The organism is Flavobacterium sp. 1355 (assembly GCF_017833415.1).
Lineage (GTDB): Bacteria > Bacteroidota > Bacteroidia > Flavobacteriales > Flavobacteriaceae > Flavobacterium.
The window spans coordinates 115344-346029 of the sequence record NZ_JAFICC010000001.1; the positions used below are offsets into that span (position 1 = coordinate 115344).

The 230686-nt window shown below is 33.9% G+C and carries 214 protein-coding genes and 1 pseudogene (2 of these 215 only partly in view); 106 read left to right on the forward strand and 109 right to left on the reverse strand.

From position 1 onward, the window contains the following. The 7 genes from JOD96_RS00505 to JOD96_RS00535 form a co-directional block, all read right to left on the reverse strand. Positions 1–342: the start of an acyl-[acyl-carrier-protein] thioesterase gene (locus JOD96_RS00505; RefSeq protein WP_209562306.1), read on the reverse strand. 399 nt of this gene lie to the left of the window's left edge; the window shows 342 of its 741 coding nt (coding positions 1–342); the start codon lies at positions 340–342; its stop codon lies beyond the left edge, outside the window. Between the two features lie 59 nt (positions 343–401). Next, positions 402–1322, reverse strand: a complete 921-nt coding sequence (miaA, locus tag JOD96_RS00510) for a tRNA (adenosine(37)-N6)-dimethylallyltransferase MiaA (RefSeq protein WP_209562307.1) — start codon at positions 1320–1322, stop codon at positions 402–404. Positions 1323–1475: 153 nt separating this feature from the next. Beyond that, a complete protein-coding gene (locus JOD96_RS00515; RefSeq protein WP_209562308.1) occupies positions 1476–2315 on the reverse strand; it encodes an ion transporter in 840 nt (279 codons plus the stop codon). 30 nt (positions 2316–2345) lie between these two features. Then, on the reverse strand, positions 2346–3707 hold the full coding sequence (locus JOD96_RS00520) for an exonuclease domain-containing protein (protein WP_209562309.1): 1362 nt from the start codon (positions 3705–3707) through the stop codon (positions 2346–2348). Between the two features lie 59 nt (positions 3708–3766). Continuing rightward, positions 3767–4426 (reverse strand): YggS family pyridoxal phosphate-dependent enzyme, encoded by a 660-nt coding sequence (locus tag JOD96_RS00525; RefSeq protein ID WP_209562310.1) that lies wholly within the window; start codon positions 4424–4426, stop codon positions 3767–3769. An 11-nt stretch (positions 4427–4437) separates the two neighbouring features. Next, positions 4438–5331 carry a 3-hydroxyacyl-CoA dehydrogenase family protein gene (locus JOD96_RS00530; protein WP_209562311.1) on the reverse strand — a complete coding sequence of 298 codons (894 nt, stop codon included), beginning with the start codon at positions 5329–5331 and terminating at the stop codon, positions 4438–4440. 92 nt (positions 5332–5423) lie between these two features. Beyond that, positions 5424–6389 carry a Gfo/Idh/MocA family protein gene (locus JOD96_RS00535; RefSeq protein ID WP_209562312.1) on the reverse strand — a complete coding sequence of 322 codons (966 nt, stop codon included), beginning with the start codon at positions 6387–6389 and terminating at the stop codon, positions 5424–5426. Positions 6390–6532: 143 nt separating this feature from the next. On the opposite strand from JOD96_RS00535, the gene JOD96_RS00540 reads away from it, so the two are divergent. Beyond that, positions 6533–7174, forward strand: coding sequence for a protein-L-isoaspartate(D-aspartate) O-methyltransferase (locus JOD96_RS00540; protein WP_209562313.1), 642 nt, complete (start codon positions 6533–6535; stop codon positions 7172–7174). A gap of 399 nt (positions 7175–7573) precedes the next feature. Continuing rightward, positions 7574–8761 (forward strand): M57 family metalloprotease, encoded by a 1188-nt coding sequence (locus JOD96_RS00545; protein ID WP_209562314.1) that lies wholly within the window; start codon positions 7574–7576, stop codon positions 8759–8761. A gap of 108 nt (positions 8762–8869) precedes the next feature. On the opposite strand, the gene JOD96_RS00550 is transcribed toward JOD96_RS00545, so the two are convergent. From JOD96_RS00550 to smpB, 3 genes are all read right to left on the reverse strand, one after another. Further along, positions 8870–9919 (reverse strand): Fic family protein, encoded by a 1050-nt coding sequence (locus tag JOD96_RS00550; protein ID WP_209562315.1) that lies wholly within the window; start codon positions 9917–9919, stop codon positions 8870–8872. Positions 9920–10004: 85 nt separating this feature from the next. Then, the gene (locus JOD96_RS00555; RefSeq protein ID WP_209562316.1) at positions 10005–10643 is read right to left on the reverse strand and encodes a hypothetical protein; all 639 of its coding nucleotides are present in this window, start codon (positions 10641–10643) and stop codon (positions 10005–10007) included. Positions 10644–10722: 79 nt separating this feature from the next. Continuing rightward, positions 10723–11178 carry an SsrA-binding protein SmpB gene (gene smpB, locus JOD96_RS00560; RefSeq protein ID WP_116754153.1) on the reverse strand — a complete coding sequence of 152 codons (456 nt, stop codon included), beginning with the start codon at positions 11176–11178 and terminating at the stop codon, positions 10723–10725. 138 nt (positions 11179–11316) lie between these two features. Between smpB and JOD96_RS00565 the strand changes: the two genes are divergently transcribed. Continuing rightward, the gene (locus tag JOD96_RS00565) at positions 11317–11943 is read left to right on the forward strand and encodes an outer membrane beta-barrel protein (protein ID WP_209562317.1); all 627 of its coding nucleotides are present in this window, start codon (positions 11317–11319) and stop codon (positions 11941–11943) included. Positions 11944–12044: 101 nt separating this feature from the next. Continuing rightward, positions 12045–12269 carry a VF530 family DNA-binding protein gene (locus JOD96_RS00570; protein WP_209562318.1) on the forward strand — a complete coding sequence of 75 codons (225 nt, stop codon included), beginning with the start codon at positions 12045–12047 and terminating at the stop codon, positions 12267–12269. Here the strand turns inward: JOD96_RS00570 and JOD96_RS00575 are convergent. From JOD96_RS00575 to JOD96_RS00585, 3 genes are all read right to left on the reverse strand, one after another. After that, positions 12266–12823 carry a DUF3575 domain-containing protein gene (locus JOD96_RS00575; RefSeq protein ID WP_209562319.1) on the reverse strand — a complete coding sequence of 186 codons (558 nt, stop codon included), beginning with the start codon at positions 12821–12823 and terminating at the stop codon, positions 12266–12268. The genes JOD96_RS00570 and JOD96_RS00575 overlap by 4 nt on opposite strands. Positions 12824–12957: 134 nt before the next feature. Continuing rightward, positions 12958–13506 carry a GNAT family N-acetyltransferase gene (locus tag JOD96_RS00580; protein ID WP_209562320.1) on the reverse strand — a complete coding sequence of 183 codons (549 nt, stop codon included), beginning with the start codon at positions 13504–13506 and terminating at the stop codon, positions 12958–12960. 9 nt (positions 13507–13515) lie between these two features. After that, on the reverse strand, positions 13516–14367 hold the full coding sequence (locus JOD96_RS00585) for an aldose 1-epimerase family protein (protein ID WP_209562321.1): 852 nt from the start codon (positions 14365–14367) through the stop codon (positions 13516–13518). A 187-nt stretch (positions 14368–14554) separates the two neighbouring features. Between JOD96_RS00585 and JOD96_RS00590 the strand changes: the two genes are divergently transcribed. The 15 genes from JOD96_RS00590 (at position 14555) to JOD96_RS00660 (ending at position 31639) form a co-directional block, all read left to right on the forward strand. Further along, complete coding sequence (locus JOD96_RS00590; protein WP_209562322.1) at positions 14555–16825, forward strand: M1 family metallopeptidase; 2271 nt, start codon at positions 14555–14557, stop codon at positions 16823–16825. A gap of 562 nt (positions 16826–17387) precedes the next feature. Beyond that, positions 17388–18035, forward strand: coding sequence for a GNAT family N-acetyltransferase (locus JOD96_RS00595; protein WP_209562323.1), 648 nt, complete (start codon positions 17388–17390; stop codon positions 18033–18035). Between the two features lie 55 nt (positions 18036–18090). After that, positions 18091–19284 carry an argininosuccinate synthase gene (locus JOD96_RS00600; protein WP_209562324.1) on the forward strand — a complete coding sequence of 398 codons (1194 nt, stop codon included), beginning with the start codon at positions 18091–18093 and terminating at the stop codon, positions 19282–19284. Positions 19285–19321: 37 nt separating this feature from the next. Next, a complete protein-coding gene (locus tag JOD96_RS00605; protein WP_209562325.1) occupies positions 19322–19732 on the forward strand; it encodes a hypothetical protein in 411 nt (136 codons plus the stop codon). Positions 19733–19839: 107 nt separating this feature from the next. After that, positions 19840–20817, forward strand: coding sequence for an N-acetyl-gamma-glutamyl-phosphate reductase (gene argC, locus JOD96_RS00610; protein ID WP_209562326.1), 978 nt, complete (start codon positions 19840–19842; stop codon positions 20815–20817). A 90-nt stretch (positions 20818–20907) separates the two neighbouring features. After that, positions 20908–22047 (forward strand): aspartate aminotransferase family protein, encoded by a 1140-nt coding sequence (locus JOD96_RS00615; protein WP_209562327.1) that lies wholly within the window; start codon positions 20908–20910, stop codon positions 22045–22047. Between the two features lie 98 nt (positions 22048–22145). Beyond that, positions 22146–23339 (forward strand): glutamate-5-semialdehyde dehydrogenase, encoded by a 1194-nt coding sequence (locus JOD96_RS00620; RefSeq protein WP_209562328.1) that lies wholly within the window; start codon positions 22146–22148, stop codon positions 23337–23339. A gap of 224 nt (positions 23340–23563) precedes the next feature. Continuing rightward, complete coding sequence (proB, locus tag JOD96_RS00625) at positions 23564–24325, forward strand: glutamate 5-kinase (protein ID WP_209562329.1); 762 nt, start codon at positions 23564–23566, stop codon at positions 24323–24325. A gap of 99 nt (positions 24326–24424) precedes the next feature. After that, positions 24425–24826 (forward strand): GxxExxY protein, encoded by a 402-nt coding sequence (locus JOD96_RS00630; protein ID WP_209562330.1) that lies wholly within the window; start codon positions 24425–24427, stop codon positions 24824–24826. A gap of 73 nt (positions 24827–24899) precedes the next feature. Next, positions 24900–25847 carry an N-acetylornithine carbamoyltransferase gene (locus JOD96_RS00635; RefSeq protein WP_209562331.1) on the forward strand — a complete coding sequence of 316 codons (948 nt, stop codon included), beginning with the start codon at positions 24900–24902 and terminating at the stop codon, positions 25845–25847. 94 nt (positions 25848–25941) lie between these two features. Then, positions 25942–26718 carry an acetylglutamate kinase gene (gene argB, locus JOD96_RS00640; RefSeq protein WP_209562332.1) on the forward strand — a complete coding sequence of 259 codons (777 nt, stop codon included), beginning with the start codon at positions 25942–25944 and terminating at the stop codon, positions 26716–26718. A gap of 205 nt (positions 26719–26923) precedes the next feature. Continuing rightward, complete coding sequence (locus JOD96_RS00645) at positions 26924–27994, forward strand: M20 family metallo-hydrolase (RefSeq protein WP_209562333.1); 1071 nt, start codon at positions 26924–26926, stop codon at positions 27992–27994. A 68-nt stretch (positions 27995–28062) separates the two neighbouring features. Beyond that, positions 28063–29343: an argininosuccinate lyase gene (gene argH, locus JOD96_RS00650; protein WP_209562334.1), complete on the forward strand. Its 1281-nt coding sequence runs from the start codon at positions 28063–28065 to the stop codon at positions 29341–29343. A 134-nt stretch (positions 29344–29477) separates the two neighbouring features. Then, positions 29478–30473 carry a DUF2157 domain-containing protein gene (locus JOD96_RS00655; protein ID WP_209562335.1) on the forward strand — a complete coding sequence of 332 codons (996 nt, stop codon included), beginning with the start codon at positions 29478–29480 and terminating at the stop codon, positions 30471–30473. Next, positions 30470–31639, forward strand: coding sequence for a hypothetical protein (locus JOD96_RS00660; RefSeq protein WP_209562336.1), 1170 nt, complete (start codon positions 30470–30472; stop codon positions 31637–31639). Before JOD96_RS00655 ends, JOD96_RS00660 begins: the two co-directional genes overlap by 4 nt. 85 nt (positions 31640–31724) lie before the next feature. On the opposite strand, the gene ytxJ is transcribed toward JOD96_RS00660, so the two are convergent. Beyond that, on the reverse strand, positions 31725–32114 hold the full coding sequence (gene ytxJ, locus JOD96_RS00665) for a bacillithiol system redox-active protein YtxJ (protein WP_209562664.1): 390 nt from the start codon (positions 32112–32114) through the stop codon (positions 31725–31727). Positions 32115–32318: 204 nt separating this feature from the next. Here ytxJ and clpB point away from each other — a divergent pair, with 204 nt between their 5' ends. The 5 genes from clpB (at position 32319) to JOD96_RS00685 (ending at position 38156) form a co-directional block, all read left to right on the forward strand. Further along, entirely contained in the window at positions 32319–34919 is a 2601-nt protein-coding gene (gene clpB, locus JOD96_RS00670; protein ID WP_209562337.1) for an ATP-dependent chaperone ClpB, read from the forward strand. 174 nt (positions 34920–35093) lie between these two features. Continuing rightward, on the forward strand, positions 35094–35216 hold the full coding sequence (locus tag JOD96_RS22515; protein ID WP_262509799.1) for a hypothetical protein: 123 nt from the start codon (positions 35094–35096) through the stop codon (positions 35214–35216). 159 nt (positions 35217–35375) lie between these two features. After that, positions 35376–36248 (forward strand): DUF808 domain-containing protein, encoded by an 873-nt coding sequence (locus JOD96_RS00675; protein WP_209562338.1) that lies wholly within the window; start codon positions 35376–35378, stop codon positions 36246–36248. Positions 36249–36405: 157 nt separating this feature from the next. Further along, complete coding sequence (locus JOD96_RS00680; protein ID WP_209562339.1) at positions 36406–36825, forward strand: hypothetical protein; 420 nt, start codon at positions 36406–36408, stop codon at positions 36823–36825. Positions 36826–37265: 440 nt separating this feature from the next. After that, on the forward strand, positions 37266–38156 hold the full coding sequence (locus tag JOD96_RS00685) for a carbon-nitrogen hydrolase (protein ID WP_209562340.1): 891 nt from the start codon (positions 37266–37268) through the stop codon (positions 38154–38156). Between the two features lie 74 nt (positions 38157–38230). Here the strand turns inward: JOD96_RS00685 and JOD96_RS00690 are convergent, their stop codons facing one another. Further along, positions 38231–39490 carry an OmpA family protein gene (locus JOD96_RS00690; protein WP_209562341.1) on the reverse strand — a complete coding sequence of 420 codons (1260 nt, stop codon included), beginning with the start codon at positions 39488–39490 and terminating at the stop codon, positions 38231–38233. A 225-nt stretch (positions 39491–39715) separates the two neighbouring features. Continuing rightward, on the reverse strand, positions 39716–41236 hold the full coding sequence (locus JOD96_RS00695; RefSeq protein WP_209562342.1) for a choice-of-anchor I family protein: 1521 nt from the start codon (positions 41234–41236) through the stop codon (positions 39716–39718). 181 nt (positions 41237–41417) lie between these two features. On the opposite strand from JOD96_RS00695, the gene JOD96_RS00700 reads away from it, so the two are divergent. After that, complete coding sequence (locus JOD96_RS00700; protein ID WP_209562343.1) at positions 41418–42458, forward strand: agmatine/peptidylarginine deiminase; 1041 nt, start codon at positions 41418–41420, stop codon at positions 42456–42458. Between the two features lie 186 nt (positions 42459–42644). Here the strand turns inward: JOD96_RS00700 and fahA are convergent, their stop codons facing one another. Further along, complete coding sequence (gene fahA / locus JOD96_RS00705) at positions 42645–43928, reverse strand: fumarylacetoacetase (RefSeq protein ID WP_209562344.1); 1284 nt, start codon at positions 43926–43928, stop codon at positions 42645–42647. Between the two features lie 109 nt (positions 43929–44037). On the opposite strand from fahA, the gene glyA reads away from it, so the two are divergent. The 4 genes from glyA to JOD96_RS00725 all read left to right on the forward strand — a co-directional run bounded on the left by glyA (position 44038) and on the right by JOD96_RS00725 (position 47849). Next, on the forward strand, positions 44038–45312 hold the full coding sequence (glyA, locus tag JOD96_RS00710) for a serine hydroxymethyltransferase (RefSeq protein ID WP_209562345.1): 1275 nt from the start codon (positions 44038–44040) through the stop codon (positions 45310–45312). Between the two features lie 147 nt (positions 45313–45459). Further along, on the forward strand, positions 45460–46053 hold the full coding sequence (locus tag JOD96_RS00715; protein WP_209562346.1) for a tRNA-(ms[2]io[6]A)-hydroxylase: 594 nt from the start codon (positions 45460–45462) through the stop codon (positions 46051–46053). A gap of 231 nt (positions 46054–46284) precedes the next feature. Continuing rightward, a complete protein-coding gene (locus tag JOD96_RS00720) occupies positions 46285–47325 on the forward strand; it encodes a GMP reductase (protein WP_209562347.1) in 1041 nt (346 codons plus the stop codon). A 26-nt stretch (positions 47326–47351) separates the two neighbouring features. After that, the gene (locus tag JOD96_RS00725; RefSeq protein ID WP_209562348.1) at positions 47352–47849 is read left to right on the forward strand and encodes a GNAT family N-acetyltransferase; all 498 of its coding nucleotides are present in this window, start codon (positions 47352–47354) and stop codon (positions 47847–47849) included. 112 nt (positions 47850–47961) lie between these two features. Here the strand turns inward: JOD96_RS00725 and JOD96_RS00730 are convergent, their stop codons facing one another. Both JOD96_RS00730 and JOD96_RS00735 read right to left on the reverse strand, forming a co-directional pair. Further along, entirely contained in the window at positions 47962–48444 is a 483-nt protein-coding gene (locus JOD96_RS00730; RefSeq protein ID WP_209562349.1) for a hypothetical protein, read from the reverse strand. Between the two features lie 111 nt (positions 48445–48555). Then, positions 48556–49134 (reverse strand): pentapeptide repeat-containing protein, encoded by a 579-nt coding sequence (locus JOD96_RS00735; RefSeq protein ID WP_209562350.1) that lies wholly within the window; start codon positions 49132–49134, stop codon positions 48556–48558. Between the two features lie 179 nt (positions 49135–49313). Between JOD96_RS00735 and JOD96_RS00740 the strand changes: the two genes are divergently transcribed. From JOD96_RS00740 to JOD96_RS00760, 5 genes are all read left to right on the forward strand, one after another. Continuing rightward, positions 49314–50591 carry a BamA/TamA family outer membrane protein gene (locus tag JOD96_RS00740; RefSeq protein WP_209562351.1) on the forward strand — a complete coding sequence of 426 codons (1278 nt, stop codon included), beginning with the start codon at positions 49314–49316 and terminating at the stop codon, positions 50589–50591. A 153-nt stretch (positions 50592–50744) separates the two neighbouring features. Beyond that, positions 50745–51419: a response regulator transcription factor gene (locus JOD96_RS00745; RefSeq protein WP_209562352.1), complete on the forward strand. Its 675-nt coding sequence runs from the start codon at positions 50745–50747 to the stop codon at positions 51417–51419. A gap of 1 nt (position 51420) precedes the next feature. Beyond that, complete coding sequence (locus JOD96_RS00750; protein WP_209562353.1) at positions 51421–52821, forward strand: sensor histidine kinase; 1401 nt, start codon at positions 51421–51423, stop codon at positions 52819–52821. A 77-nt stretch (positions 52822–52898) separates the two neighbouring features. Then, positions 52899–53621, forward strand: a complete 723-nt coding sequence (locus JOD96_RS00755; RefSeq protein ID WP_209562354.1) for a hypothetical protein — start codon at positions 52899–52901, stop codon at positions 53619–53621. Between the two features lie 45 nt (positions 53622–53666). Continuing rightward, a complete protein-coding gene (locus JOD96_RS00760; RefSeq protein ID WP_209562355.1) occupies positions 53667–54614 on the forward strand; it encodes a bestrophin family protein in 948 nt (315 codons plus the stop codon). Between the two features lie 80 nt (positions 54615–54694). Here the strand turns inward: JOD96_RS00760 and JOD96_RS00765 are convergent, their stop codons facing one another. Continuing rightward, positions 54695–56113 (reverse strand): PLP-dependent aminotransferase family protein, encoded by a 1419-nt coding sequence (locus JOD96_RS00765; protein ID WP_209562356.1) that lies wholly within the window; start codon positions 56111–56113, stop codon positions 54695–54697. Between the two features lie 102 nt (positions 56114–56215). Between JOD96_RS00765 and JOD96_RS00770 the strand changes: the two genes are divergently transcribed. Together JOD96_RS00770 and JOD96_RS00775 are read left to right on the forward strand one after the other, a co-directional pair. Next, complete coding sequence (locus JOD96_RS00770; protein ID WP_209562357.1) at positions 56216–57142, forward strand: EamA family transporter; 927 nt, start codon at positions 56216–56218, stop codon at positions 57140–57142. Between the two features lie 184 nt (positions 57143–57326). Next, on the forward strand, positions 57327–59585 hold the full coding sequence (locus JOD96_RS00775) for an acyl-CoA dehydrogenase (RefSeq protein ID WP_209562358.1): 2259 nt from the start codon (positions 57327–57329) through the stop codon (positions 59583–59585). 65 nt (positions 59586–59650) lie between these two features. Here JOD96_RS00775 and JOD96_RS00780 read toward each other — a convergent pair whose 3' ends face one another. Together JOD96_RS00780 and JOD96_RS00785 are read right to left on the reverse strand one after the other, a co-directional pair. Beyond that, positions 59651–59995 (reverse strand): 5-carboxymethyl-2-hydroxymuconate Delta-isomerase, encoded by a 345-nt coding sequence (locus JOD96_RS00780; protein ID WP_209562359.1) that lies wholly within the window; start codon positions 59993–59995, stop codon positions 59651–59653. A 108-nt stretch (positions 59996–60103) separates the two neighbouring features. After that, on the reverse strand, positions 60104–60580 hold the full coding sequence (locus JOD96_RS00785; RefSeq protein ID WP_209562360.1) for a hypothetical protein: 477 nt from the start codon (positions 60578–60580) through the stop codon (positions 60104–60106). A 285-nt stretch (positions 60581–60865) separates the two neighbouring features. Between JOD96_RS00785 and JOD96_RS00790 the strand changes: the two genes are divergently transcribed. The 5 genes from JOD96_RS00790 (at position 60866) to JOD96_RS00810 (ending at position 67690) form a co-directional block, all read left to right on the forward strand. Beyond that, on the forward strand, positions 60866–62509 hold the full coding sequence (locus tag JOD96_RS00790; RefSeq protein WP_209562361.1) for a DUF6377 domain-containing protein: 1644 nt from the start codon (positions 60866–60868) through the stop codon (positions 62507–62509). A 210-nt stretch (positions 62510–62719) separates the two neighbouring features. Then, a complete protein-coding gene (locus tag JOD96_RS00795; protein ID WP_209562362.1) occupies positions 62720–64936 on the forward strand; it encodes a glycoside hydrolase family 3 C-terminal domain-containing protein in 2217 nt (738 codons plus the stop codon). A gap of 166 nt (positions 64937–65102) precedes the next feature. Next, the gene (locus JOD96_RS00800) at positions 65103–65750 is read left to right on the forward strand and encodes a DUF1349 domain-containing protein (protein WP_209562363.1); all 648 of its coding nucleotides are present in this window, start codon (positions 65103–65105) and stop codon (positions 65748–65750) included. A gap of 224 nt (positions 65751–65974) precedes the next feature. Next, positions 65975–67093 carry an acyltransferase family protein gene (locus tag JOD96_RS00805; RefSeq protein WP_209562364.1) on the forward strand — a complete coding sequence of 373 codons (1119 nt, stop codon included), beginning with the start codon at positions 65975–65977 and terminating at the stop codon, positions 67091–67093. Between the two features lie 102 nt (positions 67094–67195). Further along, on the forward strand, positions 67196–67690 hold the full coding sequence (locus tag JOD96_RS00810; RefSeq protein ID WP_209562365.1) for a hypothetical protein: 495 nt from the start codon (positions 67196–67198) through the stop codon (positions 67688–67690). Between the two features lie 109 nt (positions 67691–67799). Here the strand turns inward: JOD96_RS00810 and JOD96_RS00815 are convergent, their stop codons facing one another. Both JOD96_RS00815 and JOD96_RS00820 read right to left on the reverse strand, forming a co-directional pair. Further along, positions 67800–68906, reverse strand: a complete 1107-nt coding sequence (locus JOD96_RS00815; RefSeq protein ID WP_209562366.1) for an NADH:flavin oxidoreductase — start codon at positions 68904–68906, stop codon at positions 67800–67802. Positions 68907–68912: 6 nt separating this feature from the next. Then, positions 68913–69212 carry an ArsR/SmtB family transcription factor gene (locus JOD96_RS00820; protein WP_209562367.1) on the reverse strand — a complete coding sequence of 100 codons (300 nt, stop codon included), beginning with the start codon at positions 69210–69212 and terminating at the stop codon, positions 68913–68915. A 285-nt stretch (positions 69213–69497) separates the two neighbouring features. Between JOD96_RS00820 and JOD96_RS00825 the strand changes: the two genes are divergently transcribed. After that, entirely contained in the window at positions 69498–69986 is a 489-nt protein-coding gene (locus JOD96_RS00825) for a TlpA family protein disulfide reductase (protein ID WP_209562368.1), read from the forward strand. A 119-nt stretch (positions 69987–70105) separates the two neighbouring features. On the opposite strand, the gene JOD96_RS00830 is transcribed toward JOD96_RS00825, so the two are convergent. Further along, a complete protein-coding gene (locus JOD96_RS00830) occupies positions 70106–70492 on the reverse strand; it encodes a hypothetical protein (protein ID WP_209562369.1) in 387 nt (128 codons plus the stop codon). A 210-nt stretch (positions 70493–70702) separates the two neighbouring features. Between JOD96_RS00830 and galA the strand changes: the two genes are divergently transcribed. The 3 genes from galA (at position 70703) to JOD96_RS00845 (ending at position 75193) form a co-directional block, all read left to right on the forward strand. Beyond that, entirely contained in the window at positions 70703–73534 is a 2832-nt protein-coding gene (gene galA, locus JOD96_RS00835) for a beta-galactosidase GalA (RefSeq protein WP_209562370.1), read from the forward strand. 137 nt (positions 73535–73671) lie between these two features. After that, positions 73672–74544 (forward strand): helix-turn-helix domain-containing protein, encoded by an 873-nt coding sequence (locus tag JOD96_RS00840; RefSeq protein ID WP_209562371.1) that lies wholly within the window; start codon positions 73672–73674, stop codon positions 74542–74544. A 247-nt stretch (positions 74545–74791) separates the two neighbouring features. Then, complete coding sequence (locus JOD96_RS00845; protein ID WP_209562372.1) at positions 74792–75193, forward strand: cupin domain-containing protein; 402 nt, start codon at positions 74792–74794, stop codon at positions 75191–75193. A 163-nt stretch (positions 75194–75356) separates the two neighbouring features. Here JOD96_RS00845 and JOD96_RS00850 read toward each other — a convergent pair whose 3' ends face one another. After that, positions 75357–75944, reverse strand: coding sequence for a DUF4142 domain-containing protein (locus JOD96_RS00850; protein ID WP_209562373.1), 588 nt, complete (start codon positions 75942–75944; stop codon positions 75357–75359). A 259-nt stretch (positions 75945–76203) separates the two neighbouring features. On the opposite strand from JOD96_RS00850, the gene JOD96_RS00855 reads away from it, so the two are divergent. The 3 genes from JOD96_RS00855 to JOD96_RS00865 all read left to right on the forward strand — a co-directional run bounded on the left by JOD96_RS00855 (position 76204) and on the right by JOD96_RS00865 (position 78348). After that, entirely contained in the window at positions 76204–76443 is a 240-nt protein-coding gene (locus tag JOD96_RS00855) for a Rho termination factor (protein WP_209562374.1), read from the forward strand. Between the two features lie 16 nt (positions 76444–76459). Next, complete coding sequence (locus JOD96_RS00860) at positions 76460–77551, forward strand: DNA topoisomerase IB (RefSeq protein WP_209562375.1); 1092 nt, start codon at positions 76460–76462, stop codon at positions 77549–77551. Between the two features lie 149 nt (positions 77552–77700). Continuing rightward, positions 77701–78348 carry a DUF5661 family protein gene (locus tag JOD96_RS00865; protein ID WP_209562376.1) on the forward strand — a complete coding sequence of 216 codons (648 nt, stop codon included), beginning with the start codon at positions 77701–77703 and terminating at the stop codon, positions 78346–78348. A gap of 49 nt (positions 78349–78397) precedes the next feature. On the opposite strand, the gene JOD96_RS00870 is transcribed toward JOD96_RS00865, so the two are convergent. After that, entirely contained in the window at positions 78398–78877 is a 480-nt protein-coding gene (locus JOD96_RS00870) for a hypothetical protein (protein ID WP_209562377.1), read from the reverse strand. A 186-nt stretch (positions 78878–79063) separates the two neighbouring features. On the opposite strand from JOD96_RS00870, the gene JOD96_RS00875 reads away from it, so the two are divergent. The 3 genes from JOD96_RS00875 (at position 79064) to JOD96_RS00885 (ending at position 81173) form a co-directional block, all read left to right on the forward strand. Continuing rightward, on the forward strand, positions 79064–79636 hold the full coding sequence (locus tag JOD96_RS00875; RefSeq protein ID WP_209562378.1) for a ferritin-like domain-containing protein: 573 nt from the start codon (positions 79064–79066) through the stop codon (positions 79634–79636). Between the two features lie 92 nt (positions 79637–79728). After that, positions 79729–80460 (forward strand): DNA-formamidopyrimidine glycosylase family protein, encoded by a 732-nt coding sequence (locus JOD96_RS00880; RefSeq protein WP_209562379.1) that lies wholly within the window; start codon positions 79729–79731, stop codon positions 80458–80460. Beyond that, a complete protein-coding gene (locus JOD96_RS00885) occupies positions 80457–81173 on the forward strand; it encodes a DUF72 domain-containing protein (protein WP_209562380.1) in 717 nt (238 codons plus the stop codon). The genes JOD96_RS00880 and JOD96_RS00885 overlap by 4 nt, the downstream gene beginning before the upstream one ends. Before the next feature lie 117 nt (positions 81174–81290). Here JOD96_RS00885 and JOD96_RS00890 read toward each other — a convergent pair whose 3' ends face one another. Then, positions 81291–81791 carry a pyridoxamine 5'-phosphate oxidase family protein gene (locus JOD96_RS00890; protein WP_209562381.1) on the reverse strand — a complete coding sequence of 167 codons (501 nt, stop codon included), beginning with the start codon at positions 81789–81791 and terminating at the stop codon, positions 81291–81293. 243 nt (positions 81792–82034) lie between these two features. Between JOD96_RS00890 and JOD96_RS00895 the strand changes: the two genes are divergently transcribed. Further along, positions 82035–82466 (forward strand): response regulator, encoded by a 432-nt coding sequence (locus JOD96_RS00895; protein ID WP_209562382.1) that lies wholly within the window; start codon positions 82035–82037, stop codon positions 82464–82466. A gap of 39 nt (positions 82467–82505) precedes the next feature. Here the strand turns inward: JOD96_RS00895 and JOD96_RS00900 are convergent, their stop codons facing one another. Then, a complete protein-coding gene (locus JOD96_RS00900; RefSeq protein WP_209562383.1) occupies positions 82506–84926 on the reverse strand; it encodes a PAS domain-containing protein in 2421 nt (806 codons plus the stop codon). Positions 84927–85268: 342 nt separating this feature from the next. Here JOD96_RS00900 and JOD96_RS00905 point away from each other — a divergent pair, with 342 nt between their 5' ends. Continuing rightward, a complete protein-coding gene (locus JOD96_RS00905) occupies positions 85269–85616 on the forward strand; it encodes a hypothetical protein (protein ID WP_209562384.1) in 348 nt (115 codons plus the stop codon). Between the two features lie 268 nt (positions 85617–85884). Further along, positions 85885–86724 (forward strand): hypothetical protein, encoded by an 840-nt coding sequence (locus JOD96_RS00910; RefSeq protein ID WP_209562385.1) that lies wholly within the window; start codon positions 85885–85887, stop codon positions 86722–86724. 62 nt (positions 86725–86786) lie between these two features. Here the strand turns inward: JOD96_RS00910 and JOD96_RS00915 are convergent, their stop codons facing one another. Beyond that, complete coding sequence (locus tag JOD96_RS00915; RefSeq protein WP_209562386.1) at positions 86787–87050, reverse strand: SemiSWEET family sugar transporter; 264 nt, start codon at positions 87048–87050, stop codon at positions 86787–86789. Between the two features lie 399 nt (positions 87051–87449). Between JOD96_RS00915 and JOD96_RS00920 the strand changes: the two genes are divergently transcribed. The 6 genes from JOD96_RS00920 (at position 87450) to JOD96_RS00945 (ending at position 96081) form a co-directional block, all read left to right on the forward strand. Continuing rightward, positions 87450–88673 (forward strand): response regulator, encoded by a 1224-nt coding sequence (locus JOD96_RS00920; RefSeq protein WP_209562387.1) that lies wholly within the window; start codon positions 87450–87452, stop codon positions 88671–88673. 18 nt (positions 88674–88691) lie between these two features. Continuing rightward, positions 88692–92267 (forward strand): response regulator, encoded by a 3576-nt coding sequence (locus JOD96_RS00925; protein ID WP_209562388.1) that lies wholly within the window; start codon positions 88692–88694, stop codon positions 92265–92267. 3 nt (positions 92268–92270) lie between these two features. Further along, positions 92271–92636 carry a response regulator gene (locus JOD96_RS00930; protein WP_209562389.1) on the forward strand — a complete coding sequence of 122 codons (366 nt, stop codon included), beginning with the start codon at positions 92271–92273 and terminating at the stop codon, positions 92634–92636. Between the two features lie 7 nt (positions 92637–92643). Then, the gene (locus JOD96_RS00935) at positions 92644–93453 is read left to right on the forward strand and encodes a CheR family methyltransferase (protein WP_209562390.1); all 810 of its coding nucleotides are present in this window, start codon (positions 92644–92646) and stop codon (positions 93451–93453) included. After that, complete coding sequence (locus tag JOD96_RS00940) at positions 93435–94019, forward strand: chemotaxis protein CheB (RefSeq protein ID WP_209562391.1); 585 nt, start codon at positions 93435–93437, stop codon at positions 94017–94019. The genes JOD96_RS00935 and JOD96_RS00940 overlap by 19 nt, the downstream gene beginning before the upstream one ends. A gap of 127 nt (positions 94020–94146) precedes the next feature. After that, positions 94147–96081, forward strand: a complete 1935-nt coding sequence (locus JOD96_RS00945; RefSeq protein ID WP_209562392.1) for a metallophosphoesterase family protein — start codon at positions 94147–94149, stop codon at positions 96079–96081. A 183-nt stretch (positions 96082–96264) separates the two neighbouring features. Here JOD96_RS00945 and JOD96_RS00950 read toward each other — a convergent pair whose 3' ends face one another. Next, positions 96265–97317, reverse strand: coding sequence for a phosphatidylinositol-specific phospholipase C1-like protein (locus JOD96_RS00950; RefSeq protein ID WP_209562393.1), 1053 nt, complete (start codon positions 97315–97317; stop codon positions 96265–96267). A 267-nt stretch (positions 97318–97584) separates the two neighbouring features. Between JOD96_RS00950 and JOD96_RS00955 the strand changes: the two genes are divergently transcribed. The 4 genes from JOD96_RS00955 to JOD96_RS00970 all read left to right on the forward strand — a co-directional run bounded on the left by JOD96_RS00955 (position 97585) and on the right by JOD96_RS00970 (position 104249). Continuing rightward, on the forward strand, positions 97585–98115 hold the full coding sequence (locus JOD96_RS00955) for an RNA polymerase sigma-70 factor (RefSeq protein ID WP_209562394.1): 531 nt from the start codon (positions 97585–97587) through the stop codon (positions 98113–98115). Between the two features lie 78 nt (positions 98116–98193). Then, on the forward strand, positions 98194–99117 hold the full coding sequence (locus tag JOD96_RS00960) for a FecR family protein (protein ID WP_209562395.1): 924 nt from the start codon (positions 98194–98196) through the stop codon (positions 99115–99117). Between the two features lie 74 nt (positions 99118–99191). Then, on the forward strand, positions 99192–102476 hold the full coding sequence (locus JOD96_RS00965; RefSeq protein ID WP_209562396.1) for a SusC/RagA family TonB-linked outer membrane protein: 3285 nt from the start codon (positions 99192–99194) through the stop codon (positions 102474–102476). Between the two features lie 6 nt (positions 102477–102482). Beyond that, positions 102483–104249 (forward strand): RagB/SusD family nutrient uptake outer membrane protein, encoded by a 1767-nt coding sequence (locus JOD96_RS00970; protein ID WP_209562397.1) that lies wholly within the window; start codon positions 102483–102485, stop codon positions 104247–104249. A gap of 64 nt (positions 104250–104313) precedes the next feature. On the opposite strand, the gene JOD96_RS00975 is transcribed toward JOD96_RS00970, so the two are convergent. From JOD96_RS00975 to JOD96_RS01025, 11 genes are all read right to left on the reverse strand, one after another. Further along, the gene (locus JOD96_RS00975; RefSeq protein WP_209562398.1) at positions 104314–105075 is read right to left on the reverse strand and encodes a porin family protein; all 762 of its coding nucleotides are present in this window, start codon (positions 105073–105075) and stop codon (positions 104314–104316) included. 10 nt (positions 105076–105085) lie between these two features. Next, a complete protein-coding gene (locus JOD96_RS00980) occupies positions 105086–106207 on the reverse strand; it encodes a hypothetical protein (protein ID WP_209562399.1) in 1122 nt (373 codons plus the stop codon). Between the two features lie 307 nt (positions 106208–106514). Continuing rightward, entirely contained in the window at positions 106515–106724 is a 210-nt protein-coding gene (locus tag JOD96_RS00985) for a hypothetical protein (RefSeq protein ID WP_209562400.1), read from the reverse strand. 21 nt (positions 106725–106745) lie between these two features. Beyond that, entirely contained in the window at positions 106746–107159 is a 414-nt protein-coding gene (locus tag JOD96_RS00990; protein WP_209562401.1) for a hypothetical protein, read from the reverse strand. A gap of 57 nt (positions 107160–107216) precedes the next feature. Then, entirely contained in the window at positions 107217–108116 is a 900-nt protein-coding gene (locus tag JOD96_RS00995; RefSeq protein ID WP_209562402.1) for a hypothetical protein, read from the reverse strand. A 5-nt stretch (positions 108117–108121) separates the two neighbouring features. Then, complete coding sequence (locus tag JOD96_RS01000; protein ID WP_209562403.1) at positions 108122–109390, reverse strand: ABC transporter permease; 1269 nt, start codon at positions 109388–109390, stop codon at positions 108122–108124. Positions 109391–109393: 3 nt separating this feature from the next. Further along, the gene (locus JOD96_RS01005) at positions 109394–109789 is read right to left on the reverse strand and encodes a hypothetical protein (RefSeq protein ID WP_209562404.1); all 396 of its coding nucleotides are present in this window, start codon (positions 109787–109789) and stop codon (positions 109394–109396) included. Positions 109790–109801: 12 nt separating this feature from the next. Then, a complete protein-coding gene (locus JOD96_RS01010) occupies positions 109802–110047 on the reverse strand; it encodes an excalibur calcium-binding domain-containing protein (protein WP_209562405.1) in 246 nt (81 codons plus the stop codon). 2 nt (positions 110048–110049) lie between these two features. Beyond that, positions 110050–110280 (reverse strand): DUF4236 domain-containing protein, encoded by a 231-nt coding sequence (locus JOD96_RS01015; protein WP_209562406.1) that lies wholly within the window; start codon positions 110278–110280, stop codon positions 110050–110052. 225 nt (positions 110281–110505) lie between these two features. Continuing rightward, positions 110506–110787: a membrane protein insertion efficiency factor YidD gene (gene yidD, locus JOD96_RS01020; RefSeq protein WP_209562407.1), complete on the reverse strand. Its 282-nt coding sequence runs from the start codon at positions 110785–110787 to the stop codon at positions 110506–110508. A gap of 379 nt (positions 110788–111166) precedes the next feature. Then, the gene (locus JOD96_RS01025) at positions 111167–111508 is read right to left on the reverse strand and encodes a hypothetical protein (protein WP_209562408.1); all 342 of its coding nucleotides are present in this window, start codon (positions 111506–111508) and stop codon (positions 111167–111169) included. A 198-nt stretch (positions 111509–111706) separates the two neighbouring features. Here JOD96_RS01025 and JOD96_RS01030 point away from each other — a divergent pair, with 198 nt between their 5' ends. Beyond that, positions 111707–112114 carry a helix-turn-helix domain-containing protein gene (locus tag JOD96_RS01030; RefSeq protein WP_209562409.1) on the forward strand — a complete coding sequence of 136 codons (408 nt, stop codon included), beginning with the start codon at positions 111707–111709 and terminating at the stop codon, positions 112112–112114. 44 nt (positions 112115–112158) lie between these two features. Here JOD96_RS01030 and JOD96_RS01035 read toward each other — a convergent pair whose 3' ends face one another. The 4 genes from JOD96_RS01035 to JOD96_RS01050 all read right to left on the reverse strand — a co-directional run bounded on the left by JOD96_RS01035 (position 112159) and on the right by JOD96_RS01050 (position 115111). Continuing rightward, positions 112159–112827, reverse strand: coding sequence for a response regulator (locus JOD96_RS01035; RefSeq protein ID WP_209562410.1), 669 nt, complete (start codon positions 112825–112827; stop codon positions 112159–112161). A gap of 5 nt (positions 112828–112832) precedes the next feature. Continuing rightward, positions 112833–114293, reverse strand: a complete 1461-nt coding sequence (locus JOD96_RS01040) for a tetratricopeptide repeat protein (RefSeq protein WP_317195265.1) — start codon at positions 114291–114293, stop codon at positions 112833–112835. Between the two features lie 295 nt (positions 114294–114588). Next, on the reverse strand, positions 114589–114783 hold the full coding sequence (locus tag JOD96_RS01045) for a hypothetical protein (RefSeq protein WP_209562412.1): 195 nt from the start codon (positions 114781–114783) through the stop codon (positions 114589–114591). A 142-nt stretch (positions 114784–114925) separates the two neighbouring features. Then, positions 114926–115111, reverse strand: a complete 186-nt coding sequence (locus tag JOD96_RS01050; RefSeq protein WP_209562413.1) for a hypothetical protein — start codon at positions 115109–115111, stop codon at positions 114926–114928. 351 nt (positions 115112–115462) lie between these two features. Here JOD96_RS01050 and JOD96_RS01055 point away from each other — a divergent pair, with 351 nt between their 5' ends. After that, entirely contained in the window at positions 115463–116374 is a 912-nt protein-coding gene (locus JOD96_RS01055) for a hypothetical protein (protein WP_209562414.1), read from the forward strand. Positions 116375–116458: 84 nt separating this feature from the next. Here the strand turns inward: JOD96_RS01055 and JOD96_RS01060 are convergent, their stop codons facing one another. Further along, the gene (locus tag JOD96_RS01060) at positions 116459–117304 is read right to left on the reverse strand and encodes an SDR family oxidoreductase (RefSeq protein WP_209562415.1); all 846 of its coding nucleotides are present in this window, start codon (positions 117302–117304) and stop codon (positions 116459–116461) included. Positions 117305–117539: 235 nt separating this feature from the next. Between JOD96_RS01060 and JOD96_RS01065 the strand changes: the two genes are divergently transcribed. Further along, on the forward strand, positions 117540–117908 hold the full coding sequence (locus JOD96_RS01065) for an STAS/SEC14 domain-containing protein (protein WP_209562416.1): 369 nt from the start codon (positions 117540–117542) through the stop codon (positions 117906–117908). 85 nt (positions 117909–117993) lie between these two features. Here JOD96_RS01065 and JOD96_RS01070 read toward each other — a convergent pair whose 3' ends face one another. From JOD96_RS01070 to JOD96_RS01080, 3 genes are all read right to left on the reverse strand, one after another. Then, positions 117994–118275, reverse strand: a complete 282-nt coding sequence (locus JOD96_RS01070; RefSeq protein ID WP_209562417.1) for a PrgI family protein — start codon at positions 118273–118275, stop codon at positions 117994–117996. A gap of 95 nt (positions 118276–118370) precedes the next feature. Then, complete coding sequence (locus JOD96_RS01075) at positions 118371–118565, reverse strand: hypothetical protein (protein ID WP_209562418.1); 195 nt, start codon at positions 118563–118565, stop codon at positions 118371–118373. A 17-nt stretch (positions 118566–118582) separates the two neighbouring features. Beyond that, a complete protein-coding gene (locus JOD96_RS01080) occupies positions 118583–118720 on the reverse strand; it encodes a hypothetical protein (RefSeq protein ID WP_209562419.1) in 138 nt (45 codons plus the stop codon). A gap of 244 nt (positions 118721–118964) precedes the next feature. Here JOD96_RS01080 and JOD96_RS01085 point away from each other — a divergent pair, with 244 nt between their 5' ends. Next, positions 118965–119429, forward strand: coding sequence for a response regulator (locus JOD96_RS01085; protein WP_209562420.1), 465 nt, complete (start codon positions 118965–118967; stop codon positions 119427–119429). A gap of 27 nt (positions 119430–119456) precedes the next feature. Here the strand turns inward: JOD96_RS01085 and JOD96_RS01090 are convergent, their stop codons facing one another. The 3 genes from JOD96_RS01090 to JOD96_RS01100 are packed head-to-tail and all read right to left on the reverse strand — an operon-like array spanning position 119457 to position 120789. Then, positions 119457–119864, reverse strand: coding sequence for a hypothetical protein (locus JOD96_RS01090; RefSeq protein WP_209562421.1), 408 nt, complete (start codon positions 119862–119864; stop codon positions 119457–119459). A gap of 37 nt (positions 119865–119901) precedes the next feature. Further along, complete coding sequence (locus JOD96_RS01095) at positions 119902–120387, reverse strand: hypothetical protein (RefSeq protein ID WP_209562422.1); 486 nt, start codon at positions 120385–120387, stop codon at positions 119902–119904. 51 nt (positions 120388–120438) lie between these two features. Then, positions 120439–120789, reverse strand: a complete 351-nt coding sequence (locus tag JOD96_RS01100) for a hypothetical protein (protein WP_209562423.1) — start codon at positions 120787–120789, stop codon at positions 120439–120441. Between the two features lie 359 nt (positions 120790–121148). Between JOD96_RS01100 and JOD96_RS01105 the strand changes: the two genes are divergently transcribed. The 4 genes from JOD96_RS01105 to JOD96_RS01120 all read left to right on the forward strand — a co-directional run bounded on the left by JOD96_RS01105 (position 121149) and on the right by JOD96_RS01120 (position 125315). Further along, positions 121149–123299, forward strand: a complete 2151-nt coding sequence (locus JOD96_RS01105; RefSeq protein ID WP_209562424.1) for a catalase — start codon at positions 121149–121151, stop codon at positions 123297–123299. Between the two features lie 93 nt (positions 123300–123392). Next, positions 123393–123875, forward strand: coding sequence for a CinA family protein (locus JOD96_RS01110; RefSeq protein WP_209562425.1), 483 nt, complete (start codon positions 123393–123395; stop codon positions 123873–123875). A gap of 209 nt (positions 123876–124084) precedes the next feature. Further along, complete coding sequence (locus JOD96_RS01115) at positions 124085–124921, forward strand: sulfite exporter TauE/SafE family protein (protein ID WP_209562426.1); 837 nt, start codon at positions 124085–124087, stop codon at positions 124919–124921. Further along, complete coding sequence (locus JOD96_RS01120; protein ID WP_209562427.1) at positions 124908–125315, forward strand: DUF1634 domain-containing protein; 408 nt, start codon at positions 124908–124910, stop codon at positions 125313–125315. Before JOD96_RS01115 ends, JOD96_RS01120 begins: the two co-directional genes overlap by 14 nt. A gap of 137 nt (positions 125316–125452) precedes the next feature. On the opposite strand, the gene JOD96_RS01125 is transcribed toward JOD96_RS01120, so the two are convergent. From JOD96_RS01125 to JOD96_RS01160, 8 genes are all read right to left on the reverse strand, one after another. Further along, on the reverse strand, positions 125453–126733 hold the full coding sequence (locus JOD96_RS01125) for an acetyl-CoA C-acetyltransferase (protein WP_209562428.1): 1281 nt from the start codon (positions 126731–126733) through the stop codon (positions 125453–125455). Positions 126734–127338: 605 nt separating this feature from the next. Next, positions 127339–127617, reverse strand: a complete 279-nt coding sequence (locus tag JOD96_RS01130; RefSeq protein ID WP_209562429.1) for a hypothetical protein — start codon at positions 127615–127617, stop codon at positions 127339–127341. A gap of 10 nt (positions 127618–127627) precedes the next feature. Continuing rightward, complete coding sequence (locus JOD96_RS01135; RefSeq protein WP_209562430.1) at positions 127628–128791, reverse strand: RHS repeat-associated core domain-containing protein; 1164 nt, start codon at positions 128789–128791, stop codon at positions 127628–127630. 189 nt (positions 128792–128980) lie between these two features. Beyond that, positions 128981–129730 (reverse strand): hypothetical protein, encoded by a 750-nt coding sequence (locus JOD96_RS01140; protein ID WP_209562431.1) that lies wholly within the window; start codon positions 129728–129730, stop codon positions 128981–128983. Positions 129731–129865: 135 nt separating this feature from the next. Then, positions 129866–130123 (reverse strand): hypothetical protein, encoded by a 258-nt coding sequence (locus tag JOD96_RS01145; RefSeq protein WP_209562432.1) that lies wholly within the window; start codon positions 130121–130123, stop codon positions 129866–129868. A 125-nt stretch (positions 130124–130248) separates the two neighbouring features. Continuing rightward, the gene (locus JOD96_RS01150) at positions 130249–130740 is read right to left on the reverse strand and encodes a hypothetical protein (RefSeq protein WP_209562433.1); all 492 of its coding nucleotides are present in this window, start codon (positions 130738–130740) and stop codon (positions 130249–130251) included. A gap of 143 nt (positions 130741–130883) precedes the next feature. After that, positions 130884–131210: a hypothetical protein gene (locus JOD96_RS01155; protein WP_209562434.1), complete on the reverse strand. Its 327-nt coding sequence runs from the start codon at positions 131208–131210 to the stop codon at positions 130884–130886. Position 131211: 1 nt separating this feature from the next. Then, entirely contained in the window at positions 131212–131577 is a 366-nt protein-coding gene (locus JOD96_RS01160; protein ID WP_209562435.1) for a winged helix-turn-helix transcriptional regulator, read from the reverse strand. Positions 131578–131657: 80 nt separating this feature from the next. Here JOD96_RS01160 and JOD96_RS01165 point away from each other — a divergent pair, with 80 nt between their 5' ends. Next, positions 131658–132533 carry an SDR family oxidoreductase gene (locus tag JOD96_RS01165; protein ID WP_209562436.1) on the forward strand — a complete coding sequence of 292 codons (876 nt, stop codon included), beginning with the start codon at positions 131658–131660 and terminating at the stop codon, positions 132531–132533. Between the two features lie 70 nt (positions 132534–132603). Here JOD96_RS01165 and JOD96_RS01170 read toward each other — a convergent pair whose 3' ends face one another. The 4 genes from JOD96_RS01170 to JOD96_RS01185 form a co-directional block, all read right to left on the reverse strand. Next, positions 132604–134952, reverse strand: a complete 2349-nt coding sequence (locus JOD96_RS01170; RefSeq protein WP_209562437.1) for a mechanosensitive ion channel family protein — start codon at positions 134950–134952, stop codon at positions 132604–132606. Between the two features lie 325 nt (positions 134953–135277). Beyond that, a complete protein-coding gene (locus JOD96_RS01175; protein ID WP_209562438.1) occupies positions 135278–135664 on the reverse strand; it encodes a DUF5367 family protein in 387 nt (128 codons plus the stop codon). A gap of 2 nt (positions 135665–135666) precedes the next feature. After that, the gene (locus JOD96_RS01180; protein WP_209562439.1) at positions 135667–136512 is read right to left on the reverse strand and encodes an NmrA family NAD(P)-binding protein; all 846 of its coding nucleotides are present in this window, start codon (positions 136510–136512) and stop codon (positions 135667–135669) included. 38 nt (positions 136513–136550) lie between these two features. Continuing rightward, entirely contained in the window at positions 136551–137462 is a 912-nt protein-coding gene (locus JOD96_RS01185) for a helix-turn-helix domain-containing protein (protein WP_209562440.1), read from the reverse strand. A 393-nt stretch (positions 137463–137855) separates the two neighbouring features. On the opposite strand from JOD96_RS01185, the gene JOD96_RS01190 reads away from it, so the two are divergent. Then, positions 137856–138104, forward strand: a complete 249-nt coding sequence (locus JOD96_RS01190) for a hypothetical protein (RefSeq protein ID WP_209562441.1) — start codon at positions 137856–137858, stop codon at positions 138102–138104. Between the two features lie 42 nt (positions 138105–138146). Then, entirely contained in the window at positions 138147–140519 is a 2373-nt protein-coding gene (locus JOD96_RS01195) for a hypothetical protein (protein WP_209562442.1), read from the forward strand. A gap of 23 nt (positions 140520–140542) precedes the next feature. Here JOD96_RS01195 and JOD96_RS01200 read toward each other — a convergent pair whose 3' ends face one another. Further along, the gene (locus JOD96_RS01200) at positions 140543–141271 is read right to left on the reverse strand and encodes an AAA family ATPase (RefSeq protein ID WP_209562443.1); all 729 of its coding nucleotides are present in this window, start codon (positions 141269–141271) and stop codon (positions 140543–140545) included. 175 nt (positions 141272–141446) lie between these two features. Between JOD96_RS01200 and JOD96_RS01205 the strand changes: the two genes are divergently transcribed. The 9 genes from JOD96_RS01205 to JOD96_RS01245 all read left to right on the forward strand — a co-directional run bounded on the left by JOD96_RS01205 (position 141447) and on the right by JOD96_RS01245 (position 152390). Next, complete coding sequence (locus JOD96_RS01205; RefSeq protein ID WP_209562444.1) at positions 141447–141923, forward strand: TlpA family protein disulfide reductase; 477 nt, start codon at positions 141447–141449, stop codon at positions 141921–141923. A 3-nt stretch (positions 141924–141926) separates the two neighbouring features. Further along, positions 141927–142535 (forward strand): thioredoxin family protein, encoded by a 609-nt coding sequence (locus tag JOD96_RS01210; protein WP_209562445.1) that lies wholly within the window; start codon positions 141927–141929, stop codon positions 142533–142535. A gap of 205 nt (positions 142536–142740) precedes the next feature. After that, entirely contained in the window at positions 142741–143367 is a 627-nt protein-coding gene (locus JOD96_RS01215) for a response regulator transcription factor (protein WP_209562446.1), read from the forward strand. A gap of 174 nt (positions 143368–143541) precedes the next feature. Next, a complete protein-coding gene (locus tag JOD96_RS01220; RefSeq protein WP_209562447.1) occupies positions 143542–145074 on the forward strand; it encodes a pyridoxal phosphate-dependent decarboxylase family protein in 1533 nt (510 codons plus the stop codon). 10 nt (positions 145075–145084) lie between these two features. Further along, positions 145085–146416 (forward strand): lysine N(6)-hydroxylase/L-ornithine N(5)-oxygenase family protein, encoded by a 1332-nt coding sequence (locus JOD96_RS01225; protein ID WP_209562448.1) that lies wholly within the window; start codon positions 145085–145087, stop codon positions 146414–146416. Between the two features lie 2 nt (positions 146417–146418). Further along, complete coding sequence (locus tag JOD96_RS01230) at positions 146419–147555, forward strand: heparan-alpha-glucosaminide N-acetyltransferase domain-containing protein (RefSeq protein ID WP_209562449.1); 1137 nt, start codon at positions 146419–146421, stop codon at positions 147553–147555. A gap of 41 nt (positions 147556–147596) precedes the next feature. Continuing rightward, positions 147597–149993, forward strand: coding sequence for a GNAT family N-acetyltransferase (locus JOD96_RS01235; RefSeq protein ID WP_209562450.1), 2397 nt, complete (start codon positions 147597–147599; stop codon positions 149991–149993). Positions 149994–149996: 3 nt separating this feature from the next. Beyond that, positions 149997–150593, forward strand: coding sequence for a GNAT family N-acetyltransferase (locus JOD96_RS01240; RefSeq protein WP_209562451.1), 597 nt, complete (start codon positions 149997–149999; stop codon positions 150591–150593). A 9-nt stretch (positions 150594–150602) separates the two neighbouring features. Then, on the forward strand, positions 150603–152390 hold the full coding sequence (locus tag JOD96_RS01245; protein WP_209562452.1) for an IucA/IucC family protein: 1788 nt from the start codon (positions 150603–150605) through the stop codon (positions 152388–152390). A 101-nt stretch (positions 152391–152491) separates the two neighbouring features. Here the strand turns inward: JOD96_RS01245 and JOD96_RS01250 are convergent, their stop codons facing one another. The 16 genes from JOD96_RS01250 to hmpA all read right to left on the reverse strand — a co-directional run bounded on the left by JOD96_RS01250 (position 152492) and on the right by hmpA (position 175512). After that, positions 152492–152737, reverse strand: a complete 246-nt coding sequence (locus JOD96_RS01250; protein ID WP_209562453.1) for a hypothetical protein — start codon at positions 152735–152737, stop codon at positions 152492–152494. Positions 152738–152962: 225 nt separating this feature from the next. After that, positions 152963–156937 carry a hybrid sensor histidine kinase/response regulator transcription factor gene (locus JOD96_RS01255; protein WP_209562454.1) on the reverse strand — a complete coding sequence of 1325 codons (3975 nt, stop codon included), beginning with the start codon at positions 156935–156937 and terminating at the stop codon, positions 152963–152965. A gap of 232 nt (positions 156938–157169) precedes the next feature. Then, entirely contained in the window at positions 157170–160034 is a 2865-nt protein-coding gene (locus JOD96_RS01260) for a TIM-barrel domain-containing protein (RefSeq protein WP_209562455.1), read from the reverse strand. A gap of 239 nt (positions 160035–160273) precedes the next feature. Further along, on the reverse strand, positions 160274–163411 hold the full coding sequence (locus JOD96_RS01265) for a T9SS type A sorting domain-containing protein (RefSeq protein WP_209562456.1): 3138 nt from the start codon (positions 163409–163411) through the stop codon (positions 160274–160276). Positions 163412–163455: 44 nt separating this feature from the next. Next, the gene (locus tag JOD96_RS01270; protein WP_209562457.1) at positions 163456–164217 is read right to left on the reverse strand and encodes a LytR/AlgR family response regulator transcription factor; all 762 of its coding nucleotides are present in this window, start codon (positions 164215–164217) and stop codon (positions 163456–163458) included. An 11-nt stretch (positions 164218–164228) separates the two neighbouring features. After that, complete coding sequence (locus tag JOD96_RS01275; protein ID WP_209562458.1) at positions 164229–166163, reverse strand: tetratricopeptide repeat protein; 1935 nt, start codon at positions 166161–166163, stop codon at positions 164229–164231. 509 nt (positions 166164–166672) lie between these two features. Continuing rightward, positions 166673–167089 carry a response regulator gene (locus JOD96_RS01280; RefSeq protein WP_245188314.1) on the reverse strand — a complete coding sequence of 139 codons (417 nt, stop codon included), beginning with the start codon at positions 167087–167089 and terminating at the stop codon, positions 166673–166675. 14 nt (positions 167090–167103) lie between these two features. Further along, on the reverse strand, positions 167104–168357 hold the full coding sequence (locus tag JOD96_RS01285; protein ID WP_209562460.1) for a sensor histidine kinase: 1254 nt from the start codon (positions 168355–168357) through the stop codon (positions 167104–167106). Positions 168358–168359: 2 nt separating this feature from the next. Further along, positions 168360–168659, reverse strand: a complete 300-nt coding sequence (locus JOD96_RS01290) for a circadian clock KaiB family protein (RefSeq protein WP_209562461.1) — start codon at positions 168657–168659, stop codon at positions 168360–168362. 3 nt (positions 168660–168662) lie between these two features. After that, positions 168663–168959 (reverse strand): circadian clock KaiB family protein, encoded by a 297-nt coding sequence (locus tag JOD96_RS01295; protein WP_209562462.1) that lies wholly within the window; start codon positions 168957–168959, stop codon positions 168663–168665. A 1-nt stretch (position 168960) separates the two neighbouring features. Beyond that, the gene (gene kaiC, locus JOD96_RS01300; RefSeq protein ID WP_209562463.1) at positions 168961–170640 is read right to left on the reverse strand and encodes a circadian clock protein KaiC; all 1680 of its coding nucleotides are present in this window, start codon (positions 170638–170640) and stop codon (positions 168961–168963) included. A gap of 186 nt (positions 170641–170826) precedes the next feature. Next, a complete protein-coding gene (locus JOD96_RS01305; protein WP_209562464.1) occupies positions 170827–172065 on the reverse strand; it encodes an RNA polymerase sigma factor in 1239 nt (412 codons plus the stop codon). A gap of 178 nt (positions 172066–172243) precedes the next feature. After that, on the reverse strand, positions 172244–172579 hold the full coding sequence (locus JOD96_RS01310) for a YciI family protein (RefSeq protein ID WP_209562465.1): 336 nt from the start codon (positions 172577–172579) through the stop codon (positions 172244–172246). A gap of 105 nt (positions 172580–172684) precedes the next feature. After that, a complete protein-coding gene (locus JOD96_RS01315; RefSeq protein WP_209562466.1) occupies positions 172685–173137 on the reverse strand; it encodes a carboxymuconolactone decarboxylase family protein in 453 nt (150 codons plus the stop codon). A gap of 137 nt (positions 173138–173274) precedes the next feature. Then, entirely contained in the window at positions 173275–173922 is a 648-nt protein-coding gene (locus tag JOD96_RS01320; protein WP_209562467.1) for a hypothetical protein, read from the reverse strand. A 378-nt stretch (positions 173923–174300) separates the two neighbouring features. Further along, complete coding sequence (hmpA, locus tag JOD96_RS01325; RefSeq protein ID WP_209562468.1) at positions 174301–175512, reverse strand: NO-inducible flavohemoprotein; 1212 nt, start codon at positions 175510–175512, stop codon at positions 174301–174303. 294 nt (positions 175513–175806) lie between these two features. On the opposite strand from hmpA, the gene JOD96_RS01330 reads away from it, so the two are divergent. From JOD96_RS01330 to JOD96_RS01355, 6 genes are all read left to right on the forward strand, one after another. Next, positions 175807–176241 (forward strand): PepSY-like domain-containing protein, encoded by a 435-nt coding sequence (locus JOD96_RS01330; RefSeq protein WP_209562469.1) that lies wholly within the window; start codon positions 175807–175809, stop codon positions 176239–176241. A 382-nt stretch (positions 176242–176623) separates the two neighbouring features. Beyond that, on the forward strand, positions 176624–178075 hold the full coding sequence (locus JOD96_RS01335; protein ID WP_209562470.1) for a glycosyltransferase family 2 protein: 1452 nt from the start codon (positions 176624–176626) through the stop codon (positions 178073–178075). A 99-nt stretch (positions 178076–178174) separates the two neighbouring features. Further along, a complete protein-coding gene (locus JOD96_RS01340) occupies positions 178175–178501 on the forward strand; it encodes a hypothetical protein (protein ID WP_209562471.1) in 327 nt (108 codons plus the stop codon). 203 nt (positions 178502–178704) lie between these two features. Further along, positions 178705–179283: a TetR/AcrR family transcriptional regulator gene (locus tag JOD96_RS01345; protein ID WP_209562472.1), complete on the forward strand. Its 579-nt coding sequence runs from the start codon at positions 178705–178707 to the stop codon at positions 179281–179283. A gap of 72 nt (positions 179284–179355) precedes the next feature. Then, positions 179356–180177, forward strand: a complete 822-nt coding sequence (locus tag JOD96_RS01350) for an SDR family NAD(P)-dependent oxidoreductase (RefSeq protein WP_209562473.1) — start codon at positions 179356–179358, stop codon at positions 180175–180177. Positions 180178–180192: 15 nt separating this feature from the next. Beyond that, positions 180193–181407 carry an MFS transporter gene (locus JOD96_RS01355; protein ID WP_209562474.1) on the forward strand — a complete coding sequence of 405 codons (1215 nt, stop codon included), beginning with the start codon at positions 180193–180195 and terminating at the stop codon, positions 181405–181407. Between the two features lie 69 nt (positions 181408–181476). Here JOD96_RS01355 and JOD96_RS01360 read toward each other — a convergent pair whose 3' ends face one another. After that, positions 181477–182511, reverse strand: a complete 1035-nt coding sequence (locus tag JOD96_RS01360; protein ID WP_209562475.1) for a LacI family DNA-binding transcriptional regulator — start codon at positions 182509–182511, stop codon at positions 181477–181479. A 162-nt stretch (positions 182512–182673) separates the two neighbouring features. Between JOD96_RS01360 and JOD96_RS01365 the strand changes: the two genes are divergently transcribed. From JOD96_RS01365 to JOD96_RS01375, 3 genes are all read left to right on the forward strand, one after another. Then, positions 182674–185313, forward strand: a complete 2640-nt coding sequence (locus JOD96_RS01365) for a TonB-dependent receptor (RefSeq protein ID WP_209562476.1) — start codon at positions 182674–182676, stop codon at positions 185311–185313. A gap of 116 nt (positions 185314–185429) precedes the next feature. After that, the gene (locus tag JOD96_RS01370; protein WP_209562477.1) at positions 185430–186650 is read left to right on the forward strand and encodes an MFS transporter; all 1221 of its coding nucleotides are present in this window, start codon (positions 185430–185432) and stop codon (positions 186648–186650) included. Beyond that, positions 186640–188505: an alpha,alpha-trehalase gene (locus JOD96_RS01375; protein WP_209562478.1), complete on the forward strand. Its 1866-nt coding sequence runs from the start codon at positions 186640–186642 to the stop codon at positions 188503–188505. Before JOD96_RS01370 ends, JOD96_RS01375 begins: the two co-directional genes overlap by 11 nt. A gap of 58 nt (positions 188506–188563) precedes the next feature. Here JOD96_RS01375 and JOD96_RS01380 read toward each other — a convergent pair whose 3' ends face one another. After that, positions 188564–189463, reverse strand: a complete 900-nt coding sequence (locus JOD96_RS01380) for a DUF6268 family outer membrane beta-barrel protein (RefSeq protein WP_209562479.1) — start codon at positions 189461–189463, stop codon at positions 188564–188566. 146 nt (positions 189464–189609) lie between these two features. Here JOD96_RS01380 and JOD96_RS01385 point away from each other — a divergent pair, with 146 nt between their 5' ends. The 5 genes from JOD96_RS01385 (at position 189610) to JOD96_RS01405 (ending at position 193500) form a co-directional block, all read left to right on the forward strand. Continuing rightward, positions 189610–190638 (forward strand): sensor histidine kinase, encoded by a 1029-nt coding sequence (locus JOD96_RS01385; protein ID WP_209562480.1) that lies wholly within the window; start codon positions 189610–189612, stop codon positions 190636–190638. Beyond that, on the forward strand, positions 190635–191327 hold the full coding sequence (locus tag JOD96_RS01390; protein WP_209562481.1) for a LytR/AlgR family response regulator transcription factor: 693 nt from the start codon (positions 190635–190637) through the stop codon (positions 191325–191327). The genes JOD96_RS01385 and JOD96_RS01390 overlap by 4 nt, the downstream gene beginning before the upstream one ends. Before the next feature lie 76 nt (positions 191328–191403). Further along, entirely contained in the window at positions 191404–192000 is a 597-nt protein-coding gene (locus JOD96_RS01395) for a TetR/AcrR family transcriptional regulator (protein WP_209562482.1), read from the forward strand. 6 nt (positions 192001–192006) lie between these two features. Further along, on the forward strand, positions 192007–192234 hold the full coding sequence (locus tag JOD96_RS01400; RefSeq protein WP_209562483.1) for a hypothetical protein: 228 nt from the start codon (positions 192007–192009) through the stop codon (positions 192232–192234). An 18-nt stretch (positions 192235–192252) separates the two neighbouring features. Further along, positions 192253–193500, forward strand: coding sequence for an MFS transporter (locus tag JOD96_RS01405; protein WP_209562484.1), 1248 nt, complete (start codon positions 192253–192255; stop codon positions 193498–193500). Between the two features lie 590 nt (positions 193501–194090). On the opposite strand, the gene JOD96_RS01410 is transcribed toward JOD96_RS01405, so the two are convergent. Together JOD96_RS01410 and JOD96_RS01415 are read right to left on the reverse strand one after the other, a co-directional pair. Continuing rightward, on the reverse strand, positions 194091–194273 hold the full coding sequence (locus JOD96_RS01410; RefSeq protein ID WP_209562485.1) for a hypothetical protein: 183 nt from the start codon (positions 194271–194273) through the stop codon (positions 194091–194093). Further along, positions 194224–194658 (reverse strand): hypothetical protein, encoded by a 435-nt coding sequence (locus JOD96_RS01415; protein WP_209562486.1) that lies wholly within the window; start codon positions 194656–194658, stop codon positions 194224–194226. The genes JOD96_RS01410 and JOD96_RS01415 overlap by 50 nt, the downstream gene beginning before the upstream one ends. A 336-nt stretch (positions 194659–194994) precedes the next feature. Here JOD96_RS01415 and JOD96_RS01420 point away from each other — a divergent pair, with 336 nt between their 5' ends. Genes JOD96_RS01420 through JOD96_RS01430 form a run of 3 tightly spaced genes read left to right on the forward strand, consistent with a single transcriptional unit; the run spans position 194995 to position 196346 of the window. Further along, positions 194995–195513, forward strand: a complete 519-nt coding sequence (locus tag JOD96_RS01420) for a transposase (protein WP_209562487.1) — start codon at positions 194995–194997, stop codon at positions 195511–195513. Then, positions 195510–196067, forward strand: a complete 558-nt coding sequence (locus JOD96_RS01425; protein WP_317195266.1) for an IS3 family transposase — start codon at positions 195510–195512, stop codon at positions 196065–196067. Before JOD96_RS01420 ends, JOD96_RS01425 begins: the two co-directional genes overlap by 4 nt. A gap of 15 nt (positions 196068–196082) precedes the next feature. After that, a complete protein-coding gene (locus JOD96_RS01430; RefSeq protein ID WP_209562488.1) occupies positions 196083–196346 on the forward strand; it encodes an IS3 family transposase in 264 nt (87 codons plus the stop codon). Between the two features lie 140 nt (positions 196347–196486). Here the strand turns inward: JOD96_RS01430 and JOD96_RS01435 are convergent, their stop codons facing one another. The 18 genes from JOD96_RS01435 to JOD96_RS01520 form a co-directional block, all read right to left on the reverse strand. Next, on the reverse strand, positions 196487–196942 hold the full coding sequence (locus tag JOD96_RS01435) for a hypothetical protein (RefSeq protein ID WP_209562489.1): 456 nt from the start codon (positions 196940–196942) through the stop codon (positions 196487–196489). 429 nt (positions 196943–197371) lie between these two features. Further along, positions 197372–197773, reverse strand: coding sequence for a hypothetical protein (locus JOD96_RS01440; protein ID WP_209562490.1), 402 nt, complete (start codon positions 197771–197773; stop codon positions 197372–197374). Between the two features lie 4 nt (positions 197774–197777). Next, a complete protein-coding gene (locus JOD96_RS01445) occupies positions 197778–198482 on the reverse strand; it encodes a hypothetical protein (protein ID WP_209562491.1) in 705 nt (234 codons plus the stop codon). 135 nt (positions 198483–198617) lie between these two features. After that, positions 198618–198935 carry a DUF6572 domain-containing protein gene (locus JOD96_RS01450; RefSeq protein ID WP_209562492.1) on the reverse strand — a complete coding sequence of 106 codons (318 nt, stop codon included), beginning with the start codon at positions 198933–198935 and terminating at the stop codon, positions 198618–198620. Positions 198936–199022: 87 nt separating this feature from the next. Continuing rightward, positions 199023–199745, reverse strand: coding sequence for a hypothetical protein (locus JOD96_RS01455; RefSeq protein WP_209562493.1), 723 nt, complete (start codon positions 199743–199745; stop codon positions 199023–199025). Positions 199746–199747: 2 nt separating this feature from the next. Beyond that, positions 199748–203440 carry a DUF6443 domain-containing protein gene (locus JOD96_RS01460; protein ID WP_209562494.1) on the reverse strand — a complete coding sequence of 1231 codons (3693 nt, stop codon included), beginning with the start codon at positions 203438–203440 and terminating at the stop codon, positions 199748–199750. A 30-nt stretch (positions 203441–203470) separates the two neighbouring features. Further along, positions 203471–208078 carry a hypothetical protein gene (locus JOD96_RS01465; RefSeq protein ID WP_209562495.1) on the reverse strand — a complete coding sequence of 1536 codons (4608 nt, stop codon included), beginning with the start codon at positions 208076–208078 and terminating at the stop codon, positions 203471–203473. A 116-nt stretch (positions 208079–208194) separates the two neighbouring features. Beyond that, on the reverse strand, positions 208195–209331 hold the full coding sequence (locus tag JOD96_RS01470) for a type II secretion system F family protein (RefSeq protein WP_209562496.1): 1137 nt from the start codon (positions 209329–209331) through the stop codon (positions 208195–208197). Continuing rightward, on the reverse strand, positions 209321–209797 hold the full coding sequence (locus JOD96_RS01475; protein ID WP_209562497.1) for a type II secretion system protein J: 477 nt from the start codon (positions 209795–209797) through the stop codon (positions 209321–209323). The genes JOD96_RS01470 and JOD96_RS01475 overlap by 11 nt, the downstream gene beginning before the upstream one ends. Next, positions 209779–210123: a hypothetical protein gene (locus JOD96_RS01480; protein WP_209562498.1), complete on the reverse strand. Its 345-nt coding sequence runs from the start codon at positions 210121–210123 to the stop codon at positions 209779–209781. Before JOD96_RS01480 ends, JOD96_RS01475 begins: the two co-directional genes overlap by 19 nt. After that, complete coding sequence (locus tag JOD96_RS01485; RefSeq protein ID WP_245188315.1) at positions 210111–211283, reverse strand: hypothetical protein; 1173 nt, start codon at positions 211281–211283, stop codon at positions 210111–210113. The genes JOD96_RS01480 and JOD96_RS01485 overlap by 13 nt, the downstream gene beginning before the upstream one ends. Positions 211284–211393: 110 nt before the next feature. Next, positions 211394–211879: a hypothetical protein gene (locus JOD96_RS01490; protein ID WP_209562500.1), complete on the reverse strand. Its 486-nt coding sequence runs from the start codon at positions 211877–211879 to the stop codon at positions 211394–211396. Next, entirely contained in the window at positions 211880–212908 is a 1029-nt protein-coding gene (locus tag JOD96_RS01495; protein WP_209562501.1) for a hypothetical protein, read from the reverse strand. A gap of 2 nt (positions 212909–212910) precedes the next feature. Continuing rightward, positions 212911–214173 (reverse strand): hypothetical protein, encoded by a 1263-nt coding sequence (locus JOD96_RS01500; RefSeq protein WP_209562502.1) that lies wholly within the window; start codon positions 214171–214173, stop codon positions 212911–212913. Positions 214174–214220: 47 nt separating this feature from the next. After that, positions 214221–215150 (reverse strand): tail fiber protein, encoded by a 930-nt coding sequence (locus tag JOD96_RS01505; RefSeq protein WP_245188316.1) that lies wholly within the window; start codon positions 215148–215150, stop codon positions 214221–214223. 288 nt (positions 215151–215438) lie between these two features. After that, entirely contained in the window at positions 215439–216185 is a 747-nt protein-coding gene (locus JOD96_RS01510) for a hypothetical protein (RefSeq protein WP_209562503.1), read from the reverse strand. Between the two features lie 158 nt (positions 216186–216343). Next, positions 216344–217279, reverse strand: coding sequence for a hypothetical protein (locus tag JOD96_RS01515; protein ID WP_209562504.1), 936 nt, complete (start codon positions 217277–217279; stop codon positions 216344–216346). A gap of 28 nt (positions 217280–217307) precedes the next feature. Further along, positions 217308–218036 (reverse strand): hypothetical protein, encoded by a 729-nt coding sequence (locus JOD96_RS01520; RefSeq protein WP_209562505.1) that lies wholly within the window; start codon positions 218034–218036, stop codon positions 217308–217310. A gap of 194 nt (positions 218037–218230) precedes the next feature. On the opposite strand from JOD96_RS01520, the gene JOD96_RS01525 reads away from it, so the two are divergent. After that, positions 218231–219232, forward strand: a complete 1002-nt coding sequence (locus tag JOD96_RS01525) for a hypothetical protein (protein WP_209562506.1) — start codon at positions 218231–218233, stop codon at positions 219230–219232. Further along, the gene (locus tag JOD96_RS01530) at positions 219233–220141 is read left to right on the forward strand and encodes a hypothetical protein (protein ID WP_209562507.1); all 909 of its coding nucleotides are present in this window, start codon (positions 219233–219235) and stop codon (positions 220139–220141) included. Positions 220142–220583: 442 nt separating this feature from the next. Here the strand turns inward: JOD96_RS01530 and JOD96_RS01535 are convergent, their stop codons facing one another. The 5 genes and pseudogenes from JOD96_RS01535 to JOD96_RS01550 all read right to left on the reverse strand — a co-directional run bounded on the left by JOD96_RS01535 (position 220584) and on the right by JOD96_RS01550 (position 228802). Continuing rightward, positions 220584–221060 carry a hypothetical protein gene (locus JOD96_RS01535; protein ID WP_209562508.1) on the reverse strand — a complete coding sequence of 159 codons (477 nt, stop codon included), beginning with the start codon at positions 221058–221060 and terminating at the stop codon, positions 220584–220586. 113 nt (positions 221061–221173) lie between these two features. Next, positions 221174–221629: a hypothetical protein gene (locus tag JOD96_RS01540; RefSeq protein WP_209562509.1), complete on the reverse strand. Its 456-nt coding sequence runs from the start codon at positions 221627–221629 to the stop codon at positions 221174–221176. Positions 221630–221651: 22 nt separating this feature from the next. After that, positions 221652–224414 carry a 3-coathanger stack domain-containing protein gene (locus tag JOD96_RS22385; protein ID WP_317195267.1) on the reverse strand — a complete coding sequence of 921 codons (2763 nt, stop codon included), beginning with the start codon at positions 224412–224414 and terminating at the stop codon, positions 221652–221654. Positions 224415–224768: 354 nt separating this feature from the next. Then, a pseudogene (locus JOD96_RS22390) lies at positions 224769–225230 on the reverse strand (DUF6443 domain-containing protein); the annotation flags it as partial. An 11-nt stretch (positions 225231–225241) separates the two neighbouring features. After that, a complete protein-coding gene (locus JOD96_RS01550; protein ID WP_209562510.1) occupies positions 225242–228802 on the reverse strand; it encodes an RHS repeat domain-containing protein in 3561 nt (1186 codons plus the stop codon). 219 nt (positions 228803–229021) lie between these two features. On the opposite strand from JOD96_RS01550, the gene JOD96_RS01555 reads away from it, so the two are divergent. The 3 genes in view from JOD96_RS01555 to JOD96_RS01565 are tightly spaced (at most 2 nt apart) and all read left to right on the forward strand, a layout consistent with a single transcriptional unit that may run on beyond the window. Next, positions 229022–229432 carry a type IV pilin protein gene (locus JOD96_RS01555; protein ID WP_262898512.1) on the forward strand — a complete coding sequence of 137 codons (411 nt, stop codon included), beginning with the start codon at positions 229022–229024 and terminating at the stop codon, positions 229430–229432. Further along, the gene (locus JOD96_RS01560; RefSeq protein WP_209562511.1) at positions 229432–229908 is read left to right on the forward strand and encodes a general secretion pathway protein; all 477 of its coding nucleotides are present in this window, start codon (positions 229432–229434) and stop codon (positions 229906–229908) included. Before JOD96_RS01555 ends, JOD96_RS01560 begins: the two co-directional genes overlap by 1 nt. Positions 229909–229910: 2 nt before the next feature. After that, positions 229911–230686 carry the 5' portion of a GspE/PulE family protein gene (locus tag JOD96_RS01565; protein WP_209562512.1) on the forward strand. Its footprint extends 628 nt past the window's final position, so only the first 776 of its 1404 coding nucleotides appear in the window; the start codon lies at positions 229911–229913; its stop codon lies off the right edge, out of view.

Sequence of the window (230686 nt, forward strand, 5' to 3'; positions counted from 1 at the left end):
AAATGTTTCGCTTCCCACTATTTTTTCTCCATTTACATACATTTCGAGTGCGCGGACAGAACGGGAATTTTCCAGACTGTTAATCCACGTCTTCACAGTTACAACATCCTGCCATTTTGGTAAGGCTGTAATTTCTACGCGCATCCTGCTTAAAACCCATGCCTGATCAAATTTCTGCATGTCTGTAAAGCTGATTCCTCCAACTTCTGAATGTGCAGCAGCAGTTAATTGAAGCAAATTGCATAAATCTGTATATTTTAAATATCCATTTGGGGTACATTGTGTGAAATTTATTTCCCAGTCTTTGCTTAATACTGAAGTGAAATTTGGAGATATTGGCATTTTGAATTTTAGATTTATTTTTAGAGAATAGAGTGAAGAGTATAGAAAAAGTTTTGTTTTTACTTTAGATTTTCTTCGATGTATTTTATTATTTCTTTTCTATCTGTTGCATAATCAAACCATCTTGTGTTTTCGTTTCTTTTGAACCAGGTTAATTGTCTTTTAGAGAATCTTCTTGTATTTTTTTTGATTTCTTCGATTGCGAACGGCAATGAGAATTCTCCATCAAAATAACTAAATAATTCTCTATAACCGACCGTTTGAAGTGCATTTAACGCTTTATTAGGATACAACTCTTTTACTTCTTCCAGTAATCCCTGATTCATCATAATATCTACCCGCTGGTTGATTCTGTTGTAAATAACTTCTCTGTCAGCATCTAATCCAATAAGGATAGGGGTAAAGGTCCTGTTGTTCTTTTTTTGGTTTAAAAATGAGGAATAAGGCTTTCCTGATCCAATACAGACTTCTACAAAGCGCATCATTCGTTGTGGATTTTGTAATGTTTGCGGATTTTCGAGAGTTATTTTTTGATAATAATCAGGATCCAGTTTCTTTAATTGCTGTTGAAGGTATTCAATTCCTAGTTTTTCATAGTTGGAATTTACTTCAGATCGTATTGCAGGATCAATTTCGGGAAATTCGTCAAAGCCCTTTAAAATGGCGTCTACATATAAACCAGACCCACCAATTAAGATGGCAAAATCGTTGGTTTTATATAATTCGTCGAGTTTTTGTAATGCTTCTTTTTCGTAATCTCCAACTGTGTAATTTTCGAATATTGATTTGTTTTGTATAAAATGATGTTTCGCAGCTGCCAGTTCTTCCTGACTGGGAACGGCCGTGCCAATTGTCATTTCTTTGAAAAACTGACGGCTGTCGCAGGATATAATTTCGCAATTAAAGTGTTGCGCCAAAGTAATGCTTAAGGCTGTTTTTCCTATAGCTGTTGGTCCGACAATGGTTATTAGATATTTCATATTTTTTAGCCCGGATGGAAATGGAAACCCCGGAATTATAGTTGTTAGTTTTTTCTGGTATAAAAGAGCGACCAGCGGAAGCTCCTTTTATGCCTTGAAAAAATAACAATTATAATGAGGAGTTGTAATGTACAGCTGGATTGGCTTCATAAATTAATTATTGGGTAATTCTGTACCACATTCGTAGCAATATTTTGCACTGTCAAAGTGGACTTGAGAGTTGCATTTTTTGCATGTTTTTTTTGTACTGACGGAGTTGTTCCTTAAACTGCTTTTGGCAAATTCTGCAGTAACAATACCGGTTGGTACAGCTATTATTCCGTAACCCATTATCATTACTAAAGAGGCCAAAAATTGTCCTAACGGAGTTGCAGGAGATATATCGCCGTAACCTACTGTTGTTAAGGTTACTATTGCCCAATAGATGCCTACTGGAATGCTTGTAAAACCGCTTTCTTTGCCTTCTACCACATACATCATGGCGCCAATGATTACGGCACTTATACTAACAAAATAGATAAAAACAAGGATTTTTTCTTTACTGGCTTCAAGTGCTTCTTTTAATTGAAATGATTGATGTGAAATCTGAGGAATATGCAGAATTTTGAACAATCTGAGAAAACGAAGTACACGTATCATTGTGAGCACACTTGTTGCTGGGAAGAATATGGAAAGATACATAGGCAATATTGCCAAAAGGTCTATAATGCCATAGAAACTAAAGATATATTTGATGGGTTTTTGAATGGAAATTACACGCAAAAGATATTCGATTGTAAAGAAAATAGTGATAATCCATTCACAAATAAGTAGATATGAATGATATTTATAACTGATACTTTCGACTGTATCGAGCATGACCAAAAGAACACTTAATAAAATTAATCCAAGAAGAACCAAATCGAACATACGTCCTAAAACTGTATTGGTTCCGTAAAGAATTATTTTAACTCTTTCTCTAAAAATCTCGTATTTTGATTTGTTTTTTGTCATTCCTACGAAGATACGTAATGTTTGTAAGTATTAAAAGTGAAGAATTTTAAGGTTTTTGCTTTTTCGGATGTAATTGTGAATTATGTTTTTGACATCCCGGTTATTTTGCATCGGAATGAGGATATTTTTGAGGATGTCAATATTTGTAATTTGATAATTCAAATCATAATAGGCATATCCTTTATATATACCATTTTCTATTAAAACAGCACTTCTTTCATTTACATTTCTTCCTCTGTCTATCAGAATCATGCTTTTGTTTTCGAAACTATTTTCAGCCAGCAATTCTTTAACTCTTGCGTTGTATATTTCTGGAGTAATTTCTCCTATACAAGCACCATCACATTCTTTGATTTTGTATTGAAAACATTCTTTATTGGTTTGATATAATCCGGTTAATTTTTGACAGAGTGTATATTTTGCTGTTAACCTGAAAAGGGCGTTTTTGCCTTCCTGGATATTGGCGTAAGATGTGATTTCTTTTTTTCTGCCATCTGCTTTTTCAAGCTTTAAATTAAGATATCCGTTGCTGTCTTTTTCGGCGTATAAGGCGTATGGAAAAAATGTTTTTCGTTGTGAACGGTTGTATCTGGGACGATTTATTTTTACTTCTTCACTTTCTTTTAAAAGTGCGATCAGCTCACTGCCGGTTTCATCATAGGTAATGGTAAAAACTTCTGCCTGAATTCTTTTGCTTTTGGTTGTGATTCCTGTAAAATGCTGGTTGATCCGCTTTTTTATATTTTGGCTTTTGCCGATATAAATAAGTGTACCTGCTTCATTATAAATATAATAAATACCGGTTTTGGCTGGCATTTGATTTACCAGATCCAATAGTTTTGGAGCGATACCTTTTTCTACTTCGAGTTTTATAAAATCTTTTACGATTGTTTTTTCCAGGTCTTTTTCCAAAAGCATTTTAAACAGCTTTACAGTTGCCATTGCGTCTCCGCTGGCACGGTGCCTGTCTGCCATCGGGATGCCGAGTGCGCGGACCAATTTTCCTAAACTATATGATGTTTGCTCAGGAATAAGCTTTTTGGCAAGTTCTACTGTGCAAAGTGTTTTGGCTTCAAAATCGTAGCCCAGACGGCGAAACTCTGTGCGAAGGATACGGTAATCAAAAGAAGCATTGTGTGCTACTATAATACAATCGGAAGTAATTTCGATTATTCTTTTTGCTACTTCAAAAAATTTGGGAGCAGAACGCAACATAGCGTTATTAATTCCGGTTAATTTAACCACAAAGGGCTGAATCGGAATTTCGGGATTGACAAGGCTAATAAATTGGTCAACTACTTCATGTCCATCAAATTTATAGATGGCGATTTCGGTAATTCCTTCTTCATTAAACTGGCCTCCGGTTGTTTCTATGTCTAGTATTGCGTACAAATTCTGTATTCTGTCAGGGTTCTTAGTAATTGGTTAAAATCTATAATTTGTAATTGGCGTTATCGGCCTCCAAAAATGCTGCTTCCGATACGAACCATTGTGCTGCCGCACTCAATTGCTAATTGATAATCGCCGGACATCCCCATTGAAATTGTACTTAATTGACAATTTGAAGTTTTATTTGTTTTAATGGAGTCAAAAATAGATTTTAAATGTGTAAATTCTTTTTTTATTTGGTTTTGGTCTTCTGTGAAAGTTGCCATTCCCATTAAACCTAAGATACGAATATTTTTTAACTCTTTGAACGCTACATCAGTTAAAAGTTCTTTTAATTCGCTTTCGTCTAAACCAAATTTTGATTCTTCTTCGGCAATGTAAACCTGAAGAAGACAATCTATAATGCGGTTATTTTTTAAAGCTTGTTTGTTAATTTCCTGTAATAATTTCAGACTGTCAACACCATGGATCAAACTCACAAATGGTGCCATAAATTTGACTTTATTCGACTGAACGTGACCAATCATATGCCATTGAATGTCTTTTGGCATTTGTTCCCATTTATCGGTCATTTCCTGGATTTTATTTTCTCCGAAAATGCGTTGACCGGCTTCATAGGCCTGCATTAAGTCTGAAACAGGTTTTGTTTTAGAAACAGCAACTAAAGTTACGTGTTCAGGCAAACTTTCCCTGATTGTATTTAAATTCGATTGAATCGACATGATATTTCTTTTTATGAAAGAATAAATTGCTTAGAGATTTTCTCTGCTTTTTTGCTTTCGCTGTAATCATAAAAACCTTCACCGGATTTTACACCCAATTTTCCTGCACGAACCATATTTACCAATAATGGGCAAGGAGCATATTTTGGATTTTTAAATCCGTCGTACATTACATTTAGAATGGCGAGACAAACATCCAGACCAATAAAATCAGCTAGTTGAAGCGGTCCCATTGGGTGTCCCATTCCTAATTTCATTACGGTATCAATTTCATAAACTCCGGCAACTTTATTATATAACGTTTCAATTGCCTCGTTTAGCATAGGCATTAAAATTCTGTTTGCCACAAAACCGGGATAATCGTTTACTTCAACCGGAACTTTACCTAACTTTTCAGATAAATCCATGACGATTTTAGTTATTTCATCGCTGGTATTATATCCGCGGATGATTTCAACTAATTTCATAATAGGCACGGGATTCATAAAGTGCATTCCAATAACACGTTCAGGATGTGAAACAACGGCTCCAATTTGTGTTATAGAAATAGATGAAGTATTTGTTGCCAGAATAGTATTATGAGAACAGGCTTCGTTTAATTGTTTGAAAATATTCAATTTTAACTCTACATTTTCTGTAGCCGCCTCAACTACTAAATCAACACCAACAACGCCGTCTTTAATATCTGTATAAGTAATAATATTGGTTATTGTTTTGGCGACTTCTTCCTGAGTAATCGTTCCTTTAGATAACATTCTGTCCAGGTTTGCAGCAATAGTTGCCATTCCTTTGTCTAATGATTTCTCTGAAACGTCAATTAGTTTTACGGTAAAACCACTTTGTGCAAAAGTGTGTGCAATTCCGTTACCCATTGTTCCTGCTCCAATTACAGCGATAGTTTTCATTTAATTTTAGGTATTTTGTTTTTAAAAGTTAAGGTCTAAAGAGGCTTTTTTGCCAGCTTTAAACCTTAAAAAAATATAAGTTATGTTTGATTTTACTTTTTGAAACAATCAATGATTTGATAAGCCACACGTAATGCATCTGTAGCTTGTTCCAATGTAACGACCGGAGTTGTATCTGTTTTGATTGCATTTGCAAACGATTCCAATTCATCAAGAATTGCATTGTTTTGCTCTACATCCGGATTTGTAAAGTAGATTTGTTTTTTGACACCTTCGGCATTTTGAAGAATCATATCAAAATCTCCCGGTACTTCCGGTGCATCTTTCATACGCACTACTTCGCATTTTTTCTCCAGAAAGTCAACAGAAATATATGCATCTTTCTGAAAGAAACGAGTTTTACGCATGTTTTTCATCGAAATTCTGCTGGCCGTTAAATTCGCAACACATCCATTTTCGAATTCAATTCTCGCATTTGCAATGTCTGGAGTATCACTAATTACAGAAACTCCGCTTGCGTTAATCTTTTTTACCTCTGAATTTACAACACTCAAAATAGCATCAATGTCATGGATCATTAAATCTAACACTACAGGAACGTCTGTTCCGCGCGGATTAAATTCGGCCAAGCGATGTGTTTCTATAAACATCGGATTTTCGATCATGTTTTTTGTAGCGATAAAGGCAGGGTTAAAACGCTCAACGTGACCAACCTGGCCTTTTACATTGTATTCTTTTGCCAAAGCAATAATTTCTTCAGCTTCTTCAACCGTGTTAGAGATCGGCTTTTCTATAAAGATATGTTTTCCTGATTTTATGGCTACTTTAGCACATTTATAATGCGAAAGTGTGGGTGTGACAATGTCAATAACATCGACAGCGTGAATTAATTTTGCAATGGTGCTGAAGTTTTTATAGCCAAACTCTTTTGAAATTCTTTCGGCATTTTCCTGATTTTCGTCGTAAAATCCAACTAATTCGTATTTGTCAGATTGTTGTAATAAACGTAAATGTATTTTACCAAGATGACCAGCACCTAAAACTCCTACTTTTAACATGAGAATGTATTTTAAACAAAAATATAATTTATTTGTCGAAAGTGAAAATGAATGGAACAAAGATTTAGCGATTTAATAATTAAAAATCAATATTTGATTTACTTTTTAGTTTCTTATTTTTGCAACAATAAAACCTACCCATTTTGAAAGATACTGCAAAACATCAAGGACTTCGTAATCAATTAGTAAGCACTTTAGAACAAAAAGGGATTACCGATAGAGCTGTTTTGGAGGCAATAAAAAAAATACCGAGACATCTTTTTCTGAATTCGAGTTTTGAAGACTATGCTTATCAGGACAAAGCATTTCCGATAGGAGCAGGGCAGACAATTTCGCAACCTTACACTGTTGCATTTCAATCACAATTATTAGAAGTTAAGAAAGACCATAAAGTATTGGAAATTGGTACAGGCTCCGGTTACCAGACAGCCGTTTTGTTTATGCTTGGCGCTAAAGTATATAGCGTAGAGCGTCAAAATGAATTGTTTAAGGCAACTTCCAATTTATTTCCAAAACTAAATATTCGTCCCAAGCACCTTTCTTTTGGAGATGGTTATAAAGGATTACCCAATCACGCACCGTTTGACAGTATTATAGTTACGGCAGGTGCACCTTTTATTCCGAAGCCATTAATGGCGCAGTTAAAAATAGGAGGAAGACTTGTTATCCCGCTTGGTGAAGATGTACAGATAATGACACTGTTAATTCGTAAAAACGAAACGCAATTTGAGAAACATGAGTTTGGAGAATTTAGATTCGTTCCTTTATTAGAAGATAAAAATTAGAATGAAGAGAAGATTCTTAAATACTATGAGATTACCTCTTGCTCTTTATCTTTAAACAGAAAATCATTATAAATTATACTTTTTTAGACTCTAAAATTGCTTTTAAAGCCAATTTGTTTGAAGAGTAATTAGTTGAATTTCCTTTTTAGTTCTGAGACAGCCTCTTTTTATTTTTGTTACTTATGAAATTTAGCCACTTTGGCTAAAATTCATATTACCTTGTGTGTTTTTTCGGACTGAAATCGCGACAAATAATTATAGAGATAAAGTAATTAAAAATGATTTGTGGTGATGTTGTTTTTATTTTTAAATATATAAGAAAATACACTGTAAAATTATTAATAAAAATATTTAATGTAGTTTTTTTACTATATTTGATTGATAACTAATTAGTATAATATGAAAAAAACAAAAAAAATGAGAAAAATTTGGGGAATAATTACTCTATGCTTTTCGCCTATATTTATTCAATGTTCCAACGATGACAATAAAGTTGTAGAGCAAAAAGTGATGACAGAACAAGAAATAAATGAAATTATTCATTTAAGAAATTTTCTTTCAAAATCTTTAGAAATGGATTTCAAAAAAATTATTTGCGATTCAAACAAAAATGCTTTTATAATTGATGGAGACATAAAAATGTCTTTTGAAGATGCTAGGGATCATTTTAACTATTCTAAGTCAAAAATGACAAGTAAAATTAATCAAAGGGCTGATCTGTTTCAAATGACTACAGAAATAGCAGGGAATGTAAAAATTTATATAGCTCCAGAAGTTACGGCAGAATGGCGAACCGCAATAAATCAGGCAATTATTCATTGGAATAACATAAATTCAAGTATACATGTATCTATTATAGATTCTCCAACTTCTTCAAGTATTAATATTACTGTTATTAAAGAAGGAGCAGGTAATCTGGCTTATGCTACTTTACCACAATATAATCGTTTGCCAGGAAGAAGTATACAAATAAATTCTTACTACAATAATTCAGAGGCATATAAAAAACTTTGTACAATGACCCATGAATTGGGACATACTTTTGGTTTCAGACATACAAATGAAAATATTGGTCCTCAAATTCCATGTACTCCTCTTTATGATGAGGGTTCTGTAATGCAAATTCCAGTACATGAATGGAATAAGTTTAATTATTATGATAATATTGCAATTAGTTCATTATATCCAGTTGCTGCAGGGACAAAAAAGCTATATAGATTTAGACAATATCATAATGGACTATATTTTTATTCAACGGATGCTTGTGAGATCACTCCTGACAAAGGGGGGTATGTTTTTGATGGTGAAGCGGGATATTTATTTTCGACGCAGGTTCCCGGAACGGTGCCTCTATATAGATCAAATCTCGGAATCGGAGTTGCTACTCTGGGACATAAATTAAGTACATCTCGGATATCATCAAAAGATATTCTTTTAGGGTATTTGTATTCTGCTAAACAATCAGGAACAACTGCTTTATATTGCATTAAAAATTTTGGAAAACAAGATATGTATTCAACTCAAAAAGAAGGTTCAAATCCATTAATTTATGGATATGTTTTACATAATTTATTGAGCAATGAATAAGATGATATTATTTTAGATTACTATCAAGGTATTATGAATGATAATTTCAGATTTTAAGAAAATCATATGGTTATATAATTTAGTAAAGCCCAATTTAGTTGGGCTTTTTTATTCGGTGAGTATTTTAATATATCTTTCGAGACTTTCTTTTTGGATTTGAGCAATAAAAAGGAAAAAATCCTCTTTGTCATTTTTGATATGTGCTGTTTCTAAAGATTTATAATACTGAATTCGGTTTTCGTAATCTCCTTTTATATTTGCAATCGGATACCCTTTTTGCATTAGAATTAAATTCATAATTAATCGGGATGTTCTGCCGTTTCCATCAATAAAAGGATGTATTGCGATCAGTCTTTCGTGCATTTCTGCGGCTAAAATGACAGGATGTAATTTGTTTTTGTTGATTTCATACCAAATAAAATATTTTTCCATCTCTTGTTGAACCATCAAAGGCTGAGGAGGGGTACGAGCACTTTCCTGAATCATAACGGGAACTTTTCTGTAACGACCCGCATCTTCAGGAATTATTCCCCGAAGAATTAAGTTATGAATAGATAAGAGATCACGTTCATTTAACGAAGTGCTTTTACTGATTAAGTCTTTTATGAAACCAATAGCTTCCTGATGATTAATGGTTTCCAGATGTTCCCGCATGCTTTTTCCTGAAATCGTTAATCCTTCATTGATGACCATGTCAGTTTCGCGAAGGGTCATTGTATTTCCTTCAATTCTATTACTCTCAAATGTGTATTCTAATTCAAGTGCCTGTTTAATTTTATAACTGTCATATTTGCGATAAGAATCTAATTTTTCCTTTAGTGAATCTATCTCTTTTAGAATTTTTTCTAATGAAGTTGATAACTTAAAATTTGTAACAGTTTTATTGTAAATAATTTCGTGTTCTGCAAGTTTTAAAGCTTTCAATGCAAATTCGTCGTTGCCAATTTCATAAAGAATCTTCTCTTTGAGCCATGCAATCATAAGTGTTTCATAATCAATTTCTAAAAGCTGTGCGAGTTTAGAAATTTGCTCTTTGGTTGGCTTCCTTGTTCCGGATTCAAATTTGCTTATTAAAGCTTGGTCAATATCAGCGAGCTGCGCCAATTCTCTTGTTTTAAATCCTTTTGCTTCCCTGGCATTTTTTAAAAGAGATTTCATTTGATGAAAATTTTAGTCTTGACAAATTTAGTCATTACCTTATAAATAAAAAAAGCAATAATTGAATTACTGCTTTTAGAAATTATTATTTTGGAGGAAGTGAGCCATCTTTTCTCATTTCTTTTACCACAGCCTGCATAATAGCATCAACAGTTTGTCCGACATCAGTCACATACTCAGATTTGGTGGTTCCTGTCCAGATTAATTTATTTTGTTTTAATGAAAAAATATTCGTTTCTACCATGTATGAAGTAGTTTCCTGATAATAACCCGGATCATAAAAATTTGGAGAATACATTCCATACCAATTTCCAAAACCATATCCATACATTCCCGTATACATTCCATCAAAACCTCCATAGTACATTCCCGTATAAGTTCCCGGGACATAAGTAGTTTCCTTTTCTTTACTAACGAGACGCATAGTAACCACGCCGTCAAAATTTTCGTCCTGTAGAATTTTTAGCTGTTGTTCTTTAGTTAAATGCAAAGTAGTTCCATTCATATACTGATAGGAAGTTTTGAAGATGGGATTGCTGGCCGCTATGCGGTTCTCTGCAGTTCTTCTGGTAGCTTCATCTTTGACTAATGCAACAACCAAAACCTTTTTGAATTGTTCCTGTGCTACAGTGATATCAGGATCTCGCCAACTACTTACAATTGAGGTATTGCTGCTGCAGCTTATAAGAAAAAGAGTGATTAACAAAATGGTATATTTCTTCATGGTTTTATACTTTAAAATTAATACTATAGTAAATTTAAGTATAAAATACTAGAAAACAATTATTTAGGTAATGTGCTTTTTAGTTATAAGCTTTTTTGATTCTGTCCAGATCACGTTTTGTATCCTGTTCTTTTAAGGATTCGCGTTTGTCGTAATTTTTCTTTCCTTTACAAAGGCCAATCTGAAGTTTTGCCAGTCCCTTTTCGTTTGTAAATAATTTTAAAGGAACAATTGTCAAACCTTTTGCCTGAACATTTTTATGAAGTGTTTTTAATTCTTTTTTATTTAAGAGCAGCTTTCTCTCACTTCTTGATTTATGGTTGAACTGATTTCCAAAAGAATATTCTTCAATATAAGTATTGATTGCAAAAAGTTCTAAGTTGCTAAATTCACAAAAGCTTTCTGTAATATTTGCTTTTCCTAATCGTATGGATTTTATTTCGGTTCCGGATAAAACGATACCTGCAGTATAAGTGTCTATTATTTCGTAATCGAAACGCGCTCTTTTATTAAGTATATTGACTGATTTTAACATAATGCAAATGTAAGATAAAAATGAAAAACTTTAATACTGCTAAAGATAATTAAAGATTTTTTTTAATCTATGATTTTCATCATCATTGATAGAAAAGCTTACTCATAAGTTTGTTGAATAATTTAAAACAAACTAAAGATGAAAAAAATTGTAACATTCGTAAGTTTAGTATTAATCGGTTTAACAGCAAAAGCTCAGGAATCTGGTCAGGGGCTGAAAGGTGCCTGGTTCGCTACGTCACAATTTGGTTATCAACAAACCAAAACAGCAGACGTTAAAAATACAAATATGTCGGTAATTCCTATTGTAGGGACATTCGTAACGCAGTCTGTAGCAATTGGAGCAGGTTTGGGGTATATTAATATGAAATCTGCTTCTGATCAAGGAACATCTGCAAAAACAGATTTAATTGTAATTCAGCCATTAGCAAGAAAATATTGGAATATTGCAGGTTCTCTTTATTTCTTCGGACAAGCGGCTTTACCGGTTATTACTGGTAAAGAAAAAGAAAGTGGTAAAAAAATAAATCAGGTTGGTCTGTCTGTATCAGGAGGATTTGATTATTTTGTTACTAAGAATTTCTCTGTAGAATTTTCTTATGATTTAGCAAATTTTACTTCAACAACAATAAAACCGGAAGAAGGAGAAAAAACAACTGTAACAAATTTTGGATTGGCGCATATGGCAAATGTTGATTCAGCTTATTTAGTTGGAGGTTCCAATTTAACATCTCCACTGGCTGTCGGGTTTAAATTTATATTCTAATCATAACTCATGATTTAGATTTCATTTTACTAATTTTGTAAAAGAGAAAGACCGTACTTTTTTAGAGTACGGTCTTTTTAATATTATTTAAAAAATATAAAATGCAATCTAACGATCCATTACACGGAATTACACTTAAAGTTATAGTCGAAAAACTAGTTGACTATTATGGTTTTGATACTTTAGGCGAACTGATTCCTATAAAATGTTTTACTGTAAATCCAAGTGTCAAATCGACTCTTACTTTTTTGAGAAAAACAGATTGGGCACGCCAAAAAGTAGAAGAATTGTATGTAAAATCAATTCCTAAATTTCCTGTAAACTAGTTTAATTTATAAGAAATCATAACACCTCCGCGATAAGGAAGCCATTCTCCGCTTTTATTCCATTCTTTGGCTTTTTCATATCTTCCCGGAGTTCCATCATTGTAATATCCATGATAAAATCCCTGGTGCCAGCCACCGCCAACAAAAATATCCAATAAAAATTTATCGTTTAGCTTTACGTTATAACCTACTGTTGCTCCTAGTCTGTAGCCAAAACCATGTTCGTATTTGTTGGTGTCAAAATAATCCCATTTTTGTAATTCATACACGTCTGGTCCTGCATGTGCACCCACATAAAAGCCATTATATTTTTCTTTAAAATGATAACGAATTTCCGGCGTTAATGTGCAGAATTTCATAGGGCTATTTCCATTGAAAGACTCCCAAAAAGAAGCCATTATATCAACACTAAAAGTGGTTTTTTCTCCAATACTGGTTTCAATTCCGATATTTGGTATTGCAATTGCTGCTGTCGCGGCATTAAACTTTAGATAAGTCTGACTTTGAGATTGAATCGAAAAGAAAAGAACAAATAGGATTAAGGCGTTTTTCATAAAATCGTTTTTCGTGGTAAGAAAATAAGTTTATCGGTTTATTTTCGGGTGCAAATATAACGCAAAACAAAAAGTACTAGTATGAAAACACCTTTTTTATATGATATTTCTTCGATATTAAAAACATAAAATTCTTATTTATCTAATAATGAATAAATTACTTTGTCTAAAAATTTGCCTTCCCAAAATTCAGCTTCTTTTAAATGGGCTTCTTTAACAAAGCCACATTTTTCTAATACTTTTTCTGATGCAAAATTTTCAGGATCAATTACAGCTTCAATTGAATGTAGCTTTAAATCATCAAATCCATATCTTATTAGTTTGTTTACAGCTTCAGGTATAATTCCTTTTCCATGAAAATCAGGAGATAACATATACCCAATCTCTGCACGATAATTTTCGGGCTGCATTCTGTAGAAACCAATTATTCCCAATAACTTTGGATTATCTTTTAATGTAATTCCCCAGTTAATACCAACATTTGTGGCAATTTTGTCTTCTATCATTGCGATATGTTCAAGTGCATCGTCATTATTTTTTACTAACGGGCGCGGAATATATTTCATCGTTTCAGGGTTCGAACGCAATTCAAAAACTTCATTTACATCATCATTAGTGATGCGTCTTAAAAGTAAACGTTCGGTTTCTATAACAGGAAATGGAGTAAAATTAAAGTCTAACATATGTATAGATTATAATATTTGAATACTAAATTTTGCATTGAAAGTGTCGTTGGCATCCAAAACCAAAATTCCTTCTTTTTTGAATAAATCACCAGTATTATCAGCTGTATCTGAGTAACCAAACCAGGGTTCGATACAAACAAATGGAGCCTGTTCCTTTGTCCAGATGCCCAAACTTGGAAAATCTTTGAAGTTTACTTTTACATAAGGCTTGGAATTTTCAAGTATTGTTAGTGAATTTGATTCTAAAGTTTTAAAAACCAACGCATCATTTTCAAACAATTTATAATTTAAAGGAACCAGATTGTCTTTTGTTTCTAAAATTTCAGTTTTATCAGAAATCAGATCATTTTCAAGAAGATTGTATTTTAAGGTTTCTTTTTTTTCAAACTGAAAAGCATAATTTTCAAAATCCTCAGGTAAAGCAAGAGCAGGATGAGCACCTATAGAAAATGGAATTTTAGAATTTCCTTTATTGGTTACCTTATAAGCAATAGTTAATTCTTTTTCTTCCAAAGTGTAAATCAGTTGTAACTCAAAATCAAAAGGATATTTCTGAAGCGTTTCTGCATTTGACTGTAACGAAAAAACAGCACTGTTTTCAGTCTTATCAATTAATTGAAATTCCATATCCCTTGCAAAACCATGTCTTGACAGTTGATATTCTTTTTCATAAATTGTATAAGTATTGTTTTTTAAAGTTCCTACAATCGGGAAAAGAACAGGAGAATGTTTACCCCAGAAGGCAGGATTACCTTCCCAGATATATTCTTTGTTTTGATTGTCCTTTATTGAAAATAATTCAGCTCCTGAATGTTTTATAGAAGCTGTTAAACTTGAATTTGAGATTGTTGTATTCAAAATTTTTAAAATTGAAGTAAAGTAAATTTTTAATTGAATGTAAATATATTTTATAAATTTTAGTTTTTTGAGAATTTGCTTAAATTATTTTTTTGATAAAATTTTACAAAAAATAAATATGTGCCTAAGTTTTTCTCTGTAAATAGCTTTTTTTTTCATTAATTTGCTATATAAACAGCTAAAAAATATGAAAAAGCATTCTTCAAAAGCCTTATTAACCATGGCTTTATTTGTTGGAATTTCTTCTGTTTGGGCGCAGCAAACGCCAGCTACAACAGCCGCTAATTCAACAAACAATTACGATTATCATGATGCATTTGCACCACATTTTTACACCAAAAATGGTACGCCAACGCGTGCTGCAAGTGGTCAGCCGGGCGTTGAATATTGGCAAAACAGAGCTGATTATCAACTAACAGTAAAACTAAACAATACTACAAATGAACTTGTTGGTACTGACGAAATTACGTATACAAACAATAGCCCGGATAAACTGTCGTTTTTGTGGTTAAATTTAGATCAGAATTTATTTAAAGAAGATTCAAGAGGAAATGCTTTAGTACCTTTAACAGGAAGCCGTAACGGGGCACAAGGTCAGGTATTTGATGGTGGAAATAAAATTAAATCTGTAAAAATAATTTCAGGAGGAAAAAACAAAACTGAAACAGTTGCTAAATACATAATTACTGATACCAGAATGCAGATTTTCCTTCCGCAGGAATTGGCTTCAAAAGGAGGATCAGTAAAAATTAAAATTGAATTCTCCTTTATTGCTCCTTTTGAAGGATCAGACAGAATGGGAGTTTTGGAAACCAAAAACGGTAAAATTTTCACTATAGCGCAATGGTATCCTCGTATGTGCGTATACGATGACGTAAGAGGCTGGAATACTGCACCTTATTTGGGAGCTTCTGAGTTTTATCTGGAATATGGCAATTTTGATGTCAAAATCACCGTTCCGGCAAATCATTATGTTGTTGGGTCAGGAGAATTGTTAAATGGTGCAGAAGTATTGCCTGCAGAACAATTTAAACGTTACAAAGAAGCCTCGCAAAGCGACAAAACAGTAATCATTCGTTCTGCCCAAGAGGTAGCTGCAACTGCAAATACAAATGCTACAGCTGAAAAAACATGGCATTATCAAATAAAAAATGCGCGTGATTTTTCATGGGCATCATCACCGGCTTTTATTCTTGACGGAGCAAAAATCAATCTTCCAAGTGGTAAGAAATCATTAGCACTATCGGCTTATCCTGTTGAAAGTGATGGTCAGGGAGCTTACGGACGTTCTACAGAATATGTAAAAGCATCAATTGAGCATTATTCCAAACAATGGTTTGAATATCCTTATCCGGCAGCTACAAACGTTGCAGGAAATGAAGGCGGAATGGAATATCCAGGAATTGTTTTCTGCGGATGGAAATCAAAAGGACAAGATTTATGGGGTGTTACAGATCACGAATTCGGACATATCTGGTTCCCGATGATTGTAGGTTCAAATGAGCGTTTATTTGCATGGATGGATGAAGGTTTTAATACTTTTATAAATTCATTGAGTACAGCTGCATTTAATAATGGAGAGTATAAAGAACAGCCAACAGATTTACATCATGAAGCTGAACCTTTTACCCGCCCTGACTTAGAGACAATTATGAGTTCACCTGATAATATGAAAGAAGCCAATATTGGTATGCTGTGCTACTTTAAACCAAGTGCCGGTTTAGTGATTTTAAGAGAACAAGTACTTGGAAAAGAGCGTTTTGATATTGCTTTTAGAACTTATATACAACGTTGGGCATACAAACACCCAACACCAGATGATTTCTTTAGATCAATGGAGAATGTTGCCGGTGAAGATTTGAGCTGGTTCTGGAGAAGCTGGTATGTAAACAACTGGCGTTTTGATCAGGGTATAAACTCAATTAAATATATTAAAAATGACCCTGCAAAAGGAGTTATAATCAATATAGAGAATTTTGATAAAATGCCAATGCCAATTGTGGTCGATGTTAAAACAAAAAGTGGTAAAGTAACAAGAGTTAATTTACCTGTAGAAATTTGGCAGAGAAACAAATCATGGTCTTTCAAACACAGTTCAACTGAGGAAATAGAAAGTATTACTTTGGATCCTGATCACGTTTTTCCGGATAATAATGAGTCAAACAATGTTTGGACCGCCGGAAAAGGTACAGTAGAAAAAGCTATTATTATAGATGGATATTTAGGTAATTACGTTACATCAAAATCTCCATTGACAATCAATTTGGTAGACAAGAATAGTGTTTTAACAGCAGAACTTCCGAACTATCCAAGCTTCGCTCTGGATCCGGTTGCAAACGAAAAAGATACATTTGAATCATCCAGAGCAGGATTGAGATTTAAATTTAATGAAGCTAAAACTGGTTTTGATATGACAATTTTAGGAAATGGTCAGGTAATGCAGTTTACTAAAAAATAGAATAAAAAAATGCAATATATTCAAAACCCGATGATTAGAAATGATTATCGGGTTTTGTTTTTTAATTTAAAGTTTCAAGTTCAAGTTTCAGCTTTCAGGTTTTCTTTGAGAGATAAAAAAAACTCAGAACCTTAGCAACTCAGAACCTTAGTGTCTAAAAAAAACAACATTACATTAAAAAAATGTTAGAATTTTATTTTTTTAGTTTGTAAATAAAAAAATAGTGTACTTTTGCACCGATGAATAAAATAAGTTTACATATAACTTCTTTGTCACGGACAAACCTGCCTTGTACCTCTCCCGAGGTACGGATACTATCTCTATAGTATTCACAGAGTTTTTCGCCGTATATTTATTCATATCCCTTTTTCATTTTGAAATCACATAATTTGTCCTTTGGACAAACATATCAAAAAAGTATTTATTATTTTGTAAATTTTCTTAATCAAGTTTTTGATTTTGAAGGAGTTACTTCTATTTTGATTAATTTTATTGGATTCAATTCTGGATTTCAAACCAAACAAAGTGCTTTAATTTTTAACGCTAAACTTCAATTATTGAAATGAAAATCTCTATTGTTGTTACTCAGGAAGAACACTTCAAATTCGCACAGGAAATATGCGATACAATAGAATCATCTGCCTTGTTGAGAGGTACGGGGATTGCTAAAAGAACTCCTGAATACATTCAGAAAAAAATGTCGAATGGTGATGCAATGATTGCTCTGGCAGACGGGAAATTTGCAGGTTTTTGTTATATCGAAAGCTGGCAGCACGGAAAATTTGTTGCACATTCGGGATTAATTGTACATCCTGACTACAGAAGCTTAGGTTTGGCAAAAAAAATAAAATCAAAGGTTTTTGATTATTCCTTACAGAGATTTCCTGATGCCAAAATATTTGGTATTACTACCGGTTTGGCTGTTATGAAAATTAACTCTGAATTGGGATATAAACCAGTTCCTTTCTCTGAATTGACTACAGATCCTAGCTTTTGGGCAGGCTGTAAAACTTGTACAAATTACCAAATTCTGCAAAGCAAAGAAAATAAAATGTGCCTTTGTACCGGTATGTTATACGATCCAAAAGAAAAACAAAAAAATCCGCCGAGACATCCTTTTAATGAAGCCGTTTTAAGCAGATTGAAAAAAATCAAACAGGCTTTGTTTTTAAATAAATTATTGTCGTTTATTTTTTTATTAAAATTTTAAATTAGAAAAAATCTCAAACTGCTATATACGAAAGTATTAGCCTAAATTATAAAAAATGAAAAAAGTAGTATTAGCTTATAGCGGAGGATTAGATACCTCGTATTGTTTGAAATATTTAAAAAATGAAAAAGGATACGAAGTTCACACTGTACTTGTAGATACAGGAGGATTCGACGCAGAAGAATTATCAGCCATAGAAAAAAGAGCTTACGAACTGGGAAGTGCTCAGCACGCAAACCTGACTATCGTAGATAAATATTATGATAAAGCTATAAAATATTTGATTTTCGGAAACGTATTAAAAAACAATACATATCCATTATCAGTAAGTGCAGAGCGTGTTTTTCAGGCAATTGAAGCCATTAAATATGCTAAAAAAGTAGGAGCAAGTGCGATCGCACACGGAAGTACAGGTGCAGGAAATGACCAAATTCGTTTCGATCTGATTTTCCAAACCATTGCTCCTGAAATTGAAATTATTACGCCAATTAGAGATTTAAAACTTTCAAGACAGGAAGAAGTAGATTATTTAGCTCAAAATGGAGTACACTATTCTTGGGAAAAAGCACAATATTCTATCAATAAAGGACTTTGGGGTACAAGTGTTGGAGGAAAAGAAACGTTGACTTCAAGCCAGGCATTACCAAGTGATGCTTATCCTTCGCAATTACAAAAAGAAGGAGAAGAAAAAGTAAGATTGCATTTTGAAAAAGGCGAATTAGTCGGGTTAAACGGAATAATGGATAAACCTTCTAATAATATTGTTGCTCTTGAAAAACTGGCAAATGCGTTTGCAATTGGTAGAGATATTCACGTAGGTGACACCATTATCGGAATTAAAGGAAGAGTCGGTTTTGAAGCTGCTGCGCCTTTAATCATTATCAAAGCGCACCATTTGCTAGAGAAACATACGCTTGGAAAATGGCAGCAATACTGGAAAGAACAATTAGGCAACTGGTACGGAATGCTATTTCATGAAGGTCAGTTTCTGGATCCGGTAATGAGAAATATCGAAACGTTTTTGCAAGACACACAGAAAACAGTTAATGGCGTAGTAACTGTTTCTCTAAAGCCTTACCATTTCTCACTTGACGGAATTGAATCTGATAATGATCTGATGAACACTGGTTTTGGTCAATACGGAGAAATGAACAATGCCTGGACATCTGATGATGCAAAAGGATTTATCAAGATTCTTGGAAATGCACAAAATATATTTTCATCTGTAAATCATTTAGATTATGATTAATTGTGATGATTTATTCAAAAAATAAAACTTAATTTTTATGAAAGCAAAAGTATTTTTTTTAATTCCAATGTTTCTACTATTTCTTGGCTGTTCAAGTGATAATGATGTGCCAGAAAAAACTTTAAAACCTGTTACCTACGAAGTTTTGTTATTTGAATTTACAGCTGACACAGGTAATAATTCATCTCGATTACATTATGAAATAAAATATACTAACCCCAATGATGTTGCTGTAAAAGGAACATCCAGCGTAACTGCCAATTATAACGGATTGATATTAACTCCTATTAAAAGAGTTCCTCCATATATTGAAATTGGTGCAAATTCTACTTATACAGAAGTTTATAATGTTGAATCTCCACATGACACACAATCATTAAGTCCTGAGCAGATAAAGACATATTACATAAAGTTTGTATCTGCAAATTTTGTTTTTGCTATTGATTAAAAAAAACTAGGAGATTAGACAACTTTTTATAATTGTCTAATCTAAAAACAAAAAAGATATTGTTAAATAGAATTCGATTTAACAATATATCTAAAAAAATAAAAACCATGATTAATGTAGGAATAATTGGTGGTTCGGGCTACACAGCCGGCGAATTGATCAGAATATTAATGTATCATCCCAATGTAAACATTGATTTTGTTTACAGCACTACAAATTCGGGTAAACCGCTTTCTGTGGCGCATCATGATCTGATGGGTGATATTGAAATGAATTTTACGGATAAGATAAATCCAGACGTAAATGTGGTATTTTTATGTTTGGGACACGGAAAGTCAATTTCTTTTTTACAGGATAATCAATTTGCAAGCCATACAAAAATCATCGATTTAGGTAATGATTTCAGATTAAACAAAGACGCTCATTTTGAAGGCAAAGATTTTGTTTACGGTTTACCCGAATTGAATAAATCTGAAATCAAAAAAGCAAATTATATTGCAAATCCGGGTTGTTTCGCAACAGCTATCCAATTGGCTTTATTGCCATTAGCCAAAAATAACGGACTTAATAACGACGTTCATATTAATGCCACAACCGGAAGCACAGGAGCTGGAGTTGGACTTTCAGAAACTTCGCATTTCAGTTGGAGAAACAACAATATGTCACATTATAAAGCTTTTGAGCATCAGCATTTAGGAGAAATATCAGAAAGTTTGGTTCAGTTGCAAGATGATTTTGAAAGTGAATTGCTTTTTATTCCGAATAGGGGAGATTTTCCAAGAGGAATCTTCGCAACATTATATACGCTGTCTGACGATAGTTTGGAACAATTGGTTGCTAAATACGAAGATTTCTATAAAAATGAACCGTTTGTAACCGTGACCACGACAAATATCAACATGAAACAAGTAGTGCAAACGAATAAATGTATCATCAGTTTATTGAAAAAAGGAAACCGGGTTCTCATAACATCAATTATAGATAACTTAACCAAAGGTGCTTCAGGACAGGCAATTCAAAACATGAATTTAATGTTCGGATTAGAAGAAACTACCGGTTTACATTTGAAACCAAGCGGATTTTAGAAAAAGTTATGAGTTAAAAGTTAAGCGTTTTTTTAATGTCTTTATGCAAAACTTCTAACCCATAACAAATAACATATAACTTTTCAAGAAATGAATTTATTCAACGTTTACCCATTATACGACATAACGCCTGTAAAAGCACTAGACTGCACAATTACAGACGACAAAGGAGTAGAATACTTAGACTTATACAGCGGACACGGTGTGATTTCGATCGGACATACGCAGCCTGATTATGTAGAAAAATTAAAAAATCAATTAGATCATTTAGGATTTTATTCGAATGCGATTCAGAATCCTTTGCAGGTCGAATTGGCTCAGAAATTAGGAAAACTTTCTGGATTAGAGGATTACGAATTGTTTTTATGCAGTTCTGGCGCAGAAGCAAACGAAAATGCCTTAAAATTAGCATCATTCCATAACGGAAAATCGAGAGTTGTGGCTTTTGATAATTCTTTCCACGGAAGAACTTCTGCAGCTGTTGCCGTTACAGACAATAAAAAGATTGTAGCACCAATCAATGCACAGCAAGTCGTTACTTTTTTACCATTAAATCAAATCGAATTAGTGGAAGCTGAATTAGAAAAAGGAGATGTAACGGCCGTAATTATTGAAGGAATTCAGGGAGTTGGAGGATTGGACCAGGGGACAACAGCATTTTTTCAGGCATTGGAAAACGCTTGTAAAAAACACGATGTAGTTTTGATTTTAGACGAAGTACAATCAGGATATGGAAGAAGCGGAAAATTCTTTGCGTTTCAACATCACGGAATCAATGCTGATATTATTTCAGTAGCAAAAGGAATGGGGAACGGATTTCCGGTTGGAGCGATTTTAATTTCTCCAAAATTTGAAGCCAGTTTCGGATTATTAGGAACTACTTTCGGCGGAAGCCATTTATCTTGTGCGGCAGGAATTGCTGTTCTCGATGTAATGGAAAAACTGGATTTACAAAAGAATGTAAACGAAGTTTATGAATATTTCTTAGAAAAAATCAAAGAAGTCGAAGGAATTAAACAAGTAAAAGGAAAAGGTTTAATGCTTGGCGTTGAATTTGATTTTGACGTTGCAGCCTTAAGAAAAAAACTAATTATCGAGAAACATATTTTTACAGGAAGCGCCAACAACAAAAATCTGTTGAGAATTTTGCCGCCGCTTACAGTGAAAAAATCAGATATAGACACTTTTATAGTAGCTTTAAAAGAAAGTTTGGAAGAACTTAAAAACTAATTGCACCTATCCTAACAGGTTTCCAAAACCTGTTAGGTATTCTATAAAGTTTCCATAAAAAAAGAAACAACCAAAAAACAACCAACCCACTATAAATTATGAACCCATTATCAATTGAAAAACGCAATCTCGTTTTGCGTTCCATGGCAAAACTCGTCGAGCAGGAGCGGAGTCAAATAATTCTCACCAATCAGGAAGATTTATTGGCTTATGACGGTTCAGATTTAGCGATGGAAGAACGCTTGAAAGTAGACGATAAAAAAGTAGACGAGATGATTTTATCATTGAATCAATTGGCATCTCAGGAAGATCCGGTTGGAGTAGAGCGTTTTCATTTTACTCATGATAATGGAATAAAAGTCATTAATAAAACGGCTGCTTTCGGAACGATTTTAATTATTTACGAATCGCGTCCGGACGTTACAATCGAAGCAGGTGGAATTGCTTTTAAATCAGGAAATAAGATTTTATTAAAAGGAGGAAAAGAATCCTTAAAATCAAACTTAAAGATTGTTGCTTTATGGCATCAGGCTCTGGAAGAAAATGAAGTTTCGAAAGATTGGGTAGAGTATTTGAATTTTAATCGTGCAGAAACGCAGGCCTTTTTAGAAAAACCAACTCAAAAAGTCGATTTAATTGTTCCAAGAGGAGGAGAAAAACTAATAGAGTTTGTCAAACAACACGCCACTTGTCCGGTAATTGTAAGCGGCCGCGGAAATAATTTTGTTTACGTTCATCAAAATGCAGATACCGATTTGGCTTTAAAAGTAATTTTGAATGCTAAAACGTCTAAAATATCAGCTTGTAATGCTTTAGATAAAGTTTTAATAGATTCGAGATTACCTAATTTTGAAGGTTTTACAGCAATGCTAATCGAAACTTTAATTGAAAATAAAGTCGAAGTAATCGTTGATAAATCATTAGAGAATTTCGAAAATACTGAAACGCTTCAAAATGAAGATATTTGGTATGAAGAATTTTTAGATTATAAAATTGTCATCGGAACAATTGATTCTGAAGAACATGCAATTGAAAAAATAAATAAATATTGCGGAGGACATTCAGCAGCCATTATAACAAAAGATGATAAATCCGCTAAAAAGTTCATGGAATCTGTTGATGCCGCAGCAGTGTATCACAACGCTTCAACGCGTTTTACAGACGGAGGACAATTTGGTTTAGGAGGAGAATTAGCCATAAGCACCGATAAATTGCATCAACGCGGACCAATTGGTTTACAACATTTGGTAACCAATAAATGGTACGTGTATGGAGAAGGGCAAATACGGTAGAATTTTAGATTTCTGATTTTAGATTTTAGATTGAGAATTAAGGATTTCTGATTTAAATTTTTAAAATTAGAATTTGGAATATTAAAGATAAAGCTTTGCGAACTTAGCGTTTGTAAACGTTCACAATATTAAAAAAACCTTGCGCCCTTTGCGGTAAAAAAAACACGTTTACAATATAAAAACTTAGGGCCTTAGCAACTCAGAACCTTAGCCACTTAAAAAAAATGAGCAAAAAACGGATTTTATTAAAAATAGGAAGTAATACTTTAACCAAAGAAACCAACCATATTTCGCGGGGAAAGATTGAAGATATTGGCATGCAGATCGCTGCTCTAAACAAAGATTACGAATTTGTAATTGTAAGTTCAGGAGCCATCGCAGCCGCCAAGCAATTCGTAAATCTGGAAAGTAAAGGCAAAGAGATTGCATTGAAACAAGCTTTGGCTTCAATTGGTCAACCTCATTTAATGCGGATTTTCCATGAGAATTTCAGCGATTTAGGATTATTGACCTCGCAATGTTTGCTTTCTTATTCTGATTTTGAAAAAGAACAGTCGAAAGTAAATATTGTCAATACAATAAATGTTTTGGTGGAGAACAATTACATTCCGATTATTAATGAAAATGATACCGTTGCCACAGATGAGATTCGGTTTGGGGATAACGATAAATTAGCAGCGTTAACGGCGGTGCTGCTAAATGTTGATATTTTGATAATTGCAACTAATACAAACGGAATTTATACTAAAGATTCTATTCACGATGAAAATCCGGAAACGATAAAATTGGTTAATGATTTAAAGGTTTTAGAGAAAGAAATAGGAGAATCAAAATCATCACATGGAACAGGTGGAATGCAGTCGAAAATCGAAGCAGCCGGAATCGCAAAAGCCGCCAACATCGAAACCTGGATTGTGAATGGATTAAATGATAATTTTATTTTAAAGGCTTTGCAGAATGAAATACCATTTACAAAAATTGTGTGATTATAACGCGGATGACACGGATTCGCTTCGCGAAGACGCGGATTAACACGGATTTTTATATTTAATTTTTATGTAGTACATTTCGTTCAAAATATAAAAATGGAATTATTGCATCAAGAGTTAACGGATGTCATTATTAAAACTTTTTATGAGGTATATAATGAATTAGGACACGGATTTTTAGAGCGAGTATATCAAAATTCAATGTTTTTAGAATTGAAAAGTAAAGGTTTAAAGGTTGAGCCTCAAAAGAAAATAGAAGTTTATTATAAAGGAATTGAAGTTGGACAATATTATGCCGACTTGATAGTAGAGGATTTAATTATTTTAGAACTAAAAGCTGCAGACTGTATAGTGGCAGCATTTGAAAATCAAATTTTGAATTATTTAAAAGGAACAAATTGCGAAGTAGGTTTGCTTTTAAATTTTGGAACAAAACCAGAATTTAGACGTAAAATATTTGAAAATGATAGAAAATTAAGAATAGAAAAATCCGTATAAATCAGCGTTTTCGCGATAGCGAATCAGTTTAATCAGCGTCTAATTTTAGGCAACAAATAAAAAACAAAAACAAATGAATTATATTTCAATACAAGATATCAACTCATTATCAAAATGGGTAAAAAGCGCATTAAAAATCAAAAAAAATCCGCTTAAAAATCAAGGTTTAGGAAAGAATAAAACCTTAGGAATGTTATTCTTCAACCCAAGTTTAAGAACGCGTTTAAGTACTCAAAAAGCCGCATTAAACTTAGGAATGAACGTTATGGTGATGAATTTTACCAACGAAGGCTGGACTTTGGAGTTCGAAGACGGAGCAGTAATGAATTCCGGAGCTTCAGAACACATAAAAGAAGCTGCAGAAGTCGTTTCACAATATTGTGATATTATTGCAATCCGTGCTTTTGCGGGTTTAGCAGACAAAGAAAAGGATTATGCAGAAACCGTTATTTCAGGATTCCTGAAACATGCAACTGTGCCAATTGTAAACATGGAAAGTGCGGTTCGTCATCCGTTACAATCTTTGGCTGATGCGATTACAATGGAAGAATACAAAACAAAGCACAAACCAAAAGTGGTGCTTTCGTGGGCACCGCACCCAAAAGCGTTGCCTCAGGCTGTTGCTAATTCATTTGTAGAAATGATGCAAATGCAAAAAGACATGGATTTTGTAATCACACATCCTGAAGGTTACGAGCTGAGCCCGGAAATTACAAAAGACTGCAAAATAGAATACGATCAAAACAAAGCGTTCGAAAATGCTGACTTCGTTTATGTAAAAAACTGGAGTAACTTCAATGATTACGGAAAAGTAACCAATAGCGACCCGAGTTGGACAGTTACTGCTGAAAAAATGGCTTTAACCAATAATGGAAAATTTATGCACTGCCTGCCTGTACGTCGTAACGTAATTGTAAGCGATGAAGTAATTGACAGCGAAAATTCAATCGTTATTCAGCAAGCAAATAACAGAACGTACTCAGCACAATTAGTTTTACAGAAGATTCTCAAAAAAATATAATTTTTTTTAGGTGCTAAGGTACTAAGTTTCTAAGATGCTAGAAACTACCGAATAAAAACCTTAGTCCCTTGGAACCTTAGCAACTTAGAACCTCATGAAAAAAGTTACCGTAATAAAAATTGGCGGAAATATAATCGATAATCCAGCAGAATTAGAACAATTCTTAACCGATTTTTCTAAAATCGAAGGATACAAAGTTTTAGTTCACGGTGGTGGAAAATCGGCTACTAAAATGGCGCAGAGTATTGGTTTGGTGCCTCAAATGATTGAAGGCCGCCGAATTACCGATGCTGCGATGCTTGATGTTGTAGTTATGATTTACGCCGGGCAAATTAATAAAGATATTGTAGCGCAATTGCAGGCAAAAGACAATAATTCAATGGGATTTTCAGGAGCGGACGGAAATTTGATTCAGTCCACAAAAAGAAATCATCCCACAATCGATTATGGTTTTGTTGGCGACGTAAAACAAGTCAATACTAAATTATTAGCGACGTTATTAGAAACTGATATTGTTCCCGTTTTCTGCGCTATTACACACGATAAAAATGGTCAGTTATTAAACACAAATGCTGATACTATTGCAAGCGAATTATCAATTGCATTGTCTGAAATTTTTGATGTTACATTGACATATTGTTTTGAAAAACAAGGCGTTTTGCAGGATTCAGAAGACGATTCATCTGTAATTACAGCAATAAACGAAGAATTATACAACAAACTAAAAGCAGAAAAAGTAATCCATTCCGGTATGATTCCGAAGTTGGATAATTGCTTTAATAGTTTGTCAAGAGGTGTACAGAAAATCAAAATCGGGCATCATAAAATGCTCCAAAACCCAGATGTTCCACACACAACCATTACGTTATAAAAGATGTAGCCACGAATTACATTAATTTTCACGAATTATATTTGAATAAAAAAATTAGTGTAAATTAGTGTAATTCGTGGCAAAAAAATACAACTGCGCTAGCCATTTTAAATATTAATTTAAGAAATTTGCGCAAATTAAAAATGTCACAGATTTAATTAAAAACTTCGTGACTTCGAGCCTTTGTGGCAAAGAAACCATAACTATGAAAAATATTGCAACGCTTACCCAGGAAGCAATTAGTTTATTAAAAAGCCTAATCGAAACCCCTTCATTTTCAAGTGAAGAAGATCAAACGGCGCTTTTAATCGAGAATTGGTTCAATCAAAACGAAATTCCTTTTCAAAGAGAAAACAATAATGTGTGGGCTTTCAATAAATATTTCGACGAAAATAAACCAACACTTTTACTGAATTCACACCATGATACGGTAAAACCTAATCAGGCATATACCAACGATCCGTTTAAAGCAATTGAAAAAGACGGAAAATTATTCGGATTAGGAAGCAATGATGCCGGAGGATGTTTGGTTTCATTATTAGCAACTTTTGTTCATTTTTATGAAAATCAAAACTTGTCACATAATTTAGTGATTGTGGCTTCCGCCGAAGAAGAAAGCAGTGGGAAAAATGGTTTAAACAGCGTTTTAAAACATTTACCAGAGTTAGATTGCGCTATTGTTGGTGAACCGACATTAATGCAATTGGCTGTAGCTGAAAAAGGTTTACTGGTTCTTGACGTAAAAGTAAAAGGAACTGCCAGTCATGCCGCGCATCAAAATGAGGATAATGCATTATACAAATCAATTCCTGTAATGGAATGGTTTAAAAACTATAAATTCGACAAAATATCAGACGTTTTAGGTCCTGTAAAAATGACCGTAACGCAGATCAGCGCAGGAAAACAGCACAATGTAGTGCCATCAGAATGCGATTTGGTAGTCGATATTCGGGTAACCGATCGTTATTCTAATACAGAAATTTTGGAGGTTGTAAAAGCAAACGTAAATGCCGAAGTAACGCCACGATCAATGCATTTAAATGCATCGTCTATTCCAATTGCACACGGTTTAGTTCAGGCCGGTATCGCTTTAGGAAGAACGACTTACGGGTCTCCAACGCTTTCCGATCAATCTGTTTTGAACTGTCAGTCTTTAAAATTAGGACCAGGAGAAACATTGCGTTCGCATTCTGCCGACGAATTTATTTTTATAAATGAAATTGAAGAAGGAGTCGATTTGTATATTAAAATACTAAACGATTTCTTTAAATTATAAATATCGAAGTCAAACCTAACAGGTTTTCAAAACCTGTTAGGTTTCTTCCGAAATATAAAATGCTACCTATGAAACTTTGGGAAAAAGGAACACCAACAGACAAGCAAATCGAACATTTCACCGTTGGAAACGACCGTGAATTAGATTTAGTTCTCGCAAAATACGATGCATTAGGATCAATTGCTCACGCCAAAATGCTGGGACAAATTGGTTTATTGACAGAAGAGGAAACCACTTCTTTGGTTGATGCCCTAAACGATATCATTGCAGATATTGTCGTTGGAGATTTCGAAATCGAAGACAGTTTCGAAGATGTTCATTCTAAAATAGAATATCTATTAACCGAAAAACTCGGTGATGCAGGAAAGAAAATCCACACCGCACGTTCTCGTAACGATCAGGTTTTGGTAGATGTTCACTTGTATTTAAAAGACGAATTAAAAGCGATAAAAGAACAAGTAAAAACACTTTTTGATTTGTTAATGGAATCGGCAGAAAAACATCAAAATGTATTGTTGCCAGGTTACACGCATTTACAAATCGCGATGCCATCGTCATTTGGAATGTGGTTTTCTGCTTACGCTGAAAGTTTAATTGACGACGTTACAATGTTAAACGCAGCTTCAAAAGTGGTGGATCAAAATCCGTTAGGTTCTGCAGCAGGTTACGGAAGTTCATTTCCAATCAACAGAACTTTTACGACTAAAGAATTAGGTTTTGAAACCTTAAAATATAATGCGGTTGCGGCCCAAATGAGCCGCGGGAAAGCAGAAAAAACAGTTGCTTTTGCCATGACCAGTGTTGCGGGAACGTTGTCTAAATTTGCAATGGACGTTTGTTTGTATATGAGCCAGAATTTTGATTTTATTGGTTTGCCTGCACACCTTACAACAGGTTCGAGCATTATGCCACACAAGAAAAACCCTGATGTTTTTGAATTAATCAGAGGAAAATGCAATAAGATTCAGGCACTTCCTTACGAAATCACTTTAATCACCAATAATCTGCCAAGCGGTTATCACAGAGATTTGCAGCTTTTAAAAGAAGGTTTGTTTCCGGCAATTCAAAACTTAAAAGCGTGTCTGGATATTGCGATTTTCTCTGTAAAAGACATTACAGTAAAAGACAATATTTTAAAAGATAAAAAATACGACTACCTTTTTACGGTTGATACCTTAAACGAAATGGTGGTGGCCGGAATACCGTTTAGAGATGCTTACAAAGCCGTTGCCGAACAATTGGAAGCAGGAACATACCAATCTCCAAAAGAAACAAAACATACACACGAAGGAAGTATTAATAATTTGTGCTTAGAAAATATTAGAGATAAAATGAAAGCAGCTTTTTAAGTTTTGTTTTTAAAAACTAAAAACCGATTTGTATAAATTACAAATCGGTTTTTTATTTTAAATAATTTTATCAAATTTAAGAAAGCTCAGCCTAATTTATATACATTTGAAAATAGTTAACCTAAATTTAGAAGATGACAGGATTTGAAAAACAGACTACTCAAAAACTTTTCGAGAAAAATTTTATTACAGAAGAACAATTCAGTCAGATAAAGAACTATCGCAATTTGGGTGTTTTTTCCCTTAACGCGGAGTTAAAAATGTTTTTGTATTTGTCAGTATTACTTTTCACATCCGGTATCGGAATTTTGATTTATGAAAATATTGATACTATTGGTCACGTTGCAATTTTGTCTTTATTGCTAATTGTTACTATCGCTTGCTTTTACTTCTGTTTTAAAAATTCAGTTGGATTCAGAAAATCAGAAACTACCTTTGAAAGCCCTGTTTTAGAATATCTTGTACTTCTTGCCAACATCCTAACCTGCATATTTATAGGGTATCTGCAATTTCAATACAAGCCTTTTGGTACCCATTATGGTTTAGCAACATTAATACCTACAATTGTTAGCTTTATTTGTGCTTATTATTTTGATAATAAAAGTGTCCTGACAATTGCAATTACTGGTTTGGCAGCTTATGTTGGATTGTCTGTAACACCTCAGGATGTATTTAATAATGATTTATATCTCAATCAAAGTCTAAGTTTCTCGGCAATAATGCTTGGGGTTTTGTTGATTTTATGGACATTTTATAGCGATAAAATAGCGCTTAAAACACATTTTAAATTAATCTATCTGACATTTTCGCTTCATATAATAAGCATAGCTTCCATCACAAATATGGTAAACGAATACGATGGATTCTGGCTACTTTTCTCAGCTATCCTTGCTGGATCCTGCTATTATTTTTATAAAGCTAGCTATGGGCTTAAGGCTATTTCATTATATGTTTTTATGATTCTTTATGCCTATATAGGGATTAATATTTTCCTTTTTAGAATTTTTGAGGATATTGACTTTCAGGATATTTGGATGTTATTTGTTCTTGCCATACCAGGATATTTCATTGGCTCGATTGTCTTGTTCATAAAATTAATTAAGAACTTTAATAAAGAAACTGCAGAATGATAGTATTTGATAGAAATAAATTGCAAAATTCTGTTTTGACAGAAGAAGCAGATTCCTTAAAAAATGCAGGCTTTATCGGTAAGGAACAACTTGACTTTATTAAAAAAGAACTTCCTGTACTTAATAGTCATAAAAATATCCTTGTTAGAATAGGATTCTTTTTACTGGGGTCATTTCTGTATTCTTCAATATGTAGTGCAATATCGCTTTTGGGACTTTCGGCAATAGACAGAACCTGGGAAATTTTTCCTTTTGTGTTCGGTATAATTGGTATTGCAGGGTCTGAATTTTTAGCAAAAAAGGATTATTATAATCACGGATTAGATGATGCATTTATTTTGGGAACAATATTAAATTTTGGTGCTGCTGTTACAATCACTACAGATTTTCACTATGTGCTTCCGGTTAGCATTGTTGTTGCAATTATATCACTAATAATGTTTTTGCGTTACATACACTTATTATCGGCATTACTCTTTTATTTAGCATTAACTATAACACTTGGATATGCAATATTTGAATATCTTGAAGCTGGCCAGGCGATTTTGCCATTCTTTATGATGTTTTATGGTGCAGGAACTTATTTTTTATGTAAAAAATTGAATAATGATCTAATAGAATCATATTATTCCAATGGAATTCGTTTGATACAAAGTGTTAGTTTAATATTGTTTTATTTGTCTGGAAATTATTTTATAGTAAGAGAATTTTCTGCAAGTTTATTAAATACGTATTATGAAATAAGTCCTGAAATTCCATTTGCATTCTTCTTTTGGGCGTTTACTTTTATTGTGCCGGTCTGCTATTTTCTGTATTCATTAAAAAGCAAAAACAGAATTATGCTCTGGATTAGTTTTCTGGCAATAGGTTTTTCATTTTACAGTTTTAGATATTATCACTCAGTTTTGCCAATTGAAGCAGCATTAACACTGGGAGGACTAATCTTGTTTGGGATTTCATTCTTTTTTATAAGAAAACTTAAAGCAAAAGAAAGCGGACTAACATTTAAACCAGATAAAATATCTAATTCAAATACATTTTTAAATGCCGAGGCTTTAATAATTGCTTCAACATTTGGAATGAAACCTGAAGTAAAAGTGCCTGACTCGCCAATGGAATTTGGTGATGGAGGTTTTAGTGGAGGTGGATCTGGTGGAACATTTTAAATAGAAACATTTATTGCAATAGATAAAACAAAACCCTGAGCTTTTAGTTCAGGGTTTTGTTTTTGCGATTTGCGATTTGTTAAGTTTATATCTTACTTTTTAGCGCTTCTGCATCGATATCACTATGAGAAACATCATAAACAGCTTTACCGTTTTTAATCAATATTAATTGAGGTGATTCATGATATACATTAAAACGCTTTGCAATTTCGTTTGACACATCACGATGTTCAATTAAATCTAAAAAGAAAGCATCTACAGTTTCATCTAAATCATATTGTCTTTCAAATTGTTTTAAAGCCATTCGGCTGATGCTGCACCTGGTGCTATGCTTAAAAATTACAATAGGCTTAACATTTGAAATGGTTTGTATATCATCTAACTGTGCTAAATTTGTAAGAGGAATCCAATTTAAATTACTTTTTTTGGAATCCGAATTGTCTGAATTTCCGAACATTGAATTAAAAAAACTCATATTTTGACTGTATTTATGACTTTTTGACATTTAAAACCAATTTAAATCAAGTTTTTTATGTCACTTTGTCTGTATTTTTACTATGGAATATAATTTGAATATGTAGCAAAGTTATATCATTTAAAATTAAATTTTGCCCCAATAAAATCAAATTTTAATGATATCACATATTTATAATTAAAAAACAAACCAAATCTTGCAGATATGAATATTAATAAATTTACAACTAAATCTCAGGAAGCCATTCAGCTATCACAACAGCTGGCTCAGCGATATGGCCAACAACAAATAGAAAACGAACACATTTTTAAAGCAATTTTTGAGGTTGATGAAAACGTAGCACCTTTCATCTTAAAAAAACTGAATGTAAATGTGCCTTTGTTTTTACAAATATTAGATTCAACGATTCAAAGCTTTCCAAAGGTATCTGGAGGTGAAATTTTGCTTTCGAGAGATGCAAATAAAGCGTTGAACGAAGCAGAGATTATTGCCCAAAAAATGAACGACGAATATGTTTCGATCGAACATCTGATTTTGGCCATTTTTGATTCAAAAAGCAGAGTCGCACAAATCTTAAAAGATCAGGGTGTTACCGGAAAAGCATTAAAAGCTACTATCGAAGAACTCAGAAAAGGAGAAAGGGTAACTTCGGCTTCAGCAGAAGAAACGTATAATGCATTAAATAAATACGCTAAAAACCTGAACGAATTAGCGCGTACCGGTAAATTGGATCCTGTGATTGGTCGTGACGAAGAAATTCGTCGTGTATTACAAATCCTGACTCGAAGAACAAAAAATAATCCGATGCTTGTTGGTGAGCCAGGAGTTGGTAAAACGGCTATTGCCGAAGGTTTAGCGCACAGAATCGTAGATGGAGATGTACCTGAAAACCTTAAGGATAAAATCGTTTTCTCTTTGGATATGGGAGCATTAATTGCCGGTGCAAAATACAAAGGAGAATTTGAGGAAAGATTAAAATCTGTGGTAAAAGAGGTTACTGCAGCCGAAGGAGATATTGTTTTGTTTATTGATGAAATTCATACACTTGTTGGTGCAGGTGGAGGTGAAGGCGCTATGGATGCTGCCAATATCTTAAAACCAGCTTTGGCTCGTGGAGAATTGAGAGCAATTGGAGCAACAACATTAGACGAATATCAAAAATATTTTGAGAAAGATAAAGCACTGGAAAGACGCTTTCAAAAGGTTTTAATCGATGAACCGGATACAGAAAGTGCCATTTCGATTTTGCGTGGTATTAAGGAAAAATATGAAACACATCATAAAGTTCAGATTAAAGATGAGGCAATTATTGCTGCTGTAGAACTTTCTCAACGCTATATTACAAATCGTTTTTTACCAGATAAAGCCATTGATTTAATGGACGAAGCGGCTTCTAAATTACGTATGGAAATCAATTCAAAACCAGAAGAATTAGATGTTTTGGATCGTAAAATCATGCAGTTGGAAATTGAGATCGAAGCCATTAAACGCGAAAAAGAGGAGAATAAGCTTAAAATCCTGAGAATGGATCTGGCTAATCTAAAAGAGGAACGAAATGAAATCTTCACAAAATGGAAAACAGAAAAAGATGTTGTAGATGGTGTCCAGGCTGTAAAGTTAGAAATTGAAGATTTTAAACACGAGGCCGAGCGTGCAGAACGTGACGGTGACTATGGAAAAGTAGCCGAAATTCGTTACGGAAAAATCAAAGAAGCGCAAGAGCGTCTGGATATTCTGTTGAAGCAATTGCAGGAATATCAATCTGGAAATTCCTTAATTAAAGAGGAAGTTACCCGTGAAGATATTGCTGAAGTTGTAGCAAAATGGACAGGGATTCCGGTAATGAAAATGCTTCAGACAGAAAGAGAAAAGCTTTTACATCTTGAAGACGAACTGCACAAACGTGTAGTAGGGCAGGAAGAGGCTATCGAAGCTGTAAGTGATGCTGTTCGCAGAAGCCGTGCAGGTTTGCAGGATATGAAGAAGCCTGTTGGGACATTTTTATTTTTAGGAACAACAGGAGTTGGTAAAACAGAATTAGCAAAAGCGCTGGCAGAATATCTTTTTGATGATGAAAATGCCATGACCCGTATCGACATGAGTGAGTATCAGGAACGCCACAGTGTGAGCCGTTTGGTTGGTGCGCCTCCGGGATATGTTGGTTATGATGAGGGAGGACAATTGACAGAAGCGGTGCGCAGAAAACCTTACTCAGTTATTTTATTAGATGAGATTGAAAAAGCGCATCCGGATACGTTCAATATTTTATTGCAGGTTTTAGATGAAGGCCGATTGACAGATAACAAAGGGCGTTTAGCCGATTTTAAAAACACAATTATAATTATGACATCCAACATGGGAAGTCATATTATACAGGAAAAATTCGATAATCTCAAAGGAAGCATTGAAGCTGCAACCGAGGCTGCAAAAGTCGAAGTTTTAGGTTTACTGAAACAAACAGTTCGTCCCGAATTTATTAACCGTATAGATGAGATCGTATTGTTTACCCCGCTTACGGTCGAAAATATTTCAAGAATTGTCAGCTTACAGCTTAAAAGTGTTACCAAAATGCTGGCTTTGCAAGGCATTACGATGGATGCAACACCAGAAGCGATTGCCTACCTTTCTGAAAAAGGATATGATAGTCAGTTTGGAGCAAGACCAGTAAAACGTGTTATCCAGAGAGAGGTATTGAATCAATTGTCAAAAGAGATTTTGGCAAACAATATTACAACAGACAGCATCATTCTTATTGATGCTTTTGATGGAAATTTAGTCTTTAGAAATCAAACACATAAAGATTAATAATTTATTTGTTTAGTTGATTAATTATTAATTGAGAAAACATCAGTCGCAAGACTGGTGTTTTTTTTATTTATAAAGTTTAAATCAGTGAATCATGAAACTTTTTGTAAAATTATTATAACTGATATTTTGTTTGAAGTTGTGAAATTTACGTAAACATAAAACAAAAACATCATGAACAACATTTTTAGAGGATTAATAGCTGGCTATGGAGCCAAAAAATTAGGCGGAGGATGCTTCGGAACTATTTTAGTATTTATAATTATCTGGGTACTATTAGGTCAGTGCAGTCACTAAAATAAAAGATTTAGAAGCAGTAAAGTATTCAATTTTGGGATTATTTTTTAGAAAGAATTTGACCAAAATGTATTAGCTTCGCATCAAAATTAATAATTATACGCAGAAAATAAATGGTACTTATTACCAAGTGTTTAGGCGTATTTAAAAATAAGGTAAATGGCTTCAGGTTTCTTTGTGCTATTAGATGATATAGCAGCAATTATGGATGATGTGGCAGTAATGAGTAAAATTGCTGCAAAAAAAACAGCCGGAATTTTAGGCGATGATTTAGCTGTAAATGCCGAAAAAGCATCGGGATTTGCTTCTTCAAGAGAACTTCCTGTTTTGTGGGCTATTAGCAAAGGATCATTGCTAAATAAGATCATTATTCTGCCAATCGCATTCTTATTGAGTGCTTTTCTACCTGTTGCTATTATTGTAATTTTAGTGCTTGGAGGTTTGTTTTTAGCTTATGAAGGTGCTGAAAAAATCTATGAATATTTTGTTCCTCACGAACATGAATCAGAAGGAATTACAGATGAAGTACTTACCGAAGAACAAATTCTCGAAGTAGAAAAAGGAAAAGTAAAATCTGCAATAATAACCGATTTTATTTTATCTGTAGAAATTGTAATTATTGCCTTAGGTACAGTAATCGATGAGCCGCTTACTCAGCAAATAATGGTGACCTCAATAATTGCATTAATTGCAACTATTGGAGTTTATGGTATAGTAGCCCTGATTGTGAGAATGGACGAAGCAGGATATAAACTTATTAAATTTAGCAAAAGAGAAAAAAGTATATCAAAATTTATCGGTAATATACTTGTAAAAGCCCTTCCTTTTGTTATAAAAGGCTTGACCGTAATAGGTACAATTGCTTTAATTCTCGTTGCTGGAGGTATCTTTGTGCATTATATTCCATTTTTTCATCACTTAGTGCCTAAAATAAATATTCCATCAATTATAAAAGAATTTGTTGTTGGTATTATATTAGGATTTATTGTTTTAGTGATAGTAAATCTATTTAAGAAAATTATCAAAAAATAAATTGGCAATATTATTGATGATAAAAAAAACAGATTTTGATCTAAGTTATTGGTTTACTTATGTTTTATATTTTTAATTTAAAAGTTTAACAACTTTTAAAAGCAACCATAATAACTTATTAGTATCTATGTATAAAATAAGAACAAATAATTATCCTATGAAAAATTTTAAATTTCAATCCATCGCAGTTATACTATTCATTTTTACTGTATTAACTTCATGCAGTAGTGACGATGATAATACTCCAAAAGATGATTCTATCTACAAAAGTGCTTACGTAACAGAAGTAGTAGGGCCTACGACTGGAAAAACTAATCAGGAGCTAAGCTATTCAGTAGCTTTTCAGGTAGAAAATGGTTGTGGACAATTTCATCAAATGACAGATGTAAGTTTTGATAAAGTAGAAGGGTATCAGGTTGAAGTAAAATATCCTCCTACTTGTAGCACAAATGTTCCTGAAATAAAAAGAACAGTATATAAATTAATGAGCCCAAATGCACCGGGAACTTATTATTTAAGATTTGCAAAATCAGACACAGAGTTTCTCGTTACAACAGTAGTTATTTCAAATAATTAATTTTTTAACAGGTCAGGAAAGTAAAAAAGCTGCAAGAATTAAATTCTTGCAGCTTTTTTTGTTTAGGATTTTCTTTTGTTAATAATCTGATATGTAAGTTGTTGTTTTTTATTTCGAAAATTTTTCAATTATCAAAGCAACCTTATTGCTTTCTTACACTCTTTATAATTGAACGGCTTAATAATGTCTTCAATTAAACCGCTTCATTAATTTTTTTTTTTTGAAACACCAGTCTCAAAGGCTGGTGTTTTTCTTTGTATGAAGCACAATATTAGTTTTCAGAAAGCTATTTGTTTCAATCTTTTATGGTGAACACCACCATAAATGGATTTTCACAGCTATCGGGGCTATGCCAGGGCTTTTAGTTTTATAAGAACCTTAATAACCTCCCTTTGTCATTCCCTTAAAAATTACTATTTTTGCACTCTAAATTTTATGTCATGGCGAAGAGAAAATATAAAATAGCCGTTGTTCAGTTAAATCTTAACGACGTAGCCGAAAATAATTTAAAAAAATGTATCAGCTGGGTAAGAGATGCAGCCAATAAAGGCGCAGAAGTTATTTTACTACCTGAATTATATAGCAGCCATTATTTTTGCCAAAGCGAAGATGTAGATAATTTTGCATTAGCAGAACCATTATACGGTACATCTTTTATCGCTTTTAGTGAACTGGCAAAAGAATTAGGAGTTGTTATTATTGTTCCTTTCTTTGAAAAAAGAATGGCAGGAGTATACCATAACAGTGCTTATATTATTGATACAGACGGAACAGAAGCTGGTTTATACCGTAAAATGCATATTCCGGACGATCCTCATTTCTATGAAAAATTCTACTTTACACCAGGTGACTTAGGATTTCAGGCCATTGAAACAAAAAAAGGAACTGTTGGGACATTAATTTGTTGGGATCAATGGTATCCGGAAGCAGCAAGAATTACTGCTCTTAAAGGTGCAGAAGTATTGTTTTACCCAACAGCAATCGGGTGGCATCCAAAAGAAAAAGAACAATACGGAGAAAACCAATATGGTGCATGGATGAATGTTATGAAGGGACATGCAGTTGCAAACGGTGTTTTTGTTGCAGCAGCAAACAGAATTGGTTTGGAACAATACATTGACGGAACTGATGGAATTCAATTTTGGGGAGCATCTTTTATTGCAGGGCCTCAAGGCGAAATTTTAGCACAAGCTTCACACGATCAGGAAGAAATATTGATTGCTGAAGTAGATTTGGATCTTCAGGAAAACGTTCGTCAGAATTGGCCATTTTTCAGAGACAGAAGAATTGATGCTTTTGGAGATATTACAAAAAGAGTAGTTGATAAATAATCAATTTACATTAAAATAAAAAAGAGGACAAAATGTAGATTTTGTCCTCTTTTAGTTTTATAAAAGGTCTGAAATTACTTAACCTGAAAAGTAACTCTTCTCACGATTTGACGTGCTTCTTTAGAATTTTTATTCACAGAATTATCTTCGCCGTTAGCAATTACATTTAATCTTGAAGCATCAATTCCCGCATTTACAGCTACTTTTTTAACAGCTTCAGCTCTTTTTCTTGATAATTCACTGTTATAATTAGTACCTCCGATTTCATCAGAATATCCAATGATGTCTGCATTTTTACCAGGATTGTTTTTTAAGTATTTCACCAAAAAGTCAACACCGGATAAGGAAGCATTTGTTGGTTTAGATGAATTAAAATCAAAATAAACATTTACATATCCACCATTAATTAATTCCTCAACTGTACTATTTGTAGCACCTTTACCATTTTGCCCATAAGTTTTTTCTAGATAGCTCTCTAATTCATCCGGAACACCATTTTGATTAGTGTCAATAGATTGACCTTTTGTATTTACAGCAACTCCGGCAATAGTATTTGGTTCCAGATCATATAAATCTGCTACACCATCTTTATCAGTATCTAAGATTCCAGTCTCAATTGTTGCAACTCTTTGTTCTAGCTCATCAATTCTGTCTTCTTCTCCTACCCAGTCAGCATGTTTTTCATTTTTACCTAAGTAAAAAGTTAAACCAACAGAGGCGTTAAGTAAAATACCATCAAAAGAACCGGTAGTTGTATTTCCCATTCCGTCAAAGTTCCAGTTTTGTTTCCCATTAACAATTCCGGTAAGGTCACCCGTTAATGCAATTCTGTTACTTAATTTTATTTGTCCTGTTAACCCAAGAATTCCATGCCCCATATAATCCTGACCACCAAAACCAGTTTCAGTACTAATCTGTGAAACACCAAAACCTCCATGTGCCAAAATACCAATCGTATTTGTCCAGGTTTCAAAGTTCAGGGCACGGCCAATATTTACAACACCTTGCAAACTTGTTCTTACGTACCTGCTTTCAAAATCGGGAGTATCATTACGTTCTTTAAACTGATCATAACCAATATCTAATTTTACACCAAACTTTGGATTGAACATATATCTTACGCCTAAATCAGCATGAAAAAAATTAAAGGTTTCAGTAGCATAACCAGCTGTCATGGCTCTGGTAGGTTTATTTACTCCTCCATTTAATTCTATAGACCATTTGTTATAAGCTAATTTGTCGATTGAAGGCTGAACTGATGTTGTTGTCATGTTTTGTCCGCTTGCTGCAAATGCAAGTACTAAAAATGATAATGAAGCTAATTTCTTTTTCATGTTATTTTAAATTTAATTTGAATTTTGTTGAGCTTTTTGCTGAGCTCATCACAAACTTATAACACGCAGGAAGAAATTTTGTTCCATTACTTTTTGCAATCCTTTATATAATTTCCATTAAATTCATGGAAACAATGCGTAATTGTTAAATTAAACATAAATAGGATAAAATAAAAGGGACAAATTCAATAATTTGTCCCTTTTGTATTTTTGAATTGAAAGAAATTACTTTAAATTCGGCTGGTAGATTTTGATTGTACCGTCGCCCTCGCTGCTAACAACAACCAAACTTCTTTTTGTTGGACTTTTTGAAGCCGGAATAAAAAGAATGCCTTCTGGAGCATCACCAGTTTTTACTGTATTTAAATATTGCGGTGCAGCAGGATTAGTAACATCATAAGTCATAAAAGCATCAGATCTTTCCAAACCTACAAATAATATATTCTGATTACCTATTTTTGCAACAACTACTGCTTCAGGCTCAGAACCTTTATCATCGCTTCTTTTATCGTCGTAACTTCCTAATTCATTCGTTTTTTTGTCAACATCATTTTTACTGTCATATACAATTTTACCTGTATTTCCGTTCCAGATAGAAAAAGAACGAGCTCCAAAACTTACCATTTCATCCAGATCTCCATCTCCGTCAGTATCGCCCATATTGGCAATAAGATTCAGCCTTCCTAAATTAGGTTCTAATTTTAAAGTAGCAGCATCCGGAAAAACAGTTGCATCTAATGTCATGTCTTTCATTCTCTTAATATCGGTGTTTGCAGTGTATTCTCTTGCATCTCCTTCATTTGCTGTCACAAAATACGGAACATTATTTGCAGAAAAATGACTGATAGCATCCGGCATAAACATCCCTTTTATCTTCCATGGATTAAAAGCAATTTTATCGTCTTTATCGCTAACATCAATTGCATTATCGGCCGTATTAAAATCTTTAAAGCCTAAAGGATAAATTGCTGTAATAGTTTTTGAAGTTAAATCGACTTTTGCTACTCCATTGTTTTCCTGCAAAGTTACCCAGGCAGTTTTAGAGTCATCAGAAATGGTTATGTATTCTGGTTCAATATCCTGTGCAAAACTTTTAGCAAATTTTGAAACTCTGAATCCGTCTTTTGCTAAAGCTGCAGCCTGATTGCTGAATGAACTGAAATCTAATGTTGTAACTTCATAAGTATTAGTGTCAATAATAGAAATTGTTCCATTTGGATCCTGCGAATAATCTGTATTTGGCTCACCCTCATTAGCCGTCATGATAAATTTTCCGTCTGGAGAAAAAGTAATCATATCCGGAAGAGCACCAACTGTAATTTGTTTAATTAAACTATAATCTACGGTATTAAAAACAACAACTTTTCCATTCCCTTGTTTGTTGACTGTAGATTCTAAGGCAATAGCCAGTTTTCCATCAAATACAGAAACGCTATTTGAAGCACCTTCATAAGGAGTTAAATCAATTTTTCCAATTTTGATTGGTTTTGAAGGATCAGATAAATCAATAACATCAATTTGATTTGTTCCGCTATTGTTTACAGTAAAAAGTCTTTTGGTTTTTTCACAATAGGCAGAAATTTCAGCGGCAGCTTCACCACCAATAGTGATGCTTCCGATTTCTTTAAAGGTTGCCGGGTTCTCATTTACAACAACTTCAGGTTCTTCGTTATTAGAGTTGTCATCGTTATTACAACTTGCCATGATTAATAAAGCGGCTAATAACGAGATGGTTACTTTTTTCATTTTTTGATTTTTTAGTTTTGCCAAATTTAGATAGCAGAACTTGCTCCAATATTAAGTTCTTATTATTTAATCTTTAACTTAATTTTCTTTCTGTTTTCAAATTGTATGATTTCATTGTGTTGTTTTTATTATCCTTATGAATGCTTATCTTTGTACCCTTTCAAAATTTAGAAACATCTTTATGTCAGCAAATAATAGAAGATTCCCGGCAGAATGGGAAAAACAACAGGGAATAGTTTTGTGTTTTCCGCATAATGGCAATGATTGGCCTGGAAAATATGATGCTGTTCAATGGGCTTTTGTAGAATTTATTAAAAAAGTAGCCACTTTTGAAATGGTATTTTTGGTCGTAGCCGATGAAAAACTGAAAGAAAAAGTTACCGAAATGTTAGAAAGAGCAAAAGTAAACATTGCAAATGTTTCTTTTATAATTCATAAAACAAACAGAAGCTGGATGCGTGACTCAGGGCCAATTATTGTAAAAAATGGTTCAAAAAGAGAAGCATTAAACTTTAATTTTAACGGTTGGGCAAAATATAAAAACTATCAGTTAGATAAATTCGTGCCAGGTAAAGTAGCAGATTTTATTGATGTGCCTTTAACTCAGGTTATGTACAAGGGAAAACCTGTAATTGTTGAAGGTGGTGCAATTGATGTAAACGGAAAAGGAACTTTATTGACCTCTGAAGAATGTTTAATGCATCCAACAATTCAGGTTCGTAATAAAAATTTCACCAAAGAAGATTACGAAGCTGTTTTTAAGGAATATCTGGGAGTAACGAATGTGATCTGGCTTGGCGACGGAATAGAAGGTGATGATACACACGGACATATTGATGATTTATGCCGATTTGTAAATGAAGACACCATTGTAACTATTGTAGAAACAGATAAAAACGACGCCAACTACAAACCTTTGCAGGACAATTTGAAACGTCTGCAAAACGCAAAATTAGAAGACGGAAAATCGCCAACAATTGTAGCGTTGCCAATGCCAAAACGTGTAGATTTTGAAGACTTAAGATTACCGGCAAGTTATGCTAATTTCTTAATCCTGAATAATTGTGTTTTAGTGCCAACGTTTAATGACAGCAATGATCGCGTAGCTTTAAATATACTTTCAGAATGTTTTCCTGACAGAGAAGTAATCGGAATCAGCTGTATTGATTTTATCTGGGGATTTGGAACATTGCATTGTTTGAGCCAGCAGATTCCGGCTTAGTTTGCGTGAAAAATAATCTCGCAAAGCCGCAAAGTCGCAAGTTTTTCATTTTTAAGTTTTCTTATTTTAGACTTTTCGCCTGTGCGACTTTGCGAGATTTAAATATAAAAAAAGCTTGTCAGAACTAACTAACAAGCTTTTTTTATTTTATCTATAATTAACAAATTAATGTATTTTATCTTCTCTTCATTGTCTGATAAATGGTGGTAAAAGCTGGCTTGAAACCTCACCAAAACCAAGTCGAACTTCGGCATTTTCGCAGAAGCCTCTTATGATTACCGTATCATTATCTTCTATGAATTTACGTTCGCTTCCATCTTTTAATTTTATCGGATTTTTTCCGCCCCAGGTTAATTCTAACATAGAACCAAAACTATCAGGAGTCGGACCAGAAATTGTTCCCGAACCCATCATATCGCCAGAATTTACACGACACCCGTTAGAGGTATGATGTGCTAATTGCTGCGCCATAGACCAGTATAAATATTTAAAGTTTGATTGAGAAACAACAGTTTCTTCCTGATTTTCAGGTTGTATAGAAACTTCTAAATGAATGTCAAAAGCTTTTTTTCCTTTAGTCTGTAAATAAGGAAGCGGCGACGGATCCTGTTTCGGACCTTTAGTTCTAAAAGGCTCCAAAGCATCCATAGTCACAATCCACGGAGAAATTGACGTTGCAAAGTTTTTAGCTAAAAATGGTCCAAGAGGCACGTATTCCCATTTTTGAATATCGCGTGCGCTCCAGTCATTCAATAAAACCATTCCGAAAATATAATCTTCAGCTTCATAAGTTGGGATATTTTCACCCATTATATTTACATCAGTAGTAATAAACGCTGTTTCAAGTTCAAAATCAACTAAACGGGAAGGACCAAAAACAGGATATTTTTCACCTGCAGGCAAAGTTTGTCCCATTGGCCTGTGAACAGGAATTCCAGACGGAACGATAGTTGAGCTTCTGCCATGATATCCTACCGGAATGTGTAACCAGTTTGGCAACAAAGCATTTTCAGGATCACGAAACATTTTACCAACATTGGTAGCATGCTCTTTACTGGAATAGAAATCAGTATAATCACCAATTAGAACTGGTAATTGCATTTCTACTTCATCGATTTTAAAAATAACAATATCTCTGTCTTTTGTTGAATCTCTAAGTTGCGGATTTTCTGCATCAAAAATATCGGCAATACGATTTCGTACTAAACGCCATGTCTTTTTTCCGTCAGAAATAAAATCATTAAGCGTATCCTGCATAAACATATCATCAGTCAATTCTATTCCTGAAAAATAGTTTAATTGTTGTAAAGCCCCTAAATCTATAGCGTAATCGCCAATTCTTGTTCCTACAGTAACGACATTTTCTTTGGTAAGAAATACACCGAAAGGAATATTTTGAATAGGGAAGTCACTATTTTCTGGTACTTCTAACCATGATTTTCTTTTGGTATCGTTGGCGGTTATTGGCATGTTGAATGTTAATTATTTGTTGAAAAATTACTTGTCAAATATATCATAATCTAACTGTATGACAAACGTTTTTTTGTATTTTTGCAGGAAATTAACGAAAAACGAAAAAATGCAACGCGACGAACAAATTTTTAACCTTATACTAGAGGAACAAGACAGACAAATTCACGGATTAGAACTTATTGCTTCAGAAAACTTTGTAAGTGATGAAGTAATGGAAGCAGCAGGTTCTGTTTTAACTAATAAATATGCTGAAGGATATCCTGGCAAAAGATACTACGGCGGTTGCGAAGTAGTTGACGTTATTGAGCAAATTGCAATTGACAGAGCCAAAGAATTGTTTGGTGCTGAATATGCAAACGTACAGCCTCACTCTGGGTCTCAGGCAAACACGGCAGTTTATCATGCATGTTTAAATCCTGGTGATACTATTTTAGGTTTTGATTTGTCTCACGGAGGTCACTTAACTCACGGTTCTCCTGTAAACTTTTCTGGTCGTTTATACCGTCCGGTTTTTTACGGTGTAGATGCTGAGACCGGTCGTTTAGATTATGATAAAATTCAGGAAATTGCAACAAAAGAGCAGCCAAAATTAATCATTGCAGGAGCTTCGGCTTATTCTCGTGATATGGATTTTGCCCGTTTCAGACAAATTGCAGACAGCGTTGGAGCAATCTTATTTGCTGATATTTCTCACCCTGCAGGTCTTATTGCAAAAGGATTAATGAACGATCCAATTCCACATTGTCATATCGTTTCTACAACAACTCACAAAACATTGAGAGGACCACGCGGAGGCTTGATTTTAATGGGGAAAGATTTTGAAAACCCACAAGGTTTAAAAACTCCAAAAGGAGAAATCAGAATGATGTCATCTTTATTGGATCTTGCTGTTTTCCCTGGAAATCAAGGTGGACCATTAATGCACATTATTGCTGCTAAAGCAGTTGCTTTCGGTGAAGCTTTACAAGATGAATTCTTTACATATGCAATGCAATTGCAAAAAAATGCAAATGCTATGGCTGATGCTTTTGTAAAAAGAGGATACAAAATTATTTCTGGCGGAACAGATAACCATATGATGCTTATTGACTTAAGAAATAAAAATATTTCTGGTAAAGAAGCTGAAAATGCATTAGTAAAAGCAGAAATCACAGTAAATAAAAACATGGTTCCTTTTGATGATAAATCACCATTTATTACGTCTGGAATTCGTGTAGGAACAGCTGCAATCACAACTCGTGGTTTAGTTGAAGAAGATATGGAAACTATCGTAGCTTTAATCGACAGAGTATTGGCTGACCACACAAACGAAGCCGTTATCGAAGAAGTAGCAAACGAAGTAAACGAAATGATGAGCGAAAGACCAATTTTCGTATACTAAAAAAATAAAATTTGAAACTTAATTGTTTCAGGTTTCAAGTTTAAAGTTTTGTGACGCGTAAAAAAACGTAAACAAAACTTTAAACTTTTTTCGTTCCTAAAAGAACCTGAAACAAAGAAAACCTGAAACAAAATAAACAAGAAGATTATGGGCGTATTAAGATTACAATTGCCAACAGACCCAAGATGGGTCAATATAGTAGAGAAAAATATTGAAGAGATCCTGACTGATCACGCGTGGTGCGAGCAAAAAGCAGCAACAAATGCAATAACCATTATTACCAATAACTCTGAACATCAGGATTTGGTAAAAGACTTATTGGCTTTGGCCAAAGAAGAAATCGATCACTTTGAGCAGGTTCATAATATTATCATCAAAAGAGGATTAAAATTAGGACGTGAACGCAAAGACGATTATGTTAATGAGTTGTATCAATACATGAAGAAAAGCGGTGACGGAAGCCGTGTTTCAGGTCTTGTAGAAAGATTACTTTTTTCGGCAATGATCGAAGCCAGAAGCTGTGAACGTTTCAAAGTTTTATCTGAAAATATTCAGGATGAAGAATTAGCGACTTTCTACAGAGAATTAATGGAAAGCGAAGCCGGACATTACACAACCTTCATCACATACGCCAGAAAATACGGAGTAGGCATAGATGTAGAAAAACGCTGGAGAGAATGGCTGGCATTCGAAGAATCAATTATAACCAACTACGGAAAAGGCGAAACGATTCATGGATAAGGGATTTAAATTCAAATTTAAAAATTCCAAATTCCAAAATTGAAGTAAACTTTGTGAACCTCCGTGTAATCTTTGTGAATCTCTGCAGAATAGAAAAATCCGCGTAAAATCTGCGTTTTCGCATAGCGAATCCGTGTCATCCGCGTGCTAAAAATTCAACACAAAGTTTACGCAATCTAAAATCTGAATTCTAAAATCCCTATATTTGAAAGTAACGAAAAATTCAAAGCCATGAGAATAGAAACTGATCTTAAATTAGGATTTAAAGATGTAATGATTCGCCCAAAAAGATCAACGCTAAAAAGCCGGTCGGAAGTTTCATTAGAACGAAATTTTAAATTTTTGCACAGCTCCACAAATTGGACAGGAGTTCCGATTATGGCTGCAAATATGGATACAGTTGGTACTTTTGAAATGGCAGAAGTTTTAGCCAAGGAAAAACTCTTTACAGCTATTCACAAACATTACTCACCAGAAGAATGGAAAACTTTTTTATCGAAAGTTACTCCGGATTTCTACAATTATATCGCCATTAGCACAGGAATCGGAAAGGAAGATTTTGAAAAAATAGGTCGAATTATTACCGAAAATCCTTTGCTAAAATTCATTTGCATCGATGTTGCCAATGGCTATTCAGAACATTTTGTTCAGTTTTTGAAACAAACCCGAAAAAAATACTCTGACAAAGTAATTATTGCTGGAAATGTAGTAACAGGCGAAATGGTCGAAGAATTACTTTTGGCTGGAGCCGATATTGTAAAAGTGGGAATTGGTCCCGGATCAGTCTGTACAACACGCGTAAAAACAGGAGTGGGCTATCCGCAGCTTTCAGCAATTATAGAATGTGCCGATGCTGCACACGGTTTGGGCGGGCACATTATTAGCGATGGGGGCTGCAGTACCCCGGGCGATGTCGCAAAAGCTTTTGGTGCAGGTTCAGATTTTGTAATGTTAGGAGGAATGCTGGCCGGGCATACAGAAAGTGGCGGGGAGTTAATTGAAGTAAACGGAGAAAAATTTAAACAATTTTACGGAATGAGTTCGACAACCGCAATGAATAAACATGTTGGCGGAGTAGCAGAATACAGAGCAAGCGAAGGAAAAACAGTTAAAGTTCCTTTTAGGGGAAATGTTATCAACACTGTTTTGGATATTTTAGGAGGTTTGCGAAGTACCTGTACTTATGTTGGTGCTTCGAGATTAAAAGAACTAACCAAGCGAACAACTTTCATCCGCGTAAGCGAACAGGAAAATCAGATTTTTACCAAATAAATAAAAAGCATCTTTCAGCATATATTATGATTACAATCTCAAAAGCAACAATAAACGATATTAAAACTATTCAGGAAATAACGTATAAAACATGGCCGGTAACGTATGGTAAAATCTTATCGGAAGAGCAGCTGGTGTACATGCTTGATTTAATTTATTCTGATGAAGCACTGACAGCTCAATTTCAGAAAAATGAACAATTGTTTTATTTAATTTCAGATTCAGAATCTACAATTGGATTTATCGGAATTGAGCATCATTATAAAAATGAAGCCATTACGAAAATTCATAAAATATATCTTTTGCCGGAAACCCAAGGAAAAGGAATTGGAAAAATGGTTATTGATGAAATAGAAAAATTAGCTTTAGACAACAATTCAAATACACTTTCATTAAACGTAAACCGTTTTAATTCAGCTTTGGGTTTTTATAAAAAAATAGGTTTTGAAATTCTTGAAGAAGTGAATATCGAAATTGGAAATGGATATTTGATGGAAGATTATGTGATGGTAAAAGCTATTTAGAGCAAATTTTTACTTATCCGTAGTTTCTTTGTTGATTATTATGCAGAGTCCAAATGAATCAAAAAAATGAGATCTCCAGAATTTCAATCCCGAGATCTCTTTTATATATAATTTATGACTGCAATAGCTTATACATTAAACCAGCAAGGAAAAAGAAAAACACAAAGCATAATGCGTTTATTCCTAATACTTTCATGTATTTGTTAGTAGTTGAAGTATTACTTCTAAAGATAGTATAATTAATAACTGTTGACGCACCTCCAATTGCACCTCCAATTGCACCTCCACTAAATATTATTAGGATCGGTAATCCTCCAATTACATACTCATACCATTTTAATTTACTTGCCATAGGATGTTTTTTTCCATCAATATTCAAAGCTTGTAAAGAAATATCTGGAAAATTAGTTTTAGGAAAAGCTTTTACTATATCGCCATTAGCCTTTTTTATTAAAAATGGTTTTCCTTTTTCGGTACTTTGCTCAACAGTGTTTCCGTTTTGTTTTAATGTTGCTTTTCCTGAAAACACATTATTTTCAAATTCGAAATTATCATTCGGAAAATCTGCTATTGTAAATTTAAAATTATTTTTCATTACTTTTTTTATTAGTATTTGATTGAGGTTTTTATAAGTTTTACAAAAATATCGCTGGTAATTAATATTACTTTGAATTAAAAGCTAAAAAAATGATAAAATAAGATTTTTTCAGCTCACAATGATACCGTGCTTAAATAGTAATCCTTTCACTTCTTTCAAAGCAAAAACAGCTTTCTTAAGTTTAGTTTTTGATGGATCAATAGTATAGTTATAACTCGTTTTAAAATCTGCCTTATTGGCAATCGCTTTGTCAAATTCAGAGCGATATAAATCGCAGTTATCAAAGAGTACGCCTGTTAGGTCTGTGGCCATGAAATCTACAGCAATAAGACTGCAGCTGTTAAAGGTTGTTCCTTTTATTTTAAGGGTATAAAACTTAGAAAAATCAAGAATACAATCATAAAAATGAACTTCAAAGATTAATTTATCGCACATCGCAAAATTTACTTCTTTGATTTCACATCTGTAAAAAGTTACACTTCTAAACGCTACATAATTGATTTTTGCTTCATTAAAAACACAATCATTAAAAACACAATCGATAAAGGTAAGAGCCAAAAATGTGCAGGCCGAGAAATTACAATTATTAAATGTACAGCATTCAAAATCTTTAAAATTAAGATCATCTCTACCATAAACGATGGTATTATATTCTTTATCAAGAAAATATTCAGATTCTTTTTTCACTGCTTTTTAATCGTTATTTCAGACTGAAAAGATAATAATTAACGTGAGATAGTTTTTGAAATATGCAGAATATTTATTTTTTCCTTTTATAAAATATTTATTTTATTTTTTAAAGTGTTGATAATAAGGATTATATTTACTGTAAGGTTTGTTATTATTAAAAAAGTAACTAGTTTAAAATGGTAAAGTTTTTAAAAAATAATTTCTTAAAATATTTCTTTAAAATCTCAGGGTTAGTTTTTTTTATTTCATTTAATAGTATAGCGCAGAACAATATTGAAAAAGCGGAACCTTGTCCGCCAAAAACAATCCTGGAACTTTTTACAAAAAAAGACAAAGACTCACTTTTGAGTTTAAAACCACAAAAGAATAGTTTTTTCCTTGTTATTCCGGCAATTGGTTCTCAACCTGCCACAGGGTTTTTCTATGGAGCAGTTGCTCAATATACTTTTAAGGGAAAAGAAAAAGCAGATAAGTATTCGATCGCAAATCTTGGAATAACCTACACCACAAAAAAGCAATGGCTGGTAAATGTCAAAAACAATATTTTATTAAAAAACAATAAGATATTCTTAAGTGGGGATTATCGGATATATATATTTTCACAGCCTAATTATGGTTTAGGCACCAATATTATTCCTCCAGCCAGAGACAAACCGAAAGGATTTAGCATTGATTCACTTGCACAACCAATGGATTATAATTATTTTAAATTTCACCAGACAGCTTCTTTTGAAGTAAAAAAGAATTTTTATGTTGGTGGTGGAATCAACATCGATTGGTACGCGAATATAGTAGATAAAAAACTGGATTTGGCAAACGGAATAACTACTTATCATTACGACTATAGCCAAAAATATGAATTTGATAATCTGGAGTATTTTTTGACCGGTGTGAGCCTTAATTTAGTTTACGACTCAAGGGACAATCAAGTTAATGCAAGTCGTGGCTGGTTTGCAAATTTAAATTATCGTTTTAATCCTGTATTTTTTAAAAATCAGGATAATAGTAATATTCTTTATGCAGAATATCGCAATTTCATTCCGGTTTCACAAAAAAACGACCGTTATATTTTAGCACTTTGGGCTTATGGACAATTTGTGACAAATGGTAAAGTACCCTATTTAAATTTACCGGCTATTGGCTGGGATCAGCGCAGCCGCAGTGGAGAAGGGTATACACAAGGTCTTTTTAGGGGAACAAATTTGGTTTATCTCGCATCTGAACTTCGTTTTCCAATTACCTGTAATCAAATGTTCAGCGGAGTTGTATTTACGAATTTTGTAACAGCAAGTAATCCGGATACCAATACAAAACTCTTTCATTCCGTTCAGCCTGCCGCAGGTCTGGGTTTGAGAATTTTAATAGATAAGGCAACCCGAACCAATTTGATCGTTGATCAGGCCTGGGGAAATAGTTCTAAAGGCTTTTATTTAAATGCTGGTGAAACTTTTTAAAATAGAACTTCGCTGTTATTCTACCTATTAATAACGAGAACTTCATTTTTACCACTTCAAAATTGATTTCTTCATAATTAATTCATAATTATAATTTATTGTGGTTTCTATTTTAATCTCAATTCTTATTTTTGTTAATAATACCACTATTAAATGAAGTTACTTATAGTCGAAGACGAGCCAAATTTACTCTCTATTTTACGTAAAGGATTTGCAGAAAACAACAACGAAGTTAGTGTTGCGCTAGATGGTACAACTGCTTTGGAGATGATTAACAGCTATACTTTTGATGTTGTAATTTTGGATGTTATGTTGCCGGATATAAACGGAATTGAAATTTGCAGAAGATTGCGCGCCGGTAAAAACTTTGTTCCTATATTACTTTTAACAGCTTTGGGAACTTCAGAAAATATTGTAACCGGTTTAAATGCCGGTGCTGATGATTATCTGGTAAAACCTTTTAAGTTTGGCGAACTTGACGCAAGAGTAAATGCGCTAAACAGAAGAGCGCACCAGGAAACAGAAAAAATAGATACCATAATAATTAGTGATTTGGAGATAAATGGGAAAGCTAAAACGGTTAAACGAGATGGCGAACCAATTATTTTAACAGCCAAAGAATTTAAGTTACTTTATTATTTAGCCAAAAACACTGGCAGAATTGTATCCCGTGACCAGATTTTAGATAATGTCTGGGATATTAATTTTGATATGAATACCAATGTTGTCGATGTTTACATCAATTATTTGAGAAAAAAAATAGATAAGCCTTTCAAGACCAAACTTATCCAGACCATGAAAGGTTTAGGATATGTAATACAAGCCTAAAATGGACATTAGAAAAAAAATCACTTTTACTTATGTAGCACTTTCCACTTTTAGTACTTTGCTGCTCAGTATAATAGTATTTGTTTTATTTAGAGAAAACAACCGTTATCATTTCTTAAAAAGACTTGAGGACAGGGCAAAAATTGTTGCTTCTGTACATTTTCAAAATGATCCCGAAAAAATAAAATACTACAGCAACCTGAAAAAAAACGGACTGGAAGAACTTATTGAGGAAGAAGAATATGTTCTAAAAATAAATAGTGCCAATAGTTTTGATTATAATACCAAACTAAATCTTCCGAATGAGTTTTATTCTAATATCCTGCAAACCGGAAAAGACTATTTTGAGGTTAACAGTAAGTATTATTTAGGGCAGGTTTTTACAGAAAGCAATCAAAAATATATTGTAATTGTTGGTGCAAGAGACAAAAGAGGAAAAACAACAACAATATATATAATAAAAATTTTATTTTTTGGCGGTATCGGATTTATTCTTCTGGCTTTCTTTTTAGGACGTTTTCTGGCAAAACGTGTTATAAATCCTGTATCCAGAATTACCAAAGAAGTAAACAGGATTAGTGCTTCAAACCTACATAACAGATTGCCCGAAGTAAAAAATTCAGATGAAATTTCAGATTTGACCAAAACGTTTAATGATATGCTGGACCGTCTTGAAACGTCTTTTGAGATTCAGGCCAACTTCATTAACAATGCCTCTCACGAATTAAAAACTCCGATTACAACTATTATAGCCGAGGCCGAAATCATGCTTCTTAAGGAGCGTGAAGTTGCCGAATATGTAGAATCCCTGCAAAATATTTACAGCCAGGCTTCAAGATTAGGCAATCTGACCGAGAGTTTACTTAAACTTACACAAACGGGTTATGATGGCAATAAGCAGGTTTTGGATATCGCCCGAATTGATGAGTTGTTATTGGATGTAAAATCGGACCTGGATAAAATCTATCCGGATAACCGTGTAAGCATCAAACTTAATTTTGCACCAAACGATTCTAGTTTACTGCTAATTCCGTGTAACAGGCCCCTTTTAGAATTAGCGATAAATAATATTATTACAAACGGAGTAAAATACTCGGATAATAATGAAGTATTCGTTGTGCTTTTTGCCAATAATGAAGCGATAAAAATTTCTATAAATGATATCGGAATCGGAATTCCTCCTGAAGATATTCCTCATTTGTATGAACCTTTCTTTAGGGGAAAAATTGCTGCCAAATATATAGGCTACGGATTAGGTCTTCCGTTGGCTTCTAAAATTATCCGAATGCATAATGGTGAAATACAAGTACAATCGGAACAAAATAAAGGAACTATTGTAACTATAATCTTTAAGAAAGATATTAAAAAGAGCAACATTAAAAAATCTAATGTTGAATCTTAGAAAAATCTAATTTTATATTAAGACCCTTCTAATTTTCAGGGAGTTATTTTGTATGTATAAACTAAACGATTATACATATGAAAAATTTCCTAATACCTACTACCTTAAAACAAGATACGATCAGCGCTGTAAAATCAGCTATCGTTCAAGGTAAAAACAGCGATTTTCAAATTGTTTTAATGATGGTTTCTGAAACTCCGGATTCTTTTTCATCATCACAATTTTTGCGCGAAATGAGAACAGGTATTTCTGCAAGCCAGGAAGAAGTTCTTGAAACCTGCCGATACATTATTGAAAAAACACCTAACTGCAAATTAAAAGTTCATAATCAATACGGACTTTCATCTCCAATCTTCAAAGGTATTATAGATGCTTTTAATGTCAAATTGGTTATTCTGACCAATTCTTATAAACAAGAAACAAAACGCATTCACAACTATTTGGTAAAACTGGCCGGAAACCAAAAATGCCCAATATTGCATTTAGGTACAGAACTTAATAAGGATAATTTTTATAAAGCCCTTTATATCGAAAATACAAATGCAAATCTGCATGTAAAAGATGTTCAGCAGTTTTTGAGTGCTAATTTCTCTTATGAAATTGTCAGCCAGACAGCCAAAACAAATGACAGTCAAGAGGATATGACACCTTACTTATCTGAAGCGATTTCAAAATATGATATCGATTTACTGGTAGAAACACGCAAGGGCGAAAAAATAAAATTCAAAAAAACAAAAAAAGAAAACATTAACGATAGATTGGGTCTTCCGGTATTATCGCTCTACGAAGAGTTGGCATAAGCTGATTTATCAAAGAAAATATAAGTTTAATTTAAAACCGAAAATATGTTATTAAAGAAAAGAATTCCAATGAAGTACGTTCTCGGGAAAATTAAAGTAGAAATTGCTCTGGTATTGGCGTACACTATATTGTTTGAAATTTTTCATTATTATTTCATCAATCTTCCCGTAGATATTCCGATAGCTATTCCAACCATGATTGGAACCATTATTTCGCTGCTGTTGGCTTTTAAATCCAATCAGGCTTATGACAGATGGTGGGAAGCCAGAATTGTGTGGGGTGCAGTGGTAAACGATTCCAGAACCTTAATACGCCAGGTTTTGACATTTTATAAAGATCCCGATTTTTCTGTTGAAGCAAACGAATTCAAAGAAAATTTTGCCAAAAGACAAATTGCATGGTGTTATAGTTTAGGTCAATCACTACGTGGAAAAGATGCTATAAAACCGCTAAAAGGTTTGGTTAGTGAAGAAGAAATTAAATACATAAAGAACCATCAGAATGTGCCAAATGCTATTTTGATGCTTCACGCCAGGGATCTTAGAAATGCAAAAAATGATAAGCGTATCAATATGTATCAGCAAGTAGAAATCGACAATACATTGTCAAGATTGTGTGATGAAATGGGTAAATGCGAAAGAATCAAAAACACCATTTTTCCAACCACATACAGCATGTACATAAGATTGACACTCTGTCTTTTTATTCTGTTATTGCCATTCGGGCTTACGAGTGTATTGAGCTGGTTTGCCATTCCGTTGATTACAGCAATTGCCGCAGCTTTCTTTTTAATAGAAAGAATGGCGATTCATCTGCAGGATCCGTTTGAGAACAGGCCAACAGATACACCTGTAACAACAATTGCAAATACAATAGAAAAAAATATTAAGCAAATGCTGAATGAGTATCAAAGTGATTTTGATATTCTAAATGAATTTGATTTTAAAGAACAGCCTAAAAAAGCGGAAAACGACGCTTATTTCGTTTTATGATTATTTTTTTTTGGTCACTTAATTGTTAGATTGTTAACCAGACAGCACTGTTTATTGTTTTTGCTGTCTGGTTATTTTATTTATATACTGAGCAATTTGCCTAACGTCTGGATTGATTGCCGTAATTCATTTGTCCACGGAAGACCAAAACTCAGCCGCATACAATTTGAAAACTGATCCTGAAAAGAAAAAATCCTCCCGGGCGCAATGCTAATATTGTGTTTCATGGCCAGATGATAAAAATCTGCTGTGTCAATTTTTTTATCTAACTCGATCCAAAGAAAAAAACCGCCTTGTGGCTGACTTACTTTTGTTCCTTTCGGAAAAGATTCCAGAACGGTATTGATATAATTATTGCAATTATGATTTAATATCTGACGGATTTTTCTAAGATGATTTTCATAGCGTCCGTTTTTAAGAAAATCGCCAATAACCTCATGCGTAATGGTAGCAGGAGAAAGCGTGTGGAAAATTTTATTCCGTAGAATTTCTTTTTTAAACTTCCCTGGCGAAACCCATCCTACACGATACCCTGGAGCCAGTGTTTTTGATACAGAACTGCAGCAAAGCACAATGCCGCTTTCATCATAAGTTTTACAGTTTGTTGGACGGCTGGAGCCAAAGTATAAATCACCGTGAATATCATCTTCTATAAGCGGAACATTGTAAAACTCCATCAACCGGACCACTTCTTTTTTATGCTCAACAGGCATCATACTCCCAGACGGATTGCTAAAATTACTCATCAGTACACAAGCTTTTACCTTTTTAGAAGAAAGTGCTTTTTTCAGCGCTTCTATTTCTATCCCTGTTGTCATGTTTGTTGGCATTTCCATAACATACAACCCCAAAGATTTTGCTAATTGCAATAGACCAAAATAAGCCGGACTTTCTATAATAATAGTGTCTCCGGGTTTTGTTAACGTCATTAAACAATTTGAGATTGCACTGGTACAGCCAGGAGTTGTAATAATATCCTCCTCGGTCAAAGATCCTCCCCAGGTAAAAGACCAGCGGGCAATTTCCCGTCTCAAATTCGGATTTCCCTGTACTTGCTCATAACTCGTCCCGCTGTTGGGCAGTGACCGCATTGCCTGAATCATCCCTTTATTTAATTTCGCTATAGGCAGAAGCTCATTAGATGGAAAACCCAAAGAAAGCATTGTAATATTTTTGTCGGTCATATTTCCATAAACCTGGTCAATCAAATCTTCCCGGTCAACATTCAGACACTTTAAAACCGGACTGCTCGGGCTTGGTTCTGTAATAATTCTGGCAGAAGTATTACTCACATAATAACCCGACTGTGGTCTTGATTCGATGAGAGAGCGGCTTTCGATTTCGTAATAGGCCTTACTCACCGTACTCATGCTGTAACCTGTTTCGGCACAAACTTCGCGAATAGATGGTAATTTGTCACCAACGCTCAAAACGCCCGATTTTATTTGTTTCTCGATCCTGTCGGCAAACTGAAGATATAAGTAATTTGAACTTCCCATAAAAAAAAACTGTTATGGTGCAATTTACAAAAACTGTATCTGTATTGCTATATTATTTTTGTGAAATTTGCCTTATAAAAATAAATAAAAAAAAATAAACCCGTGAAAACAACAAAGTATTACCTGGCAGCAATAACTGCTTACACCATTTGGGGCTTTTTTAGCCTTGTGCTAAAACCAATTCATGACTATCCTTCGCTGGATATTTTGTTTTACCGCGTTTTTAGCTGTAGTATTTTAATGTTATTAATTGCCTTTACTTTTAAGAAAAAAGCAATGACAGAAACGGTCGAAAATTTCAAATCCCTATCGAAAGCAGAAAAAAGAAAAACACTTTTATTAAATTTTGGAGGAAGTTTTTTAATGATTGCCAATTGGTTTACATTTATCTTTGTTATGAACCATGTTAGTGTAAAAGCAACTTCTCTGGCTTATTTAGTTTGCCCGATTTTAACCACTTTGCTGGCTTATTTTCTCCTGCACGAAAAACTGTCCAAAATCCAATGGCTTTCTGTCGGATTAAGTGTTTTAGGGTGCTTACTATTATCGTACGCAGCTATTATGGATATGTTTTACAGTATTATAATTGGTTTAACGTATGCCGCATATCTGGTAAGCCAGCGTGTCAATAAAGGTTTTGATAAATTTATCATACTTACATTTCATATTACATTGGCAGCTATTATATTACTGCCATTTTATCCGTCTTACAGCGGACCTGTTCCAACAGAATTTAGATTTTATTTCTGTATAGAAACCATAGCAGTACTTTTTACTATTTTCCCGTTGTTTTTGAATTTGTATGCACTTTCAGGAATCAATTCTTCAACAGTCGGAATGCTTTTAAACATCAATCCAATGATTGCTTTTGGATTGGCAACTTTTGTATATCACGAAAATATTACTGCATTACAAGTTGTAGCGTATACAATTATTTTTATTGCTGTTTTGGTGTTTAACTCACATCATATTTTTGCGATCAGGAAAAAATATTTACCGGTTGAAAAAACGCCGAATTGTACACAATAAATTACAAGAATCTTAACAGCATATTAAAACAGGAATGAGTATTTTTCATTTCTGTTTTTTTTTGGAAAAAAGAAAAGGGTTTGCCACAGATTTCACAGATTAAAAGGATTTTTTTTAATCTTTTAAATCCGTTAATCTGTGGCAAAAAAATAAAAAATACCATTTCAAAACCGAATTTATATTTATGAAAAATACCAAACTTCAAGCTTTCATTCCCTTATTTTATTTAGTATGGTCTGATGACCTTCTGACTCAAAAAGAATTTTCGACATTAAAAGAATTTATCAATGCTCTTGATGTTCTTTCGGCAGAAGAAAAAGAATTTTTAATTTCTAAAGCAGATATTTCAAATCCGCCTTCGCGAAATGAGCTTGCAGAATGGAAATCAGATATTGAGAAAAGCATTAAAGACAAATCTTCTATAAAATCTATTTATGATATAGCCGTTGCCCTTTCAGATGTCAATCTTGATATTACCAATCTAAAACCGGATTTTACAAAACTCGAAAATGATTTGGGGGTTTTGGGCGAAGAAGTGATTCAGAATTTCAAAACAAAAGCAGATTCTTTTACAGCCAGTTCTCAAACCAACAGCAATTTTGATATTCAGAAAATCACAGAAATCTTAGACGGAAAAGAAGCTGCCATTATAAAAAAGGTAAAAACAGTTATCTCAAGACCTGAATTTGCTTATGAAACTTCTACCGATATTAATGTCTACCGCCAGACTGTTTACAAATGGTGTAAAATTTTAGCAGAAGAAAATCTCGGAAATATGGCATATCCTAAGCAATATGGCGGCGGAGAAAATATAGCCGACTATTTTGCAATTATGGAAACTTTGAGTTACCACGATTTAAGTCTCGTTATAAAATTTGGAGTTCAGTTTGGACTTTGGGGAATGAGCGTACAATCGCTGGGAACCGAAAAACATTATGCCAAATATTTAAAAGATATCGGAACATTAAAACTTCCGGGCTGTTTTGCAATGACAGAAACACATCACGGATCGAATGTAAAAGGGCTGGAAACTACGGCGACGTATAATCACGACAAGCAGACTTTTACCATTCGCACACCAAATAAAAATGCCCAGAAAGAATATATAGGTAACGCTGCCGTACATGGACAAATGGCAACCGTTTTTGCAAAACTAATCATTGACGGTCATGATTATGGCGTAAATGCATTCGTAGTCCCATTGCGTGACACAAACGGAAACACTCTTGAAGGCGTTACAATAGGTGATTGCGGTCATAAAATGGGTTTAAACGGAGTGGATAATGGTACAATCAGTTTCAATCAGGTTGAAATTCCGAAAGAGAATATGCTGGACCGTTTTGCTTCTGTAAATGACAAAGGAGAATTCGAAAGTCCGATTCCAAGTGATAACAGACGTTTTTTTACCATGCTGGGCACATTAGTTGGCGGACGAATCGGGATTCCGCGTTCGGCATTGGCTGCTGCAAAATCCGGACTTACAATTGCGATTAGATACAGCGATCAAAGAAAACAGTTCGGACCTGAAGGCGGTTCTGAAGTACCAATTTTAAATTACAGAATGCACCAACGTAGGTTATTACCGCATTTGGCAAAAACATACGCTGTACATTTTGCACTGCAATATCTTACCAAACGTTTCCTGAACAGAACTGAATCTGAAATGCAGGAAATCGAAGCCTTGGCAGCAGGAATGAAATCATATTCAACCTGGAGCACAAGAGATATTCTTCAGGAATGCCGTGAAGCCATTGGCGGAAAAGGGTATTTGTCTGAAAACAGGATAGATGATTTAAAAAATGACACCGAAATATACACCACTTTTGAAGGTGATAATACTGTTTTGATGCAATTGGTAGCCAAAAATCGTTTGGCAGAATTCAGAAAAGCATTTGGTGAAATGGGTTCCTTGGGAATCATCAATTATGTATATGAAAATGCAAAAACAGCCATTGCAGAGAAAAACCCAATCGTAACACGGAAAACAGATGATGAACATTTGCTTGATGATCAGTTTCATTTGCAGGCATTTGTACACAGAGAAAAGACAATTCTGGCATCTGCAGCAAGACGTATCAAAAAACTCATTGACGAAGGTTTAGAAGCTTATGACGCGTTTAATGTCGTACAGCATCAAATGATAGATGTGGCTCAGGCTTATCTGGAACGTATTGTTTTAGAGCAATTTCAGGAAGCCATAAAAGAAGTTAAAGACGAAAAATCAAAAGAAATATTAACAAAACTAAACCAATTGTACGCGCTTTCGCAAATAGAAAAAAACAAAGGCTGGTATCTTGAAGACGGCTACATGGAGGCGGTAAAAACCAAAGCCATCCGTAAAATGGTCAATCAGCTTTGTTGGGATATTCGCCCGGATGCTGTCGCATTAGTAAATGCTTTTGATATTCCGGAGAGTTGCCTGGCAGCCCCGATTGCAGTATAGTTTTTTAAACCAAGATTTTAGATATGCTTTGTCAAAGTTTAAAACTTTGACAAAGCTTTTTTAATTCAAACCATACTTTTATTAAAATAATTAGCCTTCTCAAAATCCTGGATATTTATTGAAATCACCGGGACATCAGGAAGAACAGATACTAATTTTGTAACTATTACTTTAGATAAATTTCCTTTCTGATCATCGTTACGGCCTTCTAAAATATAGGCAAAAACATGAATAAAATCATCCAGAGTATTTCCGTTATTATAAAAAGCAAAAGGATTTATGCGAACTTTAATTTCAGATGCGGTAAAAAGCCCGGTTGAAAAAGCAGCATCAAAAACTTCTTTCATTATTTCGTCAGCAGATTTTATCCGCACAACATTCTCAGAACAATCGATAATAAAATGTGGCATCGCTTTTAATTTAGTTAGAGATTCAATTTAGACAAAATTATAAAAGAATAATTTGTTAGTTAGTATTGCAGACAAAACATTTATGTCACTTAGAGGACTTTGGTATTATTAATCTTTATCAATTGATAACAATTTTAAAGGTAACTGACTTAGTACTCTATTTTTAAATTTTTCTTCAATTTCCTCTTTTTCCGAACTCGATAAATCTTCAAAAGTTTTCCATCCTAATGAATATTCTTTTGTACGGAAAACTGATCTAACTGCAACTCCTGCAGTATTAGTTTTTACCATTGGAGGAATAACTGACACATAATACATTTCACTATCATTAAGATTTTTTATATAAAAAATTTTCCCTTTTAAAAAGCCATATCCTGTTTTATCCCAATCATCATATTTTTTCAAATCTTCAGGAGTTCTCAAAGAAATATTATTTTTCTCAATGCTATCCAAGTAAAAATTTAATTGTTTTGTATTGCAGCCAAATCTATAGATATTTCCCCCTCCTAATGTTCCTGAAAATCCTAAATTACAAGAAATTAAAACAATCAAAATTAAAACTCCAATTAATAAATATTTTTTCATAATTATTTGCCTATTTCAATTATTTCAAATGCTTTAACCATATTTATAGCAGCATCATTTGTCATTTTAGATACTGGTGTTCCAGTGAAAGGATCTATTGTTTTATTTTTATACTCATCATCAATTGTTTTGTTAATGTAAAAGTAAGTTTATATTTACAATTTTTAAATTTACGGCATCTTTTATTTCTGTAGTTTTAGCAAGTTGCTTTCTCCTTTAAATAATTCACATTTATATTTACACTTTATTATATTTGTAATTCTGTTTTTTTATCCTTTATTCATTTTGAAAAATTATTTCCTCTTTATTTTAATAGCGCTGCTTAGTGTTCCTGTTTATTCTTTGGATAATACAGATACAATTTTAAATAAGCTGAATATTGCTTTAAAAAACAAGCAGCATTATGTTAGATTAAAAGAAGAAAGAATTTTAAACTTCAAAAAAATAAAATCGGAATCTTTTACCAAAGAGCAGGAGTATAATTATAACAAAACCTTGTACTCAGAATATCAAAAATTTAATTCAGATTCAGCCATTTTATATGTAAAAAAGAATCTTAAACTGGCCCAGGAACTTCAAAATAAAGATTTATCTGATTTGGCAGAATTGCAATTAGCCAATCTGTATTCATCCTCAGGGAAATATCGGGAATCAGAAGCTATTCTAAAAAGCATCAATAAGAAAACATTAAACAAATCACTGCTGCCCAACTATTATGTTGCTTACAGAGAATTTTTTGAACATTACAATGCTAATAGTACCAGTCTAAAATATATTGAACAAATAGGTAAATACCGTGATTCTCTGCTAGGGGTCCTAAATCCTGCAACACTGAATTATAAAATCAACAAGATTCAGAAAAATATTTTTGATAAAAAATTTGCTGTTGCCCAAAAGCAATTAACCGTTTTATTAGAAAACATTCAAGAAGAAGACTCGCAATATGCCATGATTACCTATCTTTTTGGAAGCATTTATGAAGCGACGCATCAATTAGAATTAAGAAAAAAATATTATGCACTTTCTTCTACAGCTGATATAAAAAATGCCATAAAAGACAATGCATCACTTCAGGAACTGGCTTTGGTTTTTTATGAAATCGGAGATGTAGATATGGCGTACAAACTTACCCAGTCTGCAATTGAAGACGCCTTGTATTGTAATGTACAATTTCGTACACTTTTGATGTCAGAAGTATATTCCATCATCAATACCGTTTATCTCGAAAAAGAAGCAAAAAGAAAAACAGAACTTCAACTTTATCTTTTATGCATCAGTTTATTGTCTTTATTTCTTATTGTAGCTGTGATTTACGTTTACAAACAAATGAAAAAAGTATCCAGAATACGTGGAGAACTTTATGAAACAAGCCAGAAATTAGCAGAATTAAACAGAGATATTACAGAAACCAATAGTCAGCTGCAGGAACGTAATGCCCAATTATCAGAATCTAACCATATTAAGGAAGAATATATAGCACATTTTTTTAGTCTATGTTCTGCTTATATCAATAAGCTGGAGAATTACCGGATCATTTTAAACAAAAAAGCTACTGCAAAACAATTTGACGAAATTTATAAAATGTTAAAATCAACAACTTTAGTTGATAATGAACTCGAAGAATTATACAAAAACTTTGATATAATATTTCTGAACCTTTACCCAACTTTTGTAAAAGATTTTAATGATTTACTAATTAAGGAAGAACAAATCGTTTTAAAGCAAGGCGAACTGCTAAATACTGAGCTTCGTATTTTTGCACTTATCCGTCTCGGAATTACCGACAGTGTAAAAATTGCAGCATTCCTGCGTTACTCTTTAAGCACAATTTATAACTATCGGACCAGAGCCCGAAATAAAGCTGCAGTTTCCCGAAATGATTTCGAAGAAATGGTCATGAAAATTGGTTTAATTTCATTGAAAGTCTAAGGATTTATTTTAAAATCACTACTTTTTTTTACTTTTTATTTTTATTAAATATCTGATTTTTAGATGTTTAATTTTTTAATTTACTACTTTTTTTCGTTCAAAAATTCAACATGTACTATAACGTTTTAGATTTACAAATATTATTATAAGGTACTTTTGACTATAAAGAGTATCTGCCAAAAAATAAATGCTTTTAATAAAATTCTAGTTATGTTTAAAAACGTTAAAACAATTGTTGTTTTAGTTTTATTGAGTTCATTCGGATTGAATGCGCAAAATAAAGTTCCGGTTTATCTCGATGATAAAAAGCCAATTAATGAGCGTGTAGAAGATGCGCTTTCGCGAATGACTACCGACGAAAAAATCGCTATGATTCATGCACAGTCTAAATTTAGTTCACCGGGTGTGCCACGATTAGGAATTCCTGAAAACTGGATGACCGACGGACCACACGGAATTCGTACTGAAGTTTTGTGGGATGAATGGGAACAGGCTGGCTGGACAAATGACTCTTGTATTGCATTTCCGGCACTTACCGCACTTTCTGCAACATGGAACAAGGAATTAGCCTTATTATATGGAAAATCAATAGGAGAAGAAGCACGTTTTCGTAATAAAAATGTATTGTTGGGACCTGGTGTAAACATCTACAGAACACCATTAAATGGCCGTAACTTCGAATATATGGGAGAAGATCCTTTCTTAACCTCAAAAATGGTAGTTCCTTATATCAAAGGAGTACAATCAAACGGAGTTGCTGCCTGTGTAAAACATTTTGCCTTAAACAATCAGGAAACCAATCGTAATGCTGTAAACGTAAATGTCGATGACCGTGCTTTGTACGAAATCTATTTACCAGCTTTTAAAGCTGCAGTACAAGATGGAGATGCGTGGGCAATTATGGGTTCTTATAATAAATACAAAGGACAGCACTGTTGTCATAATGAGTTTTTACTAAATGATATTCTTCGTGGAGAATGGGGTTTTAAAGGAGTGGTAATCTCAGACTGGGGCGGAGTTCATGATACAAAACAAGCAATCCATAACGGTTTGGACATGGAATTTGGTTCCTGGACAAACGGACTTACATGGGGAACAAGTAATGCTTATGACAATTATTATCTGGCAAAACCTTATTCTGAAATGATAAAAAAAGGAGAAGTAGGAACCAAAGAATTAGATGAAAAAGTACGTCGTATTCTGCGCCTGTCATTCTTAACTACAATGAACAAAGAAAGACCTTTCGGATCTTTTGGAACAAAAGAACATGCTGAAGCAGGTTTAAAAATCGCCGAAGAAGGAATTGTATTACTTCAGAACAAAAACAATATTTTGCCAATTGATCTTGGTAAAACCAAAAAAATAGCGGTTATCGGAGAAAATGCAATCAAGATGATGACAGTTGGCGGAGGAAGTTCTTCGCTTAAAGCGAAATATGAAATCACACCTCTTGAAGGGTTAAAGAAAAGAATTGGCAATCAGGCTGAAATTGTATATGCCCGAGGTTATGTAGGTGATCCGACAAGTAATTACAACGGAGTGGTTGCAAAAGTAAGTTTAGAAGAAAAGCGTTCTCAGGAAGAATTAACTGCAGAAGCTTTGAAAATAGCAAAAGATGCAGATGTAGTTCTTTTTATTGGAGGTTTGAACAAAAGCCCAAATCAGGATGATGAAGGACACGACCGTAAAGGATTAGAACTTTCATACGGGCAGGATAAATTAATTTCTGAACTGGCAAAAGTAAATAAAAACATTGTTTATGTAAATATTTCGGGTAATGCGGTTGCAATGCCGTGGGTAAACGAAGTTCCGGGAATTGTTCAGGGTTGGTTTTTGGGTACTGAAGCAGGAAATGCTTTGGCAGCCGTTTTGGTTGGAGATGTAAATCCATCAGGAAAACTAACATTTACTTTTCCTGTAAAATTATCTGATAACGGAGCACATGCTTTGGGAGAATTCCCTGGAGGAGATGAGGTTACTTACAAAGAAAGCATTTTTGTAGGGTATCGTTATGCAGACAAACAAAAAGCAAAACCACTATTTGCCTTTGGACACGGTTTGAGCTACACTACTTTTGAGTACGGAAAAGTAACTGCTGATAAAAAACAAATGGGTGCAGGAGATAAAATTACCTTTTCTGTAAAAGTAAAAAATACAGGAAAAAGAGAAGGTTCTGAGATTGTTCAGCTTTACATCAGTGATCTAAAATCTTCATTGCCACGCCCAATAAAAGAATTAAAAGAGTTTGATAAAGTTTCGCTTAAGGCGGGAGAAGAAAAAACAGTAACTTTTACAATTGACAAGACAGCCCTGAGCTTTTTTGATGACAAAAAACACGACTGGGTAGCAGAACCTGGCGCTTTTGAAGCTTTAATTGGTGCTTCTGCAGTTGACATAAAATCTAAAGTGGGTTTCTCACTTCAATAATTTTCATTAATTTCTAAACTTGGTTGGTTGGTAAAGCTGCAATGGTAAAAGTTGCAGCTTTATTTTTAGATTAAATTAGAAGTGAAATTTGAATGTTAGATATTAGATGTCTGCATCTTAAAACTGGTTCAAAAAAATAAAAATTTATTGTTTAAAATTAAATAGCATGAAAAAAATCGTACTTGGTATTATTACTTTATTTTTAGTACAAAACCTTTCGGCGCAGAGCCTAAACAAAATGCAGTGGTTTAACGAACCTGAAAAATGGGAAATTAAAAACAATGCATTGATTATGAATGTGACAGCAAATAGTGACTACTGGCGTATTTCGCATTACGGATTTACAGTGGATGATGCGCCATTCTATTATGCCAATTATGGCGGAGAATTTGAAGCAAAAGTAAAATTGACAGGGAATTATATTGCCCGTTTTGACCAAATGGGATTAATGATCAGAGTCGATGAAAAAAATTATATTAAAACCGGAGTTGAATTTGTTGACGGAAAATTCAACATTAGTACAGTTGTAACACATGATAAAAGCGATTGGAGTGTAACAACATTAGACAAAGCGCCGCCTTTTGTATGGATCAAAGTAGTACGAAGATTAGATGCAATTGAAGTATTTTTCTCTTACGATGATAAAACCTATATTCTGACCAGAAATGCACCTTTGCAGGACAATGCTCCTGTTATGGTGGGTTTAATGGCTGCTTCACCGGACGGAAAAGGTTTTGAGGCCAAATTTGAAAACTTTTCTGTAAAACATCTGCCAGACCAAAGAAGATTAGAATGGCTTAAAAATCACCAATAGGAGTTATAGGTTAAAAGTTAAGTGTTAAGTGTTATGTGTTAAGTGTTATGAGTTACAGCTAAAGTTATTAGCTTGACTTGATTTTGTTATAAGTAATTTTAAGTAAATTATATTTTTGCTATAAAATAATTTATACGTAAGACTTATTATATAGTCTTGTTTTCACGCACATAACACCTAACGAATAACTTCTAACCCCTAACTCATAACTTTTAACTTTACCAATGAAAAAACATTATGAAATTCTGGACGGCTTGCGTGGAGTAGCGGCAATTTTGGTTGTAGCTTTTCACATTTTTGAAGCCTTTGCAGGTGGAAACCGTTTTGTACAAATAATCAATCATGGTTATCTGGCCGTTGATTTCTTTTTTCTTTTATCCGGATTTGTAGTGGCGTACGCGTATGATGACCGTTGGGTGAAAATGTCACAATGGCAATTTTACAAACGACGTCTCATTCGTTTACAGCCCATGGTAATTATGGGAATGATTATCGGTGCCGCATTATATTATTTTCAGGCTTCGGATATTTTGTTTCCTCAAATTGCAACAATGCCTGTTTGGAAATTGATCCTGGTAATGTTTCTTGGTTTTACCCTGATTCCAATGACACCATCAACAGAAATTAGAGGCTGGGGAGAAATGCATCCTTTAAACGGTCCGGCATGGTCACTATTTTTCGAATATATTGCGAATATACTGTACGCCTTGATTTTCCGTAAATTTTCGAATAAAGTACTCTCTGTTTTTGTACTGATATTTGCCGGACTGTTAATTAATTATACGGTTTTTGGCCCAAAAGGAGATGTAATTGGCGGATGGTCACTAAATCTGGAACAGCTTAATGTTGGTTTTACCCGCTTATTATATCCGTTTTTTGCCGGAATTTTGCTTTCCCGTTTAGGAAAATTAATTCATATAAAAGGCGCTTTTTGGGTTTGTAGCCTATTGATTATTATTGTTTTATGTGTGCCCAGAATTGGCGATGAAAATACTTTATGGATGAATGGTATTTATGAATCCATTTGTATTATTTTATTATTTCCGTTAATTGTTTCAATTGGAGCAGGAGGAGAGATAAAAAATCCATTTTCATTAAAAGTATGTAAACTTCTGGGTGACATTTCATACCCCATTTACATCACACATTATCCATTAATATACTGGTTTACGGCCTGGGTAGTAGATGAGAAAGTATCCTTAGAAAATGGTTACCTGCAAGGAATCGGCGTTTTGATTGCCAGTATTGTTTTGGCCTATTTATGCCTCAAATTATACGACGAACCCGTTCGTAACTGGCTACAGCGCAGATACCAAAAACAGAAGCCAATGTCTGCGTCATAAGTTTCAAAGTTTGTAATTTGTTAGTTACAAAATGTTAAAAGGGATAGAAAATAGAATTTTCATCCCTTTTTTAATTTAAATTTATGGCGTTAAAAATTAGCGATGTCACCATTAGAAGAAATCCAAAAAATGCCTATATATCAAAAGGCAGAACAAATATTCCAGCTTACACAGGGAATGGTTCAGATTGTTCCTCCGGAAAATGAATTTTTGCAGCAAACGGTTGTTAAATTTATGATGGAAAATGCCATGATTATTCCAACAAAAATTGCCGGAGCAGAAGGTGTGGACTTATATGACCTCAGGATGGAAAATGCAGTTATGATCCGTAAAGCAGCCAGAGAATTGTACGTACAAGTCGGAAGCCTCCGTTTTGAAAAAGGCATCCGTGATAAAGATTACATCGAATTGCTTAGAAATACTATCGAAGAATTTCGTTTTTTGTTTATAGAATGGGTCGAAGGATTTGATAAATGGAGTTATATTAAAGACAATTGGGGACTCTTCAATCCGCCTGGCGTGCATGCCCATGATAAAGATCCCGATGAAGATATTCCGTTTAATCCCGATGACTATTTTGAAACGGATGATGAATGAAAAAAAGTTCAGAGGAGCTAAGGATCAAAGGAACAAAGACTAAAAAACAAAAGGTGCAAAGGAACCTTTGTCCCTTTGCACCTTATAACCTTTGAACCTAAAAGAAAAATTACTCTACAATCAATTCTGCTAAAGCTTCTTTAGTAAAACCTTTTAATTGTTCTGTTTTTCCTGTTTTAATTTTAGCCGTCCAGTTTGGATCTGAAAGCAGCGGTCTGCCTACAGCAACCAAATCAAAATCACCTCTGTCAAAGCGTCTTGTTAATTCGTCCAATGAAGCCGGCTCAGAACTTTCTCCTGCAAAGGCTCCAAAGAAATCTCCCGAAAGACCAACAGAACCTACCGTAATAGTTGGCGCTCCGGTAACTTTTTTAGCCCAGCCTGCAAAGTTTAAATCAGAATCTTCAAATTCAGGTTCCCAAAATCTGCGTTGAGAACAGTGCAGGATATCAACACCGGCATCAACAAGAGGAGTAAGCCAGGCTTCCAATTCTTGTGGATTTTTAGCCAGTTTATAATTATAATCAGAAGGCTTAAACTGAGAAAATCTCATGATTACAGCAAAATCATTTCCAACTTGTTTTCTGATTTCTTTTATTACTTCAATAGCAAAACGGTTACGTTCAGGAAGTGTTTTCCCTCCATAAATATCTTCGCGTAAATTTGTTTCAGCTCTAAAGAACTGGTCAATCAAATACCCGTGCGCACCGTGAATTTCGATAGTATCAAAACCCAGTCTTTTGGCGTCGGCAGCAGCTTTTCCAAAAGCAAGTATCGTATCTTCAATATCTTTTTCAGACATAGCAACACCATTTCTAAAATCAGGACGGTTTAATCCCGATGGCCCTTCAAAAGGAACTGGAGGAACCCATCCCGAATGGTGATTATCCATAATTCCCATATGCCAGATCTGAGGTCCCATTTGTCCTCCGGCAGCATGTACTTCTTTTATAACTTTTTCCCATCCCTTTAAGGCCTGATCTCCATAAAAATGTGGGACATTGGCATCATTTGATGATGAAGGTCTGTCAATTACAGTTCCCTCAGATAATATTAAACCAACTTCGCCTTCGGCTCTTTTTTGGTAGTATTCTGCTACTGCATCAGTTGGGTTTCCGTTTGGAGAAAAAGAGCGCGTCATTGGCGCCATTACGATTCGGTTTTTTAGATTTAACGTTTTTAAGTTAAATGGCGAAAACAGGTTGTTTGTACTCATAGTAATTTACAAATTAGATTGAATTAATTTACTGAGTGCTTCAAAGGCACCTTCGTTGCGTTTATAGTAAGTCCATTGCCCAACACGTTTAGCCTCGATAAAGCCGGCGCGCTGTAAAATAGACAGATATTCTGAAACTGTAGATTGTGTAAGACCGGCTTTCGCCTGAATCTGACCCACACAAACTCCATGTATAAACCCTTCAGGATCATGATCCGGAAAGTTTAATTCCGGTTCTTTCAGCCACTCCAGCATTTGCAGTCTGGATTTATTAGATAAAGCTTTAAAGATTTCTATATTTTCCATAGGACAAATATATCGACTTTTCCCGATATACCAATTAATGAAAAAATATTTAGGATAATTTTATGAAAGGAGTACTAAAATTGATGCATGATTTACAAAGAAAATTTATATTTGCTTTTGTATTAATCTTTCACAATTTTGTCATCCTGAGGAACGAAGGATTACACCAGAAAATCTGCAACGTAATTTTCCAATCTTTGTCAAATTACTTGTGTGGTCCTTCGTTCCTCAGGATGACAGTTGCTGTGCAGGATTAAAAAAGCCATAAATAAACCGAATCAAATTATGAAAAAAATCTACTTTACTTTAGTCCTTACATTTTTTAATTTAATGATTACCAACGCACAAGTTGTTGGAACTGAAATAGGGGATATTGCTCCCGAAATTGATCTTCCTGATCCAAAAGGAGAAAAAATTGCCTTATCTTCTTTAAGAGGTTCTTTGGTTCTGGTAGATTTTTGGGCATCATGGTGCGGCCCTTGTATTAAAGAACAACCAACATTATTAAAATTATACAATGCTTATCCTGATAAATTTTCAATCTACAGCGTTTCTATGGATACCAAAAAGCCGCTTTGGCTGGCAGCAATTGCAAAAGCAAAACTTCCGTGGACCAATGTAAGTGATTTAAAATACTGGACTTCTCCTGTAGTTGGAGATTATATGCTGCAATCTGTTCCGCTGAATTTTTTGGTAGATAAAAATGGAATTATTGTAGCCAAAAATGTTCATGGAACTGCATTGGAAGAAATGGTTAAAAGCCAATTGAATTAAAATTCTAATAAATCAAATTCCAAATTCCAATAAATTAGATTCAAATTCCAATAAAAAAATCCAAATTCCAAATTTGACGTTGGAATTTGGAATTTTAAAATTTTGGAATTCCTGAAAATTTAATCCTCAGAATCACTTGGAATTTTTTTAACTCCGCCAAAACCGGTTCTTAGCATTTCCCTTATTTGAAATTGTGTTTTGTTCCTTGTAACAGCCCTCCATTCGTTAAAATCAAAAATATGAATTTGTGTAGCATACGGATTTGTTACGAAGAATAGTCTCGAAATTGAAAATTTGTATGGTTTTATTTCATTTGAAACATGACGATTGGGAACAACAACTAATATTGTTTCCCATTTCAGGAAATCTTTAGGAACATCTTCTCTCTCATTTAAGCCAAGCGACTCAAAAAAAGCAATTATTTTCTGATCATTTAAGGTATCAATCTTCTGATCTATGCTTTTTAGGGTGCTATGAAATGTGTTTACATCTTTTATAACACTCATGGTACGTATGGTTTTATTGATTTATAAGTAAAATTAAGTTAAAAGATTAAGAATTAATAATGAACCGTTGATAGAATGATTCTAAATTTTTAACATATAAAAAACGGATATAATCGATAAAAGATTATAATTTGATTAAATACTATTATCTTAATCGGTTCAAAAACAATATTTTTATAGCCTAACTGTTTTTTGCTAACCACATTTATTATGAAAATTATTTCTCTGCAGGTAATCCTTCTTTACTTTGTTATTTTGTTATCATTTAATGCTTTAGGTCAGAATAAAAGTGAAAGGAATCTTGAATTGATAGATAAAAACTGGAGTTTTGCCTTTGGACATTTATATGATACTGATAAAGATTTTGGGCATGCAACAGGTTATTTCTCTTATTTAGCAAAAACGGGCTTTGGCGACGGACCAGCTGCACCGGGATTTGATGACCGTGCCTGGAGAAAATTAGACCTTCCGCATGACTGGGCAGTTGAGCAGGCATTTAGTGAAAAAGCCAGTTTTAGCCACGGATTCAAAGCAGCCGGAAAAGGATATCCTGATAAAAATATTGGCTGGTACCGAAAAAAAATCAACATACCTAAGACAGATCTTGGCCGTATAATTTCTATACAATTTGATGGCGTTTTTAGAAATTCAAAAGTTTGGTTTAACGGTCATTTTCTCGGAACAGAAGAAAGCGGATATAATGGCTTTGAATATGATGTAACTGCTTACGTCAATTACGGAAGCGAAAACACAATCGTTGTTCGTGCCGATGCCTCAATGGAAGAAGGCTGGTTTTATGAAGGTGCCGGAATTTACCGACATGTGTATTTGAAAAAGACAAATCCTTTGCATGTCGTGCAAAACGGAACTTATGTAACATCAGAAATTCAAAATAATGAGGCTATAGTTTCGGCAGAAGTTACTATTGAAAACAAAGGAAACTGTAAAGGACCAATAGAAATTGTACAAAATATTTTGGATGCTGCAGGGAATCAAATTGCTGCCGTTTCTGAAAAATCAACAGCTCCGGATTTTTATAAAACAGCAAAACATACTGCAAAGTTAACCGTTAAAAACCCTTTATTATGGGATATTGATGCTCCTCACTTGTACCGTCTTGTTACTCAGATCAAACAAAATAATGAGACCATTGACAGTTATGACACTTCTTTCGGAATAAGAACGATTCGGTTTGATCCCGAAAATGGTTTCTTTTTGAATGGAAAAAATATCAAACTGCAGGGAACAAATAACCATCAGGATCATGCCGGAGTAGGTGCTGCAATTCCGGATGAGCTGCAATATTTTAGAATTCAGAAACTCAAAGAAATGGGTTCAAATGCTTATCGCTGTTCTCATAATCCGCCAACACCCGAATTGCTTGAAGCCTGTGATAAACTCGGAATGCTGGTGATTGACGAAACAAGATTAATGGGCGTTAATGATTATCACCTAAACGATTTGAAGAGAATGATCGAACGTGATCGCAACCATCCCAGTATTTTTTGCTGGTCGGTTGGAAATGAGGAATGGAATATTGAGGGAAACAGCACTGGAGAGCGCATTACAAATGTCATGCAGGGTTTTGCAAAAAGTATCGATCCCACAAGACCTGTAACAGTTGGAATCAGCAGCGGTTTTAAAAGTGGTATTTCTTCTGTAGTGGAGATTATGGGATATAATTATCTTGGTAACGGAGATATAGATGCGCATCGAAATGAGTTTAAACAACAACCCGGAATGGGAACGGAGGAAGGTTCTACCTTTGCAACACGTGGTGTTTATTTTTCTGATGATGCCAAACATTATCAAAGTGCTTATGATAAAAAACCCCGCCCTTCTTTTTACAGTATCGAAGAAGGCTGGAAATTTTATGCCAAAAGACCTTATTTGGCAGGAATGTTTATCTGGACAGGATTTGATTATCGCGGAGAACCAACGCCTTATGGATGGCCTTCGGTTACGTCTTATTTTGGAATGATGGATGTTTGCGGTTTCCCTAAAGACAATGTATTTTACCTGAAATCATGGTGGGGAAAAGAACCTGTCTTGCATGTGTTGCCACATTGGAACTGGGCAGGAAAAGAAGGTAAGGAAATTGATGTCTGGGTGTATTCTAATTGTGATGAAGTAGAACTTTTCCTGAACAAAAAAAGTCTTGAAAAAAAGAAAATGGAACATTTGGGCCATTTGGAATGGAAAGTAAATTACACCGCCGGTACTCTGGAAGCTATTGGTTATAAAAACGGAAAAAAAGTACTTTCTGATGTTCAGAAAACTACAGAAATTGAAGAAAATATTAAATTAACAACGCATAAACAAAACCTTCCTAATGCTGATATTGCGGTTGTAACCGTAGAAGTTACAGATAAAAAAGGACTGCATGTGCCGAACGCAAATGACGAAATTAAATTTGATGTAAAAGGCGGAAAACTTATCGGAGTTGGAAATGGGAATCCGACATCTTTAGAAAAAGATAAATTTCTGGATGAAATTTCGCTGGTTGCAATTACTAATTTTCAGGAGCGAAAAGCAACAACTGCAGATGTTTCTAAACAATTATCTGCAAATACAGACGAAGGCTGGAAAGACGCTTTTAAAGACAGGGATTATAAAAACCAGGCGCCTTCTTATGCATATCGAGGCCAGTTTGAATTAAAAAACATTGCAAAAGCAAACATCGTTACGTTCTTTTATAAAAAAATCGGATTAGAATCTGCCATTTTTGTCAATGGGAACATAATTACGCCAAGTGCAGAAGATACTGATAAATATGTACTTAATTCCAATATCCTGAGACAGGGAAAAAACACGATTCATATTGTTGCCAAACCACTTCAAAAAGAAAAAGAATGGGATGTTCTGAATACCGACCCGGGAATTATTCAGGTTGTAACGCCTTCTGAAGCCTGGAAACGTAAACTTTTTAATGGTTATGCGCAAGTAATTGTTCAGGCAGACGGAAGCGGAAATGATATCACAGTTTCGGCTACCGGTAAAAATCTAAAAACCGGATCTGTGACTATTAGTTTAAAAAAATGAGTTTGTTTCAGGTTGCATTGAAATCTGAAACCTGAAACTTGAAACCTGAAACAAAAAAACTGAATTTTTGGAATTTGGAGTTTAAAAAAATGGAATTTTAAATTATATGATGTGTTTGAATTTCATAACTTTGACACATGAACGAATATTCTACTCCTCAGCCAGTTGACTTTAATACTTCGGAGTTAAAACTTAAGGGTTTCAAAGTATATCAAATAGGAACAGATTGCAGCGTAATACCTACTTACAACCGCAGGGATTTCTATAAAATCAGTATTAGTACAGGTCAGAGTCTTATTCAGTATGCCGACAGAGGAATTGAAACCAATGGTACTACCTTATTTTTTGGTAATCCGCATATACCATATGCCTGGGAACTGCTTTCAGAATCTTATAATGGTTTTGCCTGTGTTTTTACAGAAGAATTTTTAAGGGTAAATGATCGTTCAGAAAGTCTTCATGAATGTCCGTTGTTTAAGATTAGCGGGACGCCAATATTTTATTTATCGCCTGAACAAAAGACTTTTATAACCTCTTTATTTCAGAAAATGATCGTAGAGCAGGACACTGATTATGTTTTTAAGGATGATTTGATGCGAAATTATATCAATCTTATTATTCATGAATCCATGAAAATGCAGCCTTCTGAAAATTTCTTTAAACATAAAAATGCTTCTTCGAGAATAACATCATTATTTCTGGAACTTCTGGAAAGACAATTTCCTATAGAAACTAAAGATCAGCCGCTTCTATTAAAAACGCCGCAGGATTATGCACAAAATCTGGCCGTTCACGTCAATCATTTAAATCGTTCGGTAAAAGAAATTACAGGAAAATCAACAACAGCACATATTACCGAAAGAATTATCGGCGAAGCAAAAGCTTTATTGCAGCATACCGACTGGAGCGTTGCCGATATAGGATTTTCTTTGGGATTTGAATATCCCAGTTACTTTAATAATTATTTTAAAAGACTTACAGGAACAGTTCCAAAGTCATTGAGAATGTAAATTGTTTGATATTCTTAATTTTTTGTTTGAATTTCATTATAACTGATCAAATTTACTGCTGTAAATTTGCCATCAGATAATTCATCATATATCCTGTTTTTTGCTGGCTAAATACAACTTCATAAGCACACTCTTTGCTTCATTTAGTTTCAGTAATAAAAAAATAAAGCTTTATAACTAAATTAAAGCAAAACGGTATTACTCAAATAATTAAAATAAAAACAAACTCAATTTAATAACTAATTTTATGTCAGCAAAATACACAACAGTTACTGAAGAAGGTAAAATTCCGAATACGTACATGACTGGAAATGTTTCTTATAAGAAACAAACCAGCGATATTCATCCACAAAATACAGTTATAAAAGATGTTGCTTTTGAGGCGGGTTCAAGAAGCAACTGGCACATCAATTCAAGTTTACAGCTGCTAATCGCAACTGACGGAATTGGCTATTATCAGGAAAGGGGCAAGACAATGCGATTGGTTCATAAAGGTCAGGTACTAACTATTTTGCCAGGTATTGAGCATTGGTATGGCGCAACACCATTCAGCAAATTTTCGCAGATATCAATAATAACAGAAATAGATAAAGGTTCAGGAATCTGGCTAGACAGCGTAACAGACGAAGAATATAATAGTTTTATTTAAAGGTTCTGAGGTTCTGAGATGCTAAGGGACTAAGATTTTTTGGTTAGGTTTGAATAAGGAAACTTAGAACCTTAGCATCTCAGAACCTCAGAACCTAAAAAAAATAAACCCCTAAACATTTCTGTCTAGGGGTTTCCCCAAAAAAAAAATACCAATACCAATTCTATTTTTTGTCTAAGCTTTCTTTAAGCAGTTTTGCATGTTCTAAGTGTGCAGTAAGTCCTGCAACATTGTTAGATGCCCAAAGTTTTAGATCCTGATCTGTAGCTTTTTCAGCTGTTTTCTTAACTTTATCAATTGCTTTTTGGTGGCCATCGACCATCATATCAGCAAATTTCTTGTCAAAATCAACACCTGTTTTTTCATTAAGTTTATTATATTCTTCCTGACCTTCTTCTGTTAATGAAGTTGGTAGTGTATAGTTTTTTGTTTTAGCCAGGGCACTTACTTCAGAAGCCAGTTTAGTATGATCGTCAACCATCATTTTACCAAATTTTTTCACTTCAGGATTTGTACTTTTTGTCTGAGCTAATTTTCCTAACTCAATTTCAGCTAAATTAATAGATGCAATATCTACTATATATTGAGAATCATCTTCTTTAGTATCTATAGAGTCAAATTTTGCTTCATTACTATCTTCAGCAACTTCTTTTGGATCTTCTTGTTTAGTTTCGTTTTTGCAGGAATTTAGGAATATAATAATTAATCCGGCGCCTAAAATAACTTTCCCTGCTAATAGTAATTTTTTCATGATTTTGTTGGTTTAAATGTTATGATGTAAAATTATTTACAACCTCAAAGAAATATTTTACATCATTTTTTGATAATGTTACAGAATTTAAATATGAGGTTTTTTTTAAGCTAAAACGGACTTAATATTTGAAAAGCGCTTTGATATAGAGTTAATTATGAAAATTTTCAATAGTAATTGTATAACGATTTTTTGTAGGGTTTTGGAGAATTTTGAATGTACCATACATTTCTTAATTATAACCTAAAAACTCATCATTATGCCAGATGCAAGAATTAAAAACGAAAAAAAGTACAATGCACTTTTAGAAAAAGGCTATAGTCAGGAAAAATCTGCCCGTATTGCTAACACACCCGATTCTGGTGAAAAAGGCGGAAAAGCAAAACCGTATGAAGAATGGACAAAACAAGAGTTATACCAACAGGCAAGAAAAGTGGGTATTTCCGGCAGATCTTATATGTCTAAAAAAAGTCTTATTAAAGCATTACGTAATAATTAATAATCTTAGAATTAATATGAAGGCTAAACTTGACCAGTGTAAATTAATAGATCAATTGATTAAAACGCCTCAATTAGTTTTAGAAAAACTAGATTTAGTGTATGTAAACGAACAAAAACTTAGTATACAACGCTGCAGAGAAGGGGAGGGATTTGTTTATAAAAAAAACGGAAGATGTATTAAAAACAAAAGCGAAATCAAACGTTTTAATAGTTTAGTACTTCCTCCGGCCTGGGAAAATGTGAGAATTGCAGATTTAACCAATGGTCATCTGCAAGCTGTTGGTACAGATGTCAAAAACAGGAAACAATACCGTTACCATCCTAAGTGGAACATGATTCGTAATCAGACAAAATTTTATAAAATAGCCGAATTCGGAAAGTATCTGCCGGCCATTAGAAAAAAGGTTGATGAGGATCTGGAACAAAAAGAATGGAATAAGAATAAGGTAGTTGCTTTGGTAATCCGTTTAATGGAAGAAACTCACATCAGAATTGGAAATGAGAAATATGCCAAAGACAACAAATCTTACGGACTTTCGACTTTGCGAAAAAGGCACATTAATATTGACCGAAATTCTTTGCGTTTTGAATTCGTAGGAAAAAAGGGAAAGCAGCATACCATTACTACCCGTAATAAACAATTAATAAAATTGGTAAGCCGATGCGAGGAAATACCAGGTTGGGAAGTCTTTAAATATTATGATGAAAATGGCGAACGTAAAGTTTTGGACAGTCATATGGTTAATGAATACCTGCATGAAATTTCGGGAAAACATTTTAGCGCTAAAGATTTCAGGACATGGGCGGCTTCTTTGATATTTTTTGAAACTTTGATGAATATAGGAATCGCACATGATGAGAAAGAAATTAAAAAAAATATTTTGACTGCAATTGATATTACAGCAGATGCATTGGGAAACACACGAAGTGTCTGCAAAAATTATTATGTGCATCCCTTAATTGTAGTAGGGTATGAAGATGGCTCTATTCAGGAATATTTTGACAAGGTGCGTAAAAACAGGAGTAACCGAAAATATTTTTCCCGTACAGAAGTAGTTTTTTCTGAATTGATAGGAAGTTTTCAGCCAAATTTTCAAACGGATTGAGATAATAATTGAGTCTATAGAGTTAATCTCTTTTTATAAATTAAAAGAAATTTGTTACATAGAAGGAGTTCAAATTGGGGAAACTAAACGGCACATATTATCTTTTGGTAAAATGTGTCGTTTTAATTTAAAACAAACTTTAAAAAGCTATGGGAACTATAAGCGGGACTTATCAGGATGTTTATATCAGAAGAAACGACGAGCTGGTTAGTTTAAAAAATGATGTAACAGATTTTTGCGAAAAGTACATCAAACCTGTTCATCCGGAAAACTGGGACTGGTCTGTGAGAGATTTTGAAAACCCTGAAAACGATCCAACAATTGATGAAGCACGAGCTATTGCTGCAGTGGTTTACAGGGACCTGAATGAAAATAAAGATACAGAAGTCGATCTTTCGACTATGAATAATGTAAAAGCAATCAAAGCCTATTTAAATCCGCAGAGCAGACATGAGCGATTCAATATGGAAGAATTTGCCTTTGCCTTAAAGGTTGAGTTAGAACATGGCAGGATAAAAGCGGTGAATGTGACCAACAACCATCCGTTTCTAACCGCCATGATCGCTCTTGCACACATGACCGAGAGCCTAACCTATTATAAAAGACTGGCTGTAATGGAAACTCAGGCCGAGATTTATGAAATCATGCGTAAAATAGAAAATGCTACAGAAGGAAAGGAACAATGGTATATAGAATTGGGAAAAGCCGAAAAAGAATTAAACGAAGCCAGATCTGGTCTTGCAGATCGCCTGGAACGTATGGACGATATTCCGCCATTGGATAAAATAGGAGATTAGTAATCATAAAATAGCCGTTAAATACATTTAACGGCTATTTTATTTATAATTAAAATTTTCTCGGATCATTATCAGAATAATTTTCTCCTGAATCTTCCTCTTCAATTTCATCTTCTTCCAAATCATCTTCCAGATCGTCGTCATCTTCAAGGTCATCATCCTCGTCATCGATATCTTCAAGATCATCTTCAGTTTCCAGAAAGTCGTCATTAATATCTTTTGGATCGTCAAAATCATCATGCAATACATCACCTTCATGGTCAAGATCACCCGGAGCATGAAAATCGTCGTCCAGATCATCAACTTCATCAAAATCATCTTCTTCGTTTGTGAGTTGCTGTTTATCCGGAATTGCTTTATTAGGATCATATCCGTTACTTACGGTGTGTCCATAATCACGAACATCATCAAAATTAGGATCTCCTTTTTTTAATTCACTGTTATTATAAAGGGCTTCATTCATAATAGCATTCTGCTTATTCAAATTAGCTTTTTTGTCAGAAGTTCTATATTGTTCTTTAGTTTCCATGATAGTATGTTTAAAGTTTATTTTACAAAACTACAGCGGGTTTATAGATATTTCTTATACAATTAAACTTGGTAATTCTATAATTTACAGATGTTTATGATATAATTTAAGCAAAAAATGCTATAACACATTAGCCAATATTCACGCTAATTTTATCATGTTATTAAATTCAAACAAATCACAATTATGGAAACTAAGACTAAAAAACAGACAGCAAAAACGACAGTTAAATCTGGAATCACAAAACCAAAATCAAATGCCGCATCTGGATTAACAGAACTTTTTGAAGATGGATTAAAAGATATTTACTGGGCTGAAAAAGCATTAATAAAAGCAATTCCCTTAATGGCAAAAAATGCGACATCGCCAGAATTGATTGATGCGTTAAATAATCATTTAATTGAAACAGAAGAACAGGTATCCCGACTTGAACAGGTTTTTGACAGTATTGGAAAAAAAGCCACTGCCAAAAAATGTGATGCAATGGAAGGATTGATCGAAGAAGGAAAAAGTATACTTGAAGAAACTGAACCAGGCGTTGTACGCGATGCAGGAATTATTTCTGCAACTCAAAAAATAGAACATTACGAAATAGCAACTTATGGAACTTTAAGACAATTTGCTGAAACTTTGGGGCTTACCGATGCCGCAGCATTATTGGAATTGACGCTTGATGAAGAAAAAGGTGCCGATAAAATACTAACGGATGTTGCTGTAAGTGCAATTAATGTTGAAGCTGCAGAAGAAGATGAAGAGTAAACTTCTAAAAACATTATAAAAGTGCTGTTTTAGACGGCACTTTTTGTTTTTACAATTGAATTTACAATGTTGAACGCAAAAACTTAATTGATATGCCCGAAGGTCCGTCAATACGAATACTTAAAGAAGAAACCCAGCAATTTTCGGGACAGGAAATCCTGTCTGTTTCCGGCAACAGTGCTATTGATATACAGCGTTTGCACGGAAAAACAATAAAATCGTTTATGACCTGGGGAAAACACTTTCTGATATGTTTTGATGATTTTACCGTCAAGATTCATCTGCTGATGTTTGGCACTTACCGGATTAATGAAAGAAAAGAAACAACGCCAAGATTAAGTTTAGTCTTTGCAAACGGAGAACTTAATTTTTATACCTGTTCGGTCAAAATTTTAGAAGGAGACATTAACATTCACTATAATTGGTATGAAGATGTAATGAATAAGAACTGGAGTCCTGAAAAAGCAAAAGAAAGTTTAGATAAAATTCCGAACCAGATGATTTGCGATGCTGTTCTTGATCAGAATATATTTTCGGGAGTAGGAAATATTATTAAAAATGAGGTTTTGTACCGATGCTATATTCATCCTGAATCCAGGGTGGGAAAGATTCCTGATGATAAACTAAAAGAAATTATTGATGAATGCTCTATCTACAGTTTTCAATTTCTTGAATGGAAGAAAAAGTACGAACTGAAAAGTCACTGGCTTGCCCATACCAAACGAGAATGCAAACGCTGTAATCTTCCTTTGTACAAAAAGCAAACAGGAGTAAAAAAACGCAGAAGTTTTTTTTGTACCAATTGTCAAAATTTATATCAATGAAAAAAAAGATACAAATAGGATGTTCCAGTTATAACAACCGTTATTGGAAAGGGATTTTTTATCCCGAAGATTTGCCAACATCTAAATGGTTTGACTATTACTGCCAATATTTTAATACGTATGAAATGAATGGAACATTTTATAAGTTTCCGACAGTTCGAATATTTGAAAACTGGTATAAAAAAGTACCTGAGAATTTTCTATTTTCTGTTAAAGCACCAAAAGACATAACACATTTTAAGAAGTTTATTGATTGCGAAACCCTGTTAGCAGACTTTTATAATTTCTGTGAGACAGGATTAAAAGAAAAACTGGGGCCAATATTATTCCAGCTCCCTCCAAGTTATAATTTTACTCCCGAAAGACTTCAGAATATTATACACGCACTAGATAAAAAATTTCACAATGTAGTAGAGTTTCGTCATTACAGCTGGTGGAACCAGGAAGTTTGGGATGCTTTATTGCAAAACAATATTACATTTTGCAGTGTTAGTTATCCAGGCTTGCCAGAAGATATTCTGACTCAGTTCCCTATAATTTACATTCGTTTGCACGGAAATAAAAAGCTTTTTTATTCCGGTTATTCCATAGAAGATTTAGAAAAAATAAAAAAGATAATCTCAGATTCTTCTACACAATCTTTTATCTATTTTAATAATACAGCCGGAACAGAAGGAATTCTAAATGCTTTGGATTTTAAGGAATTAGAATAAAATCAAGAGATTTTTAAACATAAAAAAAAGATAAGTGATATAAGTTAATTTTATATCAAAATATTATTTTGACTCTGTTCAACTTATATCACTTATCTTTTTTATCCCGATCAGAATCTATAATTCCAATGATCCTTCAATACCGTCATCCATTGTTTTTCCGGTTACAAAAGCAGCTGTCATTTTTGCAATAGCTATTACTTTTCCATGTTTGTTATTCCAGTAATAACCATCTTCGGGAACTACCTTAATAACACTAAGATTCGGATCGTCAATACCGCCCGGCATCCATACCTTTACAATAGGATCCCACAATTCCTCAATAATTTCTCTTTTATAAAGAATGGTAGCATTACCATGCAAAGTCAAAAACTTATCATGCGGTGCAGCAAAAAAGATTTCTACCTGTGGATTTTGGGTAATCTCAGCATTTTGGCTGCTATTTCTGTCAGACAAAAACCATAAATTTCCCAGTTCATCAATTTTCTGAACTGTCATTGGTCTCGATTGCAATTTGGTTTCCTTATAACTGCAAAACATACACGTTTTTATATCTTCTGCAAGATCTTTTATTTTATCTGCAGCAAGTTCATCTGTAAGGTCTTTATGATCTCCCATAACTTATGTTTTTTAATATATTTAATTAAATTAGTTGTTTTTATAACAATCGATTCTGCACTGATGGCAGTATAAAAAGTTGATTACAACAAAGTTGGTTTTTTTATACCTGTATAGGTTATAGAATTTTACTTATTAATTATGATATTTCAATTTTTTTTGCCTTACCAACATAAAAAACAAATTGTTAAATATAATTTATTTCAATTATCTTTGATTCGAAAATTCATTTGAAAAAAAGCAATGATAGACCTCACCATATTCTATACAGATGATGATGAAGATGATTTGAGCATCTTTACCGATGCTGTAGAATCTATATCTAAAAAAATAGAGCTTAAAACATACAACGGAGGCGAGAAATTGCTGACCGCAATTTATAACCCGCCGCCAACACCACATGTTGTTTTTTTAGATTTGAATATGCCAGGCAAAAACGGATTTGATGTTTTGGCTGAGCTTAGAAGTTCTGAAGAAAAAAGGGATATTCCGGTTGTGATTTTTTCAACCTCGAGCGAACCGGGCATTATAGAAAAATGCCGTAAACTTGGGGCTAATTTTTTTATAACAAAGCCGGTTTTAATGAAAGATATCGTAAAATCTATAGAGTACGTTTTAGAAATAGACTGGAAAAAATTTATTCCGGATCCTAAAAATTTTGTTTACAAAGCATAAAATACAAACGCCAGATGATAAGTCTGGCGTTTTTTATTATTATAATTCAGGAATATAAATTTCAAAAGTTGCACCTTTACCTTTCTCACTGTGAGCCTTAATTATACCTTTATGGTTTTCGACAATCTTTTTTACGATAGCCAGGCCAATTCCGGTTCCCGAAAATTCATTTTCAGTGTTTAATCGCTGAAAAACTTCAAAAATTCTTTCATTATATTCAGCATCAAAACCAATCCCGTTATCAGTTACTTTTAGACAGTAGTATATTTTTTCAGGATAATTAACCTTGATGTCCAATTTGCTGCCTAAAACCCTTTTTGCAGTAATTTCAATATAGGGAGCCTCGTCTTTTTTTGAGAATTTTAATGAGTTGCCTATCAAATTATGCAGTAATTGCCTGAATTGAAACGGTATCACAGTCACTTCACCCAAAGGATCAAAATGAACAACAGCATTTGTTTCTTCAATCCGTTCAGAAAAATCACTCGTAACTTCCTCAGCAATTTCATCAAGATTTGTTTTAACAAAAACCCTGTCTGCAGAATTTGTTCTCGAATAGGTGAGGAGATCCTGAATCAATGTCTGCATTCTTTTGGCAGAGACTTCAATACGGTTTAGGTAAGTTTTGGCTTTCGCCGAAATATTCTGTTCATCTAAATCGGCAAGACGGCTTGCAAAAGTTTGAATCTTCCTCAAAGGTTCCTGCAAATCATGACTTGAAATATAAGCAAAGGATTGCAATTCAATATTCATATTAATCAAATCCTTATTTTTAATTTCCAGCTGGGCAGTTCGTTCAGAAACTTCTCTTTCCAGATGATCGGTAAAATCCTTCTGATCCTGAATATCCGTACTGGTTCCTACCCACATTTGTATGTTTCCATCTTCATCCTTTTGTGCCGTTGCATGGCTCTGTTGCAATCGGTATTGTCCGTCATGTCGACGAAACCTATGTTCAAATAAAAAATCATTTCCTGAATTTACAGCTTCCATCCAGGCATTTATATTTGCTTCACGGTCATCAGGATGCACAATTTTTAACCAGTCATTCTTATCGACTGCTTCTGGGGCTAATCCTGCATAAGCATATACAGATTTATTAAAATAATTCAAATTGCCAAGTGCATCACTTGTCCAGACTTGTTGCGGCATAGAATCTGCCAGAAGACGGAATTTTTCTTCACTTTTCATCAAAATCTGCTGACGGTTTTTCTCATCGGTAATATCCATGACAGTACCAATCATTTTTAACGGCGTGCTATTTTCGTCAAAAAATATTTTTCCGTGAGCCCTTATCCAGGCAATAGAGTTATCGGGTTTGATGATGCGCGATTCATATTTATAAACACTCGTCTGAAGTGCCATTTTGTATGCCTTTTGTAATATGTGAAAATCATCGGGATGAATTTGTTTGTGCAGATCGGTTCGAAGTAATTTACTGCTTTTATCATGACCAAAAATTGTTGCCAGATTTTCAGAATAAATTAATGCCTGCGTCGGAAGATCCAAATCCCAGGTGGCAATTTCTGCAATTTCTCCTGCAAGTCTTGCTCTTTCTTCTGCATCTTCTACTTTTTTTCGGGCTTCTACCTGTGCAGTAACATCATTCGCAACAGCTACAATACCAGAAATAGTACCATCATGTTCTTTTAATGCATCGTAAACAAAATTAATATAAGTATCTACAATTTCTCCTTTTCGGGTCAGGCGCACCAAACGTTCAGAAGCAGTAAACCGTTCTCCTGTAGTATAAACATTCAGTAAAATTTCTTCCAGCCCCTGATTGGTAGCTTCCGGCAATGCTTCAAAAATGGGTTTATTAACTACCTCATGCTCATTTCTTTCCCAAATTTCAAGCATCAGATTGTTTACAATTTCAACCTTATAGTCAGAATCTCTAAGAACGCACATGGCACTTGGAGTCTGCAAAAGGTTATTGCGATAACGTATAGTGCTGCTTTCTAGCTCTTTTACTATTTTTACCTTCTCGGTTGTTTCATTACAGATTACCAAAACTCCGGCCGGTTTGCCCGATTCGTCATTAACAGGACTATAACTAAAAGTCCAGTAAACATCTTCAATTTTCCCGTTTCTATATATAGGTAAATATTGGTCTTCGTGCCAGGTCGCTTCACCTTCTGTAAGGACCTGATCAATGAGAGGTTTTATGAAATCCCAAATTTCGGGCCAGCCTTCCTCTCCCTTTTGTCCTAAAATAGAGGGATGTTTACCATCTTTTCCTAGACTTGGACGATAGGCATCATTATAAAAACAAATTAATTCTTCGCCCCAAAATAAAAACATCGGAAATTTTGAGTTTAATAGAATTCCCAATGTAGTTCGTAAACTTTGTGGCCATTTCTCAACAGGGCCAATAGGGGTTTGGTCCCAATCTTTGGCACGCATTAACGCTCCCATTTCGCCTCCTTTTGAAAAAAAGTCGTGATCTATATACGCCATGAAATTTGTTTTTTTCTTTTTTAGCAACAGCTTTCAAATCATTAATTGCCTGTAATAAATGTACTAATTATTAAAGGATTTTTTTGCCGTCGGTTATATTGGTATTTTAAATAAAATTAAAATAAATTATTTGATTTAAAAATATAATTATGAGAGAAATGCATTTAAGTAATTGATAATGTTATAGTTGTAAATCGTTATTGGGAATATTTTTTTATGTTTTAGCTAAATTTTAGATTTTTTATGAGGCAAAATTTAAATCTATTGAGTTAAGATTAACAGATTTGAATGATGAAATTTGAATATTAGCTAATAAGGAAATCTAACTTAAAAATAGAGGTCATGAAAAACGAATATTCAAAAAAAGAAACCGATTATATAAAAAAATATCAGGATGAAGGTTATACAAGTAATTTTTTGTTTGATGGCGCGGCCTTAATCGATACCAATACAAAGGTTGCTTATAACCCCGAAGATATTTTTATCGTTGCCCATCACCGATATGAAGGGATGAGCAATCCCGATGATATGTCTATTCTATATGTAATAGAGACAAAGGATAATATAAAAGGAACTCATCTATTAGGATATGGTCCTACAGCGGATCTTGAAGAAGCAGAATTCTTTAAAGATATTCCAAAGAAAAATTACTCTAAAAATGCAGACATAAATGAAATTGCATCTGAGTAATAAGTAATTAAAATTAGAATTAAAAAAGAACAGACGATTATTTTGCAGGAGAACAGTTATTCAGGGGTTAAACCCGGGTAGCTGTTTTTTTATTCTAAAAACGTGTAAATAATTTCATTCAAGTATAAATTTTGAAATATATCAGTAAAATTCTGTAACATTTTGATTTGCAACATTAACGAAATTTGAATTATCAAAAACGAAGAAAACTGCCTATTGAGTTTTGTACGTTATTATCACTAATCATATTTTTTTAAATATAGTCGAAATGAAAAAACTTTACTTAAATACCGGAGGAATAAATACAATTTTTAACGATTTAGAAACTTCCTTTGAGGGTACACTTACATCTGAAAATGGAGAATACAATATAGCCATCAAAAACAAATGGGCAAAAGGTACCATCAGCGGAATGAGTTTTGATAATGAAATGTCATACATGCAATTTGATTTGGTTTTTTCAGATGATGTTACTTTTAGTATTGAATCATTTCATTGTGCACCGGTATTTTTTGCATACTGTTCTCAGGGTCATTTAAAACATAGCTTTGGTGCAAACGGAACTGTTACCAGCCTTAAAAAAGACCAGTCAGGAATCATGAGCAATAATACAACTATCAATAATGTACTGTATTTTGAAAGAAACAAGCATGTCAGATTTTTATTGATCGGCGTTCCGACAGCTACAGTAAAAGTTGAAGATAGTACTGACATGATTGCCAAAATGACAAGTATGTTTAGAAATCCTTCAGGGAATTATATAGATGTTAAAGTACAAAATGCAAGGATTGCCGAAAAATTAGCCGATTTTGAACGCGTTAATGATAATCAAAAAGGCGTTGTTAAAAAACTTCTTAAAAAAAGTATTTTAAACAGTATTGTAGAAATTGAAGTAATGCAGCACAGTTATAATTATGTTACGATGATTGCACCAATTATAGATTTGGCATCAAGACAAATTGACGAAATCAGAAGAATTTCAAATATAAATGTGTCTGAAGTGCTACAAAACATCGGACATGCCGGAAGAAATTATCTTCCGAGATTTTTTAAAGAGAAATATCATATTCTCAACAGTACCCAAAATACGTTAGCTAAGACAGCCTGATATACACCTTAACTTGTAAGACCAAAAAAACAGCTTAAAAACAAGCTGTTTTTTTATTTTTATCAGTTTTCCTTTTCGTAATAAATTATAAAATAAACCATTATCAAATTTAGTAATAACGATACACTGTTGGTAATGATAATTGGCAAATCGTTTTTGAGAATTCCGTACACAACCCAAACAGCGATTCCGAAAGTAAGGACACTAAAAGTCAGCAGCGAAATCTGCCTTACTTTTTTGGTTTTCCAAACCTTAAGAATTTGCGGAATAACTGATATAGTGACACATATACCAGCAAAGAGTCCAACAACATCAGTAATATTCATGTTTTTCAGATTAAATTATTTCACATATTTAAATTTAAGAATATGATTTAATTCTTATTGACTTCAATGAAATAAAGATTAACACGAAAGAGATGTTTTCATTGCAATCCAAAATCAAATGTTTTGATTTTGTACGAATAATCATATTGAATTAAATAAGAATATAATTTTCCCCGATTTAATCTGCTAAGTAATTATTGCAGATACAGATTATTAAAACGAAACATGGGAATTATGAAATAATTTTGTTTTAAGATAAAAAGGGGTTGGGCTTTTTTTTAATAAATTTGAAGATTTATGACCTGTTTTTTACCAAAAAATAGTGTTTTTAAACAAAAAATCCATTTAAATTTAGTTTTATTTTGAAGATTTATTTCAATAACGTTTTACCCCAATAAAATGATATTAATCGTAGATGATATTAAGGCTAATATAATTGCCTTAAAAAAAACACTTGAACTGCATAATATAGAGGTCGATACGGCAGAATCCGGAGAAGAAGCGTTAAAGAAAATTTTAAAAACAAACTATTGTCTTATCATAATGGATGTTCAGATGCCCGGTCTGGATGGTTTTGAGGTAGTTAAAATTCTTTCGGGAAATAAAAGGACCAAAGAAATCCCTGTGATTTTTTTATCGGCCATAAGCGTCGAGAAAAAATACATCTTCAAAGGATATGAAACCGGTGCGGTAGATTATATCACAAAGCCGGTAGATACAGATTTACTTATTCTAAAAGTAAAAACATTCATTAAAATTTACGAGCAGAAAAACGAATTGAGAGTGATGAAAGACTTACTTTCAAAAGAAATCAAAATTAGAAAAGAAGCTCAGGACAACCTTGAAATCAAAATTGCAGAAAGAACCAAAGAACTTGTTTTAAAAAATGAAGAACTTGAGCTCAAAAATCACGAGCTGCAGCAATTTTCCTGGGTAGTTTCTCATGATTTGAATGAACCAATCCGTAAAATTCAGATTTTTATAAAAATAATAAAAGACCTTTATTTAAAAGAAAACGAAAAAGCAATTGATTATGTAGACCGTACAATAAAGTCTGCAGAGCGAATGCAAACGCTGATTACAGATTTGCTGGCATATTCAAGGTTATCTGCAAACGTTAAACCCGAAAAAACCGACCTTAACATTGTTTTGCAGGAAGTTCTTTCGGACTTTGATTACTTAATCGAACGCAAAAATGCAATTGTAAAAACAGGAGGACTACCCACAATAGATAGTATTCCGAGTCAGTTGCGGCAGGTATTTCAGAACCTTATCGGGAATGCTCTCAAATTTTCCGGGAATGCAGAAACCCCAATTATCGAAATTACTTCAGAATTAATAAAGACAAAAGATTTTGACGGCGAAATCTCGCCTGACGGAAAATATTGCCGAATTATAGTTTCGGATAACGGAATTGGTTTTGATGAAATTTATCTCGATCGTATTTTTATTATTTTCCAAAGCTTAAATGATCGTCAGACTTATGAAGGAACCGGAATTGGTTTGGCAATTGCCAAAAAAATCGTAGAAAAACACAACGGATTAATAACCGCTAAAAGTCAAATAGGAAAGGGCGCCAGTTTCATTATAGTCCTTCCATTAAAATACGAAAATCAGAATTAAACAACAGGATTAAAATCTATGAAAAGTAACTTTAGAAGAAACTTACTAATTAGCTCGCTGGTTTCATTACTGGTTCTTACCATCAGTTCTACAGCCTCATACATTAGTATTAAAAATTTATTAGAAAGTAATTTTTGGGTTAATCATACCCAGGACGTTATTTACAATCTTAATCAGGGCGCTGCAGCAATTACAGACGCACAGACCAAAATGCGGGGCTACCTGCTTACGGGAGATGAGGAACTGATAAAAGGATATAATGAGTCTGAATCACAATCAAATGCCTATTTTGATGTACTGGATGAACTCACAATGGACAATCCGGCCCAGCAAAAACTCATTAACGAATTAAAACCACTGCGTTCTAATTTCTTTAAATATTTAAACAACCAAATTGTAAAAAAACGTCTTGGTAAAAACATTGTGTCGTTTGACCTTACCGAAGGAAGAAAAATGACCAGTGAATTACGAAATTATTTCAGAAGAATTGAAAACAGCGAACAGGCTCTTTTAAAAGAAAGAAATGAAACTTCAGACCGATACGGTTCTTACAGTATTACTCTTATCGTTGTCGCGTTTGTTATTGCGTTTATTATTTCTATTGTGTTTTTAATCAGGATTTTAAAAGACTTTAGAGAACGGACAGAACTTCAGCTTGAGCTGGAAAAAAAAGATAGGGAAACTGCAGAAAGAATACACGCAATTAGTACAATAGCTTCTAATATTTCGAGCGGAAATTATGATATAAGGGTAGAAGATACCAAGACTGATGCGCTTGGCAGTGTTGGAGAATCATTAAATAATATGAGCGCCTCACTAAAAACTTCTTTTAATTTATTATCAGAAAAAGAATGGCTGCAGACTGGTATCGCCAAACTTAATAATGTAATGCTTGGTGATAAACCACTTAATGTGCTTTGTAAGGATGTTATTGAGTTTTTGTGCAACTATACCAACAGCAGCGCGGGCGTAATGTATATCCTCGAAGGAGACGAATTGTACGCAACAGCTGGATATAGCTACATACCGACAAAAAGCAGAGAAGTAATCATAAAAGGCGAAGGTTTGCTTGGCCAGGCAATTGTATCAGGTAAAATTTTAGAATTAAAATCATTATCTCCCGATTTTATACAAATCAATTATGCATTGGGAGAAATAAAACCTACCCATATTGTGGCTGTTCCGCTTATCGATAACAGGGCAGAAGGTGCTTTGGAACTGGCAAGCATCTATGGATTCTCAGATCTTCAATTAGAATTCCTGAGAATTGTCGGAAACAATATTGGTATTTCTATAAAATCAACCCAAAACCGTAAACGTGTTATGGAGCTGCTGGAAGAAACCCAATCGCAATCGGAAGAGCTGAAAATGCAGCATAGCGAACTGGAAGCAATTAATGCCGAACTGGAAGCACAGACAGAGAAATTACAGGCTTCTGAAGAAGAGTTAAGAGTGCAGCAGGAAGAATTGGAACAAACGAATGAAGAACTTTCTGAACGCAGTGTTTTACTGGAAGAAAAAAACAATGAAATTCAGAAAAAATCTGAAGCGCTTGAACTTACAACACGTTATAAATCAGAGTTTTTGGCAAACATGTCACACGAATTAAGAACGCCTTTAAATTCTATTTTGCTTTTGAGCCGATTGTTGTCTGAAAATAACAGTCAGAGCATGAGCAATGAAGAGATTGAGTTCGCAAAAGTAATTCAGAGTTCCGGAAACAGTTTGTTGGGTTTAATTGATGAAATCCTTGATTTATCTAAAATCGAAGCCGGAAAAATGGAATTGGAGTTCATGGATGTTTCGACTAGTGAAATTACCGATGGAATGTCTAATTTATTCTCTGAAGTCGCAAAACAAAAAAATATTAAGTTTGAAATTATTTCCAAAGATGCTCCAATTGTCATTAAAACTGATAAAATGAGATTAGAGCAAATCCTGAAAAACCTAATTTCAAACGCTATAAAATTTACTGAAAAAGGATCTGTAAGTTTAGAAATTAAAATAAACGAAGACGATGATAAAATAATTTGTTTCATCGTAAAAGATACCGGAATCGGAATTCCTCTGGACAAACAGCCATTGATTTTTGAAGCTTTTCAACAAGCAGATGGTTCTACAAAACGTAAATACGGAGGAACTGGTCTTGGATTATCAATAAGCAGGGAGCTGGCAAAATTATTAAGAGGAGAAATTATTCTTCACAGTACAGAAGGAAAAGGAAGTACGTTTACCTTATGTCTGCCTGTTTACGGAATGATGAATAAAAAAGTGATTGTGGAGAAAACCCCTCCGATTGAAATTACAGAAGAAGAAGCAAAAGAGGTAAGAGAAATCCAAAATAAATATCTTTCAGCTGTTATTCCTGATGAAATAGAAGATGACAGAGATGCAATTTCTGAACATGACAGGGTAATTCTCATTGTCGAAGACGATATTAGTTTTGCAAAATCACTTCTGGCTTTTAGCCGCAAGAATGGTTACAAAGCCATAGTTGCCGTTCGTGGAGATTATGCGCTAAATTTTGCGATCATGTACAAACCAGTCGGAATTTTACTGGATATCGAGTTGCCGATAAAAAACGGATGGCAGGTTCTTGAAGAATTAAAAAATAACATTCAGACCAAACATATTCCGGTTCACATTATGTCATCGCATAAGCTAAAACAGGAAAGTTTATTAAAAGGGGCTATAGATTTCCTTGATAAACCGGCCGCGTTTGACAAAATCCCCGAAGTTTTTACCAGAATAGAGCGCATTATTACCAAAGAATCGCAAAAGGTTTTAATTATAGAAGACAATCCAAAACATGCAAAAGCACTGTCTTTTTTTCTGGAAACACATAATATTAATTCAGAGATTAAAAGTGAAGTTACAGAAGGTTTAGTTGCTTTAAATAAAAAAGAAATAGACTGCGTTATCCTCGATATGGGAATTCCCGACAAACAGGCTTATCAGATTTTAGATGGTGTCAAAAAAAGCCCCGGCTTAGAAAATCTTCCGGTAATTGTATTTACAGGAAAAAGTTTATCATTAAAAGAAGAGGTGAAAATTAAGAAATATGCCGATTCTATTATTGTAAAAACGGCCCATTCGTACCAGCGAATGCTGGATGAAGTATCATTATTTTTGCATTTAGTAGAAGAAAACAAAAATTCTGAGAACAAAAAAGACAGCCATAACAAACTTAATTTATTGAACAATATCCTGCTTGATAAAAAAGTCCTGATCGTTGATGATGATGTGCGAAATATATATTCGCTGACAAAAGCGCTTGAGATTTTTAAAATGAATGTAATCACTGCTTTTGACGGAAAAGAAGCCATCAAAGTATTAGAGGAAAATCCGGATACTGATGTGGTGCTGTTAGACATGATGATGCCAAATATGGATGGTTATGAAACGGCCGAAAAAATACGTTCGAATCCTAAATTCCTGTCACTGCCATTAATTGCTGTAACGGCAAAAGCAATGACAGGTGACAGAGAAAAATGTATTAAAGCCGGTGCTTCTGATTATATTACAAAACCCGTAGATGTCGATCAGTTATTATCATTGTTGAGGGTATGGTTATACGATAAAATAAAATCATAAGAAATGGGTAAAAAACGAATCTTAATTATAGACGACGATCCAAGAAATATTTTTGCTTTGGTAAACACATTGCGTGCTAAATCCTACGATTGTTTATCTTGTTTAAGTGCAGAAGAAGCATTAAAACTATTGCAGACAGACGAAGCCATTGATGCAATACTAATTGATATGATGATGCCGGAAATGGATGGTTATGAGGCTATTCCATTAATAAAAAAAATACCTTTGAGAGAGGAGACTCTAATTATTGCCGTAACGGCCCAGGCGATGGTTGGTGACAAAGAAAAATGCCTTAAAGCGGGTGCCGATGATTATATATCGAAACCTATTGATGTAGATAAACTGCTTCAGGCTTTGTCTAAAATTTGAAGATATTATGATTGAAGATATTGAGTTAGAAACCCTAATAAATGATATTTACGAATATTATGGTTTTGACTTTGGAAATTACTCCAGGGCATCGCTAAAAAGGCGTGTCAACAGAGTATATCAATTAGATGGGTTTACAAATTTTTACGAGTTTTTATCAAAAGTAAGGTACGATCCGGAATATTATAAGCGTATGATTGATGAAATAACGGTGAACGTAACAGAAATGTTTCGCGATCCTGCCTTTTATAAAATGGTACGAACAGAAATTCTGCCTCAGTTGGCCACAAAACCTTTTATACGCTTATGGCATGCAGGCTGCTCAACCGGCGAGGAAGTATACTCGATGGCTATAATGCTTAAGGAAGCCGGACTTTTGCACAAAGCAATTATTTATGCAACAGATATTAATTCTAAAGTTCTTGAAACCGCCAAAAAGGGAATTTTTCCTTTACGGATGATGAAAGAGTATTCAGAAAATTATCGCGATTCCGGTGGAGAAAAAGATTTTTCTGATTATTACATTGCCAACTATGGGATCGTCAAGTTTAATGAAGAACTGTCAGAAAAAATGGTTTTCTCTCAACACAACCTTGTTTCAGACAATTCATTCAATGAGTTTGACTTTATATTATGCAGAAATGTTTTGATTTATTTTGATAACAATCTGCAAAAGAGAGTTATAAATTTGTTTGATGAAAGTTTATCTATTTTAGGATTTCTGGCATTAGGAACAAAAGAAACAATAAAATATTCTATATCTACTACTAAATACAAACAGTTAGAGAAAGAAAAAATATGGAGGAAAATAAAATAACAGCAAACTGCAAAGTGGTAATTATTGGCGGATCAGCAGGAGCCTTAAACGCTCTTCTTCAAATTCTTCCTGACCTTCATTACTTAAACTCGTTTGCACTCGTTATTGTACTTCACCGCAGGGGTACCGATGATTTAACGCTGGAGGAACTAATAAAATTAAAAACAACAATACAAGTAAAAGCAATAGAAGACAAAGAACTTTTGTTGCCTGGTTTTTTGTATGTGGCGCCATCAAATTATCATTTATTATTTGAAAAAGACGGAACATTTTCTCTCGATACCTCTGAGAAAGTAAACTATAGCAGGCCAAGTATAGATGTTTCATTTGAGTCGGCTGCAGAAATTTACGGAGATGCTTTAATCGGAATTCTGTTATCCGGTTCCAACAGTGACGGAACCGAAGGATTAAAATGTATTCAAAATTCCGGAGGGATTATTATAGTTCAGGATCCCACAACGGCAGACATGTCATTTATGCCCAATAATGCCATAACCAATACTGCTCCCGATTATATTATGAATACCGAAGAAATACTTAATCTCCTTATTTCTATTAATAAATAATCGTTTTCCAAAAGATTATTATTCGGTAACAATAGCATAAAACAGTTTTGGATTTTAATAATTAAATTGCAGATCATAAACGTATACGCCAATATAACTTGGTATTTGCAAAAAAAATGCTACTTCCATGACTCAGTTCACCTCGGTTAAAAATGTATTCTCATCCCTTCTTTTTTTCTTTTTCCTAAATGTAATTATTGCACAAAAACAATCTAACCTTACAAATGTGCAGGTTGCCTTTTTGTCTGATGTGCATTTGCAGGATTTATTCGGAAAATTTTCTGATACCGATTACCGCGGAGTCCGCAATCCAAAAACCGGAAAATATACTTTGGTTAGAACTATGGCCTCGCAGCTGCATTCTACGAGAATTTTCAATGAAAACTATTTTGCTTTTATTGCTGCTCTGGATGATATTGCCAGGAGAAAAATTAAATTTGTGGCCCTTCCGGGTGATTATACAGATGACGGGCAGCCAATTCACGTACGCGGACTTGAAAAAATATTAGATGAATATCAGAAAAAATACGGAATAGCATTTTTCATTACAACCGGAAATCACGATCCGGTTGGGCCATTTGCACAAGAATCGGGAAAAGAGGATTTTCTGGGAACCGAAGGAAAAAGCCAGCCAATATATAGCAAAGAGGGATTGTACAAACCAAATTTAGAATTTGAACAACCCGTTGTGATTACTGCTGATATTGCTAAAATGGGATATTTGGGAATTACCGACAACCTGAAAAATTTCGGATTTTATCCAGACAAAAAATATAAATTCTGGTCAACACCTTTTTCAGCTTACAATAGTCAGGACTATACGTATGAAAAGGCACAGCAAGCTGCATTATTATCCAACAGGGTTTATGACGTAGCACCGGGTTATGAAGTTCCCGATGTAAGTTATGTAGTGGAACCGATTGAAGGACTCTGGTTAATGGCAATTGACGGAAATGTTTATATTCCGAAGAAAAATGCAACCTCCGACCCAAAAGACCCAAAAAATTATTCTGAAGCAAGTACAGGCTACAATAATGTGCTTTCGAATAAAAAACATCTTATAAAATGGGTAGAAGAAATTTCGCTTGAAGCGAAAAAACAAGGAAAAACTCTAGTTGCATTTAGCCATTTTCCTATGATTGATTTTAATGATGACGCTTCTGCGGAAATAAAACAATTACTTGGCGCCAATAAATGGCAGTTAAATCGTGTTCCTGTTGAAGAAGTAGCGCAGACTTTCGCAGATGCGGGATTAAAAATTCATTTTGGCGGCCACATGCACATCAACGATACCGGGATCAGGACTTCTCCAAAAGGAAATACGCTGGTCAATATCCAGACACCTTCACTGGCGGCTTATATTCCGGCTTATAAATTATTGACAATCAAAAAAAATAATCTTATCGATATACAAACTATTACCATAGATAATGTTAAGCATTATGATGAACTTTTTGATTTGTATAAAACAGAATATCAGTTTCTTAAAAGCAAACAAACCAAAGATATTTGGAATATTGACATTTTGAAAACTAAAAATTACCATGATTTTGCAGATTTTCATTTAAAGGAATTAGTTCGTCTTCGTTTTCTTTCAGATGACTGGCCTGTAGCTTTTAAGGATTTTATCCTGAATGTTTCTGGAGAAGATTTATTGATTTTAGCCAATACCGGGGCAGACAAAGATTTTGATGTAATTCTCAAAAACAAAGAAAGTTTTAAAACAGAGTGGAAAACTGCAGAGCAAAAAGCAATTAAGACCGTAGCTGAAAACAATTTGAAAACAGCTGATTTCAAAAAATGGAATGGTTATGACTTACTGGTAGATTTTTACCGTTTCAGAAGTGCAGACGAGTTGGCTTTGAGGGATGTAGGAGAGAAGAGAGTTCAGCAATATAAACTGCTCTACAAATTATTTTCTGAAAATAATAAAGAAAGCAAAGAGCCTTTAAAAAATCAAATGTGTCTTTTCTTTAGCATCTTTAGTAAATTCATGCATGAAGTACCAGCAGATCATTTTACGGTTGATTTGAAAAACGGAGAAGTTAAAGAGGTTAAGTAAGGCTTTTGGTAATGAAGTAAACCTAACAGGTTTTAAAAACCTGTTAGGTTTGTTGATACCAATTTGATGAATTTCGTGATTAAGAAACATATAGTAAACCTAACAGGTTTTTAAAACCTGTTAGGTTTGTTGATGATAAAAACTCGTGAATTCGCGGCTATAAAGAAACCTGAAACAAAAAAACTATTTCAAAGGATTTACTCTCACATAACCGCCGTCATCATATTTTACCTGATAAGAAGAGTTAAAAAAAGTGCTTGGCAAATAGTAATCAGTAGTAATAATTTGCGCACCCGATTTTTTTGCAGCTTCAAAATGCGAGTAATCATTTGCTCTTGCTTCTTTGGTATCAGAATCGGCTCTGGTACGAATGATATATCCTTTTTTTACCAGCGCTGCAATTTCAGGATCTTCGGCGTTATTTCTAAACATTGCCGCGGCTTCCGGTGTTCCTGGTGCAGCGTTTATAAAAACGGCGCGTCCTTTTAGGGACGGATGATTTAATGCGTACAAATCTCTTTTTGCGCCGTTGTTATCTAAAATAAACAGGAATTTACCTTTTGCTTTTTTCAATGTTGGCCAGTTGTTGTTTAGAACAGCTTCTTCAAGGGTTTTGTATTTTTCGCGCACCATATCGGGTGTGATCAGTTTATTTCCTAAACCTTTGCGAAGTTCATTGTCTAGAGCATCAAACAATTCAGGCGTAAATTTTTCGGCTTTTGTGCCTAAGAAACTGTCATCATCTTTTGGTTCCAGCGTAATAAAAACCGGAACATGATCCGGATTTTCGTCAGACCATTTTTTCAATTCGGCAAGACAGCTTTGCAAAGTATAACATGAAGTTCTAAAATCGATATCAATCATATGAAAAACTTTGAAACCCGGTTTATTCATTTCTCCCTTCGGATCATACGCTTCCTCAGATTTTGCCATATCCAAACCTTTCGGATGTGCATACCTGCCGCCTTTTTCATCACCCTGAACATCAATTTCAAGACTTCGCAAACCTTTATTTAATTGGTCTGTAATACTAATATGTGTGTATTGCAAACCTTTAAGAGAACGTGTAGTGTCTTTTGCCTGAATCAGATTGAATAAATCTGTTTCGATGGCATGTCTGTAGCTATTGTGTGAGCCAATTACCTGTATTTGATTTATTTTTAAATTTTCGTCCTGTATCTGTGCAGCGCAATGTATAGAGCCCGCAAGAAATAATGTAAACAGAATTTGTTTCATGATTTGAAATTGAAGTTTGTATTAATAGAGAAAGGGAAGAAGAGCTGAGAATACTGCCACTTTTGGAATCACTAAATTAAAATTGACATTTGATATGTATGTTAGTTTAAAAAAAACAAATCGCAAACAGATTATCATTTTTCGATTAAAAAAGTAGTATAAATACAGCAAAAAAATCCTTTATTTAATTTAAAGATAACCTTCAGACAAAAAACATTCGTATAACATTTTATTATTTTACAATATAAAAGAATCGTAAATTTTGCTATGAATAACCCTGAAGCTTTTGAAAAAACGTATACCGAATACTGGAAAAAATTAAATGCTTTTTCGTATACGATGACTCAGGATAAAGACTTGGCGCAGAACATTGTCCAGGATGTTTTTATTGATTTGTGGGAGAGAAGGGAAGAACTCAGCATAAATGCAATTGAACCTTATTTGTTTCGCGCGGTAAAAAACCAGGTTTTCAAACATTATCAGAATAACCGTTTTGACAAGACGATTTTAGAAGACAAATTTGAAGATTATATAATCGATAATTTCACTTCTATTGATCCTGAGGTTATGGATCTGCTTTACTCTTTATTGGACAAACTTCCCGAAAAAAGAAAAGAGGTTTTATTGATGTATAAATTTCAGGATATGTCAATAGACCAGATTGCATCTGAACTTGGATTATCAAAACAAACCGTGAAAAACCAGATTTCTTCCGGACTTAAACAATTACGCGAAGGCCTGAAAGATCTGGCCTGGATGGCGCCTTATATTATTTTGCATCAAAATTTTTTAAAATAACTTTCTGTTAATGGTTTCATAATATTTCCGGATAGTACGATTTCTTATTTCCGGTACTTGTAGATAACAACAAGTATTATGGTGAAAAGAATCAGACACAGTTTAGAATATCTTATAAATAAAAGTGTTCAGAATAAAACGTCAAAAGCAGAAGAAAATCTATTAGATCATTTTGCTTTTACAGCATATAAAAATGCAAAATGGGATGAAGCTTCGATGGGCAACAGCGACGAAGTTTCTAAAAACATATATGAAAGTATTCTGCTTCGAATAGAGAAGAAAAAAACTTTCAACCCCTATTTTAAATATATGGCTGCTGCCAGTATTCTTTTTCTTGTTGGTTTAGGAATTTTTTACAAGCCTGATACATCAAACGAAAAACAATTAACATTTAAAACCACATCATCTCCAAAATCAATCAGATTAAGTGATGGTTCGAAAATTTATCTGGCAGCAAATTCTTTATTTCAATATCCTGCAAAATTCGATGGTAATCAAAGAAATGTTTCCTTATTAAAGGGAAATGCTTTTTTTGAAGTTGCCAAAGACAAAAAACACCCTTTTATAATCGAGTCGGGAGAGATCAAAACCAGAGTTGTCGGGACTTCCTTTCATATTCAGTTTTCAAAATCAAAATGCGAAGTGATCGTCGTAACCGGAAAAGTAAATGTATCGGCAAAAGGGCAAAGTATTGATCTGGTCCCGAATCAGCAAGCTTTGTTTGTGGATAAAAAACTAACCAGACTTCCGGTTGATAAAATTCTTTCAATCAATTGGTATACAAAAGATATTACGCTCAATCAGGCGACACTAAAACAGGTAATCACCATTTTACAATACAAATACGGAGTAACCTTTGAATATAAAAACCAGGCTGTGCTTACTATGCCCGTAACCGTTTTTATTGAAAAGAATGCTTCTCTCGAAAGTGTTTTAAAGCAAATAAACTATATCACAAACTTAAAATTCAATATATATGACGAAATAGTACAAGTGAATTAACAACAAAAAAAAGCAGTTGCTGAGAACAACTGCCAATTAATAATTAAGTATCGAAAAACCCAATAACTTAAATCATGTATTTTAAACTTACCAATTTAAATCTAAAAAGCATACTCTTTTTAGCCCTGACATTACTGTCGTTTCAAAGCGGTTTCAGTACAAACAATTTTCTTAAAAAATCAAAAGTAGAAAATAAAATAGAAAAAGCAACTTTGGTTTCTATTTTTTCAAAATTGAGCAAACAGACCGATTATAAATTTAGCTACGGACAAGCAATCATTTCAGATAATACAGTTTATACCGTAAATTATAACAATGAATCTGTTGCGTTAATTTTGAGTGATCTTTCTAAAAAAGCTAATTTCAATTATAACATTAATGGCAAATTAGTTTTAATACAAAAAACAACTGCAGTAAAAACTTCAAAATCAGAAGCAAAAATTACGGTAAAAGGAAAAATTGTTGACGAAAACGGCGTGCCAATGCCGGGTGTAACTATTTTAGAAGCCAATACTAAAAATAGTGCTGTTACTAATTTTGATGGAGAATTTGAACTTTCTGTAAATGAAGGAACAAATCTTGAGGTTTCTTATTTAGGATATAAAACCAAAACATTAGCAGCTCAAAAAGGGTTCATGACAATCCAACTAGAGCCAAATACTTCTGAATTGAGCGAAGTATTGATTGTGGGTTATGGAAAACAATCTAAAAAAGATGTTACGGGAGCAGTTACACAATTAGAAGCTGCCAATTTCAAACAAGGGGTAAACGTTTCTGCCGATAATTTACTTCAGGGAAAAGTTGCCGGTGTACGTGTTGTAAGCACAAGTGGTGAGCCAGGAGCAGGAGTAAATGTTACAATTAGAGGAGTTGGTTCTATCAGAAGCGGTAGTACACCTTTGTTTGTTGTAGACGGAATGCCTTTGACAAATGATGATGTGAGTCCTGCAGGAAGTAATGTTGGATTTGGAACTTCATCTGCAAAAAATCCATTAAACTTTTTGAATACAAGTGATATCGAATCGATTACAGTTCTTAAAGATGCTTCTGCAGCGGCTATTTACGGTGCAAGAGGATCAAACGGAGTTGTTTTGGTTACTACTAAAAAAGGATCAAAAGGGGAGGGAACATTGACTTTTGATTCTTATATGGGAATTGCAACTGTGGCCAATAAATTGGATGTTTTAAACGCAAGCCAATACAGAGGTGCTATTAAAGATCCTGATTTTGACCATGGCGGAAACACAGACTGGCAGGATGTAATCTACAGAACTGCAGTTACTTCAAACAATGCGCTGTCTTTTTCTAAGCAGACAGAAACTGGAAATTATTACGCTTCTATTGCTCAAATGGATCAGGAAGGAATCATTCGTAACAGTAATTTTAAACGTATTTCAGGAAGAATCAATGCAGCAGAATCATTTTTGGACAACAAACGTCTGAAAGTAAAAATGAACCTTACTGCAAGTGAAACTAAAGATGACGGTGTACCAACAAGTGACGACGGAGGTTCTAACGGACAATTGATCGTACATACCTTAATGGCAAACCCGACAAGATCGGTTTTTGATGAGAACGGAAATTATACCAATTTCAACATGAATGCTCATTACAACCCGGCTTATCTTTTAAGTATTTATGAGGATCAGACACGTACTTTGAGAGTTCTTGGAAATTTAGAAACTTCTTTGAGAATTATAGACGGTTTAGAATATAAACTGAATATTGGTATTGACCGTTCTATGGCAGAAAGAAACACAACTATTTATCCAAACTTAACAGATTTGAACAAAATAGGAAAATATGTTCAGAATAATCTTGACTCCAAAAATTCATTGGTTGAGCATTATTTAACCTATAGCACTACAGTATCAGACAAACATAAAATTGAAGCTTTGGGTGGTTTCTCTTATCAAAAATTCGAAAGATCGGGTACAAGTTTTAGTATTGAAGGTATTAATGCACAAGGAGTTGGTATAAAACCTGAAATCGATCCGGGTTCAAAAGGAATATTACCGATACTTTCCGGTTATGCACAGGAAAATGAATTGCAGTCTTATTTTGGAAGACTTAACTATAGTTTTGATAACAAATATTTGCTGACTGCTTCTATGAGAGCTGACGGTTCGACACGTTTTGGTGAAAATAATAAATACGGTTATTTCCCATCATTTGCTTTGGGATGGAATATTAATAACGAAAGTTTTCTTCAGGATTCTGCCACGATCAACAACTTAAAATTAAGAGTAAGCTGGGGACAAACCGGAAACCAGGAAGTTGAAAACAAACTTACTAAAGCAAGTTATTCATTATCGGGTGCTGACGGATATTATTTATACGATGATCTGAATTTGGTAAATGGTATTTCTGTAAAAAGAACAGCTAATCCTGATTTGAAATGGGAAGTTGTGACACAATACAACGTAGGTCTTGATTTTAATTTATGGAATGATAAATTGTACGGAACTGTAGATTATTTTAATAAAACGACAACCGATGCAATCCTAAACGTTCCTTCTCCGCCTTTGAGTCCAACTACTACAATCTGGACTAATATTAACCAGGGAAAAATCATCAATAAAGGTTTTGAGATTATGTTAGGCTCTAAAGTTGTTGATACAAAAGATTTTACATGGAATATTGATGCGAATGGTGCAACTTTAAATAACAAAATTGAAGATCTTCCTGTTTCAGAAATTCTTTCAGGAACAATTTCAGGACCTGGACAATCTGGAGTAAATGCTAATATCTACAAAAGTGGTTATGCAGCAGGATCTTTTTATTTGGTTGAGCATATCGGTTTTGACGATAAAGGAGCAAACGTTTTTAAAGATCAAAACGGAGACGGCAAAATTGATAATGCCGACAGAGTTATTATCGAAGGTGCTTTACCAACTTTCTATTACGGATTTAACAGTGATATGAGGTATAAAAACTTTACATTCTCATTCTCAATAATCGGACAGACTGGTGGTTATTTATTAAACAATACAGGTTTGAATGCCTTGAACATAAATAACTTGGCATCAGACAGAAACGTTGCTACAGGTTATTATGAATCTGGCGCAAATGCTTCAAACTCACCAACTTTATCGACACTTTTCTTAGAAAAGTCTGATTTCATCAGATTGAATACGGCCCGTATCGGTTACAATTTTGATCTGAAAGGTATGACATGGATCAACGGACTGACACTTTATGTAACAGGTCAAAATTTACTTACCATTACAAATTATACAGGTTACGACCCGTTAATCAACAGTCCTAAACCAAACGGTGGAAACCAATCTATCGGTATTGATTATGCCAGTTACCCAACTTCCAGAACTTTTAGTTTCGGAGCAACTTTAAAATTATAATTTACCATGAAAACAAAAACCATTTTTAGTATAAAAATCATAACTATATTTTCTTTTATTTTTTTGCTAAACAGTTGTACAGACTTAGATGAGGTAGTTCTGGATGAGGTGCTGGGTGAAAATGCATCTGACCCTGCCGGTGCTCTTGCAGCTGCCTACGACAGACTTGGAGACGGAACTTTTACAGATCACGGAGCTGTTTTTGCCATGCAGGAATATACGACAGACGAAGCTATTTTGCCAACCCGCGGAAGTGACTGGGGAGATGGTGGAAAATGGAGAGATATGCATGAGTTTACCTGGAGTTCTAATAATGCTATAATAGTAAGTAACTGGGATTTATTAACAAACGGAATTACTCGTTCTCTAACAGCTATTCAGGCTGTTGAGCTAAGTACAATTCCTGAGAAGAAATTGTTCCTTGCAGAAGCAAAAGCACTTTTGGCTTATTATACCTATACAACTTTAGACTTGTACGGACAAGCTCCTTACAGAGATGCGATGGATACAAAAGCACCTTTGCAAATTTTACAGGCCGATACTCATATTGACAAATTAATAACAGATGTAGAAGCTTTAATACCTGACTTGGCAAATGTTGGAGAACAACGTACACATCACGGGCGTTTTACAAAACAGGCTGCTTATGCTTTTTTGGCAAATATGTATTTGAACCGTGCCGTATTTAAGGATCGTTACAATCCAGGATCAGGTTTTAATTTTAATGAAGCAGCAGTATCAGGTTCAGGAACAGATATGGACCGTGTTATTTACTACACTACATTATTGATCGATTCAGGAAAATTCAGTTTAGAAAGTGATTATTTCAAAAACTTTGCAAGAGATAATGAGAATGGAAAAGAGCTTATTTTTGCAATTTCTCAAAAAATAGATTATATCAGAAACGGGTCTAACAGTTTTGCCTATGTATGTATGGAGCGTAACCAAAGAACGTCTGCCCTGAACAGAGGGACAAATGCTTCTTGTACAACTCCGGAATTTTATGCAAGCTGGAACGGAAACCATGATGATCCAAGATTCGAACAGCATTACCAATATGCTGATGGTACATGGTTTATGAATGACGGTACAGACGTAAGTGTTCCTGCAACAGACATCGTACCAAAAAGCGCCAACTTGCCTTGGTTTCATTTTAACAGAGGAATTCAGGCCGGACTTCAATATGGTCCAATTTTATTGCCTTCCGGATCTCTTGAAATGGTAGGTAACCGAATTAAGGTTTCTCCATTATATATGGAAAAAAAGACGACTTTGAGAATGAATTTTACGCCAACACTGACATTTTCAGATCCTACAAAATCTGTTTTTGCGCAGGATGAAATCAATCAGGGAGCTCGTGTATTTAAATATGAATTTGATCCCGAAGGAGGAAACGGTAACAGTAATGTTGATATTCCGTTATTCCGTTTAGGTGGAGTTTATGCTATGAGAGCCGAAGCACTTTTTAGAAAAGGAAGCACCGGTTTAGCTATGGACGATTTAAACAAATTGCGCACAAGCAGAAAAAGAGAATCTTTATTTGCAAATGCTCCGGGAAAAGCACTTACTTCTTTGGACTCAGAACAATTATATAAAGAATTAGGTTTCGAATTGTACTGGGAATTACAAAGAAGACCCGAAAGTATTCGTTTTGGAAAATTTGATCTGGCCGGAACTGCAAAAGCTGCTTCCCAACCATTTAGAAGAGTATTTCCAATTCCTCAAACTGTTATAGATCAAAAAGTCTTTAAACAAAATCAAGGTTACAATTAAGTTTTTTTTGTGTTAGTTTATTTTTACGTAAAAGCCTGTTCATTTATTTGAGCAGGCTTTTCTATTATTTAGGACTTTCAGGCAGAATAACTTTATATTTTTCTTCCTCTTCTTTGGCTCTTTTTTTGGCAGCTTTTCCTTTTCCGATCGGTATTCCCGCTGTAACGTACAAAGATCTGTTATACTGGTCAGGACTTGAATCCCCCTTCATCAGAGGTACTAATCCGTAGTAGTATTGAACGGTTATATTCAGACCATTTCCAACATTCATATGATACCCGGCGCCAACCGCAATTCCGGCATCAATAACATGCAGTTTATCCCTTATATTGTATTTATAAACCACATCTTCTTTATTATATTCATTTTTAAATTTATCAAAAGCCTTGGCCAGCAATCCTGCTTGCGGGCCTGCTTTTAGATATATATTATTTTTGAATTGATATTTGATGAGAATGGGTACATTAAAATAACGAATTTCCCGGTCAACACTTCCTCCTGCAAATGTATTATCCAGATTAGCATCGTTTAAGGAATAAACCGGTAATCCGTGAGCTCCCATAGGCGATTTTACAATAACTCCGGTGTTGATCATCCAGGCCGGATTTTTTTTTGATTTTATATCGAAATAAAACCCCAGATTAAAACCCATTTCTGTTCCTGAAGTCTCTAGATTAGAAATGGTAGAAAAATTAAGTCCGCCATCTAAGCCAAACTCCAAAAATGGTGAATTGAGTTTATCTCCAAAAATCAGGGAAATCAAAACTTGTGACTGGGCAGAAGCAATGCAAAAAAAAGTACTGAGTAAAAACAAACCTTTTTTCATGTTGATAAAATTAGAGTCCAAAACGATATTGAAGACCTCCCAATACTTGTGTACGGCTTCCTAAAAAACCAGCCTCAAACCTAAACATGATGTGTTTATTGTATTGAAACTGAGTTCCCATGATAAAATTCCACATGTCTTTTGGCCTTTTTTGAAGGGAATATTGCACCGTTGATGAATCTGCGGTACTCAAAGCTCCGTCTAAAGTTGTTAGAATATTTCCGGCACTTTCCAACGCTCTGTTTGCTGTATTGTGTTTTGCCGAATTCACAGGATTTGCCTGTTGTGCAGGAGTAAGCGAATTCCACCACGTATCGACTTTAGTTTGGTTTTCGGCTACTTTTTCAAAACCATTATCGACTTTTTGCTGAGCGCCGTCTAACTCCAGGATATCCGATAAATTTATATTTCCATTGGTATCGCCTGAGATATGCACCCTAAAACCTCCAACCCAAACCGCAATATTTTGGTCATGTTTATTAAACTGGAAAGTTTTACCCAACCGGGGACCAAAAACATACGAAAACGCAGGTTTGTCTAACGCGCTCACATCGCTCCACGACATATTCATATCAAGTGCCAGCCAGCCGCCGCCAATACCAATAGTTGGCGTCATACCAAATCCGAAAGTAGTGATGTCAAAATTTGCTTTTGTATTAAAGCTGGCTACCTGCGACCAGTTATTATCAGCATCAGGAACCCAGATTCCGGCATTAATTTTTGTTGTTGAATTGCCTTTGCCCAAAATTCCATAAATATTTAAAAAAGGCAGCAGCCAGATATCAGGTCTGATCGTAAGTGCTCCCGCTTCTACAGTAGATTTATCAAAACGTACAATTTCATCCAGATTAAATTGCGGACCATTATTAAATCCAACTTCCAGACCATTGATTACAATTTCAGAATCCTGCCAGAAATAATTAACAGAAACCCCGGCAGAGTAGGGAAGCTTGTATCCTTTCTGAGCGACTTTTTCTCCCCAAATAGGTAAGGCATATGGGTATTTCTCTGTTTTTAGACTGTCTTTAAGCTGTTCGTTTTTTTTTCCAACTATTTTTTCGGTGTATACCTGACCAAAAATCTGGATACTAAAAAATAAAAATGCGGCGGATATTAGCGTTGTACATTTCATTGACTAGTGTTTTTAAAATTAATTAATTAACTGCGTTGAATAAATATGTATTAGAGGTAATCAAGGCTATTATTTTTCAATAAGTAAAGAGTATAAGATATTTTATCAAAGGCGTAGAATAAAAAATATGCGGTAATTAGTGTTAAAGTTAAGTAAAATTTTCTTTCAAAACCGTCAAAATTAAAAATATTGATTGAATATGCTATTGATAATGAGTGGTGTATGTAATTTTAAACCAAAAAAGGACAAAAGAAGAAGAATCTTTTGTCCTGATAATTTTGAAAACTGAAAATTTATTTCGTAAAAATTAATCTTCCCAACCACATAAAGTTAAGCCATAACCCTGTGCCTGAGAAAGCGATACTTTGGTTAATTCATGGCGGCAGGCAGTTAATCCACGGCAATGTTCTTTATAATGGTATTTTTTTGCACCCGTTGGCCCGCAGATATAAACACTGGTTTCAACTGTACGAAAAGAACTTAGAAGGATCAATAGCAGAATTACAATATATTTCATAGCAGGTTGGGGTTAAGGCAATCATTTAACTTTTAAGTAATACTCATTTCCATTATCGTCAGTTGCTTTAAGTTTTCCAAACTCTACCCATTCAGCTTTAATTTCGATATCATTCAGCGTATCAGATATTAAAATTCCGGCACCGTATTTACCCTCGACATTAATGTTTCCGTAAACCGAATCGCCTTTGGTGTTCACGCCCTTTACATCATAATTATATTCATAATGACCCGACTTGCCGGTTCTGTATTCGTATTGATATTCAGTGTCTACGTGGTACGTTTTTGCTTCTTCGGGTGTAATGACTTTACGATCTTCCGTGGTAATTACCTCTTTATAAAAAGTATTTATCTTTTGAGAAGGAGGCAGTTCTCTTTTGCAGCCCGTAAAAATGACAGCTAAAGCAAATAATGTAATTTTATATTTCACAGGCATTTTTTGATAAATGTAATTAGAACAGACAGTTTGGGAAAGAGTAGTTATACGGGATTATTAACTTGTCTTTTTGAGTATAAAATCCTGAATTATTTTTTCCATATTTGATGGTAAATCGGCATTTTTGATTTCAAAATGCTTTATTTTCATTTCTGTAAACCATTTTGTCCAATATGCTTTAATTACTTTTTCTTCATATGGATTTTTATTATCCGGGTGAATGCCTAAAACCAGTACTTCCAGATTTGATAAGTCCTCATCAACTTGAATAAAACCAAAATCCTGTTCATCAAATTTTTTGTTCCAGTTTTGCATGTTTAAATCATTTTTTCGAATTAATTCAGGAGTAATATAAGAGGTTCTATTACCTTGGGTTATAACTGTATTTTTATGAAATATATATCCATCTGTCAACACAATCAATATATTTCGATAATTATCTTCAACACATTGATCTTTTACTTTTGTGTCAAAAAAGTTCCAAATATCAGAACCAATGAAATTGTCATCTTTTATGGCTGAGCTATATATTTTTGAAGTCTTGGAAGCATAGTTTTCATTTATTGAATTCAAAAAACCTTTAGAAACATTATTTTTATTAATAGCAATTTTTAAATTCTCTGAAATCGAATTAATTTCAGGATCTAAAGGTTCAGGGTTAAAAAACAATTGCATTTTATCATCAATCTGCCTGATTCTTTTTGTTTTTAAATGCTGCGTAAAAGCTTCAGAAACAGATTTTATATATCCTAAATCTCTTTGATAATATTCCATCGTTGGATTAGGATTTTTTTTGAGACTAATTCTGTCTGATAAATCAAGCAGAATACTAATATTGTAATTTTCTGCGGCTGGATTTTTTGTTATAACTTCTTTTTCTTCCTTATCAGATTCTTGTTTGCATGAAGTAATAAAAAGTAATAAAATTGCTGGTATGATTAGTAAAATTTTCTTCATGATACTTAATTTTTAGAATAAACCAAATGTTGAAAATCAGGATCTACAAGGTTTAATTTGGTAAGATGTTCTTCAGATGAGGTTTCGCATTTTTCTAACAATTCAGTTTTTTGATTGTGAGCCAATGCTATTTCAGTATTAATTGCCTGAAACCAGCCTTCTTTGTACTGATGGTGATAATGCAGATATTCTTTTACCGGAAAGACAAAGCCATCAATTTTAGACTGCAATTCAGAGATTTTTCCATTGATAGTAATAACCTGCTGTTTAAAATCATTGATTTTATTAATAATATCAATTTTTAATTTTTCTAAATCAATTTGTTTTTCTTTTTTGCCTCTTATGAATGCTCTGATTTTATCGATGTTTTCAAATTCTTTCATTACAAAATCAAAAACAAGTCCCCAGATAATATATACTACAAATCCGGCAAAAATGATCATCCAAAATTCCGCTTCGCCCAAAGCAATATTCAAATTATAGGGCGCAGATTCTGTCGTTTTATTGAATTCATAAATTTTCTTTTCAATTTGATAAGCCAATAAAGCATCAAACAAAAAAGTTGTTAAAAACAACGCTATCATTCTAAAGATATTTTTAAGACCTTTTGTTTTTTGTACCATATGAATAACATATCCTAATCCCATAAATACAAAAGGAATTGTAACAACCAAGACACCTTCGAGCCAACTAGCTTTAAAAGAATTATTCAGGGCATCTGCGTCAAAAATGGCGGCGGTTAAACTATCATTGGCAAATTCTTTAAAAAAGGCAGAATAAGATGCTGAAATATAAAATACTAACAGATAAAGCGTAATGGGTAATAAAAGAAATAAACCTATATAAAACTGGGCTTTTAAACCTTTTCCATCTTCAATTCCGTATTTGTCAGGATTGCGTTTTACTTCGACGATCTCACTTTTAATCTGGTCTATTTCGTCATTAATATCTTGTTCTTTCTTTTCAAAAATCCCAATAGCAGCTTCAGATTTCTTAAGTTCAGTTCTGTTTTTTTCCTGCTCTTCGCGATAAGGCTGTTTTAATTTGTCCTGTTCAAGTTTTTGTTTTCTGCATTGATCTTCAAAACTCATATATAAATTTTGAAGGCAAGCTTTCAAAACAATTGGTTTTCCGGTTGCTTTTACTGAGGCAGCAAATCCGCTTTGATAATAGGTGATTCTTATTTGTTCTCTGTCGTCTTCGTTATCATCAAAAGATTTCAGAGAAGAGTCCTCTGTTTTTTTTATGCTGAATAATTGTGTAAGTGATTTCATAACTTAAGAGTTTAGTTGACTAATAATTTCATCTTTCTGAATATTTTTCTGAACACAATCAATGAGATACTCAGAAAGCTCATTAATATTTTCATCCAAAAAATTAAACTTTCTACAATACTTTTTGAGCATATTTAATTCATCCTCAGTAATTTTTCCGTCTGCCCAAATGATTCTGGTAAAATCATATAAATATTCTATTCGGGTATTTAGTTCTTCCGGAATAAGTAATTCTGTATTAATGGGATTCAGAAAAAGTTTATCGAGTTCCTCTCTTGGAATTCCGCGTTCATCTGCAAAATGATATAACATTTGCAATTCTAATACATCAAATTGATCATCAGACAATGCCATTTGATACAATCTTAGAAAATGGCTTTTAAGTTCTAGTGTTATCATTGTTTAAGATATTTATTTTAAGTTTTCACATGCAATTCCGTCACCGTCAGAATCCAGATTTTTGTAACAGCTTTTATTGCTGTCATAAGTTGACTGTGCGGCAGCATGAGATGAAAAATCACCACAGGTTTTGGTTGGACAATTTGAGTTTGTATTGCTTGTCACATCTGCAGAATCTGAGGATTCTGAACATGAAATTGCCAATCGTAACAATACTATTGCAATGAAAATCCCAGTGTATTTTATTCGTTTTTCCATGATTATAAGTGTTTTAGTGTAAAAAGTAAAAAGGTTATGATTCCTGTAAATACAAATAAGACCATGCATCCGCTATTTTGATATCGCACTCCCGAAATACCTGTTTTAACAGAATATCCGTTTTTGTTAAATGTTCCCATTTTTGTTCTTAAACTTGGAGAAATTCCGGATTTACTAATGTTCAATCCAAATCCACCTCCAAGTTTTACTCTTTTTTGAAATCGAAAGCTCATTTTTTATTAGCTTGTATGGCAATCTGGACAGCAAGTTTTGCAGCCATTAGATTTAGTATAAGTTTTTTTAGCTTCGGCAACTGCGGGCTTGCATTCTGAGAATATACCCAAATAAACCCTATTGAGAGGAGTTGGCACATAAACACAATCACTAGTATGAACTTCATGATCTTTGTTTAACTGTTCATTTTTGTTAACATAATAATTTTTCATAATTTTTGGTTTTTAATTAATTAGTCTTTCAGAGATTTCTTCACTGTCAATTATCACTTGAGAAGGAAGAATCATTTGTATTTTATTTGTTACAGGATTATTAAAAATTGCAAAGTTTCCTCTGCAATTTTTGTATCGAAAATGAAATGCTTTTAATCCATTTATTAAACCCTCATTTTGAGTTATGTCGAATACATAATGAGAGCAGGATTTTTTAAAAATGCATTTTTTTCTTTTAGATGGAGGAATAAGATTCCAATACATTTTGATAGTAAATAGTAGTAAATATTTCATTTTACTTTCTAAAAACTACCATTTGTCTGGTTGTGGTATAGCCAGGTTTGTTTCCAAAACCAAAACAGCCATTATCAGGATGAACAAATGTTGAAACTCCTTCTAGACGAATGTATTCCCAACCTTGATTGTTATGACTTTTAATTAAGCTTTAAAGCTGTTCAGCTACATGATTTGAGGTTCCTTTTTTTGGATCAATTGAAGCTACAAATGGTACTACTTTATATTCCATAATTTTTGATTTAATTATTGTTTTAAATTATTTTCAAATTTAAACCTATTTAAAACCAGTATTTTACGGAAAACCATAATCAATAGATTTAGATTGCAGCGATAAAAAAACAGTTGGAAGACTTTTACCAATCAATGTGTTCACGCCTTACATGCCAGTGTCAGCACAAGATTCACCAAGAATCTCCCCAATACAACCCAAAAACTCCATTTCATCCAAGGGAAACATTTGTACAACGGTTTCTAAAATAAGCGCAACATTAATAGAAGAATTTTTGTCTTTCGTAGAAAAGTTATTCATGTCGTGATCCAGAGCCAAAATGCACAATTTTAACATATCTGTAATAACACAACCCAGTTCTAAGTAATTCAAAACCTTAAATTGAACCATTTGGGCATTTTTGTTATTGGTAGGTTTTAATGTTGTAAAATATTGAGCAGTTAATTTTCTTAGCTTTTCTAAATTTTTTTCAGTTTCATTTGTTTCCATAAGGCGTGTATTTTTTAATTTGTAATTGTGTTAGTTATTTACGGTTAAATTATTATTAAAGAAAAATCGTACATTTGTTTAATTTGGCGAAGGAAGAAATAGATTGTCTGTTACCAAACCGTTTTGGTTGGTTTTCTACTGATCAAATTAGTTTTTTACCAGTGGAGGTTTCTCACACTTAATTATTATCTTTGAATTATGAGCACACTAACAAAACCAAATCATATAGGGCGAAAAATAAGCCGTATTCGTGAACTTCGTGACATGAAACAGGAAGCTTTGGCGCAGGCTTTGGGAATAAGCCAGCAAACAATATCTGCTATTGAAAACAGCGAAACTATAGAAGAAGAAAGACTTATAGAAGTAGCTAAAGCACTTGGTGTAACAGTTGAAGCAATTAAAAGTTTTTCTGAAGAAGGGATGATTAATTATTTTAATACTTTTAATGAAAGTCCTAATAACTATTTCGGACTTAATAATTGCACTTTCAATCCATTAGATAAATTAATGGAAACGGTAGAAGAAAATAAAAACCTATATGAACGTTTGCTTCAGGCAGAAAAAGAGAAAATCGAATATTTAGAAAAGCTGCTAAAAGACAAATAAAAAAGCCCCCGAAGGAGCCTTAAAATATATTGCAATAAGGATTTCTAAATAATCCCAATATCTTTTGTAATCGAAACCAAATGAATTGTATTATTGGCTTTAAAAAAGTCTTTGAGTTTGGCGATTCTTTTTTCGATAGTACTTTTACTGATTGTTTTAAAATTCAATTCTTTGAGAGTTTCCGGAATAGTATCCTGAGGAGTTCCTATAGACAATTGTTTTAGAATCTGAATATCCAAATCATCGATTTCGAAATTATTTTTTTCCTGCAGTACAGAAGCAACTTCCGGAGAAATAAAAGTTTCATCTGAGTTGTATAATAAATTGATAGCTTTTTTCAGATCTTCAATGCTGTTTAAACCTTTTAAAACAAAAGCATCAACTCCGGCATTTTCAAAAAGCGATTTTATGCGATAACTTTTATCTTCTACAGAATAGGCTATAATTTTAATATTGGGTTGTAAATCGCGAACTTTTTGAACCAATTCATCGCCGTTAGCAATTTTTACTTCGCGATGATCTGTTTTAAATGAAAGGTCACTAATTAATAAATCGTAAGGTTCATTATCCTGAATAGCTTTTCGGACTTTTAATAAAGCTTCATCACAGTATTTTGAATGTTGGAAATTTTCAATATTTAAATCTTTTAATACTTGTTGAATTCCTAAATTCATTGCATCAAGATCTTCGGCTATTATAACTTTTTTAAACATAGGCTTTATTTAGGCAGTTTTATATTTACTCCAAAACCTTTATCAGGTTCAGTGTCAAAAGTAATAGTTCCTTTTATGGACAGAATACGGTTTTCCATATTTTGCAGGCCATTTTTGATAATTTTATTTTTTTCACAGCCTTTACCATTGTCTTTATAATCAATAAATAGTGATTTTTGGTTGCTTTCAATTTTTATAAACACAAACGGTGCATGACTATGTTTTTTCATGTTCACCATTAACTCCTGCAAAACCCTGTAAATCGTTACTTTTTTTACTTCGTCAATTTCGCTCCAAATTACTTTTTCTATGTTGTTGATAATCACTTTTGTCGAACCGCTGTTATAAGTAGAAAGCATTTCCTTTAAATTAAAAGCAAAATTGTCTTTGGTATCAATATCGCTATTTTCTCTCGAAATTCCACGTACTCGTGTATAAATCTGGTTTAGATTGTGAGCCAAGGTTTCTTTTATAGCTTCTTCTTCTAATGGCTGAGTCTGTGTAAAAGTGATAGCATTAAAAACATTATTGGCTAGTTCATCATGAATATTCTTGGCAATTCTGGTTTCAGTATCATACGCTGTTTTTATTCCAATAATCCGGTTTCTGTTTCTGTAATATCGCACTAAAACAATAATTACAATTACCAGAAAAACAAAGGCAATTATACCTACAATCTTTTGGTATTTTGCTTCCTGAAGAGCTAATAGATTTTCTGCACGTTCTAATTTAAGTTTCTGATTTTCATCTTTCTCTTTTTTAGAATCGTATTTAATCTTTGCAAATTTGTTTTTAAAGTTGTTTCTGATTTTAATAATACTGTCATTTAAAGAAATGTATTTTTGCGCATATTGAGATCCTGAACCATTTGAAATTAAAAGTGATAACGCTTTAAGCCGTTCATCGATACTATTAAATTTTGTTGCGATTTGATACGCACTCTGAGCATTTTGATTCGACTTTTTGGCATCGGTTTTTGCATAAAAATCTGCTAAGTGAAGATAGCTTTCAATACTTCCGTAAAAATCTTCAGACCGATTGCGCAATTGTAAACTTTCATTCATTAATTGCAAACCTTTATCTGGATTTCCATTTTTAAAATAGGCAAAACCAAGATTGTCTAAAACTCTGGCTTTATAATTTATAGCTGATAAATCATTTATTTTTTTCAGATTTAATATTGATTCCAATATCTCAATTGCTTTATTATATTTTTTTTGCTGGATATAAACAACCGCAATATTATTTAAGGGAGCCTGTTTTGAAACTTCGTCTTTAGTTTCTTTTAAAGCTTTATTGTAATAAAAAATAGCATCATCATAAAGAGAAAGTTGTTTATATGCTATTCCAAAGAAATTGTTTACAGCTGCTATATAATTTGTATCATTTTTAAGATAAGGAAGTACTTCGGTTAAAGTCTCTTTACTTCCATAATAATCTCCGTTTATTTGTTGTATATAACCCATTTGAATTAAATTGAAAGCAATGTTTGAGCTATCTTTTGAAGTTTCAAATGCTATTTTTGATTTGTTGAAGTAATAAAAAGAGCTGTTAAAATTACTTTTTTGAAAACTAGCCATTGCTTTTTTCTGAAGAAACTTAGCTTCTTTTTTGAAAGAATTCGGCTGAATTTCCACTGTTGTTTTCTCATTACAAGAAAGAAAAAACACAAAAAGAATAAAACAAAAAATCGGGGATCGTAGCATGATTGTTACTTTCCCCGAAATTACTAATTAATTACATATTGTAATATTTTATCTGTTATTTTTTTGGTGGAGTGATTGGCATTGGATCATCTCCAGGACCGTCAGGCGGTGCATCTGCCTGAACAGGAATAGAATCCTTTTTTATGTCAGTTTTTGTATCAGCTGTTTCAGATTCGTCAGCTGTGCAAGAAAATAAAGTTGTGCTCAAAAGAGCGAATGTTCCCATTAAAAGTAATCTTTTTGTTTTCATTTCTTTGATTTGAATTAAAAGTTAGAAATTGGTATTGCATTCTGGGTTTTCCGAATTTTATTGCAATACCAATTTATTAACAATGAATTATTTATATTTCTCTAAATTAGTAATTAATTTTTCACAATTTATTAAAGCACTATTATTTTGGTGGAGTAATAATGATTGGCTGATCACCAGGCCCATCTGGCGGTGCATCTGCCTGAACAGGAATAGAATCCTTTTTTATCTCAGTTTTTGTCTCAGCTGTTTCAAATTCATCAGCTGTGCAAGAAAATAATGTTGTGCTCAAAAGAGCGAATGCACTTAATATAATGAAATGTTTCATAATAATATTTTTTAGAAATTAGGCATAGGTATGGCTGTCCGGAACCATTCCGAATCTTGTTTAGTCACAATACCTACATGTGTTTGGTTGGGAAGTGAAGTGCGTAGAACAGTAGATTTTCATCTATACTTCCCAGATAAAATCCGTCTTACGGTTTTCCACACTTTTAATTGAACTAGTTTTGTATTTTTGTTTTATTCGATATCGAACAAGAACTAATTCTGAAGCAAAGATATATCCGCTACAAGCCTGTGTTGATAGGGAATTCCCGGAATTCCAATATCAATTTTTTCATTCCGGACAATTCCGGACAATTCCTAAAAATTCCCAGTAATTCCTAAAAAAAATATAATGATGCCTATGTATAACAATACCCCGGAAGATTATAAAAAAGCCGTTAGAGATAAATATGAAATAGAAAAATCCGGCAGACATTTTATTTATTTAAATAACCCAACAAGGGCAAAACTTCGTGATTTGTGTTGGGAAATATTTGAAGGAAATAAAATGCATCAAGATGATTTAAATGTTTTTAATTCATTATTAGAAGTACCGTTTGATCTTAATAAAAAGAATAAGTTTAGAGAGCAGATTGATAAGTTTAGACCTATCGAAACCTTTTATAAAGGAGAAACTGATCTTACCAATATAGATGCAGTAAATCTTGCTGCCATTTTGGTTGACTATCAGCCAAGACCTTTTAATAAATTCAGAGGAGCAAATATTGAAGAAGAGATAAGAAATGAAAAACTAAAAGAGGTTTCTATTCCAGAATCAAATAATATAAAAGATAAAACAGAACAGACAATTCCTGAAAAAGTAAATTCGCCACAAATCACAACAATAAATACTAATATTAAGTCTCCACGAACCTTGATAGACAAATTAAAGCTTATTGCAATTAGTGTTGTGGTAGTTTTTGGTTTGGGATTTTTAATAAGCCGTTATGTTTTTCCTAAACAGCAATGTATGCAATGGTCAAATGATCATTATGAAAAAGTTGATTGTGATTTAAAAGTAAATGGATTAACTTATTCTACAATTGAGCCATTTGATGAATTGAAGTTCGAATTAAAAAGAATTAATGTCTGCGATACAACGACTTGTTTTAAAAATGGCAAACCCATAATTTGGTATGCAAAAACTTCTAGTGGGGCTGATTTTTTTAATACGCACGGCATACATCCGGAAAATGATAAAGCTTTAAGACCAGTAACAGAATATATCCGCGGTAAATACAAAAAACCGTGCAAATCAAAATAAAAAAGCGGATATACCAATTAAGGTATATCCGCTTTATATAAATAAAAACAATTCGAAAAAATTAGTGCAATTAGTGGCAAAAAACTACCCAACAATTTCCCCGCCATTTATATGGATAAATTGTCCGGTAATATAACTGCTGTCTTCGCAGGCCAGAAAAACATAAGCAGGAGCAACTTCAGATGGCTGCCCGGCTCTACCCATCGGATTGTCTTTTCCGAAATCTGAAACTTTGTCAAAAGTCGCCACAATCAATGGTGTCCATATTGGGCCGGGTGCTACGCCGTTTACCCTGATTTTTTTTGGTGCCAGCATGGCCGATAAAGATCTTGTATAACTCACAATCGCACCTTTGGTACTGGCATAATCTACCAAATGTTCGCTTCCACGATAAGCCGTTACAGAACTTGTATTGATAATAGTATCTCCTTCGTTCATAAAAGGCAAGGCCGCTTTTGTGATATAGAAATAAGGATAAATATTGGTTTCAAAAGTTTTTTGAAGCTGTGCTGCAGTTATTTTTTCCAGTTCTTTTTGCGGAAATTGTATAGCAGCGTTGTTAACTACAATGTTGATTTTCTTGAATGTTGTCTGGCATTTTTTTATGGCCGATTTGCAGAATTTCTCATCTTTAAGATCACCGCTTATAATCAGGCATTGCTGACCTTCTTTTTCAATTAGTGCTTTGGTTTCAAGCGCATCTTTATCTTCTTTTAAATAGACAATTGCAATATTGGCGCCTTCTCTTGCAAAATGAACAGCAACGCTTCTGCCAATACCACTGTCACCGCCTGTTATAAAGGCTACTTTTCCTAAAAGTTTGCCGCTTCCTGCATAGTTTCCACGAATAATTTCAGGCTGTGGATTCATTTGAAATTCATTGCCGGGAAGATTTTGTTTTTGTTCCGGAAATTTTTTTGGCTTTTCCATTTTTCTTCACTTTATTCATTAATAGACTTAAAATTACGTGGATTTTAGTTCAGAAATTAACTGAAAAAAAAGAAAAATTAGCGTTATCAAATCTTTTCTTTATAGATATTCTATAAGATTATATTGAGATAATATAATGTAAAAAAAGCCCTTCCTGATTACATTTGGTTGTAATTTTTCGATGATTCATATCGGAGAAACCTCAAAAGAATTTCAACAATTTAATTAAAAAAAAATGATACATCAAATCGATACAACAGACAATATTGTTGCTTTTAGAGCATTGGCAGAAGTAACCAAAGAAGATTTTCAGAGTGTAGTGGTTCCTGCGGTAGAAAAACTGGTAAAACAAATCAATGAAATCAATTTCTTATTGGTTTTAGATACTGATATAGAAAATTTTACAGCTGGCGCATGGCTTCAGGATGCGATGTTGGGACTTAAACACCTGGGCAAATGGAACAGGGCAGCAATTGTTTCTGATTCTGAGGAAATCATATCTTTTACAAATGGGTTTAGTTATGTTGTTCCGGGCGAATTCAAAGGTTTTAAAAAAGAAGCTTTTAACAAAGCACTTAATTGGGTTGAAGGTAATATTAATTAGAAAAATACTTTTACGGAATACCACTCCATACCAAACAAAAAAAGCACTTCAGATCGAAGTGCTTTTTTTGATGCATTACGTTTGGTTAACCTTCATAAAAGTTTCCTGTTATGTCTGTGCTTTTATTAACATTCTCTGATTTTTTGGCTTTAAATTTTTTGTAGCATGCAGAAGTAAGCAATGGCAATGCCAGTCCTGCAAGAAGATTTCCGGCTTTGTTATGTCCTGTTTTTTTTAATACTGCACCAATGATTAATGTACTTACTCCGGCACAAGCTAAATGTTTTGCAGAGATTTTAGGATTATTATTTTCTAATAAACCAGCTGCTGCGTTTCCAATCAATAATGGGTTAATGAAATTTGACATATTTTTTTATTTATTTAATTTAACGTTATTAGTATCTGTATCCTTTCAGATTTTATTTAAAAGAGAAAGCACAATGACTTTCTTAACATTATACTTTAATTATCCTCTGTCTGGTTTTGTTTAGGTTTTTGTCCAGAATCTTCAGGCTTGTTTTTGATACTATGATTTGGACTGTTATCTATAAATTCTTCTGCGGTCTGGGTATTGTTCAGTTTTAATTTATGAAGATATTCTATTGTGTCTTTTTCCGGACAATTGTCGTTGTCAGGATCATAATTCTTTTCTACCATTCTGTTGATTTTAAAAATTATAACTTTGCAGGACTCTTTTTTATTGCTTTATTAGAAGAGTCTTTTTCTGAATTTTTGACTGTACTTTTTGTACTGGGATCGTTTTTAACGGTTTCTTTCTTGTCAGCAGTTGCTGTTGCGGTTTTTGTTTTCATGACAATAATTTTTATTGTTTTCTGATTTTTACAAAATTAATTCATGGACAACATTTTTCTTTTATAGAATTTAAATATCTAATTATATAATTCTCAGGATTTAATGGTTTTATAAATAAATTTTGTAAATTTATAGTAATGGCCTTTGGTAATAATTTTTAAAACAGCAATTGCAATCTTCAAAACGCATCTCTTAGCAATATGATTTTCATTGTTTTTATTTAATAACTAAAAATAGCTGATCATGAATAAAAAAGGACCTATTGTATTGATAGAAAATAATCCGGAAGATCTTAAATTATTTAAGCAGATTTTTTCTGAATTAGAACTTTTAAACGAAGTTCTTTGTTTTGATTCAGCAGAAGAAGCGTATAGTTATATAAGTACAAAAAGAAAAAATGCACTTTTAATGCTTTCAGACATAGCTTTGCTTAATATGAATGACGGACAGGTTATACAGAAAACCTACAAGAAGCTGGGTATGGAATTCAAATGTCCGTGCCTGTTTTTTACTACTGCTCATGATCAGAGTTTTGTGATTGATCTTTATTCAGTGCCTCCCCAAAGTTATGTTATAAAGCCTTATAATTATGAGAAATTCAAACACATTCTAAAAACGGTAATTGAATATTGGTCGAATATTAAATCTATTGAAGATTATAAAAGTGATCCGCTAAAGCGAAATAATATTCAAAATAACCTAAACTAAAACGGCGACCATTTGGCCGCCGTTTTTTTATATATCTGAATTTGTATTTGTGTTGTTCACCTCTTCAGATTCTATTTTTTTGATTTCTACCTTCTCTTTCTTTATAGCCTGTCTTAACAACCCAAAAAGGCTCATATAAATATTAGCAACAAAAACAAGTGCAAATAAGGCGATTAAATAGCCTCTCCAGTCATTTAATAATAATTTGTAATCGCAGAGAAAAATGAAAATAATTGTAATATAGTGACTAAAACAATATTCGCACGTAAATAAATAAAAAAACTTTCTTGTCAATATAGACCTGCCATTTTGCGAACGTTTGACACACCACTCATGAGGTTCTCTAAAAATCTCTTCATGTGTTACGGTCCAGCTAATGCAGGAAATTGGAATTGCTAATACAAATAGCCATACAATTTGAGTTGCTATAGTCATAAACAAATGTTTTTAAGACAAGGTAAAGATAATTTACTTATTCTCTCGGATGGTTTTCCGGATAATGTTCTGCCTCAAAATCATCCATATCCTCATCATCATCCAAATCATCACTATCAAGATCATCTTCATCATCCAGATCAGGATCATAATCTTCGTTTAGATCATCTTTTGTATCATCATTTGTAATGGCATCATCTTCGTTTACAACCCTTTCCTGATTCGGAATATTCTCAGATCTTATATTGGTGTTTTTTTCAAAATCGACCTGTGGATGTTTTGGGTCTTCGATAAATTCTTCCTGATATTGATAAGGATCTTCATCTCGTGCATAATTATCATTATCAACCAGTGTGTTTTGTTCATAATAATCAGGATCACTTTCTCCAAATTCACGTTCATCGTGTTTCTTTAAGTCTTGTTTGTATTGGTCTTCATTAGAATGAGTTCCGTCAACAAGCGTATTTTGTTCGATATAATCAGGATCGTGCTGACCATAATCTGGGTTTTGATGCTTTTCCATAATTTTATTTTTTAAATTAATTTTTGATATCGAAATCCTTACTTCAGGATCTTATTTCTTATTGTTGTCCAAATCGCCGTCTTTTTCCAAATGATCGATGCTGTTCTGGTTAAAATCGTCATCAAGATCATTCGGCAGATCATTTATAACATTGCCATCCTTATTTAGTACCGTTTCTTCATCCGGAATGTTTTCGTTTCTGTTATAATCATTTGTTTCATGATTGGCATCATTCAGATCATCTTCTTTATACTGCATGTCATCATTATCTTCTATATTATATTGATCGTTGTCAAATAAATTTTCTACAGAAGCATCTCTTTTTTTGTCGCTAACATCAGCTTCATCATGGTGAAAATTCCGTTCAACCTGACCATAATTTTTATTGTTGTCATTTTTCATAACTATAGGTTTTAAATTAACTTTTAGTTTATTTCTATGATTTTATTTTAATCTGTTTTACAAATTTAGTTCCTGACTTATCATTTTTACTTACAGAAAATTGTGTTGAAATTCTATAATTAACAGTTTTAAATCAAATACACATCAATGTCAGAAATCATAATCGATTTTTCGTAAAGTCTTTAGTATTAGCATAAAATCTAAATGTTGTAAGCTTTGGATAGAATGATGTAAGCCAATCGATAGCTTCTGTAACTAATTTTGATTGCTTACAGCGAATGAATCTGAATTTATTTGAAATGCCTTTATAGGAAATTCAGGTGGTTTACATTCAAATTTAAAAATTAAAATACGTTAATATGAAAAATCAGAAACCGTCAAGTTATGATGATCAAAATAATAAGCAGGAAGATCTTGATTTGAACAGATCAAATGCTAAAGGCCAATTTCTTACTACAGACCAGGGAGTTAAAATAAATGATGATAATAATTCCCTAAAAGCAGGAGAAAGAGGCCCTTCATTACTGGAAGATTTTATTCTAAGAGAAAAGATCACCCATTTTGACCATGAAAGAATTCCCGAAAGAATAGTACACGCAAGAGGTTCTGCAGCCCATGGCTATTTTGAGTTATATAAACCGCTTGATAAATATACAAAAGCCGGTTTTCTAAATGATACCAATATAAAAACACCTGTATTTGTTCGTTTTTCTACGGTTGCAGGGTCAAGAGGCTCTACAGATTTAGCACGTGATGTACGCGGTTTTTCTGTAAAATTTTATACTCAGGAAGGAAATTATGATTTGGTCGGAAATAATATGCCTGTATTTTTTATTCAGGACGCAATGAAATTTCCTGACCTTATACATGCTGTAAAACCGGAACCGCATAACGAAATTCCGCAGGCGGCATCTGCCCATGATACTTTTTGGGATTTTATTTCACTGATGCCGGAATCCATGCACATGATAATGTGGGTTATGAGCGACAGGGCAATACCAAGAAGCCTGAGAATGATGGAAGGTTTTGGTGTACATACTTTTAGATTTATAAATAAAGAAAATGAATCGCATTTTGTAAAATTTCATTGGAAACCGGTATTAGGAACCCATAGTGTTTTATGGGATGAGGCACAAAAGATTTCGGGTAAAAACTCCGATTTTCATAAACAGGATTTATGGGAAGCCATTGAATCTGGAAATTTTCCTGAGTGGGAATTGGGGGTACAGATTATTCCCGAAAGCGACGAACATAAATTTGATTTTGACTTATTGGACCCAACCAAACTGGTTCCCGAAGAAATTGTACCCGTTACGATTATTGGAAAAATGACTTTGAACAAAAATCCGGATAACTTTTTTGCAGAAACAGAGCAGGTTGCATTTCATCCCGGGCATGTTGTTCCAGGAATAGATTTTACAAATGACCCATTGCTGCAAGGGCGTTTATTCTCTTATACAGATACACAATTATCACGATTAGGAAGCCCGAATTTTCATGAAATTCCGATAAACAGAACCATTGCCCCAATGCACAACAATCAGCGTGACGGGCATATGCGTCAGGAAATTGCAGTTGGCCGCGTAAGTTATCATCCAAATTCATTGGGTGGCGGCTGTCCTTTTCAGGCAAAAATTAACGAAGGAGGTTTTGCAAGTTTTAACGAACGAGTAGATGCACATAAAGTTCGTGAACGAAGTGCCAGTTTCTCAGACCATTTTAGTCAGGCCACACTTTTTTATCAAAGCCAGACCGAAACAGAACAGGCACATATTATCAACGCGTTGTGTTTTGAACTAGGAAAGGTAGAAACCGTTGCAATACGGGAAAGAATGTTGGGGTTACTATCTAAAGTTGATAAAATACTGGTAAGTAAAGTAGCAAAAGGTTTAGGATTAAAAGCACCAAAAGATTTGGATACGCCTATAAACCAAGGAGTAGGAGCAGATGCTGATCAGATGAAATATGAACCTAAAGAAATTAAGCCAATTCCTGATACTTCTGATGCCTTAAGCATGCTCAAAAATGACAAAGGTTCAGACACAATTGCGACAAGGCAAATAGCCTTTTTGTGTGCTGACGGTGTAAATGCCGCATCTGTGGCAAATATGAAAACAAGCCTGGAAAATGGCGGGGCAGTCGTCAAAATAATAGCGCCTCATCTTGGAACAATTATTTCTGAGGAAGGCACAGAAATACCCGTTGATCAAAGTTATTTAACTGCAGCATCTGTACTTTTTGATGCCGTATTTGTTCCGGCCGGAAAAGGGATTTTGGATATAAAAAATAAAAATGAAGTAAAAGAATTTCTAACGGACTCCTATAAGCATTGTAAATTTATTGCGGTAGAAGGAGAAGGGATTGAAACACTTTGTTTTGCGCATAATGATAAAATCAGCAGGGATGTTGGTATACTTATTGGCGATCAGATTGCCGACGAAAATTTGGCTGCTTCTTTTACTGCCGCAATAGGAAAACACCGCTTCTGGGAAAGAGAAGCGAACTTATAATATTTTACTATATGAAATGGCAAAATTGAATTGATTCAATTTTGCCATTTCCAATTTAATATAAAGAATTGTCAGACTTTAAAAACATAAAACATGGCAAGTAAAAGTGTTATTGAATGCTGTGAGGCATTAATAAAGAAAAACCGGACAATATGTTTTGTCGAAAGTGCATCGGCAGGAAAAATAAGTTATGAGTTTTCTACCGTGATGGATTCAGGAAAAATCCTGATTGGCGGATTGGTCTGCTATCATGAATCTATGAAAGAAGACCTGCTGCTTATCCCAAAAGGAACAATTGCACAATATACAGCAGAATCTGCTGTTGTAACAAAATTAATGGCCAGGAATTTTCATCGTTTTGTTAAATCAGATATTTGTGTTGCACTTACCGGGCTAACAACTCCGGGTGGGAGCGAGAGTCCGACAAAACCAGTTGGCACCATATTTTTACATTTTATTTTTCCGCATAAGGAAATCGCAAAAAAGTACAGATTCAAAGGAACTCCCGAAGAAATCGTTAATAAAGCCATTGATGCAGTTGCTGCTTTAGTAACCAATGAAACAAAGAATAACTAGTACCGTCTGATTTATCAAACTAACGAAATTACATAAAAGTATAGAAGGTTTTAGTATCTGAGAATTTTAAGGTATTTTTAAGTTGTGATTATTTAATTGTATTTCAGTTGTTTAAGTGCTGTTTTTGGTTTTTATAAATGAGTTGTAAAATCTAATACCGTCAAAGCAAATATGTATTTGTAAATTAGCATTCAAATAAATAAATCCAAATGACAGTACTTACATTTACCCTGATTATGATTTTGGGCGCTTTTCTGGCTGGTTTTATAGGATCACTATCAGGATTAGGCGGCGGGATCATCATTATACCACTTTTAACAATTGTACTTGGAGTCGATATTCATTATGCCATCGGAGCCGCTCTGGTCTCTGTAATAGCAACTTCTTCCGGTTCTGCGGCAGCATATGTAAAAGAAGGAATAACCAATATGCGTCTTGGGATTTTTCTCGAAATAGCCACTACGTTGGGAGCTGTTGGCGGAGCGCTGCTTTCTACAATTGCACCAACATCTTTTATAGCCGTATTGTTCGGACTTACACTGATATTCTCAGCCATCAATTCGTTAAGAAAAAAAGAAGAACATATCGTTTTAGAATCCAGTCCGTTGGCCAAAAAACTAAAATTGCAGGGAACATATCCTTCACACGACGGCCAGATAATAAGTTACGGAACAAAGAATGTAATAGGAGGGTTCAGTATGATGGGAATAGCCGGGATGATGTCAGGATTACTGGGAATTGGTTCCGGAGCTTTTAAAGTAATTGCGATGGATAACATTATGCGAGTTCCGTTTAAGGTTTCTACTACAACCAGTAATTTTATGATGGGAGTAACTGCAATGGCGAGTTCTGTAATTTATATTCAGAAAGGATATATTGAACCGGGAATCTGTATGCCAGTTGTCATTGGTGTTTTGTTTGGAGCTATGGCCGGCGCTAAAATTCTGGTACGAACAAACCCTAAAAAACTGCGTATCTTTTTTGCCTGCCTGATTTTTGTACTGGCTTTAAATATGATTTATAACGGACTTAATGGAAAAATATAATCAAATGACACACGAAAAATTCGGAGAAAAAGATTTTCAGAAAATAGTGGGTAATTTATTGCGCTACGGAGTCTGGATTTCCCTTTCAGTAGCCTTTATTGGCGGAATTGTATATTTATTGCACCATGGAAACGACATAGAAAACTACTCTGTTTTCAAAGAAAATGACCGAAATATTTTTGAAGTAATCGCTGCGGTTTATAATGGCGTGATTAAGGGCGGAGGAGAATCTATTATATTTTTCGGAATCGTTTTACTGTTTCTGACGCCGGTATTTAGGGTATTACTCTCGTTATTTTCTTTCCTTTTAGAAAAAGATTATTTGTATGTAGTAATCACGACAATCGTAATTGGAATTATAATTATGAGTATCTCTTTTGGATTTTCTCATTAGATATTTGATTTTTTTAGCCACAGATTAAAAGATTAAAATGATTTAATCCTTAGAATCATTCAATCTGTGGCAAATATTTTCAAAGTTCTAAAAAACTTTGTCCCTTTGAGCCTTTGTTCCTTTGAACCTTCAAAAATTTATTTCTCAATAATCATCGTAATTCCTTGCCCGCCCGCGGCACAAATCGAGATAAAACCTCTTCCGGAGCCTTTTTCGTTAAGCAATTTTGCCATTACACCAATAATCCTTCCGCCCGTTGCAGCAAACGGATGCGCTGCCGCCAGACTGCTTCCTTTTACATTTAATTTGCTTCGGTCGATTGCACCAAGTGGTTTTTTAAGGCCTATTTCTTTACTAAGTTCAGGGCTTTCCCAGATTTTAAGCGTAGCCAAAACCTGAGCAGCAAACGCTTCGTGAATTTCATAATAATCAAAATCCTGCAGCGTAAGATTTACTTTTTCTAACATTCTTGAAGCTGCAAACAAAGGCGCTAACAATAAATTCTGTTGATTTTTTACATACTCAATAGCCGCAACTTCTGCATGTGTGATATAAGCCAAAATGGGTAAATTATGTTCTTTTGCCCATTCTTCGCTTGCCAAAAGAATACTCGAAGCACCATCGGTAAGCGGAGTAGAGTTTCCTGCAGTTAGTGTTCCGTTGGTTTTATCAAAAGCCGGAGAAAGTTTTGCCAGTTTCTCCAAAGTGCTGTCTTTTCGTAAATTATTATCTCTGTCCAGTCCGTTAAACGGAGTAATCATATCGCTGAAAAAACCTTCATCATATGCTTTTGCCATATTCAGATGACTTTGCAGCGCCAGCTGATCCTGATCTTCTCTTGAAATTTTATAATATTTGGCCGTAATCTCTGTGTGTCCCCCCATAGAAAGTCCGGTTTGGGATTCCTCATTTCGAGGCACAAGCGGAGTTAGGTCTTTCGGGCGAATTTTTAGAAAAGTCTTTAATTTTGCCCCAAATGATTTTGCTTTTCGTGCGTCAAGCAATATTTTTCTCAGGTTCTCGCTTACCGCAATCGGCATATCGCTGATAGAATCTACACCGCAGGCAATTCCAGAATCTATTTGACCAAGCGCAATTTTATTGGCAACATAAATGGCACTTTCAATTCCGGTATCACAGGCCTGTTGCAGATCGCAGGCAGGAGTGGCAGGATCTAGAGCGGTTTTCATCACACATTCTCTAATCAGGTTATTGTCTGTTGTATGTTTGATAACAGCACCGCCCACAACTTCGCCAAGTAACTGACCCTGAAGATTATATTTTTCAACAAGTCCGTCAAGCGTTGCAGTCATCATTTGCAAATTACTTACATCTGAATAAAAGGTATTGGCTCTCGCAAACGGAATTCTGTTATACCCAACAATGGCAACTTTTCTAATATTCTCCTGATTTCCCATATTGATTTTGTTTTTGGATTGACCTTAAAATTTGGAAGGATAAATTTAGGGTTTAAATTTTTAATATTGAGAATGTACGATAAGCAGAATTCGGAAGCCTATGATCTGTAATCTTTATGAAGAGTGATTATTGCTTTTACAAACTAAAAAGCAACCCAGTTAAAAAGTTGCTTTTTAGTTTGATTTTCTTGTCTTATTAATGCGAGCACAGATTGCAAATCTGCTTCATCTTTACACATATCCAAGCGGTCGGAGCTGCAGTTTAAGTTTATTTATTTGATAACATAAATTTCTTTAAAAAAATATTTAAATCTTTTTTTGATGATTAAATCAGTCCTGTCTCTATTAGTCTCGTAATGCATTTCTTCAAGAATACCTTTAATTTGTTTTTTTCCGGGAGTTTTAAATTCCAATCCAAACCAAATGTCATTTTTATCTTTAGATATTCTGCATAAGATTATTAATAAATGTCTTTATTTACTTTAAAAGGAAGTCTTGGAGGTTATTTTAGGGTTTACATATTAATTTAAAACATGGAAAGAAATGAAACAATTATTTTTGATTTTAAGTTTGTGGGTAATTGTTTTATTAATTCTATCGTTAACTTATCGGATATTTTTATTATTTAAATACTTTTCCAATTCAATGATTAAATTAAAAGTTTGTTCATTATCACAATTTTCTATAATTTGCTTGATAATGTTCGCTTTAAAGGATTCTGAGACCATACCATTCCTAATTAAAAATAAATCTTGCATTAAGTTATCTATTAAAATCCATTCATTATCCGAAATTATTTTTTCTTTTCCATTATTTTGAATATGATATCCATCATAGTATCCTTTATATTTTTTAAAAATTTTCACTTTTTCTGCAGTTAACATACTGTTATTTTTAATGATATTTTATACTTGTAACTTTTGGGTTCTTTAATAACGTTGGATATTCATATAATCTCCAGATACTTTGCATTCCAACACCATGCTCTGCATTTTGGAAAACATGAACTGTTCCCGAGGCTCCTTCAGCGTACTTTGTTGATAATCTTGCCCACCATAAATATGCTTGTGATGCAGATTTCCCCCCTATTGCTGGGTAATAATCCATTCCTTCTGTTAATTTAATTAAGTTTTTTCCTGCTCTAGTTTGCCCTAGGGTTTCGAATCCTTCTGCTAAAGCTTTAGATTCCGTCCCAGCTCCGCTCCAAAAAGCTCTTCCACTACTATTTGCAGCCTTAAAAAAATTCATCGCTGGTGCTTGTGGATTTACAATTTCAAAGGCACTAGCAATGGATTGAAGTCTATTGCCTTCAAATTTATCATCCCAAAGACTGATATCTCCAAATTCACTTGGATGGAAAGCTCTATAGTCTGCTAACGCATCCATATACTTTTCAGCTGCCGCTTGTCTATAAACATCATATCTTTTACCCCCATAATCAGTTTGGATATACATTCCATCAGAGGATTTTCCAGCTGTTTGAACTCCCCAATCACCTTGAGAACTTTGAAAAGCTGTTCCGCCACGAAAGAAGGCAACAACTTTAGCCCAAGTCTCTGATTCCCATCCACCATCAGGATCAATATGACTAACAGGATTATTTCCCATACCAGAATAAGGAGAATAATGTTGCCCATAAGGGTCTGGCGACAACCACCTTCCTAAACGACCATCCCAAAGCCTAAGCTGAAAAGCTTCCATTCCAGTTTCACCATCAACCTCCTGTCCCTGGAATGTATAACGATAACTGCCAAAAACACTACGCTCAGTTATTTGTTCTCCGAAAGGATAATAATCAGCAAAAGATTTTATTGCAGGAAGATTATTCTCTTTTCTAATTACTGCTCTGACATTTCCTAAATGGTCAGTAATCTCATAACTGCTTTGTGTGGTAGCTCTATTATAAACTCCCAACCTGCTAAGCCCAAAGATAGATAAATCTGTTTGAGCTATACTACCGCCACTCGGTAAACTATACACTGCCAAACTATTTCCAGACAGATCTAATGCATAAAATGTTGTTGTTTGCAGATTGTAAGGAGAACTGTATAAAGTCATGAGACGTTTGCACAGCAGATGCGATAAATTTATTCTTTTAAAGAACACTTCGATGAGCGAGGGTAGGAAAATTACATTGAAAAAATTATATTGAGAAATTTAGATTAAGATCTCTCAGTTTAATAAAAAGTTGCAAAATACAAAAGATAATTTTATTTCGCTTTAAAATCTTTTCTTCTGTAAATGAGGCTATTTTGAGACAATTGGAATGTCGAAAAAAACTCTTCTTTCTTGAATTTCAACAAACTTTTTATTTGAGGTGTCCTCATAGTAATACTCGCTTATATATCCTCGAACGTTTTTATTTCCTTTTGTTTTAAATGCAACATTAAATAAAAAATTAAAAGGACTGCCTGAACTTGGCACGGTGTCTTTTCTTATAGAATCAACGTTGCAAAAATCTTTATCGATTTCTGTTGAAAAAAATAAAACAGTACTACTTTTATTTTTAAGTAAAGGAACATAATTTATATTAATATTGTAATACTTTCTTGAGTCATGAAAAATTTCTTTTAGTGAATATTGGTAAAAAGAACTTTTTGAGATATTTATCTTTCTATTTTCTTGGTATGTGTACTCTTGATTAGGATACTCACTAGAACATATTTTTTTAAATTCAACTTTTTTCACTATTTCATTTTTAATATTATAAAAATGCCAAATTCCAATTTTAATACTATCAATAGCAGGACCTTCAGAAATTAAATGTTGGTCTTTATCATAATTTTTAATTATATAATTTTTATTGTATTCGTTAAATATAACTTTACGAAAAATTAATCCATCTTTAAAAAAATATATAGAATCAAAATTATTTTTATCCTTTATAAATGATTTAGATATTACTTTACCATTTATGTCATATTCAATTACTTCACCATTTGTTTTTTCGCAACTATATAAAACAAATAGTAAAACAAGTATCAATACATCCTTCATAATTATTTTGATAGATAAAATTGCCCAGTAGAATTTCTTGTTTTTAACAAGCTATCTCTTTGTCTTTTTGAATCGGCTAGCATTTGTAAGTCCCCTTAAAATGCACATAGTATGCATTTATTATAGAATCATTCTTTATTTCATAACGATAACTGCCAAAAAAACGCTACGCTCAGTTATTTGTTCTCCAAAAGGATAATAATCAGCAAAAGATTTTATTGCAGGAATATTATTTTCTTTTCGAATTACTGCTCTTACATTTCCTAAATGGTCAGTAATCTCATAACTGCTTTGTGTGGTCGCTCTATTATAAACTCCCAATCTGCTAAGTCCAAAGATAGATAAATCTGTTTGAACTATACTACCACCACTCGGTAAATTATACACTGCCAAACTATTTCCAGAAATATCTAATGCATAAAATGTTGTTGTTTGCAGATTGTAAGGAGAACTGCATAAAGTCAGGAGACATTTGCACAGCAGATGAGATAATTTACTCTTTCTGACCAGTCCTGGTACTAAAAATTATCAGTAAACGCTTTGATAATATTTTGATTTGCTTCACAACTTATTTTAATTTGCATTTTAACGAACGTTTTTGTTAAATCTGCTTCACCAAATTTTATAACAATATCTTCTTTTTGATTTAGTGAAATTATCACAGGATCTTTCACAATTGCAAATGAAAAAGCAGTCTTATATTTAGTTATATTTTTAGTTAGAATAATTGGTGTTGATAGTTGTTTAAACATATTGTACTTAGAATAACCAAATATTATGATAGCATCAGAAGTTAAATAGAAATCACATTTTCTGAATAAATAATCTCTGTTATTCATTCCAAAAGTGGTATTTGAGCATGTAGTTTGTTCTATAAAAAGTTTTAAATCATTCTTTTTAATACTCTCAATTATTTGATCATATTTATTTTGTAAAGATTTATTTGAACTAGTAATTATAAATATTATTAGAAAGAAAAAAATAAGAAAGCCTATAATTGGTTGAAACATGATATTTTAATTTTTATGATTGGAAACAATTACTTATTTGTACTATTCATTAGTTTACCATCATATTTTGTTTTATCTCTGAGTTGTAAAAATGTTTCTAATAAATTTTCAAAGCGAAATTTATAGAAATAAAAAATAAGGCTTTAAGGTTTTATAACTTTACAGGAAATAATTTGAAAATCTTCTCTATATATTTCAAGAATTCCTGTTTTTTTTCTGATCACATCTCCAACTTTAATTAATTTTTCAAGTTTATATTCTTCTTCACAATAATCACTGTAAAAATAATTATTAGAGCCATAAAATATTTTAGTTCCTCTGCCTTCAACAATTTTTGTTACTTGAGCAGTGAAAATTTGATTATAAAACTCATTATGTTTACGATAGAACTCACTTTTTGAGTTGTAAACAGCAAACGAAAATATCGAAACTACTATTAATAGCACTAAAGAGAATATTATTTTTTTCATTTTAATTGCCATAAACCCCATCCTTCTCCTTAAAAGCCCACTCTGCCATAGCATGAATAACCGGAATCAGACCATTTCCTGAATTGCTTAAACGATAGGTCACAAATGGAGGAACAACCGGTTTTGCTTCTCTTATAACCAGGCCATCAGCCTCTAATTGTCTCAAGTGCTGAATAAGCATTTTTTCGGTTATGGCCGGAATCGCCCTTTTGAGCTCGCTGTAGCGTTTATCGCTGGTTGATAAATGGTAAAGGATAATGGGTTTCCAATATCCGCCGATTTTTTCCATTACATACGTCACAGGGCAGTTGTCTAAAGCATATTGCTTATTTTCCTGAATTGTAGATGCTTCTTTAATTGCTGTCATGATACATACTTTAGGGTAAGTACTTGTGTAAAAGTAAGTACAAATATACCTTTGTTCTTGTAAATAAAAAACAATTTAAGATGAAAATAATAATTACAGGTTCGTTAGGGAACATCGGAAAACCATTGGCAAAACAATTAGTAAGTGCCGGACACGAAGTAACAGTGATCAGCAGCAATGCGGAGAGAAAACAAGCAATCGAAAAAATAGGAGCGAAGGCAGCTGTTGGTTCCGTAATTGATGCAGGTTTTCTGGCTGATACTTTTGCAGGAGCTGATGCCCTTTTTGCTATGACACCGCCAAATTTGGGAGGAAAAAATGTAATCTCGAATACAGTAAATGCCGGTAAAGCTTTTGCGGAAGCAATAAAAAAAGCAAATATCAAACGAGTTGTCATGCTCAGCAGTATTGGTGCTCATTTGCCAAATGGAACAGGACCAATTGCAGGACTTCATCCAATAGAAGCTTTGTACAGTAATTTGGATATTAATCTGACTATTTTGCGTGCCGGATTTTTCTACACCAATTTCTACAACGATGTCCCGATGATTAAAGGTGCCGGAATTATGGGGGCTAATTATCCTGCCGATCTCAAAATGCCTATGGTACATCCGGAAGATATTGCGGCGGCTGTGGCCGGAGAACTGCAAAAAGATTCTACTGGTAAAAATATCCGCTATATCATCAGCGATGTGCGCACACCTGGCGAGGTTGCAAAAGTTCTCGGAGCTGCAATTGGTAAAACAGATTTGCCATGGATTGAGTTTACAGATGAACAATCTTTGCAGGGAATGACGCAAGCTGGCTTACCGGAAGAAATTGCAGGTTTGTATACCGAAATGGGTTCGGGATTACGAAGCGGTAAAATTGCGGAACATTTCTTTAACGGTAATTTTTCTGTTGACGGAAAAATTAAACTCGAAGATTTTGCTAAAGAATTTGCCGAAAAATTTTAATCGGACTTTGAACCAATAAAAAAGGCCGTTAGATTATTTCTAACGGCCTTTTTGATTTAAATTGAAATGTTTAGCTTGAAAAAGTCAAACCTTTTGCCTTAAAATTGCTGAACAATACCTGACGTGCTGTACTCACCGTTTCTTCGGTTTTGTAAATGCTGCACCAGAATTTGATCTGAATTTTATATTTTCCGTCAGAAATGGCGTTGTAATAAATTTGCGACGGTTTTGTATTGTTTACCAATGCAATAGTTTCCAGAGATTTGTGAATAGTCTCGTTAATCTCATCAGGAGTTATGTCACCTGTAATTTCAATAGAAACCTCGACCAATTTAAAATTGTCTGTATACGTCCAGTTGGTAATGTTCTGAGACAATAAATTACCGTTCGGAATAATAATTTCGGCTCCATTCGGAGCATTGATTTTAGTCGTACGGAGCCCCATTGATTTTACCCGCCCCGATTCTGAACTAATATCGATAACATCGCCAATCTGAATAGGTTTGTCAAAAATCAAAATAATGCCCGAAACGAAGTTATTTACGACATTTTGCAATCCAAGTCCCACACCAACACCTAAAGCCCCTAAAAGTATGCTTAATTTGTCCAGAGGCATGCCAGAAGCGGCAACAGCCAGAAGATATCCGACAATTAAAACAACCAGTCGTGTAATAAGCAGTTTTGAGTGTTGTCTTTTGTTTATATTTTCTTCGTTTTCATCATCGACTTCCCCAAAAAAGTAAGCCACATATTTCTGCAGTAAATGTGCTACCCAAATGATGATAAAAAACAAAAGAATGTTTCCTAAAGTAAAAGTAATGCTACCAATCGTGTTCGGATGGCTAAGCAGATTTCCCAGAGAAGTACGAAGCGATTCCCAAAAATTCAGATTAGAACCAATAACCACAAGCCACATATAACTGATAATGATAATAAACGGCTTTTTGAGTGTATCCGACAAACTTTCGTGGTCAAAAATCTTTTCGATTCCGCGTTTTACCCTTGTAGTGTAGATTTGAAGCAGAATAATTTCAAGAATTATTTTTATAAGTACGCTTAATGCAACAATCTGCGTAAGTGAAACAAAAGCAGTCAAACTTAGCATGTTAGAAAGTGATACTCGTCCAAAAAGGTTATAAAGTATCGATAATCCGTTAAAACCAATAAAAATTATATTAGCCCATTTAAAGAAGCCTTTGATGTACAATTCGTTCTTTAAACTCTTGATCTGTACTAAGCCATAACGAATTCCTAAAACGTTAATTATAATAAAGCAACAGCGTTGCAATAATCCAACAGTGATAAATAAATCAAGGAAACAGAGCGCAAAAAACAATCCTAACAAGAACATCCAGTTGCGCATTGCGTTTCGTGACCAGTGATTTTTGAAAAGTATGGTAAGAATTCCAAGTAAAATAAGCTGCAGCAATTCTATAAACAGAGCAGGAGCATACAGGTTGCCCACTACAGCTATATTTAAGCCTATTACAGCCACCGGAATGATAACACCCTTGTTAAGGTATTTAAAATTAAAAAGAGTCAGATTTTCGGCATGACCGTTGTTTTTTAAGTATTTCAGGTTACGGAAAATATACCAGCCCAGTAATCCCATTAAAATAGCCAGCGTAATTAATCCTCCCGCACGATAACTTAAGTAATAAGCAGCAACGCTTTCTTCTATAATAATTTTTGATTTGATTGTTTGCTCATCCTTTTTCACAGGTACAGAATCTGTGATGTTCCATAAAAAAGGATACTCTTTTCTGAGCATGCTGATTCCCGATTTTTCAAGATTATTTTCTACAGTAATCAGGGCATTAGAAACAGCAATTTTTCTTTCTACGGTAAGTCTTTTATTTTTGTTTAAAACACTTTGGTTTTTAGTCATCAGACTATCCGTTTTTTTGTATTTCTTTCTAAGATTCGCAAATTCGTTTTTAAAATGTTTGCGTCGAATAGTATCTTTTATCAGTGTAACTAATGTTTTGTCCTTTCGCAGTTCGATAAAACGGTCTTTGATTTTCTCCAGGTTTTTATTGCGTAAATTAATGGCATCATTTTGCTCATCAAGCTCCTGCTGAATTTCTTTTAGAACAATGCGGTACATTTGCTGATTACGCACATTTGGATTTGCCCCTTTAAGGCTTTCTAAAATTAAATCGAGTTTGCTTTGGGTTCTTTTGATTTCTCCAAACAAGTGGTGGCTTGCTCCGTCAAAATCGGCATCGTTGTAAGCAGTTTCCATAACGGCACTAGCTTTTTCGATTGCCATCAGATAATCACTGTCGGTTGTTGTTTCCTCAAATAATTTCGATTTACCTTCTGTTTTTTTAGGCGCCGTCTGTGAGTAGGCCAACGGTGAAAAAAGCAATAAAGCAAATAAGGCTGATAAAACAATAAAATTTCTTTTTTGGATCATAATGTAAATAATGAATTAGGGTCTCCAAATTTAATTTTTTTTAAGGAACATTCGATGTTATTTCGTAAGATTTGAAATGAACTTTGTGTGAAATTTTTAAGTACTGCCAAGCCAGAGCCTTATATACCAAAATTATGTTTTCTAAATATAAAAAAAGTTGAAAAAAGGCCAAAAAACGAATTTGTAAGAATCGATGTAAGTTTATTGTAAACCAGTATTTTAAAATATTCAATTCAAACAAATACTTTATATTAATAAATAAAAAAATCCAATTATAAAAAATTGGATTTTTTGTTGCTTTGAAATCAAAATATGGACATAAAATTCACTTTTTGGTTTTAATTTTAATTCTCCAGAAGCTATAAACCGTAATAGTATTGATTGACGTCAGTAACCAAAGAAACGGACTTGAAAAAAAGCTCTGATAGCTCCTACCGTTCGGTATTTCGACATACGGAACTGTTATTAAAGCGTCTAAAATCAATGCGGTAAGCGACATTGCAGTACCAAGGGTCAAACCATTCGTTTTAGGGCTGTTTTTATAATAAAAATAAGCTCCTGATGATGAATATAAAACAATTATTATCAGTATTGTTATAGCTTGTATGTTAAAGTTATTTTTTAATACAGGAAACTGTTCGAAAACATAGAACGAAAGACTAACACAGAGCCATACAAAAATGCCTGGAAGCAGAATTTTTACATACTTCATCGCTATTGATTTTGAACATCAACGATATTCCATATTCCGCTTTTTGCTGTCTCATTTGCGTAGGTAGTAAAATTAGTTGGTTTGCGTCCGGTTATTTTTTCGATATCATTTGTAATGCTTGAATTTCTTCCATCCAAAACCTGCTCAAAAAGATAATTTACCAGCCAGATATAATCTTCAGGAACCTGGTATTCTCGAAGCATTTGTATGTATTCTCCCAGCGTCAGAGACTGGAATTGTATCTCTCTGTCTGTTGCCTTTGCAATAATTGAAACTGCCTCAGGAAAGCTCAAAAGTTCCGGTCCGGTAAGTTCGTATGTCTGGCCGTTGTGTTTGTCGTTTAAAAGGCATTCTGTAACGACATCTGCGATATCATCTGCGTCGGTAAAAGGTTCCAGTGCTTCTGCTCTTGGTAAAGCCACAAAACCGGCTAAAATAGGTTCTAAAAAGAAGCTTTCGCTAAAGTTCTGATTAAACCAGCTCGCTCTTACAATTGTCCAGTTTTTAGCAGAAGCTTTTACAATTTCCTCGCAAACCTGCGCTTCTTTTTCACCTCTTCCGGATAATAAAACCATTTTCTGTACGCCTAGTCTGGTGGCTAATACGGTAAATTCTTTAATGATTTCGGTTGCGGCAGGAACAGCCAGATCAGGCTGAAAAGTAATATAAACCGTATCTGCTCCGCTGAGAACTGCCGGCCATGTCTCAGGATTTTCCCAGTCAAAAGGGGTTTTTGCAGTACGGGAACCCATAATAATTTCGACATCATTTCTTAATTGTAAACGATCCACAACTCTTTTCCCTGTTTTTCCATTAGCACCAAGTACTAAAATTTTCTTTTTGCTCATATCAATATTTTTTTAAATGAATACTGATACAAAGGTGTTTACTTCTTTACTAAACCATTTGTTGCAAAAGAATTATGATTTGTTTGAAAAGCATTTTGCCTGACTTCATTCGGGCGGACGGCAAATTTTTTATAAAAAGCATTAGAGAAAGAACTAATGCTCTCGTAGCCTACATCCCAGGCTGCTTCCTGTACCGTTTTGTTGCTGTTCTGCAATAATTCATATGCCTTATTAAGACGCTCTTCCTGTACATATTTAAAAACCGGAATGCCAAATAGTTCCTTAAAGTTCTTTTTTAATTTATTACTGTTGAGCCCGACCATTTTAGAAAGCTGCGTTATAGAGGGCGGCTGCGAATAGTTGTGTGTAACGATTTCTTTTGCCTTAAAAATTTTATCCCTGTCTTTTTCAGAAAAATCAATTTTTTGATCTGTTGCAAGTAAAGCAAAAAAGTGTGCCAGAAGCTCATTGACCTGACTTTTTAGAAACAGCAATCTTGTATTTTCCGTATAGGTGGTGTTAAAGATTTTCTGTACCGCCAACTGCATTTCCAGCGTCATATAAAACGATGGTCCTTTAACAAAATGTTCTTGAGGATTTAATAATTGGGGTAAATATTTTTCAAAAATCTCTTTTTCTGCTTGTGGCAGCATAGGAAGATTTTTTAGTTTGGTAAAAATACTAATCGATTGTAAAGGCTTATCGGGTTCAATTTTATGGGCAAATTCAACCTTCTGATTTCCGAAAAAACAAATGGCCAGACCAGTTGTATTGGTTAAATATTTGGTTTGTTGGTTGTGTTTTATTTCAAGCTCGACATTGCCCGAACCATAAAATGCAAATCCAACAGCATCTCCGTCGATTTCGCATTTCTGAACGAATGTTTTTGAAGCTTTTGATTGCTCAATTAAAACAATAAAGTCATTTAATTCGATAATATCTGTCGTCATTTTGCCGGTTTTAGCGTATTGTTTGTCAGGTTTTTAATAGGACATCAAATTCAGAATTTGTTACGTGAATTTAAAAATATTTTTGAATGAAGGTTCAATTATGGTAAGAATACTATTTTTTGGCTGTTTTCTGATGTTTCAAATTATATTCTTGTTGCATTTTATAGAATGAAACATATTTGCAGAATATGGTGTGTTAGTTATTGGTAATTTAGTGATAACCAAACAATAAGCCATTCAGATACAAATCTAACTATGAGATGTTTTTTAAATCATAACAATAAGTGGTAAAAATACAGCTGAAAGATAGAGATCTCTTATAATCACAACAGACAAGGCCTATTAACTGCGGTTTGTCCTGCTTATTGATTTACTAATTATAAAATCAAAAATATGTCTCTTCCCAACGAATTGTACAATGCAAAATTCGCAGAATATCTCGAATCTCTAAAGATTTTGTATTTGATTGACGATCAGTTTAAATCGATCTGTAATGAATATTGCAGCAGTCGTGAAAAAACCGAAAAATACAAGAAAAAGTTTGAAAAAAACTTCCGGCATAAATTAGAATTTGAAAATCTGTCAAAAGAACTTGAAGAAGAAATTCTCATTTATTTAATCCGGAATGATAGTAATGCATAATAAGAAAAATCAATTTGAAGTTTATCCCTTAAAAATAAAGCCATGAATTGTACTAAAGTTATAAAGAAGATGCTCAAATTACTGGTAATTGGTATCATTTTAAACTCTTATTCCTGCCAAAAAAATAAAGATGAAAAACTGGCCGATGTTGTAAAACCTTCCTCGGCAGATTCGGTATCCACAACAGATATTGGCTGGCCCAGAGAAGTAACAGCCAACGGATCAAAACTGGTTTATTATCAGCCTCAGATTGACCAATGGAAAGATTTTAAAGAACTGACGGCGGCTGTTGCGTTTTCCCTGACCCCAAAAGATGGCAAAGAAGTGTTGGGAGTTGCTTCCTTAAAGACAGAAACGCTGGTAGATAAGGATTCCAGAAATGTATTTTTTAAAAATATCGAAATAACCGATGTTCGATTTCCCGCACTTGATGAAAAGCTGGTACCTAAAACGGAGCAATTACTCAAAGAATTATTTCCAAAAGGAGGAAACCCAATTTCGTTAGACCGTGTAATGGCTGACATGGAAAGAAATAATACACCGGCAAAAGGGGTTGCGGTAAAAAATGATCCTCCGCCAATATTTTACAGCGCAAATCCGTCTGTATTGCTCATTGTTCAGGGAGAACCTGTCCTGGTTCCGGTAGAAAAAACGGGCATAAGTTATGTGGTAAATACCAATTGGGATTTGTTTTTTCATAAACCATCCAAAAACTATTACTTACTGGTCGAAAATATATGGCTCACCTCCAAAACTTTAGATGGAAAATGGACCAAAACCAGCAGCCTGCCAAAGGATTTAAACAGTTTACCATCGGGCCAGAATTTTGATGAAGTCAAAAAGATGATTCCACCGCCATCAGTAAAAACAGAATTGCAGGTTTTCTTTAGCGATAAGCCGGCAGAGCTCATTTCTGTAGCCGGCGCGCCAAAATTTGTAAAAATACCGGGAACGCAGTTAATGTATATTGAAAATACTGATAACGATGTCTTTGCCGATGAAAAAGACGGACAATATTATGTTTTATTATCAGGAAGATGGTTTAAAGCCAAAGAACTGACAGGACCATGGAGTTTTTCGACTAATAATCTCCCATCAGATTTTGCAAAAATCCCAAAAGATTCCCCACGCGCCAGTGTACTTTCATCCGTTCCCGGCACTATAGAAGCTTCAGATGCCGTATTGTTGTCCCGGGTTCCGACAACTGCTATTGTTAAAAAGACAGATGCAGAAGCCAAAGCCAAAGTACATTACGATGGAGATCCTCAATTTAAGCCAATAGAGGGCACTTCTATGCAATATGCAAGCAATACACAAGAAAAAGTTATCAAGGTAGGAGACATGTATTATTTGTGTTTTCAGGCGGTCTGGTTTATGTCTTCGCAGCCAAATGGCCCGTGGAAGGTAACAAGTTCAGTACCAAAAGAAATTTATACTATTCCTCCAAGTTCTCCGGTTTATAATGTTACCTACGTGACACAAACCAATGTTACCGATACAACAGTAGAAAGCAGTACAACCGCAGGTTATTTCGGGGCTTTTATTATGGGCGCTGTCATAGGATCTGTGCTGACCTACGGAACAGGTTTTTATTATCCTCCGTTTATGTATTATGGCCCAATGTATCCAATCTACCGTCCGTGGCCGTGTACCTATGGCATTGGGGCGGTGTATAACCCGTGGACAGGCGGCTGGGCAGCCGGGAGAGCAGTTTACGGTCCGTACGGAGCTGCGGGAACTTCTGCATGGTACAACCCGGCGACAGGACGATATGGCCGTTCTGCAAGTGTGCAGGGTTGGTACGGCGGACGTACGGTTGCCAGTTCTTATAATCCATGGACAGGAAATTACGGAGGAACAGTTCAGAATCATAATGCATATGCACAATGGGGACATTCTGCAGCATCAAATGGTCATGATTGGGTACAAAGCGGTCACGTAACAACCAGACGCGGAACTGTAGTTGGCTATAAGACTTCTGGCGGAAAGGAAGGCGTAATTACACATCACAGAGGCGGTGGCACAACAATTCATACCAACAATAATCTGTACGCGGGACATGACGGACATGTTTACAAAAGAGACAGTAACGGAAACTGGAGCCATTATAATAACGGCAATGGTGGATGGACACAGGCGGGAACTTTGGGAGCTTCAAAAAAATCAGGAGAAAGGATTCAGCCAGCAGGAGACAAAATTAATCGGGACAATAATCTCAATTTGCAAAAACCGGACAGAGTATTGGGTTCACCTGATAAACCACTTGGGGCGCCGGGCCATTCCAGTACAATTGACGGATTAAATCATTCTGATATCTCCCGACAGAGAGGGAATGTTCAAACACGAAATTTCCAGAATTTCCAGAGAAGTGGTGGCGGCCGTCTTGGCGGAGGCGGATTCAGAGGCAGGAGATAAATAAAAACAGGGTTTAGAAATCATTACTCTAAGCCCTGTTTTTTATTCTTATCAAATTCTAATTCTGCAATGATCTGTTTTTTCATTACAGTGTGTACATAATCTTTGGCTTCGGCATACGATATGGCATATTTTCTCGGAACATCTTGTAAATGAGGAGGAAAAGCATCGAGTAATTTATCGTAATACACATCAAGCAGTTCTTCAGTTGGCATCTCAAATTGCAGTCTCAGCTGAAACCTTCTTAATAATGCCGTATCAATACTTTGATAGTGATTGGTAGCACAAATCAGTAAACTATCCGTTGGAAAATAATCAATCAGCTGGATAATTGTATTGACAATACGCCTCATTTCGCCCACATCTTTGTCCTCACTGTCACGGCTTTTTCCGATCTGGTCAAATTCATCCAGAAACAGAACCGCTTTTTCGCGAATTGCTTTCTCAAATATGGCTTTTACATTTTTGGAAGTTTCCCCAAGCTTTGCATTAATTAGAGTACTTAGGTTAATGATAACTATATTTTTGTCTAACGCTGTAGCAATAGCCTTTGCCGTTGTGGTTTTGCCACAGCCGGAATGACCATGAAGCAGGATTTTATTATCGACCTTAAGATTATATTTTTTTAATTCCTCAAGATATTGATGCTCCTTTATGGTTTGAGACAGGGCTGCTTTGTTTTCATCACTAAAAAGTAAATCACTTAAAGCTATTTTTTCGGGATCAGTTACGGTAAGTTCGTACAGATTCATTTTAAGTTTTTATTTAGTGCAAAATTAGAATTTATTCTTCAATTTTTTCATTCAAATTTCTTTTGCAAAAGATTGCTTCTGCAGGAATCAGGAGAGAAAATTTTTTGGATTGCAATTCATTAGTTTATATTTGTAAGGAGCAATATAATTGAACCCTCTTTTAAGTAGTAATAAAATGAAAATCAGAATCTTTATACTTTATGTTTTCCTTTTGACCGGTTCTGTAATGTCGTACAGCCAAAATGTAAAACTAATTACAGTCGACCAGCTTCAGGAGAGAATAAAAAACGGAAAAGACAGTACGTATGTGGTCAATTTTTGGGCAACCTGGTGTGCTCCGTGCATCAAAGAATTGCCTCATTTTGAGAAACTGAGTCAGGAATTTAAATCAGATAAGCTGGCAGTTGTATTGATCAGTGTTGATTTTAAATCAAAACTGGCTTCTGCGGTTGTGCCTTTCGTCAAAAGAAAAAAACTTAAAAATCAGGTTTTTCTTTTAAATGAAAGCAACCCACAGGAATATATAGATCGTATAGATCCGTCGTGGTCAGGCAGTATACCGGCAACACTTTTTATTAAAAACGGCAAACGTACATTTGTCGAAAGCGAATTTACTTACGAACAATTACTAACAGAATATAAAAAATTATAAATCATGAAAAAGTACATCACGCTTCTGCTGGTTTTTACAGCAATTCTTTCTCAGGCACAAAGCAAAACCCTGAAAGCCGGAGAAACCGCACCGGATTTTAAATTAAAAAATGTAGACAACAAACAAATTTCTTTTGAAAGTTATCCAAAAGCGAAAGGTTTTATTGTAGTTTTTACCTGTAATACGTGTCCGTATGCAAAAGCTTACGAACAGAGAATCTTAGATCTTGACGCAAAGTTCAAATCGCAGGGATATCCTGTAATTGCCATTAATCCAAATGATCCTGAGGCTTCAAAAGCTGACACCTTTGATAAAATGCAGGATTTGGCAAAAGAGAAAAAATATTCTTTCCCTTATTTGTTCGATCAGGGACAAGTGGTTACAGATCAATATGGGGCCAAACATACACCGCATCTTTTTGTAGTTTCTAAAACAGAAAAAGGAACGGTTGTAGAATATACCGGTGCAATTGATAATGATCCGGAAGGGACAAAAAGTGAAAAAACAAAGTATGTTGAAGAGGTGGTTGCTTCTCTGCTAAATAATAAAAAACCAGCCATTACTGAAACAAAAGAGATTGGCTGCACTGTAAAAAGAAAAACAAAAGCTTAATCTTTACAAAACATTCCTAATTTGTCAAAAACGTCTCAATTATAGAGGCGTTTTTTTATTTTCAAAATCAAAACATTTACAATGAATTTTCTTATAATTAACAATAAAGCTTAAAGTGTTATAAGAAAAAAACTATTTTTTAACGTTTAGTTTGCTTCTTTACATGATTTATATCTATTTTTGTTTAGACCAAATCTAAATAACAATGAAAAATTTCCTTATTGCAGATTCTGAAAACCTACATATAATAGGATTGAAATATACACTCAAAAAATTGGTGAAATCACTCAATTTAAAAATTGTAAATTCAAGAGAAGAATTATTTAGATGTTTAGATTCCGGTGCAGTGGAATGTCTGATTATTGATCCAAATAATATTTTTCTTTTTTATGATGATGATTTAAAAACGATAAAAACCACTTATCCAAAATGTAAAATCATAATCCTGTCTTATTTTAAAAACAAACAAACCATAAACAGCTTCTTAAAAGACAATATAAATGGCTTTATTTCAAAAGATTGCGAAGAACAAACCATTTATGATGCCTTATATAAAATCGAGCATGGTGAAAGGTATTTGTGCCCAAAAACTTTAAACGCACTTATCGATGCATTTGTATTGCCAAATCCCGAAAACGATCAGAAACTAACTTTAAGGGAGTTTGAAATTTTGAAACAAATTGCAAAAGGCAATGATGGTAAAAAAATCGCATCACAGCTTTTTATCAGCATTCACACTTTCCGTACCCACAGAAAAAATATCATGAAAAAGACGGGCAGACATACCACTCCTGAACTGATTCTGTATGCTTTAGAGAATAAAATAAAGTAATTTTCGTATAATGTAAGTTTATTTTAGATATTATTTCCTACTATATCTGCGGTATTTTGTCTACCTCTTTTGTGGAAATGATTTTCACTTTTTTGGGGTATTGATTAAATTTTTGATCGCTTCTACATTTGTCAAAAATATTTCTTTAGAATCAATCTAAATAAAAAAAAACAAATGGAAGCACAGGAAAACCTAGAATCAATACTGCAGGAAAGGGTAGTTGTGGGAAAACATAATAAACATGTTTTCTCTAATAATAAAAAATCGATTGGAATCTATACCAAAAGCATGAAAAAGGCTATCAAGACAATTGGTAACCATTTAAAAGAAAGAAATACTCCATTTACGGGGGCTACAATTTCATCAATCAAAAAAAAGATTGATACTATTTACCTCGAAAACAATAAAGAAGGGAAAAGCCTGGACTACGTTTTAGAAGAACTAAAGGATATTTATCTAAACGACTGTATCCATTTTCACGACCCAAAATATATTGCACATCTCAATTGTCCGATATTAACCCCAACGCTGGTGGCCGAAGCGTTTGTATCATCCCTTAATTCTTCCATGGACACCTATGACCAAAGTACCGGCGCTACTTTTATAGAATTAAAACTGGTAGAATGGACGATTGAGAAATTAGGTTATCCTAAAAATGCCGACGGTATTTTTACCAGTGGGGGCACACAATCCAACATGATGGGATTGCTTTTGGCAAGGGATCATTATATAAAAAAGCATTTTGATATTGACCCAAAAATGGACGGGCTTCCGCCGGAAGCTTCTAAATTTAGGGTTTTATGTTCTGAGGTAAGCCATTTTAGCCTCAAGAAAAATCTAAGTTTATTGGGATTAGGACAAAATGCAGTGGTTCCGGTTGCTGTTGATGCCGATTTTAAGATGAATACCAATGCTTTGAAAAAAGTAATCCAACAACAAAAAGATTTAGGAAACATTCCGATTGCTGTGGTAGGAACTGCGGGAACAACCGATTTTGGCTCAATTGATCCGCTTGGGGAAATTGCTGCAATTGCAGATGAGAATGAATTATGGTTTCATGTTGATGCAGCTTATGGCGGCGGTTTGTTAATCAGTAATGCGCATAAATACAAACTGGACGGAATTGAACTGTCTGATTCTGTTACCATTGATTATCATAAAACATTTTACCAGCCGGTAAGTTCAAGCGGATTTTTTATGCGAAATAAATCGTTTATCGATTACATAAAATACCACGCAGATTACCTGAATTCTAAAGAACAGGAAGACGAAGGGATTCCAAACATGGTAAAAAAATCAATTCAGACCACACGCCGTTTCGATGCTTTAAAATTGTGGTTCACTCTCCGAATGATTGGTACAGAAGGTTTGAGTTCTTATATGGAAAAAGCAATGGAGAATGCACAGTTTACTGCAGAATTGCTTCAGAACAGAGATGATTTTGAAATCATTCATAATCCTGAAATTAGTGCCATTGTGTTTCGTTACACCCCATTTAAGGAAAACGGAGCCTCGTTTTGTGCTTTGAATTCTTACATCCGTAAAGCAATTTTTAATGAAGGAAAAGCAATCATAACCAGTACAAAAGTGTACAACGAGGTTTTTTTGAAATTTACTTTACTAAATCCGCTTACAACTCCCAAAGATATTGAGGAAATCATTGACCTGATTGTACATCACGGTCAGGAATATTCATTAAAAAATTAAATCACTTACGATGCAAAATAAAATATACGACTTTATAGCCGTTGGAGTAGGACCTTTTAACTTAAGCCTTGCCTGCCTGACAGCCCCAATTGAGAATCTTGAAGGTTTGTTTTTTGATAAAAATGAATCGTTTAACTGGCATCCGGGAATGTTATTGCAGGATACGACTTTACAGATTCCGTTTTTGGCAGATTTGGTTACGCTGGCAGACCCGACGAGCCCTTTTAGTTTCCTCAATTATATCAAAGAACAGGGAAAAATGTATTCTTTTTACATTCGTGAAAACTTCCTTTTATTAAGAAACGAATACAATCAATATTGTCAGTGGGCAATCAGAAAACTTCCAAATGTGTTTTTTAATACAGAAGTTACCGCGATTGAATATGATGAGAATCAGCAAATTTATCTGGTAAATACACTTTCTGTTAAAACAGGCATTACAACGGTATACCAAACAAGAAAAATCGTTTTGGGAACCGGAACAGCACCGCATATCCCAAAATCATGTCAGTCTTTGCAGGGAAAAGCAATTCATTCTTCGGCTTACATTCAAAATAAAGCGGATCTTCAAAAACAAAAATCAATCACAGTTTTAGGAAGCGGACAAAGTGCTGCCGAAGTTTTTAATGATTTATTGCAGGAAATTGATGTTTATGGCTATCAGCTCAACTGGATTACGAGATCTTCGAGATTTTTTCCAATGGATTACAGCAAGTTAACACTCGAAATGACCTCTCCCGAATATGTAGATTATTTCTATAATCTTCCTTCGGAGAAAAGAGATCATTTGCTTAAAAACCAGAAATTATTATATAAAGGAATCAATAAAGACCTGATTGCGAACATTTTTGATACTATTTACAATAAAAAAGTAATTACTGAAATTGATGTCAACCTTAGAACAAATGCTGCTTGTACAAAAGCTTCTTATGATGAAAATAATGAATCATTTGAGTTAGAACTACATCAGGTTGAGCAGGATAAAAGATACCGCCATAAAACAAAGGCGCTCGTTCTGGCAACAGGTTACGGTTATAAACTGCCCCGTTTTCTGGAAGGAATCGCAAACCGGATTCAGTGGGATGAAAAAGGGCGTTTTGCAGCCAACAGAAACTATACAATTGATGCCAATGCAAATGAGGTTTTTGTTCAGAATGCAGAACTGCACACACACGGATTCGTAACCCCTGATTTGGGAATGGCGTGCTACAGAAATTCATACATAATCAGAGAAATTACCGGTATTGAGCATTATGCAGTAGAAACCAAAATTGCTTTTCAGGAATTTGGTGTTCCGGCATCAGAAGTTATTGAATCTCCGGTATTTGAAACAATCGCATAATTATGGAAACAGTACAACAAAAAAAGAGAGTTCTGGCAATTGATATTGCCAGAGGAATGAGCGTGATTTTGATGATGATGATTCATACCATGCTGATATACGGGACAATCCCGACACAAACCAATACCATTTTGGGAGAAATCACTTTGTGGCTAGGCCGCGGAACGACGATGTTTCTGGTAAGTATGGGAATTTCGTTTGTTTTGTCAAGAAGACAGACTTTTACCGCAGTCTGCAAAAGGGCTTTATACATTCTGGCAATTGGTTACGGAATGAATTTTTTGAAATTTCTGGTTCCTGAGTTTGTTTTTGGCGGGCTTCCTCAAGCTTTTGTTTCAGCTTATGGTTTACAATCAGGCACTTTAGAAACCGGAATTTTCTTTTTGCTTTTGGGAGATATATTGCAGCTCGCGGGAGTGACACTTTTTATAATGGGACTGATCAATCATTTTAGCAAAAGCAAATATGTACCTCTTGCAGCTGCATTGCTCATCATTGCAGTTTCAAAGGAGCTAAGCGGTTTTAGAATCGGAATTACAGGGTTGGATTATATCTGTGATTTGCTGTTTAGTAACCAGTTTAATGTCTATTTCCCGGTTTTCCCCTGGAGTGCTTTTATCTTAGTTGGGATGTTTTTAGGAAGATGGTATAAAGAACTGAACGAAAATCAGGAAATATTTTTTAAGAAAATGTTATTAGTTGGAGTAGGTTTTATTGTTTTCGGAAGCCTTTTGAATTTCTCTAATCCCGAATATCATTTTGGCGATTATTATCATCTGGGCCCTGGCGGAAGTATTTTACTGCTTGGTGCAAATTTGGTGCTGTACTGGCTGATAAATATTGTAGTTCAGTTATTTAAAGAAGATAACAGCATTTTTAACTTATTGATTTTCTGCAGCAAACATGTAACGAGTTTATATGTAATTCAGTGGGTTCTCATCAATTGGGGAATGTATGTAATCGGTTTCTGGAATCAGACACAACTGGCGGTGCTGGCTTTATTTCCTGCTGTTATTGCGCTTAGTATCTCTGTACAAATTGTTTACAATGAAATTAAAATACTATTGGCAACGAAATGGAGTATTAGACCTAACAGGTTTTTAAAACCTGTTAGGTCTGTATTGAAAATTAAAAGTTAAAAAAATAGTACAAATTCTAAAGAAGTCTAAAAAATAAAAAAATGAATACATATAAACCTATATACAGCACCACAATTCCAGATTTTGGAACTATAGATTTCCGTGAGCTGCAACTGGATCACGATACTGAAATTATTCATGACTGGGTTAATCGTGACTATGCGCAATATTGGGGAATGCAGGGAAAAAATCTCGAAGAAGTGCGCATGGAATATGAAAAAATAACCAAAGATTCAGATGTTTTTATCGGACTTGTAAATGGTGAAGTTTCTTTCTTGCTTGAACGCTATAATCCAAAACAGGACATAATCGGAAATTATTATACCGTTCAGAATTATGATTGCGGCATGCATGTAATTGTGGCACCATCAACAAAACCGGTTCATCAGTTTACCTGGCACATTTTTTCGGCTATTATGAAATTTGTTTTCAGCGATCTCAGGATTCAGAGAATCGTTGTAGAACCGGATATCAGAAACAAAAAAATGTTCGAAATCTGTCATCGTGTTGGTTTCGAAGATGCCGATGTCGTCCATTTGCCTCACAAAACGGCTTTGCTTGCTTTTTGCACGCGGGAGCAATTCATTAAAAAAACAGATTCAGTAAACCTCAATACAAGTGAAATGAACGAAAATCAAATTGAATTTCCGGAACAGGCAATTACACATATTCAGCCGGAAGTATGGGAAAAAGCCAATCGTTTATTGGTAAAAAAAGCAATCTGTGAGTTCTCGCACGAACTTTTGATAGAACCAATTGCAGAACTTGGCCTTCAGAGCAGAAATAAATATTCATTATTTTCTGATGATAAATCGGTAAAATATACTTTTGAAGGGCAATTACTGGCCATGAACCATCTTAATATCGAAACAGATTCGATTTTAAAATATAAAAATGAACAGGCAGAAGTTTTGGATGCTGTAAATTTTATTCAGGAGTTCAAAGTAAGTCTGGGTATTTCAGAGCAGCTGCTTCCTTCTTATATTGAAGAAATTATCAGTACGCTTCACGGAAGCTGTTATAAATTATTAAAAGAAAATTCAACTTCAAAATCCCTTGCCAATTCTGATTTTCAGACAATAGAGCAGGCCATGATGGAAGGACATCCCGGATTTGTTGCCAACAACGGCAGAATTGGGTACAACAGCATGGATTACAAAGCGTATGCACCCGAAACCGGAAATCCGTTCAGAATACTTTGGCTGGCAGGACACCGTGACAGAACCGTATATGCAGGAACAAAAAAACTGGATTATGATACGTTGATTCAACAGGAATTGGGCTCAGATACGCTGGCAAAATTCAATAGCACTATCGAGGAAAAAGGAGCAAATCCAGACGATTATTATTTTATTCCCGTTCATCCTTGGCAATGGTTCAATAAACTGGCGAACTTGTTTTCACCAGAAATTGCCAAAGGAAAACTAATTTGTGTGGGTTACGGTCCCGATTTATATCAGGCACAGCAATCGATACGAACGTTATTCAATTTAAGCAATCCCAAAAAGTTTTATACCAAAACATCGCTTTCTATACTGAATATGGGTTTTATGCGTGGTTTGCCAGTATTTTATTTAGGAACTGCACCAGAAATGGCCGAATGGCTCGATCAGTTATTAAGCAATGACGAATACCTTCAGGAAGTTGGTTTCGGAATGCTTGGTGAAGTGGCTTCTGTAAGTTACATAAATCCATATTTTGAGAGTTTCGGAAAACACAATCCATACAATAAAATGATTGCTTCTTTATGGAGAGAAAGCCCGGTTGCAAAACTCAAAAATGACGAACAGCTCATGACCATGGCAGCTTTTTTACACCTTGATAAAGACGGTAAATCATTATTGTCTGAAATCATAAAAGCTTCACCATTGTCTATAGATAATTGGCTTTCAGAATATTTCAAAGTTTACCTGAGCCCGTTATTGCATTGTTTTTACCAATATGATCTGGTTTTTATGCCACATGGCGAAAATCTTATTTTAGGTTTAGAAAACCACGTTCCGGTTCGTTCTTTTATGAAAGACATTACAGAAGAAGCAGTTATCTTAAATCCGGATGTTGTACTTCCTAAAAATATTGAAAGGATTTATGCCGAAGTTCCGGAAGACGTAAAATTACTTTCTATTTTTATTGATGTTTTTGATGGCTTTTTCCGTTTCATGTCAGCAATTTTGGTTTCAAGTGACAATTATGAAGAAAATCGTTTTTGGGAACTGGTGGCAGAATGTATTTCTGATTATCAGGAAGCCAATCCGCATCTGGAGGCAAAATTTGAAAAATACGATTTGTTTGCCAATGAGTTTCAGCTGTCCTGCCTGAACCGTCTTCAGCTTAACAATAACAAAACCATGATTGATCTGGATGATCCTGTTGCTCTGCTGCAATTTCAGGGGAAACTGCAAAATCCGATTGCACCGTATAAAAAAATAATAGCTTAAGAGATGAATAGTATAATAACTCATCCTGAAAATGACATCACAACCGATGTTGTTTTTGTAAAAACGATTCCGGGTTTAGGTGTTTTTGAGCTGCGCCCTATCGACATGGAAAACGATATTCCCCTGATTCATAACTGGGTAAATCGTGATTATGCGGTTTACTGGGAAATGAATGGATTCTCTGAAGATGATGTAAGGGACACGTATTATAAAATTCAGGAAAAAGCAGAGGTTTATATTGGGGTTTTCAACGAAAATGTGGCTTTTTTGCTGGAATGTTATGATCCTAAAAATGATATTGTCGGGGATTATTACGAAACGCAAAAAGGCGATAAAGGCATGCACATTCTGGTGGCACCATCAGAAAAAGCAATTCCCAATTTTACCTGGAGCGTTTTTACGGTGATTCTGGATTTTATTTTTTCGGATGCCCGCAACAAACGTATTGTAGTAGAACCCGATGCCCGCAATCATAAAATTCATTTACTGAACAAAAGGGCAGGATTTGTTTTTCAGCGGGTACTGGACTTGCCGCATAAAAAAGCCCATTTGGAATTTTGTACCAGAAAAGATTATTATAAGGCATTACAATCGGTTTAATTTATTAAAATGAAAACACCAACTCAGAATATAAAACACCTGACCAAAGAAAACTGGGACAGGGCAAATGCCATTTTGCTAAAAAAGACGCTAAGCGAATTTGCTCATGAATTGCTGATTGAACCTATACAAAACAAGGACAATTTGTATAGTATTTTTTCTCCTGACAAAACGGTAGAATATACTTTTCGGGCTACAGTTTTAGCTTTAAATCATTGGTCAATTACCATTGAGTCTATAAAAAAGACCATTAATGATACGGCATCGCCATTGCGTTTGCCGGAATTTATTATTGAATTTAAAGATGTTTTAGGAATAAGCGAAAGCCTGTTGCCTACTTATCTGGAAGAAATTACAAGCACATTGTATAGTACGGCTTATAAAATTGCGAACGAAAAATATGCTTCAAAAGATCTATTGGATCTGGATTACCAAAAGATAGAGCACGCCATGACCGAAGGGCATCCCTGTTTTGTGGCTAATAGCGGTAAAAATGGTTTTAATATTAATGATTTTGCTGCTTATTCGCCAGAATCCAATGCGCCAATACAATTATTATGGCTGGCGGGGCACAGGAGCAAAGCTACTTTTTCGGGCATTGAAAATTTAGATTACCACAAAGTATTGCAGCAGGAATTAGCTGCAGAAACAATTGCCCTTTTTGAAAATGTAATTGAGGCTCAGGGATATGATATAGACGATTATTATTTTTTTCCGGTTCATCCATGGCAATGGTTTAATAAACTGGCACTGATTTTTGCTCCCGATATTGCCAGCGGCCATTTGGTTTGTCTGGGTTATGGCGAAGATGAATATTCGGCTCAGCAATCCATTCGTACCTTTTTTAATCTTTCGTCACCTGAAAAATTTTATGCTAAAACGGCACTTTCTGTTATCAACATGGGTTTCATGCGCGGACTTTCTCCTTATTATATGCAGAGTACTCCTGCCATAACCGAGTGGGTGGCAGATTTGGTTGAAAATGATGCATACTTACAACAAAAAGGCTTTACCTTATTGGGTGAAGTGGCAACAATTGGCTATCGCAACTTTTTGTACGAACCATTGGGACGAAGTATTCCGCATAATAAAATGCTGGCAGCTTTGTGGCGCGAAAGCCCAATACCAAAATTAGCAAAAGGGCAGAAGATTATGACAATGGCGGCTTTGCTGCACGTTGACCAGTCCGGAAATTCTTTTGTTTCAGAATTGATAAAAGAGTCGGGAATACCGGCAATCTCATGGATAAAAAGTTATCTCGATGTTTATCTTTCGCCTTTATTGCATTGTTTTTACCAGCACGAAATGGTTTTTATGCCACATGGCGAAAACCTGATTTTGGTTTTAGAAAATCATGTTCCTGTCAAAGCCATTATGAAAGATATAACCGAGGAAGTAATGATTTTTAATGGAGAAATTCTGTTGCCGGAAAAGGTAAAGCGCATTTATATGGAAATAAAAGAACCTCTGAAGGTCTTATTTTTGTTCAATGATATTTTTCAGTTTTATTTTCGTTTTCTTTCGGCTGTTTTATCAGAAGGCAAAACACTTGCTGAAGAAGATTTCTGGTCTGCCGTTGCCGATTGTATTCAGCAATACCAGGAAGAACATCCGCATTTAAAAGAACAATTTAAAAAGTATAATTTATTTGATTCAGAATTTGATTCCTGCTGTCTGAACCGTTTGCAACTGCGAAATAATAAACAAATGCTGGATTTGGCGGCTCCGATAGAAAGCCTTCAATTTGTCGGGAAATTAAAAAATCCTGTAGCGGCCTCGGTTTTGGTTACCCCTTAGTAATTGCGAGGAACGAAGCAATCACACTATAAAGAGACACAAAGTTGATCTTGTAAATGTGATTGCTTCGTTCCTCGCAATGACTTAAAATTTGCCAAACATCACGAATTAGCATCAATAATGTTTTTGACTATAAAAATAAAAGTGTCTGTATTTTTAATTTCCTGTTTCATTGATAACAAAACATGATCCGCCAGTTTAAACTGCTCCATCATATCTTTCTTGAGGTATTTTATCATAGACTCCAGGCTTCGGGTGTCGTTTTCTTTATTATTTTGTAATTCACGCTGTTTACTTTCCAAATATTCTAACGTTCTTTTTAATCTCTGAGTGTTTAATTTTTCCAACCTTTCAACTTTAAAATTAAAAAAAACGATAATCAAGAGTATGATAAATCCAATATGCTCCAAAAAACTCATTATCATTTGAATTTACCCTGATCAAGAGTACCGTTTCTTTCATATACGTAGAAATAGGTATTTTGGATTGAAGAAACTTGGAAAAAAGTACCTTTTTTTTCTTTTAAAATAAGTTGGTTTTGGAACTTATTGAAAATTCAATGAAAAGAAAAATTATTTCAAATTGCGTAAATATTCAGAAGGAGAAATTCCAAATTCATTTTTAAAGTTTACGGTAAATCTCTTTGGTGAATTAAAACCTACTGCATAAGCAATCTCAGCAATCTGAAGCTGACTTTTTTCGAGAAGCTGTCTGGCTCTTTTTAATCTTACCGTTCGTATAAATTCTGCCGGGCCTTTTCCGGTAATGTGCATCAGTTTTTTGTATAAATGCGTTCTGCTCAGGCCAACGATCGCGCTGAGTTCTTCTACGGTAAAATCAGGATTGCTAATATTTTCTTCTACCGTTTTAATTGCTTTTTCGATCAATTGTTCATCAAGAGAGGTAATAGTAATTTCGCTCGGTACAACATCAATTTTCTGACTGAAAGCCTGATGGGATTTTTTTGTCCAGTCTAAAAATTTATCAACACGGAGTTTTAGCAAATTAAAATTAAATGGTTTTGTGATATAATCATCTGCGCCAAGCATGAGGCCTTCAATTTTATATTCTTCTGCGGTTCTTGCTGTTAGCAGAATAACAGGAATGTGCGACCACTCGATAGTGGTTTTGATCTGGGCGCACAATTCTGTTCCGCTCATTTTTGGCATCATGACATCACTTACCACAATATTGACGTTGTTTTCCTGAAGTTTTTCTATGGCTTCCAATCCGTTATAGGCGATTAAAACTGTGTAAAATTCAGAAAGGCTTTCAGACATAAAATCACAGAAATCTTTATTATCATCTACAAAAAGTAATATTGGTTTTTCGTCTGTTTTCTTTTCAGGAATAATTTCCAATGATTGTATTTGCTCCTGATCTTTGACTTTTTGTATTGGGAGGCTAAAAGTAAAAATACTGCCTTTCGGCACATTATTTTTCACAGAAATACTTCCTCCGTGCATAGCAATATATTCACGTACAATATGAAGCCCGATGCCGCTTCCGGTGTTTTCCTTATTTTGTTCGGCCTGATAAAACCGCTCAAAAATATTTTTCTTTTCATAATCAGGAATACCCTGTCCGGTATCAGAAATGGTGACGCAGATATTTTTATTTTCCTTATAAATATGCAGGTTGATGCTTCCGCCATCGGGTGTATATTTAAAAGCATTGGATAAAAGGTTAAAAAGAATCTTCTGCACTTTTACACTGTCAAATTTCATCAACAGCGATTCCATTTCGCTTGTGTAAGAGAACTTTATATTGCGATCGGTGGCGTACGACTGAAAAAGTGTACATCGTTCTTCTATATAATAAACAAAATCACCAGCTTTAAGATTGAGCTGTTCGGTGCCCACATCAAGTTTTCTAAAATCGAGAAGCGAATTAATCAGCGTCATTAATTGCTCAACATTTTTGTACACGATGCCAAGTTTTGCTTTAAGTCCTTCTTCAAGATCCTTGTTCAGAATAGTCTGTAAGGGAATAGTAATCAGCGTAAGCGGTGTTCTTAAATCATGACTAATATTAGTAAAAAACCTCAGTTTCATTTCGTTCAGATTAATCTGCTGCAGATGCTCTAAGTTAATACGCTGCTGTTCGAGTTCTTTCTGGTGTTTTTTCTTTGTTTGTTTTATAAAGTAAACCGTAATTCCGGCAATTGCTGCAATGTAAAACAATATTGCCCAGCCAGATAAGTAAAAGGGAGGCGTAACCGTAATGTCCAAAACAGTTGCTTTTTCATTCAGGATTCCGTCGCTATTTGCAGCTTTTATTAAAAATCTGTACGAGCCTGGAGCGAGTGATGAAAATTCAATTTTATTTTTTTCTGTCTGAATCCATTGATTATTAAAACCTTCGAGTTTATACAAATACCGTACTTTATCGGCATTGATCAGGTCTGCGGTCGTAAACTGAATAGCGATTAATTTGTCATCATGGCTAAATGTTATTTCAGGAGTTTGTTCCATAGAACGTTTCAGCAACCGTCGTCCATTATAGACCGAATCTACCTGAACAGTAGTATTGCCAAGACTTAATCCGGTAAAAATAACTTTGGCAAGCGGTTTGCTTTTCTCTGCCATTTTATTCGGATTTACGGCAATATAACCTTCTGTGCCACCCAAAAGGATATCTCCATTCTGAAGTTTATAAATTCCGTGTGTATTAAAATAATTATCCTGAAGGCCGTCTTTTGCAGAAAAATTTCTGCTGCTTATTTTCAATACACCTTTTGCATTTGGTTCAACACTCAATACCGATAAGCCGTTGCTTGTGGTGATCCAGATATGCTGGTGATTGTCTTCGATAATTCCTTTTATAATGTTATCGCACAGACCGTTTGTTTTGTCAAAGTAGTAAACAGTATCTTTTTTGGTGTCCCAAACAGACAAACCTTTTGAATGCCCAAGCCATACATTTTCTCTGGAATCCCTAAAAACGCTCGAAGTGAATTGCTGTCTGAATTTTTGGGTTTTGCTATTGTTTCCTGAAAGTTTTTCCTGCTTTCCTGTAACGATATCAATAGTAAAAAGCCCGTTGTCTGTACCAACGTATAGGATATCGCCATTATCATAAAACATATCAAGGGTAAATTCCAGCCCTTTTATTGTTTTGGCAATCGTTTCAAATTGGGTTGTATCATTTCGAAGACACTGAATGCCGTGACCCAGCGTACCGATCCATAAATTGCCGTAACGGTCTTCTTTTAAATTCCAGATATCATTAGAGTTCAAGGTGCTGTTCTCTGTAGTATAATGTTTGAAACTTCCGTTTTCATAGCAAAATAAGCCATTTAGATAAGTTCCAATCCAGATTCTGCCTTTTTTGTCTTCCAGTAGCGTAACAATCACATTGCTGGAAATAGGCATTTTTCTGATTTTGTTTCCAGAAGATTTTTCTTTGAGATACAAACCGTTTCCGTCGGTTCCCAGCCAGATATTTCCTTTTTTATCTTCAAGAAAATTACTTACATCTTTGCAGTCCTGCAATTCGATATTTACAAGATTTCCGAAACTGCTGTTGTAATACGAAATCCCTTTTTTATTATGGCCCGCCCACATTGTTCCCGTATCGTCTTTGTACAAACAGCCAATGTTGTTTGAAGCAATAGAAGAATTTGAATCGGGGTTATAAACAATGTTGCTACTGTTATTGTTGGCGGTATTATAAATAAAAATGCCCTGATGGTCTGTTCCAATCCAGACTTTACCGTTTTCGCCGTCTTTTATATCAAATATCACATCGTTTTGAGAATTGACAGACGAATTCAGTATGATTTTTTGCCATGCTGTGTTGCTGTTTTTCTGATAAAAAACCGAAGCTGTCTTAGCATAAATCCATAAACCTTTTTGAGCATCGATAAAGATTTTATTCTTTTGATTTTTAATATTTTGTGTAATAAATTCAGGAAGTTTTGAGATGGTTTCTTTTCCGTCTTTTTTGTTTATTGCTAAAATATTCCCTGATTGCAGGATTCGGAAAAGAGTATTTCCGTCATCTGCTAAAAAGACATTCGAAGCTTCTGTAATTTTTTCTTTGGTTGTAAAAGTTTTTAACCTTTTTTTATGCGTATCGTAAGCAAAAACCGTATTGCCGTGCAGCACCCATAAATCCTTGTTTTTATCTACATACACTTTGTAATTCTGATCTGCTTTGATTCCCAATTCCTTTAGCAAATTCGGAATATCACTTCTAAAATTATCTTTATTACGTTGATAAACAATATAATTGGATTCGGTACTAATCCAGATATTTCCAAGGCCATCTTCCTGCAATCCGCGGATATCATCATTTATTATCGAAGAAGGTTTGTCTGATTTTGTTGCATATACCTTAAAACCATAACCATCATAACGATTTAATCCCGATTCTGTACCAATCCAGAGAAACCCGTAACTGTCTTTGAGAATGCTTTTTATGGTACTGTTAGAAAGTCCGTCGTTGGTTCTTAAATGATGAAATGTATACGATTGCGCTGCAGCTTCAAAATAGGAGAGAAGTGACAGAAAAAGTACGTATATAATTCGGTTAAAGGGTTTCATTTAAGTTAAAAGCTTTTGACAGCACAAGATAGTATATTTTGAGAAACTGTATGTATAGTTGGGCATCTGATCTTTTTTAATCGGGGGTGATTAAATTTATACCTACAAGGTTTTAAAACCTTGCAGGAACAGTATTATAACCTACAAGGTTTCCAAAACCTTGTAGGTTTAGTTATAAATAGTTTCAAAACAAAGAGAGGTTTATATTTTTAGTATAAACCTCTTTTTAAAATTATTTCAACTGAATAATCTGCTGCTGACCGTTATAAGTGACTTCTTTTCCTTTGGCCTCATAATCAAAAGCTTGCGGTTTATTTTTACTTACGGGTACAATTACAAATTTTCGGTTTTTAATCATTCCGTCAAATTTACCTTTTTGATCACCAATGGTCAATGTTCCGGCAGCTTCATTATAATTGAAAGCGATATTGGCAAAACTTCCTTTTTCGTAATTATAGTTTTCATTTTCATCTTCATACAAAGTAAATTTACCATCTTGTCCCATATAAACATAAAGAACAATTTTGTCAGCCGGTTTCTCTGTAGTGTATTGTATTTCTGGTCCAACCGGAATAATTGCGCCTTCGCGAATGAACAACGGAATGTGCTCATAAGGGGCATCTACATTTACCTGCTGACCTCCGGTGATGTAACGGCCTGTGTAGAAATCAAACCAGTTTGTTCCTTCCGGGAAATATACATTACGGTTACGCGCTTCGTATTTGTAAACCGGACAAACCATAAAGGATGGCCCAAACATAAACTGATCGCTTACATTCTGCACTTTTTTATCTGCTGCAAAATCCATAAACAAAGGCCTCATGATGGTATAATCTTCAAAATAAGTCATTCCGGCCATCGTATAGATATACGGCATTAATCGGTAACGCAGGTTGGTATAATACAAAATTGATTTGTAAGCAGGATGTGTATCCGGCGCTATATTCCACGGTTCACGGTACGGAAACTGTCCGTGCGCTCTGTATAAAGGAGCAAAAGCACCAAACTGAAACCAGCGTGTGTTTAATTCTCTCCATTCTTTGTAATCAGCATTTTCCTGTCCGTTTTTGTCATATTGCTGTTGTCCGCCAACATATCTGTCTTCTACGCAAAAACCGCCAATATCCATTGTCCAGTACGGAATCCCGCTTACGGCAAAATTAAGTCCGGCAGAAATCTGAGCTTTCATATCTTCCCAGCGTGTTGCAATATCACCACTCCAGGTTGCGGTAGAATAACGCTGCAAACCTGCAAATCCCGAACGTGTCAATAAAAACACTCTTTTATTTGGCTCAACGCTGCGTTGTCCGTCATAAATTGCTTCTGCATTCATTAATGCATATGTGTTAAAAAACTCTGTAGAAGAGCCTAAAGCAGTAGGTCCGCACAATGCCTTGCGATAATCCATATCGGTACAGTCCAATACATTTGGTTCGCTGGCATCCATCCACCACGCATCTATTTTCAGAGGGTATAGATTATCATAAATCTGTTTCCAGAATAATTTTCTTGCCCCGCCGGAGTAAGCATCATAAAAAGAACCTACATAACCAGGACCAACCCAGTCACGAACATTATCTTTGATTGCTTGTTGGTACATCCAGCCTTTTTCATCAAATTCTTTAAAATGTTCGGTCGTTTTATAAAACTTAGGCCACACCGAAATCATCATTTTGGCATTCAGAGCATGAATAGAATCTACCATTCCCTGCGGATTTGGAAAACGTTTTTTGTCAAATTGGTGGCTTCCCCACGAATCTTCTTCCCAGTAATTCCAGTCCAGAACAATGTTATCAATAGGAAATTTACGTTTTCTGAACTCTTTTAAATTCCCAACAATTTCATCCTGGGTTTTATATCTTTCGCGGCTTTGCCAGTATCCCATTGCCCATTTTGGCATAATCTGAGATTTTCCCGTAAGGGTGCGATATCCTTTAATTACTTCATCTGCAGAATTTCCGTGAACAAAATAGTAATCGATTTTTTGTGTCATTTCACTCCACCATACCTGATTGTTTTTTTCTTCTGCCGGCTGTGGTGTAAGCACACGCAAACCACAATAAGAAGTTCCGCCGTCAGGTTTCCATTCTATTCTCAACGGTACACGTTTTCCTGCTTCCAGCGGAAGTGCGAATTTAAAACTATTAGGATTCCAGGCTGTTCTCCAGCGTTCAGGAACTACCAATTCGTTATTTAAGTACACTTTTACATAACCGGCGTAGTACAAAGTAAATTTGTATGTACCGCTTTCCGGCGCTTCAATTTCTCCTTCATATGTAACATTTGCATTTTTTAAAGGGAAATTTTGCGGCAGTTTTTTAATGCTTTTGATATCTTCAAAAAATATGGATTCTTCTTTGCGCTCGATATTTTGTACATCTTTTGCATTAGAAATATAAGTTCCGGTTAGAGCACCCGGATTTCCTTTTTTATCATATAATTTAAATACTGTGTTCAATTGCGCGTACGGACGGCTTTCGCCAAAACGGCTCAGCGAATAACTGTCCCACAAAACACCGTAGTTTTTGTTTGAAACTATAAAAGGCACAGAAACTTTGGTGTTGTATTGAAACAACTCTTCATTTTTGCCTTTATAATTAAACTCATCTGCCTGATGCTGTCCCAATCCGTGAAATGCTTCGTCGGCAGGTGAATCAAAAATCTGACGAACGGTATAGCCTTTTGTGCCTTCTACTTCAATCGGGGTAAAATTTCTTCCTCCTCCTGATTTTTCGGCCAAAATTGTTTTGCCATCTTTGTCTTTAAAGTTGATTCCGCCATTTACCTTAGAAACCATCACTTTTAATTTTGATGTTATTACCGAAATAGAATCGGCAACATTAGTTTCTACTTTATACGGAACTTTAGATTTTCCGGCAACAATAATCAGCGATGAATCTTTTTTGAATTCGGCATCGGGCGTTGCAGAAACGTGAATCAATTCGTCCTGTAAAACCTGAATGCGTACTTTCTGAACATCAGTTGTACTGTTTTGCTTTACGCTTACAATAATGCCGTTATCTATGCTCTGGTATTGTTTTACAGAACAAGATGCCAACAAGGTTGCAGCAAATAAATAATGTATTTTTTTGTGCATGGTCAAATAGTTAGTTTAAGTAAATATTAGGTAACAAATTTCATTAATTAAATTGTAATCAGGGGATTTGTATGTTTTAAAGAAGGTATCATGATGAATCATTTTGATATTAAAAGCTCATAATACTACATTTGGGGTTTGGTACTAAAAACAAAAAAGCCTTCTTAAATCGTTTAATTCAGAAGGCTTTTGAAAGAGAATAAGTATGTCCTAAATTTATCTCTTAGGTTTTTTTAGCATTATTTTTTAATCAGTTTTTCTACTTTGACACCAGCCTCAGTCGTAATTCTGATAAAATAAAGACCATTTGCTTTATTCGAAATATCAATTTGTGCACTATTGTTATCTTCGATCACAGTCTGAAGAATTCTTCCCTGAACATCAAATAACTCAATGCTTTTTATGGTAGTATCAGAATTGATATTTACATTTCCACTGGTTGGGTTTGGATATAAAGCAACACTTTTGTCCACTTCATGATCCTTAACTCCCAATGATTTGAAGATAGTCTCTGCTTTTTCAGTTTCAATAGGTGCATTATAATCAAAATAGATTTCAGCTTCCTTGTCAACATGGTCACCCGTCACAAGACTTGAAGACGTTTTGATTTTGAACAAAACATTTCCGTGACCGCCAACAGGAGGATCTTTTGCTGTCCTAAGATTAATTTTCGCAAAAGTAAATTCGGCTACATTTCCATGAACAGTTGCCTGAGATGGGTGAGAAGAGCTTATTAACTGCAATGAATTGATGTCATATTTGCTTTCGTCAATAATGATTTTTACCACTACATTTTCGGCATCTGCTGTTCCGGTATTTTCAAAATTTACGATGTAATGCAGATAATCACCAATTGTACTCGGAGAAACACTTTCTCCTTCCAGACAGGTAATATCATTCGGATCAAAAGAACCTACGACAACTTCACTGTAATTGAACACATTGTCTGCAGGATTAAAGTCTCCCGAAACAGGATTTACTGTTGCAGTAAAAATCAGGACATCTCCCAGATTTGCCGGCGGAACCTGTACAGGCGTATTTACATTTAAACCAACATAATAACTTTTGCTTTCAAAAGGAAGTAAGTTTGTGTAATTCCAGCCTAATACACCCGGAGTTTGTATGGCAGGGGCTAAAGTTGCAAGACCGTAATGCAAAAGGTTTTGGTTGTACGTAAAATTCAAGCTTCCGCTAACAGCTTGGTTTCCTTTGTTTTTGATTGTAATTTGATACCAGGCCATAAAACCCGGTTTTGCAGGAGCAATTGGCGCAATTACAATTTCGACATCGCTTTGAGATCCTGCTGCAGTGATACAAAAATCCTGTACTGAAACATGATTGTTATTATCGGGAAAAGTAAATAATGCGTTTACCGGAGAAATTGTAAATAATGTTGGATTTTCCAGATGTGGCGTAATATTAAAATTTCCTGAATCTGTATAATAGGTATACTTTCCGTTTGTGTGGGTAAAAGTTTCGCTTTGTATTGTTCCGTCATTAATACCCACTTTTACATTGGGTTGTTTGGCATCTGAGGCATCACAACCGTTATTAGTAAGGTCAAAAGAAATGGTGCCGGTGATAGTATTGTAACTTCCGCCCGGAGTAAAAGTACAATAAGAATTAACCACTGTATTTGATAATCCTAAACTGCCCAAATAGGTTTTGGTAGCAGCTATATCAGCATCGTCCTGACAAACAAATTTAAGAGCAGTATTTGTTGCAGTAAAAAACAGGCTTTCGTTTTTCCCGTTTTTTGCGAAAACAGTTTCAAGCGTTGGAACATCATTTGCCGACAGTGCCTGAAAGTTTGTGAGATTAGAAATATCAATGCTTTTTAATTGTGTGTTGCTAAGATTTAAAACTTCAATATTGGGAGAATCTGAAAAATCCAGTGTTGTTACGGGTGTATTAGTGCAGAACAAACTAATTAAGCCCGAACAGCCAGAAAAATCTATGGCAGTAACATTACTATAACCACAATTAAATTGTTTTAATGCAGTAAGTCCGGCAAGGTTTAGAGCAGTAATAGGCATCTTTTGCGGGACAGTTCCCGAAATCGAAAACAAACTAAGAGCCGTACAGCCCTGTACATTGATTGATGCTAATAAACTGCTTGTATTTGAAATTGAAGTCAAAGCAGTACAATTAGAAAAATCTGCATTGGCAATAGTCGTATTTGATATACTTAAATTTGTTAAAGCACTACAGCCCGCAAGATTTAATAGTGTAGTTGGATTATCTTCCAGATCAAGTACTTTTAGATGTGTATAGCCAGAAAGATTTAATGAAGGAATTTCGTTTACGCGCAATGTAACCGTTTCCAGATTAATGCAGCCCGTAACATTTAGATTCGAAATCTGATTGTTATTTACTATCAGTTCTGTAAGATTTGGTGAATCGCTCAAATCCAAAGCGGTAAGTTTGTTATTGTAAGCCTCGGCTCTAATAAGAGAAGTACAGCCTGAAAGATTGATAAGCGGCAGATTATTGTTATCTGCATTAAACTGTGTCAAGGCACTGCAACCGGAGAGATTTAAGGAAGTTAATTTATTATCTGGCATATCCAGCCTTTTTAAACTTGCACAATTAGAGAAATCAGCAGTTGTGATTTCATGGTTCTGAGCAAAAGTAGACGCAGGAATATCAAGTAAGGTACAGCCAGCAGCGTTTATTGCAGTAAGAGTTGGATTGTCTGTGATGCTAATACCCGTTAATTTCGTTAAACCGGAAACATCAATAGTTGTAATTTTATTATTTACAATATTAAAAAAATCCAGATTAGGACAACTTGTAAAATCTACAGAAGTAAGTTGGTTATCTTCCAGATATATTTGTTCTAAGCCAGTTAGATTACTAACATTTAGTGTAGTAAAAACACTGTTGTGCTGTGCTATAATTACAGACAAAGCCGGACAATTAGAAATATTTAATGCTGTCATTAATGGACTTTCCTGAATAGTAAGTGTATTTAAAGAGTTAAAACCTGAAATCGTTGCAGAAACCAATGTCGGGCTTTTACAAAAAAATGTTTCCAGATTTGGCATGGCAGCCAGATTAATGTTTGTAACACTAATCTCTCTGAACCCTAAGTCTGTCAGGTTTGTAAAACCTTCAATTCCTTGAATATTAGTAACCTGTGTTGCATTAGCCCCGTCTATCCAGAGTCTGTCAATTAGAGCCGCTTCAGAAACCTGGATCTGATTGTCAAAGTTGGTATCAATTCTCGTTACGGGAACACCGCCGGAAGAAGCTGTAAAATTATTTGCGCCGCCATTTACCAGCATCGCTTTGAAGGTAGGATCAGTAAAAGTGAGTGTCTGCGCATTTACCATTCCGGTAAAAAGCAATACCATTAAGAGTAATTTTTTTCTCATAATAAGCTGGTTTTGAGTATTCGTTAGAATTTGTGGGGATTTTTTTAAAGTGAATTAATGAGTTCCTGTAATTTTTCTTTTTTGCTCTGAGCAATAGGAATATTAGCGTTATCAGCCATAATTACATAGCCGCCATCGGTTTTGATATACGATTTTAAATAGGATAAATTGATCAAATGAGACTGATGAATGCGTTCGAAACCATGTTCTGCCAATAATTCTTCATATTCTTTCAGCGTTTTGGAAATCAATACCGGTTTATGATTTTTGATAAAAAACTGAGTATAGTTAATTTTGGCTTCGCAGCGAATGATATCCGAAACTTCAAACAAATGAATTCCGTCACTGGTTGACAATGCGATTCTTTTGAAATTATCTACTTTCTTTCGGATATTTTCCAACAGTAAATCGATGTTTTCAAATGAATTGTTTTTCCCGACAGCTTCCTTTATTTTGGTCATTGTAAGTTGCAGTTCTTCGGGATCAACAGGTTTTAAAATAAAATCTAAAGCGCTGAATTTAAACGCTTTTAAAGCATATTGTTCGTGAGCTGTAATAAAAACCACGTGCGCTTTTATTTTTCCGTTTACTTTTGATAATCGTTCCAGAATATCAAAACCGGTTCCGTCTGTCAGATGAATGTCAAGAAAAATAACCTGCGGGCGTAATTTCTCTATGGCAACAATTCCTGTTTTTACACTCTCTGCTTCGCCAACAATAAAAATATCATTGGTATAACGTTCCAAAAGTGCTTTCAAACCAGTTCTTAAGTGCTTGTCGTCGTCGATTAATAATGCTGTTATCATTTATTTTGGTATTATGGTATGTATTGAATTGGAAGGTACAATGTCACTTTTGTGCCCGATTTTTGTTGCTCAGAATTTAATTCGATAATCTCAATTTTTGCCGATTTGGAAGTGATGGATTCCATAATCTTCAAACGTTTTTTGGTAATCGCCAATGCCATAGACTGGTGTGCTGTAACAGAGTTTTCTTTTAAAATTTTGGATTCGGAAAAACCAATTCCGTCATCGGTAATAGTGCAGACAAGCTGTTCTTTCTGTACATCAAAATTGACGCTAATTTTTCCTTTTCCTTCTTTTGGCACCATGCCGTGAAGGATGGCATTTTCTACAAAAGGCTGAATAAGCAGTGGTGGCAATCCCATATTAAATTCTACATTTTCTGTAGATTCAATTTCAAAAGCAAACTTATCATCAAAACGAAGCTGCTCCAGTTCCAGATAATTCTGTAAGCTTTCTATTTCCTTGTCAATTGGTATAAGTGAACCTTTGGAATATTCAAGCGTAAGCCGCATTAGTTTAGAAAACTTGGAGAGGTATTTTAAAGCCGAATCAGTTCCGTTCTGAACAATAAAACTGGAAATCGAACTCAGGCAGTTAAAAACAAAATGCGGATTCATTTGCAAATGCAACGCTTTCTGTTCGTATTCGGCAACTTCTTTTTTTAATGTCAGCCGGCGTTTTACCTGCATTCTGTTGTAAATAACCAAACTTAAAACGATGAGTAATAATCCGCCAAAGATGGAAAAAATCACCAGCTGAATTTGTCTTTTATGTTCTTCAGAAAGCAGGGCTTCTTTCTTTTTAAATTCATAATTCATCTCAGCCTCAGCAAATTTTTTATTGGTTTCCTTATTGTTGATGCTGTCGCGGGCGGTGATATAATTTTTATAATGCTCGAGTGCCGCTTTTGGATCGTTTAAAGATTCATACAATTCACTTACTAGTTTCTCAGAATGAAAAGTCTGGTCCAGTACATCAATTTCTTTTGCATACAACAACGATTTGTTCGCATAAGTAAGCGCTTCATTATATTTTTGTTCTTCCTGCAGTAATAATCCAATACTGTGCAGGGCGAGCGAAGCCCCAAATTTATTCTGGATTTCTTCGTATGCGTCTAATGATTTCTGATAATATTCAAGTGCCAGGGCTTTGTTGTTTTGCTTTTTATAATAGTTTCCCAAATAATTATTCAGCAAGGCAAAACCGCGTTTATTGTTGTTTTTTTCATACCCTGTTTTTGCTTTTTTATAATATTGAATCGCATTTTTATATTCGCCAAGTTCAAAATATATTGCACCTATATTGGTAAGTGTCATTGGTGCATTTTCTTCCTGCAGAGGCAATTGTATTTTATAGGCCTCTTCAAGATAGTAAAGTGCTTTGGGATAGTTTTGTTGAGATTTATAAAGTATTCCGATGTTTATTAATACTTTGGAAACACTTTTCTGTTCCTTTATTTTCTGATAGTGTGCTAATGCTTTTTCATAATTCTCAAGTGCCAGTGTATGATTACTTTGTTCGGAGTAAACTACTCCCGAACTTGCATACGCACGAGCAAGGCCCCTGGTTGCTTGTTTTGTGTTTTTGTGCTGCTGCAAGACAACTTCATATTCGCTTTTAGCAGTGGTAAAATACTTAAGTGCCACTGCATAATTTCCCAATATTATAGAAGCATTTCCTTTATTGATATTTGCTGAAGCCAGACCAAAACGATAATCGTTTTTTGTGCTGAGAACCGTCGCCTTATTGGCAAAAAATAATGTAGAATCGGGATCAATCTCTTTGTATAAATCTGCCAGCTGGTTGTACTGATTAACCTTTAGGGTATCCGTTTTAGTAATGCGCAATGCGTTTTTTAAACTGTCGATCTGAACATTCTGAGCATTAGATATTCCGTGAGTAAGAATAAATAATAAGAAACAGATTAAACGGAATTTTGGGTTCACGTGGTTTGGTTTTTGGTTGTTGGCTGAGACAAATGTATGATATGTTTTTTAGTATCATAATATCAATTATTATTTATGCCGTTTTGATTATTATTTGCTCCGTATGACTTATTTTAAATGCAAAACGGCATTTAAACATCTTGTAGTGCTCTTGCTCAATTACAATAGTTTGGGTTGTGTTCTAAATTTGGCCTGCGTTATGAAGGAGCATTGGGATATTTTGAAAAGTACAATTAGTACAATCTTCTTTTAATTCTCAAACCGCTTCTCAGATCACAAATTATGTAGAGGCACTTTTGTAACAGGTACATTTTTTTGAATATTAGAAAGAAAAAGGGGAATAGTCTGTTACTATTCCCCTTTTTGAGTTTTTATGTTGGGTTGTTTTTTCAAAGTAAATTTAATAACCACAGCAGCCTGTTTTATAGCCGTTTGCACAGCCGGAACATTTGCAATTGGGTTCAAAAGAACCGGGAATCACAGTTTTTTATAATCAGATTCCAAAAAAATTATGGTTTTTCACATACCGCAATTTCTGTTTCAACGATTTTTAAAATGTTTTTCGGAATTTCCTCAAAACCTTCTATAGAATAAGGTTTAATCAGGTATGCTTTTACACCCAGCTGATCGCATTTTTCTTTGTACGCCGGATTTATACTGGTGGAATATACAAAGCAGGGAAGATGCTTAATTTCATCGGTATTCAAAATTTCCTGTAAGGCTTCGATTCCGTCTTTTAAGGGCATGTTGATGTCGGTAAGAATTACATCGGGCGTGTCTTTTGCAGGGTCTTTTAAGTAATTCAAAAGTTCTTCGCCGTTTGTTACAAGACTAACTTTATTAAAATGCGGATTCTTATTGAAAGCTGCGCAGATGATATCTGCATCATCAATATCATCTTCTGCAATAATTATATGTAGGTTCATTTTTTGCATTTTTATTATATTGAGAAATATAGATTAAATGTAGTGCCTTCGTGAAGTTTACTTTCGACAGTTATATACCCCGAATGATTTTCCATTATTTTTTTACAGATTGCAAGACCAATTCCATTTCCTGAGTATTCGTTCTTAGCATGTAAACGCTGAAAAATGGTAAAAATTTTGGTAAGATGGCTTTCTTCCATGCCTATACCATTATCTTTAATTTTAATCTGCACAAATTTATGGTTCTGATCAGGGCTTTCTATGTCAAAATCACCAATTTGAAAAATCTGGATAACAGGAGGAACGGATTCTTTGCTGTATTTAATGGCATTTGAAATAAGGTTAGAAAATAGCTGTCGCATTTGCACTTTAGAAGCGCGCAGAACAGGTAATTTTCCAACTTGGATATCTGCTTTTTTATCTGTTATTATGATTTCAAGGTCTTCTTTTACTTCAGAAATTATTTCGGCCAGATTTACCTTAGTAAGTTCTTCCTGAACAGTATGAGAAGAATAACTAACCAAATCGTCAACAAGAGAATTTAACCGTACTGCCGATAATTTCATTACATTCATAGCTTTGGCATCATCTACGGCCATTTTTTCGGCATTTATTCTTTGGCTGTACATTACTATTTTTCTCAGTGGCTCTTTAAGATCATGAGATATTACGTGTATAAACTCTCCCAGATTTTTGTTAATCCTGTTTAGTTCATTTAGTTTTTCCTCGAGCTCTTTTTGATGATGAATTAAGGCATCTTCATGTTTTTTCTTTTCTGTCAAATCTGTTATGATAACACCAATTCCCTGTACAGAAGGCTCAAGATCTGTCAGGGCAATGTAAGCAGGAAAAGTTTTTCTCTCATCATTGGTATTAAAAACAATTTCATGTGTAGTAACACCATATTTAAGAGCCTCTATAAGCGAAACAAAGTTTTTTTCATTATTGAAATACTCATACAAATAGTTTCCGATTATTTTTTCTGAAGGCGCACCTACAAGTTTTGCAAAATAATCGTTACAGTATAATATCAGGCCATTTCTGGAAATGCTCAGGGCGCCCTGTCCGAATTTTTCAATCAGGAGCCTAAAGGTGTAGTCTGCAGTTTCTAATGAATAAAGCTGGGCAACCCCATTATTATTTAATACCAACGCATCTACATCTCCTTGTTTAATAGCGTCAACAATACCATTTGATTCGTATAGTTCCTCTTTTAAAGATGCTATTTCTGCTAATAAGGATTCGATATATAAATTTTTATCCTCCAAATTTATTCCTCTATATTTAAAATTCTTAAAACCTTCTCTCTGTCTGATAAGTCACCTATGATGACTCTTTTTGGTTCCGGACTTATCTTTATTAGTGTCGGAACAGCAACAATTTGATGTGTAAACGCCTGCTTTTTATCACGGCTTATGTCTATGATTTCCAGCTCGTAATTGCCTTGAAAATATTGATCGCATATCCTGCGTAAATTTTCTATTGCATGTCCTGATTTGACAGACATTCCGGCAATAAAAAGCGTAAACTTATGTTTGGACGTACTTGAATCATCAGATGAGTTATCCATTTTTTATGACTTTACTGGTTTGATATTAAGTCCGACAAGCACTCTTTCTTCATTAGAAAGATCACCGATAATTTTACGGATTGGCTCAGGAAATTTTCTGACCAAAGTAGGGACAGCCAAAATCTGGTCGCCTTCTGCCAATTGCGGATTTTTCAGCAAATCGATAATTTCGATACTGTATTTTCCTGCCAGATATTCCTCTGCATATTTCTTTATGTTTTCCAGTGCCCTTATTGATTTTGGCGTTTGTCCTGCTATATACAGCAGTAACTGCCATTCGGCTACAACTTCTTTTTTCATACTACTCTTTTTTTCTGTTAGAAGACAATTTTTCCTGTAGTAATTCTGTCGCTTTCAGAATACTTAGTTCTTCTTCAGCAGATTCAAATTCATTTCTAAGTGCTTCTATATTCGCTTGCAAAACTCTACGCTTGCGCTCAATTTCCCTGTCTTTTCGGCTAATCTCATTTTGGAGCTTAATATCCGAAATGGTTTTTTTGAATTGGTATGACTTTCTCGCTGAACCTGTCAGTATTCCCTGCGGGCCTAATTCTACATCCAGTAATTCAATTCCATTGTTTGTAATAATAAATTCCCTTACCTGATTAGAGTGTCCCATACCTCTTGATTTTATGATAAAAACCCCTCGGTTTCGCTCTCCGATTCCTTCCATATCACGTACCGTAATCCAGGTATCTACTAATGAAGATACAGATTCTTCTGCAAGATCAGGCCTGAAATTTTCAGTTTGTTTATTTAAAGACGTAAAAAGTGCCGTAATATTGTTCACTTTTAGCATATCTATAAGCCTCACCAACATTGACTTTACTTCGTGTTCACTTCCTACAGAGATCAAATTACTGATAGGATCAATGATTATTGTAGTTGGTTTAAACTCCTTAATTAATTTTCGAAGAGTAAGCAAATGAAGTTCAAGACCATTAAGTGAAGGCCTTGACGAATGAATCTGTAAAGTACCGTTATCCAGAAACTTTTGCAGATCTACGCCAACCGATTTCATATTTCGAACTAATTGCTGCGGGGATTCCTCAAAAGCAAAATAGACTGTTTTCTCCTTATTTTTGCATTGCTGAGTTGCAAAATAACAGGCAATTGTAGTCTTGGCGGTTCCTGCCGTTCCGGATACCAGAATATTACTCCCGCGGTAAAATCCACCCCCCTCGAACATTCCGTCTAATCCTGCTAATCCTGAAGAAACAACATCAGAAGAAACTTCGTTGTTTAATTTTAAGGAGGTAATTGGAAGTACCGAAATACCATTTTCATCAATAAGAAACGGATATTCGTTTGTACCATGAGTAGAACCTCTGTATTTTACAATTCGGAGCCTTCTGGTAGAAACCTGTTCTGTTACACGGTGATCCAGAACAATTACGCAATCAGAAACATACTCTTCCAGTCCCTGACGGGTCAGAGTAGCTTCTCCACGTTCTCCGGTGATAATTGCTGTTACACCTTTTTGTTTCAGCCAGCTAAATAATCTTCTTAATTCAGCCCGTAGTATTGCCTGATTATCAAGTCCTGCAAATAAAGATTCGATAGTATCCAAAACAACACGTTTTGCTTTGATAGAATCTATGGCATGTCCTAATCTTATAAAAAGTCCATCAAGATCATATTCACCCGCTTCTTCTATTTCAGATCTTTCGACTCTGACATGATCGACAATTAATTTTTTACTCTTTTTAAGTTTTTCGAGGTCAAAGCCAAGAGATTTTACATTCAAAGTAAGGTCATCGGAGGGTTCTTCAAAAGACATGAAAACTCCGGGTTCGTTATGCTCAGTAATTCCTTTTATAAGGAATTGCATTGATAACAAAGTTTTTCCGCAACCGGCACCGCCACAGATTAATGTAGGTCTTCCTTTTGGAAATCCTCCATTAGTGATCTCATCCAGTCCGTCAACTCCCGTAGAAGATTTTGGAAAAATAAAACTATGTGATTTTGTTTGTTCTTGCACGATAAAATATATTCTGTTTACTCAAATATACGTTTTCCTGCAAAATATTTTATTAGCTTTTATTAAAGATTTAACAGCTGTTTAAAAAAAAATAAACACTTTTTTGAGTGATTTCCCATGAATTCCTACCAATGCGAGGATTTAAATGAAATTGTAAAAAATTAACAATGATGTTGTATTTATTACTTATTTTTGGCTGAGATGCTCAATATTTTTGCGAATTATATTTTTGTCTGATGTTGTTTTGGCTAAGTCAAAAGCAATTGCCAGTACTTCTAAAGCTTTTTGTTTATCAAAATCAGCATATAAATTTCCAAGAAGGGAATAATAGAAATGATTATCAGTTAAGTTGAGTTTTTCAGCCTCGGCAATAGCTTCTTTTTTGCCTTTAACTTTAGATAAAGCATAGGTTCTGTTTAAAGCAACAATTGGAGAATATTCTAAAATAATAAGGTTATTGTACAATTCCAGAATGCGTTCCCATTTTTCGATAGTATCTTCTTTGATGGTATGCCAATACGCAATTCCCGCTTCGAGGTGGTATTTAGAAAGCTTGTTTCCGGTTGAGGACTGACTCAGAAAATAAGTTCCTCTGTCTGTTAATTCTTTATTCCAAAGTGATTGATCCTGATCTTCATACAAAATAATTTCTCCGTTTGCTGATGTTCTGGCTTCAAATCTGGAAGAATGGAAACACATTAATGCCATCAAGGCATTGGTTTCCGGCAGATTGGTGTTTTTGTTCTGAATCAATAGAAAAGTAAGACGCATGGCTTCTGCGCAAAGATCTTTTCGCAAAGTAGTATTTTGAGAAGTAGAGTAGTATCCTTCTGAATACAAAAGGTAAATAGTTTTGAGAACCGTCTGCATTCTGTTTTTTATTTCAGAACTGCTGGGATTTTGTATTTTGATATTTTCTTCCTTAAGTTTTTCCTTAGCACGATTGATTCTTTTATAAATGACCTCTTTGTTCGAAAGAAAAGCATCCACAATTTCACTTATCCCGAAGCCACAAAGTAAATTAAGTGCCAGTGCAATCTGTGCTTCATCAGAATTACACGGATTGCAAACCGTAAATATCATGGCAAGCTGACTATCTGCAATATTCTGTTCTGATAAATCGATGTCTATTTCAGGATTATTTAATGGCGAATTATATTTGATTTCGCTAACAATCTTAGTTTCAAAAACAGTATTTCTCTTCAGGTAATTTTTAGTTTTATTTTTGGCTACTGTATACAGCCATGCAGTTGGATTTTCCGGAGTTCCTTTTATAGCCCAGGTTTCTGAAGCTGCCAGAAAAGTATCACTCACAATATCTTCGGCAATTTCGATATGATGAATACCAAATAAGCTGCAAAGAACTGAAACTATTTTTTGATACTCGGTTCTAAACAAGTTGGGTATAAGTTCTTTGTTCTCCATAGAATTAGTCCTAAATATTTCAATTTTTAAAATTCAAATTCCAAATTCCAATTTTAACTGTTATACAGCTAAGCAGATTTTTTTACAAAACTTGTAAAGCTTTTGACTTCATTTTGTGTGCTAACAAAGTATGTTGAGAATTGGAATTTGGAATTTTAAAAAATTGGAACTTAAAATTTTACATTGCCATTCTGATTTCTACGTTTCCGCCAAAATTCAAAATTGGGCATCCTTGTGCAATTTCCACGGCTTCATCATAATTGTTGGCTTTTACAATGACCAGACCTCCAATAGATTCTTTAATTTCTACAAAAGGACCGTCTGTGATTCCTTTAGTACTAACCAGTTTTCCCTGACCGTCCCAACGCTGCAAAGGTCTTGCTAGTTTATCCTGAGCAGCCAGACCGCCAAACCAGTTTTGCCATTGCTGTAAATGCTGCTGCAATTCTTCCGGAGAAGGCTGTGCTTCTTTTGATATAAAATCTCTTCTGAAAATTAATAAAAATTCATTCATTTTTTTATGTTTAATACGTTATCAAATTGCATTTTAAAAGAAAAAAGCTGCTTTTATCCCGTTATAAATTTAATGTTTTACCGAATAAAAACAGCCGTTTATGATTTAACCAAATTGTCCCACTCTGTAAGTTCCGGGAGTATTAGGAAAAGCAAGGTTAAAACGATTCCATGTATTAATTGTTGTAACTACAAGTGTAAGATCAATCAATTCTTCATCAGAAAATTCAGCATGCGCAAGATTGTAAATATCATCCGGAACATCACAAGCCGTCACTGCTTCTGCCCAGGCAAGAGCAACTCGCTCACGTTGTGTAAAATAAGGAGTTTCTTTCCAGGCACTAATACCTAATAAGCGTTGGATATCTTCGCCGTGAGCCAAAGCTTCTTTTGAGTGCATATCCAAACAAAACGCGCAATTGTTAATTTGTGATACCCTGAAGTCTACTAAATCTAAAAGAGATTTTTCAAGTGTTGTTTTTTTCAAATAACCAGTAATTCCAAATAATGGGGCTAATGCTTTTTGACCTTTTTCGAATAAATTAATTCTCGTTTCCATGTTGTATAATTTAAATGTTATACCCTAATGACAACCGAACTTTTAGAATTGGACAAAAAAAGTATATTTTTTTTTATTTTATTTTTCTTTCAGCCTTAACTATTGTATTTACTGATAAAATTAGAATTGAAAATTTCCTAATTGAGTATCAAATCTATTTTTTGAGAAAGACCATCTGCAATTTCAGGCGCATTTTTCAGACTATTATTCATAATCCACGGAGTAAGTTTTCCGTTTTCAATAATTTCCTTTTTAGAAAAAACCAGATTAAAGTACAAATTCAATTCGAGCGTTTCTGTAGGCAATGGTTTGTTTTTCTTGTCTTTCTGAATATCTTCATAATAATAACGTGATTTATTTAAACTAGGATATTTAGTCACCAAATAATCATTAACCATATAAGTTGGACCTTCGCCTTTGTATAAATCTTCGGTCAGGATTGGTGTAATCAAAATTTCTTTTATGCTTTTCTTCAATTGCTTATAATGAGCAGATGTTGTAGAAAAATCACCCTCAGCAAGTTTATCTCTTTCAGACAATCTTCTAATTACAGAAAGGCGCACATAATCGCCATTGATTTCTATCACCTTAAAAACATAATAATGTGTTGTAAAACTCTGACTTCCGTTAGAACCCCTTTGACTGCTGAAAATAAAACTTCCTTCCTGCAACTGATGTTCTTTACTGCTGATTGCTCTTTTCCAGATATAAGGTTTATAAATGAATTGTCTGACTACGAAAAAAAAGACAATAAACAGTATTGCGCTGATAAGGATTGTTTTCATTTTGTTTTAAGTTAAAAGTGGCGTTTACAGAATATCAATAGTAAAATTCAAATTAATTAATGCCGATTCAAAATTATTTGAATAAAAATTTATGTATTATAAAAAGTGAAACAACTTTTTTGTTTGAAAAAAGCATAATTTTATCCTTATGATATAAATTAATTTATGACAATAATATTCTTTTGTCTGATATTTTTATATCAAAAAAGGAATATTTAGATTTTTTCTTTAAAATAAAAATTGGTTTAAAAAAGACAGCCTCCATAATATGAAGGCTGCCCAGCTTTATTTTCTGTTTGAAAATATAAAAAATGTGATGGTGGCATTCTGCAGAAATTGGATAAGGTTTTCTTTCTTGTATAATCTGGCAATCTTACCTTAATTCAAATTAATAAGTTGCGGGCCAAACTCTTCATAGAAAATATTTTCCCGATTTACATTCAGGTTAATAAGTGCTTCGTATTGTGTTTTTATAAACATTTCAGGACCACAGATATAAAATTTTGCTTCTTCAAGTAATATAGCTTCTTTGCACTTATGAAGATCAACGCGTCCTTTTATGACTTGGTTTGAAGTTTCGTCATAATCTTCTACAGTATCATAAAACGTAAAAGTCTCCAGATGTTTTGCTTCTTTCTGTATTTCAATAATTTGATTTTTAAAAGCATGAACCGATTCATTTCTGCAGCCGTGAATCCAGATTGTTTTTTTGTTCTGAAGAGAATTCAAATTTGTTTCCAGCATACTCAGCATAGGGGTAAGGCCAACTCCGCCACTAATTAATACCAAAGGATTTTGTGAATCTTTTTCTAAATGAAATAATCCTGCAGGAGATGAGATGGAAATTACATCACCTTCTGATTTTGAATGTAAGGTATTAGAAACCAATCCTGATGGATTTGGCGCAATTCCGCTTTCTCTTTTTACCGAAATTCTGTAATATTCATCATTAGAAGCATTTGATAAACTATACTGTCTTGGTTGTAAAAGATTTAATTCAGGAACAAAAACCTGAACACTTATAAACTGACCGGCATGAAAATCGGCAATTGCCAGCCCGTCTTCCGGATAAAGATAAAATGATTTAATTTCTGCAGATTCCTCAATAATTTTTTTGATGACAAATTTTCTCCATCCGTTCCAGCTTCCCGGTTTTGCTATATTTTCGTTATATAATCCCTTTTCTAGATCGATCATAATTTGTGCAAGCTGATAAAATGCAACTGTCCAGGCATCGAGAATCTCGGGAGTGGCAGCTTTGCCAACCACTTCGCCAATAGAAGCAATAAGATGTGTTCCGACTATTTTATATTGATCGGGCTGAATATTCAGACTTCTGTGTTTGGTGCCAATTCCCTTTAAGACGCCAATTAAAACGCTCGGGTCGTCGATATTTTCGGCGTAAGCCAGAACCGCATTTGCCAAAGCCGATTTTTGTCTTCCGTTGGCCTGATTTCCCATGTTGAACATATTTCGCAATTCGGGATGTGCCTTAAACATTCGGGCATAAAAATAATTGGTCAGGTCTTCGCCGCTTTCTCTTAAAATTGGAATGGTAGCTTTGATAAGCTCTTTTTGATAAGTATTCATTTTATGATATTATATAGGATTAGGATTTAAATTGTGGATTGTAGTAATGATAAAGCGCTTCAAAATTTTACTTTCACAAATTTAGAACGGTACTAAAACTTTTTTTTATGACTCAAATCATAAGAACCAAAAAAAAATTCCTGTTTTTATCAATTCAGGTTTTATATAAAAATGACGTTTATTACTCTATATATGATTGGATATTAGAGTTTTAAATTATAAAGGTTTCTTAAATTTATTTGTAAACATTTTCTCATGTTGTAAATTAGTATGTATAATCATTAAATTTTAGCCATGAAAATAAAAATCATGAGTGCTGCATTATTGCTGGTTTTTGCAATATCGGCCAACGCACAAAAGAAAATTGCAGTCACAGAACTGCCACAGCCTGCACAGGATTTTCTAAAAAAACATTTTAGCAATTCTGAAATTGAAGTGGCAAAGAAAGATGCTGAACACGGAGAAAAAGGATACGAAGTTAAATTTAAAGATGGCACAGAGGTAGAGTTTTGGAAAGACGGCTCATACCGCGAAGTTGACGGTGGTGACAAACCGATTCCGACTGCTTTTATTCCGGAAGCCGTCAAAGATTATGTGGCAAAAAACTATCCGAACGAAAAAATCACGCACATTGATTACGGGCACAAAGACCTTGATGTCGACCTGACAAACAAAATTGACCTGGAATTTACTAAAGAAGGAAAATTTATAAAAGGTGAAAAAGACTAAAGTATTGACAGACCAAAGTATTAAATTGGTTAAAAAAAGGAAAATAGCATTTATACTATTTTCCTTTTTTTGTCGTTATAAAAGAACAAATTATAAACGACCATTTGACTCTTATAAATGGTAAAAATTTTGACGCTCTGTCAGTTCAAAACAGCCGTGTTTACTACAAAACTTATCTTTAGATATACGCAAAATCTGTATAAACATTGTACAAGTGTATAAACTTTATACACATTCAAATAATGTAAACTATCATAAAACGCTCATACTGTATCTTGTAGTGTAATGGCACGCCCATTGCTAAATTGGTTTGTGTAAATCCTTACAATCAGGAAAAATTTAAAATAAAAGCCATACAGATACAAATAAACAGAAGTGCAATATGAAAAGTGAAACAATTATTTCAGACCAATTTTATACCACAGCCAACGACATCAATACTAATGAACTTTCTATAAACAGTTCCATTTTTCGTGTTAACAGTAAATCAAAAACATCAGAAAAAGAAAAAACCTCACGCTTAGGAAAAATTGTACTGTCAGGTACTTTTGCATTATTGCTTGCGGGAGCTTTTATGGTGTTTCAATTTCAACCCGATTTTGATCAGTTCCATATCGACAGAGTAAATTCAACAATTGGATTTCCTTTTTTAATATTGGCTGTAGCCTTATTTATCTTCCAGTGCGGAGTTTTTCTATACAATTTATATCTATTCTTTAAATACAAGCCAATCGAGTCTGTTTCAGACGAATTGCTGCCTACTTGTACTGTTATAGTTCCTGCCTACAATGAAGGTAAACTGGTATGGGATACTTTGCTAAGTCTTGCAGACAGCGATTTCCCGGAACAAAAACTTCAAATTCTTGCTATTGACGATGGTAGTAAAGATGATACCTGGTATTGGATGCAGCAGGCAAAATTAAAATTGGGAGACCGATTAACTATTTTTCAGCAACCCGAAAACGGCGGAAAACGCCACGCACTTTACCGTGGATTTGAATTGGGTACAGGAGAAATCTTTGTAACCGTAGACAGTGATTCTATCGTAAAAAAGGATACGTTGAGAAATTTAGTAAGTCCTTTTGTAGTAAACGAAAAATGTGGTGCAGTTGCCGGAAATGTTCATGTTTTGAACAATAAAAAAGCGATTCTTCCAAAAATGTTGAATGTAAGTTTTGTAATGAGTTTTGAATTCATGCGTTCTGCCGAAAGCCAATTAGGATCTGTTCTTTGTACACCGGGAGCAGCAGCAGCTTATCGCAGAGATGCTGTGATGAACTGTCTTCCTGAGTGGATTAACCAGACTTTTATGGGACAGCCATCTGATATTGGAGAAGATCGTGCCATGACAAATATGATACTGAAACAAGGATTGCATGTATTGTTTCAAAGAAATGCTTATGTATTGACCAATGTGCCGGAAGAGTACACTGGTTTGTATAAAATGTTTATCAGATGGAGCAGAAGTAATGTCCGTGAGAATCTGATGATGGCAAAATATGTTTTTAAAGATTTTAGAAAAGAATCTAAATTTGGTGCAAGACTTTTGTTTATCAACCAGTCATTAAAAATCATTTTAGCTTATCCGTTCCTGATTTTTATGCTGATTTTTATTGCAACGCATCCATTGTTGTTTTTAAGTTCAACCTTATTAAGTATATTAATTGTATCGACATTTCCGGTACTGTTTTATGCCAAGAGATATAGTCTCTCAGAAGCATTCTGGGCTTACTCGTACAGCATTTTTTATACTTTTAGTTTATTCTGGATAACGCCTTATGCCATAGTAACCGCCAATAAAAGAGGATGGTTAACCCGAGGGTTAACAGTCTGATTTAAATATAATTCAGAATGCCTGGAATTAATTTGTTGTAAACTCCTGTTCAATTGAACAGGAGTTTTTTTGTTAAGACCAAATTGACTAATTTTAAATATGCTGAAAATTGCAGAAAAAGACATCAAGGTAATTGCTGATTGTATCAGAATTCCATTTTTGCCATTATTAACTGGTGAAGGAAAAGTATGTTTTGCAACGAATATAGAAATAAGACCTGAATTTCTGGAAAGTTTTAACGAAAGGCATATTCTCGCTTATGTTTCCGGCTATCTGAGTGTCACAGGAAATAAAATAAATAGCATAGAAATACCTTTTCCAAAGAATGCTGATTCTTTTTGGAAATTGGTTGAAAAACGAAACATGGAGAATTTATCTTATTTGGAAAGCTCTGATTCTGAAGTACTTTTTGTAGACTATGAATAAAAGGCTTTTGTTAAATTTAATAATAAAGTTCAAACGTTTTACTCAATTTACAATATATTGCCAAAGTCAATAAATCCCGTTAATTTCCTACTTCAATAACAATGCAAATGCCTTTTTTAAATCGTTCTTTTTAAAATAAAAGTTAAAATATTTTTTATTTTAGACCGAACGGTCTTATATTTGCAATGTCAAAAGGAGAGATTATGAGCAAAGCAGAAAGAACCCGACAATTTATTATAGAAGCTGCAGCACCGATTATCAATAAAAAAGGAATGGCCGGAACTTCTATGAGTGATATTATGGAAGCTACGAAACTTGCTAAAGGAGGAATCTACGGAAATTTTGAAAGTAAAGAAGAAATTTGCATGGAGGCCTTTATGTATTTAAGATCACAACTGGCAAATAAATTAGATTTGGCTGTTGCCAAAGGAAAGTCGGCACAGGAAAAACTATTTAACTTACTGGACGTTTATAAAAATGATCAGAGCATGATGGAAGGCTGTCCGATATTAAATTTTGGAACAGAAGCAGATGACACCAATCCGGTAATGAAAGAGCAGGTAAAAAAAGCGGCTTATTCTGCACAGAAAAGATTTTTTAATATAATTGAAGAAGGGATTCAGAACAATGAATTGTCAAAAGACATAAATCCGGAAGTTTTAAGTATAAAGATTTTTGCAATGGTAGAAGGCGGCATTTTATGCGGAAAACTAGTGGGAAACCAACAGATGGCTATTGTGCTGGATAGTATTAAGGAAGATTTTAAAAGATATGTGTTATAACATATTTTTTTTACCATTTTTTAGACCGTTCGGTCTATTTTAATAAAAGTTTAATAATTAAATATAATCAGAATGTCAAAAGTAATTTTAATAACAGGAGCCACAAAAGGATTTGGAAAAATCTGGGCAGAAGCATTTTTAAAACGTGGTGATAGAGTAGTGGCTGCAGGAAGAAATTCCGAAGCACTTCAGGAACTTAAAAAGCAATACGGAGATTTGGTATTACCAATTCAATTGGACGTAAACGACCGAAAAGCTGCATTTGAAGCAGTAAATAAGGCAAAAGAACATTTTGGAAGAATTGATGTTCTGATTAACAATGCAGGATATGGTTTGTTTGGAGCAGTTGAAGAAACATCAGAGGAAGAAGCAAGAAATCAAATGGAGACTAATTTTTTTGGTGTGCTTTGGTTATCCCAGGCTGTATTGCCTATTATGCGCGAGCAAAAAAGCGGTCATATTATTCAGGTATCAAGTTTCTTAGGATTGATAACACTTCCGGTTCTGGGATTATATAATGCCTCAAAATTTGCCGTAGAAGGTTTAAGCGAAACACTTGCATCAGAAGTTAAAGGTTTTGGAATTAATGTTTCTCTGGTTGAACCAAACGGCTACACAACAGACTGGTCTGGAGAATCTGCTTTTCAAACCAAAAGCATGTCAGTTTATGATCCTGTAAAAGCAGGTTTTAACGAGGCAGTAGCAACTCCGGGAATATTTGGAAACCCCGAAGCTACAGCACCGGTTATCTTAAAACTGGTAGATGCAGCAGAACCTCCTCTAAGATTATTATTGGGTTCATTTGCTTATCCGGCAGTTACAAAAGTATATGAAGAACGTCTGCAAAGCTTTGCAGAATGGAAAACCGTTTCTGATGAAGCACACGGAGCATAATTTAGACTAAAAAAAATGAGAATTTTACAAGAAAACCACAAGGGCTTTAGTACTATACTAGCCCTTGCACTCATTCCGTTATCCGGTTTTGCGACAGATATTTATTTACCGTCGCTTCCGGCCATGGCAAGTGATTTGCATGTTTCTGCCGCAGCTGTACAGCTGTCACTGGTATTATTTATGTTTAGCGTTGGGGTAAGCCAGTTTTTTATCGGGAGTATATTAGACAGTTTTGGCAGATACAAAATAGGTGTTGCCTCACTGGCATTATTCTCTTTGACTAGTTTTGTTATTGCATTGGTTCCCAATATTTATGTGATATATGCAATGAGAATTATTCAGGGAATTACGATTGCGCTTATCGTAGTAGGAAAACGAGCTTATTTTGTTGATCTTTTTTCTGGCGAAAAACTAAAAAGCTATATCAGTTTATTTTCGATAATCTGGGCGTGTGCACCTATTATGGCACCGTTTCTTGGCGGATACCTGCAAAATAGTTTCGGATGGAAATCTAATTTTTATTTCCTTGGTGTATTATCATTGGCTTTTGCCATCCTTGAATTGGTTTACAGCGGAGAATCCTTAAAACATTATCAGCCCTTTAAACTAAAATCAATTGTAGAAACCTATTCGGGAATGCTCAGAACAGCCGATTTTACTCTTGGTCTTGTCATTATCGGAATTTGTTTTGGAATCGTGATTGTGTACAGTCTGTCAAGCCCTTTTATTATCGAACGTGTTTTGGGATATTCTGCAATTACAACGGGTTACAGCTCTTTATTATCCGGTTTTTCTTTGATGACAGGCGGAATCATTGCAAAATCACTGATTAAAAAACCGCTGGCGCAAAAAGTAGGAACTGCATTTGGAGTCCAGATAATACTGGTACTCTTGATGATTTTTACCGCTTCTTACACCAGCAGCCTTTATACACTGATTGGTTTTATAATCGGAATTCATATCGCCGGAGGATTTATTTTTAATATTGTTTATGCGTATTGTCTAACCCGTTTTTCAAAAAATGCAGGTGTAGCAAGCGGACTTACAGGCGGCGTGATGTATATGATCAGTTCTGTATTCAGTTACGGATTTACTAATTTATTCGAAGTAAAAAGCCAGTTATTACTAGGCGCAGCAGATCTTTCTTTGCTTTTGATTGTTACTGTTTTGTTTATGATCTTTAACAGTTACAGAACAAAAAGCCTGGCATTAAATGTGATTAAAGAATAACAGAATTTTTGTATTCATTAGAAAGTCCCGTTTATTAGACGGGACTTTTTAGTTTTTAAAACTGGACTTTCAATTATTAAACCGCTGTGTAGACTCTCTTTCAATAATATGAGTTGGCAATTCAATAATTTGATGCACTACAGGAATATGTTCTTTAATCTGTGCAATTTCATCAATTAATATAGAAGCCGCACGATATCCTATATCGTAACCAGGCTGATCGATTGTAGTTAGTTTTGGTGAAATTACCGTACTCATAAACCAGTTGCTAAATCCAAAAACAGCAACTTGTTCGGGAGTTTTTATTTTCTTATCGTTAAAATATTTAATGATTCCGATAGCGACCAAATCGGTAACCGCAAAAACGGCATCAACATCCTTGTGATCTGCCATTAATTTTTCGGCATTTTCATAGCCGTCTTCAAAATCGGTATTATGATCGCAAACGTAAACCAAAGACGGATCGTATTTTATGTTATGATCTTCAAGCGCTTTTTTATATCCTAAAAAACGATCAATAGAATTCTGAGGAACATAAGAACCCCGAAAATGCGCTATTTTTTTAAATCCTTTTTCTATTAAATAAGTCACGGCATCATAAGCCGCTTTCATATCATTTATAACAACTTTAGAACAATCAACCCTTTTGGCAATTTTATCAAATAAAACGACAGGAGTATTTTTTCGGATGGCATCGTTGATATGAGAGAAATCATCTGTCTCATTAGAAAGGGACATCAAAATACCATCGACTCTTTTTTGTAATAACAAGGCAACCTGTTTTTTTTCAAGCTCATATTTTTCGCTCGATTGCAGAATAATAACGAGATAACCTCTTTTTTCGGCTTCCTCCAAAATTCCGTTTAAAACGCTGGAGAAAAAATGGTGAACCGTTGCAGGAATAATAACACCGATAGTTTTGGTTTCGTTGGTGCGAAGGTTAACGGCAACAGAATTAGGCATATAATTCATCTTATCGGCCATTTCCATGACCTTTGCACGCGTGCTTTGACTAACATCATTATAGCCTTTTAACGCTTTAGAGACTGTCGTAACAGAAATTCCGAGTGCAAAAGCTATATCAATTAATTTGGTATCATTCATAAAATAAATGTACTAAAATAAATTTCATCTGTATAAATTTAATTTTCGAAAACGTTTTTGGTGATTTCGAAAACGTTTTCGGTTGTAATTTCGTCATCAGGTTTCAATTAGTTATTAAGTTTACATTAACAATTACAATTTTACTAACCAAACCAAAAAAAAATGAAACTGATTAATACGTATTTAGGCAGATTACTTTTGTTGTTTTGCCTAATCCTTACATCAAACAATTTGTTTGCACAGGAGAAAATTACCGTTTCCGGAAAAGTATTCGACGAAAGCGGACAAACCGTTCCAGGAGCCAATGTATCCTTAAAAGGAGCAGACCAAAATGTAGTGACCGATATCAACGGAGCTTATACATTTTCTAATGTAGCTGCCGGAACTTATACTATATCTGCAACAAACGTTGGGTATAAAAGCTTTGAGAAAAAAATCACGGTAAAAGAGGGTGAATCGATAGAAGAAAACCTGTTTCTGGAAACCGAATCTCAAAACCTGCAGGAAGTAGTCGTTACAGGATCATCAAGCCCAAGATCTAAACTCGAATCGAGCGTCGCTATTACTACAATGGGCGCAAAAGCCATAGAAGACCGTGCACCGGCAAGTACGGCAGCACTGTTACAGACAATTCCGGGATTTGTAGTAGAAGCATCAGGAGGAGAAATAGGAAACAACCTTTTTGCAAGAGGAATTCCGTCTGCAGGAGCTTATGAATATGTACAGATTCAGGAAGACGGATTGCCTGTTTTTGAAGACGGAGCTTTGCAGTTTGCAAACGCAGATACTTTTTACAGACTGGATGAAACTGTAAGCAAAATGGAGGCTGTACGTGGTGGTTCTGCATCAATTTTTGCCAACAATGCTCCCGGAGGAATCATCAATTTTATTTCTAAAACAGGACAAAATGATTTTCAGGGAAGAGCCAAATTCTCAACTTCAGATTATGGCCTCTTCAGAACTGATCTTAATTTGTCGGGTGCTTTAATACAGGATAAATTATTCTTTAATATCGGAGGTTTTTACAGAGCAGATAATGGGGTAAGAAACACTGGTTTTACAGCCAACAAAGGAGGACAGATAAAAGGAAACCTGACCTACAAATTTGACGATGGTGATTATTTAAGAGTTAATTTTAAACATCTGAATGACAGAAATACATTCTATTTGCCAATTCCATTAAAAAGCAATAACGGAAAAATTGAAGGAATAGACGGCTTTGACCCTAATTATGGAACACTGACGTCTGTAAATTTCAGTCATTTGAATGTACCTCAATACGGAGGCGGAACTTTTAGTGCAGATTTAGAAGATGGTTCTCATCCGGTAATCAATTCAATTGGTGCTGAATTCAAAAAGAAAATTTCAGACAAAGTATCTTTCAAAAATGCATTCAAACAAACAGCTATTGATTTGAATTACAATGCTATTTTTCCAAACGGAGGACCATGGACGCAAGATGCTTATGCAACAGATATTCAGAATACTACTGCTGCTAATTTAACTTACACTTACGTGGATAACGGAGCTGCTGTAGATCCAAATGCCTTGATTATGAGAGCAGACCACTGGTATATTCACAAGAAAATGGACAATTTTGCTAATAATTTCTCTTTTTCTTTTGATTTAGATCCTGTACAACTGACCGCCGGATATTATTATTCTAACTGGAAATCAAATCAATACTGGAACTGGAATTCGTATCTGGTAAGCGTTTCCGACAATCCAAGATTATTAAATGTAGAAGACAATACAACTGGTGTAAATCATACATGGAACGGTGTAGAAAGGATTACCTGGCTGGAAAGAGATGCGCAAACAAAAGGCCTTTTGAATGACATTTATGCCGATGCAGAAATAAAAGCAACTGATAATCTAACTTTTAATGCAGGTTTACGATACAATAAAGACAAATATTCCGGATACCGTGATAATGCCAGATTTTTTGCAGAAGATTTAGGAGTTATAGACAACAACACTGCCGATGACGCTGTTACGACTGTAAAAGGAAACCCTTATACTTATTGGAGATATGATGTAAGCGAATGGTCATATACAGCCGCTGGAAATTATAAATTTAATGATAATATGGCATCGTATGTTCGTTATAGCCACGGTTTCAGATCACCAATCGAAGAATCATTCTATGACAATGCAGCCGATTTAAGCAAACTCGAAAACACAGAAGTAAATCAGTTTGAATTGGGTTATAAATTTTCAAATTCATTTTTCTCTGTGAATGCCAATCTGTTTCACATGAATTTAAAGAATGTTGCCTTTACCGATATTTTATCTGACGGAAGCTCTGAAAACAAATTTGCAGACGTAAACAATATTGGACTTGAAGTAGAAACCAATGCAAGATATGAAATGGTGAAGCTGAATTTTACATTTACGGTTCAAAAACCGGAATACGACAATTTTACAGGAACAAATGCAGATGGTTCTACTTTTGATTTTAACGGAAACACAGCAAGAAGAATCCCTAAATTCTTCTGTAACCTAAGACCAGAAGTTGATATTACAAAAGATTTTAGCGCTTATGTGCAATTCTCTTATTATGATAAAAAGTTCACCAATCAGGATAACAGACAGGTTTTACCGGCATACAAAGAAGTAGGAGCAGGTTTAAACTATAAATACAATAATCTTCGTTTTGCGGTTGATGCCTCAAACTTATTCAATGAGATTGGTTTAACAGAAGGAGATCCGAGACAAACTACATCTGCCGCCAGCGATGTGTTTATGGCAAGACCTATTTTAGGACGCGCCTTTAGATTTTCGGTAGCCGTTAACTTTTAGTTGGTTTAGTTACCTGATATTTGACCAAATGCTGTTGCAAAGACAGCATTTGGTATTTTTATAACTTTATACAATGTCTTTTTTATAAGCAATTTTATAAACAAACCAATCTGTTAATGAAAAACTTAGGAATAAAAATATCCCTTTATCTCAATTATTTTGTCTTTGCTATTTTATTGAATAGTGTTGGCATTGTAATTCTTAAATCGCAAAAAAATTACGGAGTAGATGAAGTACAGGCCAGTATTCTGGAAGCCTTCAAAGACATGCCTATTGCTATTGTCTCTTTCTTTATAGCCTCATTTCTCCCCCGTATAGGCTACAAGAAAGCAATGCTTACAGGTTTGGCCCTGGTAACTCTGGCCTGTATTTCAATGTATTTCGGAAATTCTTTTGACAATGCCAAAATATTATTTGCCACTGTCGGTGTATCTTTTGCCCTGATAAAAGTTTCGGTTTATTCCCTGATCGGTACCGTAACAGAAAATCAGAAAGAACACAATGCCTTGATGAGTAGTATTGAAGGTGTTTTTATGATCGGAATTGCGCTGGCGTATTTTTTATTTCCTGCTTTTAATAATGAAAACGATCCTAATTCATGGTTAAATGTCTATTGGTTTTTGGCAGGTTTATCTATAGTCTCTTTTTTATTCCTGTTTTTTACCAAATTTGAAGAAACTGCAGTAGCAGCCGGAGCCAATTTTACAGATGATTTTCTGCAGATGTTTAAGCTCATAGCCAAATTGTTAACAGTTATTTTTGTAATAAGTGTTTTTTTATTCGTCATGATCGAGCAGGGAATACTTTCCTGGCTGCCAACGTTTAATACCAAAGTGCTTCATTTGCCTGAAAACATAAGTATCATGATGGCAAGTATTCTGGCGATTTCACTGGCAATAGGCCGATTAGTAGCAGGTATCATAACCAAAAAAGTAAACTGGATTTGGGTTTTATCGGTTTGCATAATAGCCGCCATGTTAATCGTTTATTTTGTCCTTCCAAATGTAGTTGGACTGGAAGTTAAAAACATTAATACACTTGCTGATATTCCGCTTATTGCATTTGCATTTCCTTTGATCGGCTTGTTTATTGCGCCAATATATCCTTTGCTAAATTCGATAGTATTGAGTTCGCTCCCAAAAAACCTGCAGAGTTCCATGACAGGATTAATTGTTATTTTTTCTGCTTTGGGCGGTACATTAGGTTCACGTATTACAGGCTGGTTATTCAAAAATGAAGGTCCCGAAAAAGCATTTTATTTTACTTTGATTCCCATGTCTTTATTGTTGATTTCCTTTTTTATTCTCAAAAAAATTACCTCGAAAAATGAAATTTAAATTACACATAAATCAGACTCTTGCTCAATTACTGGCTCAGGAAGATACTGATGGCGACAAAAAAATAACCATTGATGACAAAGGCCCAAAAAGCTTTTTGCTCCAGGATGAAAAAGGTAATTCTATTGCAATTGAAGGAACGTACCAGCTTTCTAATTTGCTGCAGGAACTCGCATTATCTAAAAAAGGCAATAATGAGTTTGCCGAAATCGACTTAACCGAAATCACAGAAGATCCGGTTAAAAGAATTTCCAGAAAAATAAAAGACTTGTACTGGAAAGGCCTTACACGAACGATAGACGCTGCCGGAGTAAAAAAAATAGTAGAAGACGACAAAATAGAAAATGCAGTTTCGTATCTGTATGTTCCTACGGGCGATGCTTTTGCTTTTGAGTATTTCAAAAATTTAGAAGCCTCAAATCCAAGGTTAAAAGTGGTTCACTTGCCCGAAGATATTTCACCGGAATATGTTTTATCACTCAACAAAAAACCTGGAATTCTGGCTTTGGCTCTTCAAACCAAAAATGGCAAAACCGACGGAATTCCTTTTGTAGTTCCAGGAGGAAGATTTAATGAAATGTATGGCTGGGACAGTTATTTTATTGCGATGGGACTTTTGATTGATGATAAAATTGATCTAGCTTTTGGCATGGCCGAAAACTTTAAATATCAGATTGATCATTACGGAAAAATCCTAAATGCCAACAGAAGTTATTATTTGACCCGCACACAGCCGCCCTTATACACTTCTCTAATTATAGACATTATCGAGAAATCAAATCCCGATATTTCATGGATTGAGAAACATTTAAAAACAGCAATCAAAGAATACAAGACTGTTTGGATGGAGGAGGGAAAACGACTTACTGCAAATGGATTAAACCGATATAAAGCAGAAGGCATCGGACTTCCGTTTGAGGTAGAAGAGGGTCATTTTGATGATATTTTAGAAAAATATGCACCAAAGTATAATCTCTCAACAAGAGAATTTGAAAAAAAATATCTGGAGAGAGAGATCTTAGATGCCGATTTGGATCACTACTTTACCCATGACAGGAGCATGCGCGAAAGCGGTCATGATACAACCAACAGATTAGTCGGTATTTGTGCTGATTTAAACACAGTTGCGATCAATAGTCTGCTGTATAAATACGAATGTGATATTTCTTTTTTGATTTCAAATTACTTCAGTGATAAATTTATTTATAACACTGACCAGATTTATTCCGGTAATTACTGGAATAAAAAGGCGGAAGAACGCAAACAAAAAATTAATGAATTGTGCTGGAATGAAGAAAGCGGAATTTATTTTGATTACAATTTTGAGATAGAAAAACAACATCATTTTGAAGCGGCAACGACATTTTATCCCTTATGGGCAAAAATTGCTACACAGGAACAAGCTGAAATTTTAGTCAAAAAAACATTGCCGAAATTTAAAATGAAAGGAGGCATTGCCGGAAGCACAAAATCATCGGTTGCAAAAGTAAGTGACAATGCTCCGGTAAGGCAATGGGATTATCCGTTTGGCTGGGCTCCGCATCAGATATTTTTATGGAAAGGCTTATTAAACTATAATTTTCAGGATGAAGCACAGGAAATGATCTATCGCTGGTTGTGGCTTATAACCCGAAACGCTGTTGATTATAATGGTACAATTCCCGAAAAATTTGATTTATCAATTAGCTCACACAAGATTTTTGCCGAATATGGCAATGTCGGAACCGAGTTTAATTATATAACCGAGGAAGGTTTTGGCTGGATGAATGCTTCGTACCAATTTGGCCTTACACTTTTGAATCCGGACTTAAAAGAAAAATTATCCGGTTTGATCGATCCCGATAATTTATTTTAAAAACAAATCCTGACAATTTACCTGTCAGGATTTTTTATTAAAGCATTCAGGATACAGGCTAAAATTTATAATTAATTTGAGCTGATGCATAAGGGGATAACTGAAACTGATAATTATTGTTATTATTGAAAATGTTTTTGAGGTTTCTTTCTGTAAAATACGCAGGTCGCATAGCACTGATTCCGAGAGTAACAGGAAGTGAAATATTTTTAGTGATTTTAAACTCAGGCCTTAATCCCGTTACGACATACTGATGTGTAAATATCACATCTTTTCCGTCTTTTTCCAGAAGAGCCAGTTGCCCGTTCATTTCGCCTATTAAACTTAAGGTCATATATTTACTTATTTCATAACCAGCCGATAGTTGAAATCCGCTCACAAGCGAAACATTAAAAGTATATTTTCCCGGAGAATTATAATTAATATACAAAGCAGGAAATATCATTGGATAACCAAAAGCATTGTTGAAGGCAACGCCGCCTCCGAGGTCTAATTTTGAGTTGATTTTTTTGATGAATATAGCGCCGGCATTTCCAAGAACATTTCGGGCACCCATCTTTGAAATTTTGGTCTGATCAGTATAAATTCCCGCACCGGCAAAGGTTAGCATATTCCATTTTTTGTTTAACGGAGTGATATTAAATAAGGAAAATTGCGCATTGACAATATCCGACAATAGCATATCCTGAGTGAAATTTTTATTTTTTAACGAAGTATAAGAACCCGAAAGCGCTACACCCCAAACGACTGCAAGACTGTCTTTGTTTATTTTCATCGAAATCGGAATTTTGGCGTTCACCTGATAAACCGCTGCAGAACCTTTGCTTTCTCCCAATTTGTTATTGTTTTCATCGGCATAATGGGATTCTCCAAAATATTCGGCCTGAATATTTATCTGCGCTTTTACTTGTGTAGCAGCAAGTAATAATAATAACAAAGTAATCAATCCTGTTTTCATCTTTATATATTTTTAATTTGACAGGGCAAAACTATTATATCATACCAGTGCATTTTTTTGCTTTTGACTAGTGGTCGTGATTTGTTGACCAACGGTAAGTGCTGCGGATAGAAAATAAATTAATTTTACAATCTAATTTTGTCATTATGTTTACTATCAAAAGAGCGAGTCTGCTTTTCTGGACTTTTCTGTTCCTCATTGTTCTGCTGCAATTATCACTCTCTACTAGCCCTGATTTTGGCTTTGGAGTCGCTTTTATTCATGCTGTTGTACTCGTTTTGACTTTGCGGGTGCATGTTTATTTTCTTAATCTTCTGATCAAAAAATATATTTATACGCACAATACCGCAGATTTTGTCTTTTCTGCTCTATCAATTAGTTTACTGACATCGGTTTTGCTTACTGCCGAAAGCTATTTTCTAACCATTATGATGTTGTCTACCACTGTTCTGCACGACAATGACATCATATCACTATTTTGTGGGATGCTGTTGGTCAGCATCCTGATTTCGGGAATGAGTTATTCGATTGAATTGTATAAACAGAATATTGCTTCGGCCAAAAGACATCAGGAATTACGAAATAATGTTCTCGAAATGGAAATTGATCATTTAAGAACACAACTAAGTCCGCATTTTACTTTTAATATTCTCAATAACCTGCAATTTCTAATTCGCAAAGATCAGGATGAAGCTTTGGAACTTTTATCCAGATACAGCAAGATATTACGTTATTATGTATATGAATCTCAAAATAAATGGATTAAGTTAGATGATGAAGTTTCTTTTCTTAAACATTATTTTGAATTAGAAAAAGACCGATCCGGCGAAGATCTTGAAATTTCTTGTCAATGGGATATTCCTGAAAATACACTTGTGATAATTCCTTTTCTGCTTTCAACTTTTGTAGAAAATGCTTTTAAACATGTTTCCTCTTTTACAGAAAGAAAAAATTACATAAAGCTGCATGTTTTTCTAAAAGATGAAAATCAATTGGTCTTAAATATAAAAAACTCAGCAGAACAACATTCACAAAGCATTAAAAAGGAAGGAGTTGGTTTGAAATATGTAAAGAAAAGACTGGAACTTTCTTATTCTGATAATCATGAACTAGAACTGACTCAGGATACTGATTCTTATAGTGTTCAGTTGCTATTAAATTTAACCAGCGTATGAAATGTATTGTAATAGACGATGAAAGAATCGCCAGGGAAGGCTTGCAGTCATTTATCAGGGAGTTTGATTTTTTAAGCAATGCCGGTGTTTTTTCTAATGCGCATCTTGCACTCGAAAAATTAAAAAACGAAACCGTAGACCTGATTTTTCTGGACATCGAAATGCCATTGCTCAATGGACTGGAGTTTGCAAAACTTATTTCTGACAAACCTTCGATGATTATTTTTACCACAGCTTATTCTGAATATGCATTAAAAGGATATAAAGTCAATGCTATTGATTATCTGGTAAAGCCGATATTTTTTGAAGATTTTAAAGCTGCCGTTTTCAAGGCAAAAAAGATGTATGATTTGATGTATCAGCAGGAACAGGTTTCAAAACCAATGTTTTTTAAAGAAAACGGCATTACAATAAAAGTGCAGCCGTCGCAGATCTTGTATATCAAAAGCATGCAGAATTACATTGAAATTTACTCAGAAAACAGCAAGAAAATTATCATTCACCAGACGTTAAAAAGCATAATAGATGAACTTCCTGAGAATGATTTTTTACAGATTCACCGCTCTTATATTGTGAATGCCAAATACGTAACGCACCTTGAAGGTTTTATACTAAGAATAAAAGAGGTCTGTCTGCCAATTGCAAGAAACAGAAAAGGTGCTATAATGGAACGATTTAAAAACGATTAAAAAAAATTTCATTAAAAATAATAAATAAAAGAATGTTCATTCATTTATTATTTTATCTTTGTCAAAAAATAATGGCATGAGAATACGGGATATTGATAAGGAAAAACTGGTAATAGAGAACGCAATTGATCAAATTGTCCGGGACGGATTTCAGGGTTTCAGTATGAACAAGCTTGCAAAAGCCTGTAATATCTCTGTAGCGACATTATATATTTACTATAAAGACAAAGATGATTTAATTCAGAAAATAGGAGCTAGTGTAGCTCTTGAATTTTTTTCGAGTACGATTAAGAATTTTTCTCCCGATATGTCTTTTGAGGAAGGATTGTGGATACAATGGGTAAACAGGGCTGAATTTACCATGAAATATCCTAAGAACGTAGCTTTCTTTGAGATTATCAAACACTCGCCTCACGGAGAAATAATTTTAAATTCTACTACGAAGTTTTCAGATTTCAGAATGATTATGAAACAATTTATAGATAAGAGTCTGCATAATAATGAACTAACCTGCATGTCATTTGAAGTATTTTGGGCTATTGCTTACGGACCATTATATACTTTGTTAAACTTTCATACTGAGGGTAAGAGTATGGGAGGGAAGCCGTTTTCACTTACCAATACAATGATGAAAGAAGCTTTTGATGCTACTATAAAAGCTTTAAAACCATGAAAAATTATGAAACCAGATTTAAATACCATACACATTTTTAAAACCAATATTAAAAAAACCGAGCCTGGTTGTACTATGCATCAAACTCTGGACAATCACACAGCTATACAGCAATGGAGTATAGATCATGAAGATGTTGATTGTGTATTGCGTGTAGTTTCAGAAACGCTTGAACCAAAGGCGATTACTGCAATTATCAATGCTCTTGGATATGAATGCCAGGAATTGAATTAACCAAATTAACCAATTCAAATGGAAAATACTACAGTAGAAAGCACTGCTTTTACTTCAAAACAAATCATAATTATTGCCATTCTGGCGCTTTTACAATTTACTGTTATACTTGATTTTGTTATCATTTCTCCATTGGGAGATATCTTAATGAAAACGCTTGACATGACAACAGCCAAATTTGGGTTTACCGTTTCTGCTTATGCCTTCAGCGCCGGAATTTCGGGATTGCTTGCTGCGGGTTTTGCTGATAAGTTTGACCGAAAAAAACTGCTGATTTTCTTTTATACCGGCTTCATTATAGGTACTGTTTTTTGTGCATTCGCTATAGATTACACCACATTACTTTTAGCACGAATCTTTACCGGTCTTTTTGGAGGTGTAATTGGTTCGGTTTCACTTGCGATTGTGACAGATTTATTCGTAATCAAACAAAGAGGGCGTGTGATGGGGTTTATACAAATGGCGTATGCAACAAGCCAGATTTTAGGAATTCCGCTTGGGTTGTATTTTGCCAATCATTGGGGCTGGCATTCTTCGTTTATCATGATTGCTGTTTTGGGCGTATTGATTCTTATTGCCGTTCTGACTCAAATGCAGCCAATTACGAAACATCTCGAATTACAATCAGACAAAAGTCCTTTTCTTCACCTTTGGCATACGCTAAGTAACAAAAACTACCAGATAGGATTTGCCTCTATTGCTTTGCTTTCGGTTGGAGGTTTTATGTTACAGCCATTCGGAAGCGCTTATTTGGTCAATAACATCCATATTAGTCAGTTACAATTGCCAATGGTGTTTTTCTTTACAGGACTTTCGGTACTTTTTATAATGCCTATAGTTGGTAAGTTAAGTGACAAAGTAAGTAAATTTTGGCTGTTTACTGCCGGATCCATACTTTCTATAATTATGATTGTGATTTATACCAATCTGGATCCTATTCCGCTTTGGGAAGTTGTAGTCATTAACATGATATTGTTTATGGGAATCATGAGCCGTATGATTCCTGCAACAACCTTAAATACAGCAATTCCCGAAATGAAAGATCGCGGAGCATACATGTCTATTACATCATCATTACAGCAAATCGCAGGAGGAATAGCAGCTGTTTGTGCAGGATTTATTGTGCACCAGAAAACAAAAGCATCACCATTAGAAAACTATGATATTCTGGGTTATGTGATTGCTGTGATTACGCTTTGTTCTGTTGTCTTAATGTGGAGGGTAAGTCAGTTAGTGAAATCTAAAAATGATGGTTCGGTGAAGTAGGGTTAAAAATAATTTTAAACAAAAAGGTAATCGAAAGATTGCCTTTTTTGTTTTTAGATCTGTATAAAACTACTTAAATCCAAAAATATTAAAGTAGCTTTCATAAAGAGCTCTTAAGGACCTGTGAAGAATTATAATATGATCAAATTATTAATAATTATATATCCATAACATTTATGAAAGAAAAATCAATTTTTGATAATTTTCCTTTAAATTTTAAGTCAACCAATAGTTTATAATTCATAAGTAATTATTTTTAATCTAAAAGACCTTTAAACTGAAAGTTCTCTTGAAGTCTAATTCCCCATCGCTGGCACAAGCGTCCCGCTAGTGAAAGAGATCAAAATCAATTGATTTCAATTTGTTTAATCACTCTTATCTTGTAAATATATGTGTCTAAAAAATGTGGCAAAATTTGACAAGTTCTTGTCTGGTAAACAAATCTATATTTTTCCTCTTATTTATTATTATTTTGAGCTAATGTAATCAATACTCTGCGTTCACAAGAAAGATTTTTCGTACTAGCAATTATGTTTTATATAATATAAAAGCAAAAGCCACTCCGTTAGGAATGGCTTTGTTAAATCGAGTTATTCTAAAATTCCTCCACTTAATTTCTTCGCTTCTTGTAATAGGGAATTACCAAGTGTGGCATTTTTAGCTAAATATTTACCTTCTAAATAGTACTTACCAAGAATATATTTAGCGTTTGGATGTTCTTTATCAGAAGCTTTTTCTAGATAATGTAGAGCCCATCTTTCTGCTCTCTTCATCTAAAAAATCAATTTCAGGTAAGCTTGTGGATGAATTTTTTTTATCCAATGCTGCTAATGCCATAAATACATTTAATGATGCTTCTGAATAATTCCATTTGTTTGAAACGATGATTGAATAAATCAATACATTATCATACGTATCAACCTTTACTATACTATCATAAAAGTTTTTATCAAACTTATCAATTAACCTTTCTTTAAATTTTGGATTTAAATCATCCTCACTTTGTGCATCATTTAAGTGCGTGTCATTAAATTCAGCAACATACTTTTTCTTATAATCTCTAACTGCTGAATTAGTAACAAAATCAGTATAGTATTTTAATGCTATCACTAAAATTATTAGACTAAGAGCAATGTTTAAAAACAATTTTCTTTTCATGATTTTTTAAATTAATTTTTGCTTACTTAGGTTTCCATCGCTGGCGCGAGCGTCCCGCTCGTGAAAGAGATCAAAATCGATTGATTTCAATTTGTTTAATCACTCTTATCTTGTAAATACATGTGTCTAAAAAATGCGGCAAAATTGACAAGTTCTTGTCTAGTAAACAAATCTATATTTTTCTTCTTATTTATTATTATTTGAGCTAATGTAATAAATACTCTGCGTTCACAAGAAGATTTTCGTACTAGCAATTATGTTTTATAATATTAAGAGCAAAAGCCATTCCATAATGAACATGCCCCAAAAAGTTAGACACTATTTGGGGCATTTTTTATGGAAAGAAAAGTAAAGTATGACTATGCATTTAAGTTAGAATGTGTAGAATTGGTTTTAAAGAAGCATTATTCAGATGGATATGTTTCAAAATTAAAACAGACTGCAAGATGGAATATTCGTAAGTGGGTCAGTTTTTATAAGGCATATGGTAAAATTGGTTTATTGCCACGAATGAATCAAAGCTATTCAGCCGAATTTAAGCTAAAAGTGCTCAAATGCATGGAAAAGGAATCTCTTTCCCTGATGCAGGCTGGTATAAGATTTAATATTCCCAATATGTCCATGATTTTAAAATGGAAAAAAGATTTTGCTAACTTTGGACTACCAGCATTACAACCAAAACAAATAGGCAGACCCATATCGATGAGTGATAATAAAGGTAAAAAACGCAAATCAGGCAAACTCCTGACAAGAGAGGAAGAACTGCTAAAAGAAAACGAAAGACTTCGTTGTGAGAATGAATTGCTAAAAAAGCTTCAAGCCTTAATTCAAGCCAGGAAAAATCCAAAGCCATAAACGAATTAAGGCATAAATTTGGTTTGGAATTACTTCTAAACCTGACAAATATGGCACGCAGCAGCTTTTATTATCATCAAAAACAAAGTAAATCACCTGATAAGTATAAAGAAATTAAAGAGTTGATTAAAGTCATTTATCACAGGCATAAAGGGCGTTATGGCTACAGAAGAATAACAGATGAGTTACAAAACAGAGGACTTGTTATCAATCATAAAACAGTTCTTAGATTAATGAATCTATTAGGATTAAAAAGTATTATAAGAGTAAGAAAGTATAAATCTTATAAAGGTGAAAATGGTAAAATAGCTCCCAATATATTAGAACGAAATTTTAAAGCAGAAGCTCCATATCAAAAATGGGCAACTGATATAACAGAGTTCAATGTAGCTGGAAACAAATTATATTTATCACCAATAATAGACTTGTTTAATCAGGAAATAATCAGCTATGAACTCACAGAGAGGCCAGTGTTTAAACAAGTGATTGTTATGCTCAAAAAAGCCTTTAGGAAAATACCCGATAATACAAATTTAATACTTCATTCGGACTAGGGCTGGCAATACCAAATGAGCCATTACCAACATTTATTAAAACAAAAAGGAATCACACAAAGCATGTCAAGAAAAGGAAACTGCCTGGATAATGCAATTATTGAAAACTTCTTTGGGACATTAAAATCTGAAATGTTTTATACCCAAAAATTCAAATCAACAGGACAATTAAAAAAAGAAATTAATAAGTATATAATATATTACAATAACGAAAGAATTAAATCAAATTTAAACAAAATGAGCCCGATAAAATATCGAGCTCATTATTATCAAACTTAATTATAAATTTGTCTAAACTTTTGGGTGCACTCTAGTTTATGAAATGGCTTTTTATTTAATGCGTTCACGAGCGAGACGCTCGCGCCAGCGGCGGGATGCTATAATTGCTTAAACATCCAAGACATTAGGGCTCAAATTTTTCACTTGAAAATTTCACCTTTACTATTTAGAACCATATTTTTTATAACATATGTGTTTTTTGATACAGAATCAAATAAAAAATATTCAGAACCTATTTCTGAAGAACTAAAAGGAGGAGATAATGAAATTAAAGCATCCATTTTATTGTCTATATAATATTCCAAAATTAATTGTTCTTCTTTATACTTAGTTACATCATCTCTTAAATTTATTGAATTTATATCTTCTAATGTATTAGAAATATAAAATCGTTTGTTTGATTTTCTATCATAAATTAAAGCTTTAAAATGATTTGTTCCTGAGATAGGAAGATGATTAACCCAAGAAAATATGTATATGAAATCATTAGCCAAATTATTATTTAATTCTGCAAAAATTTTCTTAGAAGGATTGAAGTTTTTATGAGATAGTATAATACCATTATCTTCATTTCTAATATTATAATTCTTTTTCATCCTATTAATATTTTTGTAGTTTTTATTACTACTACATCCAATTAAAATTATGGAAAAAAATATTAATACAAATATTGACTTTTTCATTTTATTTTTTGCTATTGATGATTCCCTGCTTCACGAAGCCTTCTTGTTAAGCTGCGCAAATGTCTCTGACTTTGCGCCATTTTAAACAAATATAATTGAAAAATCAAAACACCTAAAAGTCTCTGACTTTAAAACTAATTTTCTACGAATGTTGTTTGCTGAATAAAAAAAAATATAGAAATATAACAACTAAACGTAAAAAGTCGGGAGACTTTTATCAGGTTTACAATTTCTAAGTAGCCAAAAAAACGCAAAGTCAGAGACATTTACGCAGCGGAACAAGAACACTTCGGAGATCGGGGGGTAATTAACCATCAGCATCTTTAATAATACATTACCCACTTAATTATCTTCATTACCTAATACAATAATTGCTTTATTTTTAAAACGTGACATCAAACTGCAAAAATTCAATTGTAAAAATTTTATTGATGTTGATGTGAATCCAACATCATCTATAATCAATATTTGCCTTTTTTCATCATCAAGTAATATTTTTACTATTACAATATGTAATTTGCCTAACAAATCATCTAATCTCAAGTTTATTTCTAAACTTTTAAAAATTTCTATGATTTTCTCTACTTCACCTTTCTTGATTTTTTCAAAAAAAGGAATAATTTTAATTGAATCTTGTGAACCAAAATTGATAAAAATAATATCATTATCGTTTTCAAAAGAAAAATCATTATTTAATACATTCTTCTCAAAGATTTGAAATGTACCTAATTTAATATCATTCATATTATTATTTTACTGGTAATTTAAAAGTTTTAACTCCATATTGTGCAGGATTTGCTACAGTAAATCTACCACTATTTACTATTGTTTCTGCATATGTAAAATTGCCTGTTTCAATACCATAGCGAAGTGCCGCAATCATTTTATGATTTCCTTCAGTTAATATAAATTTTCCATTAAATTGAAAACCACCACCACCTACAGCTTTATATGACTTATCAACCATTTGTTGATAATACATTTCAACAATTTCCTGATTAACACCTGTTTGCCCACTTTTAATACCCATTTTTTCAGCAAGTTGCAAAATTTTTGACGCCATACTTGTTCCAAGACCAAACCTAATCATTCCAAAAGCTTTTCCCATACCTTTTGCTAGATAGCCTCCTGCAATAAATCCGATGCCACTATTAATTGTTTCTCTTAGCATCTCCTCTTCAACAGGGTCATAAGGTTTATGTTCTACAAAATAATCTGAATCACCTCCAATCCAACTATTTATTTCATTTCCTATTGAAGCAGGAAGATTATTTGTGTTTTTATGATATTTTTGACCTCGAATTGTTACTATTTGGTCTAATCTTCCCTTTTTTACTGGAGGATCACCACCAGTTTCTCCATCACTTACTGTTTCACCTGAATTGCTAGAAAATGTACCATCATTGTTATTTGTCCAAGTAGTACCATTGGCTGAATTCATTAATGTATCCATAAATGATTGTGACAACATTCCATCTGGGGATCTAGCTAACAGAATTAGCGCCATTTAAATCTTTGTAAACGTACTTTGTCCCGAAACGTTTTACCGAATGCAGTACTCATTATTAAAAAAAATATAAGAAATTAATTAAAGTTGATAAAAATTAAAATCGTAACCATTCAGTTTAATAAATTCGTCTACTTTTTCTAAAAACTTTTTACCAGTTTTACTTGGCGGATACTCAAAAACAATTTGGATTTTAATTTTTTTACCTACTGCACTAGGATAACTTTCGTATATCTGACCACTTTCAAGTACATCAAAATAGCTATCAATCTTATGTTGCAATAGTAGCAGATGCTCGTTATCGAAGTCCCATTCCAGATGATCAGAAATAGTTAATACAACCACATCTTCTTTATTAGTACTAATTGCATCGATTTTATTTTTATCTTCAACAGACATATCTTTTTCTTATTTTGGATTACAGTCCAAGTATCTACTCTAAAAATAAAGGATGAACAAAAATGTTCATCCTTAAAATAGTTCTATTTAATTAGTCTTCAAATTTGATTTACCAATTGGGATAATAAAGGGATTGGTAACAATATCAACCCGCAGATTAAAATTTATTTCATCATCTGGATCGATAATCATTCTGTAAAAACTACTTAATATTTCCGTCTTATTTTTTTCATTTGAAAATATAAAAAAATCATAACGACCATCTTCAGATTGGATTTCTATATTCTGGTAATTTAATTCATTGCGTAGAACTACATAATAATATGAAAAGAAGTTCATGAATAAAGAATTAAAATCAATCTTTTTAATACCAAAATCCTTAATAGCTTTGTCAAAAGCCTCTACATCACGTTGCTTATCAAGGCTAGATATATTTGTGCCTAGAAGATTGTTTAAAAAAGATATTCTTTCCTCGATCTTATCTTGAAAATTATCAAAATCGACTACCGGATAAATGTCGTCAGGAGTTTCCATTACTTTTATATAATAATCCATTGAAGAATATAAAATAAAATCGTTAATGAATTTAAAATAAATAAGAAACTGCTTGTCATCACTTATATAAAATGTATGCTCCTTATCATTTTTATCGAAATCTATCTCTTTAAAATTATATTTAACGATTAGTGCTCTACCTTCTTTATAAGATAATTTTTTTGCTTTCATATCTGTTGTTTTTTGCTCTTGAGAGTATATTAAATTTGAACTTAAAATAAATATAAGCACTATATTTTTAAGAAATCTGTCCATAATTAAAATTTTATTTCTACACCTTGAAGCTGAGGAAGGCCAATTGGAAATTTCACAGTTGCTCGTTGTGCGGAATACGATAATGTTGTTGGAGGAGTGAAATACAACAAACCATTATTCATATATGCTGCTGACCACTTAAGAGTAACATTTTTATCATTAGCATATTTAATTAAAGCTGGTGAAATTAATGTATTACTAGTAGTGTACAAGGTTACAATTGATCGACCATGAACACCACCTTCAGTTGAATTTGCAGATGCGTCTATTAATCCTAACATTTGATACGGAGAAGATCCCGATTCCAAGTTTAACCAACCTGTCACCGCTTTTACTTCATGAAAATGGCTATCTTTATTTATTGCTTCACCAAATAGAGAAAAGACACTAATATCAGACACAGCATCTGGTTTTACATTACTGTATTTCCCCTCTGTTAATAGCTTTCTCTGTGAACTCCCAAAAAGTTTTTCATTACTTGGAAGGTTTAAATAGTCTAAAGTTGCTTTTTCAAAAGCCAAACCTGCTTTCATCTTATCAGTAACGCCATGACTGGATGCTAGCGCAAATAAATCTCCCGTTGAAAATGGAGAAATTCCTGAATCATCATCGTTGGCGTGACTTGCTAATGCAGACTCGAACGTTGTTTCTTTTCCATCCGCAGTCCTGTATCCGCCTTCATCCCAGTCATAATAACTTCCATGTTGTCCAGCTTGCGCTTTCATCCCATCTGGATCAATAAAGAATACGGGATTGTTTAACGCATAGGCATAAGGGCTAAACCTTCTGGATTGTTCTGCTAACGGGTCAATGTTCATCCATCGACCTATTGCTGGGTCATAATTACGTGCCCCATAGTCGTAGAAGTTAAGCCCCATCTCGTCTTGGAGCTCCTTGCCATTGTACTTATACTTGTTCTCAACGCCAATCTTAACAGTATTATAACCTTCCTGTTTTAGACCAAAAGGATAGAAATTGCTCTCTTCCTTAATCGCCAGCGTCTTGTCATAACTCAGTCGGATGTTGCCCAAATGATCTTTGTACTGGTAAATGTATTTATTAGAACTTCCTGAAACCTCTACATAACCTTCTGCGGTGGGAAAAAACTTTAAAACATTATTTTCATACTGATAACCTCCAAGATAATCTGTAGTGATGTCTGGTTTTCCCGTTTCACTTACAATTTTTTGTATTTTTTGTCCCGCAGCATTGTAAAAATATGCAATTTTTCCAACTGTTCCAAAAGTTATTAGGGTCGGCAGATTTAGATAATTGTACTTGATAGCGGTAATATTTTTGTTATTGTCTGTGGTCATATTACCGTTGGCATCGTAACTGTAATCATCTGCCGTATTGGCGGCACTGTCTATAAAACCTCCTGCTTTGTAAGCTGCTGCAGCATTATCTACCACTTTTGTAAGTTGGTTGAACGAATTAGTATTTACATAACTATAAGTTAAATCATCTATAAGTACAAAACCGGAACCATTTAAACCATTACGCTTTAAAGTCTGAATATTTCCATTTTTATCATAAGTTATCGCTTCATTATAGGTGTTTGCCAATGTAGCTCCATTTTTAAATACTGCATCCTTTAATCGGTTTAGGTTATCGTATCGGTAGCCATAGGATTTTATTATGCCGTTGTCTGAATTGGTTGCCCAATAGGTCTCTGAAATATTGCCATTATATAAAGGGAGAACATTACTTATTCCAGAGTTTGTAGTATTGTAATTTATTTTAAAAGCAAATAAATCTTTTGGATCCCCTGTTTTTGTCAATGAGCTTGTGTCATTTATGCCAGTAAGCCAACCTCTAATATTATAATTAAAGTTTACTTTTTGTATGCTAGTCCCGGTTCCACCAACACCTTTTACATTTAATTGTCCAATATTATCGTAAGTATTAGTTGAAATTGTTTCCTGTGATAAATTATTGATTTTGTGTTTATCCGTAATTAGTCTTCCCATATGGTCATATGTGAAAGTTTCTATTACAGTAATGTCTGCATTGCCGGTTTTTTTGAGGCTTAATGTGGTTTCTAAAACCTTGCCGGCAAAATCAAGTTGTGACTTTAATGTAGTTACAGCTAATTGACGATTGTTGTTATTGTAACTATAAATTGATCTATCTTTTTTGTCGTAATAATTTACATTAGTAATCCATCGGTCTGTATTTAAAACACGCACTTTGTTACAAGTAGTCAAACCTTTGGGATTTGTTATGGGAGTCACACCGTAAGATGTTGTAGCGATTCCTCCATCTAAATTAAAATTAACATAATCATCATAATAATTTATGGTAAATAAATCTATATCGGCAGTGGGAAATGCCAAATTCGAATAGTTAACATCAGTAGTTTTAATCTTTATGCTGGCAACTTGTTTTTTCTCAAATAATACCGTGCTTTTATCTGCTAATTTTTGTACTAAACTTCTTGTATTGTCTATTGTATTCGTATATTCTCCAGTATAAACAGGTCTGCTAAAAGCATCATATTTTGTAAATATCCATGTATTTGATATTCTTAAGTTTGCATCTTGTGTAAGTATAGGTCTGTCTAATTTATCATAAACTATAAATTCCCAGTCTTTTCCGGGTAGTTTTTTTTCAACTAATCTGTTTTTTGTATCATATCTATATTGGTAACATACCTCTTTTAGAACTGCAGCATTTACAGAACCTTCAGCCATAGGAGGTAGAACATAAGTCAAATTACCATAAATATCATATATATAATAAGTATCATGTTTTACTTCTAATTGTGCGCTATAATCAGAATAAGAACGTTTTAAAATAATTTGACCTTCTTTATTTTTAAATTCTTCAACGGTGTTATTTTTCCCACTTGTCCAGTTTTCATCTTTTGTTATAGTTTTATACAATTGATTGTCTGAATAATTGATTGTTGAAGTAACTGTTGGAACATACACCCCGTCAGAATTTAATGCTGTTGTTACAACGAAAAATTTGACATTATCCCCAGCTGCTGAAGTATTAGATTGATAGTCCATTTTTATCTCATGCCCTTTACTTAATGCCCAGTCTTTTCCGGGCGCTGCTTGCAATAAAACACGATTCAAAGGTGAACTTTCGTATTTTTTTTGAGAAAATGGATTTGGAAGAGCAGCATCAATATCTTGCGGATAATTTAATTTATAGTAATTATTCGTTCCGGTTTCTGCATCAGTACTATTTCTGTATGAAGCTATGGAGCCAACATTATCCATATAAGGGAGAAAATCTTTTTCTTGTCTTCCGGCATTATCATATGTAATATGAGTAACAATATCATTTTTATTCGGAGAAGCTTTTATGGCCACATTTTGCATTGGCCTGCCAAGTCCATCATAATAAGTGATATTTTCAATAACATCAGAGTTGTTAACAATATCTGCACTAGTTTTTAGATTAGTCTGATATTTGCGTGTAAGAACGAAATTTTCATTACTAATTGCAGAAATTGGTATATATGCATCGGGCATAATTTTGGCTACAAATGTACTTCCGGATTTTATAAGAGTATTGGGGCTTAGTGTAATGCTCTGCGTTGCAATAAGAGTTTCATTTCCTGTTACTGTATAAGGAGTATTTAAAGTTCCTTTAGCTATAACTGCCGGGACCTGAGCTGAAGTATATATAGTGAATAACAACAAAATAAATTGTATGCTGTATCGTTTAGTTTTTTTCATCATATTATGATTAATATTTTTAAATCTTACAAGTTATAGTCCCACTTCATCAAGAAAATCTGCCTGATAGTTTAGATTGTCTGTATTTGATAAACCTTGTTGAAATGTTATAATCTCGCTTTCAAAAGTTAGTGCTGTCGCAGCAGTATCAAATCTCTTTGTAGCTACACAAATCAATTTTCCTTTTTTTCCATTTAATGATGGGGGTATAAAAAAGAGATCTTTAGATTCTAGCGTTCTAATTAATGGGATTTGCTGCCCGGTAATTTCAATTTTTAAATACCAATTGAAAGTATAGTTACGGCTGTCTGCTACTTTTTGAATTACTGATGCGCTATTAAATTTATAACCTCCTTTTGTTACATAGAAATTAGTATAGTATTCCAACATGTAAGGAAAAGTTATATAAGAAGGAAAAGTATGAGGTGTAAAACTTTCCTCGTCATGAATTCCGCCTATTGGTCTTGGAAAATCAAACAAGGGATGTAAACTTGGTTTAGTAAGACCAGTCCATGTAAAAGTTTCTGGAAGAAATGCCGGTACTGGGATTTCATGCATTTTAAAGTTATCGACAGATATTTTAAAATCAGGAGTAGTCACAGTGCCATTATCTATTAACCATGGAGCATCATCCCAATAGCCAGGATCTGCAGGGACATTGCCAGAATTATTGCCAATTCCATATCCTGAAGTTTTGCTGCACACATCCCCTGAATAAAAACCGGATGCACTTAATTTATATAAAGCAGGTAGATTATCATAATCATTTTGTCCGCTTTTGAATTTTATTAAATTACTTTTTACAGTATAAGTAATGGTCTTTCTTGCAGGGTCCTGATGGATGTAGCCAGAAGTTATTTTTGCAGAACAAATTATTCTTCCATAAATACCATCCAAACATTTTGGTATGAAAAATATATTTTTATATTCCTGAACTTGTGGTAGTTCTATTTTTTTTCCATCAATTTCCATCCACCATGTAAGATCTACAACTCGATCCGGACCAAGAAATTTGGGATTATCTAACCCAGAAAGATTAAAAGAGTATCCGAATCTTTCTGCAAAATAATTACAAGTATATTCTGCAACAGGATAGGGAAGAGGTAATTGTGTATATTCTACAGGTAATGGATAATAACCAGGTGTGTAATGAACTCCTGTTTGAGCTGGATTTGGAAAGTATAATTCGTCATGAAGACTTAAAATATTTCTACCTTTATATTCAGCACCATCGGGTAAGTAATTTTCCCAGCTTACACCTCTGTTACATGCAATAGGTATTTTGTAGGACTTGTAATCACCAATTATAACTTGCAAATCTGAATCGTAGACAGAATTGTCAATTTCTACCGGAATTTTTGCATCATTTTGGCAATCATTAAGAACACCTGTATAGCCATAACAGTATTCCTCAATAACATTTTGATCTTGATCTTTAATTTTCTTAAGGCGGTTTAAATCGTCATATTCATAAGAAATTAAATTGTTTTTTTGATCTACTATTGTAGAAATACCAATTAAAGGCTTATAAATATAAGAGGTAACCATTGCATTGTTTAAACCATCTCTTACTTTTTGAATCTCAGTTTTTAATTGATCTTCATCATAGCTTTGTAAATATTCGAGGTTTTCAGAATTAGTCCTTCCGAGTGATATCATAACCTCTGAATAAGTGGCATTTTCTATTTTTGCAATAGGTTTTGTATAATTATATCCCCATAGATATACTGTATGTATATCATCTTTTTTAGAAGATTCTATTGAATTACCAAATTTATCATAATCATGAAATTGGATCTTTTCTTCAAATGGATTTGTAATAGTCTGTGCGCCTTTAACAGTTTGCACGGCTTTTGGAAGAATTAAACTTTTTCCACCCCTGGTAAAGGTGTCATATAGTATTTCCTGACTGTTAAGCTCTTCCTGACTTTGACTAGTTTTTCTAAAGTTTTTTATTAATACTGGCTCTGCTATACGATTTGCATTTGCTAAACCGAGCATCAATGAAGTTGAAAAATCATGAGGATAGCTTGTTTGAGTGATTAAAGAATTTGTATCTCCAGATTGGTTAACAATATTTTCAGTTGATTTTGGTAACTGATACTTTAAATCATAAATAGTAGTAGTGATGTTTTCAACTTTGTTCTGATTGAATTTTGTTACTGTTTTTGTTTCATTAGTTAAGTTTCTGCTTGAATAAACAGATGGGTAAAATGCGAAGTCAGGGTCTATTGGTTCAAGAACACCAACCTCGCCAGGAAAAATGTCTCTTCTGGAAATTCCTACCTTATCTGTAATTTGGTTAAAAATATCATATTGATAGCTGTTTTTAGTTTCTTCTACTAAATTATTATCCTTATCGTATTTCCTTATAAATGTTAGTTTGCCGATTAATAGTTCAGTATTGTTAGTAGTAGGGAGTCTCCAGCCATTATTTAATCCAAATTCAATTTTACTTTTATCAAAAGTTTTGTAAGTAAATAAAGGTTGCTCTACAGGAAAATCTTTTCTGGTAGAAAATATTTTTTCAGTATAACCATTATCAGCATTCTCTTTAATTAAAACTCTGGAATATCCTACATTTGATCCTTCCACAAGATCGAAATCAGTTCTTGAATTGGTGAATGTATGAAGAATTAGTCCACTTTCTAATGAAAAGCTCGATAACCCTAAATAAGTAGCCGCTAATTGTTCACTATATGCATGAGCAATTCCAAGGACAGGCAAATTGTTTAATATTCCCGAAGAGTTCCCATTAGAGTTTAAATAGTTATACTTGTGTACTTGTAAAGCGCCTTTTGTATCAACTAATTTATGAACAGAAACTCTCAAACCTCCAGATTGAACATTTTGACCAGTTAATGCTGAATAGAAATCATTTAATTCATATTCAAATTCTTCACTGCCTCCCGTTGGATACTGTACTTTTGTTAAAACACCTGCCTTAGTATAAACCAGCGAAGGTTTTAATGATCTTCCTGCAGTAACAAAGCTATTTGTAAAAATTGGAAAAGGAGAGATTGAAAAATCTTTCTGATTAGGTTTGTAATATAATTCAGGAGGGGGAATAAGGCACATCATACAGTTAATAGAGCTAATATTATTGTATTCACTTGGTACAGAACCATTAGCATATCCTAAATAATCTGTAATTGTCGACCCTCTTTCAGGAAGTTTAATATCGTCATTATAAAAAAATCGATATGGTGGTATTACAATATTATTTTTCCCAATTTCCTGAACTGTTAGAAGACGCAATCTTTTGCAAGTTGGTTCAGAGCAATTATTATTAGAAGTTATGTAATCATATTCCAGCTTAATAGTTTTTATAACATTTGCATTTAAATCTTTTACAATAATTTTTGACAATGCATAATCTCCGGGTAAATCTTTTCTTGGTTCTTCATACTTAAATTCAACGATTCCTTCTGCATAACTTATTTTACTAATTCTGTTTAAATTAGGGTATCTAATTTCAGTGGAACTTAAATTTTGCGTTAGCTGGTCGCCCTTAATATTTGTTATCTCAAAATCAGCAGTTTTTCTATATTCAGGATAATTTATTGCATACTTTTCATATGTGAATATAACTTCGTTACCTTTAAAATCTTTTATTGAACTAAGTTTGTAAGCCATTATTTCTTGTGACGTAAGATCTCGATTTGACGCTATTGTTTTGTAAGGCTGCAGAATTTCTCTGTTCACATATTGATTCACATCCAATTGATCAAAGATATATTGAGTTCCATTTATATTGGTAACTTCTATTTTTGTGACACCTTGTATTTTTCTAGGTAATCCACCATCATAATATTTTAAGTCAAGTTCAAAGCGATTATCCCGAAATTCCGGAAAAAAAGGAATTACTGATGTTTGTCCTATCGTTGTAGTAATTCTATTACCTTGAAATGCAATTTCCATTACGGATTGATCTTTTTTATGAGTAAAAGATGTATTCAGCCCAGGTGCATTTACATAAAATAAATCTGGTGACAAATCTTTTTTTGTAGTTGTATACTCCATTTGAGGTAACGTATAGATTTTATCAATAGTAGAAGTTATATCATAGTATTTGTTTAAAGAGATGCTCGTATTTTGCATAAGCCATCCAACTTCTTTAAGTTTCATTCCTAAAACATCATTTGTACCAAGCTTAGAGAATTTTAGTAGATGATTATTCGGATCATAAGGAATCGCTCCCTCAATAGTAACTTTAAAGTCTTCTATACCTTTTATTACTTTGGTTACAAGCCCCCCTGCATTTAAAGACCAGTTTTGACCAACGTTTGATGCTGTCTCATCTACTTTAATGCCCGTAGAAGAATAATTTAATTCAATCGGAATATTAATTTGACCTACTTGTATTTGATATATTGGCACATTGATACTTGATGTACCTGTATATTCGCCAACATTTGAAAAATTGACTTGTTTAAAACCAGCATTATTTGGAGTTCCTATTCTTGGAGTGAAGATCTCACTGTAAAGTAAATTACTTGTCTGTGATGATGGATCGGTAGATCCATCTCCAATTGGAGTTTGATTAATAGGTTGAGTAGAAGTACTTCCTCCCGAAATTTGGGTTTGCGCTATCATGTTGAAAGAGAAAAGCACAAACAAATAATAGTAATAGTTTTTCATAAGTTAGTTATAAAATTGTTTTGTTTTTGGAAAATATGGTAATCTTTGGATTGATTAAAAATATATCGTTTTTATTTTTTGAATATTATCTTTTGTTTTTGATTAGGATAAATTCCCTACCCAATCGCACTGCTCAACTGAAACATAGGTAAATACATAGCTACCAATAAAACAGCGACCAACACCCCAACAAAAAGTATAATAAAAGGCTCTAGAACAGTAGTCATTACCTTAGATTGCTGGACAACTTCCTGATTGTATTGTTCACTGAGCTGTTTAAAGACAAATTCAGTTTGGTTGGTTTCTTCAGCCACTTTTACCAACGATATAATTCGGTTATCAAAGAGAGAATTGTTTTTTAGACTTGTACTTAAACTGTTTCCTTTCAATATACTTTCTTCGACTTTTTCTAAAGCCTCTTGTAAAGGAACAAAACGAATCATTTTCTTTACCATTTGTATACTGTTTAATAATGGGACTTTTGCTGTAGTAAGTAAAGTAACGGCCTGTGTAAATTGTGCCAGATAAACTTTAGTCATAAAAGGGCCAACAATCGGAATTTTAATCAAAAAGTAATGCAGCATTTTTTTGTATTTAGCATTGTCTTTAAAGAACTGTGTAGAAAAAATAAAGCCTATAAATATCAAAAAGAAATACAGGCCGTAGGTTTTGGTCCAAACAGATAATTTTACAATTAGTTGTGTAAGAAGCGGAAGTTCCATATTGTTTTGTTTAAAGATATCCTGAAACATTGGGACAACATAACTCAACATAAATGCTACCACCAAAACAGCTGTGCTCAATACAATAGAAGGGTAGGTGAGTGCAGCTATAATGATACGTTTCTGCTCATTTTTCCGTTCAAAAAAATGCCCTAATTCAGAACAAACCTGGGCAGTAGTTCCCGTTTCTTCACCAATCTGAATGGAATAATATTCATATTCAGTAAAAGATTTTGCAGCGTACAAAGCTTCAGAAAATGGTTTTCCGTTTACTACCTGATTCAAAATTGATTGTATTAATTCTTTGTCAGCATTTTTCTTTAAAGATTCTACAATAAGGGATAAACCTTCCTTAAATGTTATTCCTGCTTTTAGTAAAACAGCTAGTTCCTGATAGAAAGCCTGTTTCTTTTTATTATTAAAAGAATCGCCAAAAAGAGAAATTTCTTTTTTTAGTAAATCTTCTATACTGCTGGTATTTTTTGCTCGTGCCCTTTTTTTTCCAGGGGTATTTTCAATTTTAAAGGCCATCTTCCTGATTCATAAAAAAGGTTACGTCATTTTTCTTTGAGACAAAAATCTCATAATCTGTTAATGTTGATGCTGCCGATATATTTATAGCATCAATATTTCCGGTTTGCGCTTCTTTTCCATTAAAAAATATTTTTTGAATTGTAAGTTTTAAGGGAATTGTATCCTTATTACGCAATGTATAGTTATCATTGAAAGAATATTTTACAGTGTCTATTTCTGATAGCATTTGTAAAAATTGATTTTGTTCATTATAAGTTATACTGTGAAACTCGTTGAAATCCTGCCACAATTTTTGTTCAAAAAGAGCCAGTGTACTGCTTTTGTCAAAATTTCCCTGAATAGTATGAATCTGTTTTTGTACCAGTCTTAAGACACTAAAAGCCATACCAACAACAATAGCAGTGATAATCATTACAATTAATAACTCAGAGAGTGTAAAAGATTTTATCTTATTTGTTGCCATACAATTGATTTTTTTGTAATTTCTTTTTTTCGATCACTATTTTGTGCCTCAATATTTATGACTATTCTGGAGCCCGTTTTTTCTTGTGTTATGGCAATTTGCCAGTTTTTATAGCTTTCGTGATAGGGCAATTTTATATTGTTATTCTGAATTTGATATTCTAATTCATTTATTCGATTTTCAATGGAATGTGTATTTTTAGAAAAAGTATTTAATACCAGATTATTAAGTATTAAACTTGCAATTACAAAAACAATTACGATCAAAACCGTTGCAACGACAGCTTCAATCAATGTTGCCGATTTTACTTTTTTTAATACAACCATTTCAAAATTGTTTTAGGTTGTTCTTGTTCCAACACTATTCCGCCATAAATATTAGGAATGTTTTGATTTTCAATCGTTCCGTTATAAATATGATTTACAAAAACAGATCCTGATTGGTTCGCCAAAAATTGTTTAGTAATAACCGATCCGGAAACCGTTCCCCGTATGTCAAAATTTCCATTACAATATACCTGGCCCTTTATATTTGCTTCTTTTTCTAAAAGAATCTGAGTTTGAAAATCGGAAGTAGTTTTTGTTTGAAAGTAGCACACATTTCCTTTTATAACTGATTTTGAATCAATGAAAATCTTATTATCCATACTATTTGTGGATATTTCATCTGGATTATTTTTATTATCCTGAAATAAAACCAAAGCTGACGGATAACTCAACTTACAAGCTTTTCCGACTGTTATTTTTTTAGAGGCTATAGCTTGAAAAACTCCTGTTGTTTCATCTTCAATTTCAATTATTGGAGCAATTAAAATAACATCTTTCAAAAGGGCTGTATTTTTGACTACTATTGATGTTTCTGATTTGATTATAATATTTCCTGTTATAATTTTATTCTCTAATATTATTGGATTTTTAAAATAAATTGATTTTGTTTTTTTCTTAAAAGAATTAATAATTCTTGAATTCTTTTCTAAACTAATATAATCATCCTGATCAAGTGGTCTGTATTGTTTTAAATCATATTCAATTGTTTCTAATAAACTTTTTTTGGGCTGAGGAAGCTCTTTCGAACTTTTTTTTATAGTGCCATAAACCAATTGTGAACCATAATAACTTTGCCCGGCTATATACCCGGAATTAACTCCTTGTTCTGGTAAATAAGTGATACCTCTTACGGTTGTACTACCCACGACTATTAGTGCGTTGTAGGTTTCCTGCAAAAAAAGAGTAGGAGACTCGTCTGTATTAAGCAAGGAACCAATAATAGCAATCTTTGTGAATTTCTTTTTTCGAAATTGAGAGGTTGAAACCCCTTTTTCAAAAATTCCCCATTGTGATAAATGGACTTTAATGGTCTGATTTTCTTTCTTAATAAAATCGAGCTGTACTGTATCAGTATCAAATTCCTTTTGTTCTAATAATGCTTGTATTCCAATATCAGAGAATTGGATGTTTTCTATTGCTCCTTTTGATTGCTCTTTCATGTAAATAAAGGTATAGGCATATAAAATTAGGCCAGCCATCAACAAAGCAATCAGTACTGAGATAAATACAGTAAATTGTAAAGCACCGGATTTTATTTTGAAATTTATTTTCAATCCTGAATCATTATAAGGTTTAAATTTCCTTTGTATTTCACATAAACAGATTCCTTATCACCACTTTTCAGATAAACTTCATTTTCAGTATCACCGATTTTCATATAATGGTTTTGCCCGTCTATAATAATCATAAAAATCTTGGTTTTATCCTTGGTGTCAGAAATCATTCCTTTGTATAGAATTACGGGCCAAACTAAAGTTTCCTGAACTTTTGAAGCTTTCTTTATCGTTGATTTTTCTGTTTTTACTTTTGAAATAGTTTGTGAGACATACATTTTTCCTAAAAAAGGGTCTCTGTAATTTACGTCAATAACAAATGATTGTCTTTGTTTGATTTTTAGTGGCTTAATAATGAATTCCGGATCATTTGCTGAAATAACTTCATCATTATTAGTAAAAGAAAAAACCTGATATAAGACGGCACTCCAAACGAATAAAACGATTGGTAAAAGTATGTAGATGTTTTTTTTGTTCTTCATCTATTGTTTTCTTGCTAATTCATTTTCAATTTTTTCTATCCTTGACACTAAGGCTCTCAATGATTCAATTTCTTTTGCCTGTTCTTCGATTTTTTTGTTCTGAGTAATGCTATAAAGGGTTAATTCTTCAATTTTCTGTAACAGTTTAGATTCCATTTCTCCCAGATTTATTCCATTTTTAAGCACTTCTTCCTCATTTGGAATATTTTCTAAGTGACCTTTTTCCTTAATATGTTTCTCAACCTCTTCTAAAGTTGGTAATTTGTAATCCTTTTTAAAAACGAAATCTGACCAGCCTGACATATCAACTTTTACTTCTTTGGAATGAATTGTACCGTTGACATCTAATTTATTAGTAGGGTTTATTACGCCAATACCAACATTTCCATTTCCTAGTATTCTTAACTTTTCAGTTTGCCCTGTTATATAAGATTCTTGTGTAAAAAACTGCATACCGTATGCATTAGTTCCGGAACTTTGGGTAATTGTTCTTAACGAGATTCCAAATGTATCCCTATCAGCATATTTAATAGAATGAGCAATCATTATGGTAGATTCGTTGTCGATATTTGCTGCATTTCTTACAAGTATATTTCCATTGTAAACTTCTAACTTCGCTAATGGATTAGCAGTTCCAATACCAACATTACCATTTATAATTTGATTTCCCGCAAAATTATTAGTTCCTCGAGTAGCTAATTCAATCCATGTGGAGTTTGATGGCACTAAAGTACTTTCAACAATTTTCCTAAAAAACAATCGATCATTTACAGCAAACGAAGAAGCTATTTGGAGTTGATAATTATTTGCAGTACCAATATGTCTTGCGGCAAATAAATGTTGCCAAACCTGACTATTATCTGGCGTCATTCCCACAGTTGAGGTATTAAGTCCATTATAAATCCCCGATTTTAGAGGTGCAGAAAAATCTGGAATAATTGCAGGGGCATATCCGTCTCCAATTTGTTGGGAGTAAGAAATAAGAGTTGTAAAAAATAAAATTACTATAGTAGTTTTTTTAATTTTCATAATTATTGTTTTTTAGAAGATAGTTGTTTTTTAAGATTGTCAATTTCCTGATTTTGTATTATATTTTCTTTCTTCATTTCAATCAAATAAAGAGTCAGTTCTTCAATTTTCTGAAGTAATTTAGAGTTCATTTCGCCCAGATTAATTCCGTTTTTCAATACTTCTTCTTCACTGGGAATATTTTCTAAGTGACCTTTTTCTTTTATATGGTTTTCTACTTCTTCTAAAGTTGGTAATTTGTAATCCTTTTTAAAAACGAAATCAGACCAGCCAGTTGCCTGAACTTTTATTTCTCTGGCACCAATCGATCCTTCAACAGCTAGTTTATGACTTCCTGTGGTTGTGGTGCCAATACCTAAACTTCCGTTTGCAGTTAAAATCATTTTTCTATTACCGTACGAGTCCCAAGAAAATAAAGGACGCGTTATTATAGAAGCACTAGTAGTTCGTGAATCAAATGTCATAAGAGGATCACTACCGGTGTCCATAGTAGTTTCGGTTGACGCAGTCAAATAAAGCGAAGGTCTGCTATCTGAAACACGATATCCAACTAAATTAGGTAAAAATTGTGTATTAGCGTTAGTACCATTCCCAATCTTCAAATAATCATCAATTGCATCGCTTACCCTTAATTTTACTAAGGTTTCGATTCCGGTTATTGCTGGCGCATTGATTTCTAAACTAGCTGTAGGAACAGTAGTGCCAATGCCTACATTAGCATTAAAGTATGCATTTCGGTTTTCATATGTACCCGTTGTTGTTGCATATGTATCAACAGCGGTTTTAAAAGATAACTGTCCACCATTTGTTATATTAAATGGTAATGCATTTTGAACTCCATCATAAATAACGGGATTAACAGCATAATTTGATTTGTAGTAATAAGTAGTTCCACCACCTCGAAGCCATATTATAATTTCTTGTGCTGCATTAGGGCCTGTTACATCTTGCCAGCCTGCGATTAATGGACTGCCAGCCGTAATTACTGAAGGCTTAACATCGGCATCAATAAAATTTGATCCATTTCCCCATGAAGTTACGTGAAAATTGAAAGTTGCCATTAATGATCCTCTCCATGATGCGTTTGTATGAACATTACTTCTGCCTAATATCAAGTTAGTAGGGGCATTATTAACCCAGCCACCATCAGAAAATTTGACAGGATAAAATTTATCAAGATCACCATTTACAATAAAATTGCCCGAAACCTGAGAATGTGCTGTTATCGAAATTAGAAGTATAAGAATACTGAATATTTTTTTCATGTTTTTAATTTAATGTTTTTAATTATTGCTTAATATTAATTATCAATCTATTTAGAATTTGTCTCTATTTTCAATAGTCTTTGTTCTATCTCTAATAATTTTTCATTCTGTTTTTGAAGATGTTCTATTTTTTTATTTTGTTCAATAGAGTAGAGTGTAAGTTCTTCGATTTTCTTCAATAAATTCATATTCATTTCTGCTAGCATAAGGCCGTTTTTTTCAATTTCTTGCGCAGATGGGATATCGGGTAAATGATTGTTTATCTCAACGTAATCTTCAACTTCTTTTAATGATTTTAATTTATAATTATCATTAAAAACATAGTCAGGAACAAGCGGACCTAATAAATCAACCTTTACTTCCTGCGTATGGATTTTTCCTTTTACGGTAAGTTTTTCATCTGGTGCAGTAGTGCCGATACCAACATTACCAGCAAAATATGCATTTCGGGCTTGATAGGTTCCGGTAGTCTTAGCATATTCATCAACTAACAATTTAAAATTGTGTGATGGTCCATTAAGTTCCAAATAAGGAAGTGGGTTTTGAATACCATCATAAATTGTAGGATTAACAGCATAATTTGATTGATAAAAATAAGTGGTTCCCCCTCCTCGTAACCATATAATTATGCAACGGCAATTTCCATTTGCTGTAGCATCTCGCCAACCAGCTATAAAATTGTCATATGAACCATTTAATGAAGGTTTTATATCAGCATTTATAAAAAAAGAACCGTAGCCCCAGTTTGTTACATGAAAATCGAAATTAGCCATTAATGTACCTCTCAGATTAGAATTAAGATGCACATCACTTCTGCCTAATTTTAAATTAGTGGGTAAATTATAACTCCATGCACCATCAAAAAACGTTACAGGATAAAATTTATCAATATCTCCTCCTACATTAAAACTACTTGAAACTTGAGGGTACGAAATTATTGAGATTAAAAATATTACTATGCTAAAAGCTTTTTTCATTGCTACTTACTTGATTGTTTTAATGTTAATATATCATTTTTCATTTGTTCATTCTCTTTTTTAATTTCAATCAAATAGAGTGTAATTTCTTCAATTTTCTGTAAAAGCTTAATATTCATTTCAGAAAGATTTATCCCGTTTTTCTGCATATCTTCTGCGGAAGCAATCTCAGGTAAATGCTTATTCTCTTTAATAATTTATCTACTGAGTTTAAAGAAGGTAAATTATAATTCTCTTCAAAAACAAAGTCAGCTCCGGCATCTACTGTTACTTTTACTTCTCGGGAGGCTAATTTCCTGCAACTGTAAGTTTAGATGTTGGGTTTGCTGTTCCTATACCAACATTCCCATTTTGAATTGCCTTAATAGCTAATGAGGCACCATTTGCCGTAAAAACATTTCCAACATATAGGTCCCAATCACTAGTCATTGGCAAGAATTTAGTAACACTAATATCATTGCCAATAGTGTTTAATGCTGTAAATGTCGCAAAATTCAATGCCGTTACTTTTATATAAACAGTAAGATTTTCGCTAGCCACACCATAAGTGTTAATAGCTCTTATTCTAAATCGAGGATTGGCTGCTTCGCTATTACAATCTATTGTGAAATTAGATGATGTCCCTACGTATGGGTTATTATTAATTCGCCCGGTTTCTCTCCATATTGCTGGGTTCGCATGTGATATTGATGCAACATGAGTTGCAGCTGCAGCAATGTTTCCTCTCGTATAAGTTAATGAAATTTGATAATAACCACCTGCAAGAGATCTTGGAACTGCCTTCAAAAATTCTATATAGTCTCCTATAACATATCCTGCGGGGAAAGTTACACTTGTTTCATATTCTGAGGCATATAAAAAAGAAGCGCTACTACTACTACTACTACTACTACTACTACTACTACTACTACTACTACTACTACTACTACTACTACTACTACTACTACTACTACTACTACTACTATTATTATTATTAGATAAAATTTTTGAAGTACATAGAATAAGAAATAAGACAAATAATATAGTTTTTTTCATCGTGATTATTTAAATTGTTTTTGAATTTTCTTTTGAGATTGATTTCGCTTAATCTTTAAGTGATATTGCATAGTATTGTATAAAGGAATTTTTAATTAACGACAATCGTTTTTCTTGAAAATAAGTAAACTAACAAATCAACTATTTGTTATCAATAATTAGTTTATAGTAAAACTAAAAACCGCACTTCTAATACTTGAATTCCCTGCCTGATCAAAAGACTTCACATACCAATAGTAAGAGCCCGCAGTGAGAGTTTTAGAATAAGGGCTGGTTATTTCTTCCTTAAATTTTAAGTTAGTTAAGGCACTCTCAGAATAAACATAAATGCTGTCTTTTTCTGTGCTTCCGCTTATTGCATTTCTGCTATATTGAAAATTAATATCAGTCGCAGTCGTTATACTTTTATCTGCAGGGTTAGAAAGAATAGGGGTATTTGGAGTCTTGGTGTCAACTAATATATTTCTTGAAGAATATAATGTCTCTTTTGCACCATTACTAGCTCTTACTTTCCAGCTAAAATTGCCATCTGTAAAAGTATAGTCAAATGCTGTTGCGGTGCTATTACTTTCTTTAACTATCTCATTATTGCTGTCATATATTTGTACCTGATATTCGGTTGCACCTATTATACTCTGCCATGATAATTTTTGAGCAACGGTTTTTGTGATCAAATTATTAGCTGGCGAAGTCAGAATTACGGTATTGTTCTGAAAATCTTCATTATTTAAGATTTCAAAAGCAGCTGTTGTATATTGAGTTTCATAACCGCTATTAACCGCTTTAATGCGCCACTCATATTTCCCAATATTCAATTGCTGTAAAAAAGAAGTTTTAGAAACTAAAGTATCCAAAACAATTTCTACGGGGGCTGTAAAATTTGGCTTTGCAATTTGAAGATGATACTTTTCGGAGTCTTTTACATATTCCCACGAAAATGATACTCCGGTTGAAAATAAGACAGAATTATTTGCGGGTGCTGTCAAAGTAACCTTTTCTTTTGAGATATCAGGAACAAGTAAGATTTCCTCACAAGAAAAAAAGGATAATACAATAATGCAACCTAAAAACTTATATAATTGATATTTATTCATTTAATTTAATTTAGAAGAGAAGTATAAATTACATATCAAAAAGACTTTTGCTGTCTTCTTTAGGGATTATTGATTTTGTATTTCCTTTGCAATTAGTGTTGTCGTTTACAATGTCAGCAATATACCATTGTTTTTTTGATGTAAGTGCCCAGCAAAAATTACCGGATTGATAGCCAACAATTGTTTCAGGATTAATATCTATTGTATCAGCTTTTTTTCCTGATTTCATTAATGTGATAAGATATTTTTTATTTTGTGAATTTGTCAAATAATAAGCATCTGCTTGTCTTATTTTAGAAATAGCATCTAAGGATAAGCTCACAGCAATACTGGTAATTATTTGAGATTTTTTGGTATTTTGTAATAACCTTACAATGTCAAAATTATATTGGGTATTCAACTCATTTACTAAACCATTAATATCTAGAATTTTGATAGTAACCAATTCGGGTTTTGTGGGCAGACTGTCTATATAGGCAACTTTAGTTTGGTTTTGATTATACTTTGCCTTGGAAGCATAGATTTTGTTTAATTGCCTGTTGTACGGAACAACTTCAATAGCAACACGAATCTCGTTTTCCAGTTTTGGAAATGCTTTTACAGAAAAATTATTTTCTATTCCATTTATTTTATTAGACTGACCAATACTTCCTAATTCAGGTGAGGTAGTTGCAATTTTGTATGTTTCATTTTTAATTTTTGTTGTATGACATGCTATACATATTAGCATTGACAGTACAACTAATTTCTTTATCATAGCGGGATAATTTTAGGCTGTTTAATTTTGTAAATTTATTTTTTTTTGTAGGTTAAATCTCAATAACATTTTTTTAACAAATCTAATAAATTTAGAATTATATTTGTCAGATTTTTATATTTATTCAAAATAAATATTTATTCAAATTGTAATAAAGCATTACAGATACAACTTTTACAGAAAACATTCAAATTATGATGAAAAAAATTATTCTACTATTGAGCATTTCAATCTGCCAGGTTGCGATCGGGCAAGTTCTTACAACAAATAGAAACCCAGTTGGGATGGAGCATAATATTTTATTTAATGCTGTCACACGATATACAGTAACACAAGAAGGGCCGGCGTTTAGTTTACCTGGGTTATTTGACGGAAGTATGTATGTATACCACGTAGGAGGTATAACCTCGTCGACACCAACAACTATTCTTATTGATGGCTTACCACCTGCCCATACTCAGGCAGGAGCATGGGTAGGGTGGACGACCCGGTCTCTTCCAGCAAGCAGGTTCAAAATAGAAGGGTATGACACTTATAATGGGGCTAATGTCTGGAGGGTAATTGCAGATTACTCAGCAGTTGACTATTCAGCTTATAGTTTTTCAGTTGCTGTTCCGGTTGGTGGAGTGTATACTAAATTAAAATTTACATTTTATAATGGGCAAAATGGAACTGTTGGACTTTCAGAATTGTATTTCATTCATCCGGAGGCAACCACACCTTATTCAGGACTATTAGTCCCTGCTGCTAATAATTGGAAAAATATTGGTGCTGATTTAGTTGCAACCAATAGCGGGAATGTTGGCATAGGTATTAATGCGCCTAAAAACAAACTGGATGTAAATGGCACTATTCATTCCAGAGAAGTAAAAGTTGACACACAGAATTGGTCAGACTTCGTTTTTAAAAAAGAGTATGATTTGCCAACGCTTCAGGAAGTTGAAAAACATATTAATGAGAAAGGATATCTTATAGATATGCAGAGCGAAGCTGAAGTACTAAAGGATGGTATTAATCTTGGTGACATGAATGTCAAATTGCTGCAAAAAATTGAAGAATTGACATTGTATGTTATTCAACAAAATAAGGAAATTAATTCTTTGAAACTGGAAAAGCAAAATTTAGAAATTCTTAAATGCGGACTTGATAGCTTACAAGCTGAAATTAATTCACTAAAAGCAATTAATAAACGATAAATGAAAACGAATAAATTAATAGTGTCTTTTATAATTTCGCTAATTTTTAATATTCCTACTTATTCACAATCTGGAAATAATTTTGAGTTCACGCTTACAAGTCCTATGTTTGCAAATAGCGCTCCGAATCAGGCAGTAAATATTCAGTTTCCAAGTGTTCCAATCTGGGGCTGGATAGAAGTTACTATTACATCTTCCTATAATTCTCAGTTTAGTGCCGGAAAACTTACAAAAAGATATCAAATAGGGCACAACCCTAATGGTGGATATTTTGATCAAAAGACAGAAGTTGCAGATGCATTAGGTGCTGTTGCCACTCAGTGGTACATAGGAGATTTTAATTACGATACCAATAGTATTCCTATTTATCATTTAGTCAGTACTAATAATTTTTTGGTAATTAAAGTAGAAGGACTTCTCACAGATGTTAATCATGCTAATACAGTAAAAACAGGAACAACTCTTAGTCCTCTTGAAACCATAATATTTTCCGAAAAACGCCAATATAAAAGTATTATGCAGGATAGAGTAGGAATTGGTACAAACACACCAGACAGTGCTCTTACAGTAAATGGAACAATTCATTCTAAAGAAGTAAAAGTAGACTTACTAAACTGGCCTGATTATGTATTCAAAAGAGAATATGATTTGCCAACATTAGAAGAAGTTGAAACTCATATTAAAGAAAAAGGTTATTTAAAAAATATTCCTAGTGAAGAAGAAGTTTTAAAAGGCGGCGTTAATCTAGGTGATATGAATGCTAAATTGCTGCAAAAGATAGAGGAACTTACTTTGTATATGATTGATCTTAACAAAAAACTAAATGAGCTTCAGTTGAATAATAAAAAGTTTGAAGAAGAGAATGATATTTTGAAAAGTAAAATCAAAGAAATAGAAATTAAGCAATAATTTGCAATTTACTATTCAATAATAGACTGCTAAAATCTATTTGTTATATCTTTTACATTAATATAATGTTTTATTGATATTTAGTAGAAAAAATTAGCAGATTGCACCAATTTTAAATTTTAAGTTAGCAAAAAAATGGAGGTCAATATTCACAAGTCAATATATTATCATAATTATGTTAGCGTAGTAAAAGAATCAGTCCCAACTCGTCTTATTTATTATCACTACCTTTCTTAAACCAATTTCATTACAACATAAAAAAACCTCGCCAATTGGCGAGGTTTCTTGTTTTTATTTTTTTTTTGATTCTCTTGTCGGTGTGAAGTCAGAGACACCCGAACATCTTTTCAGAAAAACTCTTCGAAGAGCGGGGGTGCTGATTTGTTAATCCCAACAATTATTTTTCACCCTTTTTCTTTGCACAGTACTAGTTTCTGTTGCATTACATAAAACCTAATAACGTATTACTATAAATAATTTTATATGTTTTTTTTGTATTTAAAATGCTATCATTTCCTATTCCATCTTTTACATATTTATCTTTTTCTATATAAATAAATTTATGTGTTTTGGCTAAATTACTTTTAACTACAACTTTAATATTCATGCCTATATCTTTAATTTTTACATCATAGTTGTTATCAATTCTAATCATTTTTGCTAATCCAAAATTTTCTATTGTTTTCATAGGATTTTGATATAGAATATGTTTATCGTTTTCTACAATTATTTTTTCACCGTTGTAAAAATTGGTAAAGATTAAAAGTGAATATTTTTCTTCTTCAGCATCATATTGCTTAAGCGTTTTCTCAACAACATGTTTGAATGATGCATTTTCAAAATCTTTTATCTGAACATCATAACTTTTACAGCTAAGTACAAATAAAACTAGTAAAAAATATAATGATTTATTTTTCATATCTTATTTTTTCAAAGGTTGTTCAAGTTCAACTTTCTTTATTATTCCTGTCCTTTGTTCTGGAGTAATCCACTCCGTTATGGAATGGCTATACCAACTATTTATTTAAAGAATTATTTCTTTACAGAATCATATTGTTTTTGTGTAATAATTTGCTTTTTAAGCATTTTTCTCAACCAATCATTGGCTTGATTTTTCTCTGATTCATTCATGGATTTTATATTAATATTTGAATAGTCACTAAAATCAACATTTATTCCATACTTTTCACACAATGCTTTAAAATAGTCATAATAAGCTTTTTCATAATTAAATTTTTCTGCCATTATTCTTGAATATATCATTAAGCTATCTGTTCTTTCTGCTTCGTTTGCATCCATAAAACTATAGAACAACTCATCATATGAGTCTCTATCACCATTTTTTTTTACTTTATAAACTAACGTATCATAATTTGTTGATAAGTGGTTTATTGTAACAACTTCATTTGATTTAACGTTCTTTTCCCGTTTTTCAGTGCACGATATAAGAAAAACAAGAAATGATATAAAAGCGATTTGACTTTTCATAAATTTTAAATTTTAGACTATTTTAATTACTTCCGCTAGGTTTTTGATTTCCGTTAGTTTGCTGAGTTAATGTACCACTTACAAATGTATTCCAAAAACCATAGGTACTTGTTTGTCTACCTTGTTCTTCTTTTTTTGTCCCAGGTAGATAATCTCCATTAAAATCGGTATTTTTAGTTGCTTGAGGGCCAATTTCTTTACCATCTGCAGAGAATCCATCTCTTTGGTCTGGCGCAACAATAGTTACTCCCTCCATTTCTTTAGATGCAGAAATTTTATCTGCAACAGGCTCTACAACTTTACCATTTTTATCCATTGTGTATTTTCCAGTTCTACATGCATGTAAAACAATTGTGAAACCTTCCTTACTCTCGGAATTTTTCCATAACTCACTTGATTGATTAAGTACTTTATTCAAACCAGCACCTGAATTAATCGTAGTTTCTCCTTTTGCCCCAAAATCATTGTAAAATTCTTTTGGATTTCCATGTGCGAAGACATGAATAGTTTTAGTTTCAGGATTATCTTTGTATTGACCACTATTAGCCGCTTTTAATACTGGTTTATTGTGTGCTGAATCTTTCAACAAAACAACTTCAAGACCTTCTAGCTCTCTACCATCTATAACTCTATTTTCAGAAAAATTATAATGTGATTGATAAGCATATTTTTCACTTAGCGGGTCAATATTCATAAATCTGCCAATAGCCATATCATAGTTTCTCCATTTAAAGCTGTCCCAGTTCAGTCCCAGCTCATCTTGACGCTCCTGACCTTGGTACTTATACTTATTCTCAAAACCAATTTTAATATTATTATACCCCTCTTGTTTCATACCAAAAGGATAGAAATTACTCTCTTCCTTAATAGCCAGCGTCTTGTCATAACTCAGTCGGATATTGCCCAAATGATCTTTGTACTGGTAAATATATTTATAAGAACTTCCGGAAGCCTCCACATAACCTTCAGCCGTTGGGAAAAACTTTAATGCACTATTATCATACTGATAACCTCCAAGGTAATCTGTAGTGATGTCAGATTTCCCTGTTTCACTTACAACTTTCCGCACCTTTTGCCCCGCAGCATTGTAAAGATAAACAATGTTCCCTGTTGTCCCAAAAGTTATTTTGGCAGGCAGGTTCAGGTGGTTGTAGGTAATGGCGGTGATGTTTTTGTTATTGTCCCGGGTCATATTGCCATTGGCATCATAACTGTAATCATCTGCCGTGTTGGCGGCACTGTCCACAAAACCTCCCGCTTTGTAAGTGGTGGCATTATCCACGACTTTTGTAAGCTGGTTGGTAATGTTGGCTGTACCGTAACTGTAAGCCAGCTTGTCGATCTGCTGCAGGGCAGTCGGGTTTCCATTACGCATCAGGGACATGATATTCCCGTTCTTGTCATAAGTCAGGATCTCGTCATAAAAATTATTCACTGTACCGGCCTGTTTAAAAATTCCTGTCCTTAAACGGTTTAGGTTATCATATACATACCCGTAACCCCTTACAACAGGAGTTGCCTCCGAGGCACTTGACCAGTACGTCTCGGCTATGTTTCCGTTATACAGGGCTTTGACCCCTGCCGTGGTGGTGGTATTGTAATTGACCTTAAAGGCAAACAGGTCTTTTGGGTCCCCTGTCTTTGCCAGGGCGTCAACGTCGTTTATGCCCGTGAGCCATCCACGGATGTTGTAGGTATAATCTATTTTTTGGGTACTGCCGCCCACTTTCTTGGAAACCAGCTGGCCCAGCTCGTCATAGGTATTGGTAAAAAGGGTCTCGGCCGTGGCAGTTCCGGTCTGGTGGGTCTGGCTGATGAGCCTGTCCTGCGCAGAGTAGGTATAGGTCTCGGTTGTTTTAAGCGCCGGGTCTGTTGCCAGCCTGCTGTGTGTGGTTATCGTATACTGCAGCTGCCCTGAGAACGCATCAAGTTTACTGTCCGTACAGGTAAACCCTCCAAGGAAATTCTGCGTATAGGAACGCACCGGTCTTGCCTTGGCATCATATAGGCTGTAGCTTTGTTCGTATTTGTAATTGGTGCTCAAATCCGGAACCCTTACCCAGGATCCTGTGGCAAGCCCGATGGGTTTTGTTGTGGCGTTATAATAAACTGCTTGGCTTACCCCGGCAGTATTTGCTGCAACAGTGGCCGGAATAGTCGGGGCATCGGGAAAATTGTAATCATCATAATAGTTCACGCTCATTATATGGTAGCCTGTGGTTGGCCAGGCGGCATTGTCATACCTGAATTTTACCCCTGTTGTGGCAGGGATGATGGTATTAGTGGCTGTGGCAATCTTGGTTTCGTTAAAATTTGCCGTGAGTGCATTTTGGGCATCCTGCAGTGTTTTTCTTGCAGCGGCTGTGACCGTTGCCGGCAGCCAGCCGGTAATCACCGGCCTGTTGAACGCATCGTATTTTGTGATGGACCATCCCGGGGTGGTGATATCGCTAAAAGGGGAATTGGCCGGACCTGTGGCCACGACCCTGTCGAGTTTGTCATACACGATGAACTCCCACTGTTTGCCGGGCAGTTTTTTCTCTACCAGGCGGTTACGGTAGTCATATTTATACTGGTAGCACAGATTATCCAAAACGGTTTTGTTGTCATCTATAACGGCGCTGAAGGTACTGCCGGCCTGGGCATGAAATCCCGGCAATAACCGAATGGAATTGGAAGCTGTCAAATGAAGGGCAGCACTCGCTGAGGTAAGCTGTACTGTCGAGGTCAGGTCAGCCTGGGCGCTTGTAGTGCCCAGAAGGTCTACGGCCTTGGGCGGGATCACATAGGTCAGGTTGCCATAAATATCGTATACGTAGTAGGTGTCATGTTTTTCATTGGCTGTCCCTGATTCTACCGTCCCATAGGTTCTTTTCAGCACTACCTGCCCTTGTTTGTTTTTAAACTCTACTGTCGATCCGTCTTTTTCAAGGGGCGAAGCCGCTGTGTTTTCATCATAGGTGACGGTTTTGTAAAGCTCATTGGCAGGATAGGAACTATTGCCGGAGAAGGAAATGTTATATAAGCCCAGTGTGGCATCCCAAAGGGCATTGGCATTGAATAGTTTTACTTCGTCGGCTATATTGGCCTGATAGTCCATTTTAATCTCATGGCCTGAACCTGAAAACCAGTCATTACCGGGTGCAGCCTGTTTCAAAACGCGGTTAAGGGGAGAGGCTTCGAGTTCTTTTTTGCTGAAAGGGTATAAGGTAGCCTCCTGTGCAGGGTTCTTGTTGATAAGGGGATTGGGTGTCTTGTAATAAGACAATACGTTTGCCCCGGCAGCCGTATCAAAAGCCATATTGGTGCTGGTGGATTTAAAGGGAAGATATTCCTCTGTCTGCCTGCCAAAGCCATCATAGGTGATATGGGTGATGATATCTTTTCCGGAATCGGACTGCTGTGCTGCAATCTGCTGGATGGGCCTTCCAAGACCGTCGAAATAGGTTACATTTTGTGAAGCCTGCGCAATAGTGGGCGCCGGTATTTTTACCGTACTTGCTGTTTTGTAGGTAACGGTTTTTATATAATTTTCGGTTTGGGTCTGACCAATTGCCATAACCGGAAACAAAACCAAAAGGAATTTAACTAAATTTTTCATGATGCTGTTGGTTATTGTTTATAGTTGTATTGGTTCTCAGAAAGGATGTTCCCATTTTTATCCTTTACAAATTCAAGTCTTCCAAATGTATCATAGCTGTAGGTAATAATATCTCCTTTTGGATCGGTTATGGTACTGACTCCGACAAGGGGAATATAGGTATAGGTTGTCACCATGGCAGTTGGCAGGGAAGTTCTTAAGTTGTTAATTGCTGTCAGGTTAGTTTCATTATAGGTATCTAAAACAGTTGTTGTAACACCCAATGCGGTTGCTATTTGTGCATATGTTGCATTTTCTATCTTGGCAATGGGCTGGGTTTTGTTATAACCCCAGATTATAGTAACCGGAATGTCATTTTCAGCTTTAAACTGTCTTATGTTTCCTAAAATATCATAGCTTTCAAAAGAAAAAGTTTTTTCCAGCTGATTAGGAATAACATCTCCTTTTTTGTTATAAATATACTTTGGCAAGATCAATGGATAACCAGTAAACTCGGAAGGAAAGCTTCCATATTCTGTTTTCTTCTCGGATAATTTATTTGCTCCTTTGAAAACTTCTGTTTTTAATGGTATGCTAACAATATTTTTTGAAATTAATTCATTTCTAAAAGGTTCATTTATCATTATAGCATCTTGTGCATAGTAATACTTTGTTTCTAAAATTTCTCCTTTGGAATTTGTAGTAGTCTGCGATGACAATTGTAAACTAGTAGGGGTAGTATTATAGTAATAGTTTTCTGTTTGAGATACATTTTTGCTATCAAAATAATCTATAGTTGTTTTGCTTTTTAGTTTGTCAAAACCAGTGTAAATTTTAAAATAAGGAACATCTACTTGCACAGGACCAATCGGTAAAATCATATTAGAGGGTGGTGGAGGTATTAATGTAGCCCCTGCATTTTTCATATAACTACTTACCACATCATATTTATTTCCCTGATAACTTAAATAAGCAACTGGACCAAGACCATAATCAAGAAGCTTTGGATACCAAACATTTTCCGGATAAAAATGTTTAGATACATAAAAATTATTAGATGAACATAATAGATTTTGATCGAACATTTCATTATTTATTTCATCAACATACCCCATATTCATTTCGGGATAACTTCCATAGTATGAATAAAAGTCTTCTCTTATAACAATATTCTCTTTAAAATATTTTTTTTGTATTAATTTGCCGCTTTGCCATTCCCTAGGTTCAAATTCTCTAAGTTTTACTTTCTCAGGTAATTCTGAAAAGAGCGGATCGTAAAAACTAAAATAACTTTCTTCTTTTATTATTGATTTATCAAAATAATTAAAATCTATTTGAGTAACTTTTTTATATCCAACATTGGAACCGCTAGTTTTATATAAAGGTAAAATAGATTTCGAAGAAAATCTAACTCCTAAATATATATATGGGGGAACATCAGGAACAGATGAAGGTTGTCTTTTAGAAATATTTTCAATATAAGAAGGGACGCTTACAACTCTTCCAGAAGTAATATTATTCTCTTCAAGGTAAGTAAAATATGTTTTGTATTTCATATTATTTAAATCCTCACCTGTATACGTTTTTATATCCTTTATCCTTAAGCCGCCTACGGTAACTTCATCTCTAACTTTATCTCTGTAAAAAATTTTTATAAAAGTGCTATGTGGAAAATTATAATCACTAGGCTTAGAAAGAAGATAATTTTGAGTTATTAAGATTTTAAATCTAAAAATGCCAGCCCCCTCAAAATAAGAACCGGTAATTCCATTAGAGGATTCATCTTTTGATATTGTTCCCAAATATTTAAAAATTTTAAAAGTACCGTCTACTTGTTTTTTTTCAATATAGAATTCTACTTTATTGAATTCAGAATTTATATTCATGTAATTTGGAACTTTTAAAGGTAAGTCTGATTTTAATTCTAAACTCGATACACCAGATCTCAATTTAGTAGCTAATTCACTAACAACAAATGGATCACTGTAAAAAACCTTATTGAAGGAATTAATTTCGCTCGGATTTGGATAAAAATAGTTTAGATTATATCCAGAAATATTATAGCTAGCCTCCTTTCGGTCGTACCTTTCGTCAGTTATCTCGTCAAATAAACTACCGGAAGTTTGTCCAGTTAGTGCTTTATGGTTTTCATAACTATATATTTTTATTCCTCCTTCTGGAAATTTTATGCTTTTTAGTGAGAAAGTTTTAGTATATAATGTATCAACATCTCTATCATAACCTAGATTGCTTGGCAAATTCCTACCAGGTAATAAATATTCAGGCAATAATGAGATATTTGAATCTTTTCCATTAAAATACCCCCAATGATCTTGTGCTTTTGAATATCTTGACGGAATTTTTTCTAATAAATAGTAATCAAAATTATAAGTCTCAATATTTTTATTTTTAGCATCATAAAATTTAAGAGCATCAAGTCGTAAGCGTTGATCCACAGCATCTTTTCCAAAAAGATTAACATTTGAATTAAAATAGGTTTGAATTAATGTAATTTTTTTTATTACATCGTTTTCATTGTTATAAATTGTAATTCCCTGTAATTTTTTTGCACCTGTTTGCAAATCAATTCGATCCCCATACTCAAAAAATATTCTTCCTGAAGGAAATACTATTTCTGAAATTAAATTTTCAATGTTATTAGTTGTATTTGATTCATAAGAAGATCCAACATAATCTTTTATGCTATTCAATAGTACATAATTATGATTTCCTAAATTAGTATATAAGTTGTATCTGGCAGTAATATAATTATATGTAATTTCTTTGTTCTTTGGAGATTTTATTTTTTTTAATTGCCAAGATTGATCAAATGGCTCTCCGCCGAGATAACTAATTGATGATCTTCCATCTTTACCTAAAATCAAATTATATCCTGTTGGTAATTTAATATTAAATGAGTCAAAATAATTATTATATGGTATAACAGATCTCGTACCTAATTCGTAATCTATTAGGATGTCATCAAGAGGAAAAGTTATAAATTTTTTTAATTCCTGATTAAACATAAACTTGCCATTATGTCCTAAAAGACTATAAAAAAAGACATCTGGTCTACTATCTGCTGGGGGATAATTTGTCATCACATTTTCACCAGCTCTAAATGCTTGATCATAAAATGCACCTCTGCTGCGATATATTTCTACGTTACATGCAGTGAACTCACCATTATTACCATCTAGTTCAGATTGTTTTAATCCTCCTATTCCGAACTTATCATAATATGGTTTTTTAATAAAATAACGCTCATCAGGTAATCCATGATTATCGCGAGTAATTTGACCGCCAATATTTAAATTCCAGCCAAGTCCAACTGATGTTGCATCTTCTTCAACCTTTATACCTCCGGTATTATAAGAAATAGAAATAGGCACCTCCATACCGTCAAGATTAATGGTATAAATAGGAATATCAATAGAAGGCTGTCCTGTATATAAAGAAACATTATTTAATAATCTTTTTTTAAATTGATACGATTCTGGAGGAAGAGGAATTCCGTAGTCATATTCTGTAGATTTTTGACCGTATGATAAAAAATTCAGGAATAAAATAATTAGGATAAAGTTAATTTTCATTTTTTAGGCATTTATTTTATTATTATAATTTGGCTTTAATATTTTAAATATTTGATTATTAAGTCTTAATGGATGTAGTTTTTTATTTTTTTAATTCAGTAATAATAATGAAATTTTTCTTACAATTTTAAATATTTTTTAACAAATTAAATCTCATTATTTATCTTATTTTTTTTCTCAATAAAAAAGATATATTTGTAAAAATTAATTACGCTTATTTTGAAAAAAAATCTTCTTAAAAAAATTCCTTCTTTCAATCTTCAGGAGATGTTGATTGTTCTTGCCATAATCGGAATCTTATTATTAATAGCATTGCCTAACTTAATGCCGTTGATAACAAAAGCAAAAAGCGTAGAAGCACAAGTACAGCTAAAAGCTATTTATAATGCTGAAAAGCAATATTATTTTATGTACTCAAAGTACAGTCCTAATTTTACGGAAATAGATTTTGAAGCACCAAAAACAACAAAAGAAAGCGGAAGTGCCAATTATGTTTATGAAATCGTACAATCGACTAATAATGAGTTTAAAGTAAAGGCTACGGCTATTACTGATTTTAATGGAAATGGAGTTTTTAACGTTTGGGAAATTGACCAGAATGGGGTTCCAAAACAAATTGTAAATGACTAATGTGGTTTTTAAAACTAATTTTAATTATTACATTACTAGTAGTACTATATCAGGATTGTAAGGATCGTTTGGTGTATTGGTTTCTGTATCCAATAATTGGTGTTTTGGTATTTTCAATTCAATCTTATTATCTTCCTTTTGAACTTGCTTTTTTTAATTCAGGATTGAATCTTTTATTTGTAGCAATTCTGTTAGGGGTTAGTTTTATGTATATAAAATTTAGGAAATTGTCATTTCAAAATGCTATAGGACTTGGAGATGTTCTATTCTTTATCTTTTTAAGTTTTGGATTCGCCACAATTTCATTTATTGTTTTATTTGTTTTTTCATTAATATTCTCATTGCTGTTACATTTTATTTTTCAAAATAAAAATCAATTAAAGACAGTTCCTTTGGCAGGATATATGTCCCTTTTCTTTGGAGTCGTATATACGGTTACTTTTTGGTCTCACAGTACTATTTTATACGCTTACTAAGGATGAGAAACTTTGAAATCCCAATTGAATTTCAGCAACTGATTAAATCAGAACAGGCATATTATTATCGGATAGTTCCTTTTGCGAAAGAGCAAAAAAGTGTTTTACTAAAAACAGATTCGGCAGATATTGATAATCTTCAGAATGAACTTGCGGTTTTATTGTCTTTTCCTGTTCAGCTTGAAGTTGATACTTCAGAAAATATAAACAGGTATTTAAGCACGAATTATAGGAAAACGAACTCTGGAAATGTTTCTGATATACATTATACGGCAGACTTTTTAGAGAAAATAGTTCTAAATGCAAAAGAGATCGGAAGCAGCGATATCCATTTTGAGCCTTACGAAAAAAATGCTCGCGTCCGTTTTCGTCTAGATGGAAAATTAAAAGAACAATTTCATATTTCTACAGAAGAATATCCTGTTATTGTCAATAAAATAAAAATCAGGGCACAACTGGATATTTCCGAAAAGAGATTACCACAAGACGGACGTATAACTATTGTAACGGACTATCAGGATTTTGATGTGCGTGTCTCTGTTCTGCCAACTCTTCATGGAGAAAAAGTTGTATTACGTATTCTTAGTAAAGATACAAGTCATATCGATATTAATAGTTTAGGATTTACTGATAAGGAATTAAAGGTTTATCTGGAAAATATAAAGCGTCCTAATGGTATTGTGTTAATTTCAGGACCTACAGGATCTGGAAAAACGACAACTTTGTACGCTACTTTAAAAAAACTAAATCTCCCTAATACCAATATTTTGACGGTTGA

Excerpts from the sequence above, each read along its gene's own strand:
- miaA (WP_209562307.1), bottom strand. The coding sequence starts at position 1,322 with ATGAAATATCTAATAACCATTGTCGGACCAACAGCTATAGGAAAAACA.
- JOD96_RS00515 (WP_209562308.1), bottom strand. The coding sequence starts at position 2,315 with ATGACAAAAAACAAATCAAAATACGAGATTTTTAGAGAAAGAGTTAAA.
- JOD96_RS00525 (WP_209562310.1), bottom strand. The coding sequence starts at position 4,426 with ATGTCGATTCAATCGAATTTAAATACAATCAGGGAAAGTTTGCCTGAA.
- JOD96_RS00530 (WP_209562311.1), bottom strand. The coding sequence starts at position 5,331 with ATGAAAACTATCGCTGTAATTGGAGCAGGAACAATGGGTAACGGAATT.
- JOD96_RS00535 (WP_209562312.1), bottom strand. The coding sequence starts at position 6,389 with ATGTTAAAAGTAGGAGTTTTAGGTGCTGGTCATCTTGGTAAAATACAT.
- JOD96_RS00545 (WP_209562314.1), top strand. The coding sequence starts at position 7,574 with ATGAAAAAAACAAAAAAAATGAGAAAAATTTGGGGAATAATTACTCTA.
- JOD96_RS00550 (WP_209562315.1), bottom strand. The coding sequence starts at position 9,919 with ATGAAATCTCTTTTAAAAAATGCCAGGGAAGCAAAAGGATTTAAAACA.
- JOD96_RS00555 (WP_209562316.1), bottom strand. The coding sequence starts at position 10,643 with ATGAAGAAATATACCATTTTGTTAATCACTCTTTTTCTTATAAGCTGC.
- smpB (WP_116754153.1), bottom strand. The coding sequence starts at position 11,178 with ATGTTAAAATCAGTCAATATACTTAATAAAAGAGCGCGTTTCGATTAC.
- JOD96_RS00565 (WP_209562317.1), top strand. The coding sequence starts at position 11,317 with ATGAAAAAAATTGTAACATTCGTAAGTTTAGTATTAATCGGTTTAACA.
- JOD96_RS00570 (WP_209562318.1), top strand. The coding sequence starts at position 12,045 with ATGCAATCTAACGATCCATTACACGGAATTACACTTAAAGTTATAGTC.
- JOD96_RS00575 (WP_209562319.1), bottom strand. The coding sequence starts at position 12,823 with ATGAAAAACGCCTTAATCCTATTTGTTCTTTTCTTTTCGATTCAATCT.
- JOD96_RS00580 (WP_209562320.1), bottom strand. The coding sequence starts at position 13,506 with ATGTTAGACTTTAATTTTACTCCATTTCCTGTTATAGAAACCGAACGT.
- JOD96_RS00590 (WP_209562322.1), top strand. The coding sequence starts at position 14,555 with ATGAAAAAGCATTCTTCAAAAGCCTTATTAACCATGGCTTTATTTGTT.
- JOD96_RS00595 (WP_209562323.1), top strand. The coding sequence starts at position 17,388 with ATGAAAATCTCTATTGTTGTTACTCAGGAAGAACACTTCAAATTCGCA.
- JOD96_RS00600 (WP_209562324.1), top strand. The coding sequence starts at position 18,091 with ATGAAAAAAGTAGTATTAGCTTATAGCGGAGGATTAGATACCTCGTAT.
- JOD96_RS00605 (WP_209562325.1), top strand. The coding sequence starts at position 19,322 with ATGAAAGCAAAAGTATTTTTTTTAATTCCAATGTTTCTACTATTTCTT.
- argC (WP_209562326.1), top strand. The coding sequence starts at position 19,840 with ATGATTAATGTAGGAATAATTGGTGGTTCGGGCTACACAGCCGGCGAA.
- JOD96_RS00615 (WP_209562327.1), top strand. The coding sequence starts at position 20,908 with ATGAATTTATTCAACGTTTACCCATTATACGACATAACGCCTGTAAAA.
- JOD96_RS00620 (WP_209562328.1), top strand. The coding sequence starts at position 22,146 with ATGAACCCATTATCAATTGAAAAACGCAATCTCGTTTTGCGTTCCATG.
- proB (WP_209562329.1), top strand. The coding sequence starts at position 23,564 with ATGAGCAAAAAACGGATTTTATTAAAAATAGGAAGTAATACTTTAACC.
- JOD96_RS00630 (WP_209562330.1), top strand. The coding sequence starts at position 24,425 with ATGGAATTATTGCATCAAGAGTTAACGGATGTCATTATTAAAACTTTT.
- JOD96_RS00635 (WP_209562331.1), top strand. The coding sequence starts at position 24,900 with ATGAATTATATTTCAATACAAGATATCAACTCATTATCAAAATGGGTA.
- argB (WP_209562332.1), top strand. The coding sequence starts at position 25,942 with ATGAAAAAAGTTACCGTAATAAAAATTGGCGGAAATATAATCGATAAT.
- JOD96_RS00645 (WP_209562333.1), top strand. The coding sequence starts at position 26,924 with ATGAAAAATATTGCAACGCTTACCCAGGAAGCAATTAGTTTATTAAAA.
- argH (WP_209562334.1), top strand. The coding sequence starts at position 28,063 with ATGAAACTTTGGGAAAAAGGAACACCAACAGACAAGCAAATCGAACAT.
- JOD96_RS00655 (WP_209562335.1), top strand. The coding sequence starts at position 29,478 with ATGACAGGATTTGAAAAACAGACTACTCAAAAACTTTTCGAGAAAAAT.
- JOD96_RS00660 (WP_209562336.1), top strand. The coding sequence starts at position 30,470 with ATGATAGTATTTGATAGAAATAAATTGCAAAATTCTGTTTTGACAGAA.
- ytxJ (WP_209562664.1), bottom strand. The coding sequence starts at position 32,114 with ATGAGTTTTTTTAATTCAATGTTCGGAAATTCAGACAATTCGGATTCC.
- clpB (WP_209562337.1), top strand. The coding sequence starts at position 32,319 with ATGAATATTAATAAATTTACAACTAAATCTCAGGAAGCCATTCAGCTA.
- JOD96_RS22515 (WP_262509799.1), top strand. The coding sequence starts at position 35,094 with ATGAACAACATTTTTAGAGGATTAATAGCTGGCTATGGAGCCAAAAAA.
- JOD96_RS00675 (WP_209562338.1), top strand. The coding sequence starts at position 35,376 with ATGGCTTCAGGTTTCTTTGTGCTATTAGATGATATAGCAGCAATTATG.
- JOD96_RS00680 (WP_209562339.1), top strand. The coding sequence starts at position 36,406 with ATGAAAAATTTTAAATTTCAATCCATCGCAGTTATACTATTCATTTTT.
- JOD96_RS00685 (WP_209562340.1), top strand. The coding sequence starts at position 37,266 with ATGGCGAAGAGAAAATATAAAATAGCCGTTGTTCAGTTAAATCTTAAC.
- JOD96_RS00690 (WP_209562341.1), bottom strand. The coding sequence starts at position 39,490 with ATGAAAAAGAAATTAGCTTCATTATCATTTTTAGTACTTGCATTTGCA.
- JOD96_RS00695 (WP_209562342.1), bottom strand. The coding sequence starts at position 41,236 with ATGAAAAAAGTAACCATCTCGTTATTAGCCGCTTTATTAATCATGGCA.
- JOD96_RS00700 (WP_209562343.1), top strand. The coding sequence starts at position 41,418 with ATGTCAGCAAATAATAGAAGATTCCCGGCAGAATGGGAAAAACAACAG.
- fahA (WP_209562344.1), bottom strand. The coding sequence starts at position 43,928 with ATGCCAATAACCGCCAACGATACCAAAAGAAAATCATGGTTAGAAGTA.
- glyA (WP_209562345.1), top strand. The coding sequence starts at position 44,038 with ATGCAACGCGACGAACAAATTTTTAACCTTATACTAGAGGAACAAGAC.
- JOD96_RS00715 (WP_209562346.1), top strand. The coding sequence starts at position 45,460 with ATGGGCGTATTAAGATTACAATTGCCAACAGACCCAAGATGGGTCAAT.
- JOD96_RS00720 (WP_209562347.1), top strand. The coding sequence starts at position 46,285 with ATGAGAATAGAAACTGATCTTAAATTAGGATTTAAAGATGTAATGATT.
- JOD96_RS00725 (WP_209562348.1), top strand. The coding sequence starts at position 47,352 with ATGATTACAATCTCAAAAGCAACAATAAACGATATTAAAACTATTCAG.
- JOD96_RS00730 (WP_209562349.1), bottom strand. The coding sequence starts at position 48,444 with ATGAAAAATAATTTTAAATTTACAATAGCAGATTTTCCGAATGATAAT.
- JOD96_RS00740 (WP_209562351.1), top strand. The coding sequence starts at position 49,314 with ATGGTAAAGTTTTTAAAAAATAATTTCTTAAAATATTTCTTTAAAATC.
- JOD96_RS00745 (WP_209562352.1), top strand. The coding sequence starts at position 50,745 with ATGAAGTTACTTATAGTCGAAGACGAGCCAAATTTACTCTCTATTTTA.
- JOD96_RS00750 (WP_209562353.1), top strand. The coding sequence starts at position 51,421 with ATGGACATTAGAAAAAAAATCACTTTTACTTATGTAGCACTTTCCACT.
- JOD96_RS00755 (WP_209562354.1), top strand. The coding sequence starts at position 52,899 with ATGAAAAATTTCCTAATACCTACTACCTTAAAACAAGATACGATCAGC.
- JOD96_RS00760 (WP_209562355.1), top strand. The coding sequence starts at position 53,667 with ATGTTATTAAAGAAAAGAATTCCAATGAAGTACGTTCTCGGGAAAATT.
- JOD96_RS00765 (WP_209562356.1), bottom strand. The coding sequence starts at position 56,113 with ATGGGAAGTTCAAATTACTTATATCTTCAGTTTGCCGACAGGATCGAG.
- JOD96_RS00775 (WP_209562358.1), top strand. The coding sequence starts at position 57,327 with ATGAAAAATACCAAACTTCAAGCTTTCATTCCCTTATTTTATTTAGTA.
- JOD96_RS00780 (WP_209562359.1), bottom strand. The coding sequence starts at position 59,995 with ATGCCACATTTTATTATCGATTGTTCTGAGAATGTTGTGCGGATAAAA.
- JOD96_RS00785 (WP_209562360.1), bottom strand. The coding sequence starts at position 60,580 with ATGAAAAAATATTTATTAATTGGAGTTTTAATTTTGATTGTTTTAATT.
- JOD96_RS00795 (WP_209562362.1), top strand. The coding sequence starts at position 62,720 with ATGTTTAAAAACGTTAAAACAATTGTTGTTTTAGTTTTATTGAGTTCA.
- JOD96_RS00800 (WP_209562363.1), top strand. The coding sequence starts at position 65,103 with ATGAAAAAAATCGTACTTGGTATTATTACTTTATTTTTAGTACAAAAC.
- JOD96_RS00805 (WP_209562364.1), top strand. The coding sequence starts at position 65,975 with ATGAAAAAACATTATGAAATTCTGGACGGCTTGCGTGGAGTAGCGGCA.
- JOD96_RS00810 (WP_209562365.1), top strand. The coding sequence starts at position 67,196 with ATGTCACCATTAGAAGAAATCCAAAAAATGCCTATATATCAAAAGGCA.
- JOD96_RS00815 (WP_209562366.1), bottom strand. The coding sequence starts at position 68,906 with ATGAGTACAAACAACCTGTTTTCGCCATTTAACTTAAAAACGTTAAAT.
- JOD96_RS00820 (WP_209562367.1), bottom strand. The coding sequence starts at position 69,212 with ATGGAAAATATAGAAATCTTTAAAGCTTTATCTAATAAATCCAGACTG.
- JOD96_RS00825 (WP_209562368.1), top strand. The coding sequence starts at position 69,498 with ATGAAAAAAATCTACTTTACTTTAGTCCTTACATTTTTTAATTTAATG.
- JOD96_RS00830 (WP_209562369.1), bottom strand. The coding sequence starts at position 70,492 with ATGAGTGTTATAAAAGATGTAAACACATTTCATAGCACCCTAAAAAGC.
- galA (WP_209562370.1), top strand. The coding sequence starts at position 70,703 with ATGAAAATTATTTCTCTGCAGGTAATCCTTCTTTACTTTGTTATTTTG.
- JOD96_RS00840 (WP_209562371.1), top strand. The coding sequence starts at position 73,672 with ATGAACGAATATTCTACTCCTCAGCCAGTTGACTTTAATACTTCGGAG.
- JOD96_RS00845 (WP_209562372.1), top strand. The coding sequence starts at position 74,792 with ATGTCAGCAAAATACACAACAGTTACTGAAGAAGGTAAAATTCCGAAT.
- JOD96_RS00850 (WP_209562373.1), bottom strand. The coding sequence starts at position 75,944 with ATGAAAAAATTACTATTAGCAGGGAAAGTTATTTTAGGCGCCGGATTA.
- JOD96_RS00855 (WP_209562374.1), top strand. The coding sequence starts at position 76,204 with ATGCCAGATGCAAGAATTAAAAACGAAAAAAAGTACAATGCACTTTTA.
- JOD96_RS00860 (WP_209562375.1), top strand. The coding sequence starts at position 76,460 with ATGAAGGCTAAACTTGACCAGTGTAAATTAATAGATCAATTGATTAAA.
- JOD96_RS00865 (WP_209562376.1), top strand. The coding sequence starts at position 77,701 with ATGGGAACTATAAGCGGGACTTATCAGGATGTTTATATCAGAAGAAAC.
- JOD96_RS00870 (WP_209562377.1), bottom strand. The coding sequence starts at position 78,877 with ATGGAAACTAAAGAACAATATAGAACTTCTGACAAAAAAGCTAATTTG.
- JOD96_RS00875 (WP_209562378.1), top strand. The coding sequence starts at position 79,064 with ATGGAAACTAAGACTAAAAAACAGACAGCAAAAACGACAGTTAAATCT.
- JOD96_RS00880 (WP_209562379.1), top strand. The coding sequence starts at position 79,729 with ATGCCCGAAGGTCCGTCAATACGAATACTTAAAGAAGAAACCCAGCAA.
- JOD96_RS00885 (WP_209562380.1), top strand. The coding sequence starts at position 80,457 with ATGAAAAAAAAGATACAAATAGGATGTTCCAGTTATAACAACCGTTAT.
- JOD96_RS00890 (WP_209562381.1), bottom strand. The coding sequence starts at position 81,791 with ATGGGAGATCATAAAGACCTTACAGATGAACTTGCTGCAGATAAAATA.
- JOD96_RS00895 (WP_209562382.1), top strand. The coding sequence starts at position 82,035 with ATGATAGACCTCACCATATTCTATACAGATGATGATGAAGATGATTTG.
- JOD96_RS00900 (WP_209562383.1), bottom strand. The coding sequence starts at position 84,926 with ATGGCGTATATAGATCACGACTTTTTTTCAAAAGGAGGCGAAATGGGA.
- JOD96_RS00905 (WP_209562384.1), top strand. The coding sequence starts at position 85,269 with ATGAAAAACGAATATTCAAAAAAAGAAACCGATTATATAAAAAAATAT.
- JOD96_RS00910 (WP_209562385.1), top strand. The coding sequence starts at position 85,885 with ATGAAAAAACTTTACTTAAATACCGGAGGAATAAATACAATTTTTAAC.
- JOD96_RS00915 (WP_209562386.1), bottom strand. The coding sequence starts at position 87,050 with ATGAATATTACTGATGTTGTTGGACTCTTTGCTGGTATATGTGTCACT.
- JOD96_RS00920 (WP_209562387.1), top strand. The coding sequence starts at position 87,450 with ATGATATTAATCGTAGATGATATTAAGGCTAATATAATTGCCTTAAAA.
- JOD96_RS00925 (WP_209562388.1), top strand. The coding sequence starts at position 88,692 with ATGAAAAGTAACTTTAGAAGAAACTTACTAATTAGCTCGCTGGTTTCA.
- JOD96_RS00930 (WP_209562389.1), top strand. The coding sequence starts at position 92,271 with ATGGGTAAAAAACGAATCTTAATTATAGACGACGATCCAAGAAATATT.
- JOD96_RS00935 (WP_209562390.1), top strand. The coding sequence starts at position 92,644 with ATGATTGAAGATATTGAGTTAGAAACCCTAATAAATGATATTTACGAA.
- JOD96_RS00940 (WP_209562391.1), top strand. The coding sequence starts at position 93,435 with ATGGAGGAAAATAAAATAACAGCAAACTGCAAAGTGGTAATTATTGGC.
- JOD96_RS00945 (WP_209562392.1), top strand. The coding sequence starts at position 94,147 with ATGACTCAGTTCACCTCGGTTAAAAATGTATTCTCATCCCTTCTTTTT.
- JOD96_RS00950 (WP_209562393.1), bottom strand. The coding sequence starts at position 97,317 with ATGAAACAAATTCTGTTTACATTATTTCTTGCGGGCTCTATACATTGC.
- JOD96_RS00955 (WP_209562394.1), top strand. The coding sequence starts at position 97,585 with ATGAATAACCCTGAAGCTTTTGAAAAAACGTATACCGAATACTGGAAA.
- JOD96_RS00960 (WP_209562395.1), top strand. The coding sequence starts at position 98,194 with ATGGTGAAAAGAATCAGACACAGTTTAGAATATCTTATAAATAAAAGT.
- JOD96_RS00965 (WP_209562396.1), top strand. The coding sequence starts at position 99,192 with ATGTATTTTAAACTTACCAATTTAAATCTAAAAAGCATACTCTTTTTA.
- JOD96_RS00970 (WP_209562397.1), top strand. The coding sequence starts at position 102,483 with ATGAAAACAAAAACCATTTTTAGTATAAAAATCATAACTATATTTTCT.
- JOD96_RS00975 (WP_209562398.1), bottom strand. The coding sequence starts at position 105,075 with ATGAAAAAAGGTTTGTTTTTACTCAGTACTTTTTTTTGCATTGCTTCT.
- JOD96_RS00980 (WP_209562399.1), bottom strand. The coding sequence starts at position 106,207 with ATGAAATGTACAACGCTAATATCCGCCGCATTTTTATTTTTTAGTATC.
- JOD96_RS00985 (WP_209562400.1), bottom strand. The coding sequence starts at position 106,724 with ATGAAATATATTGTAATTCTGCTATTGATCCTTCTAAGTTCTTTTCGT.
- JOD96_RS00990 (WP_209562401.1), bottom strand. The coding sequence starts at position 107,159 with ATGCCTGTGAAATATAAAATTACATTATTTGCTTTAGCTGTCATTTTT.
- JOD96_RS00995 (WP_209562402.1), bottom strand. The coding sequence starts at position 108,116 with ATGAAGAAAATTTTACTAATCATACCAGCAATTTTATTACTTTTTATT.
- JOD96_RS01000 (WP_209562403.1), bottom strand. The coding sequence starts at position 109,390 with ATGAAATCACTTACACAATTATTCAGCATAAAAAAAACAGAGGACTCT.
- JOD96_RS01005 (WP_209562404.1), bottom strand. The coding sequence starts at position 109,789 with ATGATAACACTAGAACTTAAAAGCCATTTTCTAAGATTGTATCAAATG.
- JOD96_RS01010 (WP_209562405.1), bottom strand. The coding sequence starts at position 110,047 with ATGGAAAAACGAATAAAATACACTGGGATTTTCATTGCAATAGTATTG.
- JOD96_RS01015 (WP_209562406.1), bottom strand. The coding sequence starts at position 110,280 with ATGAGCTTTCGATTTCAAAAAAGAGTAAAACTTGGAGGTGGATTTGGA.
- yidD (WP_209562407.1), bottom strand. The coding sequence starts at position 110,787 with ATGAAATATTTACTACTATTTACTATCAAAATGTATTGGAATCTTATT.
- JOD96_RS01025 (WP_209562408.1), bottom strand. The coding sequence starts at position 111,508 with ATGGAAACAAATGAAACTGAAAAAAATTTAGAAAAGCTAAGAAAATTA.
- JOD96_RS01030 (WP_209562409.1), top strand. The coding sequence starts at position 111,707 with ATGAGCACACTAACAAAACCAAATCATATAGGGCGAAAAATAAGCCGT.
- JOD96_RS01035 (WP_209562410.1), bottom strand. The coding sequence starts at position 112,827 with ATGTTTAAAAAAGTTATAATAGCCGAAGATCTTGATGCAATGAATTTA.
- JOD96_RS01040 (WP_317195265.1), bottom strand. The coding sequence starts at position 114,293 with ATGGGTTATATACAACAAATAAACGGAGATTATTATGGAAGTAAAGAG.
- JOD96_RS01045 (WP_209562412.1), bottom strand. The coding sequence starts at position 114,783 with ATGAAAACAAAAAGATTACTTTTAATGGGAACATTCGCTCTTTTGAGC.
- JOD96_RS01050 (WP_209562413.1), bottom strand. The coding sequence starts at position 115,111 with ATGAAACATTTCATTATATTAAGTGCATTCGCTCTTTTGAGCACAACA.
- JOD96_RS01055 (WP_209562414.1), top strand. The coding sequence starts at position 115,463 with ATGATGCCTATGTATAACAATACCCCGGAAGATTATAAAAAAGCCGTT.
- JOD96_RS01060 (WP_209562415.1), bottom strand. The coding sequence starts at position 117,304 with ATGGAAAAGCCAAAAAAATTTCCGGAACAAAAACAAAATCTTCCCGGC.
- JOD96_RS01065 (WP_209562416.1), top strand. The coding sequence starts at position 117,540 with ATGATACATCAAATCGATACAACAGACAATATTGTTGCTTTTAGAGCA.
- JOD96_RS01070 (WP_209562417.1), bottom strand. The coding sequence starts at position 118,275 with ATGTCAAATTTCATTAACCCATTATTGATTGGAAACGCAGCAGCTGGT.
- JOD96_RS01075 (WP_209562418.1), bottom strand. The coding sequence starts at position 118,565 with ATGGTAGAAAAGAATTATGATCCTGACAACGACAATTGTCCGGAAAAA.
- JOD96_RS01080 (WP_209562419.1), bottom strand. The coding sequence starts at position 118,720 with ATGAAAACAAAAACCGCAACAGCAACTGCTGACAAGAAAGAAACCGTT.
- JOD96_RS01085 (WP_209562420.1), top strand. The coding sequence starts at position 118,965 with ATGAATAAAAAAGGACCTATTGTATTGATAGAAAATAATCCGGAAGAT.
- JOD96_RS01090 (WP_209562421.1), bottom strand. The coding sequence starts at position 119,864 with ATGACTATAGCAACTCAAATTGTATGGCTATTTGTATTAGCAATTCCA.
- JOD96_RS01095 (WP_209562422.1), bottom strand. The coding sequence starts at position 120,387 with ATGGAAAAGCATCAAAACCCAGATTATGGTCAGCACGATCCTGATTAT.
- JOD96_RS01100 (WP_209562423.1), bottom strand. The coding sequence starts at position 120,789 with ATGAAAAATGACAACAATAAAAATTATGGTCAGGTTGAACGGAATTTT.
- JOD96_RS01105 (WP_209562424.1), top strand. The coding sequence starts at position 121,149 with ATGAAAAATCAGAAACCGTCAAGTTATGATGATCAAAATAATAAGCAG.
- JOD96_RS01110 (WP_209562425.1), top strand. The coding sequence starts at position 123,393 with ATGGCAAGTAAAAGTGTTATTGAATGCTGTGAGGCATTAATAAAGAAA.
- JOD96_RS01115 (WP_209562426.1), top strand. The coding sequence starts at position 124,085 with ATGACAGTACTTACATTTACCCTGATTATGATTTTGGGCGCTTTTCTG.
- JOD96_RS01120 (WP_209562427.1), top strand. The coding sequence starts at position 124,908 with ATGGAAAAATATAATCAAATGACACACGAAAAATTCGGAGAAAAAGAT.
- JOD96_RS01125 (WP_209562428.1), bottom strand. The coding sequence starts at position 126,733 with ATGGGAAATCAGGAGAATATTAGAAAAGTTGCCATTGTTGGGTATAAC.
- JOD96_RS01130 (WP_209562429.1), bottom strand. The coding sequence starts at position 127,617 with ATGTTAACTGCAGAAAAAGTGAAAATTTTTAAAAAATATAAAGGATAC.
- JOD96_RS01135 (WP_209562430.1), bottom strand. The coding sequence starts at position 128,791 with ATGACTTTATACAGTTCTCCTTACAATCTGCAAACAACAACATTTTAT.
- JOD96_RS01140 (WP_209562431.1), bottom strand. The coding sequence starts at position 129,730 with ATGAAGGATGTATTGATACTTGTTTTACTATTTGTTTTATATAGTTGC.
- JOD96_RS01150 (WP_209562433.1), bottom strand. The coding sequence starts at position 130,740 with ATGTTTCAACCAATTATAGGCTTTCTTATTTTTTTCTTTCTAATAATA.
- JOD96_RS01155 (WP_209562434.1), bottom strand. The coding sequence starts at position 131,210 with ATGAAAAAAATAATATTCTCTTTAGTGCTATTAATAGTAGTTTCGATA.
- JOD96_RS01160 (WP_209562435.1), bottom strand. The coding sequence starts at position 131,577 with ATGACAGCAATTAAAGAAGCATCTACAATTCAGGAAAATAAGCAATAT.
- JOD96_RS01165 (WP_209562436.1), top strand. The coding sequence starts at position 131,658 with ATGAAAATAATAATTACAGGTTCGTTAGGGAACATCGGAAAACCATTG.
- JOD96_RS01170 (WP_209562437.1), bottom strand. The coding sequence starts at position 134,952 with ATGATCCAAAAAAGAAATTTTATTGTTTTATCAGCCTTATTTGCTTTA.
- JOD96_RS01175 (WP_209562438.1), bottom strand. The coding sequence starts at position 135,664 with ATGAAGTATGTAAAAATTCTGCTTCCAGGCATTTTTGTATGGCTCTGT.
- JOD96_RS01180 (WP_209562439.1), bottom strand. The coding sequence starts at position 136,512 with ATGAGCAAAAAGAAAATTTTAGTACTTGGTGCTAATGGAAAAACAGGG.
- JOD96_RS01185 (WP_209562440.1), bottom strand. The coding sequence starts at position 137,462 with ATGACGACAGATATTATCGAATTAAATGACTTTATTGTTTTAATTGAG.
- JOD96_RS01190 (WP_209562441.1), top strand. The coding sequence starts at position 137,856 with ATGTCTCTTCCCAACGAATTGTACAATGCAAAATTCGCAGAATATCTC.
- JOD96_RS01195 (WP_209562442.1), top strand. The coding sequence starts at position 138,147 with ATGAATTGTACTAAAGTTATAAAGAAGATGCTCAAATTACTGGTAATT.
- JOD96_RS01200 (WP_209562443.1), bottom strand. The coding sequence starts at position 141,271 with ATGAATCTGTACGAACTTACCGTAACTGATCCCGAAAAAATAGCTTTA.
- JOD96_RS01205 (WP_209562444.1), top strand. The coding sequence starts at position 141,447 with ATGAAAATCAGAATCTTTATACTTTATGTTTTCCTTTTGACCGGTTCT.
- JOD96_RS01210 (WP_209562445.1), top strand. The coding sequence starts at position 141,927 with ATGAAAAAGTACATCACGCTTCTGCTGGTTTTTACAGCAATTCTTTCT.
- JOD96_RS01215 (WP_209562446.1), top strand. The coding sequence starts at position 142,741 with ATGAAAAATTTCCTTATTGCAGATTCTGAAAACCTACATATAATAGGA.
- JOD96_RS01220 (WP_209562447.1), top strand. The coding sequence starts at position 143,542 with ATGGAAGCACAGGAAAACCTAGAATCAATACTGCAGGAAAGGGTAGTT.
- JOD96_RS01225 (WP_209562448.1), top strand. The coding sequence starts at position 145,085 with ATGCAAAATAAAATATACGACTTTATAGCCGTTGGAGTAGGACCTTTT.
- JOD96_RS01230 (WP_209562449.1), top strand. The coding sequence starts at position 146,419 with ATGGAAACAGTACAACAAAAAAAGAGAGTTCTGGCAATTGATATTGCC.
- JOD96_RS01235 (WP_209562450.1), top strand. The coding sequence starts at position 147,597 with ATGAATACATATAAACCTATATACAGCACCACAATTCCAGATTTTGGA.
- JOD96_RS01240 (WP_209562451.1), top strand. The coding sequence starts at position 149,997 with ATGAATAGTATAATAACTCATCCTGAAAATGACATCACAACCGATGTT.
- JOD96_RS01245 (WP_209562452.1), top strand. The coding sequence starts at position 150,603 with ATGAAAACACCAACTCAGAATATAAAACACCTGACCAAAGAAAACTGG.
- JOD96_RS01255 (WP_209562454.1), bottom strand. The coding sequence starts at position 156,937 with ATGAAACCCTTTAACCGAATTATATACGTACTTTTTCTGTCACTTCTC.
- JOD96_RS01260 (WP_209562455.1), bottom strand. The coding sequence starts at position 160,034 with ATGCACAAAAAAATACATTATTTATTTGCTGCAACCTTGTTGGCATCT.
- JOD96_RS01265 (WP_209562456.1), bottom strand. The coding sequence starts at position 163,411 with ATGAGAAAAAAATTACTCTTAATGGTATTGCTTTTTACCGGAATGGTA.
- JOD96_RS01270 (WP_209562457.1), bottom strand. The coding sequence starts at position 164,217 with ATGATAACAGCATTATTAATCGACGACGACAAGCACTTAAGAACTGGT.
- JOD96_RS01280 (WP_245188314.1), bottom strand. The coding sequence starts at position 167,089 with ATGAACCTACATATAATTATTGCAGAAGATGATATTGATGATGCAGAT.
- JOD96_RS01290 (WP_209562461.1), bottom strand. The coding sequence starts at position 168,659 with ATGGATAACTCATCTGATGATTCAAGTACGTCCAAACATAAGTTTACG.
- JOD96_RS01295 (WP_209562462.1), bottom strand. The coding sequence starts at position 168,959 with ATGAAAAAAGAAGTTGTAGCCGAATGGCAGTTACTGCTGTATATAGCA.
- JOD96_RS01305 (WP_209562464.1), bottom strand. The coding sequence starts at position 172,065 with ATGGAGAACAAAGAACTTATACCCAACTTGTTTAGAACCGAGTATCAA.
- JOD96_RS01310 (WP_209562465.1), bottom strand. The coding sequence starts at position 172,579 with ATGAATGAATTTTTATTAATTTTCAGAAGAGATTTTATATCAAAAGAA.
- JOD96_RS01315 (WP_209562466.1), bottom strand. The coding sequence starts at position 173,137 with ATGGAAACGAGAATTAATTTATTCGAAAAAGGTCAAAAAGCATTAGCC.
- JOD96_RS01320 (WP_209562467.1), bottom strand. The coding sequence starts at position 173,922 with ATGAAAACAATCCTTATCAGCGCAATACTGTTTATTGTCTTTTTTTTC.
- hmpA (WP_209562468.1), bottom strand. The coding sequence starts at position 175,512 with ATGAATACTTATCAAAAAGAGCTTATCAAAGCTACCATTCCAATTTTA.
- JOD96_RS01330 (WP_209562469.1), top strand. The coding sequence starts at position 175,807 with ATGAAAATAAAAATCATGAGTGCTGCATTATTGCTGGTTTTTGCAATA.
- JOD96_RS01335 (WP_209562470.1), top strand. The coding sequence starts at position 176,624 with ATGAAAAGTGAAACAATTATTTCAGACCAATTTTATACCACAGCCAAC.
- JOD96_RS01340 (WP_209562471.1), top strand. The coding sequence starts at position 178,175 with ATGCTGAAAATTGCAGAAAAAGACATCAAGGTAATTGCTGATTGTATC.
- JOD96_RS01345 (WP_209562472.1), top strand. The coding sequence starts at position 178,705 with ATGAGCAAAGCAGAAAGAACCCGACAATTTATTATAGAAGCTGCAGCA.
- JOD96_RS01350 (WP_209562473.1), top strand. The coding sequence starts at position 179,356 with ATGTCAAAAGTAATTTTAATAACAGGAGCCACAAAAGGATTTGGAAAA.
- JOD96_RS01355 (WP_209562474.1), top strand. The coding sequence starts at position 180,193 with ATGAGAATTTTACAAGAAAACCACAAGGGCTTTAGTACTATACTAGCC.
- JOD96_RS01360 (WP_209562475.1), bottom strand. The coding sequence starts at position 182,511 with ATGAATGATACCAAATTAATTGATATAGCTTTTGCACTCGGAATTTCT.
- JOD96_RS01365 (WP_209562476.1), top strand. The coding sequence starts at position 182,674 with ATGAAACTGATTAATACGTATTTAGGCAGATTACTTTTGTTGTTTTGC.
- JOD96_RS01370 (WP_209562477.1), top strand. The coding sequence starts at position 185,430 with ATGAAAAACTTAGGAATAAAAATATCCCTTTATCTCAATTATTTTGTC.
- JOD96_RS01375 (WP_209562478.1), top strand. The coding sequence starts at position 186,640 with ATGAAATTTAAATTACACATAAATCAGACTCTTGCTCAATTACTGGCT.
- JOD96_RS01380 (WP_209562479.1), bottom strand. The coding sequence starts at position 189,463 with ATGAAAACAGGATTGATTACTTTGTTATTATTATTACTTGCTGCTACA.
- JOD96_RS01385 (WP_209562480.1), top strand. The coding sequence starts at position 189,610 with ATGTTTACTATCAAAAGAGCGAGTCTGCTTTTCTGGACTTTTCTGTTC.
- JOD96_RS01390 (WP_209562481.1), top strand. The coding sequence starts at position 190,635 with ATGAAATGTATTGTAATAGACGATGAAAGAATCGCCAGGGAAGGCTTG.
- JOD96_RS01395 (WP_209562482.1), top strand. The coding sequence starts at position 191,404 with ATGAGAATACGGGATATTGATAAGGAAAAACTGGTAATAGAGAACGCA.
- JOD96_RS01400 (WP_209562483.1), top strand. The coding sequence starts at position 192,007 with ATGAAACCAGATTTAAATACCATACACATTTTTAAAACCAATATTAAA.
- JOD96_RS01405 (WP_209562484.1), top strand. The coding sequence starts at position 192,253 with ATGGAAAATACTACAGTAGAAAGCACTGCTTTTACTTCAAAACAAATC.
- JOD96_RS01410 (WP_209562485.1), bottom strand. The coding sequence starts at position 194,273 with ATGAAGAGAGCAGAAAGATGGGCTCTACATTATCTAGAAAAAGCTTCT.
- JOD96_RS01415 (WP_209562486.1), bottom strand. The coding sequence starts at position 194,658 with ATGAAAAGAAAATTGTTTTTAAACATTGCTCTTAGTCTAATAATTTTA.
- JOD96_RS01420 (WP_209562487.1), top strand. The coding sequence starts at position 194,995 with ATGGAAAGAAAAGTAAAGTATGACTATGCATTTAAGTTAGAATGTGTA.
- JOD96_RS01430 (WP_209562488.1), top strand. The coding sequence starts at position 196,083 with ATGAGCCATTACCAACATTTATTAAAACAAAAAGGAATCACACAAAGC.
- JOD96_RS01435 (WP_209562489.1), bottom strand. The coding sequence starts at position 196,942 with ATGAAAAAGAATTATAATATTAGAAATGAAGATAATGGTATTATACTA.
- JOD96_RS01440 (WP_209562490.1), bottom strand. The coding sequence starts at position 197,773 with ATGAATGATATTAAATTAGGTACATTTCAAATCTTTGAGAAGAATGTA.
- JOD96_RS01445 (WP_209562491.1), bottom strand. The coding sequence starts at position 198,482 with ATGGATACATTAATGAATTCAGCCAATGGTACTACTTGGACAAATAAC.
- JOD96_RS01450 (WP_209562492.1), bottom strand. The coding sequence starts at position 198,935 with ATGTCTGTTGAAGATAAAAATAAAATCGATGCAATTAGTACTAATAAA.
- JOD96_RS01455 (WP_209562493.1), bottom strand. The coding sequence starts at position 199,745 with ATGGACAGATTTCTTAAAAATATAGTGCTTATATTTATTTTAAGTTCA.
- JOD96_RS01460 (WP_209562494.1), bottom strand. The coding sequence starts at position 203,440 with ATGATGAAAAAAACTAAACGATACAGCATACAATTTATTTTGTTGTTA.
- JOD96_RS01465 (WP_209562495.1), bottom strand. The coding sequence starts at position 208,078 with ATGAAAAACTATTACTATTATTTGTTTGTGCTTTTCTCTTTCAACATG.
- JOD96_RS01470 (WP_209562496.1), bottom strand. The coding sequence starts at position 209,331 with ATGGCCTTTAAAATTGAAAATACCCCTGGAAAAAAAAGGGCACGAGCA.
- JOD96_RS01475 (WP_209562497.1), bottom strand. The coding sequence starts at position 209,797 with ATGGCAACAAATAAGATAAAATCTTTTACACTCTCTGAGTTATTAATT.
- JOD96_RS01480 (WP_209562498.1), bottom strand. The coding sequence starts at position 210,123 with ATGGTTGTATTAAAAAAAGTAAAATCGGCAACATTGATTGAAGCTGTC.
- JOD96_RS01485 (WP_245188315.1), bottom strand. The coding sequence starts at position 211,283 with ATGAAAGAGCAATCAAAAGGAGCAATAGAAAACATCCAATTCTCTGAT.
- JOD96_RS01490 (WP_209562500.1), bottom strand. The coding sequence starts at position 211,879 with ATGAAGAACAAAAAAAACATCTACATACTTTTACCAATCGTTTTATTC.
- JOD96_RS01495 (WP_209562501.1), bottom strand. The coding sequence starts at position 212,908 with ATGAAAATTAAAAAAACTACTATAGTAATTTTATTTTTTACAACTCTT.
- JOD96_RS01500 (WP_209562502.1), bottom strand. The coding sequence starts at position 214,173 with ATGAAAAAAATATTCAGTATTCTTATACTTCTAATTTCGATAACAGCA.
- JOD96_RS01505 (WP_245188316.1), bottom strand. The coding sequence starts at position 215,150 with ATGAAAAAAGCTTTTAGCATAGTAATATTTTTAATCTCAATAATTTCG.
- JOD96_RS01510 (WP_209562503.1), bottom strand. The coding sequence starts at position 216,185 with ATGAAAAAAACTATATTATTTGTCTTATTTCTTATTCTATGTACTTCA.
- JOD96_RS01515 (WP_209562504.1), bottom strand. The coding sequence starts at position 217,279 with ATGAATAAATATCAATTATATAAGTTTTTAGGTTGCATTATTGTATTA.
- JOD96_RS01520 (WP_209562505.1), bottom strand. The coding sequence starts at position 218,036 with ATGATAAAGAAATTAGTTGTACTGTCAATGCTAATATGTATAGCATGT.
- JOD96_RS01525 (WP_209562506.1), top strand. The coding sequence starts at position 218,231 with ATGATGAAAAAAATTATTCTACTATTGAGCATTTCAATCTGCCAGGTT.
- JOD96_RS01530 (WP_209562507.1), top strand. The coding sequence starts at position 219,233 with ATGAAAACGAATAAATTAATAGTGTCTTTTATAATTTCGCTAATTTTT.
- JOD96_RS01535 (WP_209562508.1), bottom strand. The coding sequence starts at position 221,060 with ATGAAAAATAAATCATTATATTTTTTACTAGTTTTATTTGTACTTAGC.
- JOD96_RS01540 (WP_209562509.1), bottom strand. The coding sequence starts at position 221,629 with ATGAAAAGTCAAATCGCTTTTATATCATTTCTTGTTTTTCTTATATCG.
- JOD96_RS01550 (WP_209562510.1), bottom strand. The coding sequence starts at position 228,802 with ATGAAAATTAACTTTATCCTAATTATTTTATTCCTGAATTTTTTATCA.
- JOD96_RS01560 (WP_209562511.1), top strand. The coding sequence starts at position 229,432 with ATGTGGTTTTTAAAACTAATTTTAATTATTACATTACTAGTAGTACTA.